Raw genomic sequence first — 230,686 nt, 5'->3', positions numbered from 1 at the left:
TTCATGTTTGGGTCTTCTTCCAGCGCGCGGCGTGGGTCTGCTTTTTCTGCTGTTTCTTCTGGGTTCCGGATAAACGAGCCCCGGCCGACAAAGGTGTCGATATACCCTCGCTTCGCAGCCTCAGAGTACCCGCGAGAGACAGTTGTGAAATCCAAGCCAACAAGCTTGGCGACGCTGCGTTGAGGCGGAAGCCTGTCACCTGCATTTAGCACACCTGTCTCTACATCATGTCTGATCGCTTCCGCGATCTGGACATAGAGTGGTTTCCCGTCGTCGCGCAGATTCGGCGTCCATGACTTCAACGCATCATTCCATTCAATGTATAAGATTGTGTCTATCGTATTTATCAGTATTTCAGGCGAAATTCAACATGTTGTCGCACTTGCAATCATATTGATTGGTAATTGATTGCATTATGTCTGAAGATGGACTATCTGAGGCACGACCGAAGGAGATCAAAGATGTCCGACCTTGCAATTGACACCCACGACGACAGTGAAGAGCGCCCCATCAAACCCGCAATCATGAACGGGATGCGCCTCAAGTGCCCCAGATGCGGGGAAGGCAAACTACTGCACAGCTACATCAAAGTGAACGATGAGTGTTCGAATTGCGGTTTGGATCTGAGCCATCAGAGGGCGGATGATGGTCCGGCTTATCTTACGATCTTGATCGTTGGCCACCTTATGGGGTTTGCGTTGCACATCGCCTGGGTGACATGGAGGCCAGAACCCTGGGTCCTGGCTTTGAGCATATCGGTCATTGCAGTAGTCGGTGCCTTGGCACTGTTGCCGGTCATGAAGGGCCTGATTGTTGGATACCAATGGGCCAAACGCATGCACGGGTTCTAGCCAACCGCCCTCCCAATGAATTCACAGCCCTTTCAGAGGATGGTTTCCTTGATGGATTTGAATTTCTATTCACTTGAGGCGACAGGAAAGACGATTGCGGATCTCACAACAGCCGTACCCCTTATTCCTGCGAGAACCCCTGTCAATGTGGCCTGGCTGAATGATGAGGATGATTACGACAGGCTGCGAATGGTGCGCCGGATCGACGACGCCGGACTATTGCCGGTGCCGATATTTGCAGCTCGTCGCCTTAAATCAAAGAAACACTTGTTTGACCTGACCGAAAAACTCCGGTTTGCGGGCGCACAGGGACAAGTCATGGTCGTTGGTGGTGACCCATCAAATACGTCGGGGCCATTCAACAACACGATGGATCTCCTTCGAACGGAGTGGATTGAAAAATATGCGATCAAGAGGGTCACCTTACCGGGTTTTCCTGAGGGGAACGCTGCCACAGGCTATCGTTCGGACGTGGCCCTACTGGAGCAGAAGATAAAACTTCTGGAGTCCTACGGGTGCAGCGTGAGCATAACAACTCAACTTGCCTTTGATCCCGACAGAATTCTCAACTGGACAAGCCAGCTTCGAAACATTGGTGTTAGCCAGCCGATCCAAATTGGGATACCTGGGCCGACCAAAAAGGATCTCCTGCTCAGGTTTGCACGCTCATTCGGGGTTTCGGCTGGCGGGTTGAACAACGTGAGTGTCACCGTGGACGGGATCGTAGATTTCTCCCGTCTGGTCTGCTTGATCGAACAAGGGCTGCAACGACGCAATTTAGCTGATGTTGCGGTTCACCTTTATCCTTTTGGTGGCGCGAAGGTTGCCGTTGAGTGGCTTAATGCGGTTAAGGCGCGGCATACGTGGGATACTTCGAGAAAAATCCTAGCTTGAGGTAAAAAGGCCGGCCATTGAGGTCGGCCATGCTGGTTTTTAGAGAGGGCTTCTTCTGATTGTTGAAGGTGTCAAGCCGCCAGAGCGACTGAGTCCTTTCCAGCGGGGATCCGAAGTGGACATGTGCTGTCGGTGACCGCTCTCCAGATTGCCTGAACGACATCCTCGGAGAAGGTGAACTCCTTCCCTTCGGTGTTCATGAAGGCCGCCATGGTTTGCTCGACGAACGGCTTGAAGCCTTCAGGCGTGTCATTGGATTCTGACATCATTGCCATTGCGTTCTTGCCAAAATTCGTCGTTGGGGCCTGACCTGGTAGAACGATATGGGTCCGGATACCCAGCGGAGCCAGTTCAAGGGCAAGGCATTCGGTGAAGGCGTTCACCGCAGCTTTGCTGGCCGTGTAGACCGAAGCCAGCGGCAGCGGTTTGAGCGTGACGCTGGAGGAGATATTCACAATCACCCCTGATCCTGCGGCGCGCATTTGTGGCAGCACCGCACGGACCATGTTCATGGTGCCGAACGTGTTGGTCTCAAAAATTCGGCGCAGGTTGTCCTCTGATGTGCCCTCAAAAGGGGAAAGCCAGCCCACGCCAGCATTGTTGACCAAAGCGTCGATAGGGCCCGCAGCTTCCACTGCCTTTGTAATGCTCTCGCAATCCGAGATATCCAATGGCAGGACCGCCAAACGATCTGATACCGGCAATAGTGTTTCATCTGGCTTGCGCATTGTTGCGATTACCGACCAGCCCTGTTCAAGGAAGAAGCGCGAAGTCTCCAGTCCAAATCCCGAAGAACATCCTGTGATCAATACGGTCTTCATGACGTTGTCTCCTATTTTTTGATGTCTTGAAAATAGAGGACGTGGGCGGTATTATATATAATCATTCATCCATTATTTGTTATCAATGGTCCAAATTGGCAGATCCATTCTCTGAAATCATCAGCCTCCTTCAACCCAAAGCGTCCTATTCAAAACTGGTGCATGCATCGGGGCCGTTTCGGGTGCATCGTGACGACCTAAACGAGGCGTTTTACTGTTCTCTTCTTACTGGACGTGCATGCTTGGAGGTCGAAGGGAAAGAACCCTTGGTTTTGAATGCGGGTGACTTTGTACTGATCCCTGCGGTCAAGTCATTCACCTTCTCAAGCATGGACCCTCCACCACCCGATGATTTGGTCAACCACCCTGTGGAGGGTGAAGAGGGAGTATTCCAGCTTGGGACGACTGATGCGGATCCAGAAGTTCAGCAACTCGTAGGGCACTGCACCTTTGCCAGCCCGGACGCTGATTTATTGATCTCTCTACTGCCTGATCTGATCTTTGTCCGCGGTGAGGGTCGGTTAGCTGCGCTTACGGGGCTTGTTCGCGATGAAGCGCGCGCAAACCGGCCGGCGCGAGATGTGATCGTCGAGAACCTATTGCAAGTCCTATTGATCGAAGCCTTCCGGTCTGGCGCGGACCCGGCACCGACTGCTGGCCTTTTGCATGGATTGGCAGACGTGCGGGTTGGGCCCAGTTTGCGAGCCATGCACGCGGCTCCGGCTCACAGCTGGACTGTTCAAGCTCTTGCAACCGAAGCAGGGCTATCCCGATCTGCATTCTTCACACGGTTCGAAGGGGTCATGGGAATGCCCCCAATGAGCTATTTGCAGAACTGGCGGATGACATTGGCAAAGCATATGCTCCGAACAGGCGACCTCAGCATTGCCGAAATCTCTGCCCAGACAGGATATGGGTCCTCCAGTGCCTTCAGTACGGCCTTTTCCCGCTATGTTGGATGCCCTCCTGCTCGCTACTCAAAGGCAATTCTACTGGAAACTTCGGGCTAAGCTTTTCAGATGACACCGCCATTGGCGCGAAGAGTTTGCCCACTGATCCAACGACCATCAGGTCCGGCCAGAAGCGAAACAACAGCAGCGATGTCTTCAGGGGTTCCGAGCCGACCAAACGGGTTCACCTCTTTGATCTTCTCGATCACCGCCTCGGGCTTTCCAGTCATGAACAGGTCGGTCCCAACTGGCCCAGGCGCAACGGCATTCACGGTGATGTCACGTGAGCCAAGTTCTTTGGCGAGCACATGGGTCATCGCTTCCACAGCAGCTTTCGTCGCCGCATAGACACCGTAAGTCGGCTGATAGAGCCCGACAACACTGGAGGACAGACTGACAATCGCGCCACCTTCGTTCATACGGTTGGCAGCCTCGCGCATGCCGCGAAACACACCGCCAATGTTGATGGCGCAGTGAGCCTCGAAGTCAGCATCAGATGTAGATGCAACCGCACTCAGTCGCATCATACCCGCGTTGTTGACCAGAACATCGACAGTGCCGAACTCCTGTTCAGCCGCATCGAACAATCTTGGCATGCAGGATGGATCAGAAATGTCACCCTGAACTGCGATTGCATGGCCGCCAGCTTTTTTGATCGCGTCCACAATCTCGTTCGCTCCGGCCTCATCACTTGCATAATTGGCAATGATTACATGGCTATCCTGCGCCAGGCGGAGTGCGATAGCTGCACCAATCCCTTTACTGGCGCCGGTTACAATTGCGGTTCGTTGTTTGCGTACCATGTCAATCTCCTTTCTGTTTGAAGCGAAGATAGACGAGGACTTGATCCAGATAATGTGCCTTGAATTGGAATCACAATTCGATAAAAGCGAACAATGATCGATAGATTTGAAACCATGCGCCTGTTTGTTCGGGTGCTGGAACGCGGAAGCTTCACAAAGGCAGCTTCTGACCTGAACATTCCGCGGTCTACCGCAAGCGAAGCCATCCAGAGGCTGGAGCGTGACCTTGGTAGTCGGCTGCTGGATCGCACAACCCGCCACGTGGCTCCAACACCGGATGGGCAAGCCTATTACCAACGATGCGCGTCGATTTTAGCTGATCTGGAGGAAGCTGAAGGAGCACTGCGCGGACACGAGCCCTCAGGTCTGCTTCGCATTGACGCCCCTGGCACTCTGACGCGGGTTTTCCTGCTACCGCATTTGACTGATTTTTTGGCGACGCATCCCAAAATCACCCTTCAACTCGGTCAGACAGAGCGCCTAGTGGATCTGGTGCGCGAGGGCGTTGATTGCGTCATCCGAGCCGGCATTCCTGATGACAGCGGCATGATCACGCGACACCTGACTGATCTCCCCGAAATCACCTGTGCGAGTCCAGAGTACTTAGCTAAATTTGGCACTCCAAGGTCGGTTGACGATCTGAAAGGTCATCAGATGGTCGGCTTCCTGTCTTCGCGCACTAGCGCCGTATTGCCGCTGGAGTTCAAGAGCGGTGACAAGCTTAAGGAAGTTACGTTACCAGCGCTGGTTGCAGCAAATGACGCGGACACAGTGCATCATCTAATCCGAGACGGGTTTGGGATTGGACAAGCGCCGAAATATCGTTTTCTGGAAGACTTGAGAGCGGGACGCCTTGTAGAAGTTTTACCGGATGCGCCACCGTCGCCCACTCCGCTGGCTGCTTTTTACCCGCAGAACAGGCAGCTCTCTCCGCGCGTCCGGGTCTTCCTCGATTGGGTCGTTCGCATTTTCGACAAGGCCGCGCTTTGACCAAATGTCTAGGGCCGTCCGCTCGACTTTGCAAAGTCAGCTTTCTGCGCACTACGCTCTAACAAGTAAACTCACTGAACGCCGGAATTTTACTCATTTCGTCGACGATTTGGCTCCAACCAACCATCTTGATGCAGTAAAGCTTCGACATCCTCGCGCAGAAAAAGCGGTCCATAGTCCTCGCCGTTTGGCGCAAACCTATTCAGTTTCTTTAGCAAAAACCTCCTATAGTGACCAAAGTCGTCTCTAATTGTCTTCGAAGTCACGAAGCGTTTCTGGAACTCCTCAATGTCTCCGATTGAGGCATAGGTCCAGTCACCACCGTATTTTGGATGCGGCCTACGAGTTGCTGGTGTATGGCCGGCAGAAGAAAGCCTTTCAAACCATCCTTGAGTACGGATTCCAACCGAACGACCAAACGCAGCCGCAGTCATAATTGGACCACCTGTGGACTCTACTTCTTCGTGTTTCATCGCATCGATTTCTTCTTTCAGAACGCAAAAAGCGGTGTAGCCTTCAAGATCCACCCGCCGTCCTAGTTGGAGTTTCTGCACTCGCACCTGCTTGATGATAGCGGCTAAACTCAGATTAGTGCGGTTTTTAGCGTCTTGAATCCGCTCCCAGCTCTCGTCAATTGCTTCGATTGACATCGCGAGCTCGTGGAGTTCATCAACCAATGCGACACCATCTGAAATGCGCCAAGGTGACTTTACTTTTGCGTTGGGAATCCGTCGCACTAGGATCTCACTTTGAGCCAGCGATGCAAACTCTCCTTTTGTTGCGCCCATCGCTCGTTGCATGGCGATTGGGCCGACCAGCGTCGGTATTTCAGCCAACAATTCAGCATATTTTGCGGCTTCAAAAGTCTTGCGTGCCGCAGGCCTGTCGTCGTCAGAACCAATTGCGCCAGCGTGAACCAGAAACTGCTCAATTAGCGATTGCCCGATGCCTGTTTCTTGAGAAGCCGTAATGATTGAATGTAGTTTCCGTTCCGGTTGCACTATCCCCAATACGGTTTCTCCGGCAGCAACTGGCCAGTGGCGGATGATGCAGTCCCGCAATAATTTTCGGAATGGGGCGAAGTCAACTTTTTCCAAGTGCGCCTGACCAAAATCAACAAACATACGGCCAAAGGCCTTCTGTGGCCCAGCTTTCCTCAGCTTCAGGAATGCGCGCGTCACGTCATCAGCCTAAGTGCGGGGCTCTCGCGCACCGGTCATCTCCAGCCACATGGCGGCGATCTTCTCAACCAGTGACCACACGGTTTGCTTACGATCATGCTGTGAGACCTCAAAGCGGACTGCTTTCTCTTCGATACCGTGCTGCTCGGATTCTCGTTCGCTCACGCGCACTTCGTAGTCGCAGAGCCCACTAATATCGTCGCTGACATTTCCTGCATGGGCCCGGGCAACTTCGCGCTCATTCACATAGACGACGATTTTGAGCATCACTCACCACCCTTTCGTGACACATGCAGGACAACGTCCGCGCTCATCCGTTCGGTCGATCTGACCGAAATATCCACAAATTGAGCAGGTCAACCTGTCCCGAACGGGATTTTTCCGAACGCCAAAGAACCTCTTCCATTCAGGATGGCGCTTGCTCGCGACATCATGCGCGCACCAACAACACAGGGTCGTGTACCAGCCGTTCAGAAGTTGGGTCTCAGCAGCGTTTGAGCATCGCTCACAGGTACGATTTGCTCGTGCAATCGTGGTGATGATCATCGACTGGATGTTTCGATCATCACACCTGTGGTAGATACGGAGCTCCCCCAGTTTTTCCTTGATCTGGAGAACGACGGGATAGGGTATTTGTTTCTGATCGCAGTACTGTTTGATCTCTGAGAAGAGCGTCGTGACCAAGCCGGCCCAACCATTGTATGTGCGGCCGAGGCTCTCCTCGACCGATTGCTTGATGTCGTTGAAATCAATTGCGTTCGCAACGTCGTCCGCCATGTCGGACTCCTCCGGGGGATGGTAGGAGGCGTCGGAATCGAACCGACTCGTGCACTCTAATCTGGAGCAATTACAAGGATATAAGCCTCGCCCGCATACCAATGCTGCCTCCCACGGATTTCGCGTGGGTTATCGACCTCAGGCCGATATTCGATGGCAGTGGATGCGTGAGTACGTCATGACCTGAAGCTGAACCAGTTCGTGTCACTATGTCAAGACGGAGTGTGCTGCACTTCGAAATTCACCGCGTAGTTTCGGGAACCTTCTTGCCTAGGTTGTGGGGTTCAATTCGGCTTCACTATGATGAATGCCAGCACGTTTTTGCAAAGGATGCGAAGTCGAACAGAATTTTTTTGGACAGCTTCAAGTCAATGATGAAAGAGCCACGTTGGCCTTTGATGTTGATCCTTTCAGGGGTGCCTGTTTTGTCCGATTATGTGCGTTCGTACGAGCAACTAGATGCGCTTGTGGATCCCGTTCACTTCGATGAAATCAGTCTAAAGAAAGACGCAGAACAACTCGCTGAACTCATTTACGCATATGCGGACGAAGCGGAAATTAATATCGAAGAATTGGCAACGCAGGGCTTTCTACGTCGGCTCGACTTCGCGTGCGCTCATCGCTGGGGCCTGGTTATCGAGCTGTTGATTGATACCCTCACCAAGGCCAAAATGGAAGGCAAGGTCGAACTTCAACTGGAAGATTTCGCTGAACAGTTTGCACTACGTACGGGCACGACAAAGCAATATTCTCCATTCACTGAGAAAAACTACGTCGAGGCATTCGATACAAAGAGAATGCTCAAATTGAGCGATTAGTCAGCATCTGATGAAAACTAGTCTGCAAATTCGAAGGCATACTGCACCTGCATTCGGCGGGTCGCAGCTCAAAACGGACATTGCGATTTCTGTCCGCACTCCAGTAGCTTTTGTTCATGACTGTATTACCCTATCTCTCCGAGCGTTACTCTGACGCAAAAAATATCCTCCTGGCGTGGCTTTCATGGACGGGCAGTATTTGCGGATTTCGGAAGCCAAGATTTCTGTGCTGGACTATGGGCTACTTCATTCCGACGCGACGTATGATGTCGTCCATGTTTGGAACGGAGCCTTCTTTCGACTCGAAAATCATCTTGATCGGTTCTTTGCAGGTTTGGAAAAGCTGCATATGTCAATTGAGTATGACCGAGAACAGGTCATCGAGATTCTGCATAACTGCGTTGCACTGTCAGGGTTAAAGAACTCCTACGTCGAGTTCATTTGTACACGCGGCATGTCTCCAACATTCAGCCGGGATCCACGTGATGCCGTCAACCAGTTCATCGCCTTCGCAATCCCATTTGGATCGGTGGCTAATCCAGAGCAGATGAAGCATGGGCTACATGCAGCAATATCATCCTTGGTCCGCATTCCGCCTAATTCAGTCGATCCAACTGTGAAGAACTATCACTGGTTGGATCTGGTGAGAGGCCTCTATGAGGCTTACGACCGCGGTGCCGATACGGCGATCCTTGTCGATACAAATGGAAACGTGTCTGAAGGACCCGGATTCAATATTTTTGCCGTCATCGACGGAAGAGTTCTAACACCAAAGCTCGGAGTGCTTCTCGGGGTGACTCGTCAGACGGTCTTCGACATTTGCACGAACTTAGATATCGACTGCTCAGCCGTCGACATACCCCACGACCACCTCCTAGGTGCCGACGAGGTTTTCATATCTTCAACTGCCGGTGGGATCATGCCAGTGACCAAAGTGAATGGACAATATATCGGTGATGGATCTCCCGGCCAAATCACAAGCCAGATCACCAAGAGTTATTGGGACATTCACAACGAAAAGAACAACAAGTTTGTGATAAAATACTTGGATTAAAAATAGCTGTCAGTTGGTGTCGGGTTTACCCAGTGGTGGAATGTAGTTTTGGGAGCCATGACTCTGCTGGATGCGTCTTACACAATTAGCTGATCGCAGCCCGAAGCGGCCATTCTGAAATGGACTTTGAATATCTCGAGAAGCAGACAATGCTGTCGATTTCTTTTGAAGCCCACCGGTTGTCTTTCTGAACTTGAAGCCGAGCGCGCGCCTCAAAACTTCTCTATAAGTTGGGGGATGGCCCACTCACAAACCACCCCCCAGCCGCACTGGACCTGCAATTGTCCAGGACGGTTGACTAAAATCGTTCAATTGCGGTTTCAACTTGGCCGCAAAACTTATCAATATCGCGCTTTAGCATATCGCTTTCTCGGGTCTCATCTCTGACCGCAGATAGTTCATCTACAACAGCTCGCAAATCTTCTTCTGGAGCTGCCTCCGCGATGCGCACCAAAGCTCGAATAAGGGCGGCCGTTACGAGGCCATTACTCCGGGCAGCGCGTCGCAGAGCTGGCATCGAGTCGTGAAACAGTGCCTCAGCCGTGATGGACGGGTAAATCACCCGCACGTTTCCGCCATCATCCCGATACACACCCGTGCAGAGCTTTGACGACCAGGCTCGAGCCAGAGATGCCGATAGACGGTCGATGCAGACTATTGCGGTAAACGTGTCGTTGACACCCGGCGACAAAGCCCGAAGTGCGATTTCAACGAGCAGATGGACAGAAAAGCGGATATCTCCGGTAGGATCTCGCGCGGGGATCAACGGAGCTGCCGCTTGCACAAGATCATCGAGGCTCTCGTCACTGTCACCAAAAACATTGGCCAAAGTGTCCGTTGGAACCATGAAGTCACCTGGCTGCACATCAAAAACGACCACGGCTCCTGATTCCTTGGCGGCACCCACCAGACCTTCGGTATTGATCGAGTTCACATATCCAGTGCCCGAAGCCGAGACTTGGCGCTTGTCTCCCTCCTCAGGGACCGCCTCTGAAGATGGAATATCTGCACTGTTTTCGATTGCGGTGCTCACTTGCCGATCCAAGGCTTCAGAAATCCGCGCCGCCTCCTGATCAATGGTTACACGCGTCGATACTGTATGAACGAAGAGCAGCAGCAAAAGAACTGAGATGATCGAATAGACTATTCCTATCGCAACGGCCAAATTGACGGATGTGTCATCGCGTATCAGCCACAAGATCAACAAGCTGTATAAAAACGTCGCTCCAAGTGAGCCAACTGCAATCTGATTTACCCTGTCTTCGCCAAAGCGCTGCAAGAGCCTGGGCCCAATTGATCCGGCTGCTAAGGTGTAGACCAGCAAAACAATGGAATAGACCATGACCAACGCGGACATGGATGCTGCCGTGATTGCGCTTAGTACATCGCTCGCAGTGCGATTAGAAACGCTCAGCCAATCGGAAGCGGACCAACCCCAACTCGCGAGCGCTTGCTCCGTCTTGAAGACAATCCCAGCCACCAAAAGCCCTGAAAGACTAATGGCGGCAGGGATAGTTAGGAACCCGCGAAAATACCTCACTAATTCTCTAGGTGTTTGCATTCCGGTCCCCATTTACGACACGAGCTTTGTTCACAAACACAGCTCTACGAGAACCGGTCGGCCGCTTTTTTCAAAGCACTCTGCATATCGCTCCATGCAGCTTCGTAGCCCTTTTTGACATCTTCCCAGGCCTCGTCGCTAGTCGACTTCAAATCATTCAGTTGAGCCTCTGCGTCAGATCTTGCCTTGTAGAGCTTGCTGAGCTGCTCCTCGAGCTCGAGTTTGGCGTCCGCTTCGGCCACCTTCAGCTTGGCTTCGAGAACATCAATCTGGGCATTCCAACTATCCAGTTGCAGCTGTGCCTTTTTCTCGTACCCAACACGTGTCATCGTTTTTCCTTTCTTCGCAAACCTTCGTTCAAATCGAGGGGAGCCGTCAATTAGGCCGCAACAATTGCCTTGAGCATCCAGACCGCTTCTTCATGCTTCGCCATCCTGGCATTCATCAGATCCTCTGTAGCTCCATCGCCATAACGGGCAGCGGTCGCGGCAGTCTCACGCAGGTTCCGAGCAATCGCTTCGTTGTCTGCGACCAATTGTTTGATCATGCCCTCTGCATCTTTAACCGTCTCTTCTTCGGTCAGCTTGGCTTGGCTAACCATGTCCGTGAACGAGATCGGTGCCACCTGACCCAACGCACGCACACGCTCGGCCAATTCATCCGCAGCTTCGAACAGGTCGCGATACTGACGCTCTGTCAGTTCATGGATCGGCAGGAATAGCGGGCCCACGACGTTCCAATGTGTGCCTTGTGTTTTCACCACCAGGACCATGGTATCGGCCAGTACTTCCGTCACCGCGTTGGCGATCCAGGCGTTCTTGTCGATGCCTGTGTCGTTGGTTTCTTCCTGAACTTCAGACTTTAAGACTTGCTGTATCATTTTCACTCCGTTTCGTTGCTTGCGGAGTAAAACCTAAGAGCGGCTCATAAAATTTCAAATAAAATCATATACTTAACATAGGTATCCGACACATCATGGGGCGCTTCATGATCCTGGGTATCCGGCACAACATGCCAAGATTGATGTAGACACACAGGCCCATTGCCATACATGCTTGGAGTAACTGACGTAAGCTACTGAGGTCATGCCAGTGTCTGATCAAAATCGACCACCAAAGCGCACGGAAAAACTACAACTGATGCTCGACCTCGAAGAGCTTAAAGCCATCGATGATTGGCGGTTCGAGAACAGATTGCCTTCCAGAGCGGCCGCCATTCGAGAACTCATCCGTCGCGGTCTGATTTCCAATGAGTTTGAAGAACCACCTACTGATGCGCCTTCCGGTGAGTTTCGTGTTGTGGATGAGTGACAAGAACATCCATAGAGCATTCGAGTGAAGCCCCGCGACGTTTCGCAGTGCCGCGCTCAGTTGGCTGTTAAGCAGCATTCAGTGAATGTCTGCATTGTGGACACTTCTACCATTCGCGAAAAGCCTGGCGAATTTGCGGCTTGAACAATTGCGTTTAGGCTAGAGGGTAACTCCAGCGACAAGTCTGACTTGTTTTCAATAAATTACTCGCGCAACATCTGTGAATGTCCGGAACCAATTGGGAGGTTGGCATGGCGGAGCTACGCGAAATTGGTAAGACAGGGATACGGGTTCCTCGCGTCGGGTTTGGATCGACAGGGTTGGGAAGTATCCCGGAAATCTACGGGTATGAGGTTGATGAAGACCGCGCGATTGATACAATTCGGGCAATTCTTTCGCAGCCAAATGCGTTCCTGGAGACATCCCGTTGCTATGCCATGGGGCGAAGTGAAGAGCGCATAGAAAAAGTCATTCATGAGCTTGGTGGGTGGCCGGACGGGCGGGTGCTTTCCACCAAAATCGACCGGGATATGGAAACCGGTGCTTTTGATGCTTCTCAGGCACGTAGATCATTCGAGGAAAGTCTTGCGGCCCTTAGCGTCGACAGCGTTGATATACTCCACGTCCATGATATCGAATACGCAAATGACCTATCAGAGGTCAAAGGACCAGGTGGCGCGATTGAAGAGTTGTTCCGTATCAAGGAGCAAGGCCTGGCCAAGGCGGTCGGAATCGCGGCGGGACGTATCGACTTGATGATGCCAATTTTGGAGAGTTGGGATTTTGACGTGGTCCTGACACACAACAGGCATACGCTGGTAAACGACAACGCGGCACCTCTGATAGAACTCGCGAAATCACGAGGCGTTTCGATATTGAACGCAGCACCTTATTCCGGAGGTGCACTTGCCCGAGGAAGCGCGATCCATCGCTTTTATGTCTATCGACCGGCAGATGATGAAGTACTTGCGCCAATCCGTGCTGTTGAAGAGGTATGCGGACACTACGATGTCCCGGTCGGGGCGGTCGCGTTGCAACACTCTTTGAAAAATGACGACATCATTTCGACCGTTTGCGGAGTGACATGGCCTCAGCATGTTCAACAGGCGATGGAATGGGCAGCGTGGTCCATCCCTGAAGGCGTTTGGGAGGAACTCGCTGAGCTCGAAAAAACTTCGAGCGACCCAGAAGCTTAGTATCGATTTTCTGTTGGGATACTGTTCTGCCAATTGACGGATTTTGGGCTCTGTCCGGCCATTCGCCGCGCGTTGCAACAACGGCCGCAATGCGGACAAACCGGACTTGTGCGATTGCGGCAATTGCTGACGCAGCATTGATTTGCTGTAGCAGCACATTCATCGCTGCGTTGCAGCTGTTGTCGCCAGACCGGTCATTCAAAGCTATGATGATGCGATACTATCAAACTGTAGTTTCGCTGCACATAGGATCAGCAACTTAGACGCCGAACAAAGCCAACGTTTGCGTTGTCGCAGGCAGTGCAGCAGGACAGGCCATGCGGGCCTTCAGCCAGTAAGCAAATTCTCGTTGTGGCTCATGCAGGTGGCGGGGAAGAGGGAGTAATTCGCGGTCGTGGAATTTTTCATTAAGTTGAGATATTGCAGAGATTGGATCTTTGGTTCTTGCTTCGTGTTTGAATTGATCGGGAACGAAGCACCAATAGTGCTTCTATTTGTTGTTATGCTTTTTTGACGAGCGTAATCTTGTTTTTCTGACAGGAAATTAACGTTACTGCCGAACGCGATAGCCGGAAGCAATGATCTTGTTTATCAGAACAGCGGCGGCCTGGTGCATGTCCTTTTCATCGTTATTGCCGACCGCTGTTTCGTGGACAGCAGCTGCGTCATGCAGAACTCCCACAATTTCATGTTCGGGCAGAAGCTCACGATCTTTAATTGCAAGCAAAAGCGCTTCACAAATTGAGAGTGCGGCCATTCCTGAATGGTCTTGCCGGTCAGCCATGGTAGACGTCCTTTTCTAACAGGCGTCCAAGCATGGAAGCGCCACGATGAATTGCACCATACTGGCATAGATTGCTGTATACTTAACTGATCGAAAGCAGTCTTGGCGTCGGATAGTTTCGCGGGCTGCTCATCGATGAAGGAAGAACACTTGCGCACTATCAAAAATAGTCCACTCACCCGAAAGCTTTCAAACTTCGTCGCTCTGACTGAGGTTGAACTTGCGGTATTGGCACGCCTGCACAAGCGTCGCAGAACCTTTGAAGCCGGACGTGACCTTGTGCATCAAGGGCAATCAGAGCAGGCGGCCTACATTCTGGCCTCGGGCTGGGTTTGTTCCTACAAAACCCAGACTGACGGGTCGCGTCAGATCGTCGATTTCCAAATACCGGGTGACTTTCTGGGCTTGCGAAGCGTTCTATTGCACACCTCGGATCACAGCATAGAACCAATCATGGAAATCCAAGCCATTGAAGTAGTAGTGGATGATCTCCTGGAAGCATTTGCGCAAACGCCCCGGCTGGCGACAGCAATCCTTTGGGCGGTCTCTAGAGATGAAGCGATGGTGGTTGAGCACCTGGTCAACATAGGACGGCGAGATGCGGGTGAGCGCATGGCGCATTTTCTTTTGGAACTTGGTGTGAGGCTGACTCAGGTCGGGATGGCAACCAAGATGGGATATACCTGCCCACTGACACAATACCATCTTGCCGATACGCTGGGACTGAGTGCCGTGCATGTTAATCGTGTCCTACGGCAACTGCGGGAAAAGGGGCTGGTTACTTTTCAATCCGGGCAAGTGGTATTTGATGATTATGACGGACTGGTGACGTTGGCCGGTTTTGACCCCACTTATCTGGATCAGGCCGGGCCACTGTTGAAGCAATAAGTTCACCCCTACAGCGATGCCGGGATTTTGATGATCGTTGCCTGTTAGAGACGGAATTCGCTTCGGCAGATTTGGGATTTCACTGAAAAAGAAGCGCAAGATAAATACAGTCCGATTGCGGTACTGGATTTCCTGCGCTTCTCAATTACTCGTTAAGAACACGCCAGCAAATATCCCGCCAACACACATCACGTTGCCGGAATCCAAACATCGTTGCACTGACGCAGGTTAGTCAATTTTTTACAGTACCTGATCCTCGGGCACCAAATGCATTTGAAATTCCAATAAAATCTCAGGTCATTGGCCGCAGACTAACATCGATCAGCGCGCGTCTGCCATTCGCACATTATTCTAAATTACAACGCCAGTACTACCGCAGCGCTTACGAGCGTGTACCGCGGCAGACTGCGCGGGGAAGATCCAACAAACTATATGGAGGACCAAGGTGAGCACGAGATCGTCCAGTTCTTTGGTGACGTTTTCAAATCCGTTCTCTTTGTCCGGCTACCCGGATGAACTTCCTGCAGGCGAGTATGAAGTAGTTGTTGAAGAAGAACTACTACAGGGCCTGAGTTTCGAAGCATATCGCAGAACCGGAACCTACCTGACAGTTCAGGGCAAAGGCAGCAAGCCAGGCCGCACGGAAATGCGCCCAATTGACCCAGAAGATTTTGAACTGGCGCTTAAGCACGACCAGACCTTGGCCACATCTAACAATGACAGCGATGCGGCGCTTTCCCCGCAGGAGGAATAGATTATGAACACGCCCGAATGGCTTAAACCCGGAATCTACGGTGCTCTGATCGGCGGGGTTTTCGTAGGCGTCGTTGGATTTTCATGGGGTGGATGGATGACCGGCGGTAGCGCGGACAAGATGGCCAACGCCATGTCCCGCGATAATGTAATCGCTGCGTTGGTTCCGGTCTGCGTCGACATGGCGAGAACTGACGCCCAACGCGCCGAAAAAATAACGACGATCAAAGAGGCTTCTTCTTTCAAGCAGAAGGATGCCGTCATGGCGGCTGGCTGGGCAACGGTGCCGGGATCCCAAACTCCTAACAAAGACCTGGCGCAGGCCTGTATCGAGGGGCTGAACCTGGATGGATCGTAACTCAATCACTCAACATTCGGACAACGCCGTTTGCATCAGGGCAAATCGAAAAAATCAGTACCGGTTTTGCGCTCACTTAATGGCTGCGTTGTTTGTTGGCGTCTTCAGCAGTTTGGCGGGCTCCTTTATCTCATCAAGTCCCGCATCGGCCGAAACAAATTCGATCCCGGATAACGCGCATCCCAAAAAGTATGGCGACGGTTGGGAATGCGATTTGTCCTATCGGTTGAAAGGCGAAGAATGCGTGGCCATTGTCGTGCCGGGAAATGCCTACCCCACAAACAGAACCTATGGCTCAGGGTGGGCATGTATGCATGGCTTTGTTGAAGTTGGCGGCACCTCATGCACTGAAGTGATTGTGCCTGAGGGTGGATATCTCGATCCATCAGGTGAGAGGTGGCGGTGCCTGCGTGGATACACAAGAGTAGACGATAGCTGCCAGAAAATCGTGGTGCCGGATAATGCTTACCTGACGAATAGCACTTATGGATCTGCATGGCGTTGCAACCGTGGCTACGAAAAAGACGGAGAAGCATGCGTGGCAGTAGCGGTGCCGGAAAACGCTTTTCTGAACGCATCAACCAGCGGGCGTCCCTGGACGTGCGAGCGTGGGTATTTTGAGCGCGACGGACGGTGCGATGCCGTGTTTGTGCCTGAAAATGCTTTCTACGATGACGCGATCCATGGAGTTGGATGGAAATGCGAACGTGGTTACGAGGCGTCCGGTGATCGCTGCAATGCAATCGAGCTACCGGCAAATGCCCATATCGACCGATCCGGTAATAGGTGGGAATGCCACAGAAACTATCATCAGTCAGAAGGTCAGTGTGTTCTGAACAATTGAGGTTTCAGGCAGAGAGCCCATTTTTCCAAACTTCACAATTTGTGCCCGTTCTTACCAAGGACGGCGCGTTTCACACTCCCAAAAGGAACAGATATGAAACCCCTACCCATTGCGTCGGATGACAGGAAGTTAATTGCCAGCAATGCGCAAAAGCTGCCGCCTGAACAAGCAGTTTTTCCAGAGCTTCACCGCAAGACACTTGTGACAGATACACCGACTGCAATTGTGTATTGCGAAGGAAACTTCGCAAAGATCGATGGCAAGACGGCTAATGGTCTCGTTCGACATTCACAGGCCTATCGCGTTCTTTCGGTGATCGACAGCACGTATGGCGGTTGTGACAGTGGCAAAGTGCTTGATAATGTCGCAAATCAGGTTCCCATCTTCGATGATCTTGATGCCGCCGTCGCTAATGAAGCTACTATCCCCGACACGTTTATTTACGGAATGGCGCCGGCCAGCGGCAGAATGTCCCTTGAAGATCGCGAAGCTGTTGTGGATGCGATAACGCTCGGAATGAACATCGTCAGTGGGCTGCATGAATTTCTTTGCGATGACAAAGAGCTCGCCGGATTTGCCAAAATTCACGATGTCACGATACGCGACATTCGCAAGCCGCGGCCTAATCGCGACCTGCGCCTGTTAGATGGCAGTGTTGGAGACGTCCAGGCGATCCGCATCGCGGTGTTCGGCACCGATTGTGCAATTGGAAAGCGTACAACCGCGACAATCCTGACAAGTGCCCTTAACGCGCATGGGATCAAAACAGTTTTGGTCGGTACCGGCCAGACAGGATTGATGCAGGGCGCCAAGTATGGTGTCGCGATGGATTCGGTGCCGCCGCAATTTTGCTGTGGCGAGCTTGAGCGCGCTGTTGTTGCAGCATCTGAAGATGAACACCCGGATGTCATAGTGATCGAGGGCCAGGGCGCGCTAAGCCATCCGGCCTTTTGCACATCAGCCTTCATTCTGCGAGGCAGTCAGCCACATGCAGTTATTCTTCAACACGCGCCCAAACGAAAACGTCGATGTGATTTCCCCAACATGACAATGCCCGACCCTTGCGATGAAATCACCCTGATCGAGGCTTTTGCGAACACAGAGGTAATTGGCATGACGATCAACCATGAAGGAATGAATGATATTGAGATTTCAAAGGCCATCACAGACTATAACCGCAAATTGTATCTCCCGGTCACTGACGCATTGAACCGTCCTCCAAAAAACTTGGTGAATATGGTTCTATCTGCCTTTCCGCGCTTGCAACCCGTACCTGCTACGACGATTGAATGAGCAAGCTGCGTATTGACGTTGATCTGGACAAAATTCGGTACAACACACGGTTCCTGGTCGACCACCTTAGACCCCGCGGAATTACGGTGACAGGTGTGACAAAAGCCGTTTGCGGTCATCCTGAGATTGCGAATGCTATGCTTGAAGGTGGCGCGACAGGGCTGGCGGACGCGCGGATCAGCAATATCATACGTATGCGCGACGCTGGGATCTCGTGCTCCATATCCTTGATCCGAACGCCCATGCTGAGCCAGGTCGCGCAAGTTGTTGATAACTGCAATGTCAGCTTCAACACAGAGATGGACATTATCGCCAGCCTGGCCATCGAGGCGCTGGGGAAGAACATTACTCACAATATTATCCTGATGGTGGAAATGGGGGATATGCGGGATGGCATCTTGCCTGAACACCTTGAAAGCACTGTGTCTCAAATTCTTAGAATGGAAGGGATTTCTCTGAAGGGGATTGGCGCAAATTTTGCCTGTCTGGGTCATGTGGCACCCTCTGCAGGAGCAATGGAATTGCTTTCGTCGCTTTCCGCCGACACCAAACTTGCAAGTGGACCCGCTCTGGAAACAGTGTCAGGCGGCGGCTCCGCCAGTTTGCCATGGGCGCTTGGCAAGGGGGCGACCGGAAAGATCAACAACCTGCGTCTGGGTGAGGCCATCCTGCTGGGTACCGATCCCGTTTCGGGATACGCGATCGACGGGCTTTACACAGATGTTTTTACGCTTTGGGCGGAAGTGATCGAAACGAAGACCAAGTCAAATCCAAATCCCTTGCAAATGAATTATCCTATACCTTCAATGCAGTGTGTGACTTTAGACAGTCCTTCGAATACCCGGTCGATCCTTGCGATCGGACTCCAGGACACTGATGCGGCGGGTCTAATATTCCCTGCTGGCGTCACGTTCGTCGGAGCCACCAGTGATCATATCGTTGTAGAAAACACCAATTGGCTGCTTCGCCCTGGTGGCGAGGTGAAGCTGAGAATGAAGTATAGCGCGCTCTCGCGCGGCATGGCTGCACCCGATGTAGCAAAAGTCTTCCATGGTGATAGCGCTTTGGTTGACTGCAACGCAGCGAACACTGATCGCCCATACTCGAATCGAAAATAGCGCGCCAAGCTGCCGCCGCCTCGGTTCTGCTTCAGCCATCCGTCTTATTCTACGGCTTTACGTAGTAAATGAGGCACCCAATCCCTATATTGGACGTAGCCGCATTCACTTTTCACACCCTATCTGGGCTCGTGGGTGTTGCGGACAATCAAAGGATCAAAATGATGTCTTTCAAAGACCTGACGACCAGAGCGGCTGCCGCACTGAAGGAAAACGATGCGGACGCGCCGAAAAAAGAAGTTACGTCTGAAGCGCCTGACGTCGTCCCCGAAAAACCAAAGCCTAAACCTCAAAACTAATAATACCCTGCCGGGAGTGGGTGGCTTGTTCTTGTCTGCATCTCCGAGCGAGCGGTATCAGCAAAAGAGAATTAACCAAATGAACCAGATAATCAGCAAGACAATCGCAGTCTTTTCCAGGCCGTTTACTTTCCCTGACTTTGACGAATTACTCCCGGCGGGCGAATACGACATAGAAACTGAGCTTTCCGCACCACCAGATTATTCGGATCCAGAAGCCTGGAAAGCATCAGTGCTAATCTGTCTGCATCCACGGAAATCTCACCCCGGTCTGGCGCGTACCTTGACCGTTTCTCTTACTGATTTGGAGAGAGCCCGCGCAAAGGATAAATTGTCTTCAAAGCAGTTGTCGCAGTTCTTGCTCGACCAACTTTTGGCCGATCCCATGGTGCAATTGATTATGGAAGCGGATGGCGTTTCAGAGACTCAACTTCGGCACCTCTACTCCGAGTCGCTCATCTCTGAGGCAGACGACAGATCATCAGATCAACGAGCCCGACCGCGAGGATGCGGAAACGGTTCTCGGTATACTTTCGCTGTCCAAGCTGCTGAGAACGAAGGAATGCCGGTTCGTCCTATTAAATCCCCTCGGATTACAGGCCGTCCCATTGGACCGACTGAAATGGGCAGCTCCTTCAATCTCAAGGCTTAGGGCTCGGAACTTTCTTTTCCAGTCGCTGTATAAACCAAAACAGAAATCGAGGCTAAGAACTGATGGAAGACCCCGACAACGAAGCAGATACGATCATGGCTCGCGCCCACAATGACGTGCCGCAAGAACGCCCATGTCTTCGTTGCAGAACTCCATTCTGGAGCGAAGGGTTTGGAGAGCGGATTTGTCGACGCTGCAACGGGTTGAACGCGTGGCGAAATGGCGTATCGGTAAGCCCCGGGCTAGCTCGGCGTAGCTGATAACCTGACGACGGTCTTACCAGCTTTTCTGATCAAATCTCATTTTATCTTATTGGTGCTGACCCAGCCCGCTGACCCGGGCCTTTTAACATGGAACCCGATCGGAAATCGATGCTGAAGACGAAGCGCATGCGCGGTTTGGATTCGAACCGTTTTTCTGTGTAGCGATACGGGCTCAAGCCGCCGAATGCACACGCTGAGACCATGCCAGTATTCAAAATCGGCCAGCAGGCATTCACGCCGCTTGTACTATACGGTGGTCAGCGCGGTGCTGTTGCTTGGGTGCGGAGGGTGGATCGGAGTGCAAAATATGCAAAGAGTCCAACTACCTGCAGTCACCCCAAAACCCAGAGCTTGGAACACGGGGCGGATCATCGGTCAGAAACGACCGCTACTCCCAAAACAGGTCTGGGCGATCCGTGCACGGCTCGAACTTGATGGAAATCTGCGTGATCTCACAATGTTCAACGTCGCGATCGATAGCAAGCTGCGCGGTTGCGATCTGGTCAAACTCGCTGTGACCGATCTTGTCAAAGACGATCGCGTCCGTGAGCGTGTTTCGGTGATCTAGAGCAAAACCAAGCGATCTGTTCAATTCGAACTGACGGAAAACACGCGAGAAACTGTATTGGTATGGGTAAAATCACCGGAAATGTTTGCTAGCCGGTTCATGTTTCCAAGCCGATTCCATGATCGACCACACATCTCGACGCGCCAGTATGGCAGGCTGGTTCGAGACTGGGTGACCGCAATCGGATTGGAACCGAGCGGATATGGCACGCATTCGCTTCGCCGAACCAAAGTAGCTGAGATCTACCGCAAGACAGGAAATCTCCGCGCGGTCCAACTTCTGCTTGGGCACACAAAGGTCGATAGCACCGTGCGATACCTGGGCGTTGAATTGGAAGACGCGCTAAGCATTGCAGAGCGCATAGACATCTGAAACAGTTTGGCGAGCGGCGCTGTCGGTCGCCAATCCATAGTGGTTCTGGTTCTTTTACGCAGGAGTGGGACGTAGCGTGCCCTGAGCGGAAGTGTCAAAATCTTGTTGCGTACGCTCGCAGCACAGTTTTCTCGGCTCAGGCGCAATTTACAGGGTGCGGGACCGAGCGGCCATTTGATCACGCCGCGAGCACTTGTGCAGAAGCGGCGCGAAAATCGCTGCGTTGCAGCCAATGTCATCAGGCCAGTCATTCCTAGTTACGGGGAAGCCTTGATCACATACTCCTCTTTCGCCGCACTCAGGCCAGACAATTTCTTTCGGTAGTTCACCAAGGATCTTGGTCACCGGCAGTTTCAAAAACTACCTGCCCTGGCGGTACTTGCATTGCGACAAGGGAAACTTCCTTGACTCTATTCTGGCTAAGGACCACAAGAGTGTATTGGTAAAAAATTACTCGCCGCCGCGATGCTGCCGGTTACGATAATCCAATGGCCTTCAGACTAATTGTAGCATGTGCCCCAGCATAGGAACGGGTTCCGCTGGGGTCTTCGCTATGAGCTCGTTCCTCGCAAGCATTTGCAACTGTCACCTGACGTGCTCCAGTCATCGCGTGACCCATGAAAGAAGGCGCCGTATGAACAACACATGGCTCTTGAATTGCGTGCTTGATGCCCGATAGATCAGGTCTCAGGCTCCGTTTCAATCAGTCGTTTATCGTGTTTACGCGCTGCATTCTTTGTTTGATCCCGACACTTTTGGTGTTGCTCACAGGAACGAAGCTTCCTGCACAAGTCGCCAGCAATGCCGACGGATCTGTTTGTGACGAAGGTTTCGATAACAAGAACGGATCCTGTCAAAGAACGGACGTACCAGAAAACGCATATTTGACCGGCAGTGCCTTTGGTCCAGTTTGGGAATGCAACCATGGATTCCAGCGTGTTGGAGATCTTTGTGAGGAAATAGCAGTTCCCAATAACGCATATCTTGCATCGACCGGAGATCGATGGGAGTGCAATCGGCTGTTCCAGCGTGTCGGAGAAAAATGCGAAGAATTGATTGCGCCTCAAAACGGGTACGTCGAAACCCGGTTTGGTGCGCAGGAAATACACTGTGACTGGGGGTTTCGCAAGGAAGGTCAGGATTGTGTTGCGATTAGTGTCCCAAGCAACGGTCGTCTGAGCGACAAAAGAAGCTCAGACGGATGGGTATGTCTCAGAGGTAATAGGGCAGCGGATAGCGGCTGTGAGCCTGTGGCAGTTCCGCAGCATGCGTACCTTGCACCTGAAACCTATTCCGGATGGAAATGTGAACGTGGTTTTCGCGCAAACCGGGACAGGTGCGTTGCGATCCTTGTCCCTTCAAACGCGCATTTGAATCGAAGAGGTGATGGTTGGGAATGTAATCGGCCGTTCATGAGACAGAACGACAAGTGCACCGAAAATGTGCCGCGACAATAAGTTGGTGGAAATCAATATCGCCCGACATATCCGGAAGGACCAAGCCGTGAACCATAACTCGATTGACGAAAACTTGGGTAAAAGCCTCAAGGCTGAAAAGGCGCGTCGCCGGTCCTACGGGATTAAAATATCTGTGGCGTCGGCGGTGCTTGTTGCGGCCATAATTGTGGCGGTGTTTCTCTGATGCGTAAAAATGCCCCTCAAGTAACCCTTCCCGGTTCAAAGATGTCAGCTCGTGGTCTGGAACAAAGAGCATTTCAGGACCGCAGTGTTCGTAAAGCGCGGAACGCAGACGTGGCAGGAGTGATTGAAGAAGAATTTGGAAAGTACTTGATTAAGGCCGGCATTCTGAGCGGCAATAGTGTTGCACGGGCATTTCCCAAGCCACCGGCTAAAACGCAGGCAATGATTGCCGATGCAGTTGGCGAAACACCGGCATTGGCCATTGAGGCCTTAAAAGAAATTCTCGAAGAACGAGACAGAAAACGCAGCGGTCAACGCCGTTTGGAAGGAAACTCCGGCACCCTAGTTCCCAGTGAAAGAGAATATGCCGAGGCATTGCGCCAGATCAGGCTCACCCCCGCGCAGGTCACATTGCTCAAAGCACTTACAATCGCAGGCAAGGACGGTCTGACCATTGGTCACTTGTCTCAGGCGGCCGGTTACAAATCGCGCGAGGCCTCAATCAAGGTCTTTAAGAAAATCGGTCTATTGATTGCGGAGTATCTAGAGCTCGAACTTCCCGAAGGCGGATCGGTACAGAATGATGGCGCCGCTCAGGTTTTGGCATTTTCTCACATCGAAAGTGAAGATGAGCCAGCAACCTGGATTATGCATCAGGAACTGCGCGACGCTGTTCGTTCGGTTCTATGACGTACGTTCCAGCCCCAGCTCTTGTAGCGAACTTCGAACCGGAACAAATGCACGAAAGGTTGCTCACGTAGCTTATGTTGGAGAAAAGACCATATCCGCTCGACCTGATCTATGTACCTGTGAAACGGGCGAAAACGCTTGATCAACAAAAAGTTCTGACGCTGGCCAAAGATATCCTGAAGAACGGCCAGAAGACCCCGATCCAGATACGCGCGGACAACAAGAGGTTCGTGCTGATTGAAGGCCTTCACCGACTAGAGGCCATTCGCGCCCTCGGCGGTGATACTGTCGAAGCCTTTTTGGTGCGCGCCAGATTACACTAAACTCTTGTTGGGATTGGCGTTCGACAAAGCCTGAGAAAACGTCAGCAGGCGCTGACATTCTTCATCCCAAAGATGCAATCGTGCGCAATGAAGGCTCTCATATAGAGTAATACGCTGGCAATTTTCCAACTCGGAATGGTCACGCAATACCTCGTTTAGCCGATAAAACGGTATGCGGCTGGCAAGGTGGTGAACATGGTGCACACCGATATTGGCAGAGAACCACCGCAGGATGCCTGGCAGGGCATAGTGAGAACTTCCATAGAATGCGGCGTTCTGAAGATTCCACACTTCTTCCCGCTCCCAAGTCGTGTGTTCAAACTGGTGTTGAATATAGAATAGCCAAATACCAATCGATGCGGCGACGATCATGGTTGGAAGGAATACAAAAACCAGTACATCCAGGCCTCCGGTCCAAAAAATCAGAGCCAGGACCACTGCAATCGCGGCGTTTGTTCCCATAGCACTTGCCCAATTCAGCCAGCCTGACCGCATGAAACCAAAGGGCAAGCGATTTTGAAAAAAGAACGTGTAGACCGGTACTATACAGAACAGGAAGAAGGGGTTCCGGATTAACCTGTAAGCGGCACGCCCGAACCAATTCCGTTTCAGGTATTCCTCAATGGTCAATGTAGGAATGTCACCCATACCACGCCGATCAAGGTTACCGGTTGAGGCATGGTGAATCGCATGGCTTTGCCGCCAGACGTCATAGGGTGTCAGGGCGAGAACACCCAGAACCCGGCCGGTCCAATTGCAAACGGTGCGGCTTCTAAAGAAAGATCCGTGACCACAATCATGCATGATGATGAAGATACGCACCAGAAATGCGGCGTTCAGGATGGCCAATAGAACAGTGACCCAGATACTAAGGGATAGCGCAAACCACGCTGCGCCCCATAGCGCGAAAAAGGGGATGACAGTGATTGTCAGTTCAATAACGCTACGCTTCGTATCGGGCACACGGTATTGCGCGAGCGCCCGGGTCAATTCCTGCTGTTGCAACTGACTTGTTCTCCAAGGGCTTTTAGCAGCCCATTGTGCAAACGGGCACCCCATAAGGGTGCCCGTAAAAGGTCAGGCCAGTGCCAGATTGGCGGCGCTGTCGCGCCCGTCACGGCCAGCTTCGACGTCAAAAGTGACCTTCTGGCCGTCCTTCAATTCGCTGATGCCGGAACGCTCAAGTGCTGAGATGTGCACGAACACATCGCGCTTGCCATCTTCAGGTTCGATAAAGCCAAAACCTTTGGTCGAGTTGAACCATTTTACTGTGCCATTTGCCATGGTGGAAGTCTCCTAATACTTGCCGCCCGCATTATTGCGGCGACTCGGCGTGGTCGGTCTGAATCGAAAGACTGAACGCCGAGTTTGGGAGACAGCAGGTCGAAAAAGAAAAACGTAAGCCCTGTGTATATGGACTTCGAGTACACACGATACAAGCCTTGATACAACGGAAAGCAACAGAAGATCTAAGTCTGCCCAGCCCAATTTGGGACAAAGATAAGCAGAACCATTGCTCTGTGGTTCGGAAATCAGAGGTCGGCTTCCGATAAAACCTGCCGAATGCGTATGCAGCAAATTGATTGCTCAGGCACGACAGGTAGGGCTCACTGTCCGAAATCGCCGCGTGCTTCAAGAACACCGCGGCAAGGCACAAATGTTCATTGAGTGATTGAAACATTGCTAAATCAACGAGTTGACCTCTCTAACGAACGGTAGATTCTGCGCGGCCCGAATCTTGGGTCATGCTGCGTTGGCATAGGGCGACTGCGAGCCTCAAAGTGCCATTAGTAGGTCCGTATCTGCGCAAGCATCGGGCAAGAAACGTTCCCGATGTTACAGTTGGCCGTAAGTTCATTCAGGGCGGCCTCCAATCGCTTAAGTTCGATTATCTTCATACGCACATTGGAGATATGAAGCTCGGCCAGTTCCTTAACGGATTGGCAATCCTCGCTATCACCTTCGGATAGGTTGAGAAGCACCTTTGCATCGGCAAGCGAAAAACCCATGTCTCGGCACTTCCTTAGAAAACGAAGCCGTCCAACATCGTGCGCGGAGTACATGCGTCGATTATTCGATGCCCTTTCTGGTTTCGGCACGATCCCTTCGCGTTCGTAGTAGCGGATAGTATCAATTCCGACACCGCTTTGCCGGGATGCCTCCCCAATCGCAAACATGTGAGATTTCCTGTCTTGATCCTGTAGTGGCTACAGAAGTTAAACGAGAGGTTGTTGTCTCTACAACTCCGCGCGACGTAGTCCATCAGGGAAACAGAATGCAGAAGTACCTTAGCCTCAGCTATTTGGGATCGCTATCAGCGCTTGGCGTCGCGACTTGCTGCGTTTTGCCCATGACGATGATGTTACTGGGGCTGGGTGGCAGTTGGTTGGCAATCTTTGGGAAGGTTGCCGCAGCGAGTTACTATGTGCTGACGATGTCAACGGCGCTCGTCGTGATATCATGGATGGTATCTTATCGGCGCGGTTCCTTGCCGACGTTGAAATGGTGGCTTGCAGGAACGACTCTAATCACCGGCGTGGGTTGGGTCGTTGTGTTTAACGAGGCATGGATTAACGATTACCTGATCATGCAGATGTGAGACTATGACAAAACAAACTGTAGTCCTAGAAAGCACCCTGATTTGCCCGAAGTGCGGCCACAGTGAAACCGAGCAAATGCCAACGGATGCTTGCCAGTGGTTCTATGAATGCAAGTCGTGCAAAACAGTTTTGAAGCCGTTGGAAGGCGACTGTTGTGTTTACTGTTCATATGCCACGGTCCCGTGTCCACCAATTCAGCTAGGCGATAGCTGTTGCGGATGAAGTGAAGGACGGTTTTGTTGAGCGAACTGTGAGCCGCCGCCGCGAGCATCGCTGCTATTTGCATGAATGACAGTTTTTTTGCTGCTTGGCCGCACAAGGTATTCGGCAGTTGCAGTGTCGTTACTGCTGCAAGCGCATGCAGCAATAAAATCCAGGGTACAGGTTGGGCTCGTAGCGGTCATTCGCTGTACTCGGCATGAGCATCCGCTTTGCGGACAGAGTTGCCGTCCGCCTGGATAGCCCGATTGTCCGGTGATGAATGCTGATGATCAAAATGCAACAAAGCACCCATGTTTCCATGGGCGCTTTGGTTAGTATGAAGGCTCTTACCGTGCCAGTTGGTAGCGCTTCATCGACATAGAAGATGCATCGATCATGCTCATAAACTTCTCAGCAGCCGGAGCAGAGGCAAAGCTGTCCATGGATGCTTGCGCTGCCTCCGCGCTTTCCCAATTGACGACAACCGCCCATTTGTCGTCTGCGAAGGCGGCTTGCCGGGAGATGAAGCCAGGCTGTTTACTGACGTACTCGTCCTCAATGGCCTTGTCGACCGGTTCGAACGCTTGAGCTGAAACACCCTCGGCAAGGTCCATTGTCACAATCTCGATTACACCAGCATCTTGAGCCATAGCCGCGCCTCCCAGCGTCATCATTAAGGTGATCAGGAACGCTTTCATATTGGCACCCGATCAAAACTTGCCGTTGTCATGAGCCATTTCCGCAGGGATATCGGCGATCACGTCCCAATGCTCAACGATCTTGCCGTCTTCGACGCGGAACAGATCATAGAACGCTGTTGGTTTGTCAGCGAACGTTCCCTCAGAGGCGGTGAAGACAAAGTTACCCTCGGCCACAACAATGTGGACATCCGTGTAGATCATCTGGATGCCTTGCTCGGCCATGCCAGCAAGAGCAGCACCTAAACCGTCCAGACCGTCAGCAATGTTGCTGTTGTGCTGGATGTAGGTCTCCGTGGACAGGAATTCGGTGATCCGGTCAACGTCGCCATCTTTCAGGATGGTGTTCACAAAGTCTGTGACCAGCGCTTTGTTCTCAGCGGTCTTGTCCAGATCTGTGATCTCAGTTGAACCATCGGTCTGAGTATGCCCCGAAGGATTTGGCGGTGTAATTTGGGTCAGGTTGTCCCAGTGCTCTGCAACCTTTCCGTCCTCGACGCGGAAAACATCGAACCCCACCAGAGTGTCAGCACCGAACGCCTGAGCGTTGTTGTAGGTCGTATGCAGGACAACCATGTTGCCTTCCGCGATCACCCGGTGGATATCCACCTCGATCCCGCTTTCTTTCAGACCAGGAATGAAGCCAAGGATCGGCGCAGCCCCCGTGGGGACGGCTGGGTTGTGCTGGATATAGTCCTTTGCCAGAAGCTGTTCGGCGGCAGTTGCGTCGAAGTTGACAAAAATGGCGGCTACGGCCTCCATTACGAGTTCTTTAGGTGTCATTGTTGTAGTCCTCTCTTGGTTTGATTTGACGACATTCACGCGGCGCAAGCCTGCACTGAGGTGATCGTGAATTCTGTGCCCCAGGGATCGACCTTCTGGCCGGGCGTGAGACTTGCGGGGTCAGCCAACAGCTCAACACTCGCGAGACCTGTGGTTTCGACAGAGCGCGGGCCTGCCCCCTTTGATTGCCAAGCATTCGCGGCAAGATGGTGATGGTAGCCACCGGACCCGAACCAGCGGGCTGAGGGCAGCTCAAATGTCTGAACCATACTCAGCTCGTCAGTAACGAACTTGGCTGCCTTGCTGACATCACCGACACGTAAATGAACGTGTCCGATGACTGTGCCTTGCGGTGCGCCTTGCCACTGTGTGGCATCCTCCGTTAGTGATTTCAGGTCGAGCGGGTGCGTTGTCATGTGGATGGTATCGCCTTGGCGTTTCCACGCTTCGCGAGGCAGATCACGATAGATTTCGATGCCGTTTCCTTCGGGATCGTTCAGATACAGCGCCTCGCTGACACCGTGGTGGGATGCGCCATCCAGGCGAACACCGCGCTCATCCGCGTAGATCAGCCATGCGCCGAGGTCTTGTTTGGACGGCAACAGAAATGCGGTGTGAAACAGCCCCGCCTCTTTGGGAAAGGGTTTGGCATTGCGGTCCTGGCGCAGCTCGATCAGCGTGCCGGCCTCGGTGCCGAGGCGGGCGCTTTCACCGTTGCGTTCGACTAGGCCAAGGCCGATCACGTCTTCATAAAAGGTTGCGGTCTTATCCAGATCGCGCACCGTCAGGGCGACCTGACCTATTGAGATGGGGGCGTCTGACGTTGCCATGTTCTTTTCTCCTGCGATTCAGCTTGAGAGGAACTTAGCGATGGTCTTTTCTCCATGAAATGGCGATAAGAGCGAGTGTGTATCGCACAAATGGAGACAATGCTATGGACCGGATCGACGGGATGCAGAGCTTCGTGGCTGTTGTGGAATCCGGTTCTTTTGCCGCCGCCGGACAACGGCTTGGCATTTCAAACAAGCTGGTCAGCAAACGTGTGGCCCAGCTCGAAAACATGGTTGGGCTGAATCTTCTCCATCGCACCACCAGGTCTATGTCGTTGACCCACGAGGGGGAGCGATATCTGGAAGGAGCGCGACGGGTGCTGGCTGAATTGGAGCAGTTGGAGACTGAGTTTGACGCTTCAGAGGGCTTGAAGGGCATCGTTCGTGTGGCGGCGCCCCTTACCTATGGCGACACGGCGGTGGCTAAAGCAGCAAGCCGTTTCGTAGAGCAACACCCGGACGTCACAGTCGAATTGGACTTGTCGGATCATTATGCTGATCTGGCCAAGGGCGGTTTCGATATCGCAATACGGATCGGCGCGCTCAGCGACTCCAGTTTGGTCGTTCGCAAGCTCGGTGAAACGCATATGAAAGTCGTCGCGACTCCTTGCTACCTTGAAGAACATGGCACACCTTCACATCCTGCGGAACTCTCGGACCACATTTGCATTCGAGATGCGAACAACCCCGATCCAAACCGCTGGCCATTCCAGATCGAAGGGCAAACCGTGCAGGTGCCTGTCTCTGGCCCATTTCTGGCAAACAGTCCTCCCGCCTGCCTCGTACCGACGCGTGCCGGGAGCGGCATCTTCATATGCCCAGATGTGTTTTTGGGGGACGACCTTGAAACCGGACGTCTTGTGCAACTCTTTCCGGAGTTCCATTCCCGCACTTTGCCGATCCAAAGCGTGCAGTTACCTTCGGCCTTTCGAAAGCCGCGTGTAAGGGCCTTTGTGGAGTTTATGCGTGAAGAGATTCGGGCGTAGGTCGGCTCGAAAGTGGCCATTCGTGCAGTGTGCAGCATTTGGTAGGTATGGGCTCAAGTCAGTCATCTGAGTCGTTAAGTCAGATGACGGCTTAGGAACGGATAGCGGTCATTGTTGGTGGTCATTCCGAGAAATTTCGCCTGAACGTCTGCATTGAACGGCGCTGGACGTTCTTTGAAATCTGCTGAACGGCAGAGTTTCGGTCAAAGCAGACACGGGAAATAACAGACCGCGTTGCCTTGTTTGAATATCGCACTCGATCTGGCCACTCACTCGGATAAACCAAAATTCGTTGCTTTCTAGACAACGCCCGCACCAGTTTCGGCGGGCTAACCAAAACCTTGATGCTTGAGGCGAAGAGACAAAAAATGACGAATAAATGACCCCGCAAACTGCGGGGCCACAAAGGGTTTGACGAAAAGGCGACTCAACTTTTTTGAGGTTGAGCGACGGCCTAAGTTAGCTGGCAAGTGCAAGGTTGCATTTACGCCCTTCTTCCATAGCCTTCTTTGTACCGGTTAGGTCCACAATGAAATTTGCGGACTTCTTTGGAAATGCGATCAAAGTCTGTCCTTCGGCCACGGCAGTCGCCATATTCGCGTCCTTTACAACGATATAGCCACCAGAGTAGTCATCCGCTAGCTTCTTGCTTTTTATGCCTTTTGCGCGACCTTCATACACGAAGTCGTCAATTGCTATTTCTATTTTTTGACGGTTTTTGATGTCTATGTCAGCTTGCGTGAATACTCCCAAGTAACCGTGTTTTTGGTTTTTGGTTAGACCCATTTGCATGACGTTCCCGCTCTCGAAGACTTTTTCTATCAGGCATGTACCAGAGTCGTTGTCAGCATAAACCGTCCAGCCTTCAACCTCACTGTAAATCTCGAAGTTGTCGCTACTTGCCGGAACCGGGTCTTTGGCAGCGGCAACAGTTGCATATGCGGAGATTGCCGCGGCGGCAAAAATGGCAGCATATTTCATGTATTCCTCCCAATTAGATGATGCGTCGCGAAGCTACCTACGACGCAACAAAAGCAAATATTTCGATGTGAATTCATTTCAACGAGTGAAAGCGTCGTTTGCAAACAACTGCTCGAAAAGCACTGCGGAACGTCGGTGAACACCTATAGCCTGAACAACTCGCAAGCTCTTCTTTCAAAATACAAATCTTTTGTGGGAGTTTTGATCCAAACTCATGATGGCTTCGTACCTATCATACCCCTAACTGATACCCACGGTCGTCTCCCATCCCATGAACGACCGTGGGTTTTTTCGCCAGTTCCATTGGTTCGTGTCTGGAAATGACTAGGGGCTGCACCCAAAACAGAACTACAAAAGCTCGTCGCTGCATTTACAGAAGTATTTTCCATCTCGTGGATGCTTTTTGAGTAATTGTTTGGAATAGCTCCAAAAAAGTATCAACCAACATAAGCAACCAAACAATTCTAAGAAGGTGCTCGGTTAACTCGCGACCAAAGCTCTCCATCTCGAGGGGTGTGCGCATTGCATGCTCCGACTTTTAAGCAGTTGGATCTATCAAATATCCAAATTGGATACATAAATAGAGCAAGCATCGAAATATCAGAATGTTTCCCGTAGTGAGTGCGGGCGTCATTTGATTACCTAGCACTTTCCTACAGCCCCGCGTTGATCCTATCCCAGGGTAATCGACGCGGGGCAACAGATAGAATCACCTCTACAAGCAAATAGTCTGCAACTTTGTCATTGTTCCAGTTCACTTTGTTTCTTGATCCTAAAAGAAAACGTATAAAGTGATCGAACTAGGTTAGCTTCCCGCCCTACTCGGGTTGGACGCGGTTACTCGTCGCATCCAACCTGAACTTAAATTTGTGAGCAATGCAGACGCCAACGGCTTGCTTTTGCAGACGACCATTCAAGTATGACCGGAATTCCTTTGGCGATAGTCAGAGGGTGCCAATCCCGTTACCTTCTTAAATGCGCGGCTGAAATTATTTGCGGTTTCGTATCCTAGCATGGAGGAGATACTGGAGACTGTCTCGCGCGTATCTGTAAGGAGTTCCTCGGCCCTTGCTACCCTGATATCGTTGACGATTTCGCGAAAACGAACCCCTTCGCTTGCTAACTTCCGTTGTAGTGTGCGAACGCCAAGATCGAGCGAACGCGCGGTGGCATCAATCGACATTTCCTCCCGATGAAGTTGTTGCCAAACCACCTCCTCGACTTGTCCTCTAAGTGTTTGAGGTGGGCCGCCCAATCGTTCGCGTGAAATATCTCCGACAGTTGTCGAGCCTCCGCTAAGTTTTTTGGGCGCGGCTTCGGAGCTCAAAGCCGAAGCTTCAAACTCAACCCCAAGGCGGGTGGCGTTCCAGATTACAGGACAAGCGTAAGTGTCTTCTGCCTCGACAAACCCAGGAACTTTCGGGAAGTCCAAGAGCACGGCCGATGGCTTCCAATCGTTTCCTAAATACGCGCGGAATATGCTCAGAAAAACCCCAACGGCCGAGAAACCGATGTCCGGATACGCGAAATGCGAGCGAAGTCCAAAACGATAACAGTAGCGCGCGCTAGTGCCCGAAGTTTCAAGCCACGCGCGATCCGTGGACGAATGAAATGGCATGACGGCAGAAGCTCGTATTAGCGCTGCCCCCAGCGTTGGAGCAGAAAGAACGTAACTCCCCCAGGCGCCGTAGTCAGCGACAGTGAGATACGGTGACCACAACAATCCGATGTTTTGTTGTCCCGTGGATCGTGCGGCTTCGTGCACAAAGGTCGCCAAGGCATGCTCCGAGATGTAACCGCCTCTTTCCTCAATGAAGTGAACAGGAAGATCGGCAGAGTCAAAAGCACGCAACAAGCGTCTTTCCCCAGCGGCCTCAAGCACAAACTGGGGCATCGCGCCCAAGGCCTTGGCCGAAATCATCGGTGGTAGGTTCAATCCGTCAACCCGCTTGTTCGCCCGCGTGTCGTGAAATGATACGCATCGGCTGAACGGATGTGCAAGCTTTCCCTAAACAGCAGGGAGCATTGCAATATGAAAATACTTCGGCCATTACACGGCGGTTTTTCGATGCATTTTTTGGGAATGGTGCTCGGCGCAGGTATTTCTGCTTCACCAGTTTTCTCCCAGTCCTTCAACGACACGGGCGACATCCTTGCACGATCAGCCGAGGTCGAGGACATCGAGTACAAGATTATGGTGCAGCGTGCCACCCAGACGGCCATTTGGGGAATGCCTGCCGCCGGTATGATCGATTTCCTCAAGGGCATTCGCCGCGACCTCGGTGGCGACTACAATGACATCATTTATCTCAACAAGCCGTTCGACTCCAAACATGGGTTTCTTACGGCCAACGATGTTACGGCCTATGCTTGGGCTTCAATGACCTCCGAACCCGGTCCCCTTGTCATTGAAGTGCCCGCTGCCACCGACAAGGTGAACTACTTCGGTACAATCGTGAATGCTTGGGATGTTCCTATTGTGGACGTAGGTCCCGATGGTTTCGATGAAGGTGTCGGCGGCAAGTACCTCATGCTACCCCCAGGCTACGAAGGGGAAATGTCGCTGGAGGAATTAACTGAAGCGGGATACCTTCCCTTTGAAACAGATACCTACGAATATGGTTTTTCGTTCCGGCCAAAACTGACGAATGGCGGAACGGACGCCGATGCGGCCGAGTACGCTCAGACGATCAAAGTGTACTACCTGTCCGAGGCCGACAATCCGCCACCCAACAACTATCTCGAAGCGTCAGAAGTGCCGTACGACTCGCTTCCATACTACAACGAGACATTCTTTCAGGACCTGAACGATTACGTTCAAAACAACCCGATCCGTCCACAAGACAAGGTTATGGTGAATTTTCTGAAAGATCTCGGGATCGAGAAGGGAAAGCCTTTCGAACCAAGTGAACTTCAAATGCAGGCAATGAACGAGGGATTGTTGCTCGCGTACGCCTCGATGCAGAACTACTTTGTGACGCCCGGGAAAGCCATGATCCCACTTTGGGTCGACGATAGCGGCGAGATGAGGAGCCAGTGGTTGATTTGGGATTTCGCGGATGGTCAACCCGAGGCTGGTTTCCCCTATGAGACTGAGACCGAAGTCCTTGTGGATGCGCGTGCGGGCGGCAGTTATTTCTGGATTACATACCTGCCGAAACAACTGGGCGGAGGTACATTTTATCTGACAGGCCTGCGCGACAGCGACGGGGAAATGTACGATCACAATCAGACCTATAAACTGAACGTCCCAGCGGATACACCTGCCGACGATTTCTGGTCCGTGATTGTTTATTCGATGGAGACCAAGAGCTTCATTCGGAACGTTGATCCTGTCGGTTTGTCCGAGCGCGACACTGATGCGATGCAGGCTAATGAAGACGGTTCTTACGACATCTTTTTTGGACCAGAAGCACCGGAAGGCATGGAAAGCAACTGGATACCAACCACAGAGCCGTACTTCCTTTTGTTTCGTCTATATGGGCCGCAAGAAGGATGGCTGGAGAGTGGCTGGATGCTGGGCGATCTAGAAAAAGTAAACTGATCAAAACAAACAGTAATTCCCAATGGAGCGAACAATGAAAACAAAGTCGTTAGCTGTGCTGACTGCCCTGATACTCGCATCGCATTCTTCAGCCCAAGAATTCAAAGCCGACGTTCCTGAGAATGTTCTTACACCAGACAAGGTCGAGACCCAGACGCTTGGTGATCTGGAATTCTTCGATGGTATGCCATCACCTGAGACGGTGGAGAAAGTCTTCGACAACCTTGATCTGATCAGAGCAACGACTGCTTTCCTGGATGGCATGAAGATCGCTTCGCTTCGAGCTATGTTTCAGGGATACGAAGACTTGGGCGTCAATCCCAATGACGTCGTGATTGCAGAAGACCTGCTGGACGCGCGGTCCATCTGGCTGACGCCCAATACAACCACAATCTACATTGGTTCGAATGTCGATATCTCGGATGGCCCGATGGTGATTGAGGTTCCGGCAGGCCTGCTTGGGTTGCTTGATGACGCCGCGTTTGACTATGTGACGGATATCGGGGCGCTTGGCGCGGATAAGGGAGAAGGTGGCAAGTATCTACTTTTGCACAACGACGATGAAACGCCGGTGCCCGAGGGCTACTTCGAACTACGCACAAAGACATATGAGCACTGGTTGTTGCTAAGACGCTCGCCAGACGCAGACGGAGATACGGCTGGCCCTGTTGCCGAGATCAAGGCGGGTCTGAATATCTATCCGCTTAGTGAAGCGGACAATCCTCCCGCGGAAATTTTCCTGAATATCTCCGGTGTTCAACACAACACTGTTCACGCGAACAACGAAGACTTCTTTGAAGAGATCCACGTCGCACTCGAAAACAATCCAATTGGTGCGTTCAGTCCGGAAATTGTAGGAACGTTTGCTTCCATAGGGATCAGGAAGGGCGAGCCCTTCGAACCCGATGCCCGTATGCAGGCCATTTTCAAGGAGGCAGCAGCAATCGCAAACGCCACGGCGCGAGCGATCACGTATGCCTCGCGCGATCCGGGAGTTTTCTTTTATGAAGACCGGCAATGGAACTCACCGTTCCAACGCCAGAGCTATCTTTTTCTTGAGGACGGCGCGCGCATCCTCGATGATCGGTCGTACTTTTTCTATATGGCAACGGGCATAACGCCTGCGATGACCTCGCCACCGGTCGGGACGGGGTCTGTCTATGCGATGACAGCGCGAGACAGCAACGGACAGTACCTTGACGGCTCAAAAACCTATAAGGTAACGCTACCGGCGCCGGTTCCCGCCAAAAACTTTGCGTCGTTTATGTTGTATAGCGGACAGACTCGGTCAATCCTTGAAACTGACCAGCAATCCGGTGGTATCGACTCTAATAGACCGGGGATAAAACCGAATGAGGATGGGAGTACCAGCATCTATTTTGGTCCAGAAGCCCCAGAAGGTTGGGAGAACAACTGGGCGCAAACCATGCCCGGGCAAAGCTTCAACGTGATGATGCGCCTCTACGGCCCGCTCGAGCCTTGGTTCGACAAGACCTGGCGTCCCGGTGATCTGGAACTGGTAGAATAAAGCGACAACCGCGACTATCGGGCGACGCTACTTTTTGGCGTCGTCTGACATTTTTTCGGTGTCCGCTTCGGGCTCGAAGAAGACATTCGCTGTCCAAAGCATGAATGTCTGCTGTGCGGGACAAAGCGGCCTTTCGTAGATTGGCTTGTTTTTGTGCTTTATCTTGTATGTTGGTGTTGCAAAGTTCGGCTGCTCGACCAAAGCTCAGGTGACACTTTCCTGAAGTTGAAGGAGATCCCATGGTCAATCTGGGCACGCAGCCAATCAGGACTCAAAGTGATATTTCTGAGTTCGAAGAAGAAATGACGCTTGAAGAGCGTTTACCTGAACAAAGCATCTTGGATGTCTTTATCAACAGCGCTGACCGCGATCCTGATGCGACTGCGCTGACAATGCTGATGACCGGAACTGAAGACGAAGAGCCGCGTCGTGTGACATATAAACAGTTGCTGGGACAGATAATGCGCGCTGCAAATCTCTTTGCGGCGATTGGAGGTGAAGCGCCGGGCGTTGCGTTTATGCTGCCCGCTTTGATTGAAACCCACGTCACTTTGTGGGGAGCAGAAACAGCTGGGTACGCTGTTCCGATCAATTTTCTTTTGCAGCCTGAGAGCATAGCAGAACTTCTCAAAGCCTCCGAGGCAAAGATCCTTGTTGCTCTTGGCCCTCATCCACGGCTGGACATTTGGGAGAAAGCTCTAGCAATGCGGGAGCAGGTTCCGGGCCTCGTACTTGTGCGCGTTTCTCCGCCGGGTACACCGCCCGAAGAAGGAGTTATTGATCTTGCCAGTGCTTTGATGGCCCAACCTGATGATCATCTGACTTTTGGGGAGGCGCGTAGGGGTTCAGATCTGGCGGCCTATTTTCACACCGGGGGCACAACCGGTGTGCCAAAGCTTGTTGCGCACACCCACCGCAGCCAGCTGGTCGCAGCATTCGGGGGAGCTGTAATGTGCGGCTTTCGCTCCGATGACGTATTTACCGCTACTTTTCCTCTTTTTCACGTCGCCGGAACGATTGTCGGCGGCCTCAGTTGCTTTATGGCAGGCGTTGAACTGCTCGTAATGACTCCTGCCGGTCTGCGAAACCCAGCAGTTGTCGCAAGCTTTTGGCGTCTTGTTGCAGAATATAAGGTTACAATTGTTGGCGGCGTACCAACTGCTATTGGGGCGATTTTGCAAACGCCAATCGGCGATCATGACATCTCGCACGTGCGGGCGGGCGCGACTGGTGCTTCATTGCTACCGCCTGCGGTCGGGCAGAAGTTCAAGGAAGTGACCGGCTGCACTCTTTTTGAAATTCTGGGCATGACGGAAGCTTCCGGATTGATCAGTATCGATCCACTCTGCGGTACGGGTACTGCAGGTTCAGTTGGCTGGGCGTTACCTTACACAAATGTCGACGTTCTAAAGCTGGAAAGCGATGGTGGTCTTGGAGCGGTGTGTGAGATTGGCGAAATCGGTGTTGTAGCCATCAAAGGTCCTCACGTGTCGCCCGGTTACAGCGTTACAGAATTCAACAGTGAGGTGTTCGTAGACGGTGTCCTGAATTCGGGCGACTTGGGGTACAAAGATGCGAATGGGTGCCTTTATGTTGCCGGACGCTCGAAAGATCTGATTATCCGAAGCGGCCACAATATCGATCCGGTCATGATTGAAAATGCGATGAGTACCCACCCTGCTGTCGCGTTAGCAGCAGCGGTCGGCATGCCCGATCCTTATGCCGGAGAACTGCCGATATGTTTCATTCAGGTCCACACATCCGATGAGGTTACCGTTGAAGACCGAATGGCACATGCTCAGAACACTATCGATGAAAGACCAGCTTGGCCGAAGATCATTAAGATTGTTGATGAGATACCGCTGACGTCAGTCGGCAAAATCTTCAAGCCCAGTCTGCGGTGCGATGCTGCAAGGCTGGTAGTATCAAATCTGCTTCGTGAACAACTGAAGTTGCCCGACGCTCACGTGCAAGTGGAGGCCGGTGAGCCACGCGGACTTTGCGTCACAGTGAGCCTTTCTGGGACAGACGCGTCGTCTAGGCCCAGCGTTGAAGAGAAGCTTCAAGACTTCCTTTTCGAGACGCGCGTTGAAGTCGGATCGTAGGGGACAACTCTCAAAATGGCTCAAATTGCCAATCGCAAAAAATATTGTGTTGCCGGTGGCCATTGTGCGAGCCTTTTGATTGTTCAGCTGCTAAATGCAATCACAGAATCCAGTTCCCATGACAACGGCTGCAATGGGCTCAGAGCAGCCGTTTGATGGGTTCTGTCTGAGTGACCGCTACGCGGACAAAGCTGCCATTCAGTCTCAGCGACTGATCCGTCAGGATAGAGCAGTCTCCAAACGTTCCAACGAATTCTGCGGCCACACCTCATCGAATTTGTAAAATTCCTCGAAGTTAGGAATTTCCTCGCTGAGTGGCACCCAGGCCTGTTTGCTGCTCGTGAAAATCTGTGCATCCGGAGGACATTGATCTGGGTTGTCCAGTGTTCCGACGCGCACGTACCTTAGCTTTCCAAGGCGGATCATGTAGCTGCTAAAAACGGCGACGCCGCAATCCCTACAGCGCGTAATAATCTGACCTTTCCCGCTTGGAGTGGAGAGCTCATTTTCGGTGATTGGCCCTTTGCACGTCACGCGATCAGCCTCAATGATTGCGTTCAAGACGTAGGCTGCCCCGGTTTGTCGCTGACATTCGCTACAGTGGCAACAATGCACGAACATGGGTTGTGATGTCATCTGATACGTTACGGCTCCGCAGCCGCATTTCCCTTTGATCATTATTTCCCCCGAGTTGTTTCCCAGCGTTCAGCCATGGCCCTTATTGGACCAGCTCATAATGCTTGATAGAACGCGACTCGACCAATTCCGCCTCCGCCGGATCGATATGCGGGCTCTGGTAGTTTTCGCCGACAAAAGCCTTTAGAGCCTCTAGGTTTTCCCACACCATGACAAAGCTGAATTCTCGTGGTGTGTCAGCACGTGCGGCACCAGGAAACACTTGAACGATGCCTTTAGTACCCCTCATCAAGGGTATGGCTGTTTCATGGAAGAACTTGCTGAACTCTTCCTCTTTGCCTGGCCGAGTCACGACCTGAAAAATGCGCATGATCATTCATCCGACCTCCGTGAAGTACGGTTCCTGAATGTATGAGCGCCTCTGGTTCTATGACCATATCATTTTGCTACGGGTGTGTCTGCTTTAGGCTCCGACGTGGCCATTCTCCGCGGCCTGCATGAATAGCTGGTCGCAGCCCGAAGCGGACATTGAGAACTGAGTTTTGCACCCTCAGCGGGTAGTACCTGAACATAAATCTTCAAAAGCCGTTTGGGTGCCGCACAATACTGCATTGATGCGAGGCTCGCGGCCGCACTCGCTTCGAACAATGTCAGATTAAGCACCATTCAGGTTGAGCTTAGCGGTTGCCGGCCAATCATCTCTATTGCGCTGGAACCAGCTGTGATCACCTGCGAAAGGAGTTTCAAAGCTGCCCTCACCATCAGTTTGACCGCGCCTTTTCCGCCCATGATCACTCCATAAAGTCATTGATTGAAGCGCATGGAGCATATCCCTCAAAGAAACTCTGTGACTTCTATCGTATGCCCTCTAAACTCCGGTCTTGTGTGTTTCATTAGTTTGCGTGGGGGCACGAACCCAGGTGGGTGGAAAGAAGGCATTAACAGAGACTGCTGATTCAGCGTCACCATCTGCGCAAAGCTCTGGGCTTAGCGCAGATGATCAGCAGGCTCGGTTCGAAGCCACCGCGCGGGTTATGCAAGCGATCTCCGAGACCAAGGACGACATCCAACCAGTATGCGACCTGATTGTAACGCTGGCAAAAGATCTGTGTGATGCCTTTTTTGCCGGTCTGGTACTCGGGCAAGAAGGGGATGCTCGTCAGCAACTGGTTGCCAGCGTCAATTTACACCCGGATATTCAACAGCTCTGGCTCGACGGCAAATACACGATGGAGCCAGGCAACTCCATCGTGGCTGACACTATTCTCAGCGGTGAGACCAAGCGTGTTGTCGACATGGGCGACACCGATTTCCATAAATCGGGAGATGAGCGCTTTAAGCTCATTGTCGACACGCATGGGTGCAGGAGCAATCTCTTTGTTCCATTGAAAGTGGGTGGCAGCGCAATCGGATGCCTGATGTTGGCACGGGATGAGGTGCGACCTTATTCCGACGATCAGGCCCAGCTGGTTGAAACTTTCGCCGCACAAGCGGTCATTGCAATCGAAAATGTTCGACAGTTTAGCGAGTTGCAGGTGCGTCTGGCGCGTGAAGGTGCCACGCGTGATGTTCTGGAGACGATCAGTCGGTCTCGGGATGATGAAGCGCCGGTATTTCAGACGATCTTGGAAAACACGGCGCGGCTTTGCGAAACAGATGTAGCAACGTTGAGCCTGCTAAATGACGCGGGAACTCATTTGGAATACGCGGCCCATTTTGGTGATCAATTGGCTACATACAAGGTCGGCGTGGATCGCTGGTCTCTGGACTCAAATTTACAAATTGCTGAGTCCGTGCGGGAAGCGCGCGTCATTCACAACGTCGATTTGCGCGAGACAGACCACTACATCAATGGGGATCCTTGGCGCCGGCAACTGGTTGATGAGGAAGGTGTTCGTTCGTTTCTGACGGTTCCTTTGATGTCGGCAAATGGTGACCCCGTAGGTGTCATCGGGATTTACCGGCGCGAAGTGCGACCCTTTTCCGATGACGAGATTTCTTTTGTCGAGAGCTTTGCCGCGCAAGCCGTCATTGCCCTCGATAACACACGTCAAATGAAAGAGCTGCACACTCAGCTAGAACGCCAAGCGGCGACGCAGGAGGTTCTAAGTGTTATCAGCAAAAGCCGGGACAATGACGGACGAGTCTTTGAAGCCGTGCTTCAGCAGGCCACTGAAATCTGTGACGCAGATCAGGCGGCGCTGGTTTTGGTCAACGCTGCGGGAACCCACATTCAATTGGCTGGTGCATGGGGACACGATAGAACCGATGTCGAATTGGGAGAAGAGTGGCCTCTTGATGGGTCGGTCACGGCGGCGGCGGCGATACGAAATTGCAAGGTTGTACGCGTCGAGGACATCGCCGACACAGAGTTCTACCGCTCGGGTGATCCTACTGCTGTTACAATGGTCGAGGTCGAAGGCATCAGGTCACGGGTCGTGGTGCCCCTGATGCAGGGGGAACAGGCGATAGGTGCTATTGCGGTTAGCCGCCGTGAAGTCCGCCCGTTTTCTGATCCCGACGTGCAATTCATCGAAGAGTTCGCCAAACACGCAGTCATAGCGATAGAAAACACGCGCCAATTTCGAGAGGTTCAGGAGCGACTGGAGCGCGAAAAAGCATCGCGAGAAATCCTCGAAGTCATCAGTCGTAGCCGCGACGACGAAAGACCTGTATTCCAAAGCATTCTCGAAAACTCCAGCCGTTTGTGCAAAGCCCCGCTGGCGTTTTTATGTGTCGCTGATAACGACCGTGGGCTCGCAACGATCCCGGCCAATATCGGCGCAAGAACCGATTTTGACGAAGCGCTCAAAAACTTTGTAGAGCCGCTAACACGCACGGAATTAATTGCGATCAAACCAATGATCGATGGCGAGGTCATTCGCCAGGACGATATCGCGGACGATCCCCTGTACTTCAGGGATCGTGACCCGAAACGGGTTCAGATGGTTGAGATTGAAGGTGCCCGCTCGGTGCTGGCAGTTCCGTTGATGAAGGATGGCCTGGGTCTCGGTGTAATTGTCCTCTACCGCCGGGAAGTCGCACCTTTCTCAGACGACGATGTCGCTTTGGTTCAAACCTTTGCAGCTCAAGCCGTTATCGCAATGGAGAACGTCCGCCAGTTCCGCGAAGTCCAGGATCGCACGGCGGAAGTGACGCAGGCTTTGGAATACCAGACCTCTACATCCGAAGTGCTGCGGGTGATTTCGGCATCACCAAATGAGTTGGCCCCTGTTCTCGACGCTATCCTCAAAGAAGCGTCTCGCATCTGCGAATTGCAGGATGCCTATGTTGCGATGCTGAACCCCGACGATCAGTTTTTTCATGTTCATGCGATACTCACGCAGGACACGACCTTTGCGGAATATGTCAAAGCGCATCCTATTTCGCCTGATGAAAGCGGTGTAAGCGGGCGCGCCATTCTGTCGAAACGCACTGTCTATATCGAAGATATCGAAACCGAGACCTCTTATACCTGGATAGAAGACAGCGGCGTCGGGGAATATCGGTCCGTGCTCGGGGTCCCATTGGTTAAGAATGGCGAGGTCGTGGGTGTAATTTCGGTCGGGTCAACCGAGGTTTCGGGATTTTCCACCAAACAGATTCAGTTATTAGAAACCTTTGCCGACCAAGCCAATATCGCCATTACGAATGCCAACCTGTTCCGAGAAGTGGAGGAACGCACTGCCGAAGTCGTGCAGTCACTAGAATACCAGACTGCCACGTCAGAAGTATTGGATGTCATCTCTCGTTCGCCCAACGATCTTCCTCGAGTGCTAGATGCAATCCTGGAAGTTTCCTCACGTATCTGCGACCCAGAATATGCATTCTTCGCAATGCGGGATGCTGACGATGGTTTGTACCGTGTGGCCGTGTCCCACAAAGTGAGCGATGCGTTTCTTAACTATTTGTCAGACAACCCTATTGCCCCGGAGGAAGGCTCGTGCATAGGCCGCACGGCTCTTCATGGCAAGACTGTATACATAAAAGATACGAGCAAGGATCCAACTTACACATGGAAAGTGGCGGCGGAGATCGGTGACTACCTCACCACTCTCGGCGTTCCCTTAGTCAGCGACGGCGTGACCGTTGGTGTTATCGTCATGGCGCACCGGAAGCCGGGGGCGTTTAGCGAAAAACAGGTCAACCTGTTAGAGACATTCGCATCCCAGGCTGTAATCGCCATCAACAACGCCCGGTTGTTCAGAGAAGTGCAAGCACGCACCGCAGAAGTTGAAGAAGCGCTGGACTATCAAACAGCCACGTCTGAAGTATTGGGAGTGATCTCGCGCTCGCCAAATGAACTCGAACCAGTTCTCAAAGCTATTTTGCAGGTGGCGGTTCGCATCTGCAAACCCGAAGCGTCTTACGTCGCACTTCTAAACGAAGAAACCGGGATTTATGACATTGCTACGACCCACAATTCCGCCGCAGCTCACAACGACATCATAAACCGTCAGGTTTTTGTTCCAGACAACGGCACGACAACAGGACGCGTCGCACTAACAGGCAAAACGGTGTACATTGAAGATTTTGAGCACGACCCGGATTATGCTTGGAAAGAAGAAGCACTGGGTGCCGGATTTCGTTCATCTTTGGGGGTTCCGCTCGTAAAGGATGGGGTCACGCTCGGCGTGATTTCACTTGCTCATTCGAAAATTAGGGCGTTCTCAGACAAGCAGATAGCCTTGGTCGAAACATTCGCCTCACAAGCGGTAATTGCACTTGGAAATGCGCACCTATTCGACGAGGTGACAGCCCGAACGGCAGAAGTTGAGGAATCGTTAGAGTACCAAAAAGCCACAAACGAGGTGCTCGAAGTTATTTCTCGATCTCCCGACGCATTGGAGCCTGTACTGGAAGCATTGCTGGCCGTTTCATCTCGCATTTGCCGCCTACAGGATGCCTTCGTGGCGCTTAAGACACCCGAAGATGGAAAGTACCATTATTTTGCCGGACACAATGTGTCGAACAATTTCGCGGACTTTCTAAAAGCCCATCCTTTTGAACCCGGGGAAACGTCGGCTACAGCCCGTGCGCTTCTGCATGGAAGGGCTGACTATGTTGAGGACACTCAAGCTGACACTAACTACGATCCGCTGCTCAAGTCCAATCTCGAAGGCTATCGATCCGTTCTTTCCGTCCCGCTGATCCGTGATGGAGACACAATTGGTGTTATCAGCATGGGGAGCCGAACGGCGGCCGCCTTTGACGAAATACAAATCAAGCAAATGGAGACCTTCGCGTCCCAAGCGATAATCGCAATTCAAAACTCGCAACTTTTCAACGAAACGCAGACCGCCCTCGCGCGCCAAACCGCAAGCGCGGACGTCTTAAGGGTAATCTCTGAGTCCCCAACAGATACCAAGCCGGTTTTTGAAAAGATTGTTGGACTGGCGACGACCCTCATAGATTGCGACCTGTCGATTGCTATTCAGGCGAACAAGACTGAACTTTGGCAGATCGCCGCTGCGACACCCGATGGCGTCGAAGAAATCACATGGACCGAGCGCCTGCCAATTGATCCCGAAGACAATTTACCGTCCAAAGCAATCAAGAACGGCAAGACCTTGCATTTGCCCGAATGGCGGTACGATGAGCTACCCCCACGTGATCAAGAGATCATCCGCAGGAAAGGGTTCAAGTCTTCGCTGACAGTGCCGCTGATGCGCGGGGAGGAATGTTTCGGTGCCTTGGTATTCATCCGAAAAACGGCAAAAGTTTTCAGCGAAGATGAGGTCGCCATTGCCGAGTCCTTCGCCGATCAGGCAATCATCGCTCTGGAAAACGTTCGCTTGTTTAATGAAACGCAAGCTTCCCTGGCACGTCAGACTGCGAGTGCGGACGTTCTACGGGTGATCAGTCAGTCTCCTGACGACATCAAGCCAGTCTTCGAGGCAATCGCTGAAGCAGGTGTGCGGTTGGTTTCCTCTGATATGGTTGCAGCTATGACCGCTCAAGGTAACACGTTCGAGGTGCTTGCGCGGGTGAGTGCAGACGGTGTTGCCGCCCTTGAAGGAAACCAGAGTTTCCCTATCGACCCGGATCCGATGTCCAGTTTTCCCGCTCAGGTTCTTCATGAGAAGAAGATGCTCCACCTTCCGGATTGGGATACGCTCGAACTCTCACCGTTCGAGCAGATTACGTATGATCGTCATGGCGTTCGCGCGGCTCTGTTGCTCCCCCTGATGAAAGGCAAGGCTTGTCTGGGTGTGTTAGTGTTTGCTCGGAAAACAGCCGGCGCATTTACCAAAGATGAGATTGACCTCGCCTACTCGTTTGCAGACCAGGCGGTAATTGCCATCGAGAACGTGCGTCTATTCCGCGAGGCCGAAGAGGCGCGAAAAGTTGCTGAGGAAGCAAACGAAGCAAAAAGCGCTTTCCTGGCGACGATGTCTCACGAAATTCGAACGCCAATGAATGCCGTTATCGGGATGAGCGGGCTGTTGATGGACACAGAGTTGGACGCAGAACAAAGCGACTACGCCAATACGATCCGCGACAGCGGCGATGCGCTTTTGGGTATCATCAACGAGATCCTCGATTTCTCGAAAATTGAGGCCGGACAGATGGATATCGAAAATCATCCGTTCGACCTGCGCGAATGTGTAGAAAGCGCGCTCGATTTAATCAGCGGCAAGGCTGCCGAGAAACAACTCGATTTGGCCTATGAGTTCGATGATTCACTTCCGCTGGCGATTAGCGCCGATTTAACGAGACTACGGCAGATTCTGCTAAATCTTCTTTCCAACGCCGTGAAGTTCACCGAAAGCGGCGAAGTAGTTCTGTCTGTTGAGCAATCCGCTAAGGTGCAGGGAATGCTGGAGCTGACGTTTAAAGTCCGAGACACCGGAATCGGCCTATCCAAAAAAGGCATGAGTCGACTATTTCAGTCTTTCAGTCAGGCAGATAGTTCAACGACCAGGAAATATGGCGGCACTGGTCTGGGTCTTGCGATCTCGAAACGCCTTGCGGAACTTATGGGTGGGACCATGTGGGCTGAAAGCGATGGCGAGGGGAGCGGTTCCACTTTTATTTTCAAGATCCAGGCAAAACCTGCGAAACCAGTTAAGTCGTCTTCTCGCAGTCTTGTCGGCGTTCAGCCTGAACTCGAAGGAAAGCGAATTTTGATGGTAGACGACAATGCCACCAATCGTAAAATCCTGTCTCTTCAAACCGAGAAATGGGGCACGCAGACTACGACCTGTGAGTCTCCGTTCGAAGCGCTGAGCATACTAGAAGAAGGCGTCGAGTTCGATTTAGCCATTCTCGACATGCATATGCCCGAAATGGATGGAGAAGAGCTTGCCAAAAAGGTTCGCGTGAAGAAGCCGGGTCTACCACTCATCCTTTTCAGTTCACTTGGCCCGCGAGACATAGACATGGAGGATGGGCCCTTTGCTGCCAACCTTGCCAAACCTTTGCGCCAATCCCACCTGTTCGACTCCCTGGTCACACTGTTCGCGACTGAAAAGGTGCGAATAAAGCCGTCCAAACCACAGGACAAACCTCAAACAGATTCGGATATGGCGACGCGACATCCACTGCGAATTTTGCTGGCAGAGGACAATTTGGTGAACCAGAAACTTGCACTCCGACTGCTCGAGCAGATGGGTTACCGCGCGGATTTGGCCAGCAATGGCGCTGAGGCAGTCGAAAGCGTAAACCGGCAAACATACGATGTCGTTTTCATGGATGTGCAAATGCCCGAGATGGATGGCCTTGAAGCGTCTCGCCGTATCAACGAAGCGCATTCGAATCGAAGTCGTCCTCGCATTATCGCGATGACCGCGAACGCAATGCAGGGGGACCGTGAGATGTGCCTGGATGCAGGTATGGACGACTATATCACCAAACCAATCCGCGTACCTGTCCTTATCGAAGCCCTGTTAAATTCCCCAAGAATAAGAAGGTGATCCATGACAGACAGCCCAATAGACCATGAAATCTACATGGAGCTAACAGACGCCACAGGCGAAGACTTTGCTGCTGAGCTTGTGAACACCTTTCTCGATGAAGCGCCCAGTATGATAGTCGAATTGAAAGCGGCTGCGGCTGCGGCCGATGCTGACCGTTACCGGCGTGCTGCACATTCCATCAAGTCGAACGCCAACACATTTGGTGCAACGGCTCTTGCCGAACTGGCCAGGAAAGTCGAACTCGGAGAACTGCCCGAGACCGGAGACCTAACAGATGCGACGGCGCTGGAGACAGCCCTCACCACTGCCGCCGCCGCGTTACGGAGCCTGATTGATGACTGACGCTCCCGGCCATTTGCTCATCGTCGACGACAACAAGGTGAACCGCTTGCTTTTGTCGCGCAGCGTAGAGCTATTGGGTCACCAAGCATCGGTCGCTGAAAACGGCCGGGTCGCGATGGAGATGTTGTCTAACCAGCCATTTGACTTGCTTTTACTGGATATCGAAATGCCGGAAATGGACGGTTTCCAGGTTCTTGAGGCCGTGAAATCGGACACTGAACTTCGCGATCTGCCAGTGATAGTGACGTCATCAGTTGAGGGTCTCGACAACGTCGTGCGGTGCATTGAACTGGGTGCAGAAGACTACCTGCCAAAACCAGTCAATAAGACACTCCTCAGCGCGCGCGTCTCCAGCGGCCTTGAAAAGAAAAGACTCAGGGACGAACAGAAGCGACTGCTAGAGCGCTTTGCGACAACAGAAGTTGCACAAGACCTGCAAGAGTCCGGTTTCGCAATAGGTGGCAAACGTGCCAACGCTTCGGTCCTCTTCTGTGACATTCGGGGCTTCACGACCCTATCGGAAGATCTCGCTCCCGAGGAAACAATCGACCTGCTTAACACTTTCTACACGTTGATGTTCGAGGCTGTTACCAGCAATGGCGGGATTGTCAGCCTGATGTTGGGAGACGGTTTGATGGCTCTTTTTGGAGTTCCGCAGTCGTTGTCCAACTCCGCGCAAAGTGCAGTGGCGGCAGGGCATGAAATGCACAACATGATTGAGATGTTAAATCTCGAACGGCATTCAGAAGGGAAAAGTGACCTTAAAATCGGTATCGGAATAGCGACTGGAGAAGTCGTCGCTGGTTATGCCGGCACAGACAACAGGGCGACGTATACGTGTATTGGATCCACTGTAAACCTTGCGGCACGCCTGGAGGCGGAAACGCAGAAAACTGGAAACCGAATTCTTATTGATCAAGAAACCTGTAATCTGTTGGAAAGGGCTAATGTATTGGAGACATATGTCGGCACTAGGATCAAAGGTTTCTCCGATCCGTTCGACATCCATGCGATATGACCATCCATTTAATGTTGTAAGCGCATTCGCGTCGGGTGCGGGTGCGCTCACGGATTTGTTTTTCGCCCAGAGATTTCATTTTGGCCAGGTAATTAGGAACTAGATATTGTTAGACTTTGCAGAGTCCGCTTTCTGCGCATTGCTGCAATTGGGGCATCGCGCCGCATCGGTCAAAGTGGGCTCGACGTGGCCATTCTCCGCGGCCTGCATGAATAGCTGGTCGCAGCCCGAAGCGGACCTTCATCACCAAGCTTTGCAATCTCTGAGATGCGGGACGAAGCTGACTTTTCAGGTCCGGCTATGCGTTCCTTTCCTAGCAATAAATAACATAGGCTCTATCATGCTGGCGTTGCCCCACTGTCGAAGGAAACAACATGTTGCGTTCAATGCTAATCCCCGCAGTTCTCATTGCACCTCATTGTCTGACTGCTGCAGAGAAAGTGTCGGCAACGAACTTCTATGTCGTCAACCAAGAGCAAATTTCCGCGGGCGAGGACGTGTTCTGGAAAGAGGACAACTATGGGACTTATACCGTTGACGAGGGACCAATCGATCCTGGTTTTGTCCGGTGCGTGGGCTCGGGTTTCGGCGGACCCAGCGGTGTCAGCGGCGGTGGCGTCTGTGTTTATGGTGAAGAAGAGGACACGTTCACCATGAGATGGGAGGTTGTTGCCTTCGGCGTCAACAACTGGCGGATAGTTTCCTCTACCGGCAAATATTCGGGGATGACTGGAAGTGGAACGACCAAAACACGTGTGGCGTCAAAATTCCTGGCGCTACCGCACCGTATTTCTGACTGGGAAGGCGAGGTTGCCTTGCCCGCTAGGGATTGAAACTCGAACTGAAATGGTCGGGGATGATGCTGATTTGAAAGGTTGGCAAAGCCCGCATTGGGCTCGTTGGCGCCTTTCGTTACTTTTCACATTAATGACAGGTGGCAGCCCAAACTAGACATTGGCGCCGAAACTTCGCAATCCCGTGTATGCAGCTTTGCAGCCGTTTTTTGTCCAAGTCGAACTACCATTCTGACAGAAATCGCCCGACGTTATCCGGCGTCCGCCATGTGCTCGACCAACGAGGTCAATTGTTTGTCCCCATATCCATCCGCCCACGCCGCTTTTGTGCGGTCATGCATCATTCGGATAAAGTCAGCTGGTGCATTCAGAGAAACGCAGGTCTTTAGCGCGTCCTCTTGGGCCAATGCGTAGACTTTCAACGAGGCTTCGGCGTCGTCATAGTCCTCGGTTGGAACGGTACGGACAAAGAGATCGTGGTAGTCATTTACCAGCTTGATCGTCGCAGGAAGTTGATCGGCATAGACCTGCATAGGAACACCAGCTTTCTGGCAAACCAGTGCGCCGTATATCATCCCAAACATGAACCCTTGCCGGACAGTGAAGAGACCAGCAAAAAGTGCTGCAAGAGCTGCGGGTTTCTCACCGACTTGAGCGGACTTTCCCCCAAGAGACCTTATCACTTCGCCGTAGCGATCCCAAGTTCCGGCACTGCCCACGGTAAGGATGGTGGTGTCGCTGCTACCGATGCCGGAAGGGTATGCATTGATCATGCCCAGCATGTAGTCTGCGTTTTTTTCGCTGAGAAATGAGACCAGTGAATCAGCATCGGACGTGTCGCCGGTGCTCATGTCGCAGATTGTTTTCCCCTTCAACGATACACTTAGACCGCTGATCAAATCGACAGTTTCCTTGTGACTTTTGATACAGACGATGACGAAATCGGACGCGGCAACAGCATCTTCCGGCGATACGCAAATAACTGCACCTACCTTTGCAAACGGCTTTGTCTTTTCAGGTGTCCGATTCCAGACGCAGACGCTGTAACCTAATTTGAGCAGGCAATGCGCCAGCGCAGAACCCATGTTGCCCAATCCGAGTACCGCAAGCGTTTCCATGGTTCCCTCCTGTTCTGGTCATTGGTGTTTCACGTCAACATGCGTGAGAATTGAGAAATCGCGTAGTTGTAAATTTTTCTGTATTGTAAGATTTTCTGACTTATGGATTGGCACACGTTACCTTCGTTGACGTCTCTCAGAGCCTTTGCCGCCGCCGCAGAGTTTAGAAACTTGACCCGCGCAGCAGAGGCGCTGAATGTGACCCATTCCGCGGTCAGCCAACAAATCCGAGGCCTGGAGCAGCACCTAGGAACCCAGCTTGTTACTCGGACGCGACACGGTATCGCTCTGACTGCACAGGGAGAATTCTTAGCGGCAGGTCTGCATGAAGCATTCGCCTCAATGGCGTCCCTGACTGAGAGCATATCAAGTGCAGAGGCGGTTCGCCCGCTGGTAGTCAGTGCGACACCGATGTTTTCAAGCGCATTCCTCATGCCGCGTCTATCGGCATTTGTTCAGGAGTTCCCAGATATTGAGCTTCGGATCGACTCAACAATCCAAGCTGTCGACCTCAAACCAGGGGGCATTGACATAGCCATTCGATACGGCACCGGGCGCTGGTCGGGACTGATCTCGCAAATGTTGCTACCTGGCTGTCTGACAGTGGTCGCTGCAAAAGAATTGATTGGGGAACGAGTGCTCAAAGACCCAATTGAATTGCTCGACTTTACTCTTCTTCAGGAGCAGGCTTCGGTCGAATTTGACCTGTGGTTGGAAAAGGTTGGAGTACCACCCGATGCCGATAGGAGAGTTGTTCGCCTGCCGGGCAACATGCTGCTTGATGGAATCCGCCGGGGTGATGGTGTTGGGGCGACGGTTCCGGCATTCATCTCTGATGAATTGAAGTCTGGAGATCTCGTGGCGCTATTCGATGATCCAATCCCGCAGATCGGATATCACCTCGTCACGCTGCCTGGACCAGTTCGCCCAGCGGCAAAGGTGTTTCAGAAGTGGCTTTCGAACTCAATTACCGAATATGAGAAAAGCCTTTTCAGATGGACGCCTGCTCACTTGATATAACTGTAATAGGTGTTCAACTCGAATGGATAGCAACTACCCAAACCGGCCATGACCTTTTGCAAGATGAGGTTAAAAAGGCCGTTTGCGGTGTGAGCTCTTCAAGCAGACGTATCGCAGCGCTTCCCAACGCTGAAGCCGACTTCAAGCAAAGTCAGAAGTCAGTCCTGTGCACTTTCGCATGGTCTAAACACGTAGCGACCAGTATGAAAAAGAAAGGAGGACAATACTTGGAGCGAAAGCTGGCGGCCATCCTGATTGCTGACCTTGTCGGCTTTACCGCCCGAATGGAGCGGGACGAGAAAGGCACGCTCGAAGTCCTCTCAGCGCACATTGACGAAACCTTTATTCCGCTTGTTGGTCGGCATCACGGTCGCATTGTCAAACAGATGGGTGACGGTCTGCTCGCCAAGTTCGACAGCGCTGTCGATGCCGTTTCATGCGCGGTTGAACTGCAAAATTCGCCAGTGGTGGGCTCCGACCCACTTCGCTTTCGCATCGGTGTCACTCTTGGCGACATTATCATGCGCGACGGAGATGTTTTTGGATCCGGTGTGAACCTTGCGTCTAGGTTGGAGCAGCTTGCCCCACCCGGCGGTGTGTTGGTGTCTGACGCTGTATATCGTGTGGTCGGGAACCGTATACCGGTCGCCTGGGAGGATGCTGGTCAGCACACGGTAAAGAACGTTGCCGAACCGGTACATGCTTGGCGCATTGGCGGGTTAAGCGCAGTATGTGCTGAACCGCCTCGGCCTGAATCATCAGCAAAAGCCACTATTGCGGTCCTGCCTCTACACAACATGAGCGATGACCCCGAGCAGGCCTTTTTTAGCGACGGGATTGCGGAAGACATTATTGTGGGCTTATCGCGTTTTCGAACGCTCAAGGTTGTTTCCAGAAATGCGTCTTTCAGGTTCCGGACACAGGACACAGATCCAGCCAAAATCGCGGAGGCTCTCGGCGCAGATTACCTGGTTGAAGGCAGCGTGCGGAAGGCTGGCAGCCGCGTGAGGATCTCGGTACAGCTCGCTGACGCCCGTACAGGTACTCAACTTTGGTCGGATCGATACGACCACGAACTGGAGGACGTTCTGGCGGTACAAGACGAGGTGGCCCGAAGTATCGTCGCAGTGTTGCCAGGCAGGGTCCAGCACGATGTTGTCGACCGTTCGACACAGAAACCAACGGATCAGATGAAGGCCTATGAGCTGATGCTAAAGGGCAAGGCACTACGCGACGGCTTGAACGCACGAGATACGGCCAAGGCGAGAGCGTTGTTGGAACGAGCGGTCGCGCTCGATCCGACCATCGCGCGATCTTACATGTATCTTTCGGACACGTATGTCATAGACTTGTGGCTTGGTCTGGCAGACGCTGACGCACCGGCCCACACGTTGAAGATCGCCCGAAAGGGCGTGGCACTGGATAACCGGGACGTCTACATTCAAGACCAGCTTGGGTTTGCTTATCTCTGTGCCGGGCTGTGGAGCGAGGCCGAAGCGCAATTCAACAAGACACTTTCCATGATAGAAAGCGAGGCGGAGTCGATGGCTTGGTGTGGCTATGCTTTCCTACTGCTCGGCCAGCACGAAAAGGCGCGCGACGTAGTTTCGGAAGCTATGGTGCTGGACCCGCTACATCCGCCTGCTATCGACTGGATTATGGGGCAGGTCGAATTTTTCAACGGTAACTATGAAGCAGTGCTTGGTTTTCTGATGGGGGCAGCGCGGCTTAACTCGCTGGCCACTGCCTTTGTCGCCGCGTCTTACGCGCAGCTCGGACGACAACGAGACGCCTCCGACGCGTTGCGAGAGTTCGTCACCGAACGTCACGATGAGTTCACAAGTCGAGGTATTGTGGTTGAGGATGACACGGTCAATAGCCTTGCCCGCGGGTTTCGGTCTATGTGGCGGCGACCGGATGATTTTGAACGTCTTGCCGATGGGTTAGCGGCGGCAGCCCGAATTCGCCAAGCGTTGCCTTAGTTTTTTGCCAAACGCGGCCGCTCTATCATCAACTGTACTGCATGGATTTTGCGCCCCATCGGGTCTAACGTTGCCCTGTGGAGGAACGGAAATTGGACCGCAAGCTGACCGCCATACTTTCCGCCGATGTTGTTGGCTTTTCCAAACTTATGGAAGACGACGAGGAAGGCACGCTGGGACGCTTGAAGTCACATCGACTGGAAACATTCGATCCGACGGTCAGCGAACATAACGGCCGTATTATCAAGCTGATGGGTGATGGTGCGCTGGTGGAGTTTGCCAGTGTTGTGGATGCTGTGAATTGTGCAATGGCCGTCCAGTCAGCGCTGGTGCAGTGCGGTGGCCCAATCCGCCTACGCATCGGGATCAATCTCGGTGATGTTATCATTGATGGGGACGACATCTATGGCGACGGTGTCAATATCGCTTCGCGGCTGGAGGCGTTGGCAGAACCCGGCGGCGTTTGTGTGTCCGATATTGTCCAACAAGCCGTGCGCATGAAAACCGGGCCGATCTTCAGAGATCTTGGTGAGCAAAATCTGAAAAACATTGCCCAATCGGTGAGAGCTTGGCATTGGTCCGCACCAAATGAGCAAGACGCAATCGAACCCACCGCCGACAGTACGCAATCGGCATCCGAAAAACCATCGATTGCTGTTTTGCCTTTTGACAATATGAGCGGCGATCCCGAGCAAGAGTATTTTGCAGACGGGGTCAGCGAGGACGTAATCACCGCGCTATCACGCATTCGCTGGTTGTTTGTAATTGCCCGCAATTCAACGTTTGTTCACAAGGGCAAGGCGGTGGATGTGCGTCGGTTGGCACAAGAGCTTGGCGTTCGTTACGTGCTTGAAGGCAGTGTCCGAAAAGCCGGAAACCGGGTTCGCATCACCACACAGCTGATTGATGCCGAAAGTTCCAATCACCTTTGGGCCAACCGTTACGACCGGGAGCTCGATGACATTTTCGCACTGCAAGACGAGATTACTGAGACAATCGTTGGCAGTATCGATTCAGAACTGCGCGGCGCTGAGCAAGACCGGGCGAAGCATAAGCCAACTTCAGATCTCAACGCTTGGGACCTGTATCAACGGGGAAACTGGCATCTAAATCGCTTTACCAAGCAAGGCAATGAAAAGGCTCGTCAGTTGTTTGAGACGGCCACGCGGGCTGATCCGAATTTTGCCTTGGCTTACGCCGGCTGCGCTCTTGTAGGCGTCTCAGACGTCATAATGCGAATTGCCGACCAGTCTTCCGAGACTGTGAAGAATGCCATAAGATTGGCGGAAAAAGCGAAGGCTTTGGACGACCGTGAAGCTTTGACCCATTACGCACTCGGCCGGGCGTTCTGTCTTGCTGGGGACACGGATTCAGGGATCGCCAGCCTGGAAAAGGCCATCGCGCTCAATCCAAACTTTGCCCTAGCACATCACGGCATGGCCTTCGCGCTGAAAGCCGGAGGGCGTGCGGAGGACTCGCTGGCTCATGTGGCCATGGCCATTAAACTTAGTCCCAACGATCCCTTGTTATGGACGTTCTATGTCAACAACGCATCAGCTCACTATCAATTGAAAGACTACAAGCTTGCAGAACACTGGGCGGGCAAAGCCGTTAGAGAAAACGAGCGTGAGTATTGGCCAAACTTGTTCCGAGCAGCAGCACTGGCGCAACAAGACAATTTAGATGAAGCCCGCGCAGCCGTTACCAAAGCTCTTGCTCTCAACCCCGAATTCTCGCTGTCATTCGTCGCCCAAAGTTTGCCCGGCTACAATCAAGACTACTTTGAACATTTGGTAGAGGGGCTGCGAAAAGCCGGAGTGCCGCAGTGACCGGTTTGGAGTAGTCGACATTTTCTGCAACGAGCATGACTGACCGGTCGCAGCCCAAAACGGACCTTCGCAACCAAGCTTTGCAAATTCCGAAATGCCAACCGAACAGACCTTTGTCCGAGACTACACCCGATACCAGTTTTCAACTTCTCGGGCGGCTGCTTCGGATGTAAAAGTAGTCTCTACCTTTGCGATTGCGTACTTTACTTCGTCTGAGCTAGCACTGAGTTCTAAGACGTTCGCATTCAGGTCATGGGCTGACCCGGCATCTGAAAAAATCGTATCGACCGCAATTCTGACGACGTTTCGGTGTTGCAGCAGGTGCTCAAAAAACCGGACATAGATCGCCTCCTCATACGGAGAATGGATGTCCACCTCAGAGACTAAGCCCAACTCCGCAGCCTTGGCGCATGTCTGGCGCCAAGCCAGTTCCATTGTGGATGGTGGCGCGTCCCTAGCCTCATCAGGATGTCTGGGGTTCGCAAATGTAGATCTTCGAATAGCTTCGAGATTGGCACGCAAGCCCTTTGTAGGAACCGGATACATGAATGTGGTTTCCTCGGAAGCTAAGGCAGGCTCAATCTGATCGGGCTGCGTCTGGATGAACTCTGAAAACCTGTTTCCGATGATAGGACTTCACCGACAATCATGCCTGTGGGGTCGGTATTCTCCGCCAGCCATCGCGTCAGTGCTCTCCGCCCCCACAGCCCGGCTGCCTTTCGGATCAACGGATGAGTTCCATCCGAAACATCCGGATACCTCGCGAGTATATCTTCGGTTTGAAACGCCGCGAGCCCCGTATCCCAACGCATGATATGCACACGACGTCCCAAGGAGATCGCAATGGATATCTGCTGACGCAACAGGAATGACTTACCAGATGCCGGTAATCCAGTGAAGAAAACCATGCGGCAACGACGTGCAGCGTCCGCCAAGTGTCTTCCAATCTCTGTGTCCGCAAAACTGTCCTTAGAAATAACGAATCTCCTAATTCGGTGTCGGCAACAGCGTTAGGTAGCAAGCGCAACTTGGTTCCAAAACCGCTACAAACATTCTATGCCCGCCATTCTGAAGGCGATGTTTTTAAGCAATCTCGGCGTTAGTTCTCTGAAACTTCAATACCGGCAATGCGAAGCCCATCCATTATCTTTTCGATCAGCTCCGTTGGCATTCCACGTGCTCGATACGGTGCGCGTGGATCGTCAAGAAACTCCGGGTGTTCGTTTTGCAAGCGTCGCGCCATCTCTTGCGCCTTTTGTTGCTCGCCGTCCAAAGCATAGCTTGCAGTCAGGCTTGCCATCGACATGGTGGATTTCGGCGTACCCCAGCTCAAGATGACTTTTTGTGCTTCATCATAATTGCCTTGCAAGATCGCGTGCAGCACCCAAGCGTTGTTGTAGCCAGGATGAAGTTTGGGGTTGAGGTTTTTTGCGCGGGAAATCCACTCTTTACCTTTTTCAAACTCGCCGGAGTAAGCAAGAAAGATACCCAGATCCGCGAGGATCCAGGAATCATTGGGACTAAGCTCCGTGGCGTTCTTTGCGTGTTCAAAGAAGACCGCCTTGTCTTCTCCCGTCATTCTGCTGAGGATTGCCAGGGCGTAGTGCGCATCCGCATTGTCCGGGTCTTCCTCAAGTGCACGTGTGGCGGCGTCTCGGGCCTTATTTGCCCAATCCGGATCGGTGTCGAATGATCGTTTCTTAGACTCGAGATAGTTAAAGGCCAATCGCGACCAAGCAAGAGAGTAACCAGGTTCTTCCTTCACGGTTCACAGTAGACAGTCCCGAGCCTTGCGATGCGCTTCAATGCTGAAACTTTGATAAAACCAGAATCCCAACAGATAGCATTCATAGGCTTCCAGGTTTTCCGGTGCCTTGTCGCGGATAGCCTGCTGTACAGAAGCGTTGAACAACGGGGCATCGCTTGAGCCGATTTGCGAGGCGACCTTTCTTGCAATCTCAACCTGGATATCCAGGACATTTGCGATGCTTAGGTCCATATCAAAGGGGCCCGGCGGCGTGAGTTGACGGCAAGTCCTTGCATTGATGAACGTAGTTGTCACCCGCAGTTTCGAGTCAGACCGTTGGGCCGTGCCGCCAAGTATGTAATCGGCCCCTAACGCATCCCTGATCGCTTCGCAATCTTTCTGACTGCTGAAGTCGGCGCCAGCTTCGGGAGCTATAACAAACAGGTTTGAGAACTTCGCCAACAAGGCGTTAAGATCACGCGTCAAACCTTCAGCGAAATACTCGTCTTCCTTGTTTTCCCCGATTGTTTCAAAAGGTGTAATGACAATCCGCGCACCTGACGGAAGGTCGCGCGGATCATCTCTTCCAAAGACAAAAAAAGCAGAAATCGCGGTAACTGTGGCGACAACAGCCGTCGCGGCAGTCCATCGGATCGCTGCGCTGCGCTTGGGTTTGACCGCAAGTTCCGGAGGCCAGGTCCAAACCTCGACCTTATTGGCGATATTCTTCAATTCATGGGCGCCAGCATGCGCAAATTCCGCGTCCACCTTTCCCGAAAGTTGATCGGCAACTGCTTTGGAAACACAAATGCCTCCGGGCGGTACGATTGCTTCCAACCGAGAGGCAATGTTGACGCCGTCTCCCAGCAGATTATCGCCATCTGCCACGACGTCACCGAGATGTATTCCGATACGAAGGTTCATGCGCCCTTTTTCCGGCAGATCGAGGTTGCGAGCTTTCAGTTCTCTTTGAATTTCCAATGCACAGCGGGACGCGTCTGTTGCACTTGTGAATTCAGCGATGACGCTGTCACCCGCGCTGCCGAACACGCGACCACCATAGTTTGAGATGAGGTCATCAATGAGTTTTCGGTAGCTCTTTAGGGTGGTAATCGTGCCCTCTTCATCACGCCCGATCAGGCGTGAGAATCCCACAAAATCCGCAGCCAGAATGGCGGTTAGACGGCGTTCCATAAGTCCCCCCGTACCACTTTAATGAAAGTTACCTGGGTTCTCGAACAAAATCTAAGTTCTTACCCAAGCTCATAACTACTTATTTGGAAAGAGATCGACCGGCCAACTTTGCCTAAACTTCAGATAGTTCACAAACGCTTGGCCGATGCCTTCGGAGATGCGCAACGCTGTGCTATGATTTCTGTGATCTGGCGACAGAGGTACACTTATGATGCGACCGGAAACGCGCAACCGCATTTTGACGCTTGGTTTTGCCATTACTGTCAATGCAGCAACGCCGAACGCTGCCCTCGCTTCTGATGGAGTGTGTGGTGCGCCAGATGCACCTTGCACACTGGAGGGCGGTGAGTACTACGCGGCCCTACCAGATGTTCCGGATGAACCGCCTGCCGTCATTTGGTTGCACGGTTATGGACGGTCTGGGAAAGGGATGATCCAGAACTCCGCCTATGTCGATCCTTTCATCCGGCGCGGCTACGCTGTGATTATGCCGAGCGGGCAGCCCAGTATTAATAGCAAAGACCTCGATTGGGGTGTGGCTGACGGGTATGATCTGGCGCGCGATGATGTCTCCTTTGTCGGCGCAGTTCGCGCCGACGCGGTGGAGCGCTTCGGTATAGACCCGTCGAGAATACTGATCGCAGGTTTCTCCCGCGGTGGTTCGATGGTCTGGGACATTGCGTGCCAAGCGCCAGAGATGGCAAGAGGCTTTGCCGCTGCGGCTGGAGCATTCTGGGAGCCCATGACCACTGAGTGCGATGCGCCAGTTCACCTATTTCACGTACATGGCTTCAAAGACCGAATGGTGCCGTTCGAAGGCCGACAGCTAACATGGGAGGGTGTTGATTTTCACCAGGGTAACGTCATGAAGGGCTTGGATGTCTGGCGCCGCGAGAACGCCTGCTTCGGTAGCGCGGAAAACAGCTTTGGCGACGATGACTCGATGCAGAAGGATTGGGTGGACTGTGACGCAGGCTCCATCCGGTTGAAGGTCACCAAAGGCGGGCACGGTGTGCCAGAGGGCTGGCGGGACGCGGTGCTCGACTGGTTCGAAGCGCTACCTTGAGCACTTGAGTGCCCGCCGACCCTCCGCGAATTTTGATCTGATGGGCATTCAGTAGCATTCAACATGATTGGCAACAGGGGTTGAGAATGAGAGAGCAAGTTTCCGACCACTGTGGTCGCAGCCTCAGTTTGATCGACCAGATAGCTGATAGCCTGAAGGCCGCAGGCTTTGACCCGAAGAAACTGCGCACCGCTGACTTTGAACCAGTTGATGAGTTCCATTTTCGCGGCAGACAGGCGACTTTACAGTTTCTGGAGAAACTGGAGTTGGCGCCAGGCGCGAATGTGCTTGATATTGGTAGTGGCTTAGGCGGGGTGGCCAGAACAATTGCTGAAGAAGCAAAGGCCAAGGTTACTGGCATAGATCTGACGCAAGAGTTTTGCAACGCAGCCAAAACCATTTCAGATTGGGTCGGTCTCAGTGAACAAACCACGTTCATTCAGGGAGATGCGACAAAGCTCCCATTTCCGGACTGCAGTTTTGACGGCGCGGTAACGGTTCATGTCGCGATGAACATCCCGGACAAACTTTCGGTGTACAAAAAGGCGCATCGTGTTCTGAAGCCGGGAGCACGATTTGGAGTTTACGACATACTACAGGGTGAAGGTGGTGACGTCGTTTATCCGATGCCGTGGGCTATGGACGCCTCGATCAGTTATCTCGCAACCCCGAAAGAAATGGTCGGCTTTCTGCAAGATGCGGGTTTTAAGGTATTGGATGAAGAAGACTCGACGACTGAAAGTTTTGAATGGCTTAAGGCGAGAATTTCGAAGCCCAAGTCTAAGAGCACCATGCCTGTTACGACACAGATTCTATTTGGGGACATCGCCAGCGATATGGTTCAGAACCAACTTCTTGCTCTGGATGAACGTCGGTTATTGACATACCGCTTCATTTGCATGGCCTGATGCGATTGTTGCATCGACGCTCGAAATAGTCATTCTCTGCGGTGTGCGGATTGGCTGATGGCAGCCCGAAGCAGACATTCACAGTCACGCTTTTCAGTTTTGCACTAAGCCATTCACTAGGACATGCGCGACGTTCAGAAAATCATGTTGTCTTTTCCAAACAGCGTAATTTGCGCTACCAATAGACATGAATGGAGACCGCAGACTTTCCGCAGTACTCTCGGCCGATGTAGTAAACTACTCAGGCCAGATTAAGGCAGATGAAAATAGGACTCTCAGCGAACTTCGTGTTCTACGTCGAGAGTTATTTGATCCTTTGGTTAGCGATCATCGAGGTAATGTCGTTAAGAGGATGGGTGATGGATGGATAGTCGAGTTTAACTCGGTATCTGATGCAGTACGATGCGCCCTTGATCTTCAAAGCCAGGTGTCAACTCAGTCCTTATTGAAACTACGAGTGGGTGTGCATCTTGGAGATGTCGTATTCGACGACGATGACATTTTCGGCGATGGCATCAATCTGTCTGCACGTCTACAAGAGGCTTCCAACGAAGGGGCTGTGTTAATTTCAGATGTCGTCCATCGCAGCCTTGACGAGCGCCTCGCTGAGCAATTTTATCGCGCTGGAGAGCGACAGTTTAAGAACGCGCCGTCACTAATAGAAGTTTTCCAATGGTCGCCGCCAGGTTCTGCCCCACCGCGAGTAACTCCGGCTAGCCATACAAAGTCTCTGCTAATCGGCGTCTTACCTTTCGATAATCTTTCTTCTGACCCCGATCAGGAGTTTTTTGCAGATGGAATTACCGAAGAGATCATCACCACTTTATCAAAACTCCCGAATTTACTGGTCGTCGCGCGTAACTCTACATTCGTCTACAAAGGTCGCTCCGTTGACGTGAAACAGGTCGGTCTGGAGCAGGGTGTCGATCTTGTTCTTGAGGGAAGTGTCCGTCAAAGCGGTAACCGGGTGAGGATCACAGCACAGCTAATCGATGCAAAGTCCGGCATGCATATTTGGGCAGACCGCTATGATCGCCTCATTGAAGATGTATTCGAAGTTCAGGATGAAATCGCACTTAGGATTGCAACCGAGCTTCAAGTCGAACTGTTGGCGGGAGAAATGGCTCGTTTCAGAGGATCCGGCACAAATAACCTAGGCGCGTGGACTGCTCAACTAAAGGCCGTTGAGGCTTCGCGCAGAATTACCAGGGAAGCTCAGGCCGACGCTCGCCGATTTGCACAACAGGCAATTGCACTCGACCCGGGTTACTCGGCTCCGTATTGTACTTTGGGATTCATTTGCACTGTCGAAGCACGACATGGATTTGTTGCTGACCGGCGTGCCGCGCTAGCGGAGGCTCGTGACTGCGCTCAGCGGGCTCTGGAAATAGACAGCTACAACCCAGAGGCTCACGCTATTGCGGGTTTTGCGGATGCAATCGATGGCAAGCTGGTTTCGGCTATCGAGAAGTTCAACGAGGCACTAGCGCTGAATCCAAACCACGCTGACGTGGCTGCCAGACTGTCAATCACCCTAGCTTTCAATGGCCAGGCAAATGAAGCGATCCAAGTCGCACAACAAGCCATTACCCTGAACCCTCACTATCCAGGTTGGTACGCAGGCGTTCTGGGTTTAGCCCTTCGACTCGACGGTCAATACGAGGAAGCCAAGAAAGCATTCACCGAATATGGTCAAAGGGTTGAAGGCTTTGGTCACCTCGACCTCGTAATCGTCCATATAGAGACGGAGAATCTTGAGGCCGCTCGCGATGAAGCACGGAATGTGATGAAATACCGCCCTCAGTTTTCCATATCGGACTGGGCGAAAACTCAACTTTTCTCTGATAGAGAAAGGCTGGAGAAAGACTGTGCGTCTTTGCGACTAGCCGGTTTGCCTGAATAAGTACAACGTCTCGCTGTAGCAGGTTGATTTGTGATGAAAATCGACCTCACACGTGTCCGATTTGGGTTTGGCAACAGGCACCATAGTGCCTTCTCGATCCAAAACCTCGGTCGATTCAGCAGTGTTGGCAAACTCATCGTCATACGATTTCGCCCCCAGCCGGAATCTGCACCTTATGCGTCGTCGGCAATGATTGCATCAACTTCTATCTCGACCAACCATTCGGGGTTCACAAACCGATTGATCGCCATAATTGTGTCGACGGGTCGTGCATCGACGCAATACTTCTTCCTTGCCTCGATGGCTTCTTTCCAATTGTTTATATCTGTCAGTATGACTCGCGTCCGAACAATGTCTTGAATTCCCGAACCCGCCTGTTCGAGAGCCGCCTTGATGATTTCAAAGCACTGGGTCGTTTGGGCAAATACATCTCCGACCCCGACGGTCTTACCTTCAGCATCGACAGGTGCGGTGCCGCCAATCGAAATGTAGGGGCCAACCCGAACTGCTCGGCTAAACCCAACGATTTCTTCCATCGGGTTTCCATTTGAAACGAGCTGACGCATGGCATGAACCTCCTGTTTGCCCCAATTATAAGCATTTTGGCACGTCTTGTTCTTGGTCCAGGTGATGTTAGAATTTTTAGTAGAGAATACTGAGCGTTAATGGAGGGTGGTTGGGATGGCTGATCCGTTTCAAGATGTAGATGCTGCGGGCGAAGACTTCATTTCCGCATTTGCTGACTCGATGGACGCGCGTCAGTCCGATCCTACAATGGAAAATATTGTTTCAAACTATCTGGCCAAACTTCAGTTTGCAGAAGACGGTCTGACCATTGAAGTCGGATGCGGCGCGGGAGCTGTCACGCGCCGCATTGCGGAGAAGGCCAAACCCACGCGAGTCATTGGTTTCGAGCCATCTGTGGGCTTTATAGCCGAAGCAAGAGCGCGGGTTGGGGGCCACGGCAATGTCGCGTTTGAGGTCGCAGATGGAGCGTCGCTGCCCCTGGATGATGGCTCGGTTGATAACTTGATAATGCACACGGTGCTTACCCATGTGGCAGACCCGGCACCTCTTTTGACCGAAGCAAGGCGCGTTCTAAGGCCGGGTGGGTGTCTCGTAGTGTGTGACGCTGATTTTTCGAAGGCTTCACTGGGAAACCTACCAAACGATCCATTGGGCGCCTGCGCCAAGATATTTGTGAACGAGTTTGTCACCGACCCATTTGTTGTCGCCAAGCTGCGAAGCCTGGCCTCAAATGCGGGGTTCAAAGTCGAAGACTTCAGTTTTCAAAGCAGAATTATTCTGGACAATGACCAAATGCTCCCCTGGGTCGAAGAAACTGGAAAAGTGATGATGAAACGCGGCGAAATTGGAGAGGATCTGCACAATGGCTTAGTTGCCGAGTATCGCCGTCGAGCAAGAGAGCGCACACTTTTTGGCTATCAGGTCTTTGCAACGCTGATTGCCAGGCGGCCATAAACTCTTGGCATTCGAGTCGCGACAGTAAACAGTTGCCAACCAGAAGCTTTGCTCCAGAACGATGGTTTAGAGAGCGCGGCCGAGATCAAATGGCGCATTGTAGAACGATCAACCCTGTTTGCGCGCCACGACAATAAATTGGGTCATCGAAAAGAAGAAGCGTCCAACTTTTGCAAGGCTATACTGTTCGTCAAACCATGCTTGGGCAACAGCGGGATCAACATGGTCATTTGCGATAGCGTATTGCTTCATGAGGTGCATCATCATGATTGCGAGGCCATCAGGCTTTAGCTGGTAATCTGTCATTGTGGATGACAAGACATCTTCCACATGGTCGCCGCGATCCTTTATCAGTGCGGGCAGTCTTTCCGGCACGGAACCACTCACAAAGTGCTGGTTCCAGGATGTCAGCATCTTTTGCATTCTGTCAGGTTGGTCACTGAACCAAATCAAGCTGCCAAAGTGTAGATCGCTGATGACGAGGCGCCCGCCGGGTTTGACGCACCGCAGCGTGTCAACTAATGCACCGTCTACGTCTTCGATGTACTCAAAGACCTGCACCGAAACGGCTTTGTCAGCACTTTCATCCTCAATGGGTAAGCTATTTGCAGCACCAGCACGAAACTCCACGTTTGCATAGTCGCCGCATCGTTCTTTAGCGGCCGCTGTCATGTCAGTACTTGGGTCGATCCCGATGACATAGCCATCCGAGCCAACTGCGCGGGCCAACTCCGCTGTTAACATCCCGTTGCCACAACCGATGTCCAAAATAGTTTCACCGGGAGCCGGGCACAGCGCATCAAATGAAGCCTGTCTTCGCCGCGTCAATTCAGCTCCTTGATAGGCGATTTCAAGTAATCTCGTTGTCTCCGCGTCAAACTTAAGCAACTCTCCCCCCTTACAAAGCCCACAAGTTAACAAAACCTTATCAGAAAATGGGCTATCAACGAAAAGCAGGACGGATCGTTGAGGCTTGAACAAGGATCCACCAACAATAAATGATCACGCCGATTTGATCCGACGAGTGATTTAACTCTGAGAGCGAAGGACGCATCTGCCGTTTTGTCGGACCAGCTTTTTTGTCGTCGTTCGAAAGTTTGAACAACATAAATTCAAGGGATGTCGATGCCGTTCTCTCGTCCGAAATCGGTATAGAAGCTGTCACTGCGGCATCGGTCTAAAGTGGCTTCGTCCGCTTCTCTTGGGTCGGTGCCAGGGCTTTGAACACCTGTTCCTTCTATGAAGCGGTTCACGAGATTGAAGACTCCACAGACCTGGATAGCATCGAACAGCGCGCTCTCTGACCAGCCTGCCGCGTAGACGGCATTTGCGTCGGCTTCTGTCATTCGTGATGGCGAGACGGTGAGCTTTTCAATGTAAGCCAGTAACGGTTTGAGATGATCCTCGACCGGTGCCGTATCGCGGTCTTCCATCAGTGCTTCGATTGTCTCGACCTCAATGCCGTAGGCTTTGGCGAAAACCATGTGCGCCCCATGGCAATACGCACAAGCATTCAAGCCAGAGACATAGGCTGCAATCAATTCACGTTCAGCAACCGAGAGGTCGCTCTCGCCCCTCATCACAAGGCTTTCGTACGCACAAAGCGGAGAAAGTTTGTCTGGAAAGGCTTGATAGACACTTCCCAGCGTCGCGTTCTGCGGCAGAGACGGGAAAAGGCGTTTCATTCTATTCTCTTTCAATCTTGCTTGAGTAAACCTCGTCTCAAAGTGAGGAACCAAAGTTGTTTACGCAACCCCGAAGCAGTTCTTGGTCGCGCACAAAAATTTTCTGTGAATACGGTAAACAGCAAGTTTGCCCGGCCACACCACGACATGTTCGTCGATTGGTGCAAGGCCATTTCTTTGGTGCCGTTCTCGTAAATTTGCAAAGTCAGCTTTCTGCGCATTGCTGCAATTGGGGCATCGCGCAGCATCGATCCAAGTGAGCTCCATCGCGCACTTTCTCTACAGCCTGAACGAATGTTGGCTTTGGGTTCCGGAATGTCTGGCGCCGTGTTGCGATCCGGCAGCTACGTGGGCATCAGACACCTTGCTGCACAGTCAGATCTCGTGAAGAGTAGCTGGACGATCCAACGGCAGTGCGTAGGTCTTCTTGGGGCAATTTGTGGAGAGTATAGATGCTGAGTGAGCCTAGGCCACCGGTTCTTCTATTGACGGGTACAAATGCGGCAGCCTGGACGATGGAGAATGTCCGGTCGTCATTTGAGGCATCAGGATACGACTGTGAGAGCTTGTCCTATCGCTATCATGATCTTGCAAGCGGACCCGAACGCGACAGCAAGCTTATTGGATTGAGTATTGCAGATTACGTAAAGGACGCCCGGCAGGCGATCCAAAAAATCGGGGAGACACCAATTGTTGTCGGCCACTCCCTTGGTGGTGTGGTTGCGCAAATATTGGCCGCTGAGGACGCCGTAAGGGCCGGCATTCTCCTCAATAGCAGCGTGATGAACGGGGTCTTAGCCACAACAGACGGAGAGCGTGAACTAGGTAAGCTGTTCATCTCTTCAGGTGCGTTCTGGGAACACGCCCTTGGACAAGACCTAGACCTTTTGACGAAATACGGACTGAACACATTGCCTGACGATCTTCAGCGCGACATTCATTCGCGCCTCGGCACAGAATCCGGTCGCGTGTTGTTCGAGTTTGTCTTCTGGATGTTCGACGCGCGCCAAACCACACTGGTTGACCCCAAAAAGGTAACTTGTCCCTTGTTGTTTGTGTCGGGAACTGAAGACAGGGCAGTTGCAACAAGCACTGCCAAGAACATGGCTTGCCGTTACGAAACAGCAGATTTCCTGACCGTTGAGGGGGCTTGTCATTACCTTCAATTCGACGCGTCGTGGCCCGTTACGGCGCAGAAAGTGCTGGACTGGCTTGGTCGCAATATATGACGTTTGCCGCTATGGATGACCCCGGTCGCGGCTACCGCGTATGGTAAATCCATTCAACGTAGCGCGGCTCGGTCGGCCTTCTCCAGTCAGCCAACTTGTATTTTGGCGACATACAAGCTTTTGCGGTAAAGACGGCATCGATTGCTTAGCGAGTGAACTTCATCGGATTCATCAATGCTCGATATCCCGCTTTGATAGCGAAGCTACGAGGATAGGTGCTAAAACAAGCGCCGCCAAGACCCTAAAAATATGATGCACGCCAACGAACGCAACATCGCGACCAACGCTCACCGCTATGATTGACATCTCTGCCAAGCCTCCAGGTGAATAGGCTAAGACAAGTGCGACCGGGTCTGTCGCCAACACGTTCGCAACAGCCAATGCTCCCGAAAAGGCCACCGAAATCTGGAGAGCGACAACCATGGCCGCTGCACCTAGAGCCGCGAACAGAGCTTTGATGGGCACTCCGGAAAAACGTGCGCCAACATTAATGCCTATGAAGACCTGAACCAACGCGGTCACAGAAACCGGGATCTCGAACTCCGTCCATCCCAGCAAGTGAACGGCCGCGCTGAATATCATCGGCACTACCACAATAGGTGCCGGCAGCTTCACCCTACCCCGTGCTAGCATTCCCACAACGATGCATCCGATGATCCAAACCCAATCGGCAAACGTGACCGAAGCCAGCTGTGTTTGCGCTTTGGGTGGAATGACTTCGAAGTCTGCGATCAGGTTGATTAGTAGCTGAATCAGCAAAATTGCTAATGCAATGCGCTACGCATGAACGATAGCGACACGAGCCTGATCCGCGCCTTTTTGCTCGGACAGCAACACCATTTCGGCAATGCCACCCGGCATTGCGCATAGAGAAGCTGTCAATGCGTCAAAGCGCGAAATACGTCGTAAAAGGTAGAAACCAAGGACGTACATTATTCCAAGGGCTAACAGTAAGAAGGCCAGTGACACCCACCAAGCACCAAAAGAGGAAAGCAACTCGTGCGTAAAGGATGCGCCCAACATCACACCTACAGTTGCTCTTACCAAGTCCAACATAGGGCCCGGTAGTTTGACAGGAAACTGCTTCAACGACCCGGCGATGGTCACCAACATTGACCCTATCATCCACCCCAGCGGAATGCCCGTGAGCGATACAAGCCAGCCAGCAAAGGCTGCCGTGAATATTATAGCGCCGTGTTGCGAGACTTTGGCAAAACTCGAAATCAGACCAGTCGCTTCTTGCTGTGCAACACGCCGTCCGCATCGCCGTAAACCCAATCACCAGGATGGAATTTAACCCCACCAAAGGTCACCGGTTCCCCGATTACGCCCCACCCACGTTTCGCGCTTTTGACGGGGCTGGTTGCTAAGGCAAATACCAGAGTGTTCATTTGATTGATTTCGGCACTGTCTCGAATTGCGGCATTCAGGATAAGACCAGCCCATCCATTTTGGATTGCAAGATTAGCCAACATATCGCCAAGGATTGCAATTCGCGTTGATGCTCCGCCGTCGACAACCAAAACGCGCCCCTCACCCGGTGTTTCCAGTTGCGCCCTAAGTTCCGTGTTATCTTCGAAGCACTTCACTGTCTGTATTTGCGCCGCAAAGAACTGTTTTATCCCGAATTGCCGAAACGGTAGATGGACAAGAGTAAGCTCTGGCGCATGGTGATCGATAAGGTCAGCGGTTTTCATGATGGATTACATCCTTCCGAAAGTCTCTTTGAGTTCTGCGACTTTTTTAGCATCCAGCAACCGGGTAGGCAGGCCGCGCAAAGCCACGAGCAGCTTGGCCGTTTCTTCTAACTCTTCTGCTGCACAAACCGCTGAGAAGAGATCCTTTCCCGAGACGACGGGACCGTGATTGGCCAACAGAACCGCACTATACTTGCCGTCTAGTTCACGGATCAAATCACCGGACTTCGGGTCGCCCGGCTTGACGTATGGAACCAGTTTGACCGTACCGACGCGCATCACCACATACGGCGTAAGCGGTGGAATACAGTCATTGGGATTGGTGTCTTCCAGACACGACAATGCAGTGGCCCAGGTCGAGTGCAGATGAACCACTGCACCAGCTTGTGGCCGCGTCTCATAGAAGGCTTGGTGCAGAAAAACCTCCTTGGTCGGCTTGTCCCCGGAGACGTGGATGCCATCCAAATCAATCTTGGCGATACGCTCTGGGTCGATATCGCCCAAGGTGGAATTGGTTGGCGTCATGAGGATTCCGTCATCAAGACGTGCGGAGACATTGCCCGCTGTGCCGACGGAAAAGCCACGCGCAAACAGCGAGGCGCACAGTTCCGACATCTGCTGTCGCAGCGCCAGTTCTTCAGAACTCATTTACCGGCCTCCATCATTCTCAGCGCTTTTGCGAAAAAGTCCGGAGCGCCGAAGTTTCCAGACTTTAGAGCCAGCGCAATGGGTTCAGATTTTCCAACGCTCAGGACTGGCACGCCCGGGTCGATCTCTGGCCCAATTGACATGGCCGGAGACCCCAGTGCCTCAGAAACAGCCTTGGCAACAGCTCCCGACGTCTCTCCCCCTGCCACCACCAATCGCTTGTAGCCCTTTTGGACAAGTTCTCGGGCGGTATCTGCAAAGAGACTATCCAGTTTTTCTGCAACCGCTTCCCGACCGAATTGACCTTGGATAGCACGCACATCATCCGGGCTTCCCGATGAATATGCGAGCGGTGCCTGACCCGGATGCTTTTCAAAGAAATCCAGAAGCGTTTGCGTGGTCACATCCCCGGACATGACACCCGGAACATCGATGGCGAACGTCGGATTGGACTTCGCATGCACATCGATCTGCCCACGGGTCGCTCCCGAGCAAGACCCAGCAAGTATCGCGGCAGGCCCTGCGATACGAGTGAACGCACTGCCACCTCTTTTGGACGAAGCTTTTCTGACGAAGTTCTTGGGTAGCCCCAGCGCTATCCCAGATCCCCCAGTAATGAGCTGGGCATCCTTCAGAGCCTCGCCCCAGGCCAGCAAATCCTCGTCCGAAATCGCATCACCGATCACAAAGCGTTCGTCGACGTTCCGCAAAGCAGTAGCAATCGCCTCTGGTCCTTGCGTCACGGCGTCAATTGAAACCAACCCAACCGCTTCTTGGGTCTGATACTGCAACCAACGCTTGATGTCGGCATCCGTCATCGGAGTAAGAGGGTGATTTTCCATCCCGGACTCGTTCAACAGCTTGCCGAACACAAATAGATGGCCGTGATAGATGGTGCGCCCCGTTGTCGGAAAGGCTGGACAGAAAACCACCTTTTGCGCGCCCAGTTCGTTGGCCAACGCTTCCGCAACCGGGCCGATATTTCCCAGCCTAGTGGAATCAAAGGTCGAGCAATACTTGAAGATGAACTGGCGGCATCCTTGATCTTTAAGCCATCGCAGGGCTCGCAGGTTGTCCGCAACAGCTTCTTCGACAGGTGCAGTGCGGCTCTTGAGTGAGACGACACCCGCTTCGATCTCTTCGTTGGCTGGGGTCGTGGGAATACCCGGGAACTGAGCCGTACGTAATCCACCTTCCGGCTCAACGCCCTTGGCCAAGGTGTTCGCAATATCACTCGCACCGGTAAAATCGTCCGCTATGACACCGACTAGCATTGAACCTCCCTCACTGATTGCCTTCGACGCGCCGTCGGATTTCGTGAATCGCCGCCTGTGGACTGGTCAACACTGGAATCTGTACTGTCTTACGGACATCCTCAACGGCGTCAGACATCGAAAACTGGGCTAGAAGAATAACGTCCGCGTCGTCGATACTTGATGCGGTTTCCGCAATCAGGCGATTGTGTTTTTCATCATCACCCGCTTGCTTTGCAGCCAACGCGCCAGAGCAATAGTATGACGTAATCTCCGCATTGCTGCCGCGCGCCCTAGCAGCATCTAGAAATTCCTCTTCCATACCTGCCGCTGCTGGAGGAAAAGTATAAACCATTGCGATGCGATCACCGTATGAGAAAGCCGCATCGAACATCGCTTCATTCGGCTTCATGACTGGGATGAGCGCCTCGAAATCTGCTCTTTCGATTGCGGCTCCGAATGCTGAGCAAGTGAACAGTACACCATCGGCGTCAGCGCCTTCCGCATACCGGCAAAGGTCTACGATGCGCCGGAAAAGATCGGCGGACAATTCGACTTGCTTAGACCTGTCTAAAGACAACCCTTCTTCTAGGATCGAAATGGTTTCTGCTTCCGGCCAGTGCTCGCGTGCCGCAACTTCGATTGGATCAATCGCGACGCGGGTGGCATGGATCAACGCTAGTCTTGGTCGTCTCATAATTGCTCCAGCTCAAGACGGGTGACGCCGCAAGGAGCGACGCCACCAGTTGATGTGGACACGTTTGCCCACCGGGAGATCCAATCACGCCGGGATCGTTTCCTTGGAGACCATTTCGGCCACAAGCGTCCCGAAGGTGTCGGTGTTTACGGTGCCACCAAGGTCACGGGTGCGCTTTGCAGGATCATCGATGACGGCATCAACTGCATCCGCAATGGCTCGCCCAGCCTCCATAAGCTTCGGACTACCCTTCTGCTCGCCGAGCCAGATGAGCATCATAGCGGCGGAGAGAATAAGTGATGTCGGGTTCGCAACGTTTTGCCCTTGGATGTCCGGGGCAGAACCGTGCTGTGCTTGTGCGCAGCATAAGCCCGTTTCAGCGTTTGCATTGATCGACCCAGCGAGCCCCAAAGACCCTGAAAGTTCAGAGGCAAGGTCAGAGAGAATATCGCCGTAGAAGTTAGTCGCGACGATAACATCATATTCGTGCGGTTTTCGAACCAGCAGCGCTGCAAATGCGTCGACAATCAACTCTTCGGTTTCGACTTCAGGGTAGTCCTTCGCCACCTCGCGGAAACATTCCAGAAACAGGCCGTCGGTCATGAGAAAAGAGTTGGCCTTGTGTATCGCGGCGACTTTCTTCTTCCGTTGCATGGCCAGTTTGAAAGCCTCTCTGCAAATCCGCATTGATCCGTGTCGCGTAATTTTGCGAACCGACAACGCCATGTCCGGATCGGGCATCATTTCTCCGACGCCCTTGTACATGTTGCGGTCAGGATAGAATCCCTCTGTCGCCTCACGCATGATCACAAGATCCATCCCAGGCGCTTTGTTCGGTAAAAAGTCACGGCTCCGGGCCGGCCGCACATTCGCATAAAGATCGAGGCCGATACGGAACCCGGCCGAAACGTTGCGACCACCTTCAACGACTGGCGGGTAGTCCATATGGGACTGCGTCCCTAAAATGACTCCATCGAACTCAGTTCGTGCACGTTCCAACACGTCGTCACGCAGAGTGATACCGTGGTTCCTGAGACTGGTAAAACCGGACTCTTCTTCTTCAAACGTTAACCCCAGATCGTACTTCTTGTTGGCGGCCTCAACGACTTCCAAAGTCGCCGCCATGATTTCAGGTCCGATGCCATCGCAGGGCAATGTCATGATACGCATCTTTTGTCTCCTTGTTGGCCGAAGCCAGTCATTCTTGAAATCCGGTGGGTTTAATCCCCGACCGATGCCTCTTCGTCATGGCGCTGCGCATCCATGCGGTCCTTAACCCGACGGCCAACAAACATGGGCAACACGAAACCGGCGATTGCGATAAGCCAGAGGATTATTGCGAGGGGACTTCCCACTAGCGCCAACCAATCCCCGTCCGAAATCGTCATTGCGCGGCGAAGGTTCACTTCCATTTGGTTGCCAAGAAGGATGCCCAAGATGACTGGCACCAGCGGCACGTCGAGTTTGCGTAGAAGCCAGCCTGCAAAACCGAAACCAACCATGAGCATTACATCGAAGGTGGAGCCCGTTATCGAGTAAATCCCAACGAACGAGATCATTGCGACGACAGGCATCAGAATGCGCGTCGGCACCAGCAACACGCGCGTGAACAACCCGACCAACGGGACGTTCATCAAAAGCAGAATGATGTTGCCGATGAACAAGGCCGCGATCAGCCCCCAAACCACGTCCGGATTCTTTGTGAAGAGCAGTGGTCCCGGGGTAATGTTAAGTTGCAACAAAACAGCCAACAGAACGGCGGTCGTCCCCGAGCCCGGTACGCCCAACGAAAGCATCGGCACCAACGCGCCTCCAGCGGCCGCATTATTGCCTGCCTCAGGAGCTGCAACACCGCGTGGATCGCCCTTTCCAAAGGATTTCCCATCCCGGTCGACGCTTTGTTTCTCCAGTGAGTACGCAAGGAATGACCCCAACGACGCTCCGGCACCTGGCAAGACGCCTGAGAAGAAACCAAGACCTGCGCCGCGAGCGATTGAAGGCATGCAACGTTTGATCATGCCGAAGTCAGGCAAGATGCGTCCAACCTTTGTCGCGCCAGCTGATCCAACGGCACCGCCACGGTGATGTTCGAGAAAAATCAACACTTCACTCAAGGCGAACAAGCCAACGATAGCGATCAAGAAGTCGATGCCATCGAAAAGGTGGATTTCACCAAAGGTGAAGCGCTGCGATCCTGTTTGGCTATCACTGCCAATCATCGCGATGCCCAGCCCTAGTGCAGCTGCGAAAGCAGATTTGGCTTGGTTCGTAGAGGACACACCACCCAGTGTCGCAAATGCGACTGTAAAGAGGACAAAGTACTCCGCTGGTCCGAAAAGCAGCGCGATTTTGACCAACTGTGGTGCCAAAATCACCAGGCCAATTGTAGCGACAAACGCCCCAAAGAAAGATGCGATGCCACCTAAAGACAGGGCTTCGCCGGCCTGACCGTTCTTTGCCATCGGATATCCATCGAGGCACGTCATCATCGCGGGTTCGTCGCCCGGGATGTTAAGCAAGATCGAACTAATTCGGCCTCCGTACATGGCGCCGTAGTAGACACTTGTAAGAAGGATGAGAGATGGGATGGGCCCAAGACCGAGCGAGAAGGCAATCGGAATGAGGATCGCGACCCCATTTGCCGGGCCCAAGCCAGGCAATGCTCCCATCAAAGTGCCGAGGAAGCATCCAACGACAGCAAGGAACAGATTTTGCGGTGACAACGCAACCGAGAATCCATCAACAAGAAGTGCAAGCGTTTCCATGGCGACCCCTCAGAACCCCAATGGTCCTTCGGCCAAAGCAAGGCCTAGGATTAGGTGAAAAACGACGTAGATACCGATGGCTGTCAGCAGGCCTACGACGAGCGACCAAAGCGGAGCGGTTCCCAGTCGCCAGGTTAGGTAGGCAGTTGCAAAGGTTGTCGCGATAACAAACCCAATCTCGGAAAGAGACCATGCGTACAGAAACATCACAGCAGTGGCGAACAATATCTCGGCAAAGTCGCGCAACCCTGGCCATTTTGGCTCTTCATCCGGGCGGATTATGAAATAGAGCGACGTAAGGCCTAACACGGTGCCCACAATGTAAGGAAAGGCGCGCGGACCAACGACATCAACCATGAAACTGTCTTTGATGATCGATGCTGCCCAAATATAGAATATTGCAAGGGCCAGTCCGAAACCGCCGAAGATGCGGTCACTCATAGTTTCCTCCCAGATTTTCGGAAATTCTTTTAGGTGCCCAACCAGATGCGACCGGTTGGGCACGCATGACATTTATTGGATGATACCGATCTCTTTCGAGAGCTTGGTCACGTCCGCAATACTGCCCTCAACAAAGGTGTACATGTCGTCGCCAAAGTTGTTGAACGGCTCAATAGCAGCTGCTTCGAGCTCTGCCTGGAACCCAGGATCCTCGGTCAGCGTAATGATCGCGTTCTTCCAGAACTCTTTAGCTTCGTCAGTTGCACCAGCCGGCATGTAAAGGCCGCGCCAGTTCGCGCCAACGACGTCGAAGCCTTCCTCCTTTGCAGTAGGAATATCCGGATAGTTCTTCAGACGCTCAGGAGCCAGAATCGAGATTACCCGGATATCACCCGACTCCAGGAAGCCCAGCATCTCGGAGAAATCTCCAGACAGCGCCTCGACCGAACCAGAAAGCAGGCCGGTCATGGCTTCACCGCCACCATCGAACGATACATATTTCATCTGGGTAACATCTTCGAGGCCAGCTTCGCGGGCGACCAACATGGGCTTGATGTGGTCAAAACTGCCCACAGACGAACCACCCGCGATCCCAACTGATTTTGGATCAGCGACAATGTCCTCCATCATCTGAGACAGAGAGGTGTACTTGGAGTCCGCGGGAACAGCGATGGCTCCATATTCAGCTCCGAAAGTGGCAAGAAAGTGCACGTCATCCTGTTGGGCGCCTTCGTAAATGCCCTGCGCAATTCGAGCGCTGGTACTCATAGAAGCCGCAACGATAAGGTTGTTGTCTTCGTTGCGCTCTTTCGTGACATGCGCGAACGCAACTCCACCGCCCCCACCGCTCATATTGGTAACCTGCATCGAATCCTCGATGATCCCGAGATCGAAAAGATACTTTGCTGTTGTCCGACAGATGAAGTCCCATCCGCCACCGGGATTTGAGGGCGCAATGCATTGCGGGCTTTCAGCTTTGAATTCGGCGGACGCGCCAGTCACGCCGGCAACGGCTGCCGCAGCAGCAATGGCGCCGATGCGAGTAAATTTCATGAACACGGGTAATCCTCCCCAGTTTTCCAAGTGTTTTTCAGCGCGAATCCCGCACTGGCTATTTTGATTGCATATTGACACGCAAAAAGCCAATCTTATTTTGCTTTTTTTAATCGAAAAAACCAAAATGATCGAACGGGCTGTTTCCCGACACCTTTCAAGTATATGTTTTATTATGTTTTTTCAAAGGATTGACACTCACCTGAAATGAAAGAACTTTGCTGAAACAGCCATAAAACCAATCCAATTTACGCGAACATCATCGTCTCAGCAGTATAAAATCCACCCATCTTTGGTTTTTTACGTATAGAAAACCTAAAATTTGGTTGTATGCTGGCCGTCAGATGCAATCTACGTAGGTGAGAGCGGCAAGAGGAGTCAGGCATACCGATGCGAGCCAGCGAATTGTCAAAGAAGATATCAAACCGTCTCTTGCATGATATCGTTGCGGGTACACTTGAAGGTGGCCAGCATATAAGCGCTCAGCAAGTCGCCGACAGGTATGGCGTATCCAGAACCCCAGTGCGCGAGGCGTTGATATCCTTAGAAGAAAAAGATGTTCTCATCCGCCTGGAAAACCGCGGGTACTTTGTGGCCGACAAGTTGCCTCCAGCCATCAAAGAAAACCTGGATACTGTCGACGCAAGCGAGCTAGACGAATACCAACTGCTGGCAAACGATTGGCTAACAAATGAAATTCCAGAAGAAGTTACTGAGCAGTTCTTAAAGCAGAAATACGGCTGGACTAAAGCTAAGGTCGGAGAACTGTTGATCCGCGCTTCTCGAGAGGGTTGGGCTGAGCGCAAAGAAGGCTACGGCTGGCGGTTTCTTCCGGTTGCAAAAACACCCGAAGCATTTGATGAGATTTACCGGTTTAGAATGGCGATAGAGCCAGCCGCCATGCTGGAGCCCTCGTTTGAACTCGATCACAAAGTCCTGGATGAACAGCGGCGTATTCAGCAGGGAATGCTTGATATGGATATGGACGCCGTTAATGGAGAAGCGCTGCTAGAAAGCGGGGCTCTATTCCATGAGGAGCTCATCAAGTTGTCCGGAAACCCGTTCTTTCTTATGGCTCTCCAACGCGTGAATAGAATGCGACGCCTCATGGAGTATCGAGCCGAAGTGAACCATCAACGATTGATAGAACAATGTACTGAGCATCTTGAGATCCTTACACTCCTGGAATCCGGGAACACCGTGGATGCCTCCTACAGAATGCGGCAGCATTTGAGTGGCGCACTCAAGCGTAAGTCTCCGCTGGCATGGAGTTGGGCTACGGACACTTCAACACCGAGGAAAGCAACACCATGAGCAATGGGAGCGACGGCCCAAACGGCCGCAAACGAGTCGCGCTTGTGGCGCATGATCAGATGAAAGACACAATGGTCGAGTGGGCAAAATCCCACAAAACCGCACTGAGCAAAATGGAGCTTTTTGGGACTGGCACGACCGGCGGGCGAATTGCGGATGAAGTTGGCGTGCCTATCAAGAGTCTCAAAAGTGGCCCGTTGGGAGGCGACGCTCAAATCGGCGCTATGATTGCCGAAGGGAAGCTCGACACACTGATCTTTTTCATTGATCCCCTATCAGCGTTGCCACACGACGTCGACGTAAAATCACTTCTTCGATTGGCCACGCTGTACAACACGGTTCTGGCTATCAATGAAGCGACTGCGTCGAAGGTCATCAGCGAGGTTTAGTCCAAACGAAGCGAAACAATTGTTCGATTAGGAACTATAACTGCTTTGCGCTCGCTCCTGCCGTTCTCTGCGTCATTGATGAGCGTCTGTCCGCATCACTGACATAAAACAGTCGGGATACTTCGCAACGGCGAAACATATCTTGCCCGCAAAAAGCAGAAGTTGACCGTAGCCATCTCAACATCTGCTTTCGGAGCAATAGGGAGTCATCGAAAAAGTCTTCGAGATGCAATGCTCGCGAAAGCCCGTCAAGTCTCGGATGTCCTAGTATAGTTTCAATACTTACGGCATGCGCTTGCACTTCCAGTGGTGTTGTTCTTTGTTCTACATTTGCACGCTTATGCTTTCTGATTTTATGCTTGCATGCTTATGCTTCATGCGGTGCACGGTTATGGTGTCTCACTAAATTCGATTCCAATTAAAATATTGTTTTAAAACGATATTTTTGCACAACTTATGCAAGAAAACTCTGATTCGTGCACGCTAATGCTCAATTTGCACGGAAATCACATACCGAGAAGTTGCACGCCGATTATAGCGTGTTTTCAGCGACTTAAGATCCAGCAATTTCAACTGAGACCCGAGCGTGTGCGCAACAGTGGTCGATTTCCGACCACAGTCCCAGGTCGCGACTCCGACGGTACGAGTTTGGTGGGTTTCGGAGAGGCGGCAGATCAGAGGGCAGAGAAGCGCTTGTGTTGATCTGACCAGATCACTGGGAATCCCGACTTGATCTGGTAGTCCATTGTCAGACCATCAGTTTGTTCGCCTGAAGCGATGGCATCCAGAGCATCAGGCGCCAGCATGGCCAGATCGACCACATCCTGCACCCGGCGTTTGGAGGTGCCTTCTTTTTCTACAATCTCAGAAAACGTTGGCCATCGACGATCATCACCAGCCACTGACGCACTTTGATGACACTGTGAACAGGTATTTGATCAATCTGGGGCGGCTCATCGCCAAGATGTAGTTTCATTTCCACGCCTTTCCGGTGCATCCGGTATAGCGCTGCTATGGTTGGTTCAGCGTTGGGTTCCACCCAATTTGCATTGGAACAGCAAGCGCTAAGCCCACTTCAGAATTGGGTGTTTCGCGATGCTTTCAGCACCTACGGACACCATTTGTTTGAACGTATCTTCTACTTCCAACACGCCGCAAGCAGATATTATTTTTATTTATCAAGTGCTTAAATTTGATATCTCTTATTACTAAAATTTTAGTTTGACAGCAGCGCCGAATATCACCGATGCTGTTTGCCATCCGGTCTGCACCGGATCACATAATCTTTGGGAGGAGACAGATGCGGAGACATCTACTTTCCGCCGTGGCGGCAGCGGCCGTCATTGCGGGGCATGGTCCTGCTTGGGCCGACGAAGCCGCAGCACAACGTTGGATCGACGACGAATTCCAGCCATCGACCTTGTCGAAGGATGAACAGTTGTCCGAAATGAAGTGGTTCATCGAAGCTGCACAACCGTACTCGGGCATGGAAATCAATGTCCTGTCCGAGGGTATCCCGACGCATTCCTATGAATCCGAGGTTCTGACCAAGGCGTTCGAGGAAATAACCGGGATCAAGGTCAATCACCAGATTCTCGGCGAAGGCGAAGTGGTTCAGGCCGTACAGACTCAGCTACAAACCGGACGGAATCTGTATGATGGCTATGTCAACGACAGCGACCTGATCGGGACACATTCGCGCCTGCAGTTGGCCTATCCGCTGACCGATATGATGGAAGGTGATTGGGCGGCGACAACCTCGCCAACGCTGGATCTGGATGACTTTATGGGTATTCAGTTCACCACCGGCCCTGATGGCAAGCTGTATCAATTGCCTGACCAGCAGTTTGCGAACCTATATTGGTTCCGCAAGGACTGGTTCGATGACGAAGCCAACAAGGCCGCGTTCAAAGAGAAATACGGCTATGATCTAGGCGTTCCGGTCAATTGGTCGGCCTACGAAGACATCGCCGAGTTCTTCACCAATGACGTGAAAGAAGTCGATGGCACCACGATCTATGGCCACATGGATTATGGTAAGCGCGCGCCTGACCTCGGCTGGCGCATGACTGACGCCTGGCTGTCGATGGCCGGCGCCGGTGACGTGGGTGAACCGAACGGCGTTCCCGTCGACGAATGGGGCATCCGCATGGAAGCGGGCACTTGTAACCCTGTTGGCGCATCCGTTTCGCGTGGTGGTGCTGCGAACGGCCCGGCTGCGGTCTATGCGATCCGCAAGTGGGATGAATGGCTGCGGGCTTATGCGCCTCCGGGTGCGGCGTCTTATGACTTCTACCAGTCGTTGCCAGCGCTTAGCCAAGGCAACGTGGCTCAGCAGATCTTCTGGTACACCGCCTTCACCGCAGACATGGTGAAGCCGAAATCCGAAGGCAACAACACCGTGGATGACGAAGGCACGCCGCTGTGGCGGATGGCGCCCAGCCCGCACGGCCCCTATTGGGAAGAAGGCCAGAAGGTTGGTTATCAGGACGTGGGGTCGTGGACCTTCCTGAAGTCGACGCCTGCAGATCGTGCTCAGGCGGCTTGGCTCTATGCCCAATTCGTGACCTCCAAGACTGTCGACGTGAAGAAATCCCATGTGGGCCTAACCTTCATCCGCGACAGCTCGGTCAACCACGAGTCGTTCACCGAGCGCGCACCCAAGCTGGGTGGTCTGGTCGAGTTCTACCGCTCACCCGACCGTGTGGCATGGTCACCGACCGGCATCAACGTGCCGGACTATCCGAAGCTGGCCCAGATCTGGTGGCAGCAGATCGGTGACGTGAACTCGGGCGCCTTCACCCCGCAAGAGGCGATGGACCGTCTGGCAGAAGAGATGGACATCACTATGGCCCGAATGCAGGCCGCTGACGAAAGCGCCGGTGTCTACGGTGGCTGTGGTCCGCGTCTGAACGAGCCGCAGGATGCCGCCTTCTGGTTGGAAAAGCCGGGCTCGCCCAAGGCCAAGCTTGAGAACGAAAAGCCGCAGGGCCAGACCGTCAACTATGACGAATTGGTTCAGCGCTGGCAGTCTCAGTAAGCAAACGAAACCGGGGGTGCCGTGTGCGGCATCCCCACCCCAAGGCCAGTGCGACGCACTGAAGGACCGGAACCCACGGACATGATCGAACTTAAAGACGCCACCAAACGGGGTGGCAATGTCATCCATATCAAGCCTACGAACCTGACGCTCAAGACTGGCCATTTCAACGTGTTGCTGGGCGCGACGGGGTCGGGCAAAACCTCGCTGATCAAGATGATGGCCGGGCTGGACCCGATCGCCTCAGGCAAAGTTCTGATGGACGGGCAGGACGTCACCAAGCTGAACACGCAAAAGCGGCAGATCAGTTTGGTACACCAGTTCTTCGTGAACTACCCGCATATGACCGTTTTCGACAACATCGCTTCGCCCTTACGCGTGGCGGGGATGGCAAAATCCGAAATCGAAGGCCGCGTCGAAGAGGCCGCCGACTTGCTGCAGTTGCGCCCAATGCTACAGCGCCGTCCGCATGAGTTGTCAGGTGGCCAGCAGCAGCGTACCGCGCTGGCCCGCGCGATTGCAAAGGAAAGCCGTGCAGTGTTTCTTGACGAACCTCTGGCCAACCTCGATTACAAGCTGCGTGAAGAACTGCGTGAACAACTGCCCGACTTGTTCGCCGGGCGCGGGGCCGTAGTCGTCTATGCCACCTCGGAACCGGAAGAGGCGTTGATGCTTGGCGGCTACACCGCTTTGATGGAGGACGGGCGCGTCACCCAATTTGGCCCCACCTCAGATATCTATCGCAACCCCGAGAACATCTCTGCAGCTCGTGTGTTCTCTGACCCGCCCATCAACGTGGCGCGCATCACTGTGTCTGATGCGCAGGCGCAATTGGTCGGCGGTGGAGGCTGGAAAGTCACCGATATAGCCGATGGTGACTACTTGGTCGCCGTGCGTCCTCACCGGGTGACCCCGTTCCGCTCTTCCGACGCCGACGTGGAGCTGACCGGGCGGGTCATCGTGACCGAGCTTTCGGGCTCGGATTCCAGCGCGCACTTCCAACATGGGGATGAGGCGTGGGTATCCCTGGCCTCGGGTGTCCATCCCTATCAGGTGGGTGAAGACCACAGCTTCTACATGAACCCGGCCCATTGCCGGTATTTCGGCCAAGACGGCAAAAGGATAGCCTGACATGGCACAGATCAAGCTTGCAAACCTGCGACACAGCTATTTCCCCAATCCCAAGGGGCCACAGGATTACGCCCTGAAGGAAATCGACGTCACCTGGCGCGACGGCGGGGCCTATGCGCTGCTGGGACCATCAGGATGCGGCAAGTCAACGCTGCTGAACATCATCTCGGGGTTGCTGACGCCTTCCGAGGGACAGATTCTGTTCGATGGTCAGAACGTTACTGCCTTGCCCCCAGATCAACGCAACATTGCGCAGGTGTTCCAGTTCCCGGTGATCTACGACACGATGACTGTGGGCGAAAATCTGGCCTTCCCGTTGAAGAACCGGGGGGTTGACCCGGCAACGATCAAACGTCGCGTCGATGAGATTGCAGAAATGCTGGACGTTACGGATATGTTGAATACCCGGGCCTCAGGTCTGAGCCCGGACAACAAACAGAAAATCTCGATGGGTCGTGGGTTGGTGCGCGACGACGTGAACGCGGTGATGTTCGATGAGCCGCTGACTGTTATCGACCCACATCTGAAATGGAAACTGCGGTCCAAGCTGAAAGAGCTGCACCAGCGCGTCAAAGCCACGATGATCTACGTCACGCACGACCAGACCGAGGCGCTGACCTTCGCGGACGAAGTAGTCGTGATGCAGGAAGGCGAAGTCGTGCAGATCGGCACCCCTGTGGAACTGTTCGAACGCCCTCAGCACACATTTGTCGGCCATTTCATCGGCTCACCCGGCATGAATGTGCTGCCGTGCGAAGCAAAGGGCGATCGGGCCCTGTTCGAAGGCCATGAAGTGATGCTGGAAGGCCAGACCCACGGTGACGGAGGCCGCACCGATCTGGGTATCCGGCCTGAATATATAAGCTTTGGCGAAACCGGCATCCCTGCCCATGTCACCAAGGTCGCAGATATCGGGCGACACTATGTGGTCAGTGCCATGGTCGGTGATACGCCGGTGAAAGCCGTAGCAGAACACAATGCGCCCAACCCTGGCTCACATGTGTACCTGCAATTCAAACCCGAACAATCTCGCGTCTACCGCGACGGCTGGATCGCAACCGAGGAGCGGACGCAATGAGAACGGAAAACCAAAAAGCATGGTTCTTTGTCCTGCCGGTGCTGGCGCTGGTCGCGTTTAATGCGCTGGTGCCGATGATGACGGTGGTCAACTATTCGGTGCAGGAGACCTTCGGTAACAACCAGTTCTTCTGGGAAGGACTGGGCTGGTTCGAACAGATCCTGCGTTCCGACCGGTTTCAGGCAGCTCTGGGACGGCAGTTCCTGTTCACCTTTCTGATCCTGCTGATCGAGGTGCCGCTTGGTATCATCGTGGCGCTTTCCATGCCGCGCAAAGGGTTCTGGGTGCCGGTCTGTCTGGTCCTGATGGCCCTGCCGATGCTGATCCCGTGGAATGTGGTCGGCTCGATGTGGAATATCTTTACTCTGCCCAAGATCGGCCTGCTGGGCTACTTCCTGAATGACGTCCTGGGCATCAACTATGACATGACACAACAGCCACTGTCGGCCTGGATCACCGTGATCGTCATGGATGTCTGGCACTGGACGTCGCTGGTTGTGCTGCTGTGTTATGCGGGCCTCGTGTCGATCCCGGATGCCTATTATCAGGCCGCTAAGATCGACGGTGCCAGCCCGTGGTCAGTGTTTCGCTATATCCAGCTGCCCAAGATGAAGACTGTCCTAACCATCGCCGTTCTGCTGCGCTTTATGGACAGTTTCAACATCTATACCGAGCCTTTCGTTCTGACCGGCGGTGGCCCCGGCAACTCAACCACCTTGCTGTCGATCGACCTTGTAAAGATCGCGCTGGGACAGTTCGACCTTGGCCCTGCGGCCGCGATGAGCCTGATCTACTTCGCCATCACGCTGCTGGTCAGCTGGGTCTTCTACACTCTGATGACAAAGGATGACGCGCAATGAAGAAGCGGTCCCTTATCCCGATCCTCTATATCGCGTTCCTGATGCTGCCGATCTATTGGCTGGTGGCGATGTCCTTCAAGACCACGAACGAGATCCTGTCGGGCTTTTCCCTGTTCCCCCAGACCTTCACGCTGGAGAACTACGTCACCATATTCACCGATCCGACGTGGTATTGGGGCTATATCAACTCGATAATCTACGTGACGATCAACACGGTGCTGTCGGTCTGTGTAGCGCTGCCAGCGGCCTATGCGTTCTCGCGCTATCGGTTTCTGGGCGACAAGCAGTTATTCTTCTGGCTGCTGACCAACCGGATGGCGCCAGCGGCGGTGTTCGCGCTGCCCTTCTTCCAGCTCTATTCGTCAATCCACCTGTTCGACACTTATCTGGCCGTGGCGCTCGCGCACACGCTGTTCAACGTGCCGCTGGCGGTCTGGATTCTCGAAGGCTTCATGCGCGGCATCCCGAAAGAATTGGATGAGACAGCCTATGTCGACGGCTATTCTTTCCCACGCTTCTTCGTGACGATCTTCCTGCCCAACATCAAAGCGGGTGTCGGCGTCGCGGCCTTCTTCTGCTTCATGTTTTCATGGGTCGAGATGCTGCTGGCCAAGACCCTCACCGCGGTCGAGGCCAAGCCCATCGCCGCCGTGATGACCCGCACCGCCTCCAGCGCGGGGTATGAGTTGGGTCTGCTGGCAGCCGCGGGAACACTGACCATTATCCCTGGTGCCATTGTCATCTGGTTTGTCCGCAACTACATCGCGCGCGGTTTCGCGATGGGCCGTGTGTGAGGTTCGATATGCGTAGACTTCTTCTCACCCTCCCCTTCCTGCCTTCGATGGCATTCGCCCAGCAAGCCGGATGGGGCAATGTTGGCCAGCAAGAGGAAAAGGGATTCTCTTGGACCGCCCCTCTTTGGCCTGATTTCTGGATGGCCTGGACCCCGGCGACGTTGGCGGTGTTCGTGGGTATCTTCGCGGCCATCGCACTAATTGGACTATTGGAAGGGTTCAAGTTCCGCGACGGCCTTGAACGTCGCGGTGTACTTGGTCTGACAACCACGTTGGGCGATCGGTTGTTCATAACACTGCTCGGCTCGACCTATATCTTCCTTGCCTGGCTTGGGCTGGTAGGCCAACCTGTATGGACGCCTCTTTTCCTGTCCATCGGTTGGGGCGTCTTCGTCTTCTGGAAAGTTTAAGCTTTGAGAAACAGCGAAAGGATGCTTGTCTGTCAGGCATACTAAATAATGGCGACACCGAGATCGATGCGAAAGAAAAAGACAACAAATCTTCTGACCGACGTGGAACTTGAGTTCATGAACGAACTCTGGGCGCTTGGTCAGGGCTCGGTCCGTGAAGTCCTTGATCGCCTGCCACCTGATCGCAATCTGGCCTACACTTCCGGAGCCACAATTTTGCGTATTCTTGATGAAAAGGGCTTTGTCGAAAGCGAGAAGAACGGCAAGTCGCTGATCTACAGACCCCTTCTGGAGAAAGACAGGTATCAGTCGCGGTCGTTGCAGAATTTGTCCCGGACCCTGTTTGACGACACGCCCGCAACTCTGGTGGCAAGGCTGGTCGATGATGAGGGGCTGACAGAAGATGATCTAGAGGAGATTCGAGCACTGGTAGAGAGGAGACTGCAAAATGACAGCGGTTAAACCGGTTCTCGATGCGTTTCTCGAGTTCAACATAGTGCTTGGATTGTCGGCGCTGATCTGGCTGGCCGTGCGCGGAGGCCTTGCGCTGACGCCCATGCGGTACGGCTTTGTTGCTCAGCTTCGTTCGCTCAAGATACTCTGCATCGGCGTTATGCTCAGCCCGGTTCTGGCGATGGGTGTTTCGGGTTTTGTTGCTCAGGTATGGCCCGGACGGGTTGTTGCGCTGGGGGATATCGCAGTGGCAGCCTATTTGCGCGGCGAAATCGCAATGCCGGCTGCGCAGTTCGAAACCCTTCTGAACACGCGCGAACGCTGGGTTGATCATGTCATGTCAGGCGGCTCTGTTTTTGTGACTTGTGCGTTGATTACACTGGTTTTGGTGGCGGCTGTTCTGGCAATTCGGGTTGCCCTCAACGCGCTTGCAATTCGCAACGCTGTAAGCTCCAGCTTTCTATGGCGACAATCGGCCAAAGTGGACATTCGTCTTTCGGATCGCGTGACCGTACCCTTTGCAGTACGCGGCCTTCGTCGCCGCCACGTTGTTTTGCCCAGCCATCTACTGAACTCGCCACGCGATCTGCGCTATGCTCTGGCGCACGAGTTTCAGCACATCCGCGCATTGGACGTGGAATGGGAACTGGGTTTCGAGCTTTTACGCCCGTTGCTGTTCTGGAACCCGGCCTATCTGGCTATGAAGCATCAGTTTGACCGGCTTCGCGAATTGGCCTGCGATCAGTCTGTCGTCTCGCGTAAAGGGATTGACGCGACCGACTATACCGCCTGTTTACTGGACTACTGCACACGATCGGTTAAGCTAAAAAGCCCTCGCATTCTTCATGTGGCCTTGGTTAACGGGCCGAAAGCAAAGCATGTTCTGCGACAGCGTGTGATCGCCCTGACCGATGCACCAGTGACGACGACCCAATTGTCGGCTATTTTCGTTGGGTCGGCGCTTTCCCTTGTTGTTGTGCTTGCAATTGGTTCGGCCTCGGTTCGTCAAACTCAGGATTGGAGCCATGATCGTCTTATGCTTTCGACGGTTGTAAACCTTGAACGGCTGGAAGCTCGTAATCAGGGGAATTAACTGGCCGTAGTGTATGTCCAATGCGGGCTGGGGGGGTTACACTTGCGGTTACTGCTAGCAAGTTAGTCACAGATTCTGCGCTAAAGTGCTGCTGATTTTCAATAAGTCTGGTTTTGAGGTATCGCTGTCAGCGGCTTTAACGCTGGCGTCCGCGTTGCTCGATATTGATCGACCGAGAACGATTCGATAGCAATTTATGCCATTCCAACCTGCTACAACGCAGCATCGCCATTTCTAAATCAAGGTCTGGTTATACTTCGGTGCTGTGAACGTTCCAAGTTTGGCAGAGAGCCCTTACAACGCCTTCTTATCCGCTATGCGAGCCATTGAAACGCCCCGAAGACGATCTGCCAGCGTACCCGGTCATTCAGCAGAGTGAGTGTGTTGTAAACCTTTGTTGTCCCAATTGATCGTGGACAACCGCGCCCGCAGTTGCGCCGGAAACATTCGATGATTTGATTTGCCTGTCGGGGCTGAACCCTTGGGATGCGAAGCAGCTTCTACTCAGAAACCCGCGAACTTCTCAGCGCTGTTCCATTGAAGTTCGCCTTCTATCAGCCCTGACTGCACAAATCACGGATGGAATGCCATCATCAGAAGTGCCTTATCGCCTCAATTGAAGCCGGTCATATACAAATCGATTACGGCCAGGTCGTTCTTTTCTTCACTGCACATTTTCGCATCTCATCTGATTTTGGGAGCGAAGCAGTCAAGTAGTCACAGCGCCTAATTGGAACCTAACGAAGGTATCGCATCCTACCGCCGTTGCCATTGTAGGCGGGGTCAGCGATCAGCCATTTGGGGTATCTATATCGTCGCCCTGGAAAGCTAAACCTCGCATGCTAACGAACTTGACACCCATTCTGAAAACAAGAAAAGACCGTCCCAACTGGGACGGCCTTTCATTCACTGTCTCTCGAAAGAGGTTCAGGCAGCCAGCGCGGCCTGTGCTTTGGCGACGATCGCGCCGAACGCTTCCGGTTCGTGCACAGCCAGGTCGGCCAGAACTTTGCGGTCCACTTCGATACCGGCCAGGTTCAGGCCGTTAATGAAGCGGGAATATGTCAGTGCCTCGTCATGCGAACGGACAGCGGCGTTGATACGCTGGATCCACAGCGCGCGGAAGTTGCGCTTGCGGTTCTTGCGGTCGCGGGTTGCGTACTGGTTGGCCTTGTCTACGGCCTGACGGGCAACCTTGAAGGTGCTCTTGCGGCGGCCATAGTAACCTTTGGCAGCCTTGATGACCTTCTTGTGACGGGCGTGAGTTACGGTTCCACCTTTAACGCGGGACATCTCTTAATCTCCTCTTAGCGGTCGTAGGGCATGTAGCCCTTGACGATCTTGGCGTCGGGGGCGGACAGGGTGGTGTTGCCACGGGCGTCGCGGATGAATTTCTTGGTCCGCTTGATCATGCCGTGCCGTTTGCCGGCCTGGCCAGCAAGGACCTTACCGGTCGCAGTCACCTTAAAGCGCTTTTTGGCGCTCGACTTTGTCTTCATCTTAGGCATTTCCGTCTCCTTTCGGGGTTCGGTTTCAAACGCGACTCGGCATGCCATCTCGGCCGGTCACGCGATCAGAAGCGCCGTTTACGCAAGTTCGGTCATACTGGCAAGGGGGTTTGGGCCAGAATCTGCGCTTTTTGCAGGCTGGCTAGGCACCGGGGCGACGCGCGCCGCCCCGGTAGTTTGGATTAATGTTCGAATTTGCGGATTTCGCCACTCTTCAGCCGTTCGGCGTAGGACGCCAGTTCCTGACGTACCACTTTCATCAGGAAGTAGAGCGCGAAGACGTTCACAACCGCCATGGCAAAGATCGCCGCATCCGAGAAGTCGATAACGGGGCCAAGGTTAGCCGCTGCACCGATGACTACGAAGATGCAGAAGATGACCTTGAACACCAGTTCCTTGGTGTGACCCTCACCGAACAGGTAGGTCCAGGCCTTGAGGCCGTAGTAGGACCAGCTGATCATGGTCGAGAAGGCGAACAGAACTACTGCGATTGCCAAAACGTAAGGGAACCAACTGAACGCGCTGCCAAAGGCGGCTGAAGTCAGGCTGACACCCGAGTTTCCGTCAACCGTTGCGATGGCATTACCGGCTTCGTTCAGCATATAGTTTCCGGTCTCCGGATCGACGATCAGCTGCTGCGTGATGATGATCACCAACGCGGTCATGGTACAGATCACAACCGTATCAATGAACGGCTCCAGCAGCGACACGAACCCTTCGGTGATCGGTTCTTTGGTGCGAACCGCCGAGTGGGCAATCGCCGCTGAACCAACGCCCGCTTCGTTCGAGAACGCCGCACGCCGGAAGCCCTGGATCAATGCGCCGACCATACCGCCAGCAACACCAAGACCGGTGAAGGCTCCTGCGAAGATCTGGCCAAAGGCCCAACCGATCTGATCCGCGTTCATCAGGATGATCACCAGCGCCGCGGCCACATACATCACGCCCATGAAAGGAACGACTTTCTCAGTCACGCGCGCGATGGATTTCAGGCCGCCCACGATCACTGCAAAGACGATGCCTGCAAAGACCAGGCCAGTGATCCAGCCCGGGTAATCTCCGACGATGCCTGCGATCTGCTGATGCGCTTGATTGGCCTGGAACATATTGCCCCCACCAAGCGCGCCAAGGATGCAGAAGATCGAGAACAGAACGGCCAGAATTTTACCGCCCGGCAGGCCCAGTTCGTTGAACCCTTTCGACATATAATACATTGGACCACCAGAAACGGTGCCGTCATCATATTCGTTGCGGTACTTTACACCCAGCGTACATTCGGTGAATTTCGACGCCATGCCCAACAGGCCCGCGACAATCATCCAAAAAGTTGCACCTGGCCCGCCGATACCGACGGCGACCGCAACACCGGCAATATTACCGAGGCCAACTGTACCGGACAGCGCCGTTGCCAGCGCCTGAAAGTGGCTAACTTCACCCGCATCATTGGGATCAGAATAGTCACCTTTCACAAGGCTGATCGCATGACCGAAGAAACGCAATTGTACAAAGGCAAAATAAAGCGTGAAGACGGTCGCGGCGATGACCAGCCAACCCACGATCCAAGGGAACCCGGTGCCCGGAAACGGGGCAAAAATAAAGCTGACGAAAGGCCCGGTGAAATCAGCAAAGGCCTGGTTGATTTTATCGTCCAACCCGACCGCCTCCTGTGCGGCAGTGGGGCTCGCAACCAGAGCGGCAAGTGCTGCCAGACTCAGTTTGTTCTGAATATTCATCATAATCTCTCCCCTCAGTTCACGACCGTAACCGGAACATCGGCGTGCATGACAAGGTTCTGGGTCGAACTGCCAAACAGGCGTTTTTTAAACCCATCTGCCGAGGCCCGACCCACAACGATCTGGGAGCCACCGTTTTCAACCGTGATTGCATTCAGCGTTTCCGCCACATCTCCGTGACGGACGATGCCGCGCGCCTCGAATCCTGCAGCCTTCAACGCTTCAACCGCTGGCTCGATGATCCGTGACGTAGCTAACGCAACCTCTTCTTCGCGCCGTTTGTGGCGTAGGGCGTTCTCTTCTGGTGTCTGGAATGTGAAAGGAGACCATTCGATGACGTAAACCGCCAGAAGCTCGCATGAACCGATACGCCCGGCCAAGTCTTTGGCAAAGGCGATCGCGCGTTCTCCGGTTTCTGTCCCGTCCAGTCCTATGACAATTTTCGTTGTCATGCCGTTCCTCCGTTATTGTTGCTTTGGCCGGGGCCCTCGCCCCCGGCAGGGCAGCCGGAACCTGGAACTTGCTTGAGTAGACCGCCCTAAGGGCAAGTATCCCGAAAAAACACGCAAAAACAGAGAGATTATTGCTGGATACAACCCTCAAACTTCTAAGACACTGTAAATAAATATTATTATATGCCCAAATATTAGGCATACGCTTGGTATCAAACTGAAATTAGTAGTGGTGATCCGGGCTTAGCCCGGATCAGTGTTGTAGATCAGCCGTTCATCACAAGGGGCGATACGTAAGATGTTGGTGGTGCCAGGAACATTGAAAGGGACGCCGGCGGTGACCACAATCTGATCAGTCTCAGCGGCGAAACCACCCGAACGGGCGGCGCGAGCGGCGCTGACGACCGCACCTTTGAACCGCTCTTGTTCAGGGGTTAAGACGCAATGACAACCCCAGCTCAGGCAAAGCCTGCGGGCGGTGCCAGTGGCGGGGGTCATTGCGATGATAGGCACACCGGGACGCTCACGGGCGGTGAGCAAGGCGGTGGTCCCGCTTTGAGTGAAGCAGCAGATGGCTTTGATATCAGTCTTTTCGGCAATCTCGCGTGCCGCAGCCACGATACCATCAGCGATGGTCGTACCCTTGGCGGTACGCGACGCGGCAATAATCTGAGTGTAGGTTGGGTCAGCTTCAACTTCGATGGCAACCTTGTTCATCGTCTGAACCGCCTCGATGGGATAAGAACCAGCAGCCGATTCAGCACTCAGCATGATTGCATCGGTACCCTCGTAGATCGCGGTGGCCACGTCCGAAACCTCGGCCCGTGTGGGCATTGGGCTTTCGATCATGCTTTCCAGCATCTGGGTTGCGACAATCACAGGCTTCGCGGCTGTACGGCATTTACGCACCAGACGTTTTTGGATCGGGGGGACTGCCGAAACAGGCAGTTCGACGCCCAGATCACCCCGCGCAACCATGATCCCGTCTGAGGCGTCAAGGATATCGTCAAAAGCTTCGACCGCAGCAGGTTTTTCGATCTTGGACAAGATCGATGCTCGGCCATCCGCCAGTGCGCGCGCCTCGAACACATCCTTGGCACGCTGAACGAAGCTCAGCGCCAACCAGTCCACACCCAGTTGGCAGACAAATTCCAGATCGTCGCGATCCTTGGCCGACAGCGCTGCCAATGGCAGCACCACGTCAGGCACGTTCACACCCTTGCGGTTCGAAATCGTGCCACCGACTTCGACCGTGCAATGTGCAAAATCCTGACCGCAATCCTGCACGATCAGACGAATCTTTCCGTCATTGACCAGTAGGCGCGCACCTGGCTCCAATGCGGCAAAAATTTCGGGATGTGGCAGGCAGACCCGGGTGATATCCCCGGCTGCCGGATCAAGATCCAGACGGAATGCGGCGCCCTCCTCCAGTTCTTCCGCATCATTTGCAAACACGCCAACGCGCAGCTTTGGCCCCTGCAGATCAGCCAGAATCGCGATCGGGCTTTCCAGATCCTTTTCGATCTGCCGGATTATACGGTGCCTCTCGCGAATCTCATCGTGGCTGCCATGGCTCATGTTCAGCCGGAATACATCGGCCCCGGCCTCATGCAGCGCACGGATGGTGTCATAGTCATTGGACGCCGGTCCCAGCGTCGCCACGATTTTCACATTTCTCAGGCGTCGCATTGATCAGGCTCTCCTCAAACGCGTAAATGTTACCGCAAACATTGCTCAGGCTGCTTATTGCGCAATTCCCTTTCCAACGCAACTGTCCTACACCTGCGACAAACAAGATGACAGGCTCATGACATACTCTCCGTTTTTTGTTCACGGCGCGGATCGCCCGTCGCGTTGGCTGATTACTTGCGACCATGCAACCAACATGGTGCCGCCCGAAATCAGCGGCGGAGACCTGGGCCTGCCGCGCGAAGATATGGAACGCCATATCGCTTATGACGTGGGCGCCTACGAGGTCTCAAAGCATCTGGGTGAGGTTCTGAACGCCCCCGTAATCGCAGCCAACTTCTCGCGCCTCGTGATTGACCCCAACCGGGGCGAGGACGATCCGACGCTGTTGATGAAGCTCTATGACGGCTCGATCATCCCCGGTAACCGACACGCAGATGCGACCGAGCGTGAGCGTCGTCTGACCATGTGCTACCGGCCCTATCACGATGCGCTGGCAGAGCTTGCAGCCCTGCCGCATGCGGTCATCATCTCGATGCATTCCTTTACGCGCCAGCTCCGTGGCCGCGATCCTCGGCCGTGGCACATCGGCGTCTTGCACACACCGGATGAGCGGTTCTCGCGCCCGCTGATCAACCGGTTGAACGCCGAGGATGATCTGTGCGTTGGGGTAAATGAACCCTATACAGGTGTGCTACCCGGCGATGCGATCGACAAGCATTGCAGCAGTTTCGGCCGTCCTAATGCACTGATCGAGCTGCGTAATGATCTGATTGCGGATCATGACGGGCAACGCAGCTGGGCCGAACGATTGGCCGTTATTCTGCAGGATGCACTGAACGATAGCGGACTATGACGTAAGGTCACTTCATGCCGCTTCCGATCCTCGAAATATTGTGAGCCAATGTACTGACACCCATATATTAAGGGAAAGGAGACGACCATGACTCAGGAATTCCTGACAACTGTCTTCGGCTGGATGACCGCCCTTAACATCGCTGTTTTGTTGTTCAGCACACTTATGATCCTCATCATGCAGGACTGGATTGCAGCCGTGCATGGCAGAATGTTCCAAATGGAGCGGGCCGACGTAAAGAGGGCCTATTTCAGATATCTTGCGAACTACAAAATCCTGACAATCATTTTTTGCCTTGTGCCGTGGCTGGCCCTCAAACTGGCATAAAGCATCCAAACCTGACGTTCCAAGGGGCCTTAGGGCCCCTCCTGTTCGTTGTAACATGGCCCACGGATTGCTAGGTCAGGTCCAGATCGCAAGACAATCATTCGGAGCCCGACAATGGACAAGCAAACTGAAATCGAACTTCAGGCCGCAGCGTTTCGCCGTTTGCAGCAGCATCTGATGCAGGATCGCACCGACGTACAGAACATCGATATGATGAATCTGACCGGGTTCTGCCGCAATTGCCTGTCGCGCTGGTATCAGGAAGCAGCCAATGCCAAGGGCATCAACATGGACAAAAACGAAGCGCGCGAGATTTTCTATGGCATGACCATGGATGAGTGGAAGGCCAACTACCAGACCGAAGCGAACGCCGAGAAACAAGCTTCCTTCAAGGTCGCGTTTGAAGAGAACGTCACAAAAAAAGGCTGACGCCCCGAAAACGAAAAATGCCCGCCATACTGGCGGGCATTTGGTTTAGATTGCAGCCTTTCGGCTTTCGTCCAGATAGATCTCGCGAAGGCGTTTGGCAATCGGGCCCGGCGTGCCATCACCCAGTGCCACGCCATCAATCTCAACCACCGGCATGACAAAAGCGCTGGCCGAAGTGGTGAAGGCCTCATCCGCCTCTTTCGCCTCGTCGATGGTGAACAGGCGCTCCTCAATCTCCATCTGCGCCTCGGCTGCCATGCGCAGAACCGCCTTGCGGGTGATGCCGTGCAGAATGTCGTTGGACAGCGGGCGGGTGACGATCTTGCCGTTCTTGACGAAATAGGCGTTGTTGCTGGTGCCTTCGGTGACATAGCCGTCTTCAACCAACCAGGCATCGTCACAGCCAGCCGCTTTCGCCATCATCTTGCCCATGGACGGATACAGCAACTGTACGGTTTTGATATCGCGGCGGCCCCATCGGATGTCGTCGATCGAAATAACCTTGGCCCCTTTCTTCGACGCGGGGCTGTCGGCCAGACCTGGCTTATTCTGCGTGAACAGAACAAGCGTAGGCTTGGTATCCGCTGACGGAAACACAAAATCCCGGTCGCCGTCACTGCCGCGCGAAACCTGTAGATAGATCAGACCTTCTTCGATGTCGTTCAGCTCGACCAGTTTGCGATGGATTTCCAGAAGTTCTTCTTTGCTGCAGGGTTCAGCCATCTGTAACTCGTCCAGCGAGCGTTTCAGCCGCACCGCGTGGCCTTCGAAATCGACCAGCTTACCATCCAGCACACTGGTCACTTCGTAGACGGCGTCTGCAAACAGGAAACCTCGATCAAAGATCGAGACGCTTGCCTCGGTTTCAGGCAGGTATTCGCCATTCACATAAACGGTGCGGGTCATGTTCTTCTCCTCAGCCCCAAAGTGCCGCTTTGGGCGGATGCACTCCGGCGTCATCAAAAATCAGGGGTGTGTCGCGGTCTTCTGCCAACAAAAGCGGTCCGTCAAGGTCCGTCACCATCGCACCCTGCGCGACCAGCGTTGCAGGTGCCATGGCCAGCGAACTTCCAACCATGCATCCGACCATGATGCCATAGCCCTCGGCCAGCGCGGCCTTGCGCAGTTCGAGCGCCTCGGTCAGACCGCCGGTCTTGTCGAGTTTGATGTTCACCACATCATATTTGCCTTTTAGCGCAGGCAAGCTGGCCCGATCGTGACAGGATTCGTCGGCACATACCGGCACCGGACGATCCATGCCGATCAGTGCATCATCCTCACCGGCTGGCAGAGGTTGTTCAACCAGAGCAACGCCCAGTCGCACAAGATGCGGCGCAAGATCGGCGTACACTTCAGCAGACCAACCCTCATTGGCGTCGATAATGATTTTGGACTCCGGCGCACCAGCCCGCACGGCCTCAAGCCGGGGCATGTCGTCCGGTGTACCAAGTTTGATCTTCAACAAGGGTCGGAACGCATTTTCTGCCGCCTGTGCCTGCATTGCCTCGGGAGTGTCCAGGGAAAGAGTATAGGCCGTAACTTCAGGCCCCGGTGCGGCAAGTTCCGCCAGCTCCCACGCCCGTTTGCCGGAGCGTTTCGCCTCAAGGTCCCAAAGCGCACAATCCAATGCATTCCGAGCCGCGCCGGCAGGCAGCAGATCCATCAGGGAATAGCGAGAGAATACGTCGGGCAGGCCGGCAATCTCGGCCTCGACTGAATCCAGCGTTTCGTCATAGCGCGCATAGGGCACGCACTCGCCCCAACCATGATGCACACCATCCGAGATCCGAACCGTCAGGACCTTTGCCTCAGTCCGTGAGCCGCGCGAGATAGTGAATACCTGCGCAAGCCGAAATACATCGCGGGAAACGTCAATCTGCACGCGTTCAACCTTTCATCGAAAGTGATGTCTGTTGCCGACAGCAAGGGGCGATCGGCAACCTGCTTAGATCACAGTGCGGCCAGCGCATCCACCAGTTTACCGGCACCAAACCGGTAAGGATCGGTTGCTGGGATACCCATCTCGGTCTCAACCTTGGCGATGTATGCGTGTGCGTCGTCTTCGCTCAGATGCTGGGTGTTGATCGACACGCCCGCAACCTGGCATTCCGGGTTAGCAACACGCGCCAGCGGCAGCGCTGTGTCGCGCAACTGCTCCAGCGTCGGCAGCGAATACTCAGGCAATCCTCGCATATGGGTCCGGGTCGGCTCGTGGCACAGGATCAGCGCGTCGGGCTGACCGCCATGAATCAGCGCCATGGTCACGCCAGAATAGGACACATGGAACAACGAGCCCTGCCCTTCGATGTGATCCCAGTGATCCGGATCGTTGTCCGGTGTCAAATACTCAACGGATCCCGCCATGAAATCGGCGATAACCGCATCCAGCGGAACGCCCTGACCCGTGACCAGAATTCCGGTCTGACCGGTGGCCCGGAAGGTGGATTTCATGCCGCGTTTGCGCATTTCAGCGTCCATGGACATCGCAGTGTACATCTTGCCGGCAGAGCAGTCGGTTCCAACGGCCAGGCACCGCTTACCAGTACGCTTGCGGCCGTTTGCGATAGGATATCCTACGGTCGGCACACGGACGTCGTGCAACGTGCAGCCGTGAGTCTGTGCCGCAGCAACCAGATCGCCTTCGTCGCGCAGCAGGTTGTGCAGGCCCGACGCCAGATCATAACCCATTTCCAACGCTGCGATCAGGACCTCTTTCCAGGCCTCACTGATGACCCCACCCCGGTTGGCAACACCAATGACAAGAGTCTTGGCACCAGCAGCTTTACCTTCGGCAAGTGTCATTTCGGTAAGACCCAAATCAGTCTTGCAACCATCCAGCCTTATTTGACCCACTGCATTCTCAGGACGCCAGTCCCGGATACCAATGGCCACTTTGGCCGCCAACAAGTCGGGCGCATCGCCCAAAAACAACAGGTACGGTGTCTCGATCATTGCGGTGCACTCCTTTGATTCTGGCTTAAGCTAGAGAACCGTTTTGACGAGGGTTTCTCAAATTCTTCTTGCCTGCCCGCCCACAGCGGGAAGTTTTTGCGCATTTGGGCATTCTTACACAAGATTGTTCGAAGTTTTTAAACTGATCAAACTTTTAGCACCCCATTTTGCCAGTATCTTCAATCATGCTGCATACGCATTGCCGCATATGCACAATCACGCTTGCGCAGCATTGCGCAATTTAATATCCCATGACCAACCCTGAACGCAATTTCCTTACTCGCATGAGGTCCAAATGAGCTTCCGCATCCAACCTGCCGCTCCGGCCCGGCCCAATCGCTGCCAACTGTTTGGCCCGGGCTCGAACACCAAGCTATTTCCCAAGATGGCAGCATCAGCTGCAGACGTCATTAATCTGGATCTAGAAGATTCGGTGGCTCCTTCCGACAAGGATACCGCTCGCGCTAACGTAATCGAGGCGCTGAACACAGTTGATTGGGGCAATAAATACATGTCGGTTCGGATCAATGGGCTGGATACACCCTATTGGTACCGTGACGTGGTTGATGTGCTGGAACAGGCAGGCGACCGTCTGGATCAGATCATGATCCCCAAGGTAGGCTGCGCGGCCGATGTCTATGCCGTGGACGCTCTGGTTACCGCAATCGAGCGTGCCAAGGGTCGAACCAAGCCAATTTCATTCGAAGTGATCATCGAATCCGCCGCCGGACTGGCGCATGTCGAAGAAATCGCAGCCTCATCCCCGCGCCTGCAGGCCATGAGCCTTGGCGCCGCAGATTTTGCAGCCTCAATGGGCATGCAGACAACCGGCATCGGGGGTACGCAGGAAAACTACTATATGCTGCGCGAAGGCAAAAAGCACTGGTCCGATCCGTGGCACTGGGCGCAGGCCGCAATTGTCGCCGCCTGCCGCACCCATGGCGTGCTGCCGGTGGATGGTCCGTTCGGCAATTTTTCGGATGATGAGGGCTATATCGCGCAGGCCAAACGGTCTGCCACACTGGGGATGGTCGGCAAATGGGCCATCCACCCCAAGCAAATCGCATTGGCCAATCAGGTCTTCACACCGTCGGATGAAGCAGTGTCCGAAGCGCGCGAGATTCTGGCCGCCATGGAACAGGCAAAAGCCAACGGTGAAGGCGCGACGGTCTACAAAGGGCGTTTGGTCGATATCGCTTCGATTAAGCAAGCCGAGGTTATTGTGGCGCAGGCAGAATTAATCGCGGCGGGTAGCTAAGAAAAAGGGCGCTCAGCTGAGCGCCCCAATCGATCTGATCAGCGTCCAAATACATTGTTTGGTGTCCATGTGAAACGCTCACCCTTCTTTCCTGATTTCATCATCAGGCACGAGGTACCGTATTTCTGAAAATACTTGATTTTGATTGGATACCAACCCGCCTGCGGCACCTCGACCTCGGTGCGTTGGTTGGCTTCGCAGCCCTGACGGCCGTTGACATAGCCGATCTGCTGACCGCCGACCCAGGCGTCAATCCCATCGTTCGACCAGGTCTCAAGCTCGTAAACTCCGGGTGAATCAAACCGGATATATCCGCTGATTTCCGCGGCAACATTGAACGCCTGATTGTAGGTCAGGACAGGATCACCTTCGTTCGTGTCTCTATAGTCCAAACCTCGGAGGGGCTGACCCGGCTTTGCCTTCTTCAATAGATGATTGACCTTCGAGAGGTTCTGGATTTTGCGAGGCGGGTTACCTTCCCAACTGTATTTTACGTTCAAGCCAGCTTTTGGGCTGGGCTGAGGGCTAGCTGGCTGTAACTTCAAAGGTGCTGCTGTCGCAGCGCCGGCAAACATTGCCAAGGCAGCCACCAGCGCTCCGGTGCGGAAAAATGTCATGGTCTACTCCCTGAATTTGCGCCTGCTTCGGGGTTAATCCCTGCCGACGATCCTGTTGAGATGACACTAGGCGCTGAACTTTGACCTCGCAAGATGGTTAAAAATCACTTTTTGATGGTCAAGCACGCATATCCTTAGGCGATCCCATCACAACATATGAGGTGATCGAGGTCACATGCGGCAGTGTACCCAGCACCTCGGTGTGGAAGGTTTTGTAGGAGGGCAAATCGGCACATTCGACCCGTAACAGGTATTCGATCGTGCCGGTGATGTTGTGACATTCCACCACTTCGGGCGCTTGTTGCAAGGCCCTTTCGAACCCTTCCTGCGCCGCTTTTGTGTGCTCGCCCAGACCAACGCCGATATAGGCAACGAAACCCACCCCCAGCGCCGCCGGGTTCAGCACTGCTCGGTAGCCGGAAATGATCCCTGCCCGCTCAAGCTCCTGCACCCGGCGCAAGCAAGCGGAGGGCGACAGGCCCACCCGCTCGGCAAGATCGAGGTTGCTGATGCGACCGTCCCGCGAAAGCTCTTGCAATATATGTTGGTTGATCTGATCAATCTTCGCCATTTATTGCAACATTAACCTTAGAGCGCACGAATACGCAATTTCATTTGCCGGATTCAGCGAGAAAATGCAGCCATGACGTACGATATCCTGATGGCCCTGATCGCATTTGCCTTTGTCTCGTCAATCACGCCAGGACCCAACAATCTCATGCTTATGGCATCGGGTGCGAATTTCGGCTTTCGCCGCACGATCCCGCATATGCTGGGTATCGGTTTGGGCTTCACCTTTATGGTGCTTCTGGTAGGGGCGGGTCTGGTTCAAGTCTTTGACCGGTATCCGATTAGTCATACCGTGTTGAAAGTTCTTTCGGTTCTGTATCTGCTGTATCTGGCATGGAAAATCGCCCATGCAGCGCCCGCTAAAGGTGTCGATGCTGCGGGCACCCCGATGACGTTTCTGCAAGCTGCAGCCTTCCAATGGGTCAACCCAAAAGCCTGGGCGATGGCGCTGACCGCGACAGCCGCCTATGCGCCCGACCAAACGATCAACGCGATTCTGCTGGTCGCGCTGGTGTTCGGAGCCATCAACCTGCCCTCGGTCAGCACCTGGACGGTTCTTGGACAGCAAATGGCGCAGAATCCTGACGAACCCGCACCGATTGCTGGCATTCAACTGGACGATGGCGGCCCTGCTTGTGGCCTCGCTCTATCCGGTGCTGTGGCCGAACTCGGTTACCTGAGCGGCAGGCAAATTTCGGTCAACAGATCCTCGGGGGCCGTTTCTCGTGGATCGTTGAGATAGATCTCATAACACGGATGGTCCGCAGGTTCTTCGCCAGACTCGGGCAACCAATTGCCAAATAATGTCTGATACGCGCCGTGAAGGCCGGAATAAGGGCCCTTGAAGGTCAGCACCGCTGTTTTGCCACCCGGAATTTCAAGGTCTTCCATCCCCTCGGGCGTATCATCACCGCAGAATTCAGCATCTGCAAAACTGCGTAAATCATCCTCGGGCACATCGTCCGGACTGTCGAGATACAGCCCGATCATCGGGCCGACTTGCGGCCACAGCTTGCGGGATTCGCACAGGGCACCAAAGGCCTCAAAGCTACGGCCAATCTCGGCATACGCCCCTTTATGTGGCAGCGCTATGACTCGGCGGGACGGTTCGGTTCGGGTTGTTACGGGATGCATCGGATATCCTCCGGTTTTGAACATTGGATGGGCCGGCAGTATTTGCCCCGCACGTCGAAACGCGGTGGGGCTGCTGCCGTAAGCCTCGGAAAAGCCCCGCGCAAAGGATTTTTGGTTCGGATAGCCAATGTCGGTCGCGATCCGCGTAACCGGTCTGTCTGTTTGCACCAGCCAGCAGGCGGCACGGTGCAGGCGTATCCGACGGGTGGCCTGCGCGCAGGTCTCGCCAGTAATGGCGCGAAACACGCGATGCCAGTGAAACCGCGACATGGCTGCGACCTCGGCCAAAGCATCCAGCGACAGATCCCCGGCGAGGTGATCATGGATGTAGGCCAACACGCGCAACACGCGATCTTCGTAGCTGGCGGCCATCGGTATCCTTCCTTCTCTTTGCCCGTCCGTGGTCGCATATTCCGCGACCACAAATCTTGCTGAGTTGCATCCCGGACCACCTTTGGTCATATAGCAGGGAACTTCCGCGTTGAGAGGCGTCATGACCCAGTATCTGGATTTCGAAAAACCGCTGGCCGAGATCGAAGGCAAAGCTGAAGAGCTGCGCGCGCTGGCCCGTGCCAATGAAGAAATGGATGTGACGGAAGAGGCCGCCGCGCTGGATGCCAAGGCCGCCAAGCTTCTGGATGAGCTGTATGCCGATCTGACCCCATGGCGGAAATGTCAGGTGGCGCGTCATCCTGAACGTCCACACTGCAACGATTACGTGGATGCGCTGTTTACCGAATTCACCCCACTGGCCGGTGACCGGAACTTTGCCGACGATCTGGCGGTAATTGGCGGTCTGGCGCGGTTCAACGATCAACCCGTCATGGTGATTGGCCACGAAAAAGGCAGCGATACCAAATCGCGGATTGAACGCAATTTCGGCATGGCCCGCCCCGAGGGCTATCGCAAGGCCGTACGCCTGATGGAAATGGCAGGCCGCTTTGGCCTGCCGGTAATCACCTTGATCGATACAGCTGGGGCCTATCCCGGCAAGGGGGCGGAAGAACGTGGCCAGTCCGAGGCGATCGCGCGCTCAACCGAGATGTGCCTAAAGATTGGCGTTCCTTTGGTGTCCGTAATCATCGGCGAAGGTGGTTCTGGTGGCGCGGTCGCCTTTGCGACTGCGAACCGCGTAGCGATGTTGGAGCATTCGGTCTACTCGGTGATTTCGCCCGAAGGCTGCGCGTCGATTCTTTGGAAAGATGCCGAAAAAATGCGCGAGGCCGCCGAAGCGTTGCGCCTTACCGCTCAGGATCTGCACAAGCTGGGCGTTTGTGACCACATCATCACCGAGCCCAAGGGCGGTGCACATCGCAACCGCCCGGCGGCGGTCGAAGCCGTGCGGTCTGCAATTGCCTCGATGCTGGAAGAGCTTGATGGGAAAGACGCGGCAGCCCTGATCAAGGACCGCCGTCAGAAGTTCCTGGATATCGGTTCGAAAGGGCTGGCGGCTTAACCCGTCAGCCACCCAACCGCTGCAACAGAGCCACCGAAGGCTGGCCAGTCACGGACAACCCGTTGGCGCGCTGGTAGGCGCTAATTGCCGCCTCAGTATTCTTGCCGATAACACCATCTGCGCCTTGTGTGTCATAGCCCGCGGATGTCAGGCGGCGCTGCAGTTCTTTACGATCCTCCAGCGTCAAACCGGTCGCATCCGGCCCGAATGACGCTTGGAACGGCGCGCCGCCAGCAATGCGATCAGAAAGATGACCTACGCCGATCGCGTAGCTGTCCGAATTGTTGTAGCGCTTGATCACCTGAAAATTGCGGAACACAGCAATACGTGGGCCGGGCGTCTGCGGTTGCAGCACTGCCGCCGGCGTGCCCGAAACCGTGCCGACTTCACCGCCCCAAGGCTGCCCTCGCACCCAACCGGCACGTGCCAGATAAGCAGCCGTTGACGCAAGTGAATCTGCTGGGTCATCGGACCAGATATCGCGCCGCCCGTCGCCGGTGAAATCGACCGCATAAGCAAGGTAAGATGTCGGAATGAACTGTGTGTGGCCCATCGCTCCGGCCCAGCTGCCGGTCATGTTAGCCGGGGTCGTATCGCCCTCTTGAATTATCTTCAGCGCCGCCACCAGTTGCTTCTCAAAAAACGCTCCGCGCCGCCCGTCATAGGCCAGAGTCGACGTTGCCGAGATCACCGGCACATCGCCCCGCCGTGCGCCATAGCGGCTTTCTAGGCCCCAAACAGCCACGACGACCTCTTTGTCGACACCGTATTGGGCTTCGATCTGCGACAGGGTTCCTGCATGCCGCACAAGCATTTGTTTGCCGGTGCTGATCCGCTCGTCCGACGCGGCAATGGCCAGATAATCCTCAAGCGAGCGTTTGAATTCGACCTGATTGCGATCGCGTTCGATCACTTCGGGCAGATATCCTGCGCCTTGAAACGCGCGGTTAAGGGTCGTCTGCGAAATGCCCTGAGACGCTGCCCGGTTTTTGAAACTGGCCACCCAGGCATCCCATCCGGCGTTCGGAACAGCACGCATCCGCGAAGCCGGAGCAGTGTTGGGTGCGGTGCCTGTGGAACAGGCCGCCAACAGGGTTGACCCAAGCCCGAAGGAGAACATTCGTCGATTAATCATGATTAAATCTGCTCTTGTTGTGATTTGCGCTCAGGATAGCGCAGCCCTGTCGCTCAGGCCAGCAAAGCGACATTCGAAATCACCTGAACAGAGAGATAGGCAACAAGCCGCTCAGGTCACAAGCAGCCGCAACCCCTGTGTCACATCCGAACGTACAGCAAGTCGCAAACCGGGCTCATCCCCGGCCTTGAGCGCAGCGATGATCAGGCGATGGTAGTGCGGTGGCTCGGTCCTCCGCAACCGACCATATAGCGCACGCATCGTTGGACCCAGTTGCAGCCAGACGGTTTCGGCCATGGCAAGCATCGCGGGGGCCTGCGCGCGTAGATACAGCGTGCGGTGAAATTCCAGATTTGCACGGATATATCCCACTGCATCGCGTTTCGTGACCATCTCGGCTACTGCCATGTTGATGCTTTGCAACCGGTCAATCAGCGCCATATGCGCGCGCGGCAGGGCCCGGCTGGCCAGTTCAACCTCAAGCAGCGCGCGCAGCGCCGCCAGCTCTTCGATCCGATCGCGCGTGAGTTCCGGCGTTGATACCCGACCGGAGGTGGACAGGAACAAAGCACCTTCTGCCGCCAGACGTCGCACCGCCTCGCGCGCGGGAGTCATCGACACACCGAATTCCTTGCCAATCCCGCGCAGCGTCAACGCCTGCCCCGGGGCAATCTCTCCATGCATGATGCGGGATCTGAGGGCGCGATAAACGCGATCATGGGTTGCCGTATGAGACTCGGCGGGGCGTGAGGTTAACATGAGTTTATGTGATCACAAATCGCGCTGAGGTCAAGCGACGGAGTCGAAGCGATATCTGTGCAGTTCAGCCCCGTTGTCTCGCAGCCAGCGGCGTGGTTCTTTGTAAGGGCCAAAAATACGCTCGACCTGCGCCCAGAACGCAGGTGAGTGGTTCATTTCGGCAAGATGCGCCACTTCATGCGCGGCCACATAATGGAGAACCTCTGTCGGGGCGAGGATCAACCGCCACGAGAACATCAACCCGCCCGCAGAACTGCACGACCCCCAGCGCGAACGCGTATCGCGCAAAGTAAGGCTACTGTACGACCGCCCCAGCATCGCCGCGTAATCATCGCACGCACCGGTCAGACGATCGCGGGCAAGCTCTTTTAGAAACCGCGCTAGTCGCCGTGCTTCGGCACCGGGCGGAACCCCGATCGCATCGCCACTCAGCAAGACCCTCCGCCCCGATGCAGGAACGATTCGCCGCGCCGTACCCTCGATCGGAATGAACTGCCCTACGCCAACTGCTTCAATGCTGGGTCGATCCTGCAGGTGCCCGCGGATCCAGCCCTCTTTCTGCTGTGCGAAATTCAGCGCTTCGGCTTCAGCCACCCCTGTCGGGTAGGTCAGCGTAACCCGTCCATCCAATTGGGAAATTCGCAAACTGATCCGCCGTGCGCGCGCCGATCTGCGCAGTGTCAGCGTCACCGGAGGTGTTCCGGGCAATGCGTGTCGCCCCATGGGTGGGCCTCCTTTGCGCAAAGGCTTTGACAGTGCCTGCCGCATGTGGCAGGTGACCTGAATCATTGATGAGATTCACCTGATATCAAGGGGATTTGATATGCCCAAGGAAGAATGGGGCGTAAAGCGTGTCTGCCCGACAACCGGCAAACGGTTTTACGACCTGAACAAGGACCCGATCGTCAGCCCCTATACGGGCGAGGTCGTGGAGCTGGATACCGGAAAAAGCCGGATGATCGCCGCGGATGCTGAAGATGCCGCATCGGTCAAGGCGCGCGAAGCGTCGTCGGACGAAGACATCGTTTTGGATGATGACGATAATGTCGATGTCGAATTGGATGACGATCTGCTGGACGACGATGACGACGGCGACAACGTTTCACTAGACGATATAAAGGACATGTCGTCAGAAGACGAAAACTGATGGATCCCGAGGCGGCCCCGCCGCCTCGACCCGGCCTGCGAGGTCGGTCTGAATTTTTTGCGGATTCCGATTTTAGGACTTGCACTCATCGACGGCGTCTCATAAACGTCCGTCCACCGTTCCGACGGTACCTTTATGGGGCCTTAGCTCAGTTGGGAGAGCGCTTGCATGGCATGCAAGAGGTCAGGGGTTCGACTCCCCTAGGCTCCACCAAAACCTAACAATACAACTGGATAGCAAGCATTAGAGCGGTGTGACACACAGGTGTGACACAAAATGAAGCTGCATGCGTATCTCTCAATGTCCAGACATGACATCTACTACTTTCGTTGGCCATTGCCCGACACAAGACCAAAACCCCATACCAGACCAAGCACCACACGTAGGACCATTCGGGTGTCTTTGCGTACGAGATGCCCTAAAGAGGCTGGCACTCTGGCACGGCGTCTTGCAGTGTGCGGCGACACAATAACAAAGCACATAGAAATATCGGGCATGAACCACGGCGAACTGCGCACAAAGGTGCATGAGCACTTCACGGAAGTACTAAAGAAAGCAAAGGCGCGTAGAAATGAACTTGGCCCCTACACCGAACTAGAGAGAGAGCGTATCTTCTACTACATCTTGTCGTGGTTGCGGCTGCGGAACTTTTGACCACGCGGCGCATGGCGGATCCCATGACATCGCGCATAGCCAAGGAAGCGTGGATGAGGGATGCGGACCGGGTTCGTGCGTGGGCGGCAGAGAGACTATCCATCAAGGCAAACAACGTCGTCACTGTTGCTGATCTGTATTCGAATTTCCGTCAGTGGTGTGCCGCAGAAGGTGTATCGGACAGCCGAATTCCTGCGCGCAACAGCTTCGCTCGACGCTTGCGTCATGTAGGGCCCCGTCTAGTTCCAGGACCCAATAGCAAAGGCGCTCGGTTCGAAATTGCTATCCTCAAGACGGCCTGATTTAAAGTGGGACAGCTTGTAACGAGGCCAAACGAACTAGGCCGGCCATTTCGTTTTGGGTGGACATGCAATAAAACCTCCCAACTTCCCTGTCGGGCGTTTGGTTGGGAGGTTGGGATGTTTTGTGTCTCGTCCGTCTGTATATTTTCTGTTGTTCACATCAAGCATAATGCTGCTTTTTAACGCCCGACGTTCATTGCAGCGCTGCGGTGCGACCCCGCGAGGACCTCCGTGTTTCGTCCAGCGCCTGACGCATTGCTGCCAAACCAGCCCGCTCGACATACTGGTCCATCGGGTCGAGTTCATCCCAAGTGCGAGATGCGGCAGCAGGCCAGATCTGCGGATGACTGTGCCGCATTTGGCTGAGCCGCCATTCATGGTGGCAGAGTTGCGGTGTCATAGCTTCAGGATCGCTCAGGAAGCGCGCAGCGACACCACAGCAGGCCTGCCACTGCCGGTCATGCACAATCGGGCTTTCCTCGCCGCTCGTTGCTGTTTGGGCTTCACAGTAGGCCATAGCGATCAGGACGATGTGCCTTGCTGCGGCAGCTTCAAGTTGGATATCTTGCTCCATGTGATGTCTCCTATTCATCATGTTGATGCGCATCCCGTTGGCTGTTGCCACCGGCGACCACCCCAAGGCGGGGTTGGTGATCACGATTTTCGTGACGCTCTGGATGCTGTTGGTTTCGCCCTGCCTTAGGCTCATCAGTGGATCGGCGCTAGACCCAGACCATTGGCACCGGTCGCAAGCATGTCTCGGGCGGTCCATACCCCGGCGGTCTTCCGCGACTTACGGGCAAAGCTCGGTAGAGGAGCGTCATCATGTTTGGGGGAATTGCGGGCTGTCCGCCCACGATTGGTATGTAATCGCTAAGTCTGTCAGCTTCAAGGAGCGGGCGGCGTAGCGCGGACAAAACAAAAGCGGCTACGTCATTTAGAAAGAACAACGTCTGCTTCGCGCTCAAAATCAGCCGCTCACGCCAAGTGCAGCAAATGACTGTTCTGAGCCCAAACTACCCAATGCTGCGCTGCGTTCGAACGTCAGCATTTTGAGGAGCGACCGCCTGGCGCTACGGGCTCGCATCAAATCAGTTGCCGCCCTTCACAACAGCTTCCTCAATAAATCTTACGAATTTTGGATCGTAGATTTTCTTTCCGTATGGGCTCTTCTCCCAACAATTCGACATAGGGGGTGCTGAGTAGAACGCAGCCACGAGCCGCTCCAAATCGTTCAGGTCTTCGGGCACCGTGATAGATTGAAACTGGCCCCAGTGTAGCCTCATCCAGACCTGACAAATCGTATCAACTTGTAACGTGGCATCGACGCTTAGGTCCAACTCGGAACCTAACTCTTCGTAAATCGGTTTCAGATTGGATGATTTGATCCAGTTCTCGCGCAACTCGCGATTGTTGACCATTGCAAGATCAATCTCTCGGACGCCCTCACCCCTGGCCGTTCGAGAAGTATCTGCCGCCGCCAGCCGCGCGAACCTGATCTGAACTGCGATGTAGATCAGCGAAATAACCAGTGCACAGGCACCAATAATCTGTGTAACTTCCGATATTGCTTCCCAAGGCATAATTAGTTCTCCTCTTCCGACCTACCTGAGCGTTCCTTTCGTGACTCCCTTTCCGATTATCAGCGTGACTTTGCGGAATCCGAAAACCGTTCGCGCCAAACGACGCAACGCTGCGCGTCTCGGTCTTCGTAGGCGTCCATTGCGGCCTTCGGGTCCATAGAGAAAGTATTCTCGTTGTCTTCACCCAGTGCTGTCAGGCGCATCGAATACCACGCGGTGACACCTCCGCGCGGTGGCGCGTCGAACATTGGAAATTCAGGATCGCCTCCTGCGTCACTTAGCCAAGCATTTGCGAGCGACGGGTCCAAAACCATTGCGCGTGCAAGACTGATGGCATCGGCACAACCATCCTGAATGGCTTTGGCTGCCTGCTCACGGGTTTCAAACCCGCCGGTCAAAATAATGGGAATGGATGTGATGGACTTGGCGCGTTTGGCAAAGTCTATGAAATAGGGACCGGACGAGGAGGCACCATCAGAGCTTGATTCAGCGCCGGGAAAATAAGTGCCGCCGCTCACGTCGATCAGGTCCACCGTTGTCGCGTCGAGCATTCGCACAACCTCCAGCGCGTCGTCCTGCATCAAACCACCTTCGAGCATGTCTGTAGAATTGATCTTGATGCCAATCGGGTAGGCTGGCCCGACAGCTTTGCGCACGGCGTCAATCACTTCGCCGATGATGCGGAAACGCCCTTCGACCGTACCGCCGTAGGCATCTGTCCTGTGGTTGAATAGCGGTGACAGAAACTGGCTGAAGAGAAACCCGTGCCCGGCATGGATCAGGACACCGCCGAACCCGGCCTCCTGTGAAAGGGCAGCAGCTTGTGCATAGGATCGGGGCAGATCGTGGATTTCATCCAAAGACATGCCGTCGCACTTCAAACCCTCAACATCCAGCGGAGACGGTCCCTTGGGGTTGCTGATCGGTCCATGCGCCAAAGCACCTGCATGCCCGAGCTGCGGCCAGATATGCGCTCCATTCGCTGAGCCGCGTTTCGCTAGCTCTTGCAAAGCGGGCAAATCGGCATCCGGAACCAAAACAAGGTTGCCGGGTTTTTCTGGGTAGTCCGGCGTGGTCTGCACCTCACCAATCAGCGACAGCGCGGCACCACCCTTCGCCCATCGTTCGTACAGCCGCATCTGAGCTTGGGTCGCGTTTCCCGCACCATCGCCAAGGGAGTCAGACATGGCCGATTTGACCAAGCGGTTCTTTAGGCGAGCCCCACAGGGCAACTCCAACGGTTGTGCCAGAAGGTCAATTGCATCTTGAGTTTTCATGTCATCCCTCCATCGGAATATTTCGATTTATCAGTTTAATGGGCCGCAATTCGGTTCAAGTGCGCTCAACAGTATGCTTTACGGCTTTAGAAGTTCGTTTTGGACAGCGGTAAGGAACGCCTGAATGCTTTCTTCGTCACGGCGATAAAAAGTCCATTGCCCGTGGCGCTCCGCTTTCACAAAGCCTGCTTGCTTCAGCAAACCCATGTAGTTTGAGATCGTGGATTGCGACAGTTTCGCCTTTTCCTGAATGTATGCAACACAGACGCCCTCCAAGTCTTCGTGCCCCGGTAAGGCTGGCGGAAAGTTCGCGCGATCCTTGAGCCACTCCAGAATCTGGCGGCGCGTCGGATTGTTCAGAGCTGATATCGATTTTTCAATGTCCATAATTCGAAATATCTCGATATGCCGTTTGATGTCAAGATAGTTTGGTTTTCCAATGCAGACCTTGGCGCAGTTGAAGCGAATTGGCGGTTTGTCCGCAGAGCGGTCATTGAGACGGAACGCAGCGAACGACCGCTCTGAGCCCATACCCTCGGAATACTGCGAGGATACGAACGGCATCTTTGCAACTCAATGCATCACGAATAGTGTAGGCGCATGAACGAATTCCGAAACGCCAAACCTTCCGACGCAGCTCGGTGCTTTGAGATCGAAACTGCTGCCTATGAAGGCGACGAAGCAGCAACCTTCGAAAAGATTTTCAGGAGGATCGAGGTCTATCCCGATGGTTTCCTCGTTCTTGAGGAAAAAGGCGAGATTGTTGGCTTTATAAATTGCGGATGTGCCCATGAAGTCGAAATGTCTGATGAGGAATTTAAGGAGCTTGTCGGACATGACCCCGACGCACCAAACGTCGTTATAATGTCCGTTGTTGTTGATCCCGCGCATCAGGGCAAGGGTCTGTCACGGTCTTTGATGGTCGAATTCGTGGAGCGCATGAAAAGGATGGGTAAGTCGACAATCCACCTCATGTGCAAAGAGCATCACATCCCACTCTACGAGGGGTTTGGATACAGTTATTTACAGCCATCGACTTCCGACCATGGAGGAATGACTTGGCATGAGATGTCTATGAAACTTTAAACTCGTTGGAGTGAGAGAAGTGATATCACTTGAAAAGCCTTTGCGATTAGCCGTTGAAGCTGATGCCCATGCACTTGCGGACTTGGTGAACTTTGCAGGCGAAGGCCTACCGCTCCATGTCTGGACCGGGTTGGCACAAGATGGCGAGGATGCCTGGGCAGTCGGTCGAGCGCGACAGGCTGAAAAGGCACGAGAGGGGCAAGTGGTCGTAGTTGACTTTGGCAACGGGGCGGTTGCCGGTCTTACAGGCTATGGGATCGGACCTGAACCAGAAGAAATTGGAGATGACTTCCCAGCCTTGTTCCGTCCCTTGCAGGAGCTGGAAAACAAAGCGTTGGACAGCTGGTATGTCAATGTTCTGGCTTGCTACCCAGAGACCCGTGGTCAGGGACTTGGTTCAAAATTACTTGAAGTCGCCGACGAGATAGCCCGCGACGCAGGATACAACACAATGAGTGTTATTGTCGCCGATGAAAACGTGGGAGCCAGACGTTTATACGAGCGAAAGGGATACACTGAGTTGGACAAAGCCCCATGCGTAAAAGACGGCTGGGCGACCGAAACAGAAAACTGGGTTCTCCTCGTCAAGTCGCTGTCCTGATATCGGGCGTAACCGGTCTTTCTAAGCGGAGGCCGCTCTCGCTTTTCGGCTGAAGGGGTGTTGGCGCTCGCAATCAATCATATTTGCTGTGCCCCTCGAGAGCTGCCGTTGGTCTGAGAGCAACGAAGGTCGGGAATGTCCGCAACTCGGACGTTCGCTGCAACTTGCTGAAACGTCTACGTTGCGGACGAAGTGTGGATTCGCGGTACTTGCACCAATTGCAGTTTGATGTGCTTTGCTGGCGTCAGAATGAGCGTGAAACGGATGTACAACATCTCCGCAAGGCGGATGATTTCGAGACTGGTTTTTAAGTACTTGAAAGAGGCAGGTCTGCTAATGAGCAAAAGATACGCAACCGCCCTGCAGCGCTCTACCCAAGTTCTTCTGACAAGACCCCATAGAGATCTCGCATCGCTAGCTTTGGATCACCGAATTACGTGAACCGAGCACTTGGCATGATGCACGACTCTGTTCGCAGTGGAACCTAGAAATATGTCCTCGAATCCGGGCTTATGCGAAGCTAAGACGATGCAATCGGCGTCGCTCTGGTTTACGAAGTCGACAATTGCCCTACCCGCATGCCCGGAGATGAGCTGTACCTTCGCGTCTGAAATTTCAGAGGCAGTGTTATGCAGGTTCTCCAATATCTCATGCCGCGTATGTGCAAGCACTTCACTTGGAATCTGAGAATCCACATATGCCGGAATAGGTTCTTGGACGTGCACAACGGTGAAAACAGCGTCGGCATCAGCCAATTGGCGCGCAGCCTTAAACGACGCTTGAGTGTCGTGTTCTTTGTCCAGAGAAACCGGGATCAGGATGTTCTTGTACATTTGACCTCCTATCTACTGCTCCGATGATTTCAGTTTGGTTTTTCGGCGGCACGAACCCTAAACAGGCTCGGACTTTGAAGAATTCCCCGCGCTCTTTGTAGCGGCTGCAACGTCATCAACTGTTTTCTCAACAGCTTCAGCTTCGGTTTCAGCGATATAGGATACACAACGAGACACGGTTTCGAACCATTCCTGCGCGTCAGCAACCAACCGCTCAGCCGAATGGCGCTGCCATTCCGTCACACTCTGAAGGGCTTTCGATGGATCGGACGGGTTCGCAGAAGACACTTTGCGTGCAGCTTGTAGAGCCGTCCGCACCGCCTCATGACGCCGTTCGAACCAATGCTGCGCAAAGGCCTCTGTTTCTTCGAGCATTTTTTCTTGTGCGTCCCAAAATTGTTCGATCTGGGCACCGAAGGCTGGATTGCCAGACATGGGCGGCTGCATTTGCTTGAAAACATCCACAAGTGAGGTCGGGCTATTTGTGCTAGATTTCTTTGTCGGCATCGAAAGTCCCTCCTCATTTCCTGAATGAGCTATTGTGCCACCTGCGGCGCGCTTTCGCCTTAATACAGATCAATATCCCCCATTTCTTAGGATCTTCGGCTTAGGCTGCGACGGGACATTGGCATTCTTTCGACATCGGTACCAAGATGGCAGGGTTGGAGTTAAAGTATTTTAGACAAGAACTTAACGCGTGGATCTCTATGCACATTGCCGGCTTTCTGATTACCCTAGGTGTCCTCTTCCTTGCCGGATTGGCGGCCGATCAATTAGGCCGGGTCACCCATCTTCCTCGTGTTACAACCTTGCTTTTCCTCGGTCTGATCGCCGGGAACGCCGGAATGCGTTTGATCCCACTCGACGTTGCAATGTGGTTCGACGAGATTTCCATTGTGGCTTTAACGATGGTCGCGTTTCTTCTTGGAGGTTCTTTAACCCGCGAGAACTTGGTTCGGCATGGCAGAGCCATTCTGACGATTTCGATTTCAATCGTGGTTGCAACCCTTGTTATCGTGTCTGCTGGATTGACGGCAATCGGCGTACCCTTCGGGTTGGCACTGGTGCTGGCGGCAATTGCTACGGCTACGGCTCCGGCCGCCATGACAGACGTAATCAAGCAATCTGGGGTGTCCAACAGCTTCACCGAGACATTAAAGGGCGTAGTCGCAATTGATGACGCTTGGGGTCTGATCGTTTTCAGCATCGCCTTGCTTCTGGCCGGTCATTCGGATGGTTGGGCCACCGTCACGACCACAGCGATGTGGGATTTCGGAGGGGCTATTTTGTTGGGTTCCGCGCTAGGCGTGCCATCCGCTTACCTCACCGGCCGTTTGAAGCCGGGAGAGCCAATGCAAGCCGAAGCGGTGGGAATCGTGTTTCTGACAGCAGGCCTTTCGTTGTGGCTAGAAGTTTCGTTCCTTGTCGCAAGCATGGTTGCTGGCGCAGTTATTGGGAATCTTGCCCGCCATCACGACCGTGCTTTTCATGAGATCGAGCACATTCAGTGGCCGTTCATGATTTTGTTCTTCCTACTGGCTGGCGCCACGCTGGAGATTGAAGCCTTCGGTTTGATGGGCTGGGCCGGTGGTCTTTTCCTATTCTTGCGCGCCGTCGCCCGCCTCGTCGGGGGTTATTGCGGAGCGAGACTTGGCGGCCTGCCTAGCCGTCAGACCCGCTGGTACGGCCCAGCTTTGTTACCACAGGCCGGTGTCGCGGTAGGAATGGCCCTCGTCGCCGGAGAGCAATTTCCACATTGGGCCGCGTCGATCATGGCCTTTACTCTAGCCAGTGCTGTGGCCTTCGAGGTGTTGGGGCCGCCGTTGACTCTCATGTCAATCAGACGAACGGCTGACACAGATGAGCAGATTGGTCAGTAACTATTCAGACTGGATCGATTCAAGAAAGGCGAGCAAATTCGCCAACGGCAGGCCTACCATCATAGGTTGCCCATTAGGCAGAGCCACCGCGATTTGTTGGTCTGTCTCAAACACCGCGCCAAAGATTGGCATTTCGCCCCCATGCGCGAGCAATTGTGAACGACCGTCAATCTGTTCAGCTATAAGATCTATCGGAAACACACCGCCGTTCTCGCCTGCCAATTTGGTAAGGTCAGGTGTTCGAATAGCCAGCATTTCCGCCATTGGCCCGTCTCCGGTTGCTTCGAAACCGTGACATTGCCAGCAATACGTCCGGTACAAATCACTTCCCTCATCAACGCTGACCTCCTGCGCTAGTACGGGCCCCGTGACGAACAGTGCCAGTAAAATCCCTCGAAAAATCTGCATATGCTCCTCCAATTTGCTGCCCCGGAAGAAGATCTAATTATAAGGCATCCTTAAGAAAGCACTTTGACCTTGCTCATTTTGGACGCTCCTGTACGAGGATTGGCGTTTCAGTCGAATAGCGTTTGGTGTACGCGCCTAATTTATTCCTGCCGGCCTAAAACTACACCACCTCATCGTTGACCTCACCACCCTTGCGCGCAGACGGTTCTCCTTCCAATATGTTCATATACCTGAGAATTCGTCAGAGGTGATAAGGCACGCGATGCAACCATCTGAGCGCATCCATCCGAGCCCAAGACTGGTAACAGGTTCCGAAGCGTCAAGAATTGCTTTCCACCCTAAATCTGAAACCGTCGAACATGTTTGCTTTGCCTTTAAGTCCGACGACAAACGACAGTTGGGTTCCGTTCAGCCTCGGAGACCCGACGCAGCGAGGTGATTGACATAGATCAAAGCACCAACATGAATTACATAGTGAAATCCGAATGTTTCAACATATTCTACGTTCACCGTCCTGTCCCCAAGTAAACACAAAGGTGAATGGAATTTTGAAGGAGTGGAAGTTCCACCCACGGGGGCTCGGCAGGAGTGATGGCGAGCCCCCAGTTAGTTGATTGGCGCCCAATGTGCCCAGGTTGAGACACACGGCATTCGGTGCAGCTTTGACCATAGGATTAAGCCACTGCGCCAATCGAGACAAAAAGAGAAGGACGCCACTGACGACGTTCAGAGTGGGCAGTTGGCGGAAATCACTTATGAACTCTGTTGATCCAAACGAACAGAAACTCAGGCGGGCCCTTACTACACCGTTGCTCACGCTTTACGGCCTTGGGGTAACGGTCGGAGCGGGCATTTATGTTCTAGTCGGCGCGACAGCAGACATTGCTGGACCGTTTGCAGCGTTTTCGTTCGTTGTAGCCGCGCTCGTCGTATCACTCACCGCGCTTTCGTATGCAGAACTCGCAACTCGATTTCCCGTCAGCGCAGGTGAAGCGGCCTATGTTGAAGCGGGATTTCAGAAAAGATGGATGGCGGCTTTCGTCGGCCTCGCGGTCGCGGCTTCGGGGATTATCTCTGCCTCTGCAGTTGCAATTGGCGCAGCATCATACCTGCATGCTTTAACCGGTTTTGCGATTCCTGTTTTGACCATCAGCGTCGTTTTGATCATGGGTCTAATCGCGCTTTGGGGGATCACTGAATCGGTCTTTGTTGCGGCCGTCATTACGATCATCGAGATCGCAGGCCTTCTCTTTGTGATTGGCTGGGGTATGTCGGTTCAGGATCCGCAAGGATACGGGATCAGTTTGATGCTTCCGCCACTTGAACTCGACGCGTGGAGAGGCATTTTCGCAGCATCAATTCTCGCCTTCTTTGCATTTGTTGGCTTCGAGGACATGGCCAATGTCGCGGAAGAGGTCAAAGACCCCGTGCGCACCATCCCAAAAGCGATTTTACTAACCCTCGTTCTGGCGACCGTGTTGTATCTGGGAACCTCAATGACGGTTCTACTTGTTGTTCCGATCGATGTTCTCTCGACAACCGCAGCACCCCTCGCGCTTGTGTTTTCAAACGCCCCCGAGGTGATCAAACAGGGCTTTTCCGCGGTCGCGATTGTGGCGACAGTCAATGGAGTACTGATCCAGATGATTATGGCCTCGCGAGTGATCTACGGCCTGGCTGACCGTAACCATTTACCGAAGGTTCTGGCGATTGTCCCAAAAGCAACTCAGACACCAGTTATCGCTACTTTGCTGGTCGTGGCGATCATCGTTTTGCTGACCCAAACTATACCGCTTGGTATTCTGGCAGAGCGCACGTCTCAGATCGTTCTCGGCGTCTTTGTACTGGTCAATATTTCGCTGATCCTGCTGAAGATGAAGCCGGACGAGTCCGCAAAGCACTTCCGCGTTCCTCTTGTGATACCGATCCTTGGGGTGATCACCAGTGCATTGCTTTTCGGATCTGGATTTCTCTAACTGATACAACGACCCAAAGGCCTCAACTAGCTGCCACGGCATATGACGACTGACCAAACTTCCATAGGATCAAAACTTTCGGCCTGGTGGCATAGAACGTTTGTGGATCTGGTTCAGCAGCTGCAATGGTCCTATCTGCCGCCATTGATGGTCTATTTTGCGGCCGGCGTGTCCGGCCTGACCTCGGTCGTTGGTGCTTTTTTCCTGAAAGACTACCTCGATTTATCCGCCTCTTTCGTTGCAGGGCTAGCATTTTGGGCTGGTATCCCATGGATACTAAAAATGCCGCTTGGTCATGTCGTGGACCTGTTTTGGCGCTGGAAGTCCCTGCTGATCTTGTTCGGCGCGTCCTTGATCACGTTGTCTTTGCTCACCATGTACGGGCTCGTGACCGCACCTGCGCAGATGTCCAGTTTCATGCCGCTGGAAGACTGGTATGTTGTTGCCTTGCTCTTGGCGCCTTCGGGCTATGCAATTCAGGACGTTGTTGCCGACGCCATGACGGTTGAGGCGGTGTCAAAGGTTGACCAGAACGGCGCACCATTTTCGCCGGAAGAAACTCGTGCACAGCACACAACGATGCAGACCTTGGGCAGAGTTTCGATCATTTCCGGGTTTGCGGCGGTTGCGGCTGTAAACATCTGGGTTTTCTCTGGAACCGAAGAACTGCAAGAATCCGAACGCCTTGCGCTTTATGGCCAAGTATATCTGATAGCTCTGACCATCCCGGTGTTGTCCGTTAGTGGAGTCGTTCTTCACAGCTTTATCCAGCGTCAGCTTATTAGGCGCGGCCACCCGCCACATACGCCGGATGAAGCCACCGAAGTCAAATGGTCCATATTGCTCGGCGGCCTTGCATTCGTTGTGCTCAGCATCGTGCTGGGAACCGCAGATTTCGAATTCGCGCAAGAGACCGTTTTTGCGGTTTCCCTGACGGTGATCCTTTACCTCATGTCGCGTCTGCTGAAGGAGTTGGAACCAGCCCAAGCCAAAGCCTTGATCGGGACAGCGACAATCATTTTTGTATTTCGTGCCGTTCCTCTGCCGGGACCAGGCCTGACTTGGTTTGAAATCGATGAACTGGGGTTCGATGAGCAATTCCTGGCAATTCTGGCTTTGTTGACTTCGATGCTGGCCCTGCTCGGGTTAATCGTCCTTCGACCATTTATGGCCAACCGCTCGATTGCGCATGTGGTGGTGTTGCTAACGATTGCGGCGGGCGTTCTCGCCCTGCCTAACCTTGCCCTCTACTACGGTGTGCACGAATGGACGGCGGCGCATACCGGCGGAGTTGTCGACGCAAGGTTCATTGCCATTCTTGATACAGCTGTTGAGTCGCCGCTTGGACAGATTGCTATGGTCCCGATGTTGGCTTGGATTGCACGCAATGCCCCTGTTCAGTTGAAAGCGACCTTTTTTGCGGTGATGGCATCATTCACAAACATGGCTTTGTCGGCGAGCAGCCTCAGCACCAAATACCTCAACCAAATATACGTCGTCACACGCGCCGTCGCATATCCAGAGACCGGTGAGGTCACGTCTACCGCGGACTACAGTCAACTTGGATACTTGCTGATCTCCGTAGCCGTGATCTCGGTGATCGTTCCGCTGGCCACAGTGTTTTTCGTTCAAAACTCGCGCTTCCGAACGAGTGAATGATCACTGGCTTTCGACCTCTCTCAGCAGAGCTCTGAGATGTGAAACCGGGACGCCGATGTTTGAGCCACCAAACTCGGGCAGGATCGCAGCATTGATCGCAACGACCTCGCCCCGCCGATTCAATGCTGGCCCCCCGCTCCCACCGGTCGTGGTCTCGGCGTCATAAACGATGGCGCTCTCACTTGTCCGTGCAACGATCCCCCGGCTTGCCAGCGGGTGAATCTTGCTTTGAGTAGAAAGCCGGGACGCGATCGACCAAAAGTTCAGCGTTCCTTCTGCCGCCAGTTCCTTCAGAAAGCCCGGACCAGCCTGCGCAATCAAAGCTTTCAGGCCCGTTGGATATCCCAACAGGTAAAGCTCTTCACCGACGAGCGACGTGGCATCCGCCAACGGAATGCCGAGGTCGTGAACGCGGCTTGGTTCAACTGCTAAAATAGCCAAGTCTGCCGCTTCACTGAACCGAACCAAACGCGCCTCTATTGGTTCCGTTTGATCAGGCAAATAGGCCAGCAGCCTCAACATCTCAGGCTCGAGACCGGCGTCTCTCAGCGCCTTCTCTCGATCCCCTGATGTCCATGGCAACGCAACATGGCGGTTGGTGGCCATCAACGGCACCCCAGCGATCAAAAAGCCCGTTCCGGTGAATTGAAATTCTGCAGGTTCGCCTGTCCCGTCCGGTTCGATCCAAGGCTGGCCAAACGGGGTCTTCAGGTTTTCTCCGTTCAGTCCCAACACGTGCCGCAAAATCTTCCCGCTTTCCACGTGGCGCAGCCCATAAGCCCCTTGAATGAACGCGACGGATTGAATCGAGGCAGCGATTACGCGCGTGGGTGCTCCCGCCCGTTGTTCCAAGGTTCCAAGACGTTGTTCAGTCGACAAGACCTGGTTCTCAAAAGCGTCACGCAATGAAGCAAAGTCATCAGGCGTAAGTACGTCTTCTCGCGTCTGAGCGAGCATAACAGCGACCGCTTCGATCTTGCGGGACTCCTGTTCGATACTATCCGCCAAGCGCCGGTCGTTTTGGTAAAGCAGGTACCCAAACCCCGCGATCACAAGAAGCGTCGCAAGAACTGTGATCCTGAACAATATCGTGGTTTGAGAGGCAAGCCGCCGCCCGCTGTCGCGCAGGGCACCAGACATCTTTTTAGCGAAAGGTCGACGGCTCGTTCGGGTGTAAGCATATGCATCACTGAGGATATCCTCGACTGTATGGTACGCGGGAAATGAGTGATCGCACAACCTATACCGAGACATAGGGCCCTTTTCGCCGAACTCGATCATGTCGCCATGGTTAAGAGACGCCGATGAGGCTTTTTGTCCGTTCACCCATACATTGCGCCCTGCTGACGCGGTTATCGTGTAGCCGTCGTCAGCCCACTGTAAGGTGGCAATATCGTTGTCATGCGGAGGCAGGTCGTCTTTAGGTCGAAGGCTTAACACCCTGCCATCGTCAACAGAAACGGTCAGGGCTTTATCGACCAGCCAGTTCACGTAGCCGCGCGATGGTCCGGTCAGGCTCTCGAGAAAGGCCCGCACCTCACCTTCACCAGCATGTCCTGAGGGTGTCATACCACTCTCTTCTGGTTTTCGCATTGTGGCCCCCTACCCAAACGCGTGAGGGCGTTCTACCACGCTTCAACGCCAAACCCATGGCCTGGTACGAATGTGCAAAAAACATTTTTACAGATACTTGCGGTGCCTGCGCGGATTCAACCAAAGACACTTATCAGGACGCAACTCTAAGAAGGTCGATCCACGATCGACCCTCTACTTTGATCTTTTCAAGCACTGTATCGATCCACCAAACCGTCTATTTCGACGATACCTTGATCTTGCGGCTTGGATCCTGAGGCTCAGTCTTCGGCATTTCGATATGCAAAACGCCTTTGTCGAATGTTGCTGAAATCTTGTCGATTTCAATAGTGTCTGGCAGCGACATGGCTCTGGAAAAGCTGCCATAGCTTCTTTCGCTGACACGAAGATCGCCCGTTTCATCATGCGCAATCTTCTTCTGACCGCGCAGGATTAGCCTACGATTCTTGATTTCAATTTCCACATCATCCTCTTCGAGCCCTGGCAATTCAGCCGTCAGGACAATCGTAGAATCCGTTTCTTGGACATCGATTGCCGGTGAAATCGCACCCGTCATGTCAAGAGACGGAAAACCCGTGCGTTGCGCAGCCGTTTCCATCGGCAGGAAGGGTGATCCTTCCCCAAAAAAACGCGACATCAGGGTTTCCATTTCACGCCGAAAGTTGTCAGGGAGCGGATGCATTCCAGTGAAAAGTTGCGGGGACTTTTTGTTTTCTAACATTTTGAGCCTCCTCCTTTGGCCTGATTTCACGCGCGCAACCTTATGACAGGAAAAGCGGTCAAGGACCTTGATCTTGCGCAAACATGCAACCTCAGCATCAGCCAGATCGAACGCAGCGGCTGAACGAACAGAAACGGGAAACGTCGTCCACTAAACCTGCCACGTCGTGGTGGAGTTAGCACCATTCTCAGTAGTCTTGATCGGAATCCCAGGTCAGCTTAGCGTTTATTTTGAACGAGCCCGAGTTGCCTACCTTTAGCGCAGTGGAGCAAAACCGTATGAAATGGCCTTATCTGGCACTGATTTACGTTTTGCTGATCTTGGCTCCCTTGGGTTTTTCTTGGTCTTTGGGATGGCCAACACGATCATTTCATCAAGAGCTCGCGTCCGGGCTTGGAATGCTTGCTTTTTCAATAATCTTAGTCGAGTTCCTGCTGTCTGGGCGGTTCAGGTTCATCTCTTCCGGTCTGGGTATGGATGTAACCATGCGAGCGCATCAGTTGATGGCGCGTACAGCACTCGGCTTTGCGCTGATACACCCGCTGCTATATCAGGGCACGCCTTCGGGCGGACGCCGCCCGTGGGATGAAACAAACCAACTTACGATTTCGACCGACTTTTCTGTGCTAGTATCGGGCATCGGCGCATATTTATTGCTGTTCATTTTGGTCGCCTCGGCGATTGCCCGCAAATCCCTTGATTACAAATACGAAACATGGCGCCTTTTACACGGGCTGGGAGCCTTGGTGATCGCATGCCTGCTGTTGCATCACACGGTCTATGCTGGGCGCTACGGTGGGCATCCGCTACTAACCTATCTCTGGCTTGCCCTAACCAGTATTGCAGTTGGAACTTTGCTGTATGTCTATCTCGTTCGCCCTTTACGTCAGAGAAAAAGACCGTGGCGCGTCACGTCTGTGTCTCGACTAACACCGAAGCAATGGGAGTTGCGCGTCGTTCCAGATGGTCACAACGGACTAAACTTCGAAGCAGGGCAATTTGCTTGGCTAAACGTTGGCCACAGTGTTTTTTCGCTGCATGAGAACCCATTCTCGATTAGTTCGGCACCAGCCGAAGGCCCCGAAGTTTCATTCGTGATTAAGGAGCTTGGGGATTTCACATGCGGCCTCGGACAGATCGCTCCGCAAACCACGGCCTATCTGGATGCCCCGCACGGAAATCTGTCGATCAGCCACCGAACTGAGAAAGGCATTGTTCTGATCGCAGGTGGTGTCGGGATCGCGCCCATGTTGAGCATTGTACGTCAGGTACGGTTGAGTGGAACACAGTACGATCTCAAGCTTATCTATGGCAACCGGGTGGAGGAGCAGATTGCTTTTCGCCAGGAGTTGTCCAAAGAAGAAACAGTATTTGTTCTATCCGAGCCGCCAGAGGATTGGTCCGGAGAGACAGGCTTGATCGACGGTCATCTGTTGGACCGCAATTTGTCTTCTGATCAATTTGAAAGCTGGCTTTTTGTTCTCTGCGGCCCCCCTGCCATGATGGACACCGTCGAAGATCATCTGATTGAGCGGGGCACCGCGTCACACCGGATTTTGTCTGAAAGGTTTGACTATGATTAGACCGCTCAGAAACCTGCCCGCACGCCAACAAGTGAAACTCGCAGTGTGGTTGATCAGTATTTCAATCTTCGTTGCTGTCTTGGCCTTTTGCTTAAGGTAGAAAGCTAGACCGCCAGGGGTTGGCTAGCTTCAAGGCCGCCGGCCGAAAAGGCAGGTTTTCATGGAGATGGATGCCGTCACAAACTTCCTTAAAAACATGCTCCGCGTGGACAGCATGAGCATACCGCAACGATCCAGATATGCCCTTATGAAACGCCTTTGATGAAGATCAAGGGCAACGCAGGTCACTTATTCATAATAAGCAATCTATTCAGACCGATTTTTGGGAGAATCGGAATGACCTTACTCATCGCCTTCGCCACGGTCGAAGGCCAAACAGCAAAGATTGCGCGCTTCAGGTACCTTGGGGTCGAACTCGACGACGCGTTGAGCATCTCGGAGAAGATCGACATCTGACGGTTTGACGGACGGCAGCAGCCGTTCGTCATCTCAAAACGGGTTCCGAAGTTTAGGCGCGAACGGCCGCTCCTTCGGATACCAGACTTTGGATTATTTGCGTTAAATGACCGCCATGCGGACAAAGTCGCCGTTAATGGCAAAACATCAAAGGAGTGCAGCCAATCAGCCAGTCGTGTAAATCTAGAACGCAGTGGCAAGAGCCGGAATTGTAGAGTGACCTGAAGAAAATGAAACAGACCCCATTCATTGAATAGTCAGTTCATTTTGAAAGCGTTTTCTTGATTAGTGCCGCGTATCTCAGCATGATCCAAGGATGTCGGCTGGAATAGACAAATGGTTAAACGATCTCGACCTGAGTCAGTACGCAGATGTATTTGCGGAAAACGATATCGATGCGCGTGTTCTGCCACTACTATCTGGCGACGACTTAAAAGAGCTCGGAGTAAGCCTTGGTCATCGCAAAATCATTCTTGCCGCAATTCACGAGCTAGTCGACCAACAGAACGCAACCTCCCCGTCACAAGCAGCTCGTCAAAAAACGCCCGAAGGCGAACAAGCGCCCACCTCAGACAATTCACAAAGTGATGATCTGCGCAAACAAAAGCATGTTGAACCGCCTACTGCAGAGAGGCGTCATGTAACTGTTGTGTTTGCCGATCTTGTAGGTTCGACTGAGCTTACCAATCGCTTTGATCCCGAAGACATGCGGGACTTGCTACAGAACTACCAAGATGCCGTTGCAGGAGCCGTAAGCCGATATGGTGGCTACGTTGCAAAGTACTTGGGCGATGGTCTTCTCGTGTTTTTCGGATGGCCGCAGGCTTATGAAGATCACGCAATTCGGGCGGTAAAAGCCAGTCTTGAGTCGGTTCAACGTGTTAAAGAACTCAAAACGCCTGACGGAGAGCCTTTGTCAGTCAGACTGGGAGTTGCGAGTGGTGATGTTGTGGTCGGCGATACCATTGGCGAAGATACATATGAGGAGGGGGCCATGACTGGTCCGGTCGTCAATCTTGCGGCACGGATTCAAGAACATGCAGAGCCAAACTCAGTCGTTTTGTCAGTTGAGGAAACCGAGACAGCTTTGCATCGGATATTCGAGTTTAAATCTCTTGGGCAGGCTGAGTTAAAGGGGTTTGCTAAACCACGTATTCTGCAGAAAGTGGTGTCGGAACGCAGCGCGGAAAGCCGGTTTCGCGCCTCACATCGAGACGATGTAGACAGCGTCATGATTGGTCGGGACTACGAAAAGGGTATCCTACTGCAATCATGGCAACGTGCTCAAAATGGTCACGGAGATGTTGTACTGCTCTCCGGTGAAGCCGGGATTGGAAAATCACGGCTTACAGAGGAAATCCTTGCGGAAATCACCGAGAACGACCAAGTCGATGTCATAAGGCTGAACTGTTCCCCCTATCTCAGCAGCAGCCCATTTCATCCGGTAGCCCAACGAATATCCCAGGATGCGGGTGTTGAACCGGACTTTGATGACAATATGATCCTTGAGCATGTCAAAAAGATGCTTGAAGGACGGCCAGGGTTGGACTGGGAACAAGTTCTGCCTGTCTTTGCAGCGTTGGTCGCACCTCGTAGTGCCCTCGCCCAAAAGGTGCTCGAGATGTCACCGCAGGAGCAGCGCGACATAACAATCCAAACATTGATCCACACGGTGCAGGTGCGGTCAAGCGTACGTCCGGTTATGCTGTGCGTAGAAGATGCTCATTGGATCGATCCTTCCACACAAGCATTGTTGGAGCGGTTTAAGTCGATATGCACCGATCTTCCTCTGATGATCTTGATAACCCACAGACCTGGGTGGGAATTGGCCCGTGATGATGGGGACACACACGTTCAGTCTCTGGTTTTGCGCCGTTTCGATTCTGCGCATGTCTCAAACCTTGTCGAAAATATTACAGGCAAGAGACCGGACGACGCTCTGATCTCTACAATAGTTGAAAAAACCGATGGGGTTCCTTTGTTCGTGGAAGAAGTGACCCGAGCCATTGTCGAATCCGGCGAGCAGGGGCAAGGCCACATACCATCGTCATTGAAAGGCGCGTTGATGGCGCGGCTCGACGCAGTTTCGCCAGAGGCAAAACAGGTCGCCCTTACTGGTTCGGTTATTGGTCGGGAGTTTGAGCCGGGCATACTATGTGCCGCGAAAGGCTTTGAAGAATCTGATATCAACAAATGGCTCGAAGAGCTTTCGCGAACAGGTTTGATCTTTGAAAGCGGGCACAATCGCGGGCACTTCGTTTTCCGCCATGCACTTATTCGCGATACCGCCTATCAATCCATGTTGAGTTCAACTCGGAGACAACAGCACGCAGACGTCGCGCGTGCTTTGATGCGGATAAGGTCATCTGAGATTGAGCGCCGCCCTGAACTGATCGCGCGCCACCTATCTGAGGCTGAGGACTGGAGTGCCGCGTTTGAAAAATGGCAGGTTGCGACAGAAATGGCGTTGGTGCGATCCGCGAGCCAAGAAGCGATGACGAACGCCAAGGAAACTTTAAGAGCAGCCGAAAAACTTGCCTCAGACACCAATACAGAATTGATCAAAGGCAAGATTCTGGTCGGCCGCAGCCATGACAGTCTAGGCCAATTGCCAGAAGGGATAGCAGTTCTGAAGGACGCTTCCAACGCGGCCCGGGCGGTGTGCAACGTGGAGCTAGCGGCTGACGCAGCCAATCACTTCGCTGACTCTTGCATGATGTCCAGCGAAAGGCACAGCGAAGCGATCGAACTCTGTGATAATGCGCTGAAAGGTTTGCCCGATGATGATGAAGTCCGTCGGTGCAGATTGATGAGCCAACTTGCGCGCGCCCATATGTTTGTAGGTCAGTTTTCCGAAGGTGCCCGCTTCGGCCAGCAATCCATGGAACTGGCCGCAAAATTAGGCGACTATAAATCCCAGTTCTCAGTAATGATGATGCATTTTGGGGCACCCTTTGTTGCGCGTAAGGGAAGAGAAACCCGCCATTGGCGCGAAAATCTGGAGGCTATGCATGGTGTGGCCGAGCATCTTGGCAGTATCGACCAGGGTCGAGACCGGACTCTCAGCTTGTTTGTAGGTGCCGAGATGGCAGACCGTGAGTTGATGGACCATTCTCTGGGCTTGCTCACCGAGATTTCGGAAAAGGACAATCATTTGCAACTCTACTGGGTTCAGAAACACGCACAGGCCATGGTTGCAATTATGGACGGCGATTTTGGCCAAGCGGAAAAACACGCCACCGAGGCCGTGAAGATCGGTCGAAAGACCCATGGGGAGCATGTAGAGGGCGTCTACGGGGTTCAGATGTTCACTATCCGCCGCGAGCAAAACCGGCTGCACGAGGTCGCGCCTGTGATCAAGAAATTGATGACGGACAGTCCCGAAGACATTTCGTGGAGACCAGGATTTGGCCTTATCGCGGCCGAGCTCGGGTACAAGGAACCCGCTGAACGTATACTGAATGAAATGGCCGACAATGGCTTCGATCTTCCACTCGACGCTATGTATTCAACGACCTTATCTTATTTGACTGACATATGTGTCGCCATTGAACATCAGGAACATGCCAAGACGCTCTATGATTTACTGGCTCCGTACGAAGAACTGACGGTTACTGCAGGGGCAACGACGGTGTGCGCAGGTGCGGCGGCACGACGCCTCGGCAGTTTGGGCACGGTTTTGAAAGACTGGGATGCTGCTGAGAAGATGTTCCAGAAGGCTATAGAAATTGACACTCGCATGAAATGCCCACCCTGGATCGCTCACAGCAAGGCAGCTTATGCATCCGCATTGAGGCGAAGGGGACGCCCGAAGGATGTGGAACAGGCGTTTCAACTGGAAGGGGAAGCGTTGGCAATTTCGCAAGATTTGGGTATGGTTTCCCTAAAGTCAAAGCTCGTAGGAGTAGCAAGTTAAGGCACTTGAATTATTTGGGGGACTTTATGCCTAGGTACATAATTGAACGAAATTTTGCTGAGCAACTAAACGTCAGCGATGATGACAAAATTCACATCAAAGAAATCAATGACGAAGTCGGCGTTGAATGGATATTTTCATTTCTCAGTGCAGATAAGCGCAAAACATACTGCTTGTATGAAGCCCCTGATGAGGAGAGCCTCAGGAAGGCGGCTGAGCGCCTGAATATTCCTGCCGATGTGATAACACCCGTGGATCGGATTGATCCGGCAATATTCGCCTGACCAGCAGCCATTTTTTCCCAACTCAATGAAACGACTTCGCGAGACAACGCGACGGAAATAGCAATTAGCTGAGGCAGCCCTGCAAGAAGCCTGACCTGACTATTGGGAGGCTTACGCATGTTTGACCTGAAAACACTCGACGGAAGTACAGCTATTGTGCATCAAGACACCTTGGACGCTCTTGATGCATCACTTCGCGGCGGGGTCTACCATAAAGGCACCCCGGAATACGAAGACGCAAGAACAACGTGGAACAGCATGTTCGAACGTTACCCAGGTTTCGTGATCCGCGCTCTGGGGGCAAGCGATGTGCAGAAGGCAGTGAATTTCGTACGAGACACCGACCTTGTTATGTCAGTTCGGTCAGGTGGGCATCAGATTGCTGGGCACGCTGTCGCAGATGAAACTGTGTTGCTCGATCTGTCCCAGATGCGATCTGTTCACGTCGACCCTGGCAACAAGACCGCTCGGGTTGCGCCGGGAGCACTGCTTGGAGATGTGGATCGCGAAACTCAGGCCCATGGGCTTGCCGTTCCCGTTGGCATCAACTCAACCACGGGCATCGCGGGCCTCACCCTTGGCGGCGGCTTTGGATGGACCACTCGGAAATTTGGCATGACGATCGACAACCTGCTCTCAGCAGAAGTCGTGACTGCGGACGGAGCCATTGTAACCGCATCCCCTACAAGCCACCCGGAACTTTTCTGGGCTATCCGCGGCGGGGGTGGGAACTTCGGTGTCGTAACCTCATTTGAATTCCAACTGCATGGGCTAGGACCCGATGTCCTGTCTGGCCTCATTGTTCATCCGATAGAAAATGCGTCAGAGCTCCTCGCTGAATTTGCGAAGATTGCTGACACTTCCCCGGATGAGCTGACCGTCTGGAGCGTGATGCGAAAAGCGCCCCCTCTACCGTTCTTGCCAGTTGAGTGGCATGGGCGAGAGGTGCTGATCTTTGCAGCCTGCTATAGCGGGCCGATGGAAGAAGGTGAAAAAGCTATGGCGGCACTACGCGCGCTAGGTGAACCAATCGCCGATGTGATATCTCCCCACAATTTCGTTGACTGGCAGGCCGCCTTTGATCCTTTGTTGACGCCAGGCGCCAGGAATTACTGGAAGAGCCATGATTTCGATGCGCTTTCTTCGGATGCAATCTCAGGACTCTTGGAAGCGATTTCCAACCTTCCTGACCCGGCGTGTGAAGTTTTTATTGCCCATGTGGGTGGAGCAATGGCGCGCGTCGAGGCAGGTTCAACCGCTTATCCCGAAAGATCTGCTCACTTCATCATGAATGTTCACACGCGTTGGGAGGATCCCAGCAAGGATGCCGATTGTATTTCTTGGGCGCGAGATCTTTACGACCAGATGCAACCGCACGCGACCGGAAGTGCGTATGTCAACTTTATGCCCGAAGACGAAGCGGACCACATGGCAGGTGCATATGGTGACAACGGTGAGAAGCTTTCTAAGATCAAGGGCACATACGACCCCACCAACTTGTTCAGGGTAAACCACAATATCTTGCCTGTGTGATGAAATCCTGAACTGCATAAATTGATCCAGATTGATGTTGATTGTTTTGCTTTGTCGTCACGCCGCATTTCTCGTTGGCTAGTCTTCAGGCCAAGTGGAGCATCCAAGCGACGATCGCGCTGGTGATCATGCACCCAATGGGTTGTGGTTTCCGTAGAAACGGCCAAGAAATTCAATATGCGTATGTGTCCGCTTTGGGCTCGAAGGGGACATTCGTTGCAACTTGCTTGAACGCCTCCTTCGCGGAAAATTTTACTGAAGCGGGAAATGCGTCTTCTTGCTTCAGTTCGTACAAGTGTTGCTAATAACGCTTTTCTCCTAAGTGCGCGATACCCGAAGCCAGTAGTCGTCTTGCCTCGTAGAGTTCACGCTGACCAGACATTAGGTTTGGAGGCAGAGCACCTATCTTTTCAGAATGCCGGATTGATATCTCTAACCTATCAGCCGCTTCGATTGCGGCTTTTAGTGCAGCCTTGATGGCGGTGCTATCAGAAATGGGCAGGCGAGTTCCAGCCATTCCTCCGTTGTCTGTCCATGACCCTCTCTTCATTTTTGTTCCTCGCTTAGGCGGCCCCATTTTGGTAGCAGTGACTTATCAATTGCGGCGGTCGTTCTATCCGTACGTCGCATTTCCTCGACCTCCGCACGGAGTGCGGACAGTTCTTCAAGCCCTTTGAGCTGGGCGTGACGACCCAGGACATCCTGAAGAAGCCTTGCCTGTTGCAAGCTGATTTCGCCCCGCGATGCTGCAGTTGTGGTCCGCTCTGAAGCGACGAGGATATCTTCAATTGAGCTCAATTTGTTCCTGTCAGCCAATTGAACGAAGTCAGAGCGTGTAGGAGGCCGGACCCGATCAACGAGCCATTGGGCTACGGTTGGATTGCCGTTATCAAGCTCGTCGGAAATTACGTCAGTGGCGCGCCCGAGCATCTCTTCAAGCCGTTCGCCCGCAAGCCGTGCTGCGCGTGCTTTAATGCCATTTGCGCCCCGCGGTCGGCCGGTTGACTTTGGCGGTTTGTGCCCGGGCAGGAACTTGCCATCCGGGCCGCGTTTAGCTTGTTGCTCGTCATGGGGCATAGAACCGTCAATCTCGTCATTTATACGTCAATAATACTGACATAATAGCTTAACTTTGCGTTCTTGTCACTGTCTTGGGATTGACCCGTGGGTTACGGAGTTCGAGAGCGAGGTGTTCCGCTCCTTCAAGTGAAAAACCAAATCGGCTGTTGCATTCCCACAAAGAAATCAAGACGTGAGGATGCCTCCAAGGCCATCTGGCATAACATGCTCAACGCTCAATTCCTTAGTTACAAGACATGCAAACCACCTAGGATGCTCCCACTCAATTCTCAATTTCCATTCCTCAATGTTGAACGCACGTTGGCCAAGTTGTCTGGATGAAGGTGATAGCACCGCGCGACATCAAGGTTTTGGACTGCCAAATTGGTTTCATTTGCCCAATTGACAGCAGTTGAAGTCAGGAGAATTCAGTAATATGTGGGGTTTTGTGTGTGGGCGAGATGTCCCAGCTGGCGGAAAACGCAGCGTTTTCAATGAGGGTATGGTGGCCCTAGGCTACACCAAAACCTAACAATACAACTAGATAGCAAGGGTTCTGTCGCATTTTTTTTGGATGACCGAGTATGAGTGAAATTGATGAGCAGTTTACCCTACCAGTTGGGCGAACTGCTGAAACGGGCGGAGTCCGGGCGTGAATTGACCTTTCATCCATGCGCCACGAACGGTCTGCTGGACGCTTTCTATACCGCGCTGTTTCGGCAATGAGGCCAGCATATCGACTGACCCAGCGGTTTAGCGTTGCATGATCCAGATCAACGCCACGTTCCGCCATGATTTCCTCCAGATCCCGGGAAACACCGTAGCGCAGGTAGAAGAAAACCGCATGCAAGATCACGTCTTTCGGAAAATGCGCGCCCTTAAATTAGATCGTCACGGCCTGCTCCTGTCATGTTCTAGTGCGCGCTACCAGAAATGCACACACCCTGACAGGTGAGGGCGAACTTTGCGACAGAACCGAAAAAATCGGTTTATTAATCTCACCCCCGGGAGTATACCAAATTGGAGAAGTGTAAGCGCGTTCCTGTGTTGAGGTCGGCACTTCAGCAGGCAATTCGTCTCCGAACCGAACGGCATCGTAAATTGTCCACCTCGGTGTGGGAATTTCCAGGACGCGGGCGTAGTAGAAAGCCCGCACAGAAGGATCGAATTCAGGGTCCGTCCAAACAGTGATCAGTTCCGGGGATCCTATCGAATTGGTAAACGTACCCGTTGCAACATCCACGGTATTCCCCACCGCCGGTAGGTTGCCGTCCGCATCAGGTTCGCGGTCTCCCGACCATGCCACGTCATAAACCCGCTCTTCAGTGTCGCCGTTGGCATTTAACCAGCCTTTCACAATCTGAATACGGTCGAGATTGCCGGAAAACGGGTCTTTCAGGGCAGCAACCAGGAATGTCGGGGCGTCCGCGCCTTCTGTAGCGATTGCGAGGTCCCCACCCATCGGAACGCCTTTTTCATATCCGACGTCGGCGGGCAAACGAGATTTTGCATCAGCTTCAGTAAAGTCCCAGCCACCAAAGAAGCGAACCGCGATGCGACTACCAGTCGTCCCATATACTTCTTTCCTCTCCATGGCATCGAATATCGCTTCGCGCGTGTTATCTTCTGCCCAGACTGCAGCATAACCTGAGGCTGCCATTTCCCATCCAAGAATCCTTGTCGTATCGAACTCGCCAACGACATGCTGCCAACGGCCAGGTTCCGGTTCGACACCGGAGTGTTTGCCAAAGAAATTGTCTTCTTCCGCCGTTGCCAAAGCCGTATGGCTGTCGGTCGAGCCCACTACTCCGAACTTGTATGGATTGGTGCCGAGTTGAGCCTCTAGTTTAAGACCATTCTTCAAAGCCTCACGCGCGTATTCGTACTGAAGCATCCAGTCTTCTTTGGGTGTCGGACCCAGGTTTGACTTATCCCAGGTTTCATAGTCCGCGAACTCATCATTCGGGCTGAGAAACGGGTGGGTTTCTCCATCGCCCTTGATCTGGGTGATCTCATACATCGGCTCCCACTTGGCACGCCGCTCTGCGTAATCTTCTGTCAAAGGTTCACCCGTTTCAGGGTTGGTCTCGACAGGAAACATCAGGCCATTGGAGACGTTACCGTTGTGGGCAAGGGCCAGTACACGACCGCCAGTCTCTAGTTCATAAGTTTCCATCCAGTCCCATAGCCGTTCTGGATTAAAGGTTTCAGCGGTTGTGAAGGGCAGCATTTGCCGCGCGCGAATGGCATCATCCCGGTAGATCACATTGCGGTGGAGGTTGTTGCCAGCTTCGGTGGACGTCCACTCGTATCCGATGAACGCAGTGAATGTGCCGGGGGCGTTGTGATGATCTGCAGTTTGCGTGAACTCGTCCCATACGGATTGTACGAACCTGCGATCTGAAACAGCCTCGGGAAGAGCGTCTCCGGTGATGCCCGCAAAGGTTTCAATAACTTCCATTGTTGCACCAAGCGCAACGTCTCCACCAGCGTTGAGGCGCTCGTTCCAGTCTCGAAGCGTTGGGTCTCGCATCAGAGTGGAGTTCCCTGCTACGATTTCATTCATGGCGCCCATGGCATCAGAGTGATCGGAAACGACTAGCCAGTCGAGCGGGCGCGACAACTGCACACGGAGGCCATGCGAGGTGGTGACTTCCTCACCACGTGCAAACCTATAGGCATCGTCGGGGCTCAGAATGACGCCAAATCCCCGCGCATCGAGCGAATTTGACGTGTGCAGGTGAGTGTCACCCCACAGAGGTCGTGTAGGAAAGTTTCGACCTGCATAAGGTGAGAAATCAGCAGGCGCGGGTTCACGCATATCATCAACTGATATGGTCATCTCTCCAACTTGCCCACCTTGAGCGGCCTCTTGAGCATGTGAAGAGCTTGTTATGAATGCTGCGGAAACTATTGCTGTTGATGTCGTCAGAAAAAACTTCATTTGAACCTCCCAGCCGAGCTGAATGCTAGCCCATGGCAACATCTGAGCTGGCTGTTCGTCAAGGAAAACAACAGTTTTTCTTAGTTTTGCACAAGGACCCCGGGGGAAGTTCGACCAAAATCGGACCGCAGCTTCGCCCAATTCTTTAACGCTCAGCCGTTGTGAGAAAATACCGCAACGAGTGGGTGTTCTTGACGACTTGTGGCCTGGATCGTCAGACTTGAACCTGTGATCTTGATTGGAGGCGTTGTTATGAAATGGTTGTCGCGAACATTCCTACTGGCCTTATCCCTTCAATTTGCCACGGGAGCTTCAGCTCAAGATAAACCAAACATCGTATTCATATTTCTAGATAATTTTGGTTGGGGTGAACCCGGGTTCAATGGAGGTGGCATAATCCGAGGTACAGCGACCCCCGAGATGGATGCCCTCGCTGCGGAGGGACTGCGACTCACGAACTTCAACGTGGAAAGCCAGTGCACGCCGTCCCGCGCAGCGACCATGACGGGACGATATGGCATCCGGAGCGGCAACCACACGGTCCCACTAGGCGGCGGTGTCTACGGCCTAACTCAGTGGGAACTCACGATGGCCGAGATGCTAAAGGATGTGGGATACAACACGGCCATGTACGGCAAGTGGCACCTTGGCTGGACCGAAGGACGATATCCAACGAATCAAGGATTTGACGAATTTTTCGGAGTTGAGACCACTGACGTTACAGTCTGGCGCACGCTTCCGGGATTTGCTGAAGCCAACTTGGAAGAGCCTGTTGTGATGCAGGGTGTTGCAGGTGAGCCAGCAACCATCGCGCGGGACTACGATCTCGACTATCGCGGCGAGATAGACGGCGACCTGACGAAAAAGGCTATCGAGTTTATCAAAGCGAAGAGTGCCGAAGAAGCGCCGTTTTTTATCTATCTTGCCTATACTCAGACTCACTATCCAAATATCGCGTCCGAGGAATTTGATGGCGCCACCGGTAATGGTGTTTGGGCCGATATTCTGCTTCAAACGGATACCTATGTCGGGCGCATCGTTGATGCGATCGAGGCGGCAGGTGTTTCCGACGACACTGTGGTGATATTTACTGCTGACAATGGCCCCGAAGCTCTTCCGGTTGGAAACGCAAATGTCTCGCCCGTGCCAGCGGTACATGGCACCGCCGGGCCCTGGCGTGGCACTCTGTTCACCAGCCTCGAAGGAAGCATGCGGGTGCCTTTTGCGATCAAGTGGCCGGGTAAGATTCCCGCGGGTTCAGCAAGCAACGATGTTGTCCATTCGATGGACCTCTATCCGACACTTGCGGCATTTGCAGGCGGCAAGGTGCCTGATGACAGGGCCTTTGATGGTATCGACCAGTCGAAGTTCTTTCTTGGTGTCCAGCCAAATTCAAACCGAGAAGGCGTGATCGTTTACATGGGAGAGCAAATATTCGGCGTAAAATGGAAGGATTGGAAAGTTCTTTTCAAAGAGAATACGACGGCTTTTGGTGCAACGGAGTCTTTCGACACACCAAGGGTCTACAATCTATTGAACGATCCACACGAGCGCGAAAGTGTACTTTTCCCTTACACGTGGGCGGTCGAAAAGGCGCTTCCGCAGCTGCAAGAGCACATCGCTACCTTCGAGGAATACCCTCCGATTCCACCGGGAACGTCCGATCCCTACGAACCACCCAAAAACTGAGCAGCTGGTTGCTACGCAAACCGGCCCTCTCGAAATTCTTCCGAGCGGCTTCACCAAGCTCAACCCTACCAACTTCCCAACGTATGACGAATGGTCAGATCGGGTTTAGTTTCTAACAATTTTGCTGTTAAAAAGCTCAATGGCAAGTTAGAGCAACGAGATTGACTTGATCACTGTTTCACGGTTCTGAACAGCGCCGGTTTGCAAATATTCCATTGCACTTAGTGCAGCTTCATGGGCTTGGATGGATGACCCGCTGACGCAATCCTCTACAACGCGGCAGAAGTAATCTGATTGGTGGCCATCTACGAGCGTGTAGTGCACACAGACATCAGTCCGCTCTCCGCATAGTATCAGAGTATCCACCTTCAGGCCGCGCAATAGAATTTCGAAGTCGGTTCCAAAAAACGCAGAATAACGTTTTTTCGGAACCAGATAGTCGCCGACGCGATATCCCAATTCTTCTTCGGCAACTTCCGTCCGCGGATCGCCTTCGAGACAGTGTATGTCCTCATCGCCATCCAGCTCCCTACCAAAGTCGATGTGATCGGAACGAGGCACCTCCTGAATGAAGATGACGGGCACCTTGTACTCTTGCGCTGCGTCTACCAGATCGCGCGCTGCGATCATGCGTTCCCTGTAGCCGGGCATATTATCAATCGAGCGCACTTCGCGATCATCAATGAATGTGCTCTTTTGAATGTCGATCACGATCAGTGCGGGTCTACCTTCGATCCGTTTCTTTGCATGCTTGTTTTGGGTTGTCATCTTCGACCTCGGTTGTATCAGGTCGTCCTGACGAAACGCTGTCTAATGGCCGGGTCGTGCCGGTTGGCAGATAAATTTTGATTAGATGTGCTATTGCGCGTCGTCAAGGATGAGAGCAGCTTGATCGCAGAATGAAACAAGGACGTTTGCGCCCAAAGCGGTAATGTCGGCTTTGTCCGCATGGCAGGCACTAAGCCGTTAGAACTGCGTCAATGTCCTTCTGAATATGTCAGATGACTGTTCTTAGCCCAAAGCGGACCCACCCTTTGGAAACAGATAACATTTCCGTGGCATGAACTAGGGACGCGTTGAAAATCGACTGCGCAAGAAAATGTAACTTTGGTTGGAGGCGCTAACCAGGACATTACCCGGGCGGATATCTACTCAATGTCTCTTGTATCATATTTCGCGTATTGACGTCGTTGTGGAAAATCCTATCGGCGAGAAACTCGGACGGAAACTCAGGCCATGTCCTGCGCATTTCAGCAACGAGCCGTCGTGCTTCTTCTGAATTTCCCAACTGATCGTGCGCAACGGCTTGGAACAAGAGCGAAGGAGCACTGACTGGCGCTCCAGCAGCTGGCGCTCCCTGAAAGGCTTCAACAACATTTTCGTAGTTCCCGAGCATAAGTTGCGAGACGCCCCAGATGTTTCTCGCACCAAACCTCCCGGATCCTGATTTGGGTCTCTCCGGGTTGCTAACCTCGGCAGCAAATTCCGGGGCGTTAGCCAAGATGGCGGAGATACCTGCAAGATCGAGAATATGGCCATCATTCGGCGCCAGTTCGACCGACATCCTTGCGTATTTCAATGCCTCGTTAGGCTGGCCTTTGACAGCCAGCACCCAACCGTTTGCGCTGTTTGCCCAGGCGTCGGCCGGGGACAATTGAAGCGCTTTTTCAGACATTTCTGAAGCTTGATTGGAGAAATCATCCCTTTGTGATTCATCCGGCGTCAACACCGCCAGGATCGCCAGGACCTGCGCTGATCCGGCATAGCCGTCGGACAGAGCCGGGTCGAGTTCCATCGCGTGCTGGAACATTCCCAGTGCTATCTGCTGACGTTTGACATCAAAAACGGGAAAAAACATGCCTCGGGCTTGGTCTGCAATGTTGGCCGCCTGGAGTATCGTCAATGATTGTTCACCAAGCGCCACACGTTCTGCTTTCTCGATGGATCGTGTTGTCGGCACAACCTCCCTGTTATCCTGGCTCATCCAGATGCCAAGCACAGCGACTAATGCAACAACACCTAGTCCAGCAGGCAGCAGTTGCCGCGAACGCAAACGGCCAACTGGATTGTCGCTCTTCAGTTCACTTGATGTACGGTCTTCGATTGTAGATTCGTATGAAAACCGCGGCTTGTATCCGCCGGGATCAACAAAAATGCGAACTCCGTTGCCGTCCCAGTGATCTTCGTAGAACTGATGTAAAAGACGACGCAGTCGCCTAGCCTCAACTCGAACCAGGTTTTGACCACCAGTACCATCTATGCGCCGCCCATATACCTCAACAGCGATAGCTTTGCCTCTAATCTGAGCGCTTCGACCAGATAGAGTTTCCTCGACTATATAGGTGAGAAACTGCGTGAGTCGGGGTGAAGCTTGAAACCCGTCGCTTGATACAATTCGACTCAGAGCTTCCCGGATGAGTTCCGAAGAAGGTTGGCCAACTTGTTGATTTATTGGCAAATCATTTGATTTGTTCAATGTCAACTCACCCCCAACTCACGGTGACTCACTTGGCCTTTGTGGTCAACCGCACTCATCTTGATTTGAGAATAGATAGTGGGTGTCGGGATTATTCCAGTGACAGTGGACCTGATTGAAGAAATTCCGGAACTTTCTGATGTGCTCTCGAGGCGCATCGAAACGGATGCACTACTCGGCGAGGTCATCAAGGACCTGAATAAAGCATCTGCGTTTTCGAAAGACACATCGATAACGGCCTCAGAGCGCGCCGAATGGGCCCACATCAAATCTGAACTCATCAACGAGCTTCGCCGGATGTTGAAGCGCAACCTGTGAGATACTCTAACTGAGGACCAATCCATGACCAAGGAAGACAATAGAAAAGACCATGACGACAAACAGGTTCAGGCGTCAGATCAAATTGAAGACCCGTCGCGGCGGAGTGTTCTAAAGGGCTTGGCCACTGGAGCGGCTGCCACAGGGGCGACTGGGTTTGCGGCAGGAACTGCCGAGGCCCACGAAGGAGACGGCCCACTAGGAGAAACACTCAAGAACCCATATGGTGGTCGACCCGCAGGCGGCATATCATTGCCGGAGTACTTCCGTCCGACGAAGTACATGACGGGTTCAAATGCGAACTATTTCCCACTGAGTGAGGAATTAGGGCCAGATGAGATGCGCATCTCATTCTGCGGCTCAACACCATATCCGCCGCGCGAAGATCAGGCGGGTACTTGTATCATGGTGGAGTTGGGGAATGGAAAACGGTTCTTCTTCGACTTTGGGTCCGGTTGTGTCCGCAACATCATTGCGATGCAAGTGCCTGGGCAGTTGATCAACGACATCTTCATCTCTCACCTGCATGTCGACCACTATGCCGACATTCCGTATATTTACCCCTTCCGTGCCTGGTCGGGTGGCTACACGCCACTACGCATCCATGGGCCGTCAGGTCGAACGCCCGAGCTTGGCACAGCTGGAATGGTCAAAGGCATGCAACAGATGCTCAAATGGCATCTGGAGGCCTTTGATGTTTTCCCGATTGGGGACGGCTACGAGATCGAAGTCAATGAATTCGATTTCCGCCAGGAAGGTGGTATTGTTTATGACGAAGACGGTGTGACTGTTCGGTCTTGGCCGCGAAGTCATGCCAAGGACGGTGCGGTTGGTTATCGGCTCGATTGGAATGGTCTGAGCTTTGTTTGGACCGGCGATGGTCGCCCAGATGAGCTTTCACGAAAATACGGCGAAGGCGTTGATGTCTTTGTAACCGAAATGTCGGGGCAGGATATTGGTCAGTTGATGACCTACAAATACGGTATCCCACAAGATCTCTTTAACTACACTATCGATACGCATCACACCTCCCACTATGCCGTGGGTAAGCTCTTTGCTGACACAAGACCGCGTTTGGGAATGGTGACACACTATACCCAGGATGAAGACATCGACGCTGAAATGCTGGCTGGTATTCGCGCCCACTACGACGGTCTGTTCCAATGGGGTCTCGATGTAGCCGTTGTGAACGTGACCAAGGATGCAATCTGGTACAGGAAAGCTGCTCTGCCCGGAAAATCCGGTACTGTGCCACCATTTCGTGAACTGGCTGCGGCGGCCGAGGCCGGGCGTATTGAGCTTCCGGATGAAATCACATTACCGAACCCAAGACTCACCCGCGCAGACCAGCAAGACCAGAAGTATCGAGATATGGAGATCGATCCACGCGAATACTACCCAACTGACGTTTTCCGAGCACCCGGCGGAGACTGGCCGCAGGACTTTACCATCAAAGTTTCGGATGTAATCGGCTCGCGTGATGAAGACTGAGAGGAGATCGAACAATGATTGAATTTGGTTCGACTTCTGCGATCCCTGTTACGATCCTTACCGGCTTTCTTGGAGCCGGTAAGACGACACTTTTGAACCGGATCCTTACCGGCAATCACGGATTACGAGTGGCAGTCCTGGTGAATGACTTTGGATCAATAAACGTAGATGCCGACTTGGTGGTTGGCCTCGAAGATGATGTGATGAGCTTGGCTAATGGGTGCGTTTGCTGCTCGATACGAGATGATCTGATTGAAACGGTAGAAGCTGTTCTCGCTCGGCCTGAGAAACCAGAATACATCGTCCTTGAAGCAAGCGGAGTGTCGGACCCATCGTCAATCGCGATGACGTTTACGGATCAACGGTTCCGGGACATGATCCGCTTGGACAGCCTTATGTGTCTTGTCGATGCGGAACAGCTATTTGCTGCGCCAGAACAAATGGAACTGAAGCTTCGTCAAATTGCGTTCTCGGACATGGTCATTTTGAACAAGGTTGATCTTGTCGACAGGGCCACAGTTCAGAAGGTGTACGACTGGCTTGGCTCTCGCTTCCGTCGCTATCGTCTTGTCGAAGCTGTAAACGCAGACGTCCCTCTGGACATACTTCTTTCAGTCGGTCGCTTTGCCGCCGAACAGCTCGAAACAGAAATACCCGATCATCACGAACATGGGCCAGATTGTGGTTGCCACCACTCTGATCACTCAGACAGCTTTTCTACGACCATGATGAAAGCTGAACGCCCAATAAGCCTGTCTTCCCTCCGGAGTGCAATTCGGAAGCTTCCGGGCGACGTTTATCGCCTCAAGGGTTTTGTTTTCAGCGAGGAGGATCCAGATCATCGCATTCTTGTTCAGGTGGTTGGAAAACGAATGGACATTGCACGGGATGGTGCTTGGGGTGACCGCAAACCCGAAACAAGGCTTGTCGCAATAGGCGCACCGGGGGCGCTCTCCGAGGATGTGCTTTCGGACACGCTTATGGAGACAGTCTGAAAGCCAGTTTCGACCAAGTATTTTGGCTATAAGTCAACCATGTTGGATAATTTCATCCAGTTCGGCGGGGGACGATGAGTAAGTGGACCGTTCCCCAACTTATGCCACCGGATCTTTTGGACAGGCTTAGCTTCAGGGAGCGGAAAAATCACAATTTAGCAGCAAAAATAAGCACCTACCTTGTTTTCATCGCGGTCACTAAAACTATTTCCTAGAATAAGTGGACTGAGCTGGACGAGAACTTTCAGAATTGCCTGAACGAGGCGGTTTCCTGGAAGGCTGTTGGCATCGGGAGAACGGCGATATGTTTCGAGACATCCATGCCTTATAGTTCGAGTTTTTTGGCGTTTGTAAGCGCGATAGGGAACTTGCGCTGTTTCGGAGGTTAATTGATGCTCATCGTCTTATGTCTTTACTTCGGCTTGATTTGGTTGGTGTTTTCCAAGCTTAAATGGCTCCCGTGGAACCGGTTTTGGAAAACGGTTATCTACGCTGGCGCAGCAGCGATTGCTCTTGTAGTAATAGGAGCTCTTAATCACACGACACCCACTGGTCCAGTTTCAGTTCAAGGGATTGAGACAAACATTACACCTAACGTATCGGGAACAGTTGTCGAGGTAGCTGTTGAGGCCAATCAATCGGTTAGCAAAGGCGATCTACTCTTCAAAATTGACCCTGACGTATTTGCCTCTGAAGTATCACGCCTTGAGGCTTCTCTAGAAACGGCGAAGTCTTCTGCAGACCAATTGGTGACTGACCTCGCCGCAGCCGAGGCAGAAATCGAGTCTTTGAATGTCCAGCTTCTCTTCGGACAGAAGAGGCGCGATGATATCCTTCAGTTAGAAGAACGAGGCGCATCGACAACTTTTCAACTTCAAGAAGCCGTGGCAACGATTGATCAACTAACCGCTAGTATCCGAGCAGCTCAAGCGCGCAAGAAGGGACTAGAGCGTCGAATTGCTGCTACTATAGATGGTCGAGACGCCGCAATTGTCAGAAGCTGAAATGGCGTTGGAACAAGCCAAATGGAGTCTTGAAGAGACAGAGGTTCATTCACCAGGAAATGGTGTCGTTTCTGCTGTTACGCTACGGCCTGGAAACCGCGCCACCACTTTTCAAGGTGCGATAACCTTCATTGATCCATTGGATTTCGCCATTGTAGCCTCCCTCCCGCAATCCAGTCGTCAAAATGTGAATATCGGAGACGAAATCAGGTTGGCGCTGCGTACGCAGCCGGGCACGGAGCTCTCTGGCACCATTGTTGCTTTGCCGGTCGGCTCCGCCGAAGGGACACTGGATCTGCGTTCAGGCCTTCCTTCAATACGAGAGCTAACCGGTATTTCAAGCTACCCGGTACTGATCGAATTATCTGACAGTTCCGATTTCGAAGCTCTACCATTTGGTACATCTGGAACAGCGTTGGTAGTGACTGAAAAAGCAGGTGCAATTGGGGTTCTTGCCGAAATCCTATTCTGGGTATCTAAACAGCTGAATTATTTGTGACTGGTAATAGGTGTCATGCTGCAACGAATGGCAGAAATGTCCGCAAAGTAGACGTTTACGCAAGTTGCCGCGATCGAATGCAATGCGGGACTAAGCGGGCATTGCGCAAGGCGACTAGTGCCACGCATCAGTCAATTGTCGCTTGCAGCTAGTGATCTGAACGTTATGACCCTTTTCCGATAACGCGTTCGAGGAACTCGGCAATCCGACCTTCCACAGACATACTCACTGCATCGCTACCCAAACTGGCTGCGCCAGCGGGATAGAAATGGCCGAAGCCCGGCACCCATGCGAACTCGTGATCCACGCCAACTTTTTGGTAGTGATCGATGAGCATTGGAACGGAAGACAACGCGCCTGCCAAATCATACTGCCCCATAAACATTAGTATCGGTGGTCTGTTTGAAGAGGCCGTGACAGCCTTGTTCACGTCAAACCCGGCATCGGTTCCAGACAGGAGAAAAACGCCGGAGACGGAAACTCCCATACCATGCGCGACGTTCCAAGATGTTACTGCACCCGCGGAAAAGCCACCAAGCGCGATACGGTTCGGATCGATCTCGTATGTGTCCGCGAACTCGCGGATATGAAGCACCGCTTTGCGCAAGTCTTCGGCAGCCGAGATCACGCCATCAACCATTGTCTTCTCTTGTTCGGGGATGCTGAAATCAAGCGGCGGCAGGTCCATAGTCCCCCGAATATGGTTGGCTTGGGGCAACAGAGGCAACAGACTGTCGGGCGCGATCCAATCTGCTTGATACCCTTCCCCTGACGGCACAGGCCCTTCGGGTGTCAGCCGATAGTCGATTGCAAAGCACGTATAGCCCCTCGCGGCAAACCGACGGCAATAGTTGCCCATCGAGGTATCCTGAGCGCCACCCGATTGAAACGTAAGCCGCGGACTGCCGCGATGGAATGCGCCGCCAAAGGTGAGGACTACAGCGGGTCGCGGCGTGGTTGTGGCTTCGGTCGGATGATAGATGTCCATCCACAAGTCGCGCGAAACCTCCTCACCCTCTTTCGTCACGAACCCCTGTCCATAAACCACGCCTGCTTCAAGCGAATAGGTCACCGGAACGGCCTGCTGAGCTTCAAGAGGGGCAGCCATTAGTGTATTTGAAAGAACCAACGCTGTTACAGCACCAAAGTTTGTTTTTCTAGGCTTGTGCAATTTGGTACCTCGCGGAAGTGTTGACGTGCTTATCGAATACGATCGTGCGATTGATTTGTAACCGATTTAGAGCGTAACCCTTTGGCTGTAGAAAGCTCAACACTCACGCGATGTGTGAAGTAATCGTCTGCCGCAAGCTGGCGAAGAGTAAGATTAGCAACTCTACTTTGAACTTGAAGCAGTTGTGCCGATCATTCCGTTCGACCGACCGCATTTCAGACAATGCCGACGACCGAAACCTATCCTTGGCTTGGCTCCAATCTAAACTCTGGAGGCCCATTCGGACACGACGGCCCACCCCAAAGCATTGGTCCCGCAACAGCTAACAGCAGAGATTTTTCCCGCTGCAGATGTCGTGCACGACTGAGATACGGGTGAAGCGCAACACGAGCATCCGGCAAGCATGCCTTTCTGGGCGATGCCCGATAAATCGGCAAGCGCATACAGCGGCTTTGTTGGTGGATTTATTGTATCCCGGTTTGGCGATAATGACGCGCGGTCGAGATCGAAGTCGTCTGACACTGGAAAAATGTCACCCTCAAGTACGGTCCCCCAGATACCGATGTCTTTAATCTTGTCGGCTTCCACCTCGAATGGGTCCTCTTCAAGGATGGTGAAGTTCGCCAACTTGCCGGGAGCGATAGAGCCAACCTCATCCTCCAATCGCAAGGATTGGGCCGCATCGATAGTCACAGCCCGCAAAGCGTCTTCGACCGACAGGCGGTGTTCTGGGCCTGCGACACGGCCTGAGAAGGTCGTTCGGTTTACGCCAGCCCATACTAGGAACAGCGGTTCACCGGGAGCCATTGGTACGTCGGAATGGAATGAGATCGGAATGCCGTTGGCCTTAATTGGCCCAAGGGGAACGATGTCATCCGCACGTTCCGGGCCCAGTCCAAGCTCGCTATATCGATCTGACAGCGCAGTTACGTAGTATGGATTGCCGCTGACGATGCAGCCCAGCTCAGCGATCCGCTTTGCTTGATCTTCTCTCGCATAACCGAAGTGAACCAATGTTGTACGGTGACCTGCCCGCGGCTTCCGGCGCATGTTTCGCTCAACAGCGTCCAAGATCAAGTCCACGGCAAGGTCGCCGGTCTGATGAACATGTATTTGGTAACCTGCATCCCAATATGCATCGAATACGGGATTGAACTCGTCCGGCTGCATGATCCACTCGCCGTGGAAATCGCCGCCCACATAAGGCTTCGATACCTGCATGGCCAAACTGTAAACAGCGCCATCGGCGAAGAGTTTCACCTGCTTCGGCATGAACGCCGTCTTACCTTCACCCCAGTCCAGCAGTTTTTCGGTCTCCTCAATCATCGAACCATTTTGAAAGTGCAAGGCAGCCAGGGATTTCCCGTCAGGTATGAAATAGGTCCTGAGTTGGGTATCGGATCCTGAAAAGACCGCGTTGGTTGCTTCTTGAAGAGGCCGGGACAGCACGCCACCCGGTTCCGCAGCAACTGTGACGCCTGCACGGTGCATATACTCGCGCGCCAGCCTCAAACCCGCGCCCAGGCGCTCTGGTGTAGCAAGCACCGGAGCGACTGCGGGAAGAACGGCGAACATGCCTGCCTCGAAGAAATACCCGTCCTCGAAACTCGATTGCTCAAGAGCGAGCCCCTCAAAGCCATTAACAAAATCCTCGGTGATACCCAGAAATTTCAATGCTGGAGTGTTAAGGACAAACTCGTGCGCAGATCGGTGGATTATGATGATTGGACGCGTGCTACTGATCTCGTCGAGTTGCGCACGCCTGATCTCGCCATGAAAGAAGTGATGGTACCCCCACGTCAGCAGCAAAGCGTCGGGATCATCCATAGCCGCTTCGGCGGCTTGCAAACGAGACTTATAATCTGCTTCATCGACGGCGGCCTTCGAAAGGCCAGTCGGAATGTTCCAATCCTCGATCGATATTATCTCGGAGGTCAGGGTCAATCCCGCGAGGAAAGGATGCACATGCTGGTCGATCAAACCCGTGATAATAACTTTTTCGGAGAACTGATCGTCCAGCCGAAACGGCTGCGAACCGATCCGGTCAACGAGTTTGTCGCGCGGGCCAGCGGCCAGAATACGGTCTCCGACCACGGCAACCGCGTTAATAGCCGGGTCGTTGTCTTCCATGGTGATGACACGCCGCGCTGTGTAGACAGTGATCTCAGGCAGTGTTTGGAGCTGGCCTCCAAGATCCTGCAATGTCGAGGCCGCATAAGAGGATGTGGCATTGGCAATCGCGATCATCGATGCGCAACCAAGACCGGTTATTGCTGTACGACGGGAGACATTCAGTTTGGTCATAGTTTTTCCATACTCAGCAAGGCGAATTATCCCGAGCCTAGCATCGAGGTGATCTAAGGCAGAAAGGAAAATCTCTGCCGGCTTTAAATTGCGCGCCAAGTTTCCCAATCAAAATGATGCTCTGAAATGGCAGCCACACTAGACCGCTTTGGGCTCAACTTGGTCATTCGCAAAATCGCGATGTAAGTCCACTTTGCGGAACTAACCGTCATTCGAATTCCATACTTCGCTGACGCAGCATTCAGTCGCAAGTGTAGAAATTTGTTGTCGCTGCGCAGCGCATGTCGCCAATACGTTCATTCACGGGCGTGGATTTGGTCGGAACCGAAGACTCAGTGCAATTCCCTCACGCCGACACAGATCGGCAAGCGTGGTGTTGAATCAGGCTGAATGAAACAAACTTTAATACCCATCAGACGCTTCTTACCAACCTCAAGGAGTTCCTTGAACCTATTGCAGTAGAGGTTCCCTGCGACACTCTCGGCGGCAAAGAGTTAGAATTGATTCACTTTCGATACCATCGCTTTGGGTGATACATCGAAGATGCCTGATATCTAAATAATCTTAATCACGACCCCAATGTACGAAGGAAAGGTTTTGGTAAAGCGCCGATCGAAGCAGTACCGAAACGGCCAAGATCTTCGGAATCCCTAACAACTTTTCAGCCCGTTTGTTGTTGCGCAGGCGGTACAATTTGCCTTTCTGGTCGTTCGCGGGTGGAGCAAGCTTACAGAACCGCTTCATCCCCACCCATTAAGATCAAATCATCGCGCCTTCATTTACTACATCAGCGAAGGACTTGAAGAATTTTCCAGCGAGCTTCTTGGCTGTGCTCTGGATCAAACGACTGCCGAGCTGAGCCAGTTTTCCGCCAATCTCGGCCTTGGCTTCATAGCGCAGGATCGTTTTGTCGCCGTCTGCACTCAGCGTCACATCTGCGCCACCCTTTGCATGACCAGCGGTACCACCATTGCCCTGACCAGACAGCGAGAATGCATCAGGGGCGCCGGTCTGGTCCAGGGTGACATTGCCTCCGAACCGCGCCTTGACGGGCCCTACTTTAAGCAAGACCTTGGCCTCCAATTCAGTATCAGAATGCTTGATTAGTTCTTCACAACCCGGGATGCATTGTTTCAACACCTCGGGATCATTCAGTGCCGCATAGACGCGATCTTTCGGGGCGTTGATGATGATTTCGTCCTTCAGTTCCATAGTCTAGTCCTTCTTAGCAACAGGGAAATCTCATGTTGTCTGCTTGTTCAGTGGTCATTTCGAGCGATTTAAGACGCCCGCGCATCCAGATCAGAAGTCGGCTCATGAGATCGGCTCCTTCGCGGTTTCCAAATGGGTCGCATAGTCATCCGGGGTATCGACATCGGTGTAGAACCCTGGCGATGGCAGCGTAGCGGCTTGTACATGTTCGGGATGATCGCGCGTGAAGCCCAAGCAGCCGGGGCGTGCGGGGTTTTCCAGCAATCTCCGGCGCAATAGCTGCGGGATAGTAATTGGATTGCCTCGTGCGCCGTTATGGACAGGTATCGTCACTTTAGTCGCATCACCTGCAACGTGAGCGACAATCAGATCTTGCAGATCCTGAGTGGTCAATAGCGGCTGATCACCCAAGCCGATCAGAAGCAGATGGGCGTCAGGTGCACAATGCAATCCCGTGGCAACCGAGCTCTGCTGGCCGCTGGTGAAGTTTGCATTGTGAACCAAAGAAACAGCTAGCCCTGATAATGCCCGGCGCACGGCGCTCGCCTCATATCCTGTTACCACCGTCAGGTCAGTATCAATGGCGCCTAAGTAAGCCATGGCTACACGGCGGATCATCGGCAGGCCGTCTATTGGTAACAGCAGCTTGTTTTGCGCCCCCATGCGACAGGAAAGACCGGCGGCCAGAAGGATCGCGGCAACATCAGCCATCGGCAAGCCCCACAGTCTGCCGTCTGACACGGACTAACTGCGCAAGGATCGACAGCGCTATTTCCTCGGGCGTGACCGCCCCCAGGTCCAGACCCGCCGGGGCGTGGACGGTGTTGATGGCCTCGGGCGTTATGCCGGCGGTCTTTAGTTTTTCAGCCAGTGTCGCGAATTTCCGAGCGCTTCCGACGAAGGCAACATAGTCGGGCAAATCTGTCAGTACGGATTTGAGCGCGTCCAGATCTCCTTGGCCTTGCGTCGCAATGACAACGAAGCGTCGTCGATTGCACGTCGTATCAGCCGACGTGGTGCCAGAAACCGACCAGTGGAATTGCGGTGCCAGGGAACTAAGCGCTTGGGCCACAGGGGATGCGCCAAGCACGACAAGTTCGGGCATTGGCATACAGGGCTCGATAAAAATGTCGACGGTGCCTTTTGACGGGCAACCATTGCGCGCAAAGCGCGTCCCGTCGATCTCATCCCCCGCTATCACGCCCATTTCTTCCAGGAGTTCCTCGGGCGCGACAGAAACCAGTTGCGGCTGACCGGCGCGCAAAGCCTCTACCGCAGCGCGTTTGACCGCGCCACGCGTGCATCCGCCACCAAGCCATCCATGCAGGATTGTCCCGTCCGCGCTGAGCAGCGCTTTGGCACCCGGCTTGGCCGCCGTCGCCCCCGCAGTGCGCACGATTGTCGCGAAGGCGAAAGGTTCTTGCCGGTCACGCAGGTCTTGTGCCGCATCGGCAAGGTCCGTGTCTAAGATCTCTGCCGGACTCATAGCGTCACCAATTTTGGTTCCAGGGCGGCAAGATCGGCAAGGGTGTTGGCCGGTTGAAAAAGGTCGAGATAAGGCAAGGCCGCAGCCATTCCGCCAGCTACGGGCGCGTAGTCGCTCCAGCCCTTCAATGGATTGAGCCAGATGATCTTACAGCCGCGTTTTCTCAGTTTCTCAAGCGCTGCTGCCAGGATTGCGGGTGGCTCGGTATCATAGCCGTCCGACAGGATCACTACGACAGACCGGCCATCTACAAAGCGCCGCGCATAGGTATCGGCAAAGCGTTGCAACGATGGCCCGATCTTTGATCCACCGCCGAAGCCATCTGCCATCAGCGACATCCGACCAATTGCACGCAGTGCATCTTTGTCGCGCAATGCTTCAGTGATGCGTACCAGCCGTGTGTGAAAAAGATAAGCGTCGGCATCTTTGTCAGCGCGCATCAGCCCAGCGAGAAAAGCAAGGAAAACTTGTGCATAGACGCTCATCGATCCCGATACATCGCAAAGCGCAACGATTTTGCGGCTGCGATCTGGGCGAGACTTGCGCAAGAGCTGCAGAGGTTCCCCTCCTGTCGCAAGGCTCAGGCGAATGGTCTTGCGAAAATGCAGGCGGTCGCCTTTGCGGGCGGCGATCCGACGGCGCGAACGTCGATCGCGCAAAGCGGCACCGATGCGACGCGCAACTACTTCGGCCTCTGCGATATCATCCGCGCGGACCAGATCACGCAGATCGCGGCGGCTGAGATTGCGTTGCTGAGTTGCGATAAGTTTACCGGTGCCATCGCTGTCGGCTTCGCCGTCACCGGAATCAGGAGCGATGGCGCTGCCCGATGCGCCCATTTCCTGACCCTTGGCTTGACGAGAGGAATGCACGTTATCGCTGAGCGCAGACTGCGCCTTGGGCACGGCCCTTTGCTTCACCCGACCGGAATCCATCCAAAAACTATCGAAGAGGCTGTCGAACCGTTCGGCCTCATCCTTGCATCCTGTGCAGATGGCCCGCAACGCGCGACGGCTTTCATTCGGGACAGCGGCATTGACCTCGCCGAGGGCACGCAAGGCAAGCTCTGCCTCTGCCACACCTAGGCGAAGGCCGTTCTGGCGCAAATGCGCAATGAACCCGGCGACACGGGCCGCTGGCCCCGGATCACGCGCCGCAAATTTGGAAACCCGGCTCATGCGGCCTTCCCCGCGATGCGGGCCACGACTTCAGCGGTGATCTGTGCCTGATCGCTTTGAGTTTTCAGCAGCGTGGTTAAGGTGGAGTGCAACACGGTTGGATCGTCGGTCAGATCCGCAATCCCGAGTCCCATCAAGGCGGCAGCAAAATCGAGCATCTCAGCGATGCCGGGCGTCTTTTCCAGTTCCTCCTCGCGAAGCTTTTGTACAAAGCCTACGACTTGCGCGCCGAGACGTGCCTCAATCGCAGGGCAGCGGGCTTTGAGGATTGCAAGTTCTGTCTGTCGGTCCGGATAATCGACATAGGTGTAAAGGCAGCGACGACGCAGTGCATCGGATAGATCGCGTGTGCCGTTTGAGGTCAGGATCACGATCGGCTTGCTAGAGGCCGTGATGGTGCCGAGTTCTGGGACAGTCACTTGATAGTCGGCCAGAACTTCCAGCAAGTAGGCTTCGAATTCCACATCAGCGCGGTCAATTTCGTCAATCAACAAAACAGGCGGCGTGTCCTGGGTAATGGCGGCCAATAGAGGGCGTTCCAACAGGAAATCACGGGAAAAAATACGTTCCTCAACGCTTTTGCCCGTCTCACCATCTTCGGCGGCGGCGCGGATCGTCAGCAATTGCCGCTGGTAGTTCCATTCGTAGATGGACTGCGCGGCGTCCAGCCCCTCATAGCATTGCAGTCGGAGCAATTTGGTGTCGCGCGCATCGCTCAGGGTGCGCGCAACCTCTGTCTTTCCAACGCCCGCGGCGCCCTCCAGAAGAAGGGGCCGCTCCAACGTCAGCGCCAAATGGAGAGCAACTGCTAGGTCGTCGGATGCGACATAGCCCTGCCCTTCAAGAGCGGATTGTAAATCGGTCCAGGTCATGTGTGTCTCCGGGCAGAGCGGAACGTCTCCGCCCTGCCTTTCGCCTTTAGCCATGCAGGCCAAGCTCATTGGCGGTCTTCCAGATCCGCCAGTGATCATGTGGCATGTTGGTATGCCGCAGACCAAAGGCCCGGAACGCATCCTGCACCGCGTTGGAGAAGCATGGCACCCCGCCCACATGCGGACTTTCGCCCACGCCCTTCGCACCGATGGGATGATGTGGCGACGGCGTGACGGTGTAGTCGGTCTCGTAATTCGGAACCTCCCATGCAGTCGGCAGGAAGAAATCCATCAGCGTGCCCGTCTTCACGTTGCCCTGATCGTCATAGGCGATTTCCTGGCCCAAAGCGACGGCGAGTGCTTCGGTCAGGCCGCCATGCACCTGTCCTTCGATGATCATCGGGTTGATCCGGGTACCGCAATCGTCCAGCGCGTAGAAGCGGCGGATGTCTGGCACGCCTGTATCCACATCAATATCCATCACGCAGACATAGGCACCGAACGGATAAGTCATGTTTGGCGGGTCATAGTAGCTGACCGCTTCAAGCCCTGGCTCAATCCCTGGAATGGCCTGATTGTAGGCGGCGAATGCGATTTCTTTCATGGTCTTGAACCGCTCGGGCGCTCCTTTGACCACGAAACGGTCGACGTCGAACTCGACGTCATCGTCATGCACTTCCAACAGATAGGCCGCGATCATTTGCGCCTTGGCGCGGATCTTGCGGCCAGCCATGGCCGTAGCCGCCCCGGCAACCGGGGTCGAGCGCGAGCCGTAGGTGCCCAGACCATAGGGCGCGGTATCGGTGTCGCCCTCTTCGATGGTGATGCTATCGGCAGGTAATCCGATCTCGGAGGCCAGTATCTGTGCGAATGTCGTCGCGTGGCCTTGCCCCTGCGAAATCGTTCCAAGCCGTGCAATTGCAGAGCCCGTGGGATGGATGCGAATTTCGCAGCTATCGAACATGCCGAGACCCAGGATATCGCAATTCTTCACTGGGCCAGCACCCACGATCTCAGTGAAGAAACTGAGACCGATTCCCATAAGCTTGCGCGTTTCGCCCCGTTTGAACGCCTCTACACGCTCGGCCTGTTCCTTGCGCAATCCCTCGTAGTCGACGGTGCTGAGCGCTTTGTCCCAGGCAGTGTGATAATCGCCAGAGTCATATTCCCAGCCAAGCGCAGCCTGATAGGGGAATTGCTCTTTCTTGATGAAGTTGATCCGGCGCAAATCTGCCGCGTCCATGTTCAACTCGATCGCGAGCACCTCGATCATCCGTTCGATGAAATAAACCGCCTCTGTCACGCGGAAGGAACAACGGTAGCTGACCCCGCCCGGCGCTTTGTTGGTGTAGACGCCATCAACCTCAAGGAATGCAGTCGGGATGTCGTAAGATCCGGTGCAGATATTCATGAAACCCGCCGGGAATTTGGTTGGGTCGGCGCAGGCGTCAAATCCACCATGGTCCGCTGTCACATGGCAATGCAACCCGGTGATCTTGCCGTCCTTGGTGGCAGAAATGCGGCCCTTCATCCAATAGTCGCGGGCAAAGGCGGTGGTCATCAGATTGTCCATCCGGTCTTCGATCCACTTTACCGGTTTGCCGGTGACGATGGAGGCGACGACCGAACACACATAGCCCGGATAGGCCCCAACCTTATTTCCAAACCCGCCGCCAATATCGGGAGAGATCACACGGATATTGTGTTCCTCGATCCCGGAAATCAGGCTGACCACAGTGCGGATAGCATGGGGCGCTTGGAACGTGCCCCAAAGAGTCAGCTTGCCATTGACCTTGTCCATTGAGGCGACACAGCCGCAGGTTTCCAGTGGGCATGGGTGCGTACGGTGGTAATACATGGTCTCTTCGGCAACGACCTCGGCATTGTCGATTGTCTCGAATGTTGGACCCTTGTCGCCCGCTTCCCACGTGAAGATGTGGTTGTGATGCTTTCGAGGACCATGTGCTCCATCGATTGGTTTGCCATCCTCGCCCACGGTGTCTTCACGCAGAACTATCTCTGATTCCATCGCCTTGAACGGATCGACCAGAACCTCAAGCTCTTCGTATTCGACCTCGACGGCCTCGATTCCATCTGCCGCCGCATAGCGGTCTTCGGCCACCACAAACGCCACTTCCTGGCCTTGAAACAGAACCTTGCCATCGGCCAGAACCATCTGCTTGTCGCCGGCCAGCGTCGGCATCCAATGGAGGCCGAGCGGTTCAAGGTCCTTGGCGGTCAGCACAGCGAGAACGCCGGGCACTTCAAGCGCTGCCGCCGTATCGATGTTGGTGATCCGTGCGTGAGCGTAGGGGGAGCGGACGAAATCTCCAAAGAGCATCCCGTCAAGCTTCACGTCATCGACGTAGTTGCCCTTGCCTTGAGTAAAGCGAGCATCTTCGACCCTTTTGCGCGAACAGCCCATGCCCTTGAGGTTCGCGGTGCGTTCCTCACGATCTGGTGTCATGTCATTCATTGGGCCGCCTCCTTGGCTGCATTCATCTCGGCCGCTGCGGCTTTGATGGACTTCACGATGTTCTGATACCCGGTACAGCGGCAGATATTACCTGCCATGCCAAAACGGATCTCTTCCTCGGACGGGTTCGGGTTCTCTTCGAGCAACTTTGCCGCGCGTGTGATCATGCCCGGTGTGCAGTAGCCGCATTGCAGCCCGTGATGTTCCTTAAACGCCTCTTGCAGCGGGTGCAGCGCGTCAGGCCCACCGATGCCTTCGATGGTCGTGATATCCTTGCCATCGGCCTGCGCCACGAACATGGTGCAGGACTTGACTGATTTGCCATCAATGGTGACGGTGCAAGCGCCACAATGGGAAGTCTCGCAACCAATATGCGGGCCGGTGATGTTGAGCCGCTCGCGCAGCGTGTAGATGAGAAGTTCGCGTGGCTCGGCAAGGAATTCCTCTTCCTTGCCGTTCACCGTGATCTTGTAGTGTTGTTTCTTTGACATCGGACGATCTCCTCACGCACGCGACCAGGCGCGCTCAATGGCGCGGGTCAGAATGATACCTGCCACGTGTTTTTTGAAAGCGACGGGGCCGCGGTTGTCCTCGGTGGGGTCAATATCACCGAGCATGGCGGCCACAGCGGTCTTAATGGCATTTGTATCGACGCCGGTGCCAACCAGAGCGGCCCCAGCCGCGTCGGAAAAGACCGGTGTGTCGCTCAGATTGGTCATTGCAATCGAGGCGGAGGCACAGGTGCCACCTTCTTTCACGATCTGGACTGCAGCAGCAGCGGTAGCATAATCGCCAATCTTGCGCTTTTGTTTTTCATAGGCGTAACCGCCATGCGGCGTTGGGATGGTGACTGCCGTCAACACTTCTTCGTCTTCCCGAGCGGTCATGTAGGCGGCTTCGTAAAACTCGCGGGCAGCGATGTCGCGTTCCCCGTCAGGACCCTCGACAGTGAAACGCGCATTCAGGCACTGCATCAGGCCGGGCATGTCATTGCCGGGGTCGCCATTGGCCACGTTGCCACCAACTGTCCCCATGTATCGGACTTGCGGGTCTGCGATCTGAAGGGCAGCTTCGCGCAGAATTGGAGCGGCGTCAGCCAGTGCGTCGTGATCAATAATCGCGTGCTGGGTGACCATCGCACCGATGCGGATACTGTCACCTCCGATTTCGATATCAGACATGCCGCCAACATCCTGAAGATCGATCAGATGCGGCACATCCGCCATCCGCAGCTTCATCATCGGAATCAGGCTGTGCCCACCGGCCATGACGCGGGCATCATCGCCATGCTCTTCCAGGATCGACAGCACACCGGCCATGTCCTTGGGTCTGTAGTATTCGAATGCCGCTGGAATCATCGGCTCTCCTCCCTTCAAGCAAATGTTCTGGCTGAAAGGATCACTGCATGCGCTTGGATGGCGACGCTTCAGTAAATCAACAAAAAACAGGTATTTTGCACGAAATGCGCCCTAGGTCGCACGAATTGCGCCCACCTGCGATGCAAGCGCATCCTGAACCGTCTTGAGTTTGGATCGACTGACCGGTGCGGGTGGTAAACCATCCCCGTCGAACAGGCATCGGCCCTTATCCTTGGTGCGCTCAAACCGCGCCACGCGCTGAGGATTGACAAGGTAGCTGCGGTGGGTCTGGAGAAATCCGGTGGGCACCAATCGCTTGGCGGCCTCGGTCACTGGCCAGACACAAAACAAACGATCCGTTTCGGTGTAAACTTGAGTGTAGTGCCCATCCGCGCGCAAAAACAGAACATCTTCGGCAGAGATGAAGACCTTTCCACCATCCCGTTCGCAAGGAATTTGCAGCAATGGTTTTACATCCACGGCCGCTTCTGTTGGCTCCGGGTCTTTCCTCGAAGGTCCTGGCAAATAGGTCACGCTGACCCACAAGCAAGCACCAAATATGATGAAACTGAACAGGATTACGCCAATGGCCAGCGTCTCGTTGCTCATCAACGGGCCAAACTCAACCCCACTTGGCACGGCGACGAAACGGGTGCTCGCCAGAGCAAGAAAATGAACGGTGCAAACCGCCACTGCAAAACACAATGTGCCCAGCAAAATGTTTCTGTTTGTTCGCTGCCCGTAGGCAATCGCGAAAGCCAGCATACAAAGCGCTATTGCAGCAATCGAGGACAAGATGACGCCACTGGGCGTATACACTGCCCGGCAAAGCTCCAAGCCAGCCATGCCAATATAGTGCATCGCCAAGATGCCCAACCCAACAACGCCTCCTGCCATCGCAATCGTGGCGCGGTTGCGTTCGGTGAAATGCAACAGAATAAGCGCAGCCCCGACGAGCAGGATCGCGACAAGGGCAGACACAAGTGTGATTGCAGCGTCGTAATAGAACAGGATCGGCATCTGAAGCCCGAGCATGGCCACGAAGTGCATGGCCCAGATTCCACCGCCAAGCGAAACAGCCGCAAGAGCCACCGAGGCCTTCTTTTCAAAGACCGGCTTCGTCGAAAGATCTCGCGTCATTGACAATCCTGTAAACCCTGCCACGAAGGCAACGATGCAGGACATGGCGACGAGGAAACTGTTGTGGCTGACGTCGAGAAACTCCATTGTCGCAAATTGGCTAAAAAGTATGCGTTTGGCAAATGGATCAACGATGTCGGACGTTCAAAGAGCGGTTACACATTAGGCGATGCCCAGCTCCGAAGCATTCGTGCCGAGGTGGCTAGCATGCTGCTATTCGGCGGCTTTGAGGCCAAATCCGCCGTTCATATTGATTGGGTGAAAACCACAATTTAAGGCTAATGAAGATCTGCTCGACCCCTCCCGCCGTCATCATTTGATGTTTAATTTGTGACTTCCAAAAGCTGTTGGGTGGAATGGCTAGAGATGCCTTTAGACCGCTTTATAAACTTGCCAGTCTTCGGATAAGCCCTTCAGTTCTTTTGTTCCAAGACTTTCGAAGTCCAGACCGGACCCAGCCACCAGATCTTTTACTGTTCTGGTAACGACGATGTCGCCGCCTCTGCCCAATTCTGAGATACGCGCTGCAGTGTTAACGGCAATTCCGCGCACATAATGCAAAGAAACTTCGACCTCGCCTGTGTGAAACCCTATGCGAACTTCCAGATTCAGCTTGGAAATGGCATCGCCAATCGCCTTGCCACGATGGATCGCATGGCCGGGTCCGTCAAACGCAGCGAGAAAGCCATCGCCATATACTTGGTAGGCAATGTGCACCTCATCGCTGTGCCTCCTTAGGACAACCCTATTGGCAAAGAAAGGCTATGAGGCACGCTTGGTTCAACCAATATCATTTCAATCAGTAGTGAAGGCCAGAAGGCCAGCCCGTTAACCGATGGTTCGATCCTTATAGCAATCGATTATCCACAATTGTGCTTATGGTTTCGCTTTTTGTGCTAGCGTTGGGCAGTTGCGAGCACGCGCGTTTGAGTATGCTGACGAAAGTGGGAGTGTGGAGATGCTGGTTGACCGATATGGACTGACGCTGACGACCAGCCTGCCAGAGGCGCGGGACGCCTATGTCGCGGGGCTTGATCACATCCTTGCAGCAACGTTTGGTGCAAGCGAAGCTTTTTCCGCCGCCATCACGGCCGATCCCGGCTTCGCCCTCGGTCACGTTGGGCTTGCTCGAGCTCGAATGTATGAAAACGATATGTCTGGCGCTCAAGAGGCAATGGCGTCGGCACGCGCCTGCGCATCTGGGTTGACTGAGCGCGAGGAGGGTCATCTCGCGGTATTCGATCTCTTGCTTCAGGGGCGTGTCTTACAGGCACGAAGCGCAGTTCTGAAGCACGCTGCTCATCACCCCCGCGATGTCCTTGTCGCGCAGATCTGTACCAACATTTTCGGTTTGATTGGGACATCGGGTGAGCCTGGTCGGGAAAGCACGCAACTTGCCTACACGACCAAATTATTTGATGCCTTGGGCGAAGACTGGTGGGTTATGAGCGTACACGGTCAGGCGCTGTGCGAAGTTGGGCGGCTTGATGAGGCCATGTCCATGATGGACGGCTCGCTCGCTTTGAACAACGCCAATGCAAACGCGTCACACTTCAAAGCGCACACGCTCTACGAGCAAGGTTATGGAGAGGCCGGTCGCGCATACCTTGCCGACTGGATCGCGGATTATGATGTGCGCTCGGTATTGCACGGCCACTTAAGTTGGCATCGCGCTCTGTGGGCCTTGGAGCAAGGGGATGAGGCTGAGCTATGGACGATTTACGAGGGAGCTATCGCACCCGCAGCGTCCTATTCGTTGCCGATAAATGTTCTAACCGATGCTGCTGCACTTTTGCACCGCACTGAAATTGCAGGTCTAACAGTTGCGCCCAAACTTTGGCGCGACCTGAGCGAATACGCATCACGGTTTTTTCCAAACCCAGGCATGAGTTTTGCGGACATACATGGCGCGCTGGCTCATGCAATGGCAGGGGAAGGTGAACGCCTTGCGGTTCTGACCGAAACAAGCTTGGGTTTTGCGGCAGATCTTGTTCGCCCGGTGGCACGTGCTTGGGGTGCGATTGCGCGACAAGATTGGACGGATGCGCTGCAACAGCTGACTCCGGTCATGGCAGATCACGCTCGTCTGGGTGGCAGCCGCGCACAGCGTGACCTTTTGGAGCTGACTTACCTGAATCTGCTATTGAAATCCGGCCATATTCAAGAAGCTCATCGAACGATTACAGCGCGACGCCCGATCTTCAGTCATAATGCGCCCGTTGCAGGCTTTGTCTGAATTCACAAAGCTCTAGTTTATCAGCTCTTCTTACCCCTCCTTTAGCTAGGCTGCGCACGACCGGAATGGACTGGTTACTTCCTGATTACAAATCCCGTATCACGCCATTTATGGTATGCAAGCCTGATCAATCGCTCTGCAACCTGGTCGTAATTTCTGACAGGCGAGACCAGGATTGTAAGGTGACGGGCAAAGCAAGTGCGGCTTCCGCAAACTCCCATGAATAGCTGATAATCGAAAATATCATGCCCGGTGTCGCATCCAGGTTTTGGGTCGCGAACCACAGGTTGAATAGGAGCAGACCTATTAACAGAATGAAGATTACGCCATAAAGAACGGCTTCGGTATCCGAGAGCTTTACTTCGAACCGGCGCAGTTTACTCAGGTGGACGAAAACCGGACGGTCACGTCGTTGTTCCAGAACACTGACCTGATGCTCCATTTGCTCATTCAGCGCACGGTTCCATTGCCAAAACGTCGAATGAAACAGAGCGTATACAGATATCATTCCGACAAGAACCCCACAGGCAGATAGGGCCAGAACTGGCGAGAAGTAAAACAGCAAAATTGCTGATACGACGAACTGCACCACCCCCGCGATTGCCGAGGGCAGGATCTCTTCAAGAAAGTCGGCCAGTTCGCGCCCCATCCCGATCCGGGCGTTCAGCGACGAAATTGGAAGATTTGAAAACCGCGCGGCAAGCGCCTTGCCCAATTCGACACGGATCATACCGTAGACACGTGTATCGTAAATCCGCCGGATCACGCTGATCATAGTGAGGGCAACCATGAGCGCACCTAACTGCACAAAGGGCTGAAAATCTTCGCTCAGCAATCCATCTATGGCGAAGCCGACGAACAGCGGAATCAAAACTGTCAGGGCAGTTTCAACCAGGATCAGGAACCACGTAAGCCCTACGCGCCAGCGGAACACACTCAGAAGCGTGCCGATTGTCAGTTTTCGATCTGTCAGCATGTCGAATTACTGATCATAGTGAATGCGAACACGCACATCGCCCGGCCAGACCGAGGCAGCCTTGAAATCCGGCTCGTCCTGAGGGTCTGAGGCACCTGTTGAACCTAGCCCCTCCAACAGTTTTGTCTCAGTCATGTTCAGGTCATCGTCCTTGTTTTCGTCATGAAACAACAGCACAGCGTATGGGCCCGCGTTCAGGTCAGAAAACTCATGGCTGACGCTGCCTTTACGTGACGGAATCTGGGCGTAGTCAATGGCGCTCCAGACATCCAAACTGTCAAAGGCGCGCGCGTTATCGAATACAAGGATCACGATGTTGCCCTTGGCGTTGCGGATGCCGTCCACAGTCACATTCAGACCCTCGGCGGAGGCCGGTGTCGCAAGCGTTATCACGGCGAATGCAGGGGCTAGAAGGTTCCGTATCATGGCTTTGTCCTTTCTTCAGGAGGCTGCGGAAGGGGTGACTTGAGAATGGCAATGACATCCTCGGTGATGGCGATCAGTACCGGCACCAGCAGCAGCATGAGGGCTGTGCCGAAGAGTTCTCCAAAAGCTAAAGAGATTGCCGCAGGGATCAGATACTGCGCTTGCTCAGAGGTTTCGGTCAGCAAAGGCAGCAGACCAATCACTGTAGTTGCGGTGGTCAGAAAGATCGCCTTGAAACGTCCAATGCCTGCGCTTCTCAGCGCCAGATTCACGGGCTGACCTTCCTCTCGCGCCTGATTGTAGCGGGTGATCATGACTAGACTGTCGTTCACAATCACACCGGTCAGAGCAAGCATGCCGAAGAACGAAAACAGCGACAGCGAGACACCCATGATCAGGTGCCCGACGGCGGCTGCGATAAAGCCGAATGGCACGATCGCCAGAATGACGAAAGGCTGCCAATAGCTTTTCAACGGCACGGCCATCAGCACATAGATCAGAACGGCTGCCAGCAACAGCGCGCGCTTCAGGCCATCGCTTATATCGGCCATTTCTTCCAGTTCACCGGCCGGCAGGACGGTTACGCTGGGATATTTGGCACGGAGTTTCGGGACCAGCTGCTCGAACACCGCCTGCCCCACCTCTTCGGGAGCAACAAGGTCGCGGTCGATGGACGCGGCTACGATGTTCATGCGCTTGCCGTCACGGCGATCGATAGTGCCAGAGGCATAGGTGCCCTCGATTTCGGCGACGGTCTCAAGCGGCACCCAGGCGCCGGATGCGCTGCGCAACCGGGTCTGCACCAGATCCGCCAACGTATCGCGGTTTTCACGCGCGTTCTGCACGACTACGCGGACTTCGGACCCATCGCGTCTGACCTTGGTCACCTCGGCCCCGCCGAACCCATAGCCAATCTGTCTGGCCAGAGCCTCGGCGTTAAAACCAAGGTGCCGCGCGTCCGGGCGCAGGCGGAGTTTCAGTTCAGGTTGGCCGCCCACCAACCCATCCCTTACATTTGCCACGCCCTCGATGTTCGACAAGAAACCTTTCATTTCGGCGCTGGCTTGCTGCAGAAGGTCTTCGTCTTTTGACGCCAACCGGATTCGGAACCCTCCGGCAAGCGTTTCCGATCCGGTGAACTCCAACTCGGTGGCGCCCTCGACCGCACCGACCCGGTCGCGCCATTCGCGGACCACGGAAAGGATCGGGACATTCGGACGCTCAGCTACCGGGATCATTTCAGCGAATACTTGCGCATTTCCAGCGCTGTTGATGATGGTGAATACTGTCTGAACGGGTGGAGCAGACATACTCGCCTCTTCTGCAAGCTCGACGTTCAGCTCGTTCAACACGGCTTCGATCCGATTCACGTTCGTGCGGGTCAGTGCAAAGGGGGCGCGGGCATCCATTTCCAGGTTCATCGTGATGACCTGACCGGGCACCTCGGGAAAGAACACCGTCCTGACCTTGCCCTTGTACATCAGGCCAAGCCCCAGCGTTGCAGCGGCAATGAACAAGATCAGTACAGCGTAGCGCTGACGCACCGCCGCGACGAGCAAAGGCTGGTAGATGCGATCCCGCACCCAGTACAACCCGCCCTGCGCAGAATCCTGTACCCGCCCCCACAAGCGGGTCAGCAAGTATCGACGCTCTTGCCGCATCGAAACCTGCGCCAGATGGGCGGGCAGGATGAATTTGCTTTCGATAAGCGAAAAGATCAGCGTCAGGATCACGATGCCCGCGAACCCGGCAAGTACCTTGCCCAGCGGATTGTCGATCAACAGCATCGGGAAAAAGGCTGCGATTGTGGTCAGCACGCCAAAGACGGTCGCAAGAGCCACGCGATGCACGCCGCGTTCCGTGTCCCTAATCGGGTCCTTCCCCTTGCGGCGTTCTTCAAAAACGCTTTCGCCGACTACAACGGCATCATCGACCAGAATTCCCAAGGCAATGATCAGACCAAAAGTCGTGACATCGTTCAGCGAATAGTCCACCCATTTCGAGCCCGAGACAGCAAGCGCCCCCATGACCGAAACGGGAATGCCCATGGCAACCCAGAAGGCCAAACGCACGTTCAGGAAAATCGACAGCATCAGGGTCACAAGGATCAAACCCTGCACCCCGTTTGAGCGCAACAGCGCCAGACGGTCCGAGATGTAGCCAGCGCTATCACCCCAAACCTCGACCTGAACCTGCGACGGCAGCTGTCGGCTGAACTCGTCAATCGTGCTGCGCACGACATCACTGATCTCCAGCAGGTTTTCCTTCTGCCCGACCAGAACCTCCATCCCTACGGTTGGTTTGCCGTTCAGGCGAAACAAATACTCGCCGTCCTGAAACCCGTCTTCGATTTTGGCAATATCGCCCAAAGGCACATAGGACCCGTCGTCACGTTCGATGATCGGCAGAGCTGCGTATTCCGGCACGTATTTCGCCCTGTCATCGGCCCGCAGATAAATCGTACCGCCATCGGTCCTCAGACGACCTGCCTGAAAGGCCAGCGAATTCCCTTCGATCGCACGGGTCACATCCGAAACCGTCAACCCATAGTGGCGCAGCAACGCCGGGTCGATTTCGATGCGCAATTCCCGCGGTATCAGGCCCCAGATTTGCAGCCGCGACAATTCCGGTTGCGCCAGCAACTCTTCTTTCAGGCGTTGCGCCAAGCTCTGCAATGTGGCGGGGTCTGTTTCTCCGAACAAGTTCAGATACAGCGCCGGGAAATCGAAACCCGAGGCTTCGATCACGGGTCGGCGCGCAGTATCAGGCAGATCAGTCAAACCGTCGATCCGAATACGGACACGATCCAGGACGGCTTGTAGTTTCTGGCCACCTGCGCGACGGACAGTCACGACACTTAGGTCATTTTGGGATTGTGAGGTCACACTACGCACGCCCTCCAAACCTTCGAGGGCCTGCTCAACTTTCTGGGTCACCAATTCATCAACCTGTTCGGCTGTAGCGTCCGGAAACTCGATCGCGATTGTAACACTTTCCGGCGGAATGCGGGGGAAGCCTTCGATCCGAATGTTCAGCAGCGTTTGCACCCCAAGAAATAGGATCAGTGCCATCATCAGATTGGCAGCGACCGGATTTCGGATAAACCAGGATGTCAGAGCGTGCATGGCTCAGCCCCCATCTGATTGCGGCGTCACCCGCTGACCCGGTAGAAACGAGGCCAAAGGTGTTTTGGCCACGCGCCACGGGCCGGTCCCTTCGGGAGCCGATACCGTCACTGTACTTTCGCTGCGGAACAGGATGTTCGGGCTAAGCCTCTGCAATTGGTCCTTATCGTCTACAAGCCAAATGTATCCCGCACGGGTCAGGACGCTTTCGGGTAGGGTTAATGTGTCCGAGATCCGGCGCCCGGGAATGTGAACCTGCAGGAAGTCTCCGGCGAGTATGCGTTCATCGGGCTTTGTGACGTCCAGAAAGACCCGCACCTGACGCGTGTCTTGATCCAGAAACCCTCCTCCACGCCGGACTTGAGCCCGCCCCAACGCTCCGCCCGAGCGCTGTGTCAGATCAGCAGTGGCGCCAGAGATCGGATGATCCAACAACGCCCAGTCCGCCTGACTAAACTCGGCGACCAGTTCGAATTGCTGGTCGTCCGAAAGGTGTATCAGGGCATCGCCTGGGTTGACCGTCTGGCCCAGGCTGGCAAAGCGATGGGTTACAAATCCCGAAAAAGGGGCGACAACCTCCGCGTCCTTCAGTTCATTTCGCGCCGCATTCAGACGTGCCTGCGCAGCTGCAACGGATTTCTCGGCAATGCGCAATTGCGGTAGATTCACAGCCAGTTCGTTTGGCGGTTCTGTTTCATCCCGGTCAAACTGTCGTTGCGCGACTGTCACTTTGTTCTGCGCGCGCAATAACGCCAGTTCCGCTTGCTCAAGCTCCATCTCAGCGGCTGCAACGGCGCTTTGATAAGGTGCATTTTCGATTGAAAACAAAGGGGCACCCCGTTCCACCTTAGTCCCTGCCAAAGCGGCGTTGTGCACTGCAATGATGCGCCCGGACACAGCAGATCGCAGCTTGGCATCCCACCGAGGCCGAACTTCGGCGAACGCCGAAACCTGCGCTTGTACGGTTGCTGAAGCAACCGTGACGACCGAGATGATCGGTGGCGTAGGTGAGGTCGTTGTTGCCTGAACATCAATTGTATCTTCTGTATCAAACAGGAGGATGACGATCGCTACAAACAGTGCCAACGATAGTCCAATCCAAAGCCATCGCCGGGTCGGTCTTTGCCGAGTTTCCAAAGTTTTTTCTGTCATAGACCAGTCTTTCCTGTGCCGCCGAATCCATTGCACCTTGTGGCATTCGATAGAGTGTCATATACTATGAACGATCGTTCGTTCAATATTAAGTTGAAAAAATGTCCGATGACACAAAGAAGCCGGAATCAATCCGGGAAAAGGCAACAGCCAAGCGTCGCAACCAGATTTTGGAGGCCGCAGTTATGTGTTTCCTTGAGCGCGGCTATCATCAGACAGGCGTCCGCGATATCGCTGCGCGGGCGGGCGTCAGCCTAGGAAATCTCTATAATCATTTTCGCGGCAAACATGATGTGCTTGTAGAAATCGCAATACTTGAACGCCGCGAGATGGAGCCGTTTCTGAAAATCCTGAACTCAGATGCGCCCGCGCCCAAAGTCATAAGAAAGTTCATCAAGGCCTACGCAAAATACCTTGCTGCGCCGGATAACGTTATTTTAACATTGGAAATTTCGAGCGAAGCAGTTCGTCAACCGGACATCGCGCAGCTGTTCGTCGAGAACCGGTCGAGTTTGACTGAGGCCCTGGAAGCCGTAGTGAAGCGAGGAATTACCGGCGGTGAATTGCGCGCCGTTCCGGATCCCCTTCAGGCGTCACAACTGGTGATCGAAGTTCTGGAAGGCAGTGCATATCGTAGTGTGCTGTCAGAATTGCCCATGACCGGGATCATTGTGTGCGCTGAAGACTTTATTATGAGTTCCCTGTTGGCACGTCATTAGCGCGTGGGTAGCGTGTCGTTTTGGAATTCGTGAATGTTAGCCAAAGGGAGCTGCCTGAGACAATCATGTAGGCAGCAAAGATCGACTTTGAGCCGGCCGAAACGCGGGGGAGGTCAAAAGAAAGTTGGAGTTGCGGTTAGGACTATTGGCTAACGCAATATCATCCGAGGTTCGGTTACCAGACTTCGTTTAGTCACAAGACAAAGCGGTCGCAAAGCGAATGCAGATTCCAACCACCGGTACAACGCCAGATCGTTTTTAATGCGATTGACGCACTGATCTATTGATACTGTAGGGATCAGGCGATCAGATACGATGGCAGATTTCTCAAGCATCCGCCTTTATCAGGTCGCTTGCCTTTTCGCCGATCATGATCGCTGGTGCGTTGGTGTTGCCGCTTACGATTTCCGGCATGATCGAGCAATCGGCCACCCGCAGGTTCGAAATACCGTGTACCTTTAGTCCTGCGTCGACAACAGACGTCTCGGCGTTCCCCATCGCGCAGGTGCCGGTTGGGTGGTAGATCGACACGCTGTTCGATCTGGCCCAATCCAGAGTGCCTTCATAATCTTCGCAGCTCAGCTCTGCCGTTGGTCGAAACTCTTCTGATATCTTCGAGGCCAGAGGGTTTTGTTTGGCAATCCCGCGCGCGATGTTCACGCCGTCGACAATGGTTCGGCAGTCCGTTTCAGTGGACAGATAGTTCGGGATGATCTTGACATGTTCGGATGGGTCCGGTCCGTTCAGGCGCAGCTCTCCCCGACTTTCCGGACGCAGTTGGCAGACCGACATCGTGAAGGCCGAAAACGGATGCACACCTTCGCCTGGGCTGTCGGCGGACCAGGGTTGCACGTGGAACTGAATGTCGGGCGTCTCAACATCGGGCCGGGTTTTCATGAAACCAGTCGCAAGGCTGGCGGCCATTGTCATCGGACCCGCACGAAATAGTGCATATTTCAGCGCGATTCGCGCCTGATTGAACAGGCTGCGAACTTCGTCATTCAGTGTGGGCTCATTGCATTTGAACACCAGCCGCGCCTGCAAGTGATCCTGAAGACCTTTGCCAACACCCGGCAGGGCGTGCAGCGGTTTGATACCATTTTCCTTTAGATGATCCGGCTCTCCGATCCCTGACAACATCAGGATTTGGGGAGAGTTGATCGCCCCGCCGGACAGGATGACCTCGCGCCGAACAGTCAGTGTCTGCTCGTTACCAGAACGATCCCGGTAGACCAGCCCGGTTACTTTTTTCCCATCCAGAACCACACGCGACACAAGCGCTTTGGTGATGATGTTGAGGTTCTGACGACCGCGAATGGGCTTGAGATAGGCGACGGCGGCGCTACAGCGGCGGCCATTGCGCGTGGTCAGTTGGAAGTAACCCACGCCTTCTTGCTCGGCCCCGTTATAATCTGGGTTGAACGGGTAACCGGCGGCCTGTGCTGCTGCGACCCAGGCATCGCAGATCGGGCGCTGAATGCGCATGTTGGACACTGACAAGGGGCCATCGACGCCATGATATTCATCCTCGCCGCGTTCTTGATCCTCACAGCGTTTGAACAGGGGTAGCACATCGTCCCAGCCCCAACCCTCGTTGCCCATTTGCCGCCAGCGGTCGTAATCTTCCTTCTGGCCACGCACATAGAGCAACCCGTTCAGCGAAGATGAGCCACCCAGTACCTTGCCCCGTGGCCAGTCGATGGATCGACCGTTAAGGCCGGGGTCGGGCTCAGTGCGATAGCACCAGTCAACCGAGGGGTTATGCATCGTTTTGAAATAGCCGACGGGGATGTGAATCCACGGGTTGGTATCGCGGCCACCTGCTTCGAGCAGCGCAACAGTTGTGTTGGGGTCTGCGCTCAACCGATTGGCAATGACACAGCCCGACGATCCTGCGCCAACAACTGCATAATCCACCTCCATGACCGCCTCCTTCCAACGTCGCTGAAAAAAACTCTATGCAAGATGCAAGAATTATACTAGCCTTTTTTGATACAAAACGTCTCAATAATTGCGATCAGGGAGGTAAGCAATGGAGATCGGACGGAAACTAAGTGGTATTTCACGGCGAGATTTCTTCCGCGTGGCCGGGCGTTACGGCATGAGCTCGACACTGCTGGCGGCGGGCGGGTTCGGCGGCGCGATGAGTCTGGCGAATCTGGCGCAGGCCGCCGAATCCACCTATGAGAAGCGCTTTTCGAAAGAGCCGAAGCACACGCTGAAATTCGGCGCGTCGGGCTTCAACACCCGCAACCTGTTGATTGAACGCGCCGGCGCAATCGAGTTCGCGCGCGACCTGGAAGAACGCACGGACGGCGAGATCTCGCATCGAATTCATCGGCGACAACCAGATCTGCGGCCAGCTGAGCTGTGTCGAAAAGACCCAGCAGGGAATCGTCGATATTTATGCCGCCTCAACTCAGAACTCGGCCGGAGGCGCACCTTATCTGAACGTGCTGGACTATGCCTATATGTTCCCCAGCCGCGCGGCGCAGTATCACTTCTTCTATAGCCCGGCGAGCCAGCGCATCCTGCGTGATCCGCTGGAAAAACGGCACGGGTTGAAGTTCCTGTTTACCCATTGTGAGCTACGCGGCCTGCAAATGGGTTCGACCTTTGCCGACAAGCCGACCGTCACCAAACTGGAAGAGTTGTTTGGTACCAAGAACCGCGTGACGGGTACGCAGTTGGGCCGGATTGCAATGCAATTGCTGAATCTGAACCCAGTCCCGGTGGCTTGGGAAGAGACACTGGATGCGCTTAAGACAGGTCTGATCGATGGGGCGGAAACCTGGGCCTCGGCCGTGGCTTACGCCAACATGGCGCCGGTGGTTTCGCAGTCGGTCAATCTGAAATTTTTCTGCGGCACTGAACATACGTCCATGTCGGCCGAAGTCTTTGACGGTCTGAGTGGAGAATTGCAGGACGCAGTTATGGAGTCTTCCTACTTCACTCAAGCGTTGATCCAGGGTGCGAATGAAGCCGCATTGCTGAATACGGTAGGCTTCTCGGAGCCGCAATTGCCGGACACTATCTTCGCCGAAAATGGCGTGCGCCCGGCATTCCTGGCTGACGATCAGATCAAGCTGGCCGAAGAGATGTGCGCTCCGAACTACAACCCAGAGCCTTGGGCCCAGTGGCGCGAACGTCTGAATAAATGGGCAGGCGGCATTGATACCTATCAGGAAATCTACGACATCGCGCGCGAGATTCCGGCCGACACCCTGCCGGAAAATGTCGAACCGCGCCGTTGGTGGAAAGGCGAAGCCTGATAGACTGTTGCGAACCGGCCCTGAGCGGGCCGGTTCAACTTTATACCGACTGGGAGGACGGGGTTCATGTCGTTTTGGGCAGACATCGGCGCGATTTTCAGCGCCTTTCTCAGCCAGGATTCTGTTCGAGATTCAATCCGCACTGGAATCCGACGCCGCCTGGGTGTTGGGCGCAATTGTCTCGGCGATTGGCGGAATCGTGATCATGTTGATCTATCGGGCGGTGCCCTTTGTTGAACGTCATCTGGAACGGTCGGTGATGGTGTATTCCTACCTTGCGATCGCATTAATCATCTTCTGGGGCGTGATCGACCGGTTTGTGTTCAACGATCAGGAGCCCTGGTCGACCACCATTCCCCCGCTGCTGTTCATGGTCATGGCGTGGTTTGGGGCGTCGTACAATGTCCGCCTGCGCACACATTTGAGCTTCAGCGAATTCCGCACTGCAATGCCGAGGGCTGGGCAATTGGCTTGCCTGATACTCGACGCGATATTGTGGTTCATCTTTGCGGTGATCGTCATCGTGACCACAACACGGCTGGTGGCATTGTCGGCATCTAACTTTCAGATCGTTCTGGGTACAGATAATATCATGCAGTGGTGGTTCCTTCTGGCCGCACCGCTGTCGTTCTTTCTGATGGTCGGGCGCGTGTTTCAGAACCTTGCCGATGATCTGAACAACTGGAAAACAGGCGAGCCGCTGATCAAGCAGGCCGTGATCGGAGCAGACTGATGACAGACGGAACTATGGTCACACTGATCTCTCTTGCGGTCACCTTTCTGTTCATGCTGGGCGTGCCGGTTTTGCTGGTAATCGGCTATTGGGTCATCGGCTGTTCGTTTGTTCTTGGCCTGACGCTGGACAACATGGGTGCTGAACTTCTGAACGTGTTCAACAAGGGTTTCGCCTTGCTGGCGATGCCGCTGTTCATCCTGACCGGAGACCTGATCAATAAATCGGGCATCGCGCGGCGGCTCAGCGATTTTGCTTATGCCTGTCTGGGCTGGATACGCGGCGGGCTGGCGATGGCATCCCTTGGGGCATGCGGATTGTTCGCAGCAATCTCAGGCTCAAACTCGGCCACAACCGCAACGATCGGTTCGATGCTGCACCCTGAGATGGTCAAAGGGGGTTATGACGAACGGTTCAGCGCGGCCACGGCGGCGGCAGGCGGTACGGTGGGGATCATCATTCCTCCCTCGATTATCTTTATCGTCTACGGTTTCCTGATGAACCTGCCGATTTCCGAGCTATTCGTGGCGGGTATCCTTCCGGGCGCGCTGATGGTTTTTGGCATGCAGTTCGCCTGCTGGATCATCTGCCGCATGAACGGGTGGGGTCATCTGATCCCGCTACAACTGAACCGGGTGCTGAAGACCGCATTCGGTGCCTGGCTTGGGTTCTTCGCCATCGGGCTGGTGTTGTGGGGTATATACACAGGCAAATTCTCACCAACTGAGGCAGCCGGAGTGACGGTCGGCTTCTGCGTTATTGCAGGGTTGGTCAGCTATCCGATCAATCGGATCATGGGCGCGCGGAACGACATCTCACCCACCGAAAAAAGCTATGCCGAGATGTTTGTCGTCGAAGGCTTCACGATCCCCGAGATCCCCTCAATCGTGATCCGCTCGGCCCAGATCACAGGTATCCTCGCACCGCTGATCGCGATTTCTGTGGTGATGCAGCAGATCCTTTCATTGCTTGGCGCTCAGCAAACCATTGGGGATTTCGTAACCTCGATGGGTGGCTACTATGCGGTTCTGTTTACTTCGATGGTGATCGTTTTCTTCTCGGGCATGGTACTCGAAAGCCTGCCTGTCACGATTATCCTGGCCCCGATCCTGGCACCGATTGCGGCCTCGGTCGGGATTGATCCGATCCATTTCTCGGTAATCTTCCTTGTGGGGGCTTCGATTGGCTTCATCACACCACCCTACGGTCTCAATCTGTACGTGGCATCAGGGGTGACTGGCGTTCCCTACTTCCGTCTGCTTCGGTACACTGTGCCCTATCTAGCAGCGCTGATATCAGTGTGGATTTTGATCTCGCTTGTACCCGATCTGGCCTTGATCCTGCTGCCAAATAACTAGACTGTTGCGGGATGGCCGAAACGGAAACACAAGACAAAGAAACTCAGATCCCAACTAACTTGCGCCTTCTCCTCATCCTTGAGGAGGTGGCGCGACGCGGGGTTGCCGTCAAACCATCGGACCTGATCGAGGCACTCGGTCTGGCGAAACCAACAATCCACCGTTTGTTGCAAACAGCAGAGGCCGAAGGTTTCCTGCAGCGTGATCTGGATGGCCGCTCATACGGTCCCGGGCACCGTCTAAGGTTGCTTTCAGTCAACACCATGTCGTCCGAGCATCTGCGCACAGCGCGTTTGGCGATCTTACGCAGTGTCGCCGAACAGGTTGGTGAGACCTGCAATCTCGCCATCCCCGACCGAGAGGGCATGATCTATCTTGACCGGGTCGAGACGAAGTGGCCTTTGCGCATTCAATTACCGGTCGGGACACAGGTTCCCTTTCATTGCACCGCCAGCGGTAAGATGTACTTGTCCACGCTCCGGCAGAAAACACTGGATGGATTTCTTTCAGCAGGAAATCTGCAGCCACAGACTGAAAGTTCACTGACCGACCCGCAGTCATTGCGCACGGAAATCCAACATATCGCTGAGAACGGTTATTCCACTGATGATGAAGAGTTCATGAGTGGAATGGCAGCCCTAGCAGTACCCGTTCAAGATGGGCAAGGCCGATTGGTGGGCACACTTTCGGTTCATGCACCGACACAACGTCACAACGTCAACAGCCTGATGTCGTTTCTGGGTATCCTGAAAAAGGGAGCAAATGAACTTTCGGCTCTGTTAACCACGTGACCAGAACCTGAAAGACAGCCGCGACATAATAATTTTTGCTCGACTGCCACGGCAGGTATCGTCCGGTTCGGGGCATTCTGCATCGCAACGGATGAGCCGCACACAAAGGCCTTCCTCACAGCAATCACTCTCACAGCTTTCTTAGTCTGCTAGCCATAAACTCTGAATCTAAGAAATACTCACACCAGTAGTTCAAGTTGGATTGGCCGTGCATGCCGAATCCGAGTCGTACATCGTTGGTAGATTCGAGCGGGTAGATTTCCAGAGATAGCCCTCAAGGTCGGGATCACTCAATAGTGCGAGCAGGACCGAGTGATTGACGTAGTCTTATTTCTGTCGGCAACTCAACACTTTGACCGCTGTGCGCATCACGGAGTATCTGGATCAGCATCCCTGCAGCGCGACGACCCATCTCGCGATGCGGGACATGGACCGTTGTAAGAGCGGGTTCGGCGAGCATTGCAATTTCGATATCGTCAAAACCGGTAATTGAGAGGTCCCTGGGCACCTCAAGCCCCATTTCCCGAGCCGCACGTAAGGCTCCGACCGCCAAAACGTCATTGACGCACATCACGGCAGTGGTTTCTGGTGCGGCTGTCATGACCTCGCGCAAAGCAACTTCACCAGTTTCAACGCCGTAAGCGGTCTCGACAAGAAACATTGTATTCGGGTCTTGACCGGCCTCTTGTTTGGCATCCCGAATGCCTTGAACGCGTTCCCTTGCCCGATCATTCGAAGCGGTTGGTGCAGAGATACACGCGATATGCCGATGCCCATATCCAATGACCTGCCGGGCAAGGGCAAACATCGCAGCCCGATTGTCAAAGCCGATGGCCGGCGGGGATTGGTCAGGATCAAATGACCAGGCGATCAAAGTTGGTACACGCTGCTTTTTCAGAAACGCATAGATTTCCGGTTCGCGATCGTACCCAATCAGCAGCAACCCATCTGCACCCCGCGCTACCAACGCACGCACCTGTTGTTCTTCCAGCTCTGAATCATAGGCGGACGAAGCAACCAGAAGCGTTTTACCATGCCTCACCAGCTCTTCCTGAAACGCCTGTAATCCGCGTGCAAAAACAGCGTTCTCCATAGTCGGTATCACGGCGGCGATGGTATTTGTCTGCCTTGCTGCAAGGGCTTGGGCTCCGAAATTTGGCGCGTACCCAAGTTCTCGTACGGCTGCCAGAACTCGTTCCCTTGTGCTTTGCCCTACCCGCTCTGGCGAGTTCAGGCACCGCGAGACAGTTGCGGTGGACACGTTCGCATGTCGGGCAACATCTGCAAGGGTTGGGACTGTGTTTTCGTGACCGCTTTGAGGCATGGTTTTTCTTGTCATTTTGGATGGGCAACTAGCTCAAGACGAATTCTATCAAAAGCACGATTTGTCGGGAACCTACAACACATGTGCAATGTAAGCGCTTGCATAACAAAATGTAAGCGCTTACATTGCGGGCGACTCAGTGCGAGGCATTGGATGGGTTGGGGAGGACGCATGCCATACTTGATAGCTGGAATATTGCTGCTCGCGTTTGTAGCGAACGTAGTGATCGGAGCAGTGTCGAATGCGCCCTTGGTCAACAATATCTGGGAAATGTTGATCTTGTTTGCCGCGGCCATCGCCTTTTCGATCGGCATTCTGCGGAGCGAAGCAAAAGAAATTTCGGAGAAAAAATCAAAGGAATAAATCCGAAAAAAGTCCAACGGGAGGAGAACACATGGACAAGACTAAACAGGAGCTGGCTTCGGCCGAGCGTCGGAATTTTTGAAACTCGCGGGCACCGGCTCGTTCACGGCAGCTATGGTCGCCGGCGCGGCTGGGACATTGTGGTCCAGCGAAGCGGCAGCACAGACCGCCGCCGAGGAACGCGATCGCGAAAACGCGGCTGAATTCAAGATGACGTTGGCAACGGCCTATGTTCTGGGCGCGTCTCGCAGCTATCCGATCATGCAGCTGGACCTGAAAGAAAACATCCAGAACATGACGAATGGCAAGGTCTATGTGAAACTGGCGCCCGGTGGTCAGCTTGGTGCAGGTGGTGCGTTGGCGCAGGCGGTTCAGGGGGGGACCATTCAAGCCGCGCAACACTCGTTGTCAAATTTCGCGCCCTTCGCAAGCGTCGTCGACCTGATCAACCTTCCATATTTCTGCGGGTCCAACCAGCGGTTCACGAACCTAACTTCCTCTGAAGCTTGGAAGGCGGAAGTAGACCCCAAGATCGCGGCATCCGGCTTTAAAGCGCTGATGTATATCGTGATCGATCCGCGCGTCGTCGCTGTTCGCCAGGGAGGCAACGCAATTATCACCCCCGGCGATATGTCCGGTGTCAAATTCCGCGTACCCGGATCAAAAATGCTGCAGCAGTATTATGGCATGGTGGGTGCGAACCCGACGCCTGTTGCGTGGGGTGAGACTCCGTCAGCGATCCGGCAAGGCGTCGCAGATGCGCTTGATCCCTCGGTGGGCGCGCTGCATGTCTTTGGCTTTGGTGAGATCCTCAGCCATGTGACCTTCACTCAGGCGGTGCCGGACAGTCAGGTCTATTCGATCAACCTTGAATGGTTCGACAGCCTGCCGATGGACGTCAAGGAAGGTATCGAATTTGCGGGCGAAGTCACCCAGCAGCAGAACCTGTCCAAAGTGCCTTCGGCACGGGCCTACGCCATGTCTCAATTGATCGCGAACGGCGTCGAGTTCCACTCGCTTAGCGAAGATCAGTTGGGCGAATGGAAAGAGGCCGGTGGCTATCAGCGCAGCGAATGGGACAGCTTCAAGACTGAGCTGGCCGGATCGATGGATGCGTTCGCCAAGCTGGAAGAAGCCGCAGACACGCGTGCGAAATACTACGTGCACGACGCCTGATCGCGTCTTCGGGCCGGCGCGTCCAGCGTCGGCTCATCCGATGTTTGCCCATTAAAAACCCACTAGAACACGTCGCCGCCGCGTGACGGTAGTGAGGATGCTATGTCTCAGCTCTTTCGAGCGATTGATAAAAATGCCGAACGTTGGCTGCTTTTAGTCTTCTACGTCATGCTCGTCGGCACGATGTTTATCGAAGTGGTCCGGCGCGAGGTCTTTGCCTACTCGTCCATCTGGGGCGAAGAAATCGTCCGGTATGCGTTCATCTATCTCGCATGGATCGGTGCCGCCGCTGCGGTCAAGGAACGCGGGCATATCCGCATTGATGTTCTGATGCACTACGTCCCGCGCACGGTCAAAACGCTGCTCTATATCTTCGGCGACATCGTGATGTTCATCGTGGCACTCGTCGCGATCTATTGGTCGTGGGAGACAGTCCACGTGTCCTGGAAATTCGGGTCTGTCACGCACGGCCTGCGGATCAGCCAGGTCTTTTTCCTCATGGCGGTGCCGTTTGGCTTCGCGCTAGTCATCTTTCGGCTGGTGCAGTCCTTCCTCCGCGACATTGCCGACCTTCGAACGGGCCGTCCCGTCTACGAAGGCGACAAGCTGTTTGATTAAGGGAGGGCCTGAGCCATGATGTGGCAACAACTCGGCGGTCAAACGCTTGAACTTGGGTGGGATTTCTACGCCTCCGTCATTCTCTTCGTCGCTCTTGTCGCGCTCGCCGTTCCGGTCTGGGCCGCGATCGGCGCAGCATCGATCACAATGCTGATCATGTCCGGCGCATTGCCGCTGAGCCTTGTCGGCGAAAAGCTGTTCTCGGGCATCGATGCCTTCGCGCTGACAGCTGTGCCGTTGTTTATCCTGACCGGAGACGTGCTTGTCCGAACCGGGCTCAGTCGAAAGTTTCTGGACGTCGCCGAAGCCCTGACCTGCTGGGCCAAGGGTGGCTTCGGTTCGGCCACTGTTTTGGTCTGTGGCATGTTCGCAGCGATTTCCGGGTCGGACGCAGCAGGTGCGGCAGCGGTAGGGCGCATGACTATCGACCGGCTGGTCGAGAGCGGTTATCCCCGCCCTTACGCCTGCGCTTTGGTCGCGGCAGGAGCCTGCACCGGCATCCTCATCCCGCCCTCTATCGCCTATATCATCATCGGCCTCGTGCTGGGCATAGCGGTCTCGACCTTGTTCCTTGCAGCGCTGATCCCCGGCCTTTTGATCCTGACGGCCATCCTGATCACCAACGTCGTGATGAACCGGCTGAACCTTTGGGAAGGTGGCGGCATGATGACCGCAGCTGAATGGCGCGCGAACCTGTGGAAGACGGTCAAGTCCGGCTGGTACGCTTTCCTTGTCCCCGGCATCATTTTCTACGGCATCTTCTCGGGAAAACTGACCCCGACGGAGGCAGGCGCTGTGGCGGTTGTCGTGACCATCGTCATCGGGTTTATCCTGGGCACACTGAAATTGTCCGACTTCCCGGCCATGCTGGTCAGTTCGGCCAAGGTCAACGGTGTGATCCTTCCGATCATCGCCTTCTCGATCCCTCTGGCCGAAGCTCTGGCGATCATTGGAGTGCCGCAAGGATTTGTCGGAGCTTTGACCTCAGTCAGCAGTAACGAATTCGTACTGATCGCCATGATGGTCCTTATCCTGATCATTGCGGGCTGCGTTATGGAAACGACGCCCAACATCGTGATCCTGGCACCGATCCTCTACCCGCTGGCGCAAGAGATCGAGATGAACCAGATTCAGTTCTGCATCATGATGATCACCGCGCTGGGGGTCGGGTTTATTACTCCACCCTTGGGGCTGAACTTGTTCGTGGTGTCGGGGATTACGGGCGAGTCGATCCTCAAGATCGCCTACCGCGCCATCCCGTTTGTTTTCTTCATGCTGATCGTGACGTTGATGATCGCCTATATCCCGGCGTTCTCTACCTCGCTGTTGCCTGATGTCTATCGATAAGCCGCCGAAAGACGCGGTAAGAAAAGGACCTAATTCATGACCCGTGAATACCTGAAGAAAGCCACGCTGACCGCGCGCAGCGGAGCGTCAGATGTCAGTGAAATTGTGCAGGGAATCCTGACCGACATTGAGACAGGTGGCGATGCCAAGGCGTTGGAATACGCCGCCAAATTCGACAACTACGAAGGCAACGTCATTCTCAGCGATGCCGAAATCCAGGCCGCGATGGATGCCGTGCCAGAAAAGCTGAAGCGCGACATCGAGTTCAGCCACAGCAACGTCAAACGCTTTGCCGAGGCACAGAAAGCGTCCATGACCGACATCGCAGTCGAGGTTGTGCCGGGCCTGACCGCTGGCCAGAAGATGATCCCGGTGGATGCAGCCGGTTGCTACGTCCCAGGCGGGCGATACAGCCATATAGCCAGCGCCATCATGACGGTCACCACGGCAAAGGTGGCGGGATGTAAGCACATTGTCGCCTGCTCACCGCCGCGCCCCGATGTCGGTATCGCGCCTGCGATCGTCTACGCCGCGCATATCTGTGGCGCCGACAAGATCATGGCCATGGGCGGCGTGCAGGGGGTTGCGGCGATGACCTTCGGGTTGTTCGGGCTTCCCAAGGCTAACATCCTTGTGGGCCCCGGCAATCAGTTTGTGGCCGAAGCAAAGCGTATCCTGTTCGGGCGCGTCGGCATCGACATGATTGCGGGCCCGACGGACAGTCTGGTCCTTGCGGATGTCACTGCTGATCCGATGGTTGTTGCAACTGACCTCGTTGGGCAGGCCGAGCACGGATACAACTCACCGGTTTGGCTGGTGACAGACAATCGCGACCTCGCCGAAGAGGTTATGCGCTTGGTGCCAGTGCTGATCGAGGACCTGCCCGAAGTGAACCGCGAAAACGCTACGGCTGCGTGGCGCGATTATGCCGAGGTCATCCTGTGCGCGGATCGCGAAGAAATGGCGGCGACATCGGATCAATACGCTCCAGAACACCTGACAGTCATGGCCGATGATCTTGATTGGTGGCTGGATCGGCTGACGTGCTATGGGTCGCTTTTCTTGGGCGAAGAGACCACGGTTGCCTTTGGCGACAAAGCCTCGGGCACCAATCACGTGCTGCCCACGAGCCGGGCGGCCACTTACACCGGTGGCCTCAGCGTCCATAAATACATGAAGATCGTGACCTGGCAGCGCTCGACCGCTGATGCGATGAAGCCGATTGCGCAGGCGACGGCCCGTATCTCACGCCTTGAAGGTATGGAGGGGCACGCGCGTACCGCGGATATTCGACTGGCCAAGTTCTTCCCCGATGAAAACTTTGACCTGACAGCCGAAGACTGACCCAACCCGTGACCTATCATCCTGATCTCACTGGACATACCGCTCTTGTGACCGGGGCCAGCTCCGGCCTTGGTCGCAGAGCGGCAGAGGTACTGTCGCATGCCGGCGCTAAGGTCGTGGGCGTGGCGCGACGTGCAGAAGCGTTGGCCGAGCTGGATCAGGTCCATCCCCTGCCCTGGGATCTTTCGGATCGCGATCGGTTGGCAGAGCTGGCCGTCGCCGCGTCGCAGCCGTTTGGGGCACCGGATATCCTGGTGCATGCCGCTGGGATCAACACGCGCGAGCCAGCGGATTTGGTGTCACCAGAAGGATGGGACATAACAATCGGGTTGAACCTTGCCGTTCCCTTCTTTCTGTCGCAGCACCTAGTGCCCGATATGAAGGCCAAAGGCTGGGGACGGATCGTAAATTTCGCATCGCTCCAGTCCAGCCGAGCTTTTCCAGGTGGGCTTAGCTATGGGGCGTCTAAGGGCGGCGTGGCACAGCTGACCCGAGCAATGGCCGAGGCCTGGTCATCAAGCGGAATATGCGTAAACGCGATTGGCCCTGGGTTCTTTCGAACCGAGCTGACGGCTGCAGTGTTCAATGATCCTGAACGCGCGAACCGTAATGCTGCGCAGACCTGTATCGGTCGCAACGGTGAGCCCAAAGACCTCGACGGCCCGTTGCTGTTCTTTTGCTCTGATGCCTGTGCCTACGTGACCGGGCAAGTTTTGATGGTTGATGGGGGGTTTACAGCGAAATGAGAGCGTTAGTCTACACCGATGTAGAAACACTGGAATACCGCAATTTCGCGGACCCGGAGCCCGGCCCCGATGAGGTTCTCGTCCGTATCGATAGCGTCGGCATTTGCGGGTCCGACATGCACGCCTATCTGGGCCATGATGACCGCCGCCCGGCACCGCTGATCCTCGGCCATGAAGGGGCCGGAGTGACTGCTGATGGTCGCCGCGTAACCATCAATCCGCTGGTAAACGACCCCAACAGCGCGGCCAGCCGGTCCGGACGTGAGAACCTTTGCCCCTCGCGACAGATCATCTCAATGCCGCCGCGCGAAGGCGCTTTTGCGGAATACGTCGCTATCCCAGAGCGCAATTTGATTGAAGTGCCCTCGCGTATCACGCTGGAGCAGGCCGCACTCGCCGAACCGATTGCAGTCAGCTGGCATGCGGTGCGGCTGGGGCTTGCGGCCCTGCACCCGGCAGACGAACGGCGTGCCCATGTGATTGGCGGCGGGGCAATCGGGCTAGCGGCAGCTCTCGCGCTCACTGCGATGGGGGTCGAGCAGGTGACCTTATCCGAACCCAACGCAGCCCGTGCGACCTATCTTCGCGACACCTGTGGAATCGCCGTTGTGGACACACCGGAACAGGACATTCCATTGGTGATCGACGCAGTGGGGTTTGCGTCTACCCGTGCGGTTGCCTCGGCGCTCGTCAGCCCGGGCGGGGTGATTTTGCACATCGGCCTAGGCAGTTCCGAAGGTGGATTGGATATCCGACGCATCACGCTGCAGGAAATCACGCTAATCGGCACCTACACCTATACCGCACAGGACTTCCGCGACACATGCAATGCCATGTTCAAGGGCCGCCTCGGGACGCTTGACTGGGTTGAAACCCGCGACCTGTCCGACGGGGCCGCGGCCTTTACAGACATTCGCGCTGGCAAGACGCTTGCGCCGAAAACCATCCTTAAACCATAGCAAAAACCGGAGACCTTCATGTCAAATCCAGCCCCAAATGAAATACCGCACCTTTTGGTGCATGAAGAGGAAGACAATGTCGGTGTCGTGGTCGTCGAAGGCCTGACTGCAGGCACCGACATGCTGTGCTGTATTACACATGACAACTCGACCTTTCGCCTGACCGCAGGTGCGGATGTTCCGATTGGCCACAAGATTGCGCTCACGGACCTCAAGAACGGCGATACGGCGATCAAGTATGGTGAGGATATCGGCAAGATCATCGCTGACATCCCACGCGGCGGGCATGTCCACACGCAAAACTGCAAGACCAAGCGCTGGTAAGGGGTTAATACCATGAGCAAATATTCAAACATGACTGTCATGGGCTACCGGCGCGAAAACGGCCGGGTTGGTGTGCGCAACCACGTGCTGATCCTGCCCGTCGATGACATTTCCAACGCCGCCTGCGAGGCAGTCGCCAACAACGTCAAGGGCACGCTGGCAATCCCACATGCTTATGGCCGCCTTCAGTTCGGCGAGGACCTCGAGCTGCATTTCCGCACCATGATTGGCACAGGGGCCAACCCGAATGTCCACTCGGTGGTGGTGATCGGCATCGAGCCGGGTTGGACCAAACGCATTGCCGACGGCATCCGCGAGACCGGCAAGGACGTGGCAGAGTTCTCAATCGAACAGAACGGTGACTTCGAGACCATCCGGCGCGCTTCATGGGCCGCCAAGGATTTTGTCCACAAGGCCACCGAGGTCCAGCGCGAGGAATGCTCGATCAACGAGCTTTGGATTTCGACCAAATGCGGTGAAAGCGACACGACAACGGGTCTGGGGTCCTGCCCAACCGTTGGCAACATGTACGATAAGTTACTACCCGAAGGGATCACCGGATTCTTCGGTGAAACCTCGGAAATCACCGGGGCGGAACACATCTGTCAGAAGCGGGCCATCAATGAAGAGGTGGGCGAACGCTGGTACAAGATGTGGAAAGCCTATCAGGACGATGTAATCTTTGCCCATCAGACCGATGACCTCAGCGACAGTCAGCCAACCAAGGGCAACATCGAAGGTGGCCTGACCACCATTGAGGAAAAGGCGCTTGGCAACCTCGAAAAGATCGGCCGGACTTCGCAATATATCGACATTCTGGAACCTGCCGAGCAACCTAACTCGGGCAAAGGCCTTTACTTCATGGACAGTTCATCAGCTGCGGCGGAATGTGTGACGCTGATGGCGGCGGGCGGTGCTGTGATCCATACCTTCCCGACAGGTCAGGGCAACGTGGTGGGCAACCCGATCGTTCCGGTCATCAAGATCACCGCGAACCCGCGTACAGTGCGCACCATGGGCGAGCATGTGGATGTTGATGTTTCAGGCATCTTGCGGCGCGAACAAACCATCGATCAGGCTGGTGATGCTCTGATCGATATGATCCGCAGGACAGCAAACGGCCGTAACACCGCGGCAGAGGCGCTGGGACATCGGGAATTCTCGATGACAAAACTGTATCGCAGCGCATAGTAACCTCAAGGCGGCCATCGCATATACGGTGGCCGTCTTTCTCTTGAACCGAGGTCCAGAATGGGCGCGGCTCGAGGTGTTTGGCCACTAAGGCAGGGCGGGGTCCTGGGCAACAGATCAGAACCTTTTAATTCTGAAAGTACTTATCAAGTTATGATGCACCAAGCCCTGCTCGTTGACATCGCCGAAACTCACTGGGAGTGCTTTACATGTATAAATCCATATTGATCCCCGTTGCCATTGATCATGAAGAGTTGGTTGCTGAGAAAATCACCACTGCCCGCAAGCTTTTGGCAGCTGACGGAAAGATCACACTACTTACAGTTCTGGAACAGATCCCGGGTTTTACGGCGGAATTCGTGACAGTGAAATCCGAGAACCATCTGACCAACAAAATCATGGGAACCCTAAAGTCGATCGCCGGAGAAGCGACCGATATAAACTGCCAGGTAGAAACGGGAAAGCCAGGGCTGCGCATTACCGAGTTCGCACGGGAAATCGGCGCTGATTTGATTGTTGTCGGAGCGCATCACCCATCGGCAATGGACTATTTTCTCGGATCAACGGCAGCACGTGTTTCTCGTCGGGCATCGTGTTCCGTCTTGATTCAGCGACCGCAATCTTGAAAATTCTCTAAGCGTCGACCCGAACGCTACAGCTGCGCTGCGAGAAGCAGGTGGCCACGGCACCACTCCATGGGTTCGCACCCCTGTTGGATGTTTTCAACCGTGTACGATCGACGCCAGCGAGAATTGCCCAGGTACACTATGGGAGCCGACGATTGCCTTCGAGATATGCGGACATTTACCCCTCGGAACCTTTACTAAACAGCGATGCGATCGAGCGGCCTTCGGCTGCAGGGTTGATGTCCGTTCGGTATTTCCGGGCTGAGCCGGATCAGATGCCCGAGGATGTTTTCAAAGAGCATCACGTGCTTCTCAATCTCCAGACCATTCCGCACAGAGTTCAGAACTGGAGGGATGGTGAGTTGCGGGATTTCATGTTTCACAAGGATGAAATCATCGTCACTCCGGCTGGTATGCGATCGGGTTGGCGGTGGTACGCGACGTCTGATGTCATCGTTATCACACTGGACCCGGCTAAGGTTGAACGCTTTGCTCAGTCCGAGCTGGGCATGCTGCTTGACCCGCAGCAATTTCGGGATTTGCCGCAGTTCTCGGACCCTGATCTGTGCACGGCTGGCGTTATACTGCGTGACGCATTGGAATCGACCGACATGTCTTCGGTCGTGATGTTCGAAGCCATGAGCCGCGTATTCCTAGTGAAACTGCTCCAGAAATATGGAAAACGCCGGATCGAAGATGTTCAGCTGTCATCCCCCTTCACATCCCGGCATTACCAGCGCGTTTTGGCCTTTGTACAGAACCGGCTGGATCAGACCATAACCGTTGAGCAGCTCGCGACCGAGGCGGGAATGAGCCCTTCGCACTTCGCACGCATGTTCAAAGAGACGTTGGGCACGACCCCGATGCAATATGTCATGGCCTACCGAATTGAACAGGCGATGAAGATGATGCAGGACCAGCAGCGTCCTCTGGGTGATATCGCTTTGGAATGTGGCTTTTCCGATCAGGCTCATTTCACGCGCAGCTTTAAACAGGTGGTGGGACAAACCCCCAAGGCTTATCGCGCGGCCAACATGGCTTGATGCAGGATCATTCAAAAACACAGCAGTCCTGTGCAATCAAGTGAACCTCCGGCAACGTATCTCTTTCGTCATCGGGCTTGCGCCCATCCAGACAGACTTTGGGAGATATCGCGATGAAAACCCTCGCTCTGAATACCGCTGCGGCTTTAATGGCCTCGACAGCTGCCGTCGCACAGGTCGAAACCCGCATTGTCACCTTTGAGAATGAAGGTGCCACCCTATCCGGCACACTGTACCTACCCGAAGAACGCGGCGATGCACCATTGCCATCGGTCGTGGTCACAGGGGCCTGGACCTCAGTACAAGAACAGATGCCGGCGAACTATGCCCGGGAAATGGCCGAACGCGGATTTGCCGCCTTCACCTTCGATTTCCGGGGCTGGGGCAAATCCGGCGATCTGCCGAGCCAAGCGCGCTTTGTCGAAAGCCCCGAAGCCAAGACCTCGGACATCAAGGCAGCGATCGAATTCATAGCGACCCTGCCAGAAGTGGACGCCGAGCACATCAATGGGCTGGGTATCTGCGCCTCAGCGGGTTATATGGTCGATGCCGTCTCGGGCAACCCGCTGGTTCAGCGACTTGGTTTGGTTGCTCCCTGGCTGCAGAACGCCGAAATTGTTGAGGCCGTCTACGGCGGCGCAGAAGGTGTTGCCGGCTTGCTTCAAGTCTCTCGGGCTGCCGAAGCCGCCGGGGGCCAGATCATTCCTGCCGCGGGTCCAGAAGGTGCCGAAGGCGTGCTGATGCCGATCGGTGGTTACTACTATGAGGCTGACCGTGGGGCGATCCCGGAATATGATGACAAATGGAACAATGCAGGCTGGGAAGGCTGGCTGACCTACCATCCCGCCGACAACCCACAGCGTCTGGATAAACCGCTGACCATTGTTCACTCTGAAAGCGCAGCGATCCCGCAGGGCGTGCAGACCTTCCTTGCCGGATTTGCCGGTGACGCGACTGCGCAGTGGCTCGAGGATGTCACGCAGTTCGATTTCTACGACAACCCCGAGGACGTGACACGGGCGGCCGACGCCGTTGCCGACCACTTCCGCGCCGGATTGGATAATTGATCCTGCTGATCAGGCGTCGGGCCTCGCTATCCGACGCCTCATTCCCTTGGAGACCCCTATGACCCGAAAACTTCAACTAGCACTCGCGGTCGCGACCGTTATGGGAGGCAACGCAATGGCCGATACCCCCGAAGACAATATGAAAGTGGTTCAGAACTTTTTTGCGGCTTACGGCTCGAACGACCTTGATGGAATCGCCGCTGTCATGGACGAGGACGTACAATGGCACATTCCCGGCCGCCATCCGCTGAGCGGCACCAAAAACGGTCGGGATGAAGTTTTGGCCTTCTTCGCCCAGTTGGGCGCAGCTGGGTTTCAGGCTGACCCGATCTACTTTGGCGCGGATGAAACCCATGTTGTAGATATTCACCGAGGCTGGTCCAACGCCGAAGGTAAGCCGAATGTCGATACCATCTGGGCTCTGGTTTACCGGATCGAGAACGGCAAGATCGTCGAGGCCACCAATCTCAGTGCCGATCAGGATGCGGCGAATACGTTTTTTTGGTCGCAATACACCTTAGCGCCCGTGCCTGAACGCTTGGCTAATGAATGAAGCAGGCGCAGCAACGTACGTTGCTTTGTCCAACTCTGACAAAGGACCCGGATATGAAACGATCCCTCATCGCCATGCTCACCGCCATAACAATGATTGGAGGCCCTGCAATGGCCGATCAAACCGACATCACCCGCACCCTAACGGATATCGCTGCAGGCGCAGACCGGCATGATTGGACCCGCGTAAGGGATGCCTTCGCCGATCACGTCACCATTGACTACACCAGCCTTTGGGGTGGAGACCCGGCAACCCAACCCGCTGACGAACTTGTTGCGGGCTGGGCCGCCTTCCTGCCCGGGTTCGACAGCACGCATCACATGGTGACCAACCACGCAATCACCTCAGTTTCAGAAACCGCCGCGACAGCGCAAGCTGATTTCACCGCCACCCACCGTCTTGACGATGGCCTATGGGTATTGGGCGGCCGCTATGACTATGCGCTGGAAAAAACAGGTGACCGCTGGGTTGTGACAACGATGACAATGACCGCTCTTTGGGAAACCGGCGACCGTGGTCTCGTCGCCCTCGCCGGTGAACGCGGGGCCGGGGCCAACTGACATCAGTTAACGCCGCATCGTTGCGCGCCGGTTGCCTTGTCAGAGCGATGTTGGCAATCTCACTATTAGGCTTTGCTTTCGGTTAACTGACGAAAATTCAAAGGAAACCTCATGACCGAACAACGTATCGCACTTGTGACCGGAGCCAATCGAGGCATCGGCAAAGAAGTCGCCCTACAACTGGCCCGCGATCATGGATTATTTGTTTTGGTAGCATCGCGCGACCCGCAAAAGGGACAAGCCACGGCCGAAGAGATTGGGCATGGAGCTAAGGCCTTGCAACTGGACGTGTCCGATCAGAACTCGGTCAACGCTGCCTTTGATAAGATCAACTCCGAATACGGATATCTCGACATACTGGTAAACAATGCAGGCGTTGACTACGACACGGATCAGCACGCGCTCAGCGCCGACCTTGTGCGCGTGCGCCGTGCTTTTGAGACCAACTTCTTCGGAGCCTGGGCAACAACCATTTCGGCCGTTCCTTTGCTTCAAAATGGTCATGATGCCCGGATTGTAAACGTGTCTTCCGGCTCAGGAGCGCTGACAGGCATGTCTTCCAGCACTCCCGGATATGGCATCTCGAAAACAGCGCTCAATGCACTGACCATCAAGACTGCGGCTGATTTGAAACCCGAAGGCATCCTTGTCAACGCAGTGTGCCCCGGCTGGGTCGCCACTGACATGGGCGGGGGTGGTCGCCCGGTTCCCGAAGGGGCTAGGGGCGTCGTGTGGGCTGCAACACTGCCCGTGAACGGTCCAACAGGTGGTTTCTTTCGGGATGGGGTGCAAATTGATTGGTAGGATTTATCCCGGTGCCATGAAATCGATCAGTTTCCTGACACGCTCGGGCAACAGGCGACGGCTGGGATAAACCACATACATGTCTCGAGTCAGCGGGACAGTATTCTCAACTTCCAGTCGTCGCAGATCGCCCTCCACCATATCCTTCGGCAACATCGCTATCCCCAGATTACGACGAGCGGCCTGTGCTATGACATCAAGGTCGCCAATATTATGGGCTATGTGGGCTGGATTCACCGTCTCTCCCGTTTCCAGTACCCAAGGTTGACCCGCCATCAGCGCAGGAAGAGTCTGGAACTTCGGTCGCATTAAAGGACCCGAAAGCCCGTGCTCTCGAATGAAGCCCTGCCCTGCGCAAAAACAATATGGAACTGACCATAACCGCTTGGCAACAAGACCGGAGTCCGCAAGCGGACCGACCCGAAAGGCGAGGTCGATATTGTCCGCGAAAAAATCCAGCATGATGTTAGTCGTCGTCAGTTCAAGCTGGACCTGAGGATTTTGTTCCGCGAAATCCACCAGCTTTGGCCCTATCGTTGTACGAGCTGCCAAGGGTGGGGCCGTAATGCGGATCGTGTGGTGCCGCGTGTCATCGGTAAAACCCGCAACACGCTGAAGCGCTTCAATCGGATCCTGACAACGATCCAGAAGACGGCGCCCCTCTTCGGTCAGGCGCACCTGCCTTGTCGTGCGCTCGAATAGCTTAGCGCCCAGATGATCCTCTAACTTGGCAATCCTGCGGCTAATCCTGCTAAGCGGAATACCCAGACGATCTGCAGCTTTGGAAAAGCTGAGGTGGTGGGCGACAACAGTAAACAGGCCAAGGTCGTTGAAGATCATAATTCTATCTATGAGATAATACCTTCTAAATTCAACTATTATCACGAAATGGCGTCATCGCTATCTTCTGCGAAACAAAAGGAGATGCATCATGCCGTACGCGATAGAAATCACCCAAACTGGCGGGCCCGAAGTTCTGCGAAGTGTTGGCCAAGCTGTCGCACAGCCCGGTGCCAGAGAAATCCTGATCCGTAATCATGCCGGGGCGGTGAATTTTATCGATACGATTATTCGCCGTCGCGAAATGCCAGAGGGCATGATGCCAGACCTGCCCCATGTACCCGGCGTTGAAGGTGCCGGAATCGTCGAAGCGACGGGCAAAGATGCCGTTGGTTTCGCCGTGGGTGATCGCGTCGCATGGATGGGCCCGATTGGTGCGGGCGGCTACGGTACGCATTCCGTAATAAGTGCACCTTATGTAACCAAAATTGCCGATACCATCGCCTTTGAAACCGCAGCAGCAATCCCTGTCAACGCAATGACGGCCTATCACATGCTGGTCAATCTGGGCGGTGCGGCGGCCGGAAGATCCGTACTGGTGCATGCGGCTGCAGGCGGAGTGGGCACGATGGCCCTCCACATCGCCAAGCATCTGGGCATGACTGTGATCGCTTCGGTCAGCACTGAAAAGGTCGGATACGCCCAGGCGCAAGGAGCAGATTTTGTCATCGACTATCGTACTCAGGACGTGGCCACGCTGGTGTCAGAGATCACAAGTGGCCGCGGTGTTGATCTGACGTTGAATCCGGTTTCCGGTGACTCCTTGAAATCAGACCTTGATGCGCTGGCTCCCCTTGGAACGGCTGTGCTCTTCGGATTCCTTGCCGGGCCGCCAGCTGGCGGTTTTGCCGAGGATCTGGCGAAACACTTCCAGAAATCTGTCTCAGTGCGGGTCAGCGATATTTACACGTATTTTTCCAACCGACCAACTGCATTCGGCGCGGACATGACCAAGGTATTCAAGCTGTTGGAAACTGGCATTCTGCGTCCTCAGATCACCACATACCCAATCGCCAAGGCTACGGAAGCGCATCGCCGCCTAGAGGCGGGCGAAACCACCGGCAAGTTGGTGCTCAGCATCGATTGACTCATTTAACAGACACGACATGCAAGGAACCAAAGCAATGAACTCGGTTTTCGAAACGGCCCTCATCGGCAAACACGTTGTTATCATTGGCGGCAGCAGCGGCATGGGTAAGGCCACCGCAAAGCTGGCGGTGGCGCTCGGTGCGAAAGTTACCATCGCCAGCCGGAGTCTCGCCAAGCTGGAGGCAGCAGCGGCAGACATCGGAGGCGGAGTTCAGATCGCACCGGTCGATACCACCAACGAAACTGGCATGAAGTCCTGGGCCAGCGGCCTTGAAAAAGTAGATCATCTGGTCATCTCTGCCTCAAGCGCAGCGCGTGGGGCCTTCGCCGAATTGCCAACCACTGACCTGCGCGCGATGTTCGAGGCTAAATTTATCGGGCCCTATGTGGCGGCGCGTGAAGTCTTGCCTGTTTTGACTGAAGGCGGCTCCATCACCTTCTTTTCTGGCGTCCTCAGCCGCCGACCCTCTGCCGGTGCAACGGGTCTTGGGGCCGTGAACGCGGCGGTCGAAGCCCTGTCCAAGGGGTTGGCATTGGAGCTATCAGGTCGTGCGCGCGTGAACTGCATTAGCCCAGGAATGGTTGCGACCGAGGCTTACGCGGCAATGTCCAATGAGGCTCGCGAGGCCATGTTCGCTCAGGTTGGTAACAGCCTGCCCGTCGGACGTATTGGTGAGGCAGAGGACATCGCCCAAGCCGTGATAATGGCAATGACAAATGGCTATCTCACGGGCGCTGTGCTGGATGTGGATGGTGGTCACCTAGTGCGTGGCTGAAAGGCCAATGCGGATTGGCCTGATCCAATCAGGGCTCTTCCGCGTGATATAGGCCTAGCTGATGGCGACGCTTGTGAAAGGTCGCCACTCTTTCGACGATCTCGTCGCTGGCCACTGCAATGACGAACGACAAAAGCGTTTCGAGCAATGCGATAGTACTTACTGATGACGGGAAGAATTGCGGCGTATCCGCCGAGATGACGAACCCGTGTTGTGCATTGCGCAGAACAGGGCTGGCTGGGCTGTCAGAAAGACCGACCACCGTCATGCCCTGCTCTCGGGCAACTTGCACCGCCTCGACCACTTCATTCCGATAAGGTTTGCAGGTCATCGCAATTAGCACATCGCGTTTGTCCGCCCATGCCAGATCGTCAATCGGATTTGATCCAGCGCGCGGGATAGCATGAAACTGCACCATGCCCGTCGAGGCCAGATAAACAAAGTTTCGCGCATTCGAATTGTTCACGCCAACGCCCAGCACGAACACGTTACGCGAATTCCAGATATCTTCAGCGGCGGCTTTCAGCTGTTCGGACGAGATATTGGCAAACGTCTCCTCGACATTGCGCAGGGCGTCCTGAACCATATCCGCATAAAGCCCGCCCATATTGCCGGACTTACGAATATCCTGCAGCCAACGCGCGCGCTCCGGGAAATCGGCCTGCCCGCGCCGGATCGCCTCGCGGAAGGGAACCCGGAAATCTTCGTAGCCTTCGAACCCCACCTGCCGCGCCATTCGGACAATGGTATTGGGTTTCACATTGGCGGCTTCAGCAATTTCGCGTACAGTCGATACGCCCACGTCGCGCGGGTTCTCAAGCACATAGGTCGCAGCCTTGCGTGCCTCGGGTGTCAACTGAGACAGTTCTTCCGCCAGCCGTTCCAAAACTAAATTTGATACATCTGTCCCATTCATGATTGACGATGGTATTTTTGTTTGCATACGGTGTCGAGACCAAATCGACTCAGGGGGCCGGACCGATGTCTTTCAGCTCACTCCCGCGCTTGATTGAGGTCACCGTAAATGCATCGACGGAGTTTGCCGCATGGCCCAATCCGAGACAATGAAGGCGATGGTCACCATGGGGCACGGTGATCTGGATAAGATGGTCTGGCACGAAAACTGGACCTGCCCCACTCCCAAACCGGGCGAAGTTCTGATCAAGGTTGGTGCCTGTGGCCTGAACAATACCGACGTAAACACTAGGTCCGGCTGGTATTCTAAAACAGTCAGCGATGCGACCACCGGTGGCGCGTTTGAAGAGGTCGGCACTGATGACCCAACCTGGGGCGGAGCGCCACTGGCCTTTCCGCGCATTCAAGGGGCGGATGTCTGTGGGCAGATCGTTGGAGTTGGAGACGGCGTGGATCCAAACCGCTTGGGCGAGCGTGTGATAACCGATTGCTGGTTGCGCGATCCGACCGATCCGGTGAACAAGGACAAAACCGGCTACTTCGGATCAGAGCGAGATGGCGGCTTTGCCGAATACACAACGATCCCGGCTGTCAATGCGATAGCCATCCAATCAACACTTTCGGATGCTGAGCTGGCAACCTTCTCCTGTTCCTACTCAACCGCCGAAGGCATGCTGACCCGCGCCAAGGTCACCGCGGCTGACACTGTTCTTGTTCCGGGCGCATCTGGCGGCGTCGGTGGCGCTCTGGTTCAACTGGCCAAGCGCCGAAATGCGCGGGTCATCGCGATGGCGTCGGAGGCTAAGCACGACGACGTGGCCCTCTTGGGTCCAGATGTCATCCTGTCCCGCGCCCCCGATGATTTGCGCAAATCGTTGGGAGACGAAAAGATCACGGTCGTTGCCGACGTGGTGGGCGGGTCATACTGGCCGCAGCTTATCAGCATTCTTGAACGCGGCGGACGCTATACCTGCTCGGGCGCCATCGCGGGCCCTATGGTCGAGTTCGATTTGCGGACGTTCTACTTGCGCGATCTGACCTTTACAGGCTCGACCGTCATCGACCCCGAAGTAATGCAAAATCTTGTACGTTATATCGAAGCGGGCGAAGTAAAACCGGCCCTGGCCGCAACCTACCCTCTAAGCCAATTGCATGAGGCACAAACCGCCTTCATCGCGAAGAAACACACCGGAAACATCGTGGTGATCCCATGACGTTGGATGATGTTTTATTGGCTGCCAGGCGATTGCATCAGAACCACCCGGATTTGGCGGGTTTTGGGGGTTGGCCAACAGATTTATCCAGAACGGACTTACAGCCCGCACAGATTCCGGCAACCCGGCTTGTCAGCAAATTTGGTCTGAGCGGTACGCCCGAAACACAGGCATTGGTTACGGCCATTGCAGCAACTGCTGAGCAGGCGCACTGGAAACTGACCTATTCCGAATCCGAGGTCGGTGCGGATTTCTTGTCCCGATACGGGTATTACGAATTGTTCGGACCCAGCGGGCATTTCCATTCGACCCAACTACGCGGTTATGTCGCCTATTGGGGCGCAGGTCTGCAGTATGACTGGCACAGCCATCAGGCTGAAGAGCTATACCTGACGCTCGCTGGAAAAGCCTGTTTTAAGGTTGAAGGGTATGCACAGCTTGTCGGGCCGGGCCAGACCCGCCAGCATGAAAGTTGGCAAAGTCACGCCATGACTACAAGCGATCATTCAATCCTAACCTTTGTCTTGTGGCGGGGCGATGGAATGGATGATCTACCTCGGATGGATGCCGCATGACATACTGCGTCGAGGTGAAACCAAAATGAAAATTACCGGGATTTCTGTCTTTCAAATCGACCTGCCATTGGAGCATCCATACTGGCTGTCAGGCGGGCGATTGAAGTTTGAGAAGCTGGATGCGACTCTGGTCAAGATTGAAACCGACAAAGGGCTTGTTGGTTGGGGCGAAGGTACGCCCTGGGGGCATACCTATGTACCCGCCCACGGCCCCGGCATACGGGCCGGGATCGAGACGATGGCACCGTTTGTTCTTGGCCTCGACCCGCGGCGAGTTCTGGATGTTGAACGCGCGATGGATCAGGCCTTACCCGGGCATCTCTACGCCAAAAGCCCGATTGACATGGCGTGCTGGGACATAGCCGGTCAGGTTGCTGGTCTTCCGATTGCTGATCTGATGGGGGAGGGTCGCGTACGCCGCGCCCAATCGCATCCTCCGTAGGAGCCAAGACAATCGAAGAAACCCGCGCCGTCATCGAACGATACCGGCAGCGCGGCTATATCGCCCATTCCGTCAAAATCGGCGGCGATGTGGCCCGTGATATCGCCCGAATCCGTGACATGGAAAGCCTGCGCAATCCCGAAGACATCGTCCTCTATGACGTCAATCGCGGCTGGTCGCGGCAGCAAGCATTACGCGTGATGAGTGCGGTCGAAGACCTCAATGTCATGATCGAACAGCCTTGCGAAACACTGGATGACATTGCCGCGATCTCAGGCAAACATGCTTCGCCTGTTTCGGTTGATGAAAGCCTTGTTACCCTTCAGGACGCGACGCGCATAGCCCGCGATGGCATTGCCGAAATATTCGGCATCAAGCTCAATCGGGTCGGCGGGCTGACCAAAGCGGCCCGAATGCGCGATGTCGCGCTGGCGCATGGGATTGACATGTTTGTAATGGCAACCGGTGGTTCTGTGCTGGCGGATACCGAAGCGCTGCATCTGGCGGCGACAATTCCGGATGCGAATTGTCATGCTGTCTGGGCCTGTCAGGACATGATCACCGTCGATATCGCCGGTGGGCGTGGGCCGAGAAACGTGGATGGCCACCTGCATCTACCCGAAACACCGGGCCTTGGCGTTCACCCAGATGAAGATGCGTTGGGTGATCCTGTGGCGATCTACCGGTAACGATACACGCCTCTTGTGCAAGTTCGATAACGGTCATCTGCCGAGGTTGACCTTGCCGCTTCGCCATGGGAACGATGCGCGATGGCTTAGTCGAACAGGATAGCGCGATGAAGATCGAACCCTTTGGCGTCGAAATCTGGATGGATGAATGGGAAACCCGCTGCGCCTATAACCTTGCAGAGACTTGCGTCGAGAGCCTGAGTATCGCCGAGCTTTTGAAGCTTTCCGGCAAAAACTCGGATGATCTGTCTGAATTGCTGGGGATGAAAATGACCTATGGCGCGATCCGGGGCTCGGACCGGCTGCGCGATGCGATTTGTAGCCTATATGACCAGCAAAAGCGTGAGAATGTCATCGTCACCCATGGCACCATCGGTGCCAACATGCTGGTCCACAAAACGCTGGTCGAGCGCGGCGACAAGGTGGTGGCCGTCGTGCCCACCTATCAGCAACACTATTCCATCCCGGCCAGCATCGGCGCGGAGGTGACGCAGATCCATCTACGGGCCGAGAACGCTTATTTGCCCGATCTTGAGGAGCTGCGCGCCGCCGTAACTCCGGGCACCAAACTGATTGCCATCAACAACCCCAACAACCCAACCGGTGCGGTGATGGATCGCGCGTTCCTGCTTGAGATCGTCGAAATCGCACGCTCCGCTGGAGCATGGTTGCTGTGTGATGAAGTCTATCGCGGTACAGGGCAAGAAGGTTCGGGCATGACGGATGCGGTTGCAGATCTTTATGAGAAAGGCATTTCAACCGCGGGCATGTCCAAGGCGTTTTCGCTGGCAGGGCTGCGACTGGGTTGGATTGCGGCCAACCCAGAACTGATCGAAGCGGTTTCGATCCATCGGGACTATGACACGATCTCGGTCGGCATGATCGACGACCATTTCGCCGCGCTTGCGCTGGAAAACAACGACAAGGTTCTGGCGCGCAGCCACGCCATAACGCGCGGCAACCTCGCCATGCTGGAAGAATGGGTCGAAAGCGAGCCCAAAATCAGTTGGGTCAAACCCAAGGCCGGAACAACCGCGCTGTTGCACTACAACTTCGACATGCCCTCGCGCGAGTTCTGCGTGAAACTGCTGCAGGAAACCGGCGTGATGTTCACGCCGGGCTCTGCCTTGGGTCTCGAAGGCTGTGTTCGGATCGGTTACGCCAATACTCCGTCGATCATTCGCGAAGGGCTGGAAAAAGTTTCCACCTTCCTTGCGAAGCTCGACTAGCGCCTCATCGACTGACCGTTGTGGAACAGATGCACCTTTTCGGGTGCCGCCGTGACCGAGACGGTTTTTCCTCGCAGATTGCGCTGAACACCAGGTAGTTTTGCAATCACGGCTTCCCGTCCATCCGGGACTGCAAAGTAAAGCAGCGTGACCTCACCCAAAGCTTCGGTGAAATCCACCAAGCCGGAATAAATTGGTGTTCCATCAGTGATATTTAAGTCCTCAGGCCGGACACCGATATTGACCTTTTTGCCTTCGTCAGCGGCATCCGTCGGGATCGATGAGATTGCCACGCCGCCATCATCCAGCGTCACAGTCGTTGTCTCTCCTGTCGCGGTAATAGTCCCGGGCAGCAGGTTCATTGCTGGTGAGCCGATGAACTGCGCAACAAACTCGTTATCTGGCGTCTCGTAGAGTTCCAGCGGAGTGCCGACCTGCGCGATCCCCTTGTTAGCCAAAACCACAATGCGGCTGGCGAGTGTCATCGCCTCGACCTGATCGTGGGTGACGTAAATCATCGTGCTGTCGGGCATCGCCTCTTTCAGGCGTGCGATCTCGATCCGCGTCGCCACGCGCAGGGCAGCGTCGAGGTTCGAAAGCGGCTCGTCGAACAAATATACTTTGGGGTCGCGCACGATGGCACGACCGATGGCAACGCGCTGGCGTTGTCCACCAGACAATGCCTTGGGCAGGCGATCCAGCAGGGGTTCGAGCTGTAGAATCTGGGCCGCGCGCTCCACGGCGGCATCAACCTCAGCACTGGGCAACTTGGCAATCTTGAGTGCGAAAGCCATGTTTTCGCGCACCGTCATATGCGGGTAAAGCGCATAGGACTGGAACACCATCGCGATGCCGCGTTGCGCAGGTGGCACATCGTTCACCACCTGCCCTTCGATCTCAAGCGTACCGCCAGTGATCTTTTCAAGGCCCGCGATCATCCTCAGCAAAGTGGATTTTCCGCAACCTGATGGGCCGACAAAGACAATCAGTTCGCCTTGCTCGATCTCGAGATCGATATGTTTCAGAACATCGACAGGACCATAGGATTTGGCCACATCCGTAAGCTTGAGTTCCGACATGGTTTACCTCTTTTCCCGAGCCAATAGACAGAATTGAGCGGCATCCAGCGTCAAGTTGCTTTCCCCGCGAACGCCGCCCAACTCCTCCCCGATCACTTGCCAGTCACCTTCTGGCAGGGTCACGCCAACCGGACAGTCACCCAGATTGAAGGCGCAGAAGACCTGCTCGGCTTCATCCTCTCGGGTGAAGGTCAATACCGAACCGATTTGTGACATCCCTGTCTGCGCGCCGGACATCAGCGCTGAGTGCGCATGACGCAATGCAATCGCATGGCGGTAGTGGTGCAGCATCGACGCTGGATCTTTTTCCAACCGATCCACCGCCCGCTCGGCCTGCGCAGCGCTGACTGGCAACCAGGGACGGCTCGTGCTGAACCCGGATTGTTCGTCCTGTGCGGCCCAGACCATCGGAGTACGGCAGCCATCGCGACCTTTGAATTCCGGCCAGAATTCAATACCATAGGGGTCTTGCAAATCTTCGAACGCAACATCTGCCTCGGGTAGCCCCAGTTCCTCACCCTGATACAGGCAGGCTGAGCCACGCAGGCACATCATCAGAACGGCGTGCTGCCGGACAGCTGCATCGTCCAAACCCCAACGCGAAGCATGGCGTTGCACGTCGTGGTTTGAGAAGGCCCAGCATGGCCATGCATCACCCGCCTTGTCCTCAAGCTGGTCAAAAACCTGCTTTGCGTAAGCTGCCGTCAAAGCCCGCTTTTCGAGGAACTCGAAAGCATAACACATGTGCATCCGTTTATCGCCGCTGGTGTATTCGCCCATAATCTCAAGCCCGCGCTGCGCGTCGCCGACCTCACCCAGACAGGCGCGGCCCTCGTATTCGTCAGTCAGGGCGCGCAGCCGTTCTAAGAAGGCGATATTCTCGGGCTGACTTTTGGAATAGAGGTGATCCTGATGGTTATACGGGTTCACCATCGGCGCAATTGAAGAGTTCCTTTGATCCATCGGCAGACCAGGATTGTCACGTAGCTGGGCGTCGTGGAAATAGAAATTGATGGTATCCAGACGGAAGCCGTCGACCCCCAGTTCCAGCCAGAAGCGCGCCACATCCAGCAGGGCATCCTGGACATCCTTGCAATGGAAGTTCAAATCTGGCTGCGAAGTCAGGAAGTTGTGCAGATAATACTGCAAACGCCGCGCATCCCACTGCCAAGCCGAACCACCAAAAATCGATAACCAGTTATTCGGAGGTGTCCCGTCGGGTTTGGGATCAGCCCAGACATACCAATCGGATTTCGGGTTCTCGCGGCTGGCGCGGCTTTCGTTGAACCATGGATGCTGATCTGAGGTGTGGGATAGCACCAGATCGATCATCACCTTCAACCCATGCGCATGGGCTTGATCCAGCAGCTCTTTGAAATCTCCCATGGTGCCGAACATCGGATCGACATCGCGATAGTCGCTGACATCATAACCGAAATCCTTCATCGGAGATTTGAAGAACGGCGAAATCCAGATCGCATCAACCCCCAGCGAGGCGATATAGCCAAGCCGCTGGGTGATGCCCTTCAGATCTCCGATCCCGTCGCCGTTGCTGTCCTGAAAGCTGCGCGGATAGATCTGATAGATCACCCCGCCCCGCCACCAGTCTGACGCCGACTTGGTTTTTTCGAATGCTGTCGCGTTGGTCTGCACGTTCATCACACGCCCTTATTTTACGGAACCGGCCAGCAAGCCGCGAACCAGATATTTCTGCATTGCAAAGAAGACTGCCAACGGCACCGCGATTGAGACAAACGCCGCCGTGGCCAAGATTTCCCAGTTACCGCCCCGCGTACCCAGCAGCTCGACGATACGGTTGGTCATTACCGTTGTCTGACCGCTGGCATCGATCAGGAAGACTTTGGCAACCAGCAGATCGTTCCATGTCCAAAGGAACTGGAAGATCGCAAAGGATGCCAGTGCCGGAAAGCTAAGCGGCAGGATCAGTTTAGTAAAAATCTGAAACTCGGTTGCGCCATCTACCCGGGCGTTCTCAATCAGGTCACGAGGCAGCCCGGCCATGTAGTTACGCAATAGGTAGATCGCCAATGGCATCCCGAACCCGGTATGGGCCATCCAGACCCCCAGGTATCCTTTGCCGATCCCGATATTGAGATGCAGTTTCAGCAACGGGATCAGCGCCAGCTGCAATGGCACCACCAATAGGCCAACCACCGCAGCGATCAGCAGGGCACGCCCCGGGAAATCCATCCATGCCAGCGCGTAAGCCGCAAATGCTGCGACAAGAATCGGGATAATCGTCGCCGGGATCGTCACCGTCAGGGTATTGAAGAACGCCTTGCCCATACTGTCGGAACTGCTTTCGTTGAACAGAACATGGGCATAGTTTTCCAAGGTGAATTCAGGCGGCAGAGTAGTCGTCACAAACACGCGAGGGCCGCGCTTGCCCGAAAACTCTTCGGCGTTTTCCATCCGATAGTCACCGTTGGCCTGAACCGTGATCGTCCCGCCACGACGAAGCTCAGCCGTTTCGCCCGGAGCAAAGGCATCAATCGCACGGGAATTCACACCCCATCGCGAAATGTCCGAGGCCCGATCACCATCGAAGATATTGCCTTCGATCACATAGAGACCATCCTGCAGAACCTGCGTTTCCGGCGCAGCCGCGCGCAGAGTCAGGTTCTGTTCCGACGGGAAGAGCGCCCGCCACCAGCCGCTGCTGGAAATCTGGTCCGCCGTTCTGAATGACGAGATCAACAAACCGAGTGTTGGGAAAACCCAAAGCACCACAAGCAGCACAACCGAGGCGTGAACGACCCATCTAAGGGCTGGGCGGGTTCCTGCAATATCGCTCATAACCCCGTCCTCCTACTGCATTTCTTTGCGCGCATTGCGCACGTTCCAGATCAGGATCGGCGTCACCAGCAACATGATCACCATGGCGGATGCCGATCCCACGCCCCAGTCATTGGCGCGGAACATCTTGTCGTACATGTAATTGGCCAGAACCTGCGTCTCCCACTGGCCGTTGGTCATCGCAAAAACGATGTCAAAGACCTTGAGGACCACGATGGTGATGGTGGTCCAGACCACCATGATCGTGGTTTTGATCTGCGGCACTTTGATCTTGAAGAAAATCTGGAACGGATTGGCCCCGTCCAGAATGGCGGCCTCGATGGTCTCTTCCGGGATGCCGCGCAGCGCGGCGGACAGAATGACCATGGCAAAGCCAGTTTGTATCCAGACCAGAACGATCATCAGGAAGAAATTGTTCCAGAAAGGCAGGGTCAGCCAAGTGTGCGTTTCGGTTCCACCAAAGAAGATGTAGATCGCGTTCAGGACGCCGATCTGATCCTGATCGGCCGGACGCGCATCATAGACCAGTTTCCAGATTACCGAGGCGCCAACGAAAGAAATCGCCATCGGCATAAAGATCAACGACTTGGCGACGTTACCCCAGCGGATGCGATCCGTCAGCTGCGCCACGAGCAGGCCAAATGCGGTGGACATGGCAGGTACAACAATCAGCCAAAGCATGTTGTTGCGCATCGCCTCCCAGAATTTCGGCTCGGCTACCATCTGGGTATAGTTGTCAAAACCCGCCCATTCATATCCGCCTCCGGCTACGCGATCAGTCAGAGACAGGCGCAGCGTCTCAAACACCGGATAGGCAAGATAGACCCCAAGGGCGAGGATCGCGGGAAGCAGAAACAGCCAGGGCCGGATCATATTCGCGCGGTTGATATTGCGACCCGTGTTCGGTCCACGCGCAGGGAACAGGACTTTATCCAGAAATTGGTTGGACAGGTAGAAATAGCCCACGCATCCCGACACACCGATTACGATTGTCAGCAGGCCCTGAATTGCCGGATTCATGGCGTCCTCTCCCTTGCTAGGGTTTCGGGCAACCTGATTGAAAGGTTGCCCGAAGGTTCAGCGGATTACTTGATTGCGTCCCAAGATGACTGGATTTCGCCGGTGACTTCTTCGGCGGATTTCCCGCCAGTATAGTCAACCATGCCGGTCCAGAACGTACCCGCACCCACGGCGCCCGGCATTAGGTCCGAGCCGTCGAAGCGGAAGGTGGTCGCGCCCAGTAGAATGTCACCCAGACCGCGCAGAGTATCATCCTTATAGGCTTCGGTGTTCACGCCCTTATGCGGGGTCAGGAATCCGGTTTGTGCCATCATGACTTCATGTGCAATCGGCTGCTTGAGGAACTCCATGAACGCGCTGGTCGCGTCCGATGGATTGCTTACCGCCATCAGAGTACCGCCACCCAGAACCGGGTTACCCAAGTCCTTGTCTGCGAAAGACGGCATGTAAAAGAAATCTGCATCCAGGCCGAACTCGACATCTTCGGGGAAGAAGGCCGGAACAAAGGACGCTTGACGGTGCATGTAGCACTGGGGCGGCGATGAGAACATGCCTTTGGGGCTGTCGCGGAAGTCAGTCGAGGCGACAGCATCTGACCCACCCGAGACCTTGGCGTCATCACGCGCGAACCAGCCAAACTCTTCGATTGCGGCGATAACGCGCGGATCATCAAACGGAATCTCGTTTGTCACCCACTGGTCGTAAACCTCGGGCGGCTGAGTCCGCAGCATCATGTCTTCAACCCAGTCGGTCGCGGGCCAACCGGTGGCGGCACCCGATCCTAGGCCAATGCACCACGGGGTTTCGCCATCGGCGACGATCTGCTCGGTCAGGGCCTTCAGTTCTTCCATGCTCGTCGGCACTTCGTATCCGGCATCCTCGAAGTTTTCCGGGTTATACCAGACCAGAGACTTGACGTTCACATTGTAGAAGAAGCCATACATCTGGTCATTGCCGTCGGCGTCTTTGTAAGTGCCAAGATCAACCCAGGAATCGCCAGCCGCATAATTGTCACCAACCCAGGCCGCCATATCTTCACCCAGCGGTGTCAGCTGCCCTTTGGATGCCATGATCGCCGCCAGTCCTGGCTGCGGGAAGACCGCGATATTGGGGGCTGATCCTGCCTCGGCATCGATAACGATCTGCTGCTCGAAACTGTCGGAACCGGTATAGATCACATCTGCGCCAGTCGCCTCTTCGAAATAGGCAATCATGTTGTTGAAGTAACCGTCTTCCGGGGTCAGCCACGGACCAAAAATCGTGACCGTCTGACCGCTCAGATCCGGGGCGCTTTCGGCCCAGGCATTATAGCTGTCCCAGTTGAACGGCCCCTCGCCCGGCGCGAAGACCAAATCTTGTGCTTGTACCGACCCGGCCAGCAGAGCGATCGCCGCCGCACCCGAATAAAGTGCGTGTCTCATGAGTTCTCCTCCCAAAATTTTCGGCGCAAACGAGATTCGTTTTCAAAGCGCTTTGGATGCCGTACTTTATCCGCTAACATTCAGACCCTGTCAATATCTCGCCTACAAACCCCTAAAAAACTGCCATTCTAAGGCATTCTCTCGAAACATGTTGACTGAGCCAGGTTTTCACAACAAAACAAATGGGAATCAATTTGAAGGCGCTTTGAGTGAAATGAACCTAAAGCAACTCTCTGAGATCCTCGGCCTTTCACAAACGACCGTCAGCCGCGCGCTGAACGGTTACCCGGAGGTCAGCGAAGGGACGCGCATCCGGGTTCAGGCTGCTGCGAACAAGCATGGTTACCGCCCCAACAGCCGCGCCAAGGGGCTGGCGACAGGGCGGTCTATGGTCATCGGCCATGTGATTCCCACCTCGTCCCGGCACGAAATGGTCAATCCGATTTTCGGAGATTTTGTGGCAGGCGCAGCCAAAACCTATGCGGCGAACAATTATGACATGATGTTCACGCACGCGCCGGACACATCAATTGAAGAATCCTATCGCAGCCTGTTCAATCGGGGCGTCGTAGACGGCGTGGTCCTGCAAGGCCCCAAGGTACGAGAGCCGCGCATCTCGGTATTATCGCGCCTCGGCGTACCCTTCATTGTTCATGGCCGGTCGACCTACGCCAAAGAGCCATATGATTGGATCGATGTGAACAATCAGCGTTCATTCGAACGCGCTACTCGGTTTTTGATCGATCTGGGCCATCGGCGCATCGCCTTGATCAACGGGCTCGAGGAAATGGATTTCGCGCGTCGGCGGAGGAACGGCTATCTGGCGGCGCTCAAAGAAACCGGGATCTCGCCTGATCCAAACCTGCTGCGTAGCGCTGAGATGACCGAGATTTATGGGCATCAGACAGCCTGCGACATGCTGAAGCTCGACGACCCGCCAACAGCAATTTTGGCCTCTTCGATTATCTCTGCGGTTGGAGTCCGGCGCGCACTGGAAGAAAGCGGCCTGAAAATGGGGCGCGATATCTCGGTGATCGCTCATGATGACGAGTTGTCATACATGCGCAATGGTATGGATGTTCCAATTTTCACCGCAACGCGCTCGTCGGTCAGACACGCGGGCGAGGTGGCTGCCGAAATGCTGATCGAGCGGATCAACGCTCCGGATGACCCACCCAAAACGCGCTTGTTGGAGGCTGAACTTGTCGTCGGCAGCTCGACGGGGCCAGCCCCACAAAGGATGTGATATGAAGTACAAACGCGCAGATTTCCCGCCAGATTTTCAGTTTGGCGTGGCGACGTCGGCCTATCAGATCGAGGGACACGCCAATGGGGGCGCAGGCAAGACCCATTGGGACAGTTTCGCTGCAACTCCAGGTAACGTCGCCAATGCGGAAAACGGAGATTTGGCCTGCGATCACTATAACCGGTTCGAACAGGATCTGGATCTGATCCGGGGCGCCGGCTTCGACTGTTACCGGTTTTCAACCAGTTGGGCGCGCGTGCTGCCCGAAGGGCGCGGACCGATCAATCAGCAAGGCTTGGATTTCTATGATCGCCTGACCGATGCGCTGCTTAAACGCGGCATCAAACCCTGCGCAACGCTGTATCACTGGGAACTCCCGTCACCGCTCGCCGATCTGGGCGGTTGGCGAAACCGGGATATCGCGAATTGGTTTGCAGACTTCACCGAGATCATCATGGGCCGCATAGGCGATCGGATGTTCAGCGTCGCACCTGTCAATGAGCCTTGGTGCGTAAGCTGGCTGAGCCATTTCGAAGGCCAACATGCCCCCGGCTTGCGCGACATCCGGGCGACCGCGCGCGCGATGCACCACGTGCTGCTGGCCCATGGTCGCGCAATCGAAGCCATGCGTGGATTGGGCATGTCGAACCTTGGCGCAGTGTTCAACCTTGAATGGGCGGAACCTGCTGACGACAGCGATGAGGCACAGACTGCGGCGGCGCTTTACGACGGGATTTACAACCGCTTTTTCCTGGGCGGCGCATTTAAGAAATCCTACCCTCAGAATGTTCTGGAAGGATTGGAGCCGCATCTGCCGGACAAGTGGCAGGATGATTTCGACACAATCGCGTCGCCGGTCGATTGGTGTGGGCTCAATTACTATACGCGCAAGTTGATAACGCGCGCAGAAACGCCTTGGCCTTCCTTGACCGACGTCCCTGGCCCCTTGCTAAAAACGCAAATGGGGTGGGAAATTGATCCGGCAGCCCTGTCCCGTTTCCTGATCCGAACCGCGCAAGAGTATACTGGGGACCTGCCTATCTACGTGACCGAAAACGGCATGGCGAGCGCAGAACGTCAAAACGACGCTGACAGAATTGACTACTTGAACCAGCATCTTGCCGAAGTGTGTAAGGCCCTGGACCACGGCGTTCCGATCAAGGGATATTTCATCTGGTCCCTTCTCGACAATTACGAGTGGGCGCTGGGATATGAAAAACGGTTCGGGCTGGTCGATGTAGATTTTGAGACGCTGGAAAGAAGGCCAAAGGATTCCTACCGCGCGTTGCAGGCCGCATTGGTCCGGGATCAGTCTGGTTGACCGTCAAGCTTTGCTACTGCGGGCACACGCCGGTTCAGTTTGGCATCTTCAAATGTGGCGTTTGGCGTTCCACCGTAAGGTTCTGTTTGGCCGAGGATGACGTCAGCTCAACAAACAAGCGCTCGGCGCGCGCAAACCGTTCGAAATAGGTGAACTGGATTGAATTCACTAACGACGGCTCCTGACACTGCACCAGATAATCGGCCTGAAATTCGGTGTGATGCACGGCATTATCGCTGACTTGCCCCTCATCCTGAACGAAGACATCACCAACAAGCGCGACATTGGCCGTTGCAGTCACACACCCCGCTTCAGGCGGCACCTCAAAGATCTCAAGCGGTTTAGAAAGGTCCGAGATTGCGACGGCAACATCCGCCCTCTCATCTTCGTTCTCGGCAGTGTGCTCGAACCCAACAATATCTACGCCTGGCACTTCAAGCGTCAGGCTAAATCCGGTTTCAACGAATGAAATTGCCATATGACCCGCGCCATGAGTATGCGCTTCGATGGCGGTCTCTGCCTGCGCCATCAGCGCGGCTGGTATTAGCGCAAGAACAACGGCCGCGCGTTTCATTCTATTCACCATTAACCAAACAAACCGTAGGGCATTTTAATACAATTGCGCCTCAGCGCAATGTTCGCCGGGTGCATCGGGCTCCCCAGATATGGTTAGTCAGAAATAGGAATAATACCTGACAATAAAACTCAGGTTGACATTGCTGACTATTTCACTAAGAAATTGCCGCATCCAGCCCCGCTGTGCCTGCCGGGGTCCGAATCCCGCTAAGAAAGAAAAGTGTTCCACATGACCAGATTGTTCAACGCGGCCAGTGCCCTGACCTTGTGTATCGCAAGTACAGCTGTCGCCGAGGCCCCGTCCAAAGCCGATGTTCTGACCACATATTCCAACATCGCCGAAGCCAAATATGACGACAGTCTGATTGCAGCAAAGAATCTGCAAGCTGCCGTCAACGCCCTGATTGCTAGCCCATCCGATGCCACTCTGAACACCGCACGTGCCGCATGGGTCGCCGCGCGCGTGCCGTATCAGCAGACCGAGGTTTATCGCTTTGGAAACGCCATCGTCGACGATTGGGAAGGCAAGGTGAACGCATGGCCTCTGGACGAGGGCATGATAGATTATGTGGATTCCTCCTACGGCGGCCCCAGCGATGAGAACGAGTTTGCCGCGCTGAACGTCATCGCCAACCCCAGCTTTGATCTGTCTGGTAAGACCATCGACGCCAGCGAAATCACCCCTGCTCTGTTGTCGGATACGCTGCACGAGGCTGACGGGATCGAGGCGAACGTCGCCACCGGCTATCACGCCATCGAATTCCTGCTGTGGGGTCAGGACCTGAACGGCCACGGCACGGGCGCAGGAAATCGTCCATATACCGATTATCTAGTTGGTGACGGCTGTACAGGTGGCAACTGCGATCGCCGCGCCCAGTATTTGACAGCGGCAACCGATCTGCTGATTAGTGATCTGGAATGGATGACTGGCCAGTGGGCCGAAGATGGTGACGCACGTGCCGCTCTTGCCGCAAATGAAACTGCTGGCGTTAGTGCGATCCTAACCGGCATGGGTTCGCTGTCCTACGGCGAGCAGGCGGGTGAGCGTATGCGCCTCGGCCTGATGTTGAACGACCCCGAGGAAGAGCAGGACTGCTTCTCAGACAACACCCACAACAGCCATTACTATGACGGCTTGGGCATCCAGAATGTGTATTTGGGCAGCTATACCCGCATCGATGGCACGCCTGTTTCGGGTGCATCCCTATCGGATCTGGTGACCGCAGCCGATCCGACGCTTGATACAGAGATGAAAGCCAAGCTGGCCAACACCATGCTGGCGCTAGGCCGTATCAAATCAACCGCCGAAGCGGGTTTTGCGTATGACCAGATGCTGGAACGCGGCAATGAAGGTGGCGAAGCGCTGATTATGGGTGGTGTCAATGGACTGGTCGATCAAACCAAGACCATCGAACGCATCGTGACCGTGCTGGAGCTTGACCAGATCGATTTTGAAGGCTCGGACAGCTTGGATAACCCTGACGCGGTATTCCAATAGGTATCATGGCCGGGCGCATTTTTAGTGCTCTCGGCCTTTCTCAACATCGAGTGTGGCGTCTTGGCACTGGACGCGCCCTCAATAACTTACTATTTCACTAGGAAATAGCATACCCCGACTGAGTCGCCATGATCGTTTGCCAATGCACCAACATCTCTGACCACGACATCCGAGCGGCGATCGATTGGATGCGCACGGCAGACCCACAGACCATCATCACTCCCGGCAAGATCTATCATGCCCTTGGCAAGTCAGCGGATTGCGGCGGATGTATGCCGCTTTTCCTAGACACAATGCGCGCAGACGATAATCTTAAAGTCCCCATGCAGCTTCGGTCATTGCGATCCGAAGTATCACAGGAGAAAGCACATGAAGGGCGATCCCAAGGTCATAGAATACCTCAACAAATCTCTGCGGCATGAACTGACGGCGGTCAGCCAGTACTGGCTACATTACCGCCTGCAAGAGGATTGGGGGCTTGGCCATATGGCCAAGAAAAGCCGTGAGGAATCCATCGAGGAAATGGGCCATGCAGACAAGCTGATCGAGCGGATCATCTTTCTGGAAGGCCACCCCAACCTGCAGAAACTTGACCCACTCCGCATCGGGCAGACCCCGAAAGAAACACTGGAATGCGATCTAGCCGCCGAACAAGACGCGCGGGCGCTTTATGTCGAAGCGCGGGAATACTGCCGCGAGGCCAGCGACTATGTGTCCATGGGCCTGTTCGAAGAATTAATCAGCGACGAAGAAGGACATATCGACTTCCTCGAAACGCAGCTCGACCTTTATGAAAGGATTGGCGAAGCCAATTATGCGCAACTTAACGCATCCAAGATGGACGAAGGCGAGTAAGCTTGCCCTTGCATCGGTGGCCGCACTCACGGCCACCTCTTCCCAAGCCACCGAGCTGCGGGACCCTCATCTAAATTTCCTTCCAAGAACTGCCGAAGAACGCGCCCGGATCGACGCTGTCACAGCAACGCCGGACGACTTCAGTGTGCCGCAACGGTTCGAAGAACTGTCCGCTGGTGCTGCGACCGTGCGGGCGCGCACTGATGCGGACGCGTTTTCTCAGCCCTCCGCCAATTTAAGCTTCGAACAGGAGCTGGACTTCAAAGTCGGCAACGGGTTGTTCAAAAAGATCTGGGTCTCGTCTCCGTCGTCCACTCTGGCTTCTGGACGGTTTGGGTCCGCTATACAACGCCCGCTCGTGTCAGCGCTGTCACATCAAGGACGGGCGCGGTCATACGCCTAACGGCCCGGATGACAATGCCGTCTCGATGTTCCTGAGAGTTTCGGTTCCCGGCAAGCCAGAGGGCGCGCCTGCTGAGATCGAAGACTATATCGCCACCCTGCCTGATCCGAGTTATGGCACTCAACTGCAGGATTTCGCTCTGGCAGGCCATCCCGCAGAATATCGGCTGGACATCACGTATGAGGAAGTCCCCGTCGCGCTGTCCGACAGCGAAACGGCCTCGCTCCGCCGCCCCAGCTATAAGGCCGCCGATTTAGGCTATGGCCCGCTGCACCCGGACGCGATGCTTAGCCCTCGAGTTGCGCCGCAGATGATCGGACTGGGGTTGCTGGAATCAATTCCGGTTGAGGACTTGCTGGCCAAAGCCGATCCTGATGACGAAGATGGCGATGGTATCTCGGGCCGTCCGAACATCGTATGGTCGACGGAATTCGGCGAACCAATGATGGGCCGCTTTGGTCACAAGGCCGGGATGCCCACGGTGATGGAGCAATCGGCGGCGGCCTTCGCAGGTGATATCGGCATATCAAGTCCGCTTTACCCCGCGCCGTACGGCGATTGCACCGAATTGCAGGCCAACTGCATTGATGCACCGCACGGAGACAATGATGCGCGGGGATTCGAGATTGACGCAATTGGCATGGACCTCGTCGCCTTCTACAGCCGCAATCTCGGTGTTCCGGCGCGCCGAGACACCGATGACCCTGAAGTGTTGCGCGGGAAAGAAGTGTTTCTTGCCTCGGGCTGCGCATCCTGCCACACGCCTGCTTATGTCACCCACAGGATGCCCGATAGGCCCGAACAGAGCTTCCAGCTTATCTGGCCCTATACCGACCTGCTGTTGCACGACATGGGCGAGGGTCTGGCCGACAACCGCCCCGAGGCCCGCGCAACGGGCCGCGAATGGCGCACGCCGCCTTTGTGGGGCATCGGCCTGACACAGCGCGTCTCGGGCCACACCCAATTCCTGCACGATGGTCGCGCGCGATCCCTGCTTGAAGCCATCCTTTGGCACGGTGGCGAGGCGCAGGCCGCCCGTGACACGGTAGTTTCAATGCCAAAAGCCGACCGCGACGCTCTGATCCGCTTTCTTGGGAGCCTCTGACCCATGCGTAGCCTTACTTTCGCCGCCGCCCTGCTAGTGCCCTTGGGCGCCTTTGCTCAGGATCGTGCTCCGATTTTGATGGATGTGACCGAAACGCATATTCTACCGCGCTTTGCAGAGCTGGCTGACGCAACCGGTGCTTTGTCGACCACAGCCCAAACAGATTGCGAACCGGAGTCAGACGACCTGCGCGCTGATTACGCCACGGCATTCAATAGCTGGATTTCGGCCAGCCATTTACGTTTTGGGCCGTCCGAGGCTGACGATCGCGCTTTTGCACTGGCTTTCTGGCCAGATACCAAAGGATTCACACCCAAAACCCTGTCCCGACACATCGCCAGTGAAGACACTGCCGTCGACGACCCCGATGCCTTTGCCGAAACCTCAATCGCCGGGCGCGGCTTTTTTGCATTGGAACGAATGCTCTTTGATCCAGCGATGACAGAACAAGGAAGCGCCGACTATCGTTGCGCGCTTATCCGCGCCATCACCACTGATATCAACCGAAATGCCGTCGCGATCAACGCGGACTGGCAAAGCTACGCACCACGACTGACGCAGCCGGGGGACAACAGCCCCTATCGCTCGGGCGATGAGGCGATGCAGGAGCTGTTCAAGGCGCTTACAACGGGGCTAGAGTTCACAGCCGACACACGCATTGGACGCCCTTTAGGAACGTTCGAGCGTCCGCGCCCGAACCGTGCTGAAGCGCGGCGGTCCAAGCGGTCGTTGCATCATGTCACGCTGTCTCTGATCGCCCTGCGTGACTTGGCCGCCCGTCTGTCCTTTGACCACCCCGAGATTGCTGCAGATCTGGATGCCGGTTTCGCGCGGGCCATCGACCGGGCTCAATCACTGGACGACCCCGCCCTCGCCGGTGTTGCGACACCGCAAGGTCGCGTCCGCATCGAAGCGCTGCAGCAATCGATCAACGACATTCGCGAGATCGCCGCGACCGAGCTTGGCCCGACGCTCGGCATCAGCGCCGGATTCAACTCACTGGATGGGGATTGACCATTGACGAACCGCCGCGAATTTCTTGCAGGCCTTGGTGCCGCCAGTCTTGCTTCGGTGCCGGGCTGGGCGTCCGTCGGCGCGCCCCGCTATCTGGCCGCTGCCTTATTCCCAGATGGTAGCTACCGCCTGTCCGGCCTGGATAACTCGGGCGCAGTTTTGTTCGCTATACCGCTACCCGCGCGCGGGCACGCCGCCGCGGCCCATCCGTTCAAAGCCCAAGCGGTCGCCTTTGCCCGCCGCCCCGGGACCTTTGCAATTGTAATTGATTGTACAGATGGTTCTGTCCTAAAGCGGCTGGAGGCACCCAATGGCCGCCACTTCTACGGGCATGGTGCATTCTCGGCTGATGGAACACAGTTTTTCACAACCGAAAACGACTATGAGGCCGCAGAAGGTGTGGTTGGCGTCTGGGACGCGATCAGCTTCGCACGGCTGGGAGAGTTCTCGTCAGGTGGGATAGGCCCCCACGACATGCGCTTGCTGCCCGGTGGCGACATACTGGTCGTCGCCAATGGTGGCATCGAGACACACCCCGACAGCGGTCGGACCAAGCTAAATCTGCCAACGATGCAGCCCAACCTGAGCTATCTCGACATTTCGGGTTCGATTTTGGAGCAAGTGGAGCTACCCCGCGCGCTGCACAAAAACTCGATCCGCCATCTTGCGGTGCGTGACGATGGTCTAGTGGGTTTTGCAATGCAATGGCAAGGCAGTCAGACCAAGTACCCTGCCCTTCTGGGGCTTCACCAAAGGGGCGAAAAGCCTCGCCTTTTGTCAGCGCCCGAAACGCAGCAAAGAGAGTTGCAAGGGTATGCTGGCAGCATTGCCTTTTCCACCGATGGCCAATCGGTTGCGATCACCTGTCCGCGAGGCGATGCATTGCACCGTTTCGACGTAAATTGCGGAGCATTCATCGAAGCTTTAGTGTTCGAAGATGTTTGCGGTTTAGGCGCCGGCAAGGCTGGGTTGGCGTTTACCACCGGAACCGGTGCATTTGGCACTCTGACGACCACCGGCGCCGAAATCACCGCGCGGTCGGATTGCCAGTGGGACAACCACCTGATCCCGATCCGTACATACGGCTAGAATTCGGCGGCGAACCCTCTCACAGTTTACACTTGGACGAATCAAACTGCTGCCGTATTGGCAGGCGCTAAACCAGCACACCCAAGTTAAGGACTGATCTGATTGAAACAGACGCCCGACGCACCGCATTCCATCTACGGGGTTGAGAAATGGGGCCATGGCCTCATTGAGGTGACAGAAAGGGGCGAGATAGCTCTGCGCAATCCGATGGCCCCCGAGGCCGAGGCAATCAGCCTGCCGGGCATCCTCAGCGATCTGGACGACCGGGGGATCAAAGCCCCGATGGTCTTGCGTGTTGCGTCTTATCTAGAGCATGAAATCGCGCACCTGAACGAGAGCTTTGCCGAGGCAATCGCGCGCGTAAACTATAAGGGCCACTATCGCGGTGTTTTTCCGATCAAGGTGAACCAACAGGCGCAGGTGGTCGACCGGATCGTCGAGTTCGGCAAGAAATACAATTATGGCCTTGAAGCAGGATCAAAACCTGAACTGGTGGTGGCCCTGGCCCATCGCCTGGCCCCCGAAGCGCTGATCGTCTGCAATGGCGTCAAGGATGCTGAATTCATCCAATTGGCGATCCTGTCTCGCAAGATCGGGTTCAACACCGTCATCGTGCTGGAAAGTCCAAAAGAGGCCAATACCGTCATCGAGGTCTATAACCAACTGGGGATCGAGCCCCTAATAGGCGTTCGGGTCAAATTGACCAATCAGATCAGCGGCAAATGGGAAGAAAGTTCCGGCGACCGTTCCGCCTTTGGAATGAACACCGACCAGCTTGTTGCCACCGTGGACAAGCTGAAAGCGGCGGGATTGCTGCACTGCCTCAAGCTGCAACATTCGCATCTGGGTTCACAGGTGCAGGACGTTAACGATGTGCGCCGCGCTGTTGGCGAGGCATGCCGGTATTACACCGAACTCTCGCGTGAAGGTGTACCACTCAGCTATCTGGATCTCGGCGGCGGCATGGGGGTGGATTACACGGGCGAAAAAAAGGCCGCGGAAAACTCGATCAACTACACGGTCGAGGAATATTGCGCCAACGTAGTCGAAACCGTGGCCTACGCCATGGACGAGGCTGGAATCGACCACCCCACACTGATCACCGAAAGCGGCCGTGCGGTGGTTGCGACGTCGTCCATGCTGGTCTTCAACGTGTTGGAAAGCACACTCTACGACGCACCGGACGGACCAATGGCCGAGCCCAATGACCACCACATGGTTTCGGACCTCGCCGCAGTACACGGCTATCTCAGCAAGGATCGGCTGCAGGAATGCTGGAACGACGCAACCTTCTATCGCAATGAATTGCGCGCGCTTTTCAGACGCGGGTATGTCGACCTGCGCCAGATGGCCCGGGCCGAGCGCATCTACCTGTCCCTTATGGCCCGTCTCAAGGCCTTGGCGGCAAGTGATGATCTGGACACGGAAGTGGATGACCAGCTTGAGAAGGTCGCAGACATCTACCATTGCAACTTCTCGCTGTTCCAATCCCTCCCCGATGTCTGGGCCATCGACCAATTACACCCGATCGCGCCGCTGCAAAGCTTGAATGAAACACCAGACCGCCGCGCGGTCCTGTCCGACATCACCTGCGATAGCGACGGAAAGATCGACCGATTCATTTTGGCCGACGGCGTGTCCCCCAGCCTGCCAGTGCATTCGCTGCCCGAAGAAGGCGAGTATTTCATGGGCGTCTTCTTCGTTGGCGCCTATCAGGAAACACTTGGCGACCTGCACAATCTGTTCGGCGACACCAATGTAGTCACCATCGACCTGCGCACCGACGGTGGCTTCGACTTGCTGCATGAACAAGAGGGCGACACAATTTCTCAAGTCTTGTCTTATGTGGAATTCGACCCGCAAGACTGTGTCGCCGCGTTCCGCAAAATGGTGGACGAGGCGATTTCGACCGGTACTCTGCAAGCCAAGGACCGAAAAACCCTGATGAGCGCCTATCGCGACTCGATCAACGGCTACACCTATTACGAATAACCCCTTGAGAGGAGACTATCCCATGGGCAAAACACTGGTTGTCGGCGCGGGCGGCGTGTCCCACGCAGCCGTGCACAAAATGGCGATGAATTCGGACATCTTTACCGAGATCACGCTGGCCAGCCGAACCAAGTCAAAATGCGATGCCATCGCCAAAGCCGTGAAAGAACGTGTTGGTGTAGACATCACGACTGCCGAGTTGGACGCCTACAAGGTTGAAGATACAGTCAAACTGATCAAAGAAACGGGTGCAGAAATCCTCGTAAACCTGGCCCTGCCGTATCAGGATCTGGTTCTGATGGACGCGTGTCTTGAGGCCGGCATCCACTATCTCGACACCGCGAACTATGAGCCCGAGGACGAGGCTAAGTTCGAATACCACTGGCAATGGGCCTATCAAGAACGGTTCAAAGAGGCTGGTTTGACTGCCATCCTCGGCTCGGGCTTCGATCCGGGTGTGACCAGCGTCTTCGCCAAATGGCTGAAGAAGCACAAGTTGGATACGATCCGTCAGATCGATGTGCTGGACGCGAATGGCGGCAGCAACGATCAAGAATTCGCCACCAACTTCAACCCGGAAATCAACCTGCGCGAAGTGCTGGCCGAGGTGCGCCATTGGGAAAACGGCGCATGGCAGCACAGCCCGGCGATGACCCACAAGGTCGAGTTCGACTTCCCCGCCATCGGCCCCAAGAACATGTACCTGATGTATCACGAGGAACTGGAGTCGCTCAGCACCCACTTCCCCGAGATCGAGCGCGCCCGCTTCTGGATGACCTTCGGTGACGCCTATATCACTCACGCCAAAGTGCTGGAAAATGTCGGCATGACCCGCATCGACCCGGTGATGCATGACGGCAAGGAGATCATCCCGATTCAGTTCCTGAAAACCCTGCTGCCCGATCCCGGCGATCTGGGCGCGGAGACCAAGGGCAAAGCCTGCATCGGTGACATCGCCACAGGTCAGGCCAAGGACGGCTCGGGCGAAAAGACCTATTATATCTACAACATCTGCGATCACGAGGAATGCTATGCCGAGGTCGGCAGCCAAGCCGTCAGCTATACCACCGGCGTCCCCGCCATGATCGGTGCGGCGCAGGTGCTGAAAGGCAACTGGACCCAGCCGGGCGTGTGGAACATGGAACAGCTCGACCCGGACGACTTCATGGACATGCTGAACACCCACGGCCTGCCGTGGCAGGTCCACGAACTCGACGGCCCCGTCGATTTCTGATCCGCATCAGCTTCATCTGGCTATAAATATCTCGGGGGGTCCGGGGGCAGCGCCCCCGGCCTCTCCACAATCCGGAGACACCCGAATTGTCCGACATGATGACCACCCAAGCCGGAGATGCCGGTGCTTTCCGCAATTTCGACTTCAACCGCGTGCCCACCCCTTGCTTCGTGGTCGATGAGAAAGCCGTAGAGCGCAACCTGACCATCCTCTCCGAGATCGGCACCTGTTCCGGCGCACATGTCCTGAGCGCGCTTAAGGCGTTTTCCATGTTCTCGCTGGCCCCACTGGTGCGCCGACACCTTGGCGGCACCTGCGCGTCCGGCATCTATGAGGCGCGGCTGGGGCGCGAGGAATATGGCGGCGAGGTCGCAACCTTCTGCGCCGGATATAAAGACGCGGACATGGACGAAATCCTGTCGCTATCGGACCACATCATCTTCAACTCACCCGCGCAAAAGGACCGCTTTCTGGCAAAAGCCCAAGCCGCCGGCGTACAGGTCGGTCTGCGCATCAATCCGGAACATTCCGAAGGCGAAATCCCCAAATACGACCCTTGCGCTCCCTGCTCGCGTCTGGGCACGCCGGTCAGCCAATTGACCGCCGAGACTATGAGTGGCGTGGACGGGCTGCACATGCACACGCTCTGCGAACAGGGGTTCGAGCCGTTGCAGCGGACTTGGGACGCGGTTGAGCCAAAACTCAAACCGTACCTTGGCCAACTCAAATGGCTGAACTTCGGCGGCGGGCATCATATCACCCGTGATGACTATGACCGCGACGGGCTGGTCGCCTTCATCAAATCCATCCGTGAGACACACGGTATCGACGTCTATCTGGAACCCGGTGAAGCGGTGGCCCTGGATGCGGGCATTCTGGTTGGCGAAATCCTCGACTTGCCGACCAACGGTATGACCCTTGCGATCACCGATATCTCGGCCACCTGCCATATGCCGGACGTCATCGAAGCCCCCTATCGCCCCGCCCTCATGGATGAGGCCGAGGCAGGCCATACCTATCGCCTTGGCGGCCCGTCCTGTCTGGCGGGCGACGTGATCGGTGACTACACTTGGGACAAGCCACTGGAAATCGGCCAACGCTTTGCCTTCCTCGATCAGGCGCACTACTCGATGGTCAAAACCAACACCTTCAACGGAGTTCCGCTGCCGACTATAGCGCTGTGGAACAGCGAAACGGACGAACTGAAAATCATCAAACAGTTCGGCTATGACGACTTTAAAGGCCGCCTCTCATGAGTATTTTCCTCGACAGTGAACTGTCCGCATGCGAGCGCACCGAGGACGCGCGGTTCCGTGTGATCCCGGTGCCGCTGGAACGCACTGTATCTTACGGGGCGGGCACCGCCAAAGGCCCGGACGCAATTATCGAAGCCAGTAATGAACTGGAACGTATCACTGGCCACGCCGAGCCCTGCGTCGAGGGGATATTCACCGAAGAACCCGTTGACTGCGATGCAGCGTTGTCAGAGATAATGGAACGCCTAGCCCAACGCACGGAAGCGGCCGTTCGCGCCGGCAAAATCCCGGTGACGCTAGGTGGAGAGCATTCACTTAGCTACGGCGCAGTGTTGGGTGTTGCCCGCGCTCTAAACCAACCGATTGGTATCGTGCAAATCGACGCCCATGCTGATCTGCGCAACGCTTATCAGGGCGAGAAACACTCTCACGCCTCAGTCATGCATCTTCTTGCCGAAGAAGGTATCCGTCTGGCGCAATTCGGCGTTCGCGCCTTTTCGACTGAAGAAGCCCAAAGCCGCCTGAGAAACCACGTGTTTCATGTGGACGCCGAAGAACTGGTTACCGGCAACATCCACTCGGTTGATTTGCCCAAGGATTTTCCCGATCTGGTGTACGTCAGCTTTGACGTTGACGGGCTGGACCCGGCAATCATGCCCGCCACTGGAACACCCGTCCCAGGCGGGCTGGGATATTATCAAGCCCTGCGCCTGGTGGAACACGCCCTGAAGGGCCGAAAATGTGTGGGTTTCGACGTCGTCGAACTGGCCCCGAACGGCAATGCCGCCTGGGATTTTACCGCCGCCCAGATCGTCTATCGCCTGATGGCCGCCTGTTAACCCTCGGCGGTCTCATTCAGTTCCATGTGCCCTTCGCCCTTGTTCAGAACGCGGCGTAGCATGGGTTCGAAGAACTCCAGCGGTTTGGTCGGATAATCCGGGTCGAACGCCTTCTGATCATATTCATGACAAAAATAGCGGCAGTCCTCCCAATACGGGCTGTCGCGGTATTTGTCGCGAGCATTCCGATCACCACCTAGATGATGATTGTAGTAGTAGCCCTGAAACACGCAGTGGTGCTTGAGAATCCAGTGTGTCTTCTCACTGACATAAGGCTTCATCATCGCGGCGGACAGTTCCCCGTGATTATAAGGCGACAAGATATCGCCGGTGTCATGGATCAGGGCGGCCACAACCAACTCTTCATCAGCGCCGTCCTCATACGCTCGTGTCGCGGCCTGCAGGCTGTGCTGATAGCGATTCACCGGATACGGCGTCCATTCTTCATCCAGTGAACGAATGGCGTCCAGTATGCGATCCGGCAAAGCAGCGTTGTAGCTCTCTTCATACTCCATGACCGCATCCCAGTCGGCCTTGCTCGCCTCTTCAAAACTGGTCCAGGTGGGTTTGTGGCTCTTGTCCAGCATCGCGCGAATCCTTTGGCTACGTTCGTCAAATCACTTTAAAGCGGCATATGTAGGCAAAAAAATGAATTGATTTTATCAATACGATCAAAAAATACTTTCAATATGCAAACCAAATCTCTGGAAACATTTTTAAGCGTTGCAGAAACCGGCGGGTTTCACTCAGCGGCCCGTAAGTTGAATGTAACCCAAACCGCAGTCAGCGCCCGGATCAGGGCCCTGGAAGACGCAACAGGCAAACCACTGTTCTCGCGCGGGGCCGGCGGAACGGTATTGACCGAGTACGGTCGCCAATTCAAACCCTATGCGGAACAAATGCTGTCGCTGTGGTCGTTCGCCGCCAACGACCTGCCTGAACAGATTCAAAATCGGTTGGCACTGCGTCTGGGTGCCCAGTTGAGCGTGTGGGATCCGTTACTGGTGGACCTTGCTATTCGCTTTGAACAACGGTTTGGACAATTGCTTTTAACCCTGAATTACGACCATGATTTGGATATGGTCGACGCCGTTGCGACCCACGTACTTGACGCCGCGCTGACCCATGAAAAACCTACGGACCGGCGCGTGGTATTCCACGAACTTGCGCCCGAACGGCTGTCTTTGGTTCAAAGCAAGAAGGATGCGAACACCGACGCTGAACGGGTATTTGTCAACATAGAACTGGGCGAGACCTACCGGGATCATGTCCGTTCCACAGCGCGTCTCGCGACAGGGCAAACTATCTTTCTGGGTAATTGCTTGATGGCTTTACGCTATCTCCTACAGCGTGGCGGGTATGGGTATTTCCCGGACTATGTCATCACTCAGCATCTGAACTCGGGCGAGCTGTTGCGCGAGAAAGATGCGCGCGACTTAATGCTACCGCTGTATTTGGTGGTCCGTTCGGACAGTCAAGAAGTTGAAAACATCCTGCAGTGCCTGGAGGAACTTCGCCGCTGACTTCAGACCGGTGACGGCTTTGGTGCTCCGTTTCGAACCCTTTTTCGCAGCAAGGGTCGCCCCGCGGCCAGTAAAAACAGAACCGACACAAGCACGCCCATAACGGCGGGAAGATACAGCAAGCCCCAAAGTCTGGGATCATTGATGACGAACGGGGATACGAATCCCCGAACCCCCTCTAGCAGGACCAGAATGGTAAAGGCACCCAGGATCTGAGGCCAAAGCCCAAAGCGCGAAAAGCTACCCAGCATCAGGGTCGAATATCCGACCAATGCGACCGCAATACATATCGCAATCCACGAGAACCTCTGGTGCAGCTCATCCACCAGATGGCCGATGCTGTGATCATCTTTCACTGAGACCGCTTCGCGATCCCAGATCAACTCGACCGTCGGGATGGCTTCAAGGCTGCGATGGCCCATACTCGAATTCTGGGTCAGTTCGGAAATGTCGTAAGAGGCGTCTTCGAACAACGTGGATGACAGCGTGTTACCAGCCTGATCATACCGCAGCGCAATCCCATCCAGCATAACCAGATGAATGCCCGAAGCCTGATTGACCAGATAGGCCGTAGCACTGGAATAACTGACCGGGTTAATCCCATCGCGACGGTCCGAGACGAAGACTTCGCGCAGCGTTCCGTCCAAATCGATATCGCCGATATAGACGGTTACACCTTCTGCTGGATGCAAGAACTCGCCCTCATTCAACAGCTGTGCGGTGACATCTCCGGCAACTTCATCCTGTCTTAATTCCAGTTGATCAACCGATGCAGGTCGCAAAAAGACGCTGATGACAGCCATCATCAGTCCCGCACTGAGCCCGAACACCAAGACCGCTCGCGCCAGTCGCCACGGGCTGGAGCCTGTTGCCAGCATCACCGTCATCTCGCTTTCGCGGCTCAAACGGTTGGTGGCGTAAACAGCGGCCGCAAACACCGCCATGGGCATGACCGTCCGGATCAGCGTCGGCAAGGTCAACGCCGTGAACTCCAGGAATACCATCGCCGATTGGCCGCCGCTGATGACCCGATCAAAAAGACTGACCGAACGCGTGATCCAAAAAACCCCGACAAGCACAAGGGTGAAAAAGCCAAACAGCACCAGCAATTGCCGCAGGAAATACCCATCAAAACGCGACATGCGACCTCTTGTTTCTTGGCGATTGGCGTTGCGGCGGACTTTAGGCCATTCAACGCGCCGAGGAAACCTCGATTACGCCTGATCAACGGCGGGGATCACGATGCGATGATACCAAAGCCAGCGCAGAATGCGCGACGCCGTGTGTGTGGCCAAAACCTCTGACCAGCTCTTGATGATGTTCAAAGTGGTTGTCGGGGCGCCCAGCCGCTCTAACAACGGTCCCAGCATTGCGCCCTCCAGATTTGCAACTGGCCTTGGGAGATTCGGGTGCCCTATGACAAGGCCGGGTACGATATGCGAAGCGGTTTGCACGCCGGAAGTGATGAGCTTGGCCTGAGGTGACAGGATCAGGGGCTGATCATCACGCAACGCCTCCGTGTTTGGATCGAACGCTGGAGACTTTACCCAATCCAACGGCTTTGCGCGCTCAGCCCAGAAGTGCGAAGGATCGACAGCATGCTGCCGTGCATAGAAATCGGCTGCGAGCGCTGCATGGGTCTGCACACGCTCGAATTGCCGATCCGCATAAAAAGACAAGGCCAGATCACTATGATCGGGAGTTGTCAGAAGCGTGTTCACCACAGCTGCGGCCTGCACCGCCTGCCCCATCGCCAATTGCACCCCCTGCGACGACAAAGCGTCTACCGCGAAGCTGGCCTCTCCGACCCGCAGAAGGTCGCGCGTTGGTGGTGTTGTCTCGGCCTGGCTGGTCGCATCCGCCCGCCGCACAGGCCCGATACGGCGCTGTTCCAGACAGGGCGCTAGTAGTGTCGAACGGGCCAGAAGATTCAGATAGAGATCGCGTCGATCTGCGGGTGGCAGCCCGATGCAGGCGTCGGGATCGACAAAAACCATTGCGTTGACCACTCCTCCCGGTAACAACGCGCCCCAATACCAATGTCCTTGTCCCGCCTCGACCCGGGCTTGCGGGCCAAAGCCCGGCGGCACGTGCCAATAAGCATAAAGCGCCAACAAAGGTTGGGATGCAGGGAGAAACCTGCGGCCCAGCCCGGCTTGCCGTCCCGCTGCGTCCAGCAGGATTTGTGCCTGGATCCGAAAGGCGCCCGTGTCGGTCCGAACGGGAATCTCCCAACCAGACTGCTGGCGCACCGGGCGGTATGCGCGCGCAGGTTGGACGACCTGCGCCCCTGCCGCTTGTGCTGCACGTAACAGCACCGCATCAAACTGGCCCCGGTCAACCAAAAGTCCGGGGTGATCACCGTCGACGCCGCGACGTTCGAACGCTCCGGCCCAATGCAAAAGCGATCCGCTTGCACGCAGAAAACCGGTTTGGGAAACGGTTTCGTCGACCCCCAACAGTTTCAGGATCGCCCAGATTGATGGCGGCAATGACTCGCCGACATGTTGGCGCGGGAACGTTTGCCGCTCGATCAGGCAGACACGCCGACCTAGCTGAGCCAACCTCAGCGCAGCAGAACTACCTGCCGGGCCGCCTCCGATCACGCAGATTTCGGTCTCAATCTCCATCCGTTCAGGCAGAGGCCACCTTAGCGGACACGCCAAAATAATCCGGACGTGCTTCGGACAAGCGGACATAGGCTTGAAGGCAATAGTGCAACCAACCTCGAATGTAGTCGCAAGCGGGGCGTCCGCGATGGATGACTTCGTGATGACACCCGCCGCCGCATAGATACCGCGCCCAGCAGGTGCCGCACGGGGACTGCGTGTGCACGTGCCGATCCGCCAACCAGTTCTCGCGCCGTAGGTCGGGGCCATCATAGACGTTGCCCATGGCTCCGGCTTCGTCTTCAACAAAGCGATGGCAAGCGAACAGGCCGCCATCAGCGGACACGCCAAAATACCCGCCCCCTGCCCCGCAGGCATAGGGCCGATGGGTGCCTCGGTGGATCTCCTGCATCGCCGCTGCCATGTTCGAGAATGGGTAGCGCCGCCCTTCGATTACCGCCGCCTCGAAAACTTCGCCGCAACGGATCATCTGCGATAGCATCTCGTCCAAATCACTCCGGTTCAGTTCATGCTGACCGTTGGGCGAGGCCAGCATGGGCGAGAATCCAATCGAATGAAATCCCATTCCCACAAACCGATCCAGCGTCTCTGGCAGGTTCATATTCTGCGGCGTAACCGTTACCCGGGCACCAACCTGCATACGGTGTTGAGCTGCCAGCAAAGGCTCGACCCGTTTCAGGATCGTATCAAAACTACCCCGACCGCCACGATTTGGGCGCAGCTTGTCATGGACCTCGCCCACGCCATCCAGACTGATGGTGACAGCAAATCCATGCGTTTCGAAAAACGCCGCATCCTCGGGGCGTAGCAGGGTCCCGTTGGATGTGATCGAAAACCCGACGCTCAACCCGTTGGCATGCGCCTGATCGACGGCATATTCCGTAGTGCGTTGCACCAGATCACGGTTGATCAGAGGTTCTCCACCCAAATAAGCAAGGTTGATCCGCACACCGGGTTCGGCTTCGGCCACCAGCCGATCAACCGAAGCCTTGGCGACTTCCCATTCCATATTCCGCGCGGGTCCACCAAATTCTCCCCCTGCAGCATAGCAATAAGTGCAAGCCAGATTGCATTTCTGCGCCACTGCCAGCGACAGCGACCTCACGGGCATACTCTGAGGCGGCGTGTCATCGATGAAAGGTGTTCCATCCAATCCCATGGACCTGAGGAAAGCGCTTTGACTTCTCTTGTCCATCGTTGCGAATTGGTCCGCCGTCCCCTCAGGCACATCAAACACGCGCGATCCATCAACGGCCAGCATGTGATCTCCATGCCCTGTGTCAAAGAAATGCACCAGCGCGGCGGGTGGGATCACGCCTTACCCTCCGTCCAGAACGGGATGCCAATCCCCTTGGCGGCCAGCGCTTCGCCCTCGACGCGGAACAGCTTCATGTCATCGCGCACCTGCTGGATGTAGGCCTGGGAGTCTTCAAATTTACCATCCGCTTCAAGCGCATAGGCGTTGGCTAACCCATCCTTGACCTTAGCGTAGAGTTCCAGCGCCGTCCTGGCCTCCTCTTCAGTGCCAACCTCAATCTGACGCAAATAGGCAGGCGTGCCTTCTCCCGTATCGTATTTGGCCAAAACGTCCTTCATTTGACTGAAGCGCAGGAAGTGCTCGTCCCCGTCGGTGTCGATCCGTACCGCCAGCGCATAAAGGCGGCGTTCCGGGAACAAATCCTCCTGCTCCAAAGTCGCCACACATTGTGCATAAGCGCGGTCAATAAAGCCTCCGGGGCGCTCGATCTCGATGAAATCCGCAAGCGCTTCGGCCGTTAGTGGCCTCAGTGCGCGCGGCTGCGTCTTACCCTTGCCCGCCGGCAAGGTTTCGGACGGGGTCAAGATGGGTTCATACCCCTCGGGCTCAAGCTCCCACAGCAACTGGTTCGCCCAGCGCATATGAGTCATCTCGCCAATCGCGACCTCCAGCACCGAACGCCGGGCAAATATCAGATCGTCTTTCAGCGTCGGCCATTTTCGGGTATCCGCCGTTTCGGGATCCGCCAGCGAGAAATAGGCATAAAGATATTGCAGGCTCAGCGTCATCTCCATCGCGGCCAGACGCGTCTTGAGGTCCTCGATCATCGCCTGCGGCGTGTCATAGGGCTCCACGCCTGGCATTTCGGGATCAACTTCATAAACCTCGCCCGTTTCGCGGCCTTCAACGACGATAGGCAATTCGCTCCACATCTGATTTACCTGATAATGGTCAATCTGGTAGGGGCGGTTTTGTTCGACCGTATTCAGCGCCGCGACGTTACCGGACGGAGACTTGTCCGAGCGCAGCCAATCCAGATAGGTCTCGGCCTCGATCGGGTTCTTTGACTGACCCGAGGGTAACTGATCGTCATGCGCCACCTCAGCCATCACTACGTCGGGGTGGTTCGAAGGCCAGTAGTGGCAGCCGCAGTCGCGGAAGTCATGGGACCACGGATTGCACAGGCTTTGCGTCAATTCTCCGGGATCATAGGCTTCGCTGAAGACCCCCGCCTCGGTCCGGTACTGGCGGCGGAATCCGTGCAGGACGACCTGCTCGGTATCCACGATGCCCTCATGATTGCGCCGTTCCAGAGCAATGCTGACCGGTTTGTCATCACCATGTTCCAGACTGCGGATGAACCGCCAAATCATCAGCCCGTCATAGGGTGTGCCGTCTTCCTCCTTGAAAGTGATGCGCTTACCGCTCTGCTCGACCCATGACAGGAACCAGCGACCTTGGCTGAGCTTTGCGCCGATGTCACCGCTGTAGGCCTCCAACAGCGTCTGCACCCACTCCTCGGGGCTGTTGTCAGGCAGCATCGGATCATAGAAATAGTCCACAAAAACCAGATGGAAGCCCTGTGAATTCTTCGGCGCCTCGGGCACGGGGTTCAGCGGCACCCGCGCGGCGTTGAACACCAGACCGGGGAAAAAGCGGCGGTCCAGGTTGCGTACATCCATTTCCAGACCGGGAAAGCAATTCCCCACCGATCCGTCCAGTCGCGTGTTGTCGGGGTTGCCCGGTACCTTATAGGCCGCGCGGGCGGTCAGGTTGCGGGGTTTAACGCGGATTTGGCCGGGCTGATCAGACATTCTGAGCCTCCGTTTCCTGTGCAACCAGATAGTCGATGAACGAGATCACCAGATGGTACTGCCTGCGCGACAGCGACAGCGGGTAATAGTTGGAATCGCGCATATAAGGCGGCATCCGCGCGTCGTGCATCGAGTCGCGGATAATCCGAGGATCGCGAAAATCCGGGTTCGGATTTTGATCAGGGTTTGGGTTTGTCTCAAGCTCGGTCAGGATACCATATGGTGGACGCAGCAGCGTTTTAACGAAATCCGGGCGACGGCGCAGGAAATCCAGCAGGTTGGCCTCGTCAATCAACTGCTCATGCACGAACTTCGTCGCCACTGTATAGGGCAGCCGATCATTCGGCACGGAGTTCGAAAAGACCGAGATCGGTTGCGGGCGGATCAGTTCGTCGATCTTGTCCGGCGGCCTTGCATCCTCCTCCGTCATGGATTTCGCATCGGTTGACGGCAGGCCCGGCGTCGGGGAAATCCCGGTTTTCGCCTGTAATTTGGCATTGTCCTTCAAACCTTGCGCGCGGATATCGTCGAGGTTGATCAGGCTGTTAGTCTCGAAGGCGCGGCGGAAAATATCAACCACCTCATCCTTAGCTTGCGTGTAGTTTTCTTCAGTTACCGAGATTAGCGACAGATCACGATCGGCCAGATCATCCTCAAGGCTGTAGAACGGCCGCGCATCAGGTGCAAAATCGGGTGGTCCGGTCATGATCGTGGCGCGCGCGGTCAGGCGTTCGCCACGTACAGCCAGCGTCGCCTCGATCACGCCATCGCTGGTGTCATCGGCCACTCCCCAGGATTGGTCATTGCCCACACGGGCACCGTCGTAACTATCGTGCGGCTCAGGGTCGTCCGAGGTGCCGGACATCATGATCCATTTCGACCAAGGGGTGTCGGGGTTCAGGATGCGGTTCTGTTCGGGCACGATTTCGTGGATGCGACCATATTCCGATTTCGGCGGGTCGTTCTGATAGCCCGGTACGGCCAGCGTCGCCGGACCGTATGCAGCATCAGGCGGGCCATAAACCTCACCTTTCGGAGGCATAAAGCGCAGGCGCAGGATGCTGCGGTCGATGAACTCCCCTTCGACCGGTTCATCATGACCCTGCACAGGATGCATCACACGGATTGAGCCTAGCGGGATCGGGTTATGCTCATAGACCATCGGCTGTTGTTCGGACGTATACGGGCTGAAGGCCAGCAGGGGTTTCGGGGTGAAATCCTGACCCGCAATCTCGACCCGTGCACGAAACCCGCAAGCCGCGTCGCCAGTCCGGCGCTCGGCCTTGGTGTTCCCGACGGTGACCGAATAGCGCACGTTTTGCAGCGACAGGCCCTGATCGTCGAGCAGATCGAGCGTCACCGGTGTCTCATATTCCTCGCCCGTCTCGGCATCATGCATCCGCGCCCACAGCTCAAAGAACGGGGCAACCGGGCGCAACGCGCCGCCTTCGTCGCGAAAGCGGATTGTGTCGGGATCGGGAAGATAGGCAGTGACACTGCCATCTTCAATCTCGCGAAAGGTTATGTTCGACCGGATGACCGTTTTGTTGTTGCCATGGGCATCCATGTCCTGCTGCCACTCATAGCTTTCCAGCGGTGTCTCACCCGGTCCAAGACGGGCAACCGCCATGGGTGGCAGAAAGAAAATCTCTTGGATCGTGTCCATACTGGGCCCTCCCCCGTTTGGCCTTGGCAGCCCCCGCTTTCAGGGGTTCGAATAGCTCTCGTATGTGATCGTTGGGTCGTCGAATATCGACTTGGACGTATCTCGGATGATGTCTGGCGGAGCGTCATCCGGCACAGGCGAAATGCTCTGCTGATAATGGAAGAAATTATGCGGGTCGAATTTCTGCTTCACGAACAGCAAAGAGTTGAAATACTCGCCCCAATATTGCCAGCGATAGTTCTTCTGAGTCCGCCGCGGATAGTTCTGATAGACGCGGTCAATGAAATAGCCTTCTTCGGTCATCAGTTCCATGAATCCGTCGAGCCACGGCACCACGATCTCTTTTTCTTCTTCCGACACCCAGAACACATCGACGTAGAAGTTCAGCGACACATCACGGTGAATGAAGGCATTGCCTTGTTTGCCCAACGGCATCCGATTGATCGCCCCCCCATAGGGTTCGATGGCCACAGCGCCATAAGCGTTGGGCGTGCTGTCGAGGTAGTCTACGACGCGCTGCCATTCGGCTTCGTTGAGCTGGCGTTCAATATATCCGGCCTGCTTATCTTCACGCGCCTGATCGGGGACGACGGGGATGTCATATTTGTCGTCATACAGCCATGAGTTGATTTCTTGATAGGTGCCATAGTTCTGGTCGTCCTCCCCCATCTCGCCGCCGATTTCATCGCTCAGCAGGGGCTGAACAAACGCTTTCCCCTCTTCGGACGTGCCATCATAGAGCGCCGACACCAGCAGCACTTTTCGATCTCCCTGATAGGCCAGAAAGATATAGGCCCCGAAACGGTCATCTTCGCAGGTGCGCATGTAGTTGGCCTGCAGGTACTCCAGTGCCTTGGCGGCTTTGTCCAGCGGCCATGTGATGTGGCAACCCCAGACTTCATATAGCTGGTGCAGCTGGTAGCGGATTTCCAGCAACACACCAAAGTTGTTGCCGGTCCCGCCTCGTATGGCCCAGAAGAGGTCGGAGTTCGTATCTTTGTCCGCGATCACGATACTGCCGTCCCACAGCATGACCGTGACGCCCAGAACGTTGTCGCAGGCCATCCCAAGCCGGCGCGAGGTAAAGCCATAGCCGCCGCCCATCATGAAACCCGCCACGCAGACATCCTGACAGGCCCCGCCCGGCACGTGCAGGTGATAAGAGTTCAACTCCGAATTCAGCATCTTGAACGGTGTGCCCGGACCGACATAGGCCATCGGCACCTTTGGATCGACGGTCACGTAACGCATTCGGCTGGTATCCAGCACCATCTGGTTATTGACCGAATACCCCGCCGTGCTGTGACGCCCTGACCGCGCAACAACCCACAGGTCATGCTCGCGCGCGAAAGCAAGGCTGGCGCGTACATCCTGGATGGTCTCGCAATAGACGATGATCTCTGGGTAGTCCTGGAAAGCCGGATTCCAAACCTGCCGGTCATTGTTGTAATCCGCGTCGGTCGGCAGAGTGACCGTTCCGATCAGTTTCTTCTCAAATTCACGTATCTGATCGGGCGTGATCGAATGGTACTGCTGCAGCGCCAGATCGGTACGGCTTTGCGCCACGACATCCTTGGCCAGAAGTGTTTTGCTGATCTTACGCATTAGGTCTCCTCATACCACAAGAGCGGGGCGCCGGACTGGTGACCCAGCGCTTAAAAGTCGAAATTCAGGTATCATCCCAACTCTGCCCGCGCCCAAGCTGGCAGCAAGTTGGCCTTCGGGTCAAGTAATCGTTTCCATCAACGCTCGTGCGTCTTTGAGGTCCGGCAGTTGGGCATCTTGATGGAAATGCGACATGACCGAATTCAACGCCTCACCAACCGGTTCGCCTCGGTGTTGCCGCCACTCCGCCAACGCGACCGCCGCACGAAGCTCGTAAAGCCGCGCGCCTTGCCTTTGCGCAGTTTCGATAGCGCGCAATAGCAGCGGTACTGGATCGCCCCCGGTCTTGGCTACAAGGGCGGCCTCAATACGCAGTTGATCGGCCTCGGCCCATTTCTCTTCGGTTTCGCTCAGAACATCTCTGGCGTGCGTCAGAGTCTGATGCGCAGCGTCGTGATGGCCGGCGTTTGTCTGAATCTCGGCAATCAGCGAAGGGAAGAAAGTCTTGTAATTTCCGGCCCCAACCGACCACCAGTCTTCCGACGCCTGACGCAGGTCCTCGATATGTTCGACTTCAGAGGTCGTGGTCGCCTTTGCCCAGCTTTCCCATAGCCGCGCAATGGTCGCCATAAAGGGTAGCGAATGCTCCTCGGCGACTTCGGACAGCGCCTTAACATCCCTTTGCAATGCAGGGATGTCGCGCGCCAGCAGGTGAACCTTGCACATGTAAACCAAGATCTGCGCCACACTATGCGCATGCTTGAGGTTCTTGGACCATTCCAGCGCTGTATTCTGCACCTGCAGGGCATCTTGATGCCGACCCATCAGGCAATAACATGTGCCCAGAAATGCTGATGTAATCGCGGCATGATCCGTTCCATAGACATAGGCTAGCTGGCTGTGCTGATCAAAATCATAAAGCGCCCAAGCTTGCTCAAGATGGCGCTTTGCATCTGACAGGTTGCCCAGATGCAATTGCACCGCCCCCATGGCGCGATGACCGACCATGCGGTGTTCGGTCTTGCCGCTTGTCGCCGCCAGATCGAGGATCTGCGCAGCCACGCCTTTCGCCAATTGATATTCAGCACGCACAAGATGGAATGCATATAGCCCGTTGAGCACAGGAAACAGCCGCTCGGTCTCGTCAGCTCGGTGACATAGTTCGCGCAGACGCCCATAGGCCTCACCCGTCGCATCCCCTGAAATACCGCTTGTTGAGCGCAGGACACCGGCACGTAGAATCTGGATGTCGATCTCTTGCAAATCCCGTGCACGGCTCTTTGGCAGATCGGCAAGCTGATCCAGAGCTTTCGACAGATGGGTCAACGCCTCGGCCTGGGCCGAGCGTTCGATCGCTCGACGCCCCGCGCTTTGCCAGTGCATCACGGCCTCATCCGCGCGTTGGGCCAACGTGTAGTGCTGTGCCAGAACCTCGGGCTGAGTCTGGGCCAGTTGCGGCTGCTTCTCCAGCAACGCACCCGCCGCACGGTCATGCAGCGACTGCCGTTCCGTGCGCAGCAGGCTGTCATAAGCCATGTCGCGAATCAATGCGTGGCGGAAGATGAACTCATCCTCTGCCGCATCCGGGGCTTGAAGAATGATCCCGGCCGATGAGAGCTGTTCCAGTCCGGCCTGCAGAACCGTCGGAGACAGAAACGAAACAGAGGCCAGCAACGCGATCGAGAACTGCCGCCCGAACACGGCGCCGGTTTGCGCCACTTCTTTGGCCTTGCCCAAACGGTCCAAACGCTCCATCAGCGAATCCTGCAACGTGCTGGGAACTGAAAGCGATGGCAGGGGGCCGCGTACGACATACCCCTTGTCGCTCAAGCGCAATTGCCCCGATTCTAAAAGGCCGCGGGTCACTTCCTGGACATAAAGCGGAATGCCATCCGTCTTGGCCGCAATAAGGTCGCAAACCTCGGGTGGTACTGGGTGCCCCCCGCCACCTCAGCTACGATCTCAGCCACATCCCGATTGGTCAAACGCTTGAGAGGTATACGCAGGGTATTGTTGTGGTGACCCCAACCCGGATCGAAACCGGTACGTGCTGTTACGACGATCAGCACCGGTAGGTCCCGAATATGTTCGATCACCCGATCTGTAAGAGACAAGGTGGTCGGATCAACCCAATGCGCATCTTCGAACAACAGCAACACCGGTCGTTCTCGCGCTAACGTTGCAAGCTGTTCTGTCACTGCCTCCAACGTCTTCTCAAGCTTCACTTGCGGCGGCAGGTCGAGAGGCCCCAGCGTAGCATCAGCATCAACGCTCAACAAATCAGCGATCAGGCGCACATGCTCAGGCGGGTGATGGCGCAAGAGGTACGAGAGTTTTCCCAGTTTATCCTCATCGTTGTCTGTCGGCGCAAATCCTGCGGCGCGTTCCAGATGCTGAATGATCGGATAAAGTGCCGAGTTGGCATGAAAGGGCGAACACTGGAAGTTCAGGCGAAGCGCGCCTTGATCCAGCACTTCTTGGCTAAGCCCCTCAATCAGGCGTGATTTGCCGATCCCTGCCTCGCCAGTGACAAGAACCGATTGTCCAGCGCCCTGACTTGCCTCATTCCATTTGTCGGTCAGCTTGCGGAACTCTGCCTGGCGCCCAATGAGCCGACCAGAACCGGCATCAGGCATTATGTCAAATCTGCGCTCGATCCGCGCCTGCCCTGTGACGCTCCAGGCTTGTATCGGTTCCGAAAACCCTTTCAGTGCGAAAGACCCGCGATCCTGCAGTTCAAATGCATTGCCCACCAATCTGCGAGTGGACGGGCTGATGATCAGTGTATTGGGCTCGGCCAAACTCTGCAAACGTGCTGCCAGATTGGGTGTACGCCCCATGACCACGTCATGTTCCTTCAACCCTTCGCCATGGATCTCGCCCACAACGACAAGACCGGTCGAAACACCGACCCGCGCAGTCAGACGTTCCTGGCCTTCCATGCGATTCAATCCTTCAAGAATATCCAGACCCGCATGAACGGCGCGCGAGGCCGCATCTTCCACCGCGTGAGGATACCCGAAATAGATCATCGCCCCGTCACCCATGAAATCGGCGATATGTCCACCAAAGCGAGCAACCGAGGTCGAGCAAATTTCCTTGAACCGCCGAAGCAACTCCCCCAAGTCTTCGGGATCAAGCCGCTCGGACATGGCAGTCGAGCCAACCAGATCAACAAACATAACTGTCAGTTGCCTCCGCTCGGCGACAATCTTCCCGCTGCCTTGCACCGGTGTCGGATTGGCATCCCGCGCCTGCCCCAATGCGGCCATCAATCGGCGCCTTGGTCCAAGTGGCAGCCCAAGGTCGATCAAATCATGTTCGGAGAGATGTGCGAGATCGGCCAATGTAACTTCGTTCGACGCGAATACCGGCGCATACTTCGACAGCCCGTGTTCTTCAAGGAATGCGTCGATCTCTGTCATTATCCCCGTTGTCCCCGATCGTCTCCGGGTTCCCCTACCCGGTCAGGCTTGCATATTGTGACACAAAAGCCGAACGACTTTAGCACATTAGCTGGACAGTCCTGATGGCTTTTCCTTCAGCCTTGATCAAGCTTTTTCTTTATTGCCGCACACGTCAAGTGAATTGCGCCACACGTATGCACCAAGCTCACGCCTCTGTTGCAGGAATTTCGCTTGTCCGGTGGGAAATGGCAGGGGCAGCAGGGTTCGAACCCGCGACCTACGGTTTTGGAGACCGTCGCTCTACCAACTGAGCTATACCCCTAGGCTGGGCCATCAGATATGACAGAGGCGCAGCGGACTCAAGAGGCTTTTTGAGTTTTCCGAACACTTTACCGCTGACAAAAAAGTTGCGCCCGGCGCGCAGTTCTTTAAGACAAGGCTCGGCCAGCAGGAGGACCGCAGCCTTGAGCATCCGCAAGAAAATCGCAGACAGCGAAGCCGTGCTGAACTGGGTCGCGCGACGGATCGCAAGCTATATCCGGTTGGTGCATCGCAACACACGCTGGCAGCGCATCGGTTACGAAGAACTGGATCAACTGGCCGAACAGGGCGAACCGGTCATCGTGGTGCTGTGGCACCAGAGACTGGCACAATCCCCATATTTCTTCCCACTGGACAAGGGCCGCATTTGCTCGATCACTTCGGCAGCGCGCGCGGGCAGCATGGTGGGGCGAGTGCAGAAGCTGTTCGGGATGGATACAATTGCAATGTCCAGCCGCAAGCGCCACGTCGCTTTGTCGCGCGAGGTACTGGGCAAGATGAAACAGGGTATCTCGATCGGCATTGCCGCCGACGGCCCTCGCGGACCCGAGCGGGTATCCTCGACCGTACCGCTGGTCTGGGCTCGCACATCAGGTAAACGAGTTTTCGGCATCACCTATTCCGCGCGGCACGGGCGCGAAGCCGGAACTTGGGATCGTCTGCTGATGCCTCGCCCCTGGCGCAACGACGGCGTGTTTCTGTGCCGCGAATGGACCGATCCAGTTCCACGCAAGGCCAGCGAAGAGCAGATTGAGGCCCTTCGTCTGAGCCTTGAGCAGCATATGAACGACATCACCGCCGAGGCCGACCGGATGGTCGGGCGTGAGCCATGGGCAAAGAGCATGTGAACCCAGAAACCGGCTTGAAACGACTATTGCGCCGTTAGGCCGCGTCTGCGCTGGTTTTGACCGAGGTCGCTCCTCTCGCCATGCTGTCCGACATTTCAGCAAGCTTGATATCAAATCGCTTGCGCTCTCGGCAAAAGTCGCTGATTTTGCACTCAACTTCCTGTTCGTCATCACCGAGAACAGCGGCTCTCATATCGTCCAAATCCTTGCTGTGAAGGATTTGCGTTCCATAGTTCAGAAATTCAAAACCAAACATCTTAGTCTCCCCTGATCGCCGGGACGCGCTTGATTTGCGCGTCACCCTTGCTGTTGCAATAGAGAGCTGGGAGTTCAGTCTTCGTTTGGAGTGGACGGTAGATTAAGAATGCGAGATCGACAGCTGTTTTGTTCAATGAACTCAGCTTGCCCGAGATTATTCGACGAATAATCTCAATGCGCCGAGAAGATTGGATGAGAAAAGGCCGCCCCATGTGGAGCGGCCTTCTTTAGTTCACCGATTTGTCGGGCCAAAGCCCGACTACCGTGATTACTCGATGATTTTCGAGACGACGCCGGCGCCGACGGTGCGGCCGCCTTCGCGGATCGCAAAGCGCAGGCCGTCTTCCATCGCGATCGGGGCGATCAGCTCGACGGTGAAGCCGACGTTGTCGCCGGGCATAACCATCTCGGTGCCAGCCGCCAGGGTCACGGTGCCGGTCACGTCAGTTGTACGGAAGTAGAACTGCGGACGGTAGTTCGCGAAGAACGGGGTGTGACGACCGCCTTCTTCCTTGGTCAGGATGTAGGCTTCGGCTTCGAACTTGGTGTGCGGTGTAACCGAACCCGGCTTACACAGAACCTGGCCACGCTCAACGCCGTCACGGTCGATACCGCGCAGCAGGGCGCCGATGTTGTCGCCCGCTTCACCGCGATCCAGCAGCTTGCGGAACATTTCAACACCAGTACAGGTGGTTTTCTGAGTGTCACGGATGCCGACGATTTCGATCTCGTCGCCAACATTGATCACGCCACGCTCAACGCGCCCCGTAACAACCGTACCACGACCCGAGATCGAGAACACGTCTTCGACCGGCATCAGGAACGGCTTGTCAACTTCACGCTCAGGGGTGTCGATGTAGTCATCAACAGCCGCCATCAGTTCCTTGATCTTCTCTTCGCCGATTTCCGGGTTGTTGCCTTCCATCGCGGCCAGAGCCGAACCTGCGATGATCGGAATATCGTCGCCGGGGTATTCGTAGCTGGACAGCAGTTCGCGAACTTCCATCTCAACCAGTTCCAGCAGCTCTTCGTCGTCAACCTGGTCAACTTTGTTCATGAACACGACCATCTTCGGGATGCCAACCTGGCGGCCCAGCAGGATGTGCTCGCGGGTCTGCGGCATCGGGCCGTCAGCTGCGTTCACAACCAGGATCGCGCCGTCCATCTGAGCGGCACCGGTGATCATGTTCTTGACATAGTCGGCGTGGCCGGGGCAGTCGACATGCGCATAGTGGCGGTTGTCGGTCTCGTACTCCACGTGGGCGGTCGAGATGGTGATGCCACGTGCTTTTTCTTCAGGCGCGCCGTCAATCTGGTCATACGCTTTGAAGTCACCGAAATACTTGGTGATTGCTGCGGTCAGCGTGGTCTTGCCGTGGTCAACGTGGCCAATCGTGCCGATGTTGACGTGCGGCTTATTACGCTCAAACTTTTCCTTTGCCATTCCTCAGGCGCCCTTTTTGCAATTTGGGGGACCCTTGGTCCCGTGGTTACATCTGCGCGCGCGAGATATTTGGTTCAGGGGGAAAATCAAGCACATCCTGAGGGAAATGCATCCATCACGCCGGATTTTGTGTGACAGCTTCGGTTTCAAGCGGCTGGATCAAGCTGGGGCGCTTGTCAAACCAGCCATCATCCTTGTGCTCTTCGGCCAGCCACTCCTCAACCCGGTCGGCAACCTTCAAGGCCAGACCGTTCATCTGTTCTTCTCGGGTGCGCGCATTTCCTGATCCAGTAAGGGCGCTTTCACCGGTGGTATCTTCGAGCACCTGAAACTGCTTGCCTTTAGCAAGGAACTCTTTCTTTTCGACGTCATAGACGTTTACCAGGACGATGGCGGTGCTTTTGGGGTTGTAAATCACAGGAATTCCCGGAGGTGCCAACATGTAGCCCTCGAGACTGATGCCAATGTCGTATTCCTGCGAACCTTCATACCGGCCAAGCCTGATGTCCACTGCATTCTGGATCGCTTTGGTCCATTCATCCGGCGTAGCATCCCGCGAAACCGGTCCCTGAACGGCCTTTTCCGCAAAGGCATAATTCACGCGTAGCTTGAATTCACCCAGCGACTCGGGGTCTTCATAAACCTGCGTTTGGGTGCATGCGCCCATCAGGGCCAACCCGGTGATCAGTGTCAGAATGCGCAGCATGTCTCTCGTCTCGATAGGCCTGTTTTCTTTGGATGTAGCGCACCGATACGGGTTGTGCCAAGCCGTATCGGCAGATTTTCACCAAGCGGACAGCATATCACGAGAACTTGTAATCCCTCGGAAAGCCATAAGGTGCTTTTTTCCCGACACCTGCACGCTTGGCCAGCCATTGGGACATATCCGCCTCGTGCCGGGTTTTGTCGCCGCCCATGGACCATTTCAGGCCCTCTTCCCAGTTGAAGGTGGTGATGTCGGATAACCCACCATCCAGTTCCAGTGTGCCCTGCCGTCCACGCGCCATGTTGTACTTCTGCAAGCGGACACCCTTACCACGGGTCATCTCGGGCAGCTCCTCTGTCGGGAAGACTAGGAATTTCCCGTTCTGCGAGACAACAGCAACATGATCGCCCTCAACCGGCTTACAGATCATCGCCGTCTCGTCTCCTTTGACGTTCAGCACCTGTTTGCCATTCCGGGTCTGCGCCAGAACGTCATCTTCCGGCACCATAAAGCCGTTGCCCGCATCCGAGGCCACAAGCAGCTTTCGCCCCGGTTTGTGGATCAGGATGTCGATAATCTGCGCCTCGTTCGGCAGGTCGACCATCAGACGTAGCGGTTCGCCCATGCCGCGCCCGCCGGGCAGGTTAGCGGCGCTGACGGTATAGAATCGGCCATTTGACGCAAAGACCAGCAGGCGGTCCGTAGTTTCCGCGTGGAAAATGAAACGTGGGCCGTCACCATCTTTGAACTTCAACTCGCGCTTCAGATCGATATGGCCGGTCATTGCCCTGATCCAACCCATCTGAGAGCAGACGACCGTGATCGGTTCCTTGTCGATCATCGCCTCAAGCGGCACTTCCTCGACCTGACCTGCCTCGGCAAATTGTGTCCGGCGCGCGCCGCCTTCATAGTCTTTGCCGAAGGTCTTCTTGGTCTCTTTGAGCTGCTCAGCGATCTTGGCCCATTGCAGGGCGGGATCAGCCAGCAGGTCTTCGAGATTGGCGCGTTCCAGCATCAGCTCGTCGCGTTCGCGGACCAGTTCCATCTCTTCCAGACGGCGCAAGCTGCGCAGGCGCATGTTGAGGATGGCGTCGACCTGAACTTCGGACAACTCACCCTCACCCGGTTTGGGCGAGATATAGTCGGACTCATCGGTTGCGCGGACGTGATCGATGCCCCAATCTTCGCGCATCAGAGCGGCCTTGGGGTCGTCGTCGTAGCGGATGATATCGATCACCCGGTCGAGGTTCAGGAAGGCGACGATAAAGCCCTCCAATACCTCAAGGCGGTGGTCGATCTTGGCCATGCGGTGACGCGACCGCCTGATCAGCACCTCTTGCCGGTGGTCAAGGAACGCGCGCAGCACTTCCTTCATCGAACAGACCTTGGGCGTCACCCCGTCAATCAGCACGTTCATGTTGAGGCTGAAGCGCACCTCAAGGTCCGAGTTGCGATAGAGCATGCCCATCAGCACCTCGGGGTCCACGTTCTTAGAGCGTGGTTCAAGGATCAGGCGGATGTCATCAGCGGATTCGTCGCGGACATCGGCAAGGATCGGGATTTTCTTGGTCTGGATCAGTTCCGCGATCTTTTCGATCAGCTTGGATTTCTGAACCTGATAGGGAATCTCGGTGACGATGATCTGCCACTGGCCACGCCCCAGATCTTCAACCTCGTATTTACAGCGCAGCCGGAAGGATCCACGCCCGGTGCGGTAGGCCTGCGCGATATTTTCGGGCGGCTCGACAATGACGCCCCCGGTTGGAAAATCCGGGCCGGGAACGTAATTCAATAGCGTATCGTCACGCGCATCCGGCGTCTTGATCAGATGCAGACAAGCGTCGCACAGCTCGGAAATATTATGCGGCGGGATATTCGTCGCCATGCCCACCGCGATACCGCTGGCGCCATTGGCCAGTAGATTCGGGAACTGTGCGGGCAACACGACCGGTTCGGTCAGTGTGCCGTCATAGTTGTCGCGGAAATCGACAGCGTCTTCGTTCAACCCTTCCAACAGGGCTTCGGCCACGATGGTCATCCGCGCCTCGGTGTATCGAGAGGCCGCCGGATTATCGCCGTCGATATTGCCAAAATTCCCCTGCCCGTCGACCAGTGGATATCGGACGTTGAAGTCCTGTGCCAAGCGCGCCATTGCGTCGTAAATCGCCGCGTCGCCATGAGGGTGATAGTTACCCATCACGTCGCCAGAGATTTTCGCTGACTTACGGAAACCGCCCGTCGCACTGAGTCGCAACTCGCGCATCGCGTAGAGGATTCGCCGGTGAACCGGCTTCAATCCATCGCGCGCATCTGGCAAAGCGCGGTGCATGATGGTGGAAAGCGCGTAGGTCAGGTAGCGCTCGCCAATTGCGCGGCGCAGCGGCTCGGCTACCTCGCCCCCATTGTCAGGGGTCTCCATATTGGGGTCGTCGATCGTATCGTTCATACATGATGTGATACGACGCAAGCGCGCGCGGGTAAAGCAATCGGCGCATATTTTGCTGGGGACAAGTCGGGCTTTTTGCAACAGGGGGAGGCAAGTATCGGATTTCCCCCGCTTTTCGACTCGAAGCTGAATCTATGGTAGGCTTTCGAACATTAAGACTGCTGCCTTTTATTGATGTTACGATTGCCAGGGGGTGCGCCATGAAGCGTGTTATTGTTATCACTTTCGCCATGCTCGGCTGGAGCTTCTATGTGATGAGCGGGGGCCCGGATTTCGAACCGCGCGGCACCCGCACCGAGCAACCGGTTCGCGTTGCCTCTGTGCCAGAACATGAGCCTGCATCCGACCACGCACCTCGGGCTAAAGACGACCACGCACCTCGGGCTGAAGACCTTGTGACCAACGTTGCCGCGCGCATTGTACAGGCGCGCGCTCAGCCCGAGCCACAAGTAGAGGAGGATGCCGCGGTCGTCCTGTCACAAGTCACCAACGATCCGCTGTCTCAGTTCTCTGCATTTGACGAGAACGGCGTCAGCTTTACTCTGGCTTCGCTTGAAGACGGAGCCGCCGGACTGTTGCAGGTCGAGGCCGAGGTGCAGGATGACATCACACCTGTGAATCAGGTCATCGAGCCCGAGAAAGATATCCGCGAAATCTCGGGCACGCGGGTCAATATGCGCGATGGGCCCGGAACGATTTACCCCATCATCGCCAAAGCCAAACTTGGCCAGCGCGTTGAGGTTCTCAGCGATTCCGGCACCGGCTGGCTGCGGTTGCGGTTATACCCTGATCAGCGGGTGGGTTGGATTTCTGCCTCACTGGTTCGGAAACCAACAAACTGACGCAACTGTGTCATTGTCCTGACCTAAAGCTCGCCATAGCTATGGGCGAAGTACACAGGCGGGGGCAATATGCAGAAATCGATTCTGATCACAGGCTGCTCATCCGGGATAGGTCTGGACGCGGCGCACGGGATGCGCGCGCGCGGTTGGCGCGTTTTTGCCTCATGCCGTCAACAGCGTGACTGTGATCGGCTACGGGCACAGGGTTTCGACAGCCCGCTGATCGACTATACCGATTCCGATAGCATTACCTCAGGCCTGCAGCAGGTTTTGGACGCGACCGGTGGCACGCTGGATGCGTTGTTCAACAATGGCGCTCACGGCCTTCCCGGCGCGGTTGAAGATGTCCCAATCGAAGGGCTTCGCCTAATTTTCGAGACCAACGTATTTGGCTGGCACGAACTGACCCGGCAAGTGATTCCCGTGATGCGGGCTCAGGGCCATGGGCGCATCGTGCAGAACTCATCAGTGTTGGGACTGGTCGCGTTCCCCTGGCGCGGGGCATACGTCGCCACCAAATACGCCATCGAAGGCCTGACCGATACCTTGCGCCTAGAGCTACGAGACACCGACATCAAGGTCATCCTGATCGAACCAGGCCCGGTCACCTCGAAGATCCGTGTGAACGCGATCCCTGTCTTCGAACGCTTTATTGACTGGAAAAGCTCAGCCCTGCGACAGAGATACGAGGATACGCTGCTGAAACGCCTCTACGAGATCCTCCGGACCTGACAAGTTCGAACTGCCTGCCTCGGCTGTTACCGCCAAATTGGCGCATGCGGTTGAATCCAAGCGCCCACGACCGCGATACTATGTGACGACGCCCACATATGTCGCCGGATATCTGCGCCGTATTCTGCCCACCCGGGCCATTGATCGCATCCTCTCGGACATATGAGGCGAAATTACCTGTTCGCTTTTGCCGCTATCAACGCTAGATGACGGCTCAACAACTGAACAAACACGGATGGTGAGCTATGGACCTGACGATGGTCATACTGCTTCTGGCCATGGCGGCGGTCGTCGTCGTGCTGGTGATGGGCATTGCCAATTTTGGAAAACCCGGCAAAGAAGCCGCGCTGAAAAGCAACAAGCTGATGCGCCTGCGGATCCTGTTTCAGTTCATTGCGGTGCTGCTGATCGTACTTTACGTCTATCTGCGTGGGCAGGGAGGGTAAGGCATGGTCGTTCTCAACAAGATTTACACGCGCACCGGC

At 54.7% G+C, this 230,686-nt stretch carries 211 protein-coding genes, 3 tRNA genes and 12 pseudogenes (2 of these 226 cut by a window edge); 118 read left to right on the top strand and 108 right to left on the bottom strand.

Annotated elements, in window-relative coordinates; all coding sequences use genetic code 11:
- Positions 1–302 carry the beginning of an aminotransferase-like domain-containing protein gene (locus tag AC1DFB_RS01800; protein WP_480922009.1) on the bottom strand. 1,069 nt of this gene lie to the left of the window's left edge, so 302 of the gene's 1,371 nt are visible here — the first part of the coding sequence; its start codon is at positions 300–302; the stop codon falls past the left edge of the window.
- Positions 303–461: 159 nt separating this feature from the next.
- Here AC1DFB_RS01800 and AC1DFB_RS01795 point away from each other — a divergent pair, with 159 nt between their 5' ends.
- On the top strand, positions 462–851 hold the full coding sequence (locus AC1DFB_RS01795; RefSeq protein ID WP_480922008.1) for a DUF983 domain-containing protein: 390 nt from the start codon (positions 462–464) through the stop codon (positions 849–851).
- Between the two features lie 51 nt (positions 852–902).
- Positions 903–1,745, top strand: a complete 843-nt coding sequence (locus AC1DFB_RS01790; protein ID WP_480922007.1) for a methylenetetrahydrofolate reductase — start codon at positions 903–905, stop codon at positions 1,743–1,745.
- A 71-nt stretch (positions 1,746–1,816) separates the two neighbouring features.
- On the opposite strand, the gene AC1DFB_RS01785 is transcribed toward AC1DFB_RS01790, so the two are convergent.
- Positions 1,817–2,566, bottom strand: a complete 750-nt coding sequence (locus AC1DFB_RS01785) for an SDR family oxidoreductase (RefSeq protein ID WP_480922006.1) — start codon at positions 2,564–2,566, stop codon at positions 1,817–1,819.
- Between the two features lie 41 nt (positions 2,567–2,607).
- Between AC1DFB_RS01785 and AC1DFB_RS01780 the strand changes: the two genes are divergently transcribed.
- Positions 2,608–3,576, top strand: a complete 969-nt coding sequence (locus AC1DFB_RS01780; protein ID WP_480922005.1) for an AraC family transcriptional regulator — start codon at positions 2,608–2,610, stop codon at positions 3,574–3,576.
- 5 nt (positions 3,577–3,581) lie between these two features.
- Here the strand turns inward: AC1DFB_RS01780 and AC1DFB_RS01775 are convergent, their stop codons facing one another.
- A complete protein-coding gene (locus tag AC1DFB_RS01775) occupies positions 3,582–4,319 on the bottom strand; it encodes an SDR family oxidoreductase (protein WP_480922004.1) in 738 nt (245 codons plus the stop codon).
- A 93-nt stretch (positions 4,320–4,412) separates the two neighbouring features.
- Here AC1DFB_RS01775 and AC1DFB_RS01770 point away from each other — a divergent pair, with 93 nt between their 5' ends.
- Positions 4,413–5,309, top strand: coding sequence for a LysR family transcriptional regulator (locus AC1DFB_RS01770; RefSeq protein ID WP_480922003.1), 897 nt, complete (start codon positions 4,413–4,415; stop codon positions 5,307–5,309).
- Positions 5,310–5,398: 89 nt separating this feature from the next.
- On the opposite strand, the gene AC1DFB_RS01765 is transcribed toward AC1DFB_RS01770, so the two are convergent.
- The 4 genes from AC1DFB_RS01765 to AC1DFB_RS01750 form a co-directional block, all read right to left on the bottom strand.
- A complete protein-coding gene (locus tag AC1DFB_RS01765; protein ID WP_480922002.1) occupies positions 5,399–6,490 on the bottom strand; it encodes a hypothetical protein in 1,092 nt (363 codons plus the stop codon).
- 9 nt (positions 6,491–6,499) lie between these two features.
- Positions 6,500–6,757, bottom strand: a complete 258-nt coding sequence (locus AC1DFB_RS01760; RefSeq protein WP_480922001.1) for a hypothetical protein — start codon at positions 6,755–6,757, stop codon at positions 6,500–6,502.
- Positions 6,758–6,760: 3 nt separating this feature from the next.
- Entirely contained in the window at positions 6,761–7,267 is a 507-nt protein-coding gene (locus AC1DFB_RS01755) for a hypothetical protein (protein WP_480922000.1), read from the bottom strand.
- A gap of 19 nt (positions 7,268–7,286) precedes the next feature.
- Positions 7,287–7,380: transfer RNA gene (locus AC1DFB_RS01750), tRNA-OTHER, on the bottom strand.
- Between the two features lie 261 nt (positions 7,381–7,641).
- Here AC1DFB_RS01750 and AC1DFB_RS01745 point away from each other — a divergent pair.
- Together AC1DFB_RS01745 and AC1DFB_RS01740 are read left to right on the top strand one after the other, a co-directional pair.
- Entirely contained in the window at positions 7,642–8,085 is a 444-nt protein-coding gene (locus AC1DFB_RS01745; protein WP_480921999.1) for a hypothetical protein, read from the top strand.
- A gap of 184 nt (positions 8,086–8,269) precedes the next feature.
- Positions 8,270–9,139, top strand: coding sequence for an aminotransferase class IV (locus tag AC1DFB_RS01740; RefSeq protein ID WP_480921998.1), 870 nt, complete (start codon positions 8,270–8,272; stop codon positions 9,137–9,139).
- 298 nt (positions 9,140–9,437) lie between these two features.
- On the opposite strand, the gene AC1DFB_RS01735 is transcribed toward AC1DFB_RS01740, so the two are convergent.
- The 3 genes from AC1DFB_RS01735 to AC1DFB_RS01725 are packed head-to-tail and all read right to left on the bottom strand — an operon-like array spanning position 9,438 to position 11,580.
- On the bottom strand, positions 9,438–10,700 hold the full coding sequence (locus tag AC1DFB_RS01735; protein ID WP_480921997.1) for a DUF2254 domain-containing protein: 1,263 nt from the start codon (positions 10,698–10,700) through the stop codon (positions 9,438–9,440).
- A 44-nt stretch (positions 10,701–10,744) separates the two neighbouring features.
- Positions 10,745–11,029 carry a sll1863 family stress response protein gene (locus AC1DFB_RS01730; RefSeq protein ID WP_170416163.1) on the bottom strand — a complete coding sequence of 95 codons (285 nt, stop codon included), beginning with the start codon at positions 11,027–11,029 and terminating at the stop codon, positions 10,745–10,747.
- Positions 11,030–11,079: 50 nt separating this feature from the next.
- On the bottom strand, positions 11,080–11,580 hold the full coding sequence (locus AC1DFB_RS01725) for a Dps family protein (RefSeq protein WP_480921996.1): 501 nt from the start codon (positions 11,578–11,580) through the stop codon (positions 11,080–11,082).
- Between the two features lie 211 nt (positions 11,581–11,791).
- Here AC1DFB_RS01725 and AC1DFB_RS01720 point away from each other — a divergent pair, with 211 nt between their 5' ends.
- Positions 11,792–12,010, top strand: a complete 219-nt coding sequence (locus AC1DFB_RS01720; RefSeq protein ID WP_152456637.1) for a hypothetical protein — start codon at positions 11,792–11,794, stop codon at positions 12,008–12,010.
- Between the two features lie 251 nt (positions 12,011–12,261).
- Positions 12,262–13,206: an aldo/keto reductase gene (locus AC1DFB_RS01715; protein WP_480921995.1), complete on the top strand. Its 945-nt coding sequence runs from the start codon at positions 12,262–12,264 to the stop codon at positions 13,204–13,206.
- A 550-nt stretch (positions 13,207–13,756) separates the two neighbouring features.
- Here AC1DFB_RS01715 and AC1DFB_RS01710 read toward each other — a convergent pair.
- Entirely contained in the window at positions 13,757–13,990 is a 234-nt protein-coding gene (locus AC1DFB_RS01710; protein ID WP_010442296.1) for a hypothetical protein, read from the bottom strand.
- Between the two features lie 135 nt (positions 13,991–14,125).
- Here AC1DFB_RS01710 and AC1DFB_RS01705 point away from each other — a divergent pair, with 135 nt between their 5' ends.
- The 11 genes and pseudogenes from AC1DFB_RS01705 (at position 14,126) to AC1DFB_RS01655 (ending at position 24,051) form a co-directional block, all read left to right on the top strand.
- Positions 14,126–14,878 carry a Crp/Fnr family transcriptional regulator gene (locus tag AC1DFB_RS01705; protein WP_170596903.1) on the top strand — a complete coding sequence of 251 codons (753 nt, stop codon included), beginning with the start codon at positions 14,126–14,128 and terminating at the stop codon, positions 14,876–14,878.
- A gap of 445 nt (positions 14,879–15,323) precedes the next feature.
- Positions 15,324–15,632, top strand: a complete 309-nt coding sequence (locus AC1DFB_RS01700) for a hypothetical protein (RefSeq protein ID WP_170336653.1) — start codon at positions 15,324–15,326, stop codon at positions 15,630–15,632.
- Between the two features lie 3 nt (positions 15,633–15,635).
- On the top strand, positions 15,636–15,989 hold the full coding sequence (locus tag AC1DFB_RS01695; RefSeq protein WP_170329075.1) for a hypothetical protein: 354 nt from the start codon (positions 15,636–15,638) through the stop codon (positions 15,987–15,989).
- Positions 15,979–16,833, top strand: a complete 855-nt coding sequence (locus AC1DFB_RS01690; RefSeq protein WP_170596902.1) for a hypothetical protein — start codon at positions 15,979–15,981, stop codon at positions 16,831–16,833. The genes AC1DFB_RS01695 and AC1DFB_RS01690 overlap by 11 nt, the downstream gene beginning before the upstream one ends.
- 201 nt (positions 16,834–17,034) lie before the next feature.
- Entirely contained in the window at positions 17,035–18,126 is a 1,092-nt protein-coding gene (locus AC1DFB_RS01685; protein ID WP_480921994.1) for an N-acetyltransferase DgcN family protein, read from the top strand.
- A complete protein-coding gene (locus AC1DFB_RS01680; protein ID WP_480921993.1) occupies positions 18,123–19,244 on the top strand; it encodes an alanine/ornithine racemase family PLP-dependent enzyme in 1,122 nt (373 codons plus the stop codon). The genes AC1DFB_RS01685 and AC1DFB_RS01680 overlap by 4 nt, the downstream gene beginning before the upstream one ends.
- Before the next feature lie 164 nt (positions 19,245–19,408).
- Positions 19,409–19,543, top strand: a complete 135-nt coding sequence (locus tag AC1DFB_RS01675; RefSeq protein ID WP_256367863.1) for a hypothetical protein — start codon at positions 19,409–19,411, stop codon at positions 19,541–19,543.
- Positions 19,544–19,622: 79 nt separating this feature from the next.
- Entirely contained in the window at positions 19,623–20,195 is a 573-nt protein-coding gene (locus AC1DFB_RS01670; protein WP_480921992.1) for a hypothetical protein, read from the top strand.
- 570 nt (positions 20,196–20,765) lie between these two features.
- Positions 20,766–21,398: pseudogene (locus AC1DFB_RS01665) on the top strand (tyrosine-type recombinase/integrase).
- A 1,640-nt stretch (positions 21,399–23,038) separates the two neighbouring features.
- Positions 23,039–23,728: a hypothetical protein gene (locus AC1DFB_RS01660; RefSeq protein WP_480921991.1), complete on the top strand. Its 690-nt coding sequence runs from the start codon at positions 23,039–23,041 to the stop codon at positions 23,726–23,728.
- 74 nt (positions 23,729–23,802) lie between these two features.
- Positions 23,803–24,051: a ParB N-terminal domain-containing protein gene (locus AC1DFB_RS01655; RefSeq protein ID WP_480921990.1), complete on the top strand. Its 249-nt coding sequence runs from the start codon at positions 23,803–23,805 to the stop codon at positions 24,049–24,051.
- Here the strand turns inward: AC1DFB_RS01655 and AC1DFB_RS01650 are convergent.
- From AC1DFB_RS01650 to AC1DFB_RS01640, 3 genes are all read right to left on the bottom strand, one after another.
- Positions 24,043–25,056 (bottom strand): fatty acid desaturase, encoded by a 1,014-nt coding sequence (locus AC1DFB_RS01650; RefSeq protein WP_480921989.1) that lies wholly within the window; start codon positions 25,054–25,056, stop codon positions 24,043–24,045. The two genes, AC1DFB_RS01655 and AC1DFB_RS01650, sit on opposite strands and share 9 nt — an antisense overlap.
- 72 nt (positions 25,057–25,128) lie before the next feature.
- Entirely contained in the window at positions 25,129–25,335 is a 207-nt protein-coding gene (locus tag AC1DFB_RS01645) for a cold-shock protein (RefSeq protein ID WP_170430361.1), read from the bottom strand.
- 503 nt (positions 25,336–25,838) lie between these two features.
- Positions 25,839–26,228, bottom strand: coding sequence for a MerR family transcriptional regulator (locus AC1DFB_RS01640; protein ID WP_170637988.1), 390 nt, complete (start codon positions 26,226–26,228; stop codon positions 25,839–25,841).
- Between the two features lie 98 nt (positions 26,229–26,326).
- Here AC1DFB_RS01640 and AC1DFB_RS01635 point away from each other — a divergent pair, with 98 nt between their 5' ends.
- Positions 26,327–26,650 (top strand): hypothetical protein, encoded by a 324-nt coding sequence (locus tag AC1DFB_RS01635; protein WP_170447553.1) that lies wholly within the window; start codon positions 26,327–26,329, stop codon positions 26,648–26,650.
- A gap of 4 nt (positions 26,651–26,654) precedes the next feature.
- Positions 26,655–26,873, top strand: coding sequence for a GDCCVxC domain-containing (seleno)protein (locus tag AC1DFB_RS01630; RefSeq protein ID WP_237217120.1), 219 nt, complete (start codon positions 26,655–26,657; stop codon positions 26,871–26,873).
- Between the two features lie 326 nt (positions 26,874–27,199).
- On the opposite strand, the gene AC1DFB_RS01625 is transcribed toward AC1DFB_RS01630, so the two are convergent.
- The 3 genes from AC1DFB_RS01625 to AC1DFB_RS01615 are packed head-to-tail and all read right to left on the bottom strand — an operon-like array spanning position 27,200 to position 29,163.
- Entirely contained in the window at positions 27,200–27,550 is a 351-nt protein-coding gene (locus tag AC1DFB_RS01625) for an antibiotic biosynthesis monooxygenase family protein (RefSeq protein WP_170417151.1), read from the bottom strand.
- Positions 27,551–27,562: 12 nt separating this feature from the next.
- On the bottom strand, positions 27,563–28,333 hold the full coding sequence (locus AC1DFB_RS01620) for a nuclear transport factor 2 family protein (protein ID WP_170417149.1): 771 nt from the start codon (positions 28,331–28,333) through the stop codon (positions 27,563–27,565).
- Positions 28,334–28,368: 35 nt separating this feature from the next.
- On the bottom strand, positions 28,369–29,163 hold the full coding sequence (locus AC1DFB_RS01615) for a VOC family protein (RefSeq protein WP_170417147.1): 795 nt from the start codon (positions 29,161–29,163) through the stop codon (positions 28,369–28,371).
- A gap of 104 nt (positions 29,164–29,267) precedes the next feature.
- Here AC1DFB_RS01615 and AC1DFB_RS01610 point away from each other — a divergent pair, with 104 nt between their 5' ends.
- The gene (locus tag AC1DFB_RS01610; RefSeq protein ID WP_170417145.1) at positions 29,268–30,149 is read left to right on the top strand and encodes a LysR family transcriptional regulator; all 882 of its coding nucleotides are present in this window, start codon (positions 29,268–29,270) and stop codon (positions 30,147–30,149) included.
- A gap of 459 nt (positions 30,150–30,608) precedes the next feature.
- Here AC1DFB_RS01610 and AC1DFB_RS01605 read toward each other — a convergent pair whose 3' ends face one another.
- On the bottom strand, positions 30,609–31,130 hold the full coding sequence (locus AC1DFB_RS01605) for a hypothetical protein (RefSeq protein WP_170804574.1): 522 nt from the start codon (positions 31,128–31,130) through the stop codon (positions 30,609–30,611).
- A 913-nt stretch (positions 31,131–32,043) separates the two neighbouring features.
- Positions 32,044–33,066 (bottom strand): helix-turn-helix domain-containing protein, encoded by a 1,023-nt coding sequence (locus AC1DFB_RS01600; RefSeq protein ID WP_170570598.1) that lies wholly within the window; start codon positions 33,064–33,066, stop codon positions 32,044–32,046.
- A gap of 96 nt (positions 33,067–33,162) precedes the next feature.
- On the opposite strand from AC1DFB_RS01600, the gene AC1DFB_RS01595 reads away from it, so the two are divergent.
- From AC1DFB_RS01595 to AC1DFB_RS01585, 3 genes are all read left to right on the top strand, one after another.
- On the top strand, positions 33,163–34,674 hold the full coding sequence (locus tag AC1DFB_RS01595; RefSeq protein ID WP_216601803.1) for a DUF1214 domain-containing protein: 1,512 nt from the start codon (positions 33,163–33,165) through the stop codon (positions 34,672–34,674).
- A gap of 34 nt (positions 34,675–34,708) precedes the next feature.
- The gene (locus AC1DFB_RS01590) at positions 34,709–36,202 is read left to right on the top strand and encodes a DUF1254 domain-containing protein (protein ID WP_170570601.1); all 1,494 of its coding nucleotides are present in this window, start codon (positions 34,709–34,711) and stop codon (positions 36,200–36,202) included.
- A 239-nt stretch (positions 36,203–36,441) separates the two neighbouring features.
- Positions 36,442–38,307, top strand: a complete 1,866-nt coding sequence (locus AC1DFB_RS01585; RefSeq protein ID WP_480921988.1) for an AMP-binding protein — start codon at positions 36,442–36,444, stop codon at positions 38,305–38,307.
- Between the two features lie 219 nt (positions 38,308–38,526).
- Here AC1DFB_RS01585 and AC1DFB_RS01580 read toward each other — a convergent pair whose 3' ends face one another.
- Together AC1DFB_RS01580 and AC1DFB_RS01575 are read right to left on the bottom strand one after the other, a co-directional pair.
- On the bottom strand, positions 38,527–38,928 hold the full coding sequence (locus tag AC1DFB_RS01580) for a GFA family protein (protein WP_480922637.1): 402 nt from the start codon (positions 38,926–38,928) through the stop codon (positions 38,527–38,529).
- A 97-nt stretch (positions 38,929–39,025) separates the two neighbouring features.
- A complete protein-coding gene (locus tag AC1DFB_RS01575; RefSeq protein ID WP_039522545.1) occupies positions 39,026–39,319 on the bottom strand; it encodes a putative quinol monooxygenase in 294 nt (97 codons plus the stop codon).
- A 544-nt stretch (positions 39,320–39,863) separates the two neighbouring features.
- Here AC1DFB_RS01575 and AC1DFB_RS01570 point away from each other — a divergent pair.
- From AC1DFB_RS01570 to AC1DFB_RS01555, 4 genes are all read left to right on the top strand, one after another.
- The gene (locus AC1DFB_RS01570) at positions 39,864–46,859 is read left to right on the top strand and encodes a GAF domain-containing protein (protein WP_480921987.1); all 6,996 of its coding nucleotides are present in this window, start codon (positions 39,864–39,866) and stop codon (positions 46,857–46,859) included.
- A gap of 3 nt (positions 46,860–46,862) precedes the next feature.
- Positions 46,863–47,204 (top strand): Hpt domain-containing protein, encoded by a 342-nt coding sequence (locus AC1DFB_RS01565; protein WP_480921986.1) that lies wholly within the window; start codon positions 46,863–46,865, stop codon positions 47,202–47,204.
- On the top strand, positions 47,197–48,222 hold the full coding sequence (locus tag AC1DFB_RS01560) for an adenylate/guanylate cyclase domain-containing protein (RefSeq protein WP_480921985.1): 1,026 nt from the start codon (positions 47,197–47,199) through the stop codon (positions 48,220–48,222). Before AC1DFB_RS01565 ends, AC1DFB_RS01560 begins: the two co-directional genes overlap by 8 nt.
- A gap of 374 nt (positions 48,223–48,596) precedes the next feature.
- Positions 48,597–49,055: a hypothetical protein gene (locus AC1DFB_RS01555; RefSeq protein WP_170644373.1), complete on the top strand. Its 459-nt coding sequence runs from the start codon at positions 48,597–48,599 to the stop codon at positions 49,053–49,055.
- A gap of 212 nt (positions 49,056–49,267) precedes the next feature.
- On the opposite strand, the gene AC1DFB_RS01550 is transcribed toward AC1DFB_RS01555, so the two are convergent.
- On the bottom strand, positions 49,268–50,134 hold the full coding sequence (locus tag AC1DFB_RS01550; RefSeq protein ID WP_480686601.1) for an NAD(P)-dependent oxidoreductase: 867 nt from the start codon (positions 50,132–50,134) through the stop codon (positions 49,268–49,270).
- 102 nt (positions 50,135–50,236) lie between these two features.
- On the opposite strand from AC1DFB_RS01550, the pseudogene AC1DFB_RS01545 reads away from it, so the two are divergent.
- The 4 genes and pseudogenes from AC1DFB_RS01545 to AC1DFB_RS01530 form a co-directional block, all read left to right on the top strand.
- A pseudogene (locus AC1DFB_RS01545) lies at positions 50,237–50,380 on the top strand (LysR family transcriptional regulator); the annotation flags it as partial.
- 186 nt (positions 50,381–50,566) lie between these two features.
- A complete protein-coding gene (locus tag AC1DFB_RS01540) occupies positions 50,567–51,154 on the top strand; it encodes a LysR substrate-binding domain-containing protein (RefSeq protein ID WP_480922636.1) in 588 nt (195 codons plus the stop codon).
- A gap of 227 nt (positions 51,155–51,381) precedes the next feature.
- Positions 51,382–53,136, top strand: a complete 1,755-nt coding sequence (locus AC1DFB_RS01535) for an adenylate/guanylate cyclase domain-containing protein (RefSeq protein ID WP_480921984.1) — start codon at positions 51,382–51,384, stop codon at positions 53,134–53,136.
- A 92-nt stretch (positions 53,137–53,228) separates the two neighbouring features.
- Complete coding sequence (locus AC1DFB_RS01530) at positions 53,229–54,965, top strand: adenylate/guanylate cyclase domain-containing protein (protein WP_480921983.1); 1,737 nt, start codon at positions 53,229–53,231, stop codon at positions 54,963–54,965.
- Positions 54,966–55,088: 123 nt separating this feature from the next.
- Here AC1DFB_RS01530 and AC1DFB_RS01525 read toward each other — a convergent pair whose 3' ends face one another.
- From AC1DFB_RS01525 to AC1DFB_RS01515, 3 genes are all read right to left on the bottom strand, one after another.
- A complete protein-coding gene (locus AC1DFB_RS01525) occupies positions 55,089–55,400 on the bottom strand; it encodes a hypothetical protein (protein WP_480921982.1) in 312 nt (103 codons plus the stop codon).
- 664 nt (positions 55,401–56,064) lie between these two features.
- Positions 56,065–56,730, bottom strand: a complete 666-nt coding sequence (locus tag AC1DFB_RS01520; protein ID WP_480921981.1) for a tetratricopeptide repeat protein — start codon at positions 56,728–56,730, stop codon at positions 56,065–56,067.
- A 3-nt stretch (positions 56,731–56,733) separates the two neighbouring features.
- Entirely contained in the window at positions 56,734–57,906 is a 1,173-nt protein-coding gene (locus AC1DFB_RS01515) for an adenylate/guanylate cyclase domain-containing protein (protein WP_480921980.1), read from the bottom strand.
- Positions 57,907–58,114: 208 nt separating this feature from the next.
- Here AC1DFB_RS01515 and AC1DFB_RS01510 point away from each other — a divergent pair, with 208 nt between their 5' ends.
- The 3 genes from AC1DFB_RS01510 to AC1DFB_RS01500 all read left to right on the top strand — a co-directional run bounded on the left by AC1DFB_RS01510 (position 58,115) and on the right by AC1DFB_RS01500 (position 61,783).
- A complete protein-coding gene (locus AC1DFB_RS01510) occupies positions 58,115–58,972 on the top strand; it encodes a CE1 family esterase (protein WP_480921979.1) in 858 nt (285 codons plus the stop codon).
- Between the two features lie 86 nt (positions 58,973–59,058).
- A complete protein-coding gene (locus AC1DFB_RS01505) occupies positions 59,059–59,880 on the top strand; it encodes a class I SAM-dependent methyltransferase (RefSeq protein WP_480921978.1) in 822 nt (273 codons plus the stop codon).
- A 187-nt stretch (positions 59,881–60,067) separates the two neighbouring features.
- Complete coding sequence (locus AC1DFB_RS01500) at positions 60,068–61,783, top strand: adenylate/guanylate cyclase domain-containing protein (RefSeq protein ID WP_480921977.1); 1,716 nt, start codon at positions 60,068–60,070, stop codon at positions 61,781–61,783.
- 173 nt (positions 61,784–61,956) lie between these two features.
- Here AC1DFB_RS01500 and AC1DFB_RS01495 read toward each other — a convergent pair whose 3' ends face one another.
- Positions 61,957–62,349, bottom strand: coding sequence for a Rid family hydrolase (locus AC1DFB_RS01495; protein WP_480921976.1), 393 nt, complete (start codon positions 62,347–62,349; stop codon positions 61,957–61,959).
- Between the two features lie 115 nt (positions 62,350–62,464).
- Here AC1DFB_RS01495 and AC1DFB_RS01490 point away from each other — a divergent pair, with 115 nt between their 5' ends.
- Positions 62,465–63,265, top strand: a complete 801-nt coding sequence (locus AC1DFB_RS01490; RefSeq protein ID WP_480921975.1) for a class I SAM-dependent methyltransferase — start codon at positions 62,465–62,467, stop codon at positions 63,263–63,265.
- A gap of 108 nt (positions 63,266–63,373) precedes the next feature.
- On the opposite strand, the gene AC1DFB_RS01485 is transcribed toward AC1DFB_RS01490, so the two are convergent.
- Positions 63,374–64,153, bottom strand: coding sequence for a methyltransferase domain-containing protein (locus AC1DFB_RS01485; protein ID WP_480921974.1), 780 nt, complete (start codon positions 64,151–64,153; stop codon positions 63,374–63,376).
- A gap of 224 nt (positions 64,154–64,377) precedes the next feature.
- A complete protein-coding gene (locus tag AC1DFB_RS01480; RefSeq protein WP_480921973.1) occupies positions 64,378–64,950 on the bottom strand; it encodes a carboxymuconolactone decarboxylase family protein in 573 nt (190 codons plus the stop codon).
- A 452-nt stretch (positions 64,951–65,402) separates the two neighbouring features.
- Between AC1DFB_RS01480 and AC1DFB_RS01475 the strand changes: the two genes are divergently transcribed.
- Positions 65,403–66,179: an alpha/beta hydrolase gene (locus tag AC1DFB_RS01475; RefSeq protein ID WP_480921972.1), complete on the top strand. Its 777-nt coding sequence runs from the start codon at positions 65,403–65,405 to the stop codon at positions 66,177–66,179.
- A 171-nt stretch (positions 66,180–66,350) separates the two neighbouring features.
- Here the strand turns inward: AC1DFB_RS01475 and AC1DFB_RS01470 are convergent.
- From AC1DFB_RS01470 to AC1DFB_RS01430, 9 genes and pseudogenes are all read right to left on the bottom strand, one after another.
- Positions 66,351–67,457: pseudogene (locus tag AC1DFB_RS01470) on the bottom strand (AbrB family transcriptional regulator).
- Positions 67,403–67,876: a ribonuclease E activity regulator RraA gene (gene rraA, locus AC1DFB_RS01465; protein ID WP_480921971.1), complete on the bottom strand. Its 474-nt coding sequence runs from the start codon at positions 67,874–67,876 to the stop codon at positions 67,403–67,405. The pseudogene AC1DFB_RS01470 and the gene rraA overlap by 55 nt, the downstream one beginning before the upstream one ends.
- A gap of 6 nt (positions 67,877–67,882) precedes the next feature.
- Positions 67,883–68,524: a 3-oxo-tetronate 4-phosphate decarboxylase gene (gene otnC / locus AC1DFB_RS01460; protein ID WP_480921970.1), complete on the bottom strand. Its 642-nt coding sequence runs from the start codon at positions 68,522–68,524 to the stop codon at positions 67,883–67,885.
- A complete protein-coding gene (gene otnK, locus AC1DFB_RS01455; protein WP_480921969.1) occupies positions 68,521–69,798 on the bottom strand; it encodes a 3-oxo-tetronate kinase in 1,278 nt (425 codons plus the stop codon). Before otnK ends, otnC begins: the two co-directional genes overlap by 4 nt.
- Before the next feature lie 10 nt (positions 69,799–69,808).
- Entirely contained in the window at positions 69,809–70,474 is a 666-nt protein-coding gene (locus tag AC1DFB_RS01450; protein ID WP_480921968.1) for an aspartate/glutamate racemase family protein, read from the bottom strand.
- An 84-nt stretch (positions 70,475–70,558) separates the two neighbouring features.
- On the bottom strand, positions 70,559–71,599 hold the full coding sequence (locus tag AC1DFB_RS01445; protein WP_480921967.1) for an isocitrate/isopropylmalate dehydrogenase family protein: 1,041 nt from the start codon (positions 71,597–71,599) through the stop codon (positions 70,559–70,561).
- Positions 71,600–71,694: 95 nt separating this feature from the next.
- The gene (locus AC1DFB_RS01440; protein WP_480921966.1) at positions 71,695–73,239 is read right to left on the bottom strand and encodes a tripartite tricarboxylate transporter permease; all 1,545 of its coding nucleotides are present in this window, start codon (positions 73,237–73,239) and stop codon (positions 71,695–71,697) included.
- A 9-nt stretch (positions 73,240–73,248) separates the two neighbouring features.
- A complete protein-coding gene (locus AC1DFB_RS01435; protein WP_480903970.1) occupies positions 73,249–73,680 on the bottom strand; it encodes a tripartite tricarboxylate transporter TctB family protein in 432 nt (143 codons plus the stop codon).
- A gap of 72 nt (positions 73,681–73,752) precedes the next feature.
- Entirely contained in the window at positions 73,753–74,826 is a 1,074-nt protein-coding gene (locus tag AC1DFB_RS01430) for a Bug family tripartite tricarboxylate transporter substrate binding protein (protein WP_480921965.1), read from the bottom strand.
- 297 nt (positions 74,827–75,123) lie between these two features.
- Between AC1DFB_RS01430 and AC1DFB_RS01425 the strand changes: the two genes are divergently transcribed.
- Both AC1DFB_RS01425 and AC1DFB_RS01420 read left to right on the top strand, forming a co-directional pair.
- Positions 75,124–76,047: a GntR family transcriptional regulator gene (locus AC1DFB_RS01425; RefSeq protein WP_480921964.1), complete on the top strand. Its 924-nt coding sequence runs from the start codon at positions 75,124–75,126 to the stop codon at positions 76,045–76,047.
- Positions 76,044–76,436 (top strand): methylglyoxal synthase, encoded by a 393-nt coding sequence (locus AC1DFB_RS01420; protein ID WP_480921963.1) that lies wholly within the window; start codon positions 76,044–76,046, stop codon positions 76,434–76,436. The genes AC1DFB_RS01425 and AC1DFB_RS01420 overlap by 4 nt, the downstream gene beginning before the upstream one ends.
- A gap of 674 nt (positions 76,437–77,110) precedes the next feature.
- Here AC1DFB_RS01420 and AC1DFB_RS01415 read toward each other — a convergent pair.
- Positions 77,111–77,338, bottom strand: a complete 228-nt coding sequence (locus AC1DFB_RS01415; RefSeq protein ID WP_170401955.1) for a hypothetical protein — start codon at positions 77,336–77,338, stop codon at positions 77,111–77,113.
- Positions 77,339–77,736: 398 nt separating this feature from the next.
- Here AC1DFB_RS01415 and AC1DFB_RS01410 point away from each other — a divergent pair, with 398 nt between their 5' ends.
- The 8 genes from AC1DFB_RS01410 (at position 77,737) to AC1DFB_RS01375 (ending at position 85,295) form a co-directional block, all read left to right on the top strand.
- Complete coding sequence (locus tag AC1DFB_RS01410) at positions 77,737–79,476, top strand: ABC transporter substrate-binding protein (RefSeq protein ID WP_170392843.1); 1,740 nt, start codon at positions 77,737–77,739, stop codon at positions 79,474–79,476.
- 81 nt (positions 79,477–79,557) lie between these two features.
- Complete coding sequence (locus tag AC1DFB_RS01405) at positions 79,558–80,607, top strand: ABC transporter ATP-binding protein (protein WP_480921962.1); 1,050 nt, start codon at positions 79,558–79,560, stop codon at positions 80,605–80,607.
- 1 nt (position 80,608) lies between these two features.
- The gene (locus AC1DFB_RS01400) at positions 80,609–81,685 is read left to right on the top strand and encodes an ABC transporter ATP-binding protein (RefSeq protein ID WP_170401961.1); all 1,077 of its coding nucleotides are present in this window, start codon (positions 80,609–80,611) and stop codon (positions 81,683–81,685) included.
- Positions 81,682–82,545 (top strand): carbohydrate ABC transporter permease, encoded by an 864-nt coding sequence (locus AC1DFB_RS01395; protein ID WP_170392846.1) that lies wholly within the window; start codon positions 81,682–81,684, stop codon positions 82,543–82,545. Before AC1DFB_RS01400 ends, AC1DFB_RS01395 begins: the two co-directional genes overlap by 4 nt.
- Positions 82,542–83,339, top strand: a complete 798-nt coding sequence (locus AC1DFB_RS01390; protein WP_170401963.1) for a carbohydrate ABC transporter permease — start codon at positions 82,542–82,544, stop codon at positions 83,337–83,339. The genes AC1DFB_RS01395 and AC1DFB_RS01390 overlap by 4 nt, the downstream gene beginning before the upstream one ends.
- A gap of 8 nt (positions 83,340–83,347) precedes the next feature.
- On the top strand, positions 83,348–83,749 hold the full coding sequence (locus AC1DFB_RS01385) for a DUF2160 domain-containing protein (protein WP_170401966.1): 402 nt from the start codon (positions 83,348–83,350) through the stop codon (positions 83,747–83,749).
- A 66-nt stretch (positions 83,750–83,815) separates the two neighbouring features.
- Positions 83,816–84,211 carry a BlaI/MecI/CopY family transcriptional regulator gene (locus AC1DFB_RS01380; protein WP_008759241.1) on the top strand — a complete coding sequence of 132 codons (396 nt, stop codon included), beginning with the start codon at positions 83,816–83,818 and terminating at the stop codon, positions 84,209–84,211.
- A complete protein-coding gene (locus tag AC1DFB_RS01375) occupies positions 84,198–85,295 on the top strand; it encodes a M56 family metallopeptidase (RefSeq protein ID WP_480921961.1) in 1,098 nt (365 codons plus the stop codon). The genes AC1DFB_RS01380 and AC1DFB_RS01375 overlap by 14 nt, the downstream gene beginning before the upstream one ends.
- Before the next feature lie 927 nt (positions 85,296–86,222).
- On the opposite strand, the gene rplT is transcribed toward AC1DFB_RS01375, so the two are convergent.
- The 5 genes from rplT to pyk all read right to left on the bottom strand — a co-directional run bounded on the left by rplT (position 86,223) and on the right by pyk (position 90,677).
- On the bottom strand, positions 86,223–86,588 hold the full coding sequence (gene rplT / locus AC1DFB_RS01370) for a 50S ribosomal protein L20 (RefSeq protein ID WP_008756009.1): 366 nt from the start codon (positions 86,586–86,588) through the stop codon (positions 86,223–86,225).
- A gap of 14 nt (positions 86,589–86,602) precedes the next feature.
- Positions 86,603–86,803, bottom strand: coding sequence for a 50S ribosomal protein L35 (gene rpmI / locus AC1DFB_RS01365; RefSeq protein WP_010443552.1), 201 nt, complete (start codon positions 86,801–86,803; stop codon positions 86,603–86,605).
- 182 nt (positions 86,804–86,985) lie between these two features.
- Entirely contained in the window at positions 86,986–88,536 is a 1,551-nt protein-coding gene (locus AC1DFB_RS01360) for an alanine/glycine:cation symporter family protein (protein ID WP_170465878.1), read from the bottom strand.
- Between the two features lie 14 nt (positions 88,537–88,550).
- Positions 88,551–88,988, bottom strand: a complete 438-nt coding sequence (locus AC1DFB_RS01355) for a universal stress protein (RefSeq protein WP_170395586.1) — start codon at positions 88,986–88,988, stop codon at positions 88,551–88,553.
- 243 nt (positions 88,989–89,231) lie between these two features.
- Positions 89,232–90,677: a pyruvate kinase gene (pyk, locus tag AC1DFB_RS01350; protein WP_170395584.1), complete on the bottom strand. Its 1,446-nt coding sequence runs from the start codon at positions 90,675–90,677 to the stop codon at positions 89,232–89,234.
- Positions 90,678–90,795: 118 nt separating this feature from the next.
- On the opposite strand from pyk, the gene AC1DFB_RS01345 reads away from it, so the two are divergent.
- The 3 genes from AC1DFB_RS01345 (at position 90,796) to AC1DFB_RS01335 (ending at position 92,289) form a co-directional block, all read left to right on the top strand.
- Positions 90,796–91,533 carry an N-formylglutamate amidohydrolase gene (locus tag AC1DFB_RS01345; protein WP_170512699.1) on the top strand — a complete coding sequence of 246 codons (738 nt, stop codon included), beginning with the start codon at positions 90,796–90,798 and terminating at the stop codon, positions 91,531–91,533.
- A gap of 87 nt (positions 91,534–91,620) precedes the next feature.
- Positions 91,621–91,860: a DUF6868 family protein gene (locus tag AC1DFB_RS01340; protein WP_480921960.1), complete on the top strand. Its 240-nt coding sequence runs from the start codon at positions 91,621–91,623 to the stop codon at positions 91,858–91,860.
- Between the two features lie 114 nt (positions 91,861–91,974).
- Complete coding sequence (locus AC1DFB_RS01335; protein ID WP_480921959.1) at positions 91,975–92,289, top strand: DUF1244 domain-containing protein; 315 nt, start codon at positions 91,975–91,977, stop codon at positions 92,287–92,289.
- Positions 92,290–92,334: 45 nt separating this feature from the next.
- On the opposite strand, the gene AC1DFB_RS01330 is transcribed toward AC1DFB_RS01335, so the two are convergent.
- The 3 genes from AC1DFB_RS01330 to dgcN form a co-directional block, all read right to left on the bottom strand.
- Positions 92,335–93,195: a D-amino-acid transaminase gene (locus AC1DFB_RS01330; protein ID WP_170395576.1), complete on the bottom strand. Its 861-nt coding sequence runs from the start codon at positions 93,193–93,195 to the stop codon at positions 92,335–92,337.
- A gap of 10 nt (positions 93,196–93,205) precedes the next feature.
- Entirely contained in the window at positions 93,206–94,171 is a 966-nt protein-coding gene (gene dgcA, locus AC1DFB_RS01325) for an N-acetyl-D-Glu racemase DgcA (protein ID WP_480921958.1), read from the bottom strand.
- Positions 94,172–94,239: 68 nt separating this feature from the next.
- Positions 94,240–95,241, bottom strand: a complete 1,002-nt coding sequence (dgcN, locus tag AC1DFB_RS01320) for an N-acetyltransferase DgcN (RefSeq protein WP_170395572.1) — start codon at positions 95,239–95,241, stop codon at positions 94,240–94,242.
- 295 nt (positions 95,242–95,536) lie between these two features.
- Between dgcN and AC1DFB_RS01315 the strand changes: the two genes are divergently transcribed.
- Positions 95,537–96,499, top strand: a complete 963-nt coding sequence (locus AC1DFB_RS01315; RefSeq protein ID WP_170566141.1) for an L-malyl-CoA/beta-methylmalyl-CoA lyase — start codon at positions 95,537–95,539, stop codon at positions 96,497–96,499.
- Positions 96,500–96,537: 38 nt separating this feature from the next.
- Here AC1DFB_RS01315 and AC1DFB_RS01310 read toward each other — a convergent pair whose 3' ends face one another.
- Both AC1DFB_RS01310 and AC1DFB_RS01305 read right to left on the bottom strand, forming a co-directional pair.
- Positions 96,538–97,116: a PA14 domain-containing protein gene (locus AC1DFB_RS01310; RefSeq protein ID WP_170395568.1), complete on the bottom strand. Its 579-nt coding sequence runs from the start codon at positions 97,114–97,116 to the stop codon at positions 96,538–96,540.
- Positions 97,117–97,234: 118 nt separating this feature from the next.
- On the bottom strand, positions 97,235–97,687 hold the full coding sequence (locus AC1DFB_RS01305) for an Lrp/AsnC family transcriptional regulator (RefSeq protein WP_170513733.1): 453 nt from the start codon (positions 97,685–97,687) through the stop codon (positions 97,235–97,237).
- Between the two features lie 72 nt (positions 97,688–97,759).
- Here AC1DFB_RS01305 and AC1DFB_RS01300 point away from each other — a divergent pair.
- Positions 97,760–98,366: pseudogene (locus AC1DFB_RS01300) on the top strand (LysE family translocator).
- Here the strand turns inward: AC1DFB_RS01300 and AC1DFB_RS01295 are convergent.
- Entirely contained in the window at positions 98,359–99,192 is an 834-nt protein-coding gene (locus AC1DFB_RS01295) for an AraC family transcriptional regulator (RefSeq protein WP_480922635.1), read from the bottom strand. The pseudogene AC1DFB_RS01300 and the gene AC1DFB_RS01295 overlap by 8 nt on opposite strands.
- A gap of 121 nt (positions 99,193–99,313) precedes the next feature.
- Between AC1DFB_RS01295 and AC1DFB_RS01290 the strand changes: the two genes are divergently transcribed.
- Positions 99,314–100,276 (top strand): acetyl-CoA carboxylase carboxyltransferase subunit alpha, encoded by a 963-nt coding sequence (locus AC1DFB_RS01290; RefSeq protein ID WP_170395560.1) that lies wholly within the window; start codon positions 99,314–99,316, stop codon positions 100,274–100,276.
- A gap of 4 nt (positions 100,277–100,280) precedes the next feature.
- On the opposite strand, the gene AC1DFB_RS01285 is transcribed toward AC1DFB_RS01290, so the two are convergent.
- The 3 genes from AC1DFB_RS01285 to AC1DFB_RS01275 form a co-directional block, all read right to left on the bottom strand.
- Positions 100,281–101,411, bottom strand: coding sequence for a lytic murein transglycosylase (locus AC1DFB_RS01285; RefSeq protein WP_480615327.1), 1,131 nt, complete (start codon positions 101,409–101,411; stop codon positions 100,281–100,283).
- A 111-nt stretch (positions 101,412–101,522) separates the two neighbouring features.
- Positions 101,523–102,170 carry a GntR family transcriptional regulator gene (locus tag AC1DFB_RS01280; RefSeq protein ID WP_170395556.1) on the bottom strand — a complete coding sequence of 216 codons (648 nt, stop codon included), beginning with the start codon at positions 102,168–102,170 and terminating at the stop codon, positions 101,523–101,525.
- Between the two features lie 30 nt (positions 102,171–102,200).
- Positions 102,201–102,893: a M48 family metallopeptidase gene (locus tag AC1DFB_RS01275; RefSeq protein ID WP_480921957.1), complete on the bottom strand. Its 693-nt coding sequence runs from the start codon at positions 102,891–102,893 to the stop codon at positions 102,201–102,203.
- Between the two features lie 100 nt (positions 102,894–102,993).
- On the opposite strand from AC1DFB_RS01275, the gene AC1DFB_RS01270 reads away from it, so the two are divergent.
- The gene (locus tag AC1DFB_RS01270) at positions 102,994–103,317 is read left to right on the top strand and encodes a TIGR02300 family protein (RefSeq protein WP_170402007.1); all 324 of its coding nucleotides are present in this window, start codon (positions 102,994–102,996) and stop codon (positions 103,315–103,317) included.
- Between the two features lie 137 nt (positions 103,318–103,454).
- Positions 103,455–103,530, top strand: a tRNA-Ala gene (locus AC1DFB_RS01265).
- Between the two features lie 936 nt (positions 103,531–104,466).
- Here the strand turns inward: AC1DFB_RS01265 and AC1DFB_RS01260 are convergent.
- The 4 genes from AC1DFB_RS01260 to AC1DFB_RS01245 form a co-directional block, all read right to left on the bottom strand.
- Positions 104,467–104,847, bottom strand: a complete 381-nt coding sequence (locus tag AC1DFB_RS01260; protein ID WP_170402011.1) for a hypothetical protein — start codon at positions 104,845–104,847, stop codon at positions 104,467–104,469.
- Positions 104,848–105,364: 517 nt separating this feature from the next.
- Complete coding sequence (locus tag AC1DFB_RS01255; protein WP_480921956.1) at positions 105,365–105,856, bottom strand: hypothetical protein; 492 nt, start codon at positions 105,854–105,856, stop codon at positions 105,365–105,367.
- A 59-nt stretch (positions 105,857–105,915) separates the two neighbouring features.
- On the bottom strand, positions 105,916–107,133 hold the full coding sequence (locus AC1DFB_RS01250; protein ID WP_480921955.1) for an NADH:flavin oxidoreductase/NADH oxidase family protein: 1,218 nt from the start codon (positions 107,131–107,133) through the stop codon (positions 105,916–105,918).
- A gap of 78 nt (positions 107,134–107,211) precedes the next feature.
- Positions 107,212–107,697 (bottom strand): ArsR/SmtB family transcription factor, encoded by a 486-nt coding sequence (locus tag AC1DFB_RS01245; protein ID WP_480921954.1) that lies wholly within the window; start codon positions 107,695–107,697, stop codon positions 107,212–107,214.
- Between the two features lie 36 nt (positions 107,698–107,733).
- Between AC1DFB_RS01245 and AC1DFB_RS01240 the strand changes: the two genes are divergently transcribed.
- Both AC1DFB_RS01240 and AC1DFB_RS01235 read left to right on the top strand, forming a co-directional pair.
- Positions 107,734–108,219 carry a GNAT family N-acetyltransferase gene (locus AC1DFB_RS01240; RefSeq protein ID WP_480921953.1) on the top strand — a complete coding sequence of 162 codons (486 nt, stop codon included), beginning with the start codon at positions 107,734–107,736 and terminating at the stop codon, positions 108,217–108,219.
- A 19-nt stretch (positions 108,220–108,238) separates the two neighbouring features.
- The gene (locus tag AC1DFB_RS01235; protein WP_480921952.1) at positions 108,239–108,820 is read left to right on the top strand and encodes an N-acetyltransferase family protein; all 582 of its coding nucleotides are present in this window, start codon (positions 108,239–108,241) and stop codon (positions 108,818–108,820) included.
- Positions 108,821–109,065: 245 nt separating this feature from the next.
- On the opposite strand, the pseudogene AC1DFB_RS01230 reads toward AC1DFB_RS01235, so the two are convergent.
- The 3 genes and pseudogenes from AC1DFB_RS01230 to AC1DFB_RS01220 form a co-directional block, all read right to left on the bottom strand.
- A pseudogene (locus AC1DFB_RS01230) lies at positions 109,066–109,158 on the bottom strand (IS6 family transposase); the annotation flags it as partial.
- 87 nt (positions 109,159–109,245) lie between these two features.
- Complete coding sequence (locus AC1DFB_RS01225; RefSeq protein ID WP_480921951.1) at positions 109,246–109,653, bottom strand: universal stress protein; 408 nt, start codon at positions 109,651–109,653, stop codon at positions 109,246–109,248.
- Positions 109,654–109,710: 57 nt separating this feature from the next.
- On the bottom strand, positions 109,711–110,160 hold the full coding sequence (locus AC1DFB_RS01220) for a phasin family protein (protein WP_480921950.1): 450 nt from the start codon (positions 110,158–110,160) through the stop codon (positions 109,711–109,713).
- Positions 110,161–110,306: 146 nt separating this feature from the next.
- On the opposite strand from AC1DFB_RS01220, the gene AC1DFB_RS01215 reads away from it, so the two are divergent.
- Complete coding sequence (locus AC1DFB_RS01215; protein ID WP_480921949.1) at positions 110,307–111,533, top strand: cation:proton antiporter; 1,227 nt, start codon at positions 110,307–110,309, stop codon at positions 111,531–111,533.
- On the opposite strand, the gene AC1DFB_RS01210 is transcribed toward AC1DFB_RS01215, so the two are convergent.
- Positions 111,534–111,941, bottom strand: coding sequence for a c-type cytochrome (locus tag AC1DFB_RS01210; RefSeq protein WP_141138522.1), 408 nt, complete (start codon positions 111,939–111,941; stop codon positions 111,534–111,536).
- Between the two features lie 614 nt (positions 111,942–112,555).
- Between AC1DFB_RS01210 and AC1DFB_RS01205 the strand changes: the two genes are divergently transcribed.
- Together AC1DFB_RS01205 and AC1DFB_RS01200 are read left to right on the top strand one after the other, a co-directional pair.
- The gene (locus tag AC1DFB_RS01205; protein WP_480921948.1) at positions 112,556–113,917 is read left to right on the top strand and encodes an APC family permease; all 1,362 of its coding nucleotides are present in this window, start codon (positions 112,556–112,558) and stop codon (positions 113,915–113,917) included.
- Between the two features lie 102 nt (positions 113,918–114,019).
- Entirely contained in the window at positions 114,020–115,576 is a 1,557-nt protein-coding gene (locus tag AC1DFB_RS01200) for an MFS transporter (RefSeq protein WP_480921947.1), read from the top strand.
- Here the strand turns inward: AC1DFB_RS01200 and AC1DFB_RS01195 are convergent, their stop codons facing one another.
- Positions 115,577–117,145: a trypsin-like peptidase domain-containing protein gene (locus tag AC1DFB_RS01195; RefSeq protein WP_480921946.1), complete on the bottom strand. Its 1,569-nt coding sequence runs from the start codon at positions 117,143–117,145 to the stop codon at positions 115,577–115,579.
- A 241-nt stretch (positions 117,146–117,386) separates the two neighbouring features.
- Entirely contained in the window at positions 117,387–117,890 is a 504-nt protein-coding gene (locus AC1DFB_RS01190) for an Hsp20/alpha crystallin family protein (RefSeq protein WP_170514295.1), read from the bottom strand.
- Between the two features lie 278 nt (positions 117,891–118,168).
- Here AC1DFB_RS01190 and AC1DFB_RS01185 point away from each other — a divergent pair, with 278 nt between their 5' ends.
- The 4 genes from AC1DFB_RS01185 to AC1DFB_RS01170 all read left to right on the top strand — a co-directional run bounded on the left by AC1DFB_RS01185 (position 118,169) and on the right by AC1DFB_RS01170 (position 125,662).
- Complete coding sequence (locus AC1DFB_RS01185; RefSeq protein ID WP_480921945.1) at positions 118,169–119,473, top strand: ferredoxin reductase family protein; 1,305 nt, start codon at positions 118,169–118,171, stop codon at positions 119,471–119,473.
- A 772-nt stretch (positions 119,474–120,245) separates the two neighbouring features.
- Complete coding sequence (locus AC1DFB_RS01180) at positions 120,246–123,845, top strand: adenylate/guanylate cyclase domain-containing protein (protein WP_480921944.1); 3,600 nt, start codon at positions 120,246–120,248, stop codon at positions 123,843–123,845.
- 5 nt (positions 123,846–123,850) lie between these two features.
- The gene (locus tag AC1DFB_RS01175; RefSeq protein WP_480921943.1) at positions 123,851–124,129 is read left to right on the top strand and encodes a DUF4242 domain-containing protein; all 279 of its coding nucleotides are present in this window, start codon (positions 123,851–123,853) and stop codon (positions 124,127–124,129) included.
- Between the two features lie 117 nt (positions 124,130–124,246).
- On the top strand, positions 124,247–125,662 hold the full coding sequence (locus AC1DFB_RS01170; RefSeq protein ID WP_480921942.1) for an FAD-binding oxidoreductase: 1,416 nt from the start codon (positions 124,247–124,249) through the stop codon (positions 125,660–125,662).
- 546 nt (positions 125,663–126,208) lie between these two features.
- Here the strand turns inward: AC1DFB_RS01170 and AC1DFB_RS01165 are convergent.
- From AC1DFB_RS01165 to AC1DFB_RS01155, 3 genes and pseudogenes are all read right to left on the bottom strand, one after another.
- A complete protein-coding gene (locus AC1DFB_RS01165) occupies positions 126,209–126,739 on the bottom strand; it encodes a hypothetical protein (RefSeq protein ID WP_170402035.1) in 531 nt (176 codons plus the stop codon).
- A gap of 628 nt (positions 126,740–127,367) precedes the next feature.
- A pseudogene (locus tag AC1DFB_RS01160) lies at positions 127,368–127,577 on the bottom strand (IS6 family transposase); the annotation flags it as partial.
- Positions 127,578–127,628: 51 nt separating this feature from the next.
- A complete protein-coding gene (locus AC1DFB_RS01155; protein ID WP_480921941.1) occupies positions 127,629–129,563 on the bottom strand; it encodes a DUF3604 domain-containing protein in 1,935 nt (644 codons plus the stop codon).
- Positions 129,564–129,866: 303 nt separating this feature from the next.
- Here AC1DFB_RS01155 and AC1DFB_RS01150 point away from each other — a divergent pair, with 303 nt between their 5' ends.
- Entirely contained in the window at positions 129,867–131,354 is a 1,488-nt protein-coding gene (locus AC1DFB_RS01150; RefSeq protein ID WP_480921940.1) for an arylsulfatase, read from the top strand.
- A gap of 147 nt (positions 131,355–131,501) precedes the next feature.
- Here the strand turns inward: AC1DFB_RS01150 and AC1DFB_RS01145 are convergent, their stop codons facing one another.
- A complete protein-coding gene (locus AC1DFB_RS01145; protein ID WP_480921939.1) occupies positions 131,502–132,122 on the bottom strand; it encodes a cysteine hydrolase family protein in 621 nt (206 codons plus the stop codon).
- Between the two features lie 364 nt (positions 132,123–132,486).
- On the bottom strand, positions 132,487–133,836 hold the full coding sequence (locus AC1DFB_RS01140; RefSeq protein ID WP_480921938.1) for a tetratricopeptide repeat protein: 1,350 nt from the start codon (positions 133,834–133,836) through the stop codon (positions 132,487–132,489).
- Positions 133,837–133,929: 93 nt separating this feature from the next.
- Here AC1DFB_RS01140 and AC1DFB_RS01135 point away from each other — a divergent pair, with 93 nt between their 5' ends.
- The 5 genes from AC1DFB_RS01135 (at position 133,930) to AC1DFB_RS01115 (ending at position 138,137) form a co-directional block, all read left to right on the top strand.
- Positions 133,930–134,148: a hypothetical protein gene (locus tag AC1DFB_RS01135; protein ID WP_480762179.1), complete on the top strand. Its 219-nt coding sequence runs from the start codon at positions 133,930–133,932 to the stop codon at positions 134,146–134,148.
- A 24-nt stretch (positions 134,149–134,172) separates the two neighbouring features.
- Positions 134,173–135,639: a guanitoxin biosynthesis MBL fold metallo-hydrolase GntH gene (gene gntH / locus AC1DFB_RS01130; protein WP_480921937.1), complete on the top strand. Its 1,467-nt coding sequence runs from the start codon at positions 134,173–134,175 to the stop codon at positions 135,637–135,639.
- A 14-nt stretch (positions 135,640–135,653) separates the two neighbouring features.
- Positions 135,654–136,634 carry a CobW family GTP-binding protein gene (locus tag AC1DFB_RS01125; RefSeq protein ID WP_170734243.1) on the top strand — a complete coding sequence of 327 codons (981 nt, stop codon included), beginning with the start codon at positions 135,654–135,656 and terminating at the stop codon, positions 136,632–136,634.
- A gap of 392 nt (positions 136,635–137,026) precedes the next feature.
- Positions 137,027–137,638: an HlyD family secretion protein gene (locus tag AC1DFB_RS01120; protein ID WP_480922634.1), complete on the top strand. Its 612-nt coding sequence runs from the start codon at positions 137,027–137,029 to the stop codon at positions 137,636–137,638.
- Positions 137,607–138,137: an HlyD family secretion protein gene (locus AC1DFB_RS01115; protein ID WP_480921936.1), complete on the top strand. Its 531-nt coding sequence runs from the start codon at positions 137,607–137,609 to the stop codon at positions 138,135–138,137. Before AC1DFB_RS01120 ends, AC1DFB_RS01115 begins: the two co-directional genes overlap by 32 nt.
- Positions 138,138–138,300: 163 nt before the next feature.
- Here the strand turns inward: AC1DFB_RS01115 and AC1DFB_RS01110 are convergent, their stop codons facing one another.
- From AC1DFB_RS01110 to AC1DFB_RS01060, 11 genes are all read right to left on the bottom strand, one after another.
- The gene (locus tag AC1DFB_RS01110; protein WP_170403767.1) at positions 138,301–139,245 is read right to left on the bottom strand and encodes an alpha/beta hydrolase; all 945 of its coding nucleotides are present in this window, start codon (positions 139,243–139,245) and stop codon (positions 138,301–138,303) included.
- Between the two features lie 324 nt (positions 139,246–139,569).
- Positions 139,570–141,612 (bottom strand): amidohydrolase, encoded by a 2,043-nt coding sequence (locus AC1DFB_RS01105; protein WP_480761338.1) that lies wholly within the window; start codon positions 141,610–141,612, stop codon positions 139,570–139,572.
- Positions 141,613–142,371: 759 nt separating this feature from the next.
- Positions 142,372–142,824, bottom strand: coding sequence for an SRPBCC family protein (locus AC1DFB_RS01100; RefSeq protein ID WP_170625156.1), 453 nt, complete (start codon positions 142,822–142,824; stop codon positions 142,372–142,374).
- Between the two features lie 102 nt (positions 142,825–142,926).
- Entirely contained in the window at positions 142,927–143,535 is a 609-nt protein-coding gene (locus tag AC1DFB_RS01095; RefSeq protein ID WP_480921935.1) for a nucleotidyltransferase family protein, read from the bottom strand.
- On the bottom strand, positions 143,528–144,310 hold the full coding sequence (locus tag AC1DFB_RS01090) for an XdhC family protein (RefSeq protein ID WP_480921934.1): 783 nt from the start codon (positions 144,308–144,310) through the stop codon (positions 143,528–143,530). The genes AC1DFB_RS01095 and AC1DFB_RS01090 overlap by 8 nt, the downstream gene beginning before the upstream one ends.
- Positions 144,307–145,488, bottom strand: coding sequence for a vWA domain-containing protein (locus AC1DFB_RS01085; protein WP_480921933.1), 1,182 nt, complete (start codon positions 145,486–145,488; stop codon positions 144,307–144,309). Before AC1DFB_RS01085 ends, AC1DFB_RS01090 begins: the two co-directional genes overlap by 4 nt.
- The gene (locus AC1DFB_RS01080) at positions 145,485–146,360 is read right to left on the bottom strand and encodes an AAA family ATPase (protein WP_480921932.1); all 876 of its coding nucleotides are present in this window, start codon (positions 146,358–146,360) and stop codon (positions 145,485–145,487) included. Before AC1DFB_RS01080 ends, AC1DFB_RS01085 begins: the two co-directional genes overlap by 4 nt.
- A gap of 46 nt (positions 146,361–146,406) precedes the next feature.
- Positions 146,407–148,836, bottom strand: a complete 2,430-nt coding sequence (locus tag AC1DFB_RS01075; protein ID WP_480752316.1) for an aerobic carbon-monoxide dehydrogenase large subunit — start codon at positions 148,834–148,836, stop codon at positions 146,407–146,409.
- Positions 148,833–149,327: a (2Fe-2S)-binding protein gene (locus tag AC1DFB_RS01070; protein WP_170392521.1), complete on the bottom strand. Its 495-nt coding sequence runs from the start codon at positions 149,325–149,327 to the stop codon at positions 148,833–148,835. The genes AC1DFB_RS01075 and AC1DFB_RS01070 overlap by 4 nt, the downstream gene beginning before the upstream one ends.
- A gap of 12 nt (positions 149,328–149,339) precedes the next feature.
- Positions 149,340–150,194: an FAD binding domain-containing protein gene (locus AC1DFB_RS01065; RefSeq protein ID WP_170802046.1), complete on the bottom strand. Its 855-nt coding sequence runs from the start codon at positions 150,192–150,194 to the stop codon at positions 149,340–149,342.
- A 111-nt stretch (positions 150,195–150,305) separates the two neighbouring features.
- Complete coding sequence (locus tag AC1DFB_RS01060) at positions 150,306–151,421, bottom strand: MHYT domain-containing protein (RefSeq protein ID WP_480921931.1); 1,116 nt, start codon at positions 151,419–151,421, stop codon at positions 150,306–150,308.
- Here AC1DFB_RS01060 and AC1DFB_RS01055 point away from each other — a divergent pair.
- Positions 151,398–151,610 carry a hypothetical protein gene (locus AC1DFB_RS01055; RefSeq protein ID WP_170402087.1) on the top strand — a complete coding sequence of 71 codons (213 nt, stop codon included), beginning with the start codon at positions 151,398–151,400 and terminating at the stop codon, positions 151,608–151,610. The genes AC1DFB_RS01060 and AC1DFB_RS01055 overlap by 24 nt on opposite strands.
- Positions 151,611–151,706: 96 nt before the next feature.
- Here AC1DFB_RS01055 and AC1DFB_RS01050 read toward each other — a convergent pair whose 3' ends face one another.
- Positions 151,707–152,051: an adenylate/guanylate cyclase domain-containing protein gene (locus tag AC1DFB_RS01050; protein ID WP_480921930.1), complete on the bottom strand. Its 345-nt coding sequence runs from the start codon at positions 152,049–152,051 to the stop codon at positions 151,707–151,709.
- 241 nt (positions 152,052–152,292) lie between these two features.
- Between AC1DFB_RS01050 and AC1DFB_RS01045 the strand changes: the two genes are divergently transcribed.
- A complete protein-coding gene (locus AC1DFB_RS01045) occupies positions 152,293–153,570 on the top strand; it encodes a tetratricopeptide repeat protein (RefSeq protein WP_170564304.1) in 1,278 nt (425 codons plus the stop codon).
- Between the two features lie 127 nt (positions 153,571–153,697).
- Here AC1DFB_RS01045 and AC1DFB_RS01040 read toward each other — a convergent pair whose 3' ends face one another.
- Genes AC1DFB_RS01040 through AC1DFB_RS01025 form a run of 4 tightly spaced genes read right to left on the bottom strand, consistent with a single transcriptional unit; the run spans position 153,698 to position 159,249 of the window.
- Complete coding sequence (locus AC1DFB_RS01040) at positions 153,698–154,546, bottom strand: ABC transporter six-transmembrane domain-containing protein (RefSeq protein WP_170420481.1); 849 nt, start codon at positions 154,544–154,546, stop codon at positions 153,698–153,700.
- 6 nt (positions 154,547–154,552) lie between these two features.
- Positions 154,553–154,972 carry a DUF2141 domain-containing protein gene (locus AC1DFB_RS01035; protein WP_170402094.1) on the bottom strand — a complete coding sequence of 140 codons (420 nt, stop codon included), beginning with the start codon at positions 154,970–154,972 and terminating at the stop codon, positions 154,553–154,555.
- On the bottom strand, positions 154,969–158,097 hold the full coding sequence (locus tag AC1DFB_RS01030; protein WP_480921929.1) for an efflux RND transporter permease subunit: 3,129 nt from the start codon (positions 158,095–158,097) through the stop codon (positions 154,969–154,971). Before AC1DFB_RS01030 ends, AC1DFB_RS01035 begins: the two co-directional genes overlap by 4 nt.
- Before the next feature lie 3 nt (positions 158,098–158,100).
- Positions 158,101–159,249 (bottom strand): efflux RND transporter periplasmic adaptor subunit, encoded by a 1,149-nt coding sequence (locus AC1DFB_RS01025; protein ID WP_480921928.1) that lies wholly within the window; start codon positions 159,247–159,249, stop codon positions 158,101–158,103.
- 185 nt (positions 159,250–159,434) lie between these two features.
- On the opposite strand from AC1DFB_RS01025, the gene AC1DFB_RS01020 reads away from it, so the two are divergent.
- Positions 159,435–159,968, top strand: a complete 534-nt coding sequence (locus AC1DFB_RS01020) for a TetR/AcrR family transcriptional regulator (protein WP_480921927.1) — start codon at positions 159,435–159,437, stop codon at positions 159,966–159,968.
- Between the two features lie 327 nt (positions 159,969–160,295).
- Here the strand turns inward: AC1DFB_RS01020 and AC1DFB_RS01015 are convergent, their stop codons facing one another.
- Entirely contained in the window at positions 160,296–161,891 is a 1,596-nt protein-coding gene (locus AC1DFB_RS01015) for a GMC family oxidoreductase (protein ID WP_480921926.1), read from the bottom strand.
- 109 nt (positions 161,892–162,000) lie between these two features.
- Here AC1DFB_RS01015 and AC1DFB_RS01010 point away from each other — a divergent pair.
- The 4 genes and pseudogenes from AC1DFB_RS01010 (at position 162,001) to AC1DFB_RS00995 (ending at position 166,122) form a co-directional block, all read left to right on the top strand.
- Positions 162,001–163,240, top strand: a pseudogene (locus AC1DFB_RS01010) (TRAP transporter substrate-binding protein).
- 66 nt (positions 163,241–163,306) lie between these two features.
- A pseudogene (locus AC1DFB_RS01005) lies at positions 163,307–163,973 on the top strand (TRAP transporter small permease).
- Positions 163,973–165,331, top strand: a complete 1,359-nt coding sequence (locus AC1DFB_RS01000) for a TRAP transporter large permease (protein ID WP_170594355.1) — start codon at positions 163,973–163,975, stop codon at positions 165,329–165,331. Before AC1DFB_RS01005 ends, AC1DFB_RS01000 begins: the two are co-directional and overlap by 1 nt.
- A gap of 11 nt (positions 165,332–165,342) precedes the next feature.
- Positions 165,343–166,122 carry an IclR family transcriptional regulator gene (locus AC1DFB_RS00995; RefSeq protein ID WP_170402115.1) on the top strand — a complete coding sequence of 260 codons (780 nt, stop codon included), beginning with the start codon at positions 165,343–165,345 and terminating at the stop codon, positions 166,120–166,122.
- 286 nt (positions 166,123–166,408) lie between these two features.
- Here AC1DFB_RS00995 and AC1DFB_RS00990 read toward each other — a convergent pair whose 3' ends face one another.
- A complete protein-coding gene (locus AC1DFB_RS00990; protein WP_480922633.1) occupies positions 166,409–167,215 on the bottom strand; it encodes a substrate-binding domain-containing protein in 807 nt (268 codons plus the stop codon).
- 120 nt (positions 167,216–167,335) lie between these two features.
- Positions 167,336–167,446: pseudogene (locus tag AC1DFB_RS00985) on the bottom strand (LacI family DNA-binding transcriptional regulator); the annotation flags it as partial.
- A gap of 153 nt (positions 167,447–167,599) precedes the next feature.
- Between AC1DFB_RS00985 and AC1DFB_RS00980 the strand changes: the two are divergent.
- The 15 genes and pseudogenes from AC1DFB_RS00980 to AC1DFB_RS00910 all read left to right on the top strand — a co-directional run bounded on the left by AC1DFB_RS00980 (position 167,600) and on the right by AC1DFB_RS00910 (position 180,167).
- Complete coding sequence (locus AC1DFB_RS00980; protein WP_480921925.1) at positions 167,600–167,809, top strand: hypothetical protein; 210 nt, start codon at positions 167,600–167,602, stop codon at positions 167,807–167,809.
- Positions 167,810–167,840: 31 nt separating this feature from the next.
- Positions 167,841–168,985: pseudogene (locus tag AC1DFB_RS00975) on the top strand (TRAP transporter substrate-binding protein).
- A gap of 102 nt (positions 168,986–169,087) precedes the next feature.
- Positions 169,088–169,603, top strand: a complete 516-nt coding sequence (locus AC1DFB_RS00970; RefSeq protein WP_170392538.1) for a TRAP transporter small permease — start codon at positions 169,088–169,090, stop codon at positions 169,601–169,603.
- 15 nt (positions 169,604–169,618) lie between these two features.
- Complete coding sequence (locus tag AC1DFB_RS00965; protein WP_170402124.1) at positions 169,619–170,950, top strand: TRAP transporter large permease; 1,332 nt, start codon at positions 169,619–169,621, stop codon at positions 170,948–170,950.
- 36 nt (positions 170,951–170,986) lie between these two features.
- Positions 170,987–172,294, top strand: coding sequence for a histidinol dehydrogenase (gene hisD, locus AC1DFB_RS00960; protein WP_170392540.1), 1,308 nt, complete (start codon positions 170,987–170,989; stop codon positions 172,292–172,294).
- 8 nt (positions 172,295–172,302) lie between these two features.
- Complete coding sequence (locus AC1DFB_RS00955) at positions 172,303–173,040, top strand: SDR family NAD(P)-dependent oxidoreductase (RefSeq protein WP_480921924.1); 738 nt, start codon at positions 172,303–172,305, stop codon at positions 173,038–173,040.
- Complete coding sequence (locus tag AC1DFB_RS00950; RefSeq protein WP_480921923.1) at positions 173,037–173,999, top strand: alcohol dehydrogenase catalytic domain-containing protein; 963 nt, start codon at positions 173,037–173,039, stop codon at positions 173,997–173,999. Before AC1DFB_RS00955 ends, AC1DFB_RS00950 begins: the two co-directional genes overlap by 4 nt.
- Positions 174,000–174,017: 18 nt before the next feature.
- Complete coding sequence (locus AC1DFB_RS00945) at positions 174,018–174,323, top strand: UxaA family hydrolase (protein WP_170392543.1); 306 nt, start codon at positions 174,018–174,020, stop codon at positions 174,321–174,323.
- A gap of 12 nt (positions 174,324–174,335) precedes the next feature.
- Positions 174,336–175,514, top strand: coding sequence for a UxaA family hydrolase (locus AC1DFB_RS00940; protein WP_170392544.1), 1,179 nt, complete (start codon positions 174,336–174,338; stop codon positions 175,512–175,514).
- 209 nt (positions 175,515–175,723) lie between these two features.
- Positions 175,724–176,140: a universal stress protein gene (locus tag AC1DFB_RS00935; protein ID WP_170402133.1), complete on the top strand. Its 417-nt coding sequence runs from the start codon at positions 175,724–175,726 to the stop codon at positions 176,138–176,140.
- Positions 176,141–176,295: 155 nt separating this feature from the next.
- Entirely contained in the window at positions 176,296–177,183 is an 888-nt protein-coding gene (locus AC1DFB_RS00930) for a helix-turn-helix transcriptional regulator (RefSeq protein ID WP_480921922.1), read from the top strand.
- A 113-nt stretch (positions 177,184–177,296) separates the two neighbouring features.
- Entirely contained in the window at positions 177,297–178,250 is a 954-nt protein-coding gene (locus AC1DFB_RS00925; RefSeq protein ID WP_480921921.1) for an alpha/beta hydrolase, read from the top strand.
- A 58-nt stretch (positions 178,251–178,308) separates the two neighbouring features.
- On the top strand, positions 178,309–178,803 hold the full coding sequence (locus tag AC1DFB_RS00920; RefSeq protein ID WP_480439098.1) for a nuclear transport factor 2 family protein: 495 nt from the start codon (positions 178,309–178,311) through the stop codon (positions 178,801–178,803).
- Positions 178,804–178,856: 53 nt separating this feature from the next.
- Positions 178,857–179,363 (top strand): nuclear transport factor 2 family protein, encoded by a 507-nt coding sequence (locus AC1DFB_RS00915; protein WP_480921920.1) that lies wholly within the window; start codon positions 178,857–178,859, stop codon positions 179,361–179,363.
- A 111-nt stretch (positions 179,364–179,474) separates the two neighbouring features.
- Complete coding sequence (locus AC1DFB_RS00910) at positions 179,475–180,167, top strand: SDR family NAD(P)-dependent oxidoreductase (protein WP_480921919.1); 693 nt, start codon at positions 179,475–179,477, stop codon at positions 180,165–180,167.
- A 3-nt stretch (positions 180,168–180,170) separates the two neighbouring features.
- Here the strand turns inward: AC1DFB_RS00910 and AC1DFB_RS00905 are convergent, their stop codons facing one another.
- Positions 180,171–181,007 carry a LysR family transcriptional regulator gene (locus AC1DFB_RS00905; RefSeq protein ID WP_170402149.1) on the bottom strand — a complete coding sequence of 279 codons (837 nt, stop codon included), beginning with the start codon at positions 181,005–181,007 and terminating at the stop codon, positions 180,171–180,173.
- A 91-nt stretch (positions 181,008–181,098) separates the two neighbouring features.
- Between AC1DFB_RS00905 and AC1DFB_RS00900 the strand changes: the two genes are divergently transcribed.
- Entirely contained in the window at positions 181,099–182,094 is a 996-nt protein-coding gene (locus AC1DFB_RS00900; protein WP_480921918.1) for a quinone oxidoreductase family protein, read from the top strand.
- A gap of 37 nt (positions 182,095–182,131) precedes the next feature.
- Positions 182,132–182,872 (top strand): SDR family oxidoreductase, encoded by a 741-nt coding sequence (locus AC1DFB_RS00895; RefSeq protein WP_480921917.1) that lies wholly within the window; start codon positions 182,132–182,134, stop codon positions 182,870–182,872.
- A gap of 28 nt (positions 182,873–182,900) precedes the next feature.
- On the opposite strand, the gene AC1DFB_RS00890 is transcribed toward AC1DFB_RS00895, so the two are convergent.
- Complete coding sequence (locus tag AC1DFB_RS00890) at positions 182,901–183,788, bottom strand: MurR/RpiR family transcriptional regulator (RefSeq protein WP_170392553.1); 888 nt, start codon at positions 183,786–183,788, stop codon at positions 182,901–182,903.
- A 130-nt stretch (positions 183,789–183,918) separates the two neighbouring features.
- Here AC1DFB_RS00890 and AC1DFB_RS00885 point away from each other — a divergent pair, with 130 nt between their 5' ends.
- From AC1DFB_RS00885 to AC1DFB_RS00865, 5 genes are all read left to right on the top strand, one after another.
- Positions 183,919–185,001 carry an alcohol dehydrogenase family protein gene (locus AC1DFB_RS00885; protein ID WP_480921916.1) on the top strand — a complete coding sequence of 361 codons (1,083 nt, stop codon included), beginning with the start codon at positions 183,919–183,921 and terminating at the stop codon, positions 184,999–185,001.
- On the top strand, positions 184,998–185,576 hold the full coding sequence (locus tag AC1DFB_RS00880) for a dimethylsulfonioproprionate lyase family protein (protein WP_480921915.1): 579 nt from the start codon (positions 184,998–185,000) through the stop codon (positions 185,574–185,576). The genes AC1DFB_RS00885 and AC1DFB_RS00880 overlap by 4 nt, the downstream gene beginning before the upstream one ends.
- A gap of 25 nt (positions 185,577–185,601) precedes the next feature.
- Positions 185,602–186,018, top strand: coding sequence for a hypothetical protein (locus AC1DFB_RS00875; protein ID WP_480921914.1), 417 nt, complete (start codon positions 185,602–185,604; stop codon positions 186,016–186,018).
- Positions 186,003–186,707, top strand: coding sequence for a mandelate racemase/muconate lactonizing enzyme family protein (locus AC1DFB_RS00870; RefSeq protein ID WP_480922632.1), 705 nt, complete (start codon positions 186,003–186,005; stop codon positions 186,705–186,707). Before AC1DFB_RS00875 ends, AC1DFB_RS00870 begins: the two co-directional genes overlap by 16 nt.
- Positions 186,708–186,814: 107 nt before the next feature.
- Complete coding sequence (locus AC1DFB_RS00865; RefSeq protein ID WP_480763245.1) at positions 186,815–187,936, top strand: aminotransferase; 1,122 nt, start codon at positions 186,815–186,817, stop codon at positions 187,934–187,936.
- Here the strand turns inward: AC1DFB_RS00865 and AC1DFB_RS00860 are convergent.
- The 5 genes from AC1DFB_RS00860 to AC1DFB_RS00840 all read right to left on the bottom strand — a co-directional run bounded on the left by AC1DFB_RS00860 (position 187,933) and on the right by AC1DFB_RS00840 (position 194,273).
- Positions 187,933–189,015, bottom strand: a complete 1,083-nt coding sequence (locus AC1DFB_RS00860) for a sn-glycerol-3-phosphate ABC transporter ATP-binding protein UgpC (protein WP_170735743.1) — start codon at positions 189,013–189,015, stop codon at positions 187,933–187,935. The genes AC1DFB_RS00865 and AC1DFB_RS00860 overlap by 4 nt on opposite strands.
- A gap of 3 nt (positions 189,016–189,018) precedes the next feature.
- Positions 189,019–190,674 (bottom strand): alpha-glucosidase, encoded by a 1,656-nt coding sequence (locus AC1DFB_RS00855; protein ID WP_480921913.1) that lies wholly within the window; start codon positions 190,672–190,674, stop codon positions 189,019–189,021.
- A gap of 9 nt (positions 190,675–190,683) precedes the next feature.
- Positions 190,684–191,832, bottom strand: coding sequence for a carbohydrate ABC transporter permease (locus AC1DFB_RS00850; protein WP_170392558.1), 1,149 nt, complete (start codon positions 191,830–191,832; stop codon positions 190,684–190,686).
- A gap of 12 nt (positions 191,833–191,844) precedes the next feature.
- The gene (locus AC1DFB_RS00845) at positions 191,845–192,852 is read right to left on the bottom strand and encodes a carbohydrate ABC transporter permease (protein WP_480921912.1); all 1,008 of its coding nucleotides are present in this window, start codon (positions 192,850–192,852) and stop codon (positions 191,845–191,847) included.
- A gap of 65 nt (positions 192,853–192,917) precedes the next feature.
- Positions 192,918–194,273 (bottom strand): ABC transporter substrate-binding protein, encoded by a 1,356-nt coding sequence (locus tag AC1DFB_RS00840; protein WP_170512843.1) that lies wholly within the window; start codon positions 194,271–194,273, stop codon positions 192,918–192,920.
- Between the two features lie 214 nt (positions 194,274–194,487).
- Between AC1DFB_RS00840 and AC1DFB_RS00835 the strand changes: the two genes are divergently transcribed.
- Positions 194,488–195,519, top strand: coding sequence for a substrate-binding domain-containing protein (locus tag AC1DFB_RS00835; RefSeq protein WP_170392561.1), 1,032 nt, complete (start codon positions 194,488–194,490; stop codon positions 195,517–195,519).
- A gap of 1 nt (position 195,520) precedes the next feature.
- A complete protein-coding gene (locus tag AC1DFB_RS00830; RefSeq protein ID WP_480921911.1) occupies positions 195,521–196,840 on the top strand; it encodes a GH1 family beta-glucosidase in 1,320 nt (439 codons plus the stop codon).
- A 34-nt stretch (positions 196,841–196,874) separates the two neighbouring features.
- On the opposite strand, the gene AC1DFB_RS00825 is transcribed toward AC1DFB_RS00830, so the two are convergent.
- A complete protein-coding gene (locus AC1DFB_RS00825; RefSeq protein WP_170802074.1) occupies positions 196,875–197,414 on the bottom strand; it encodes a ZrgA family zinc uptake protein in 540 nt (179 codons plus the stop codon).
- Between the two features lie 231 nt (positions 197,415–197,645).
- On the opposite strand from AC1DFB_RS00825, the gene AC1DFB_RS00820 reads away from it, so the two are divergent.
- The 10 genes and pseudogenes from AC1DFB_RS00820 (at position 197,646) to speB (ending at position 208,701) form a co-directional block, all read left to right on the top strand.
- Complete coding sequence (locus AC1DFB_RS00820) at positions 197,646–198,914, top strand: imelysin family protein (RefSeq protein WP_480921910.1); 1,269 nt, start codon at positions 197,646–197,648, stop codon at positions 198,912–198,914.
- A 128-nt stretch (positions 198,915–199,042) separates the two neighbouring features.
- Positions 199,043–199,336, top strand: a complete 294-nt coding sequence (locus AC1DFB_RS00815) for a (2Fe-2S)-binding protein (protein ID WP_170609694.1) — start codon at positions 199,043–199,045, stop codon at positions 199,334–199,336.
- On the top strand, positions 199,284–199,769 hold the full coding sequence (gene bfr / locus AC1DFB_RS00810) for a bacterioferritin (protein ID WP_170402188.1): 486 nt from the start codon (positions 199,284–199,286) through the stop codon (positions 199,767–199,769). Before AC1DFB_RS00815 ends, bfr begins: the two co-directional genes overlap by 53 nt.
- A pseudogene (locus tag AC1DFB_RS00805) lies at positions 199,729–201,277 on the top strand (di-heme oxidoreductase family protein). The gene bfr and the pseudogene AC1DFB_RS00805 overlap by 41 nt, the downstream one beginning before the upstream one ends.
- 3 nt (positions 201,278–201,280) lie before the next feature.
- Positions 201,281–202,291, top strand: coding sequence for an imelysin family protein (locus AC1DFB_RS00800; RefSeq protein WP_480762206.1), 1,011 nt, complete (start codon positions 201,281–201,283; stop codon positions 202,289–202,291).
- 3 nt (positions 202,292–202,294) lie between these two features.
- On the top strand, positions 202,295–203,380 hold the full coding sequence (locus tag AC1DFB_RS00795; RefSeq protein WP_480921909.1) for a DUF1513 domain-containing protein: 1,086 nt from the start codon (positions 202,295–202,297) through the stop codon (positions 203,378–203,380).
- 102 nt (positions 203,381–203,482) lie between these two features.
- A complete protein-coding gene (gene speA, locus AC1DFB_RS00790; protein ID WP_480921908.1) occupies positions 203,483–205,372 on the top strand; it encodes a biosynthetic arginine decarboxylase in 1,890 nt (629 codons plus the stop codon).
- Positions 205,373–205,394: 22 nt separating this feature from the next.
- A complete protein-coding gene (locus AC1DFB_RS00785; protein WP_480921907.1) occupies positions 205,395–206,606 on the top strand; it encodes a saccharopine dehydrogenase family protein in 1,212 nt (403 codons plus the stop codon).
- 86 nt (positions 206,607–206,692) lie between these two features.
- Entirely contained in the window at positions 206,693–207,862 is a 1,170-nt protein-coding gene (nspC, locus tag AC1DFB_RS00780) for a carboxynorspermidine decarboxylase (RefSeq protein WP_223116915.1), read from the top strand.
- A complete protein-coding gene (gene speB, locus AC1DFB_RS00775; protein WP_480921906.1) occupies positions 207,859–208,701 on the top strand; it encodes an agmatinase in 843 nt (280 codons plus the stop codon). The genes nspC and speB overlap by 4 nt, the downstream gene beginning before the upstream one ends.
- On the opposite strand, the gene AC1DFB_RS00770 is transcribed toward speB, so the two are convergent.
- Positions 208,698–209,288 (bottom strand): HD domain-containing protein, encoded by a 591-nt coding sequence (locus AC1DFB_RS00770; protein WP_480921905.1) that lies wholly within the window; start codon positions 209,286–209,288, stop codon positions 208,698–208,700. The genes speB and AC1DFB_RS00770 overlap by 4 nt on opposite strands.
- A gap of 102 nt (positions 209,289–209,390) precedes the next feature.
- Between AC1DFB_RS00770 and AC1DFB_RS00765 the strand changes: the two genes are divergently transcribed.
- A complete protein-coding gene (locus tag AC1DFB_RS00765; protein ID WP_480921904.1) occupies positions 209,391–210,224 on the top strand; it encodes a LysR family transcriptional regulator in 834 nt (277 codons plus the stop codon).
- Positions 210,225–210,226: 2 nt separating this feature from the next.
- Here the strand turns inward: AC1DFB_RS00765 and lptF are convergent, their stop codons facing one another.
- The 9 genes from lptF to AC1DFB_RS00720 form a co-directional block, all read right to left on the bottom strand.
- Positions 210,227–211,366 (bottom strand): LPS export ABC transporter permease LptF, encoded by a 1,140-nt coding sequence (gene lptF / locus AC1DFB_RS00760; RefSeq protein ID WP_170392575.1) that lies wholly within the window; start codon positions 211,364–211,366, stop codon positions 210,227–210,229.
- A gap of 72 nt (positions 211,367–211,438) precedes the next feature.
- Positions 211,439–212,854, bottom strand: coding sequence for a flavin-dependent monooxygenase QhpG (gene qhpG / locus AC1DFB_RS00755; protein ID WP_480921903.1), 1,416 nt, complete (start codon positions 212,852–212,854; stop codon positions 211,439–211,441).
- Between the two features lie 4 nt (positions 212,855–212,858).
- Complete coding sequence (locus AC1DFB_RS00750; protein WP_480921902.1) at positions 212,859–214,169, bottom strand: radical SAM protein; 1,311 nt, start codon at positions 214,167–214,169, stop codon at positions 212,859–212,861.
- Entirely contained in the window at positions 214,166–215,926 is a 1,761-nt protein-coding gene (locus AC1DFB_RS00745; RefSeq protein ID WP_480921901.1) for a ferritin-like domain-containing protein, read from the bottom strand. The genes AC1DFB_RS00750 and AC1DFB_RS00745 overlap by 4 nt, the downstream gene beginning before the upstream one ends.
- Complete coding sequence (locus tag AC1DFB_RS00740) at positions 215,919–217,592, bottom strand: hypothetical protein (protein ID WP_170512875.1); 1,674 nt, start codon at positions 217,590–217,592, stop codon at positions 215,919–215,921. The genes AC1DFB_RS00745 and AC1DFB_RS00740 overlap by 8 nt, the downstream gene beginning before the upstream one ends.
- A 39-nt stretch (positions 217,593–217,631) precedes the next feature.
- Positions 217,632–219,197, bottom strand: a complete 1,566-nt coding sequence (locus AC1DFB_RS00735) for an FAD-binding oxidoreductase (RefSeq protein ID WP_480921900.1) — start codon at positions 219,195–219,197, stop codon at positions 217,632–217,634.
- A gap of 120 nt (positions 219,198–219,317) precedes the next feature.
- The gene (locus tag AC1DFB_RS00730; protein WP_480921899.1) at positions 219,318–221,027 is read right to left on the bottom strand and encodes an ATP-binding protein; all 1,710 of its coding nucleotides are present in this window, start codon (positions 221,025–221,027) and stop codon (positions 219,318–219,320) included.
- Positions 221,028–221,059: 32 nt separating this feature from the next.
- On the bottom strand, positions 221,060–222,622 hold the full coding sequence (locus AC1DFB_RS00725) for an AAA family ATPase (protein WP_480921898.1): 1,563 nt from the start codon (positions 222,620–222,622) through the stop codon (positions 221,060–221,062).
- Positions 222,623–222,850: 228 nt separating this feature from the next.
- Positions 222,851–222,926 (bottom strand) — tRNA-Trp (locus tag AC1DFB_RS00720).
- A 142-nt stretch (positions 222,927–223,068) separates the two neighbouring features.
- Here AC1DFB_RS00720 and AC1DFB_RS00715 point away from each other — a divergent pair.
- Positions 223,069–223,773 (top strand): DUF374 domain-containing protein, encoded by a 705-nt coding sequence (locus tag AC1DFB_RS00715; RefSeq protein WP_170402235.1) that lies wholly within the window; start codon positions 223,069–223,071, stop codon positions 223,771–223,773.
- Positions 223,774–223,807: 34 nt separating this feature from the next.
- Here AC1DFB_RS00715 and AC1DFB_RS00710 read toward each other — a convergent pair whose 3' ends face one another.
- From AC1DFB_RS00710 to parC, 4 genes are all read right to left on the bottom strand, one after another.
- Positions 223,808–224,029, bottom strand: coding sequence for a hypothetical protein (locus tag AC1DFB_RS00710; RefSeq protein ID WP_170420395.1), 222 nt, complete (start codon positions 224,027–224,029; stop codon positions 223,808–223,810).
- 270 nt (positions 224,030–224,299) lie between these two features.
- Complete coding sequence (gene tuf, locus AC1DFB_RS00705; RefSeq protein ID WP_010441214.1) at positions 224,300–225,475, bottom strand: elongation factor Tu; 1,176 nt, start codon at positions 225,473–225,475, stop codon at positions 224,300–224,302.
- A 115-nt stretch (positions 225,476–225,590) separates the two neighbouring features.
- Entirely contained in the window at positions 225,591–226,181 is a 591-nt protein-coding gene (locus tag AC1DFB_RS00700) for a hypothetical protein (protein ID WP_170392584.1), read from the bottom strand.
- Positions 226,182–226,278: 97 nt separating this feature from the next.
- Entirely contained in the window at positions 226,279–228,627 is a 2,349-nt protein-coding gene (parC, locus tag AC1DFB_RS00695) for a DNA topoisomerase IV subunit A (protein WP_170609722.1), read from the bottom strand.
- Between the two features lie 200 nt (positions 228,628–228,827).
- Here parC and AC1DFB_RS00690 point away from each other — a divergent pair, with 200 nt between their 5' ends.
- From AC1DFB_RS00690 to AC1DFB_RS00675, 4 genes and pseudogenes are all read left to right on the top strand, one after another.
- Positions 228,828–229,469, top strand: coding sequence for an SH3 domain-containing protein (locus AC1DFB_RS00690; protein WP_480454364.1), 642 nt, complete (start codon positions 228,828–228,830; stop codon positions 229,467–229,469).
- Positions 229,470–229,538: 69 nt separating this feature from the next.
- Positions 229,539–230,367, top strand: a pseudogene (locus AC1DFB_RS00685) (SDR family NAD(P)-dependent oxidoreductase).
- A 79-nt stretch (positions 230,368–230,446) separates the two neighbouring features.
- Positions 230,447–230,647 carry a twin transmembrane helix small protein gene (locus AC1DFB_RS00680; RefSeq protein WP_170392587.1) on the top strand — a complete coding sequence of 67 codons (201 nt, stop codon included), beginning with the start codon at positions 230,447–230,449 and terminating at the stop codon, positions 230,645–230,647.
- A 3-nt stretch (positions 230,648–230,650) separates the two neighbouring features.
- On the top strand, positions 230,651–230,686 hold the 5' end (the start) of the coding sequence (locus tag AC1DFB_RS00675) for a cob(I)yrinic acid a,c-diamide adenosyltransferase (RefSeq protein ID WP_170736993.1). The gene runs 537 nt beyond the window's last position; the window shows 36 of its 573 coding nt (coding positions 1–36); it begins with the start codon at positions 230,651–230,653; its stop codon lies off the right edge, out of view.

The sequence above is a fragment of the Ruegeria sp. S84 genome (assembly GCF_056583445.1).
Note: the sequence above shows the minus strand (reverse complement) of the source record. Positions and strands in the feature narration are given on the sequence as shown.

Bases quoted from the DNA above. Each gene is read 5' to 3' on its own strand.
- AC1DFB_RS01795 (WP_480922008.1), top strand. From the start codon at position 462: ATGTCCGACCTTGCAATTGACACCCACGACGACAGTGAAGAGCGCCCC.
- AC1DFB_RS01790 (WP_480922007.1), top strand. From the start codon at position 903: ATGGATTTGAATTTCTATTCACTTGAGGCGACAGGAAAGACGATTGCG.
- AC1DFB_RS01785 (WP_480922006.1), bottom strand. From the start codon at position 2,566: ATGAAGACCGTATTGATCACAGGATGTTCTTCGGGATTTGGACTGGAG.
- AC1DFB_RS01775 (WP_480922004.1), bottom strand. From the start codon at position 4,319: ATGGTACGCAAACAACGAACCGCAATTGTAACCGGCGCCAGTAAAGGG.
- AC1DFB_RS01770 (WP_480922003.1), top strand. From the start codon at position 4,413: ATGATCGATAGATTTGAAACCATGCGCCTGTTTGTTCGGGTGCTGGAA.
- AC1DFB_RS01760 (WP_480922001.1), bottom strand. From the start codon at position 6,757: ATGCTCAAAATCGTCGTCTATGTGAATGAGCGCGAAGTTGCCCGGGCC.
- AC1DFB_RS01755 (WP_480922000.1), bottom strand. From the start codon at position 7,267: ATGGCGGACGACGTTGCGAACGCAATTGATTTCAACGACATCAAGCAA.
- AC1DFB_RS01745 (WP_480921999.1), top strand. From the start codon at position 7,642: ATGAAAGAGCCACGTTGGCCTTTGATGTTGATCCTTTCAGGGGTGCCT.
- AC1DFB_RS01740 (WP_480921998.1), top strand. From the start codon at position 8,270: ATGGACGGGCAGTATTTGCGGATTTCGGAAGCCAAGATTTCTGTGCTG.
- AC1DFB_RS01735 (WP_480921997.1), bottom strand. From the start codon at position 10,700: ATGCAAACACCTAGAGAATTAGTGAGGTATTTTCGCGGGTTCCTAACT.
- AC1DFB_RS01730 (WP_170416163.1), bottom strand. From the start codon at position 11,029: ATGACACGTGTTGGGTACGAGAAAAAGGCACAGCTGCAACTGGATAGT.
- AC1DFB_RS01725 (WP_480921996.1), bottom strand. From the start codon at position 11,580: ATGATACAGCAAGTCTTAAAGTCTGAAGTTCAGGAAGAAACCAACGAC.
- AC1DFB_RS01715 (WP_480921995.1), top strand. From the start codon at position 12,262: ATGGCGGAGCTACGCGAAATTGGTAAGACAGGGATACGGGTTCCTCGC.
- AC1DFB_RS01710 (WP_010442296.1), bottom strand. From the start codon at position 13,990: ATGGCTGACCGGCAAGACCATTCAGGAATGGCCGCACTCTCAATTTGT.
- AC1DFB_RS01705 (WP_170596903.1), top strand. From the start codon at position 14,126: ATGAAGGAAGAACACTTGCGCACTATCAAAAATAGTCCACTCACCCGA.
- AC1DFB_RS01695 (WP_170329075.1), top strand. From the start codon at position 15,636: ATGAACACGCCCGAATGGCTTAAACCCGGAATCTACGGTGCTCTGATC.
- AC1DFB_RS01690 (WP_170596902.1), top strand. From the start codon at position 15,979: ATGGATCGTAACTCAATCACTCAACATTCGGACAACGCCGTTTGCATC.
- AC1DFB_RS01680 (WP_480921993.1), top strand. From the start codon at position 18,123: ATGAGCAAGCTGCGTATTGACGTTGATCTGGACAAAATTCGGTACAAC.
- AC1DFB_RS01675 (WP_256367863.1), top strand. From the start codon at position 19,409: ATGTCTTTCAAAGACCTGACGACCAGAGCGGCTGCCGCACTGAAGGAA.
- AC1DFB_RS01670 (WP_480921992.1), top strand. From the start codon at position 19,623: ATGAACCAGATAATCAGCAAGACAATCGCAGTCTTTTCCAGGCCGTTT.
- AC1DFB_RS01660 (WP_480921991.1), top strand. From the start codon at position 23,039: ATGCGTAAAAATGCCCCTCAAGTAACCCTTCCCGGTTCAAAGATGTCA.
- AC1DFB_RS01655 (WP_480921990.1), top strand. From the start codon at position 23,803: ATGTTGGAGAAAAGACCATATCCGCTCGACCTGATCTATGTACCTGTG.
- AC1DFB_RS01645 (WP_170430361.1), bottom strand. From the start codon at position 25,335: ATGGCAAATGGCACAGTAAAATGGTTCAACTCGACCAAAGGTTTTGGC.
- AC1DFB_RS01640 (WP_170637988.1), bottom strand. From the start codon at position 26,228: ATGTTTGCGATTGGGGAGGCATCCCGGCAAAGCGGTGTCGGAATTGAT.
- AC1DFB_RS01635 (WP_170447553.1), top strand. From the start codon at position 26,327: ATGCAGAAGTACCTTAGCCTCAGCTATTTGGGATCGCTATCAGCGCTT.
- AC1DFB_RS01630 (WP_237217120.1), top strand. From the start codon at position 26,655: ATGACAAAACAAACTGTAGTCCTAGAAAGCACCCTGATTTGCCCGAAG.
- AC1DFB_RS01625 (WP_170417151.1), bottom strand. From the start codon at position 27,550: ATGAAAGCGTTCCTGATCACCTTAATGATGACGCTGGGAGGCGCGGCT.
- AC1DFB_RS01620 (WP_170417149.1), bottom strand. From the start codon at position 28,333: ATGACACCTAAAGAACTCGTAATGGAGGCCGTAGCCGCCATTTTTGTC.
- AC1DFB_RS01615 (WP_170417147.1), bottom strand. From the start codon at position 29,163: ATGGCAACGTCAGACGCCCCCATCTCAATAGGTCAGGTCGCCCTGACG.
- AC1DFB_RS01610 (WP_170417145.1), top strand. From the start codon at position 29,268: ATGGACCGGATCGACGGGATGCAGAGCTTCGTGGCTGTTGTGGAATCC.
- AC1DFB_RS01605 (WP_170804574.1), bottom strand. From the start codon at position 31,130: ATGAAATATGCTGCCATTTTTGCCGCCGCGGCAATCTCCGCATATGCA.
- AC1DFB_RS01595 (WP_216601803.1), top strand. From the start codon at position 33,163: ATGAAAATACTTCGGCCATTACACGGCGGTTTTTCGATGCATTTTTTG.
- AC1DFB_RS01590 (WP_170570601.1), top strand. From the start codon at position 34,709: ATGAAAACAAAGTCGTTAGCTGTGCTGACTGCCCTGATACTCGCATCG.
- AC1DFB_RS01585 (WP_480921988.1), top strand. From the start codon at position 36,442: ATGGTCAATCTGGGCACGCAGCCAATCAGGACTCAAAGTGATATTTCT.
- AC1DFB_RS01580 (WP_480922637.1), bottom strand. From the start codon at position 38,928: ATGTTCGTGCATTGTTGCCACTGTAGCGAATGTCAGCGACAAACCGGG.
- AC1DFB_RS01575 (WP_039522545.1), bottom strand. From the start codon at position 39,319: ATGATCATGCGCATTTTTCAGGTCGTGACTCGGCCAGGCAAAGAGGAA.
- AC1DFB_RS01565 (WP_480921986.1), top strand. From the start codon at position 46,863: ATGACAGACAGCCCAATAGACCATGAAATCTACATGGAGCTAACAGAC.
- AC1DFB_RS01560 (WP_480921985.1), top strand. From the start codon at position 47,197: ATGACTGACGCTCCCGGCCATTTGCTCATCGTCGACGACAACAAGGTG.
- AC1DFB_RS01555 (WP_170644373.1), top strand. From the start codon at position 48,597: ATGTTGCGTTCAATGCTAATCCCCGCAGTTCTCATTGCACCTCATTGT.
- AC1DFB_RS01550 (WP_480686601.1), bottom strand. From the start codon at position 50,134: ATGGAAACGCTTGCGGTACTCGGATTGGGCAACATGGGTTCTGCGCTG.
- AC1DFB_RS01540 (WP_480922636.1), top strand. From the start codon at position 50,567: ATGCCGCGTCTATCGGCATTTGTTCAGGAGTTCCCAGATATTGAGCTT.
- AC1DFB_RS01525 (WP_480921982.1), bottom strand. From the start codon at position 55,400: ATGGAACTGGCTTGGCGCCAGACATGCGCCAAGGCTGCGGAGTTGGGC.
- AC1DFB_RS01515 (WP_480921980.1), bottom strand. From the start codon at position 57,906: ATGGAACGCCGTCTAACCGCCATTCTGGCTGCGGATTTTGTGGGATTC.
- AC1DFB_RS01510 (WP_480921979.1), top strand. From the start codon at position 58,115: ATGATGCGACCGGAAACGCGCAACCGCATTTTGACGCTTGGTTTTGCC.
- AC1DFB_RS01505 (WP_480921978.1), top strand. From the start codon at position 59,059: ATGAGAGAGCAAGTTTCCGACCACTGTGGTCGCAGCCTCAGTTTGATC.
- AC1DFB_RS01500 (WP_480921977.1), top strand. From the start codon at position 60,068: ATGAATGGAGACCGCAGACTTTCCGCAGTACTCTCGGCCGATGTAGTA.
- AC1DFB_RS01495 (WP_480921976.1), bottom strand. From the start codon at position 62,349: ATGCGTCAGCTCGTTTCAAATGGAAACCCGATGGAAGAAATCGTTGGG.
- AC1DFB_RS01490 (WP_480921975.1), top strand. From the start codon at position 62,465: ATGGCTGATCCGTTTCAAGATGTAGATGCTGCGGGCGAAGACTTCATT.
- AC1DFB_RS01480 (WP_480921973.1), bottom strand. From the start codon at position 64,950: ATGAAACGCCTTTTCCCGTCTCTGCCGCAGAACGCGACGCTGGGAAGT.
- AC1DFB_RS01475 (WP_480921972.1), top strand. From the start codon at position 65,403: ATGCTGAGTGAGCCTAGGCCACCGGTTCTTCTATTGACGGGTACAAAT.
- rraA (WP_480921971.1), bottom strand. From the start codon at position 67,876: ATGAAAACCGCTGACCTTATCGATCACCATGCGCCAGAGCTTACTCTT.
- otnC (WP_480921970.1), bottom strand. From the start codon at position 68,524: ATGAGTTCTGAAGAACTGGCGCTGCGACAGCAGATGTCGGAACTGTGC.
- otnK (WP_480921969.1), bottom strand. From the start codon at position 69,798: ATGCTAGTCGGTGTCATAGCGGACGATTTTACCGGTGCGAGTGATATT.
- AC1DFB_RS01450 (WP_480921968.1), bottom strand. From the start codon at position 70,474: ATGAGACGACCAAGACTAGCGTTGATCCATGCCACCCGCGTCGCGATT.
- AC1DFB_RS01445 (WP_480921967.1), bottom strand. From the start codon at position 71,599: ATGGCGGCGACTTTGGAAGTCGTTGAGGCCGCCAACAAGAAGTACGAT.
- AC1DFB_RS01440 (WP_480921966.1), bottom strand. From the start codon at position 73,239: ATGGAAACGCTTGCACTTCTTGTTGATGGATTCTCGGTTGCGTTGTCA.
- AC1DFB_RS01435 (WP_480903970.1), bottom strand. From the start codon at position 73,680: ATGAGTGACCGCATCTTCGGCGGTTTCGGACTGGCCCTTGCAATATTC.
- AC1DFB_RS01425 (WP_480921964.1), top strand. From the start codon at position 75,124: ATGCGAGCCAGCGAATTGTCAAAGAAGATATCAAACCGTCTCTTGCAT.
- AC1DFB_RS01420 (WP_480921963.1), top strand. From the start codon at position 76,044: ATGAGCAATGGGAGCGACGGCCCAAACGGCCGCAAACGAGTCGCGCTT.
- AC1DFB_RS01410 (WP_170392843.1), top strand. From the start codon at position 77,737: ATGCGGAGACATCTACTTTCCGCCGTGGCGGCAGCGGCCGTCATTGCG.
- AC1DFB_RS01405 (WP_480921962.1), top strand. From the start codon at position 79,558: ATGATCGAACTTAAAGACGCCACCAAACGGGGTGGCAATGTCATCCAT.
- AC1DFB_RS01400 (WP_170401961.1), top strand. From the start codon at position 80,609: ATGGCACAGATCAAGCTTGCAAACCTGCGACACAGCTATTTCCCCAAT.
- AC1DFB_RS01395 (WP_170392846.1), top strand. From the start codon at position 81,682: ATGAGAACGGAAAACCAAAAAGCATGGTTCTTTGTCCTGCCGGTGCTG.
- AC1DFB_RS01390 (WP_170401963.1), top strand. From the start codon at position 82,542: ATGAAGAAGCGGTCCCTTATCCCGATCCTCTATATCGCGTTCCTGATG.
- AC1DFB_RS01385 (WP_170401966.1), top strand. From the start codon at position 83,348: ATGCGTAGACTTCTTCTCACCCTCCCCTTCCTGCCTTCGATGGCATTC.
- AC1DFB_RS01380 (WP_008759241.1), top strand. From the start codon at position 83,816: ATGCGAAAGAAAAAGACAACAAATCTTCTGACCGACGTGGAACTTGAG.
- AC1DFB_RS01375 (WP_480921961.1), top strand. From the start codon at position 84,198: ATGACAGCGGTTAAACCGGTTCTCGATGCGTTTCTCGAGTTCAACATA.
- rplT (WP_008756009.1), bottom strand. From the start codon at position 86,588: ATGTCCCGCGTTAAAGGTGGAACCGTAACTCACGCCCGTCACAAGAAG.
- rpmI (WP_010443552.1), bottom strand. From the start codon at position 86,803: ATGCCTAAGATGAAGACAAAGTCGAGCGCCAAAAAGCGCTTTAAGGTG.
- AC1DFB_RS01360 (WP_170465878.1), bottom strand. From the start codon at position 88,536: ATGAATATTCAGAACAAACTGAGTCTGGCAGCACTTGCCGCTCTGGTT.
- AC1DFB_RS01355 (WP_170395586.1), bottom strand. From the start codon at position 88,988: ATGACAACGAAAATTGTCATAGGACTGGACGGGACAGAAACCGGAGAA.
- pyk (WP_170395584.1), bottom strand. From the start codon at position 90,677: ATGCGACGCCTGAGAAATGTGAAAATCGTGGCGACGCTGGGACCGGCG.
- AC1DFB_RS01345 (WP_170512699.1), top strand. From the start codon at position 90,796: ATGACATACTCTCCGTTTTTTGTTCACGGCGCGGATCGCCCGTCGCGT.
- AC1DFB_RS01340 (WP_480921960.1), top strand. From the start codon at position 91,621: ATGACTCAGGAATTCCTGACAACTGTCTTCGGCTGGATGACCGCCCTT.
- AC1DFB_RS01335 (WP_480921959.1), top strand. From the start codon at position 91,975: ATGGACAAGCAAACTGAAATCGAACTTCAGGCCGCAGCGTTTCGCCGT.
- AC1DFB_RS01330 (WP_170395576.1), bottom strand. From the start codon at position 93,195: ATGACCCGCACCGTTTATGTGAATGGCGAATACCTGCCTGAAACCGAG.
- dgcN (WP_170395572.1), bottom strand. From the start codon at position 95,241: ATGATCGAGACACCGTACCTGTTGTTTTTGGGCGATGCGCCCGACTTG.
- AC1DFB_RS01315 (WP_170566141.1), top strand. From the start codon at position 95,537: ATGAGCTTCCGCATCCAACCTGCCGCTCCGGCCCGGCCCAATCGCTGC.
- AC1DFB_RS01310 (WP_170395568.1), bottom strand. From the start codon at position 97,116: ATGACATTTTTCCGCACCGGAGCGCTGGTGGCTGCCTTGGCAATGTTT.
- AC1DFB_RS01305 (WP_170513733.1), bottom strand. From the start codon at position 97,687: ATGGCGAAGATTGATCAGATCAACCAACATATATTGCAAGAGCTTTCG.
- AC1DFB_RS01295 (WP_480922635.1), bottom strand. From the start codon at position 99,192: ATGGCCGCCAGCTACGAAGATCGCGTGTTGCGCGTGTTGGCCTACATC.
- AC1DFB_RS01290 (WP_170395560.1), top strand. From the start codon at position 99,314: ATGACCCAGTATCTGGATTTCGAAAAACCGCTGGCCGAGATCGAAGGC.
- AC1DFB_RS01285 (WP_480615327.1), bottom strand. From the start codon at position 101,411: ATGATTAATCGACGAATGTTCTCCTTCGGGCTTGGGTCAACCCTGTTG.
- AC1DFB_RS01280 (WP_170395556.1), bottom strand. From the start codon at position 102,170: ATGTTAACCTCACGCCCCGCCGAGTCTCATACGGCAACCCATGATCGC.
- AC1DFB_RS01275 (WP_480921957.1), bottom strand. From the start codon at position 102,893: ATGGGGCGACACGCATTGCCCGGAACACCTCCGGTGACGCTGACACTG.
- AC1DFB_RS01270 (WP_170402007.1), top strand. From the start codon at position 102,994: ATGCCCAAGGAAGAATGGGGCGTAAAGCGTGTCTGCCCGACAACCGGC.
- AC1DFB_RS01260 (WP_170402011.1), bottom strand. From the start codon at position 104,847: ATGGAGCAAGATATCCAACTTGAAGCTGCCGCAGCAAGGCACATCGTC.
- AC1DFB_RS01255 (WP_480921956.1), bottom strand. From the start codon at position 105,856: ATGCCTTGGGAAGCAATATCGGAAGTTACACAGATTATTGGTGCCTGT.
- AC1DFB_RS01250 (WP_480921955.1), bottom strand. From the start codon at position 107,133: ATGAAAACTCAAGATGCAATTGACCTTCTGGCACAACCGTTGGAGTTG.
- AC1DFB_RS01245 (WP_480921954.1), bottom strand. From the start codon at position 107,697: ATGCCGTTCGTATCCTCGCAGTATTCCGAGGGTATGGGCTCAGAGCGG.
- AC1DFB_RS01240 (WP_480921953.1), top strand. From the start codon at position 107,734: ATGAACGAATTCCGAAACGCCAAACCTTCCGACGCAGCTCGGTGCTTT.
- AC1DFB_RS01225 (WP_480921951.1), bottom strand. From the start codon at position 109,653: ATGTACAAGAACATCCTGATCCCGGTTTCTCTGGACAAAGAACACGAC.
- AC1DFB_RS01220 (WP_480921950.1), bottom strand. From the start codon at position 110,160: ATGCCGACAAAGAAATCTAGCACAAATAGCCCGACCTCACTTGTGGAT.
- AC1DFB_RS01215 (WP_480921949.1), top strand. From the start codon at position 110,307: ATGGCAGGGTTGGAGTTAAAGTATTTTAGACAAGAACTTAACGCGTGG.
- AC1DFB_RS01210 (WP_141138522.1), bottom strand. From the start codon at position 111,941: ATGCAGATTTTTCGAGGGATTTTACTGGCACTGTTCGTCACGGGGCCC.
- AC1DFB_RS01195 (WP_480921946.1), bottom strand. From the start codon at position 117,145: ATGACACCCTCAGGACATGCTGGTGAAGGTGAGGTGCGGGCCTTTCTC.
- AC1DFB_RS01190 (WP_170514295.1), bottom strand. From the start codon at position 117,890: ATGTTAGAAAACAAAAAGTCCCCGCAACTTTTCACTGGAATGCATCCG.
- AC1DFB_RS01185 (WP_480921945.1), top strand. From the start codon at position 118,169: ATGAAATGGCCTTATCTGGCACTGATTTACGTTTTGCTGATCTTGGCT.
- AC1DFB_RS01180 (WP_480921944.1), top strand. From the start codon at position 120,246: ATGTCGGCTGGAATAGACAAATGGTTAAACGATCTCGACCTGAGTCAG.
- AC1DFB_RS01170 (WP_480921942.1), top strand. From the start codon at position 124,247: ATGTTTGACCTGAAAACACTCGACGGAAGTACAGCTATTGTGCATCAA.
- AC1DFB_RS01165 (WP_170402035.1), bottom strand. From the start codon at position 126,739: ATGCCCCATGACGAGCAACAAGCTAAACGCGGCCCGGATGGCAAGTTC.
- AC1DFB_RS01155 (WP_480921941.1), bottom strand. From the start codon at position 129,563: ATGACCATATCAGTTGATGATATGCGTGAACCCGCGCCTGCTGATTTC.
- AC1DFB_RS01145 (WP_480921939.1), bottom strand. From the start codon at position 132,122: ATGACAACCCAAAACAAGCATGCAAAGAAACGGATCGAAGGTAGACCC.
- gntH (WP_480921937.1), top strand. From the start codon at position 134,173: ATGACCAAGGAAGACAATAGAAAAGACCATGACGACAAACAGGTTCAG.
- AC1DFB_RS01125 (WP_170734243.1), top strand. From the start codon at position 135,654: ATGATTGAATTTGGTTCGACTTCTGCGATCCCTGTTACGATCCTTACC.
- AC1DFB_RS01120 (WP_480922634.1), top strand. From the start codon at position 137,027: ATGCTCATCGTCTTATGTCTTTACTTCGGCTTGATTTGGTTGGTGTTT.
- AC1DFB_RS01115 (WP_480921936.1), top strand. From the start codon at position 137,607: ATGGTCGAGACGCCGCAATTGTCAGAAGCTGAAATGGCGTTGGAACAA.
- AC1DFB_RS01110 (WP_170403767.1), bottom strand. From the start codon at position 139,245: ATGGCTGCCCCTCTTGAAGCTCAGCAGGCCGTTCCGGTGACCTATTCG.
- AC1DFB_RS01105 (WP_480761338.1), bottom strand. From the start codon at position 141,612: ATGACCAAACTGAATGTCTCCCGTCGTACAGCAATAACCGGTCTTGGT.
- AC1DFB_RS01100 (WP_170625156.1), bottom strand. From the start codon at position 142,824: ATGGAACTGAAGGACGAAATCATCATCAACGCCCCGAAAGATCGCGTC.
- AC1DFB_RS01095 (WP_480921935.1), bottom strand. From the start codon at position 143,535: ATGGCTGATGTTGCCGCGATCCTTCTGGCCGCCGGTCTTTCCTGTCGC.
- AC1DFB_RS01090 (WP_480921934.1), bottom strand. From the start codon at position 144,310: ATGAGTCCGGCAGAGATCTTAGACACGGACCTTGCCGATGCGGCACAA.
- AC1DFB_RS01085 (WP_480921933.1), bottom strand. From the start codon at position 145,488: ATGAGCCGGGTTTCCAAATTTGCGGCGCGTGATCCGGGGCCAGCGGCC.
- AC1DFB_RS01080 (WP_480921932.1), bottom strand. From the start codon at position 146,360: ATGACCTGGACCGATTTACAATCCGCTCTTGAAGGGCAGGGCTATGTC.
- AC1DFB_RS01075 (WP_480752316.1), bottom strand. From the start codon at position 148,836: ATGAATGACATGACACCAGATCGTGAGGAACGCACCGCGAACCTCAAG.
- AC1DFB_RS01070 (WP_170392521.1), bottom strand. From the start codon at position 149,327: ATGTCAAAGAAACAACACTACAAGATCACGGTGAACGGCAAGGAAGAG.
- AC1DFB_RS01065 (WP_170802046.1), bottom strand. From the start codon at position 150,194: ATGATTCCAGCGGCATTCGAATACTACAGACCCAAGGACATGGCCGGT.
- AC1DFB_RS01060 (WP_480921931.1), bottom strand. From the start codon at position 151,421: ATGGAGTTTCTCGACGTCAGCCACAACAGTTTCCTCGTCGCCATGTCC.
- AC1DFB_RS01045 (WP_170564304.1), top strand. From the start codon at position 152,293: ATGCTGGTTGACCGATATGGACTGACGCTGACGACCAGCCTGCCAGAG.
- AC1DFB_RS01040 (WP_170420481.1), bottom strand. From the start codon at position 154,546: ATGCTGACAGATCGAAAACTGACAATCGGCACGCTTCTGAGTGTGTTC.
- AC1DFB_RS01035 (WP_170402094.1), bottom strand. From the start codon at position 154,972: ATGATACGGAACCTTCTAGCCCCTGCATTCGCCGTGATAACGCTTGCG.
- AC1DFB_RS01030 (WP_480921929.1), bottom strand. From the start codon at position 158,097: ATGCACGCTCTGACATCCTGGTTTATCCGAAATCCGGTCGCTGCCAAT.
- AC1DFB_RS01025 (WP_480921928.1), bottom strand. From the start codon at position 159,249: ATGACAGAAAAAACTTTGGAAACTCGGCAAAGACCGACCCGGCGATGG.
- AC1DFB_RS01020 (WP_480921927.1), top strand. From the start codon at position 159,435: ATGTGTTTCCTTGAGCGCGGCTATCATCAGACAGGCGTCCGCGATATC.
- AC1DFB_RS01015 (WP_480921926.1), bottom strand. From the start codon at position 161,891: ATGGAGGTGGATTATGCAGTTGTTGGCGCAGGATCGTCGGGCTGTGTC.
- AC1DFB_RS01000 (WP_170594355.1), top strand. From the start codon at position 163,973: ATGACAGACGGAACTATGGTCACACTGATCTCTCTTGCGGTCACCTTT.
- AC1DFB_RS00995 (WP_170402115.1), top strand. From the start codon at position 165,343: ATGGCCGAAACGGAAACACAAGACAAAGAAACTCAGATCCCAACTAAC.
- AC1DFB_RS00990 (WP_480922633.1), bottom strand. From the start codon at position 167,215: ATGGAGAACGCTGTTTTTGCACGCGGATTACAGGCGTTTCAGGAAGAG.
- AC1DFB_RS00980 (WP_480921925.1), top strand. From the start codon at position 167,600: ATGGGTTGGGGAGGACGCATGCCATACTTGATAGCTGGAATATTGCTG.
- AC1DFB_RS00970 (WP_170392538.1), top strand. From the start codon at position 169,088: ATGTCTCAGCTCTTTCGAGCGATTGATAAAAATGCCGAACGTTGGCTG.
- AC1DFB_RS00965 (WP_170402124.1), top strand. From the start codon at position 169,619: ATGATGTGGCAACAACTCGGCGGTCAAACGCTTGAACTTGGGTGGGAT.
- hisD (WP_170392540.1), top strand. From the start codon at position 170,987: ATGACCCGTGAATACCTGAAGAAAGCCACGCTGACCGCGCGCAGCGGA.
- AC1DFB_RS00950 (WP_480921923.1), top strand. From the start codon at position 173,037: ATGAGAGCGTTAGTCTACACCGATGTAGAAACACTGGAATACCGCAAT.
- AC1DFB_RS00945 (WP_170392543.1), top strand. From the start codon at position 174,018: ATGTCAAATCCAGCCCCAAATGAAATACCGCACCTTTTGGTGCATGAA.
- AC1DFB_RS00940 (WP_170392544.1), top strand. From the start codon at position 174,336: ATGAGCAAATATTCAAACATGACTGTCATGGGCTACCGGCGCGAAAAC.
- AC1DFB_RS00935 (WP_170402133.1), top strand. From the start codon at position 175,724: ATGTATAAATCCATATTGATCCCCGTTGCCATTGATCATGAAGAGTTG.
- AC1DFB_RS00925 (WP_480921921.1), top strand. From the start codon at position 177,297: ATGAAAACCCTCGCTCTGAATACCGCTGCGGCTTTAATGGCCTCGACA.
- AC1DFB_RS00920 (WP_480439098.1), top strand. From the start codon at position 178,309: ATGACCCGAAAACTTCAACTAGCACTCGCGGTCGCGACCGTTATGGGA.
- AC1DFB_RS00915 (WP_480921920.1), top strand. From the start codon at position 178,857: ATGAAACGATCCCTCATCGCCATGCTCACCGCCATAACAATGATTGGA.
- AC1DFB_RS00910 (WP_480921919.1), top strand. From the start codon at position 179,475: ATGACCGAACAACGTATCGCACTTGTGACCGGAGCCAATCGAGGCATC.
- AC1DFB_RS00905 (WP_170402149.1), bottom strand. From the start codon at position 181,007: ATGATCTTCAACGACCTTGGCCTGTTTACTGTTGTCGCCCACCACCTC.
- AC1DFB_RS00900 (WP_480921918.1), top strand. From the start codon at position 181,099: ATGCCGTACGCGATAGAAATCACCCAAACTGGCGGGCCCGAAGTTCTG.
- AC1DFB_RS00895 (WP_480921917.1), top strand. From the start codon at position 182,132: ATGAACTCGGTTTTCGAAACGGCCCTCATCGGCAAACACGTTGTTATC.
- AC1DFB_RS00890 (WP_170392553.1), bottom strand. From the start codon at position 183,788: ATGAATGGGACAGATGTATCAAATTTAGTTTTGGAACGGCTGGCGGAA.
- AC1DFB_RS00885 (WP_480921916.1), top strand. From the start codon at position 183,919: ATGGCCCAATCCGAGACAATGAAGGCGATGGTCACCATGGGGCACGGT.
- AC1DFB_RS00880 (WP_480921915.1), top strand. From the start codon at position 184,998: ATGACGTTGGATGATGTTTTATTGGCTGCCAGGCGATTGCATCAGAAC.
- AC1DFB_RS00875 (WP_480921914.1), top strand. From the start codon at position 185,602: ATGAAAATTACCGGGATTTCTGTCTTTCAAATCGACCTGCCATTGGAG.
- AC1DFB_RS00865 (WP_480763245.1), top strand. From the start codon at position 186,815: ATGAAGATCGAACCCTTTGGCGTCGAAATCTGGATGGATGAATGGGAA.
- AC1DFB_RS00860 (WP_170735743.1), bottom strand. From the start codon at position 189,015: ATGTCGGAACTCAAGCTTACGGATGTGGCCAAATCCTATGGTCCTGTC.
- AC1DFB_RS00855 (WP_480921913.1), bottom strand. From the start codon at position 190,674: ATGAACGTGCAGACCAACGCGACAGCATTCGAAAAAACCAAGTCGGCG.
- AC1DFB_RS00850 (WP_170392558.1), bottom strand. From the start codon at position 191,832: ATGAGCGATATTGCAGGAACCCGCCCAGCCCTTAGATGGGTCGTTCAC.
- AC1DFB_RS00845 (WP_480921912.1), bottom strand. From the start codon at position 192,852: ATGAATCCGGCAATTCAGGGCCTGCTGACAATCGTAATCGGTGTGTCG.
- AC1DFB_RS00840 (WP_170512843.1), bottom strand. From the start codon at position 194,273: ATGAGACACGCACTTTATTCGGGTGCGGCGGCGATCGCTCTGCTGGCC.
- AC1DFB_RS00835 (WP_170392561.1), top strand. From the start codon at position 194,488: ATGAACCTAAAGCAACTCTCTGAGATCCTCGGCCTTTCACAAACGACC.
- AC1DFB_RS00830 (WP_480921911.1), top strand. From the start codon at position 195,521: ATGAAGTACAAACGCGCAGATTTCCCGCCAGATTTTCAGTTTGGCGTG.
- AC1DFB_RS00825 (WP_170802074.1), bottom strand. From the start codon at position 197,414: ATGAAACGCGCGGCCGTTGTTCTTGCGCTAATACCAGCCGCGCTGATG.
- AC1DFB_RS00820 (WP_480921910.1), top strand. From the start codon at position 197,646: ATGACCAGATTGTTCAACGCGGCCAGTGCCCTGACCTTGTGTATCGCA.
- AC1DFB_RS00815 (WP_170609694.1), top strand. From the start codon at position 199,043: ATGATCGTTTGCCAATGCACCAACATCTCTGACCACGACATCCGAGCG.
- bfr (WP_170402188.1), top strand. From the start codon at position 199,284: ATGAAGGGCGATCCCAAGGTCATAGAATACCTCAACAAATCTCTGCGG.
- AC1DFB_RS00800 (WP_480762206.1), top strand. From the start codon at position 201,281: ATGCGTAGCCTTACTTTCGCCGCCGCCCTGCTAGTGCCCTTGGGCGCC.
- AC1DFB_RS00785 (WP_480921907.1), top strand. From the start codon at position 205,395: ATGGGCAAAACACTGGTTGTCGGCGCGGGCGGCGTGTCCCACGCAGCC.
- speB (WP_480921906.1), top strand. From the start codon at position 207,859: ATGAGTATTTTCCTCGACAGTGAACTGTCCGCATGCGAGCGCACCGAG.
- AC1DFB_RS00770 (WP_480921905.1), bottom strand. From the start codon at position 209,288: ATGCTGGACAAGAGCCACAAACCCACCTGGACCAGTTTTGAAGAGGCG.
- AC1DFB_RS00765 (WP_480921904.1), top strand. From the start codon at position 209,391: ATGCAAACCAAATCTCTGGAAACATTTTTAAGCGTTGCAGAAACCGGC.
- lptF (WP_170392575.1), bottom strand. From the start codon at position 211,366: ATGTCGCGTTTTGATGGGTATTTCCTGCGGCAATTGCTGGTGCTGTTT.
- qhpG (WP_480921903.1), bottom strand. From the start codon at position 212,854: ATGGAGATTGAGACCGAAATCTGCGTGATCGGAGGCGGCCCGGCAGGT.
- AC1DFB_RS00745 (WP_480921901.1), bottom strand. From the start codon at position 215,926: ATGTCTGATCAGCCCGGCCAAATCCGCGTTAAACCCCGCAACCTGACC.
- AC1DFB_RS00740 (WP_170512875.1), bottom strand. From the start codon at position 217,592: ATGGACACGATCCAAGAGATTTTCTTTCTGCCACCCATGGCGGTTGCC.
- AC1DFB_RS00735 (WP_480921900.1), bottom strand. From the start codon at position 219,197: ATGCGTAAGATCAGCAAAACACTTCTGGCCAAGGATGTCGTGGCGCAA.
- AC1DFB_RS00725 (WP_480921898.1), bottom strand. From the start codon at position 222,622: ATGACAGAGATCGACGCATTCCTTGAAGAACACGGGCTGTCGAAGTAT.
- AC1DFB_RS00710 (WP_170420395.1), bottom strand. From the start codon at position 224,029: ATGTTTGGTTTTGAATTTCTGAACTATGGAACGCAAATCCTTCACAGC.
- tuf (WP_010441214.1), bottom strand. From the start codon at position 225,475: ATGGCAAAGGAAAAGTTTGAGCGTAATAAGCCGCACGTCAACATCGGC.
- AC1DFB_RS00700 (WP_170392584.1), bottom strand. From the start codon at position 226,181: ATGCTGCGCATTCTGACACTGATCACCGGGTTGGCCCTGATGGGCGCA.
- parC (WP_170609722.1), bottom strand. From the start codon at position 228,627: ATGAACGATACGATCGACGACCCCAATATGGAGACCCCTGACAATGGG.
- AC1DFB_RS00690 (WP_480454364.1), top strand. From the start codon at position 228,828: ATGAAGCGTGTTATTGTTATCACTTTCGCCATGCTCGGCTGGAGCTTC.
- AC1DFB_RS00680 (WP_170392587.1), top strand. From the start codon at position 230,447: ATGGACCTGACGATGGTCATACTGCTTCTGGCCATGGCGGCGGTCGTC.